The organism is Streptomyces sp. NPDC014801, assembly GCF_043082085.1.
Classification (GTDB): domain Bacteria; phylum Actinomycetota; class Actinomycetes; order Streptomycetales; family Streptomycetaceae; genus Streptomyces.
Genome location: NZ_JBIBXG010000007.1, coordinates 55,027 through 278,264 on the forward strand (window position 1 = coordinate 55,027; position 223,238 = coordinate 278,264).

General features: G+C 72.2%; 210 protein-coding genes, 4 tRNA genes and 2 riboswitches (2 of these 216 only partly in view). Of the genes, 61 read left to right on the forward strand and 153 right to left on the reverse strand.

Annotated elements, in window-relative coordinates; all coding sequences use genetic code 11:
* From ACF1AL_RS17760 to ACF1AL_RS17785, 6 genes are all read right to left on the reverse strand, one after another.
* Positions 1-25: the start of an RNA polymerase sigma factor gene (locus tag ACF1AL_RS17760; RefSeq protein ID WP_391703867.1), read on the reverse strand. The gene continues 608 nt to the left of window position 1, outside the view; the window shows 25 of its 633 coding nt (coding positions 1-25); the start codon lies at positions 23-25; the stop codon falls past the left edge of the window.
* 70 nt (positions 26-95) lie between these two features.
* The gene (locus ACF1AL_RS17765; protein ID WP_391780436.1) at positions 96-527 is read right to left on the reverse strand and encodes a hypothetical protein; all 432 of its coding nucleotides are present in this window, start codon (positions 525-527) and stop codon (positions 96-98) included.
* A gap of 182 nt (positions 528-709) precedes the next feature.
* Positions 710-1,135, reverse strand: coding sequence for a hypothetical protein (locus ACF1AL_RS17770; protein ID WP_366837994.1), 426 nt, complete (start codon positions 1,133-1,135; stop codon positions 710-712).
* Between the two features lie 201 nt (positions 1,136-1,336).
* Complete coding sequence (locus tag ACF1AL_RS17775; RefSeq protein ID WP_366837993.1) at positions 1,337-1,897, reverse strand: hypothetical protein; 561 nt, start codon at positions 1,895-1,897, stop codon at positions 1,337-1,339.
* Positions 1,898-1,973: 76 nt separating this feature from the next.
* Positions 1,974-2,471, reverse strand: coding sequence for a hypothetical protein (locus ACF1AL_RS17780; protein ID WP_391661653.1), 498 nt, complete (start codon positions 2,469-2,471; stop codon positions 1,974-1,976).
* A 129-nt stretch (positions 2,472-2,600) separates the two neighbouring features.
* Positions 2,601-4,265 carry a family 20 glycosylhydrolase gene (locus ACF1AL_RS17785; protein WP_391826444.1) on the reverse strand — a complete coding sequence of 555 codons (1,665 nt, stop codon included), beginning with the start codon at positions 4,263-4,265 and terminating at the stop codon, positions 2,601-2,603.
* Between the two features lie 156 nt (positions 4,266-4,421).
* Here ACF1AL_RS17785 and ACF1AL_RS17790 point away from each other — a divergent pair, with 156 nt between their 5' ends.
* From ACF1AL_RS17790 to ACF1AL_RS17810, 5 genes are all read left to right on the forward strand, one after another.
* On the forward strand, positions 4,422-5,030 hold the full coding sequence (locus ACF1AL_RS17790; protein ID WP_391780439.1) for a 2-oxo-4-hydroxy-4-carboxy-5-ureidoimidazoline decarboxylase: 609 nt from the start codon (positions 4,422-4,424) through the stop codon (positions 5,028-5,030).
* 220 nt (positions 5,031-5,250) lie between these two features.
* Positions 5,251-5,631 carry a succinate dehydrogenase, cytochrome b556 subunit gene (gene sdhC / locus ACF1AL_RS17795; protein WP_366837990.1) on the forward strand — a complete coding sequence of 127 codons (381 nt, stop codon included), beginning with the start codon at positions 5,251-5,253 and terminating at the stop codon, positions 5,629-5,631.
* Between the two features lie 5 nt (positions 5,632-5,636).
* Positions 5,637-6,119, forward strand: a complete 483-nt coding sequence (locus ACF1AL_RS17800; protein ID WP_366837989.1) for a succinate dehydrogenase hydrophobic membrane anchor subunit — start codon at positions 5,637-5,639, stop codon at positions 6,117-6,119.
* Positions 6,120-6,138: 19 nt separating this feature from the next.
* The gene (sdhA, locus tag ACF1AL_RS17805) at positions 6,139-7,893 is read left to right on the forward strand and encodes a succinate dehydrogenase flavoprotein subunit (RefSeq protein WP_366837988.1); all 1,755 of its coding nucleotides are present in this window, start codon (positions 6,139-6,141) and stop codon (positions 7,891-7,893) included.
* Complete coding sequence (locus ACF1AL_RS17810) at positions 7,893-8,654, forward strand: succinate dehydrogenase iron-sulfur subunit (RefSeq protein WP_366837987.1); 762 nt, start codon at positions 7,893-7,895, stop codon at positions 8,652-8,654. The genes sdhA and ACF1AL_RS17810 overlap by 1 nt, the downstream gene beginning before the upstream one ends.
* 282 nt (positions 8,655-8,936) lie before the next feature.
* Here the strand turns inward: ACF1AL_RS17810 and ACF1AL_RS17815 are convergent, their stop codons facing one another.
* The 3 genes from ACF1AL_RS17815 to ACF1AL_RS17825 form a co-directional block, all read right to left on the reverse strand.
* Entirely contained in the window at positions 8,937-9,200 is a 264-nt protein-coding gene (locus ACF1AL_RS17815) for a TM2 domain-containing protein (protein WP_366837986.1), read from the reverse strand.
* A 224-nt stretch (positions 9,201-9,424) separates the two neighbouring features.
* On the reverse strand, positions 9,425-9,799 hold the full coding sequence (locus tag ACF1AL_RS17820) for a DUF2752 domain-containing protein (RefSeq protein WP_391821113.1): 375 nt from the start codon (positions 9,797-9,799) through the stop codon (positions 9,425-9,427).
* Between the two features lie 166 nt (positions 9,800-9,965).
* The gene (locus ACF1AL_RS17825) at positions 9,966-10,421 is read right to left on the reverse strand and encodes a TM2 domain-containing protein (protein ID WP_366837985.1); all 456 of its coding nucleotides are present in this window, start codon (positions 10,419-10,421) and stop codon (positions 9,966-9,968) included.
* A gap of 200 nt (positions 10,422-10,621) precedes the next feature.
* On the opposite strand from ACF1AL_RS17825, the gene ACF1AL_RS17830 reads away from it, so the two are divergent.
* From ACF1AL_RS17830 to ACF1AL_RS17845, 4 genes are all read left to right on the forward strand, one after another.
* On the forward strand, positions 10,622-11,032 hold the full coding sequence (locus ACF1AL_RS17830; protein WP_386584327.1) for a VOC family protein: 411 nt from the start codon (positions 10,622-10,624) through the stop codon (positions 11,030-11,032).
* Between the two features lie 120 nt (positions 11,033-11,152).
* Positions 11,153-11,560 carry a hypothetical protein gene (locus ACF1AL_RS17835; RefSeq protein WP_391703879.1) on the forward strand — a complete coding sequence of 136 codons (408 nt, stop codon included), beginning with the start codon at positions 11,153-11,155 and terminating at the stop codon, positions 11,558-11,560.
* On the forward strand, positions 11,557-12,039 hold the full coding sequence (locus ACF1AL_RS17840; protein WP_391826446.1) for a thiol-disulfide oxidoreductase DCC family protein: 483 nt from the start codon (positions 11,557-11,559) through the stop codon (positions 12,037-12,039). Before ACF1AL_RS17835 ends, ACF1AL_RS17840 begins: the two co-directional genes overlap by 4 nt.
* An 11-nt stretch (positions 12,040-12,050) precedes the next feature.
* Positions 12,051-12,803: a TetR/AcrR family transcriptional regulator gene (locus ACF1AL_RS17845; protein WP_391826449.1), complete on the forward strand. Its 753-nt coding sequence runs from the start codon at positions 12,051-12,053 to the stop codon at positions 12,801-12,803.
* A gap of 93 nt (positions 12,804-12,896) precedes the next feature.
* Here the strand turns inward: ACF1AL_RS17845 and ACF1AL_RS17850 are convergent, their stop codons facing one another.
* The 3 genes from ACF1AL_RS17850 to ACF1AL_RS17860 form a co-directional block, all read right to left on the reverse strand.
* A complete protein-coding gene (locus tag ACF1AL_RS17850; RefSeq protein ID WP_391826451.1) occupies positions 12,897-14,438 on the reverse strand; it encodes an ABC transporter substrate-binding protein in 1,542 nt (513 codons plus the stop codon).
* A gap of 169 nt (positions 14,439-14,607) precedes the next feature.
* Positions 14,608-15,858, reverse strand: a complete 1,251-nt coding sequence (locus ACF1AL_RS17855; protein WP_391703891.1) for a metallophosphoesterase — start codon at positions 15,856-15,858, stop codon at positions 14,608-14,610.
* A 30-nt stretch (positions 15,859-15,888) separates the two neighbouring features.
* Positions 15,889-16,128, reverse strand: coding sequence for an SCO4848 family membrane protein (locus ACF1AL_RS17860; protein WP_366837977.1), 240 nt, complete (start codon positions 16,126-16,128; stop codon positions 15,889-15,891).
* A gap of 91 nt (positions 16,129-16,219) precedes the next feature.
* Between ACF1AL_RS17860 and ACF1AL_RS17865 the strand changes: the two genes are divergently transcribed.
* On the forward strand, positions 16,220-17,494 hold the full coding sequence (locus tag ACF1AL_RS17865) for a D-alanyl-D-alanine carboxypeptidase family protein (RefSeq protein ID WP_386419642.1): 1,275 nt from the start codon (positions 16,220-16,222) through the stop codon (positions 17,492-17,494).
* Here ACF1AL_RS17865 and ACF1AL_RS17870 read toward each other — a convergent pair.
* Positions 17,460-18,353, reverse strand: coding sequence for a YihY/virulence factor BrkB family protein (locus tag ACF1AL_RS17870; RefSeq protein WP_391703894.1), 894 nt, complete (start codon positions 18,351-18,353; stop codon positions 17,460-17,462). The two genes, ACF1AL_RS17865 and ACF1AL_RS17870, sit on opposite strands and share 35 nt — an antisense overlap.
* 137 nt (positions 18,354-18,490) lie before the next feature.
* Here ACF1AL_RS17870 and ACF1AL_RS17875 point away from each other — a divergent pair, with 137 nt between their 5' ends.
* On the forward strand, positions 18,491-19,846 hold the full coding sequence (locus ACF1AL_RS17875; protein ID WP_391703897.1) for an FAD-binding protein: 1,356 nt from the start codon (positions 18,491-18,493) through the stop codon (positions 19,844-19,846).
* Between the two features lie 66 nt (positions 19,847-19,912).
* Positions 19,913-20,668 (forward strand): decaprenylphospho-beta-D-erythro-pentofuranosid-2-ulose 2-reductase, encoded by a 756-nt coding sequence (locus ACF1AL_RS17880; RefSeq protein ID WP_391703899.1) that lies wholly within the window; start codon positions 19,913-19,915, stop codon positions 20,666-20,668.
* Between the two features lie 31 nt (positions 20,669-20,699).
* On the opposite strand, the gene ACF1AL_RS17885 is transcribed toward ACF1AL_RS17880, so the two are convergent.
* Positions 20,700-21,272, reverse strand: coding sequence for a 2'-5' RNA ligase family protein (locus ACF1AL_RS17885; protein ID WP_366837972.1), 573 nt, complete (start codon positions 21,270-21,272; stop codon positions 20,700-20,702).
* A 160-nt stretch (positions 21,273-21,432) separates the two neighbouring features.
* A complete protein-coding gene (trpS, locus tag ACF1AL_RS17890; protein WP_366837970.1) occupies positions 21,433-22,446 on the reverse strand; it encodes a tryptophan--tRNA ligase in 1,014 nt (337 codons plus the stop codon).
* A gap of 256 nt (positions 22,447-22,702) precedes the next feature.
* Here trpS and ACF1AL_RS17895 point away from each other — a divergent pair, with 256 nt between their 5' ends.
* Positions 22,703-23,335 (forward strand): hypothetical protein, encoded by a 633-nt coding sequence (locus tag ACF1AL_RS17895; RefSeq protein WP_391826453.1) that lies wholly within the window; start codon positions 22,703-22,705, stop codon positions 23,333-23,335.
* A 7-nt stretch (positions 23,336-23,342) separates the two neighbouring features.
* Here the strand turns inward: ACF1AL_RS17895 and ACF1AL_RS17900 are convergent, their stop codons facing one another.
* The 3 genes from ACF1AL_RS17900 to ACF1AL_RS17910 form a co-directional block, all read right to left on the reverse strand.
* Positions 23,343-24,791: a glycine hydroxymethyltransferase gene (locus ACF1AL_RS17900; protein ID WP_366837968.1), complete on the reverse strand. Its 1,449-nt coding sequence runs from the start codon at positions 24,789-24,791 to the stop codon at positions 23,343-23,345.
* A 32-nt stretch (positions 24,792-24,823) separates the two neighbouring features.
* A riboswitch (ZMP/ZTP riboswitch) is annotated at positions 24,824-24,912 on the reverse strand.
* A 77-nt stretch (positions 24,913-24,989) separates the two neighbouring features.
* Positions 24,990-26,174 carry a glutathionylspermidine synthase family protein gene (locus ACF1AL_RS17905; protein ID WP_386915102.1) on the reverse strand — a complete coding sequence of 395 codons (1,185 nt, stop codon included), beginning with the start codon at positions 26,172-26,174 and terminating at the stop codon, positions 24,990-24,992.
* A gap of 49 nt (positions 26,175-26,223) precedes the next feature.
* On the reverse strand, positions 26,224-26,574 hold the full coding sequence (locus ACF1AL_RS17910) for a hypothetical protein (RefSeq protein ID WP_366837966.1): 351 nt from the start codon (positions 26,572-26,574) through the stop codon (positions 26,224-26,226).
* A gap of 138 nt (positions 26,575-26,712) precedes the next feature.
* On the opposite strand from ACF1AL_RS17910, the gene ACF1AL_RS17915 reads away from it, so the two are divergent.
* A complete protein-coding gene (locus ACF1AL_RS17915; protein WP_391660146.1) occupies positions 26,713-27,546 on the forward strand; it encodes a DMT family transporter in 834 nt (277 codons plus the stop codon).
* Between the two features lie 319 nt (positions 27,547-27,865).
* On the opposite strand, the gene ACF1AL_RS17920 is transcribed toward ACF1AL_RS17915, so the two are convergent.
* Positions 27,866-29,251: a PLP-dependent aminotransferase family protein gene (locus tag ACF1AL_RS17920; protein ID WP_391826455.1), complete on the reverse strand. Its 1,386-nt coding sequence runs from the start codon at positions 29,249-29,251 to the stop codon at positions 27,866-27,868.
* Between the two features lie 47 nt (positions 29,252-29,298).
* Here ACF1AL_RS17920 and ACF1AL_RS17925 point away from each other — a divergent pair, with 47 nt between their 5' ends.
* Genes ACF1AL_RS17925 through ACF1AL_RS17935 form a run of 3 tightly spaced genes read left to right on the forward strand, consistent with a single transcriptional unit; the run spans position 29,299 to position 30,973 of the window.
* The gene (locus ACF1AL_RS17925) at positions 29,299-29,793 is read left to right on the forward strand and encodes a carboxymuconolactone decarboxylase family protein (protein ID WP_366837964.1); all 495 of its coding nucleotides are present in this window, start codon (positions 29,299-29,301) and stop codon (positions 29,791-29,793) included.
* The gene (locus ACF1AL_RS17930; RefSeq protein ID WP_391703908.1) at positions 29,790-30,236 is read left to right on the forward strand and encodes a carboxymuconolactone decarboxylase family protein; all 447 of its coding nucleotides are present in this window, start codon (positions 29,790-29,792) and stop codon (positions 30,234-30,236) included. The genes ACF1AL_RS17925 and ACF1AL_RS17930 overlap by 4 nt, the downstream gene beginning before the upstream one ends.
* A gap of 20 nt (positions 30,237-30,256) precedes the next feature.
* Positions 30,257-30,973: an isocitrate lyase/phosphoenolpyruvate mutase family protein gene (locus ACF1AL_RS17935; protein WP_391821115.1), complete on the forward strand. Its 717-nt coding sequence runs from the start codon at positions 30,257-30,259 to the stop codon at positions 30,971-30,973.
* Positions 30,974-30,976: 3 nt separating this feature from the next.
* Here the strand turns inward: ACF1AL_RS17935 and ACF1AL_RS17940 are convergent, their stop codons facing one another.
* From ACF1AL_RS17940 to ACF1AL_RS17960, 5 genes are read right to left on the reverse strand one after another with little or no spacing between them, the layout of a single operon-like run.
* Positions 30,977-31,933, reverse strand: coding sequence for an ABC transporter substrate-binding protein (locus tag ACF1AL_RS17940; protein ID WP_391826457.1), 957 nt, complete (start codon positions 31,931-31,933; stop codon positions 30,977-30,979).
* Between the two features lies 1 nt (position 31,934).
* Positions 31,935-33,869, reverse strand: a complete 1,935-nt coding sequence (locus tag ACF1AL_RS17945; protein ID WP_391826459.1) for an ABC transporter permease — start codon at positions 33,867-33,869, stop codon at positions 31,935-31,937.
* The gene (locus ACF1AL_RS17950) at positions 33,869-34,990 is read right to left on the reverse strand and encodes a glycine betaine/L-proline ABC transporter ATP-binding protein (RefSeq protein WP_391703917.1); all 1,122 of its coding nucleotides are present in this window, start codon (positions 34,988-34,990) and stop codon (positions 33,869-33,871) included. Before ACF1AL_RS17950 ends, ACF1AL_RS17945 begins: the two co-directional genes overlap by 1 nt.
* Positions 34,987-36,528: a GMC family oxidoreductase gene (locus ACF1AL_RS17955; RefSeq protein ID WP_391826461.1), complete on the reverse strand. Its 1,542-nt coding sequence runs from the start codon at positions 36,526-36,528 to the stop codon at positions 34,987-34,989. The genes ACF1AL_RS17950 and ACF1AL_RS17955 overlap by 4 nt, the downstream gene beginning before the upstream one ends.
* Before the next feature lie 51 nt (positions 36,529-36,579).
* The gene (locus ACF1AL_RS17960; RefSeq protein ID WP_391826463.1) at positions 36,580-38,106 is read right to left on the reverse strand and encodes an aldehyde dehydrogenase family protein; all 1,527 of its coding nucleotides are present in this window, start codon (positions 38,104-38,106) and stop codon (positions 36,580-36,582) included.
* A gap of 220 nt (positions 38,107-38,326) precedes the next feature.
* Between ACF1AL_RS17960 and ACF1AL_RS17965 the strand changes: the two genes are divergently transcribed.
* Entirely contained in the window at positions 38,327-39,229 is a 903-nt protein-coding gene (locus tag ACF1AL_RS17965; protein ID WP_391826465.1) for a GNAT family N-acetyltransferase, read from the forward strand.
* A gap of 207 nt (positions 39,230-39,436) precedes the next feature.
* Here ACF1AL_RS17965 and ACF1AL_RS17970 read toward each other — a convergent pair whose 3' ends face one another.
* The 5 genes from ACF1AL_RS17970 to ACF1AL_RS17990 form a co-directional block, all read right to left on the reverse strand.
* Entirely contained in the window at positions 39,437-40,426 is a 990-nt protein-coding gene (locus ACF1AL_RS17970) for a malate dehydrogenase (RefSeq protein ID WP_391660010.1), read from the reverse strand.
* A 347-nt stretch (positions 40,427-40,773) separates the two neighbouring features.
* Positions 40,774-41,976: a DUF2690 domain-containing protein gene (locus ACF1AL_RS17975; RefSeq protein ID WP_391821026.1), complete on the reverse strand. Its 1,203-nt coding sequence runs from the start codon at positions 41,974-41,976 to the stop codon at positions 40,774-40,776.
* Between the two features lie 367 nt (positions 41,977-42,343).
* The gene (locus ACF1AL_RS17980; protein WP_366837955.1) at positions 42,344-42,802 is read right to left on the reverse strand and encodes a helix-turn-helix transcriptional regulator; all 459 of its coding nucleotides are present in this window, start codon (positions 42,800-42,802) and stop codon (positions 42,344-42,346) included.
* A gap of 307 nt (positions 42,803-43,109) precedes the next feature.
* Positions 43,110-43,574: a DUF3017 domain-containing protein gene (locus tag ACF1AL_RS17985; protein WP_366837954.1), complete on the reverse strand. Its 465-nt coding sequence runs from the start codon at positions 43,572-43,574 to the stop codon at positions 43,110-43,112.
* Entirely contained in the window at positions 43,564-44,418 is an 855-nt protein-coding gene (locus ACF1AL_RS17990) for a bifunctional methylenetetrahydrofolate dehydrogenase/methenyltetrahydrofolate cyclohydrolase (RefSeq protein ID WP_366837953.1), read from the reverse strand. Before ACF1AL_RS17990 ends, ACF1AL_RS17985 begins: the two co-directional genes overlap by 11 nt.
* 255 nt (positions 44,419-44,673) lie before the next feature.
* Here ACF1AL_RS17990 and ACF1AL_RS17995 point away from each other — a divergent pair, with 255 nt between their 5' ends.
* The 4 genes from ACF1AL_RS17995 (at position 44,674) to ACF1AL_RS18010 (ending at position 48,675) form a co-directional block, all read left to right on the forward strand.
* Positions 44,674-45,354 carry an RDD family protein gene (locus ACF1AL_RS17995; protein WP_384204815.1) on the forward strand — a complete coding sequence of 227 codons (681 nt, stop codon included), beginning with the start codon at positions 44,674-44,676 and terminating at the stop codon, positions 45,352-45,354.
* Between the two features lie 142 nt (positions 45,355-45,496).
* Positions 45,497-46,249 carry an FHA domain-containing protein gene (locus ACF1AL_RS18000; protein ID WP_391826467.1) on the forward strand — a complete coding sequence of 251 codons (753 nt, stop codon included), beginning with the start codon at positions 45,497-45,499 and terminating at the stop codon, positions 46,247-46,249.
* On the forward strand, positions 46,246-48,105 hold the full coding sequence (locus tag ACF1AL_RS18005; protein ID WP_391826469.1) for a protein kinase: 1,860 nt from the start codon (positions 46,246-46,248) through the stop codon (positions 48,103-48,105). The genes ACF1AL_RS18000 and ACF1AL_RS18005 overlap by 4 nt, the downstream gene beginning before the upstream one ends.
* A gap of 99 nt (positions 48,106-48,204) precedes the next feature.
* Positions 48,205-48,675, forward strand: a complete 471-nt coding sequence (locus ACF1AL_RS18010) for a hypothetical protein (protein ID WP_391826471.1) — start codon at positions 48,205-48,207, stop codon at positions 48,673-48,675.
* 62 nt (positions 48,676-48,737) lie between these two features.
* Here ACF1AL_RS18010 and ACF1AL_RS18015 read toward each other — a convergent pair whose 3' ends face one another.
* The 3 genes from ACF1AL_RS18015 to purN all read right to left on the reverse strand — a co-directional run bounded on the left by ACF1AL_RS18015 (position 48,738) and on the right by purN (position 51,783).
* Positions 48,738-49,475: a DUF6215 domain-containing protein gene (locus tag ACF1AL_RS18015; protein ID WP_391826473.1), complete on the reverse strand. Its 738-nt coding sequence runs from the start codon at positions 49,473-49,475 to the stop codon at positions 48,738-48,740.
* A 119-nt stretch (positions 49,476-49,594) separates the two neighbouring features.
* Positions 49,595-51,157, reverse strand: coding sequence for a bifunctional phosphoribosylaminoimidazolecarboxamide formyltransferase/IMP cyclohydrolase (gene purH / locus ACF1AL_RS18020; RefSeq protein ID WP_391703946.1), 1,563 nt, complete (start codon positions 51,155-51,157; stop codon positions 49,595-49,597).
* Positions 51,154-51,783 carry a phosphoribosylglycinamide formyltransferase gene (gene purN, locus ACF1AL_RS18025; RefSeq protein ID WP_366837945.1) on the reverse strand — a complete coding sequence of 210 codons (630 nt, stop codon included), beginning with the start codon at positions 51,781-51,783 and terminating at the stop codon, positions 51,154-51,156. Before purN ends, purH begins: the two co-directional genes overlap by 4 nt.
* Before the next feature lie 331 nt (positions 51,784-52,114).
* Between purN and ACF1AL_RS18030 the strand changes: the two genes are divergently transcribed.
* Positions 52,115-52,978, forward strand: coding sequence for a hypothetical protein (locus ACF1AL_RS18030; protein WP_391826475.1), 864 nt, complete (start codon positions 52,115-52,117; stop codon positions 52,976-52,978).
* Positions 52,979-53,027: 49 nt separating this feature from the next.
* Here ACF1AL_RS18030 and ACF1AL_RS18035 read toward each other — a convergent pair whose 3' ends face one another.
* Positions 53,028-55,055 (reverse strand): DUF6350 family protein, encoded by a 2,028-nt coding sequence (locus tag ACF1AL_RS18035; RefSeq protein WP_391826477.1) that lies wholly within the window; start codon positions 55,053-55,055, stop codon positions 53,028-53,030.
* Positions 55,056-55,151: 96 nt separating this feature from the next.
* On the opposite strand from ACF1AL_RS18035, the gene ACF1AL_RS18040 reads away from it, so the two are divergent.
* Positions 55,152-56,222 carry a helix-turn-helix domain-containing protein gene (locus ACF1AL_RS18040; protein WP_391826479.1) on the forward strand — a complete coding sequence of 357 codons (1,071 nt, stop codon included), beginning with the start codon at positions 55,152-55,154 and terminating at the stop codon, positions 56,220-56,222.
* Between the two features lie 217 nt (positions 56,223-56,439).
* Here the strand turns inward: ACF1AL_RS18040 and sucD are convergent, their stop codons facing one another.
* The 7 genes from sucD to ACF1AL_RS18075 form a co-directional block, all read right to left on the reverse strand.
* The gene (gene sucD, locus ACF1AL_RS18045; protein ID WP_366837941.1) at positions 56,440-57,324 is read right to left on the reverse strand and encodes a succinate--CoA ligase subunit alpha; all 885 of its coding nucleotides are present in this window, start codon (positions 57,322-57,324) and stop codon (positions 56,440-56,442) included.
* A gap of 21 nt (positions 57,325-57,345) precedes the next feature.
* Positions 57,346-58,527, reverse strand: coding sequence for an ADP-forming succinate--CoA ligase subunit beta (gene sucC / locus ACF1AL_RS18050; RefSeq protein WP_366837940.1), 1,182 nt, complete (start codon positions 58,525-58,527; stop codon positions 57,346-57,348).
* 514 nt (positions 58,528-59,041) lie between these two features.
* Positions 59,042-61,090, reverse strand: a complete 2,049-nt coding sequence (locus tag ACF1AL_RS18055; protein ID WP_391826481.1) for a hypothetical protein — start codon at positions 61,088-61,090, stop codon at positions 59,042-59,044.
* Between the two features lie 202 nt (positions 61,091-61,292).
* The gene (locus ACF1AL_RS18060) at positions 61,293-62,270 is read right to left on the reverse strand and encodes a hypothetical protein (RefSeq protein ID WP_391826483.1); all 978 of its coding nucleotides are present in this window, start codon (positions 62,268-62,270) and stop codon (positions 61,293-61,295) included.
* Between the two features lie 135 nt (positions 62,271-62,405).
* Complete coding sequence (locus tag ACF1AL_RS18065) at positions 62,406-63,701, reverse strand: vWA domain-containing protein (RefSeq protein WP_391826485.1); 1,296 nt, start codon at positions 63,699-63,701, stop codon at positions 62,406-62,408.
* An 11-nt stretch (positions 63,702-63,712) separates the two neighbouring features.
* Positions 63,713-66,250 carry a DUF5682 family protein gene (locus ACF1AL_RS18070; RefSeq protein ID WP_391826487.1) on the reverse strand — a complete coding sequence of 846 codons (2,538 nt, stop codon included), beginning with the start codon at positions 66,248-66,250 and terminating at the stop codon, positions 63,713-63,715.
* Positions 66,251-66,475: 225 nt separating this feature from the next.
* Complete coding sequence (locus ACF1AL_RS18075) at positions 66,476-67,627, reverse strand: AAA family ATPase (protein ID WP_391826489.1); 1,152 nt, start codon at positions 67,625-67,627, stop codon at positions 66,476-66,478.
* Positions 67,628-67,761: 134 nt separating this feature from the next.
* On the opposite strand from ACF1AL_RS18075, the gene ACF1AL_RS18080 reads away from it, so the two are divergent.
* Positions 67,762-69,111 (forward strand): SWIM zinc finger domain-containing protein, encoded by a 1,350-nt coding sequence (locus tag ACF1AL_RS18080; RefSeq protein WP_391826491.1) that lies wholly within the window; start codon positions 67,762-67,764, stop codon positions 69,109-69,111.
* A 143-nt stretch (positions 69,112-69,254) separates the two neighbouring features.
* Positions 69,255-70,880: a DUF5691 domain-containing protein gene (locus ACF1AL_RS18085; RefSeq protein WP_391826493.1), complete on the forward strand. Its 1,626-nt coding sequence runs from the start codon at positions 69,255-69,257 to the stop codon at positions 70,878-70,880.
* Positions 70,881-71,449: 569 nt separating this feature from the next.
* Here the strand turns inward: ACF1AL_RS18085 and ACF1AL_RS18090 are convergent.
* Complete coding sequence (locus ACF1AL_RS18090) at positions 71,450-71,866, reverse strand: cobalamin B12-binding domain-containing protein (protein WP_384204774.1); 417 nt, start codon at positions 71,864-71,866, stop codon at positions 71,450-71,452.
* A gap of 419 nt (positions 71,867-72,285) precedes the next feature.
* Here ACF1AL_RS18090 and ACF1AL_RS18095 point away from each other — a divergent pair, with 419 nt between their 5' ends.
* Positions 72,286-73,248, forward strand: coding sequence for an esterase/lipase family protein (locus ACF1AL_RS18095; RefSeq protein ID WP_391780469.1), 963 nt, complete (start codon positions 72,286-72,288; stop codon positions 73,246-73,248).
* A gap of 441 nt (positions 73,249-73,689) precedes the next feature.
* Positions 73,690-75,222 (forward strand): M23 family metallopeptidase, encoded by a 1,533-nt coding sequence (locus ACF1AL_RS18100; protein ID WP_391826495.1) that lies wholly within the window; start codon positions 73,690-73,692, stop codon positions 75,220-75,222.
* Positions 75,223-75,261: 39 nt separating this feature from the next.
* On the opposite strand, the gene pcrA is transcribed toward ACF1AL_RS18100, so the two are convergent.
* The gene (gene pcrA, locus ACF1AL_RS18105) at positions 75,262-77,745 is read right to left on the reverse strand and encodes a DNA helicase PcrA (RefSeq protein WP_391660026.1); all 2,484 of its coding nucleotides are present in this window, start codon (positions 77,743-77,745) and stop codon (positions 75,262-75,264) included.
* 207 nt (positions 77,746-77,952) lie between these two features.
* Positions 77,953-78,117: riboswitch (cyclic di-AMP (ydaO/yuaA leader) on the forward strand.
* Between the two features lie 7 nt (positions 78,118-78,124).
* Between pcrA and ACF1AL_RS18110 the strand changes: the two genes are divergently transcribed.
* Both ACF1AL_RS18110 and ACF1AL_RS18115 read left to right on the forward strand, forming a co-directional pair.
* Positions 78,125-79,285: an NlpC/P60 family protein gene (locus tag ACF1AL_RS18110; protein WP_391826497.1), complete on the forward strand. Its 1,161-nt coding sequence runs from the start codon at positions 78,125-78,127 to the stop codon at positions 79,283-79,285.
* A gap of 66 nt (positions 79,286-79,351) precedes the next feature.
* The gene (locus ACF1AL_RS18115) at positions 79,352-80,356 is read left to right on the forward strand and encodes a tellurite resistance/C4-dicarboxylate transporter family protein (protein WP_391826499.1); all 1,005 of its coding nucleotides are present in this window, start codon (positions 79,352-79,354) and stop codon (positions 80,354-80,356) included.
* Here the strand turns inward: ACF1AL_RS18115 and ACF1AL_RS18120 are convergent.
* Positions 80,334-80,687 (reverse strand): hypothetical protein, encoded by a 354-nt coding sequence (locus tag ACF1AL_RS18120; protein WP_391821042.1) that lies wholly within the window; start codon positions 80,685-80,687, stop codon positions 80,334-80,336. The genes ACF1AL_RS18115 and ACF1AL_RS18120 overlap by 23 nt on opposite strands.
* A 589-nt stretch (positions 80,688-81,276) precedes the next feature.
* Between ACF1AL_RS18120 and ACF1AL_RS18125 the strand changes: the two genes are divergently transcribed.
* A complete protein-coding gene (locus tag ACF1AL_RS18125) occupies positions 81,277-82,356 on the forward strand; it encodes an NlpC/P60 family protein (protein ID WP_391826501.1) in 1,080 nt (359 codons plus the stop codon).
* A 112-nt stretch (positions 82,357-82,468) separates the two neighbouring features.
* On the opposite strand, the gene ACF1AL_RS18130 is transcribed toward ACF1AL_RS18125, so the two are convergent.
* Both ACF1AL_RS18130 and ACF1AL_RS18135 read right to left on the reverse strand, forming a co-directional pair.
* The gene (locus ACF1AL_RS18130; protein WP_366837921.1) at positions 82,469-83,185 is read right to left on the reverse strand and encodes a response regulator transcription factor; all 717 of its coding nucleotides are present in this window, start codon (positions 83,183-83,185) and stop codon (positions 82,469-82,471) included.
* Positions 83,182-84,474: a PspC domain-containing protein gene (locus ACF1AL_RS18135; RefSeq protein WP_391703994.1), complete on the reverse strand. Its 1,293-nt coding sequence runs from the start codon at positions 84,472-84,474 to the stop codon at positions 83,182-83,184. Before ACF1AL_RS18135 ends, ACF1AL_RS18130 begins: the two co-directional genes overlap by 4 nt.
* Positions 84,475-84,621: 147 nt before the next feature.
* Here ACF1AL_RS18135 and ACF1AL_RS18140 point away from each other — a divergent pair, with 147 nt between their 5' ends.
* Positions 84,622-85,986: a PspC domain-containing protein gene (locus ACF1AL_RS18140; RefSeq protein WP_391826503.1), complete on the forward strand. Its 1,365-nt coding sequence runs from the start codon at positions 84,622-84,624 to the stop codon at positions 85,984-85,986.
* Positions 85,973-86,173, forward strand: coding sequence for a hypothetical protein (locus tag ACF1AL_RS18145; protein ID WP_366837918.1), 201 nt, complete (start codon positions 85,973-85,975; stop codon positions 86,171-86,173). Before ACF1AL_RS18140 ends, ACF1AL_RS18145 begins: the two co-directional genes overlap by 14 nt.
* Positions 86,174-86,186: 13 nt before the next feature.
* Here the strand turns inward: ACF1AL_RS18145 and ACF1AL_RS18150 are convergent, their stop codons facing one another.
* The 3 genes from ACF1AL_RS18150 to ACF1AL_RS18160 all read right to left on the reverse strand — a co-directional run bounded on the left by ACF1AL_RS18150 (position 86,187) and on the right by ACF1AL_RS18160 (position 89,451).
* Positions 86,187-86,708 (reverse strand): DoxX family protein, encoded by a 522-nt coding sequence (locus ACF1AL_RS18150; RefSeq protein ID WP_391826505.1) that lies wholly within the window; start codon positions 86,706-86,708, stop codon positions 86,187-86,189.
* A gap of 452 nt (positions 86,709-87,160) precedes the next feature.
* Positions 87,161-88,438, reverse strand: coding sequence for a hypothetical protein (locus ACF1AL_RS18155; RefSeq protein WP_391826683.1), 1,278 nt, complete (start codon positions 88,436-88,438; stop codon positions 87,161-87,163).
* A gap of 218 nt (positions 88,439-88,656) precedes the next feature.
* Positions 88,657-89,451, reverse strand: a complete 795-nt coding sequence (locus ACF1AL_RS18160; RefSeq protein ID WP_391780477.1) for a class II aldolase/adducin family protein — start codon at positions 89,449-89,451, stop codon at positions 88,657-88,659.
* A 115-nt stretch (positions 89,452-89,566) separates the two neighbouring features.
* Between ACF1AL_RS18160 and ACF1AL_RS18165 the strand changes: the two genes are divergently transcribed.
* On the forward strand, positions 89,567-90,040 hold the full coding sequence (locus ACF1AL_RS18165) for a pyridoxamine 5'-phosphate oxidase family protein (RefSeq protein ID WP_391826507.1): 474 nt from the start codon (positions 89,567-89,569) through the stop codon (positions 90,038-90,040).
* A gap of 3 nt (positions 90,041-90,043) precedes the next feature.
* Here the strand turns inward: ACF1AL_RS18165 and guaA are convergent, their stop codons facing one another.
* On the reverse strand, positions 90,044-91,624 hold the full coding sequence (gene guaA, locus ACF1AL_RS18170; RefSeq protein WP_366837914.1) for a glutamine-hydrolyzing GMP synthase: 1,581 nt from the start codon (positions 91,622-91,624) through the stop codon (positions 90,044-90,046).
* A gap of 337 nt (positions 91,625-91,961) precedes the next feature.
* On the opposite strand from guaA, the gene ACF1AL_RS18175 reads away from it, so the two are divergent.
* Positions 91,962-92,261, forward strand: coding sequence for a chorismate mutase (locus tag ACF1AL_RS18175; RefSeq protein ID WP_366837913.1), 300 nt, complete (start codon positions 91,962-91,964; stop codon positions 92,259-92,261).
* A 591-nt stretch (positions 92,262-92,852) separates the two neighbouring features.
* Here the strand turns inward: ACF1AL_RS18175 and ACF1AL_RS18180 are convergent.
* Complete coding sequence (locus ACF1AL_RS18180) at positions 92,853-93,953, reverse strand: hypothetical protein (RefSeq protein WP_391704008.1); 1,101 nt, start codon at positions 93,951-93,953, stop codon at positions 92,853-92,855.
* Positions 93,954-94,138: 185 nt separating this feature from the next.
* Between ACF1AL_RS18180 and ACF1AL_RS18185 the strand changes: the two genes are divergently transcribed.
* Positions 94,139-95,146: an LAETG motif-containing sortase-dependent surface protein gene (locus ACF1AL_RS18185; RefSeq protein ID WP_391826509.1), complete on the forward strand. Its 1,008-nt coding sequence runs from the start codon at positions 94,139-94,141 to the stop codon at positions 95,144-95,146.
* An 84-nt stretch (positions 95,147-95,230) separates the two neighbouring features.
* On the opposite strand, the gene ACF1AL_RS18190 is transcribed toward ACF1AL_RS18185, so the two are convergent.
* The 9 genes from ACF1AL_RS18190 to ACF1AL_RS18230 all read right to left on the reverse strand — a co-directional run bounded on the left by ACF1AL_RS18190 (position 95,231) and on the right by ACF1AL_RS18230 (position 113,126).
* On the reverse strand, positions 95,231-97,036 hold the full coding sequence (locus ACF1AL_RS18190) for a GMC family oxidoreductase N-terminal domain-containing protein (RefSeq protein ID WP_391704014.1): 1,806 nt from the start codon (positions 97,034-97,036) through the stop codon (positions 95,231-95,233).
* Between the two features lie 41 nt (positions 97,037-97,077).
* Positions 97,078-98,691, reverse strand: a complete 1,614-nt coding sequence (locus ACF1AL_RS18195) for a succinic semialdehyde dehydrogenase (protein ID WP_366837909.1) — start codon at positions 98,689-98,691, stop codon at positions 97,078-97,080.
* Between the two features lie 104 nt (positions 98,692-98,795).
* Positions 98,796-100,577 (reverse strand): protein kinase, encoded by a 1,782-nt coding sequence (locus tag ACF1AL_RS18200; protein WP_391826511.1) that lies wholly within the window; start codon positions 100,575-100,577, stop codon positions 98,796-98,798.
* A 66-nt stretch (positions 100,578-100,643) separates the two neighbouring features.
* Positions 100,644-102,260, reverse strand: coding sequence for a serine/threonine-protein kinase (locus ACF1AL_RS18205; protein WP_391826513.1), 1,617 nt, complete (start codon positions 102,258-102,260; stop codon positions 100,644-100,646).
* 72 nt (positions 102,261-102,332) lie between these two features.
* Entirely contained in the window at positions 102,333-104,201 is a 1,869-nt protein-coding gene (locus tag ACF1AL_RS18210; protein ID WP_391826515.1) for a protein kinase, read from the reverse strand.
* Between the two features lie 54 nt (positions 104,202-104,255).
* Positions 104,256-105,926 (reverse strand): serine/threonine-protein kinase, encoded by a 1,671-nt coding sequence (locus ACF1AL_RS18215; protein WP_391826517.1) that lies wholly within the window; start codon positions 105,924-105,926, stop codon positions 104,256-104,258.
* Positions 105,927-106,098: 172 nt separating this feature from the next.
* Positions 106,099-108,690 (reverse strand): protein kinase, encoded by a 2,592-nt coding sequence (locus ACF1AL_RS18220; RefSeq protein ID WP_391780483.1) that lies wholly within the window; start codon positions 108,688-108,690, stop codon positions 106,099-106,101.
* A 162-nt stretch (positions 108,691-108,852) separates the two neighbouring features.
* The gene (locus ACF1AL_RS18225) at positions 108,853-110,982 is read right to left on the reverse strand and encodes a serine/threonine-protein kinase (protein WP_391826519.1); all 2,130 of its coding nucleotides are present in this window, start codon (positions 110,980-110,982) and stop codon (positions 108,853-108,855) included.
* A gap of 437 nt (positions 110,983-111,419) precedes the next feature.
* Positions 111,420-113,126, reverse strand: a complete 1,707-nt coding sequence (locus ACF1AL_RS18230; RefSeq protein WP_391704035.1) for an FAD-dependent oxidoreductase — start codon at positions 113,124-113,126, stop codon at positions 111,420-111,422.
* Positions 113,127-113,462: 336 nt separating this feature from the next.
* Between ACF1AL_RS18230 and ACF1AL_RS18235 the strand changes: the two genes are divergently transcribed.
* A complete protein-coding gene (locus ACF1AL_RS18235; protein ID WP_391826521.1) occupies positions 113,463-114,671 on the forward strand; it encodes a nucleotide sugar dehydrogenase in 1,209 nt (402 codons plus the stop codon).
* A 653-nt stretch (positions 114,672-115,324) separates the two neighbouring features.
* On the opposite strand, the gene ACF1AL_RS18240 is transcribed toward ACF1AL_RS18235, so the two are convergent.
* From ACF1AL_RS18240 to ACF1AL_RS18255, 4 genes are all read right to left on the reverse strand, one after another.
* Positions 115,325-116,449 carry a GuaB3 family IMP dehydrogenase-related protein gene (locus ACF1AL_RS18240; RefSeq protein WP_103781492.1) on the reverse strand — a complete coding sequence of 375 codons (1,125 nt, stop codon included), beginning with the start codon at positions 116,447-116,449 and terminating at the stop codon, positions 115,325-115,327.
* Between the two features lie 148 nt (positions 116,450-116,597).
* On the reverse strand, positions 116,598-118,103 hold the full coding sequence (gene guaB, locus ACF1AL_RS18245; RefSeq protein WP_366837899.1) for an IMP dehydrogenase: 1,506 nt from the start codon (positions 118,101-118,103) through the stop codon (positions 116,598-116,600).
* Between the two features lie 164 nt (positions 118,104-118,267).
* On the reverse strand, positions 118,268-118,858 hold the full coding sequence (locus ACF1AL_RS18250; protein ID WP_366837898.1) for a sigma-70 family RNA polymerase sigma factor: 591 nt from the start codon (positions 118,856-118,858) through the stop codon (positions 118,268-118,270).
* A 960-nt stretch (positions 118,859-119,818) separates the two neighbouring features.
* A complete protein-coding gene (locus ACF1AL_RS18255) occupies positions 119,819-120,430 on the reverse strand; it encodes a response regulator transcription factor (protein ID WP_003948568.1) in 612 nt (203 codons plus the stop codon).
* Between the two features lie 380 nt (positions 120,431-120,810).
* Here ACF1AL_RS18255 and ACF1AL_RS18260 point away from each other — a divergent pair, with 380 nt between their 5' ends.
* The gene (locus tag ACF1AL_RS18260; RefSeq protein WP_366837897.1) at positions 120,811-121,137 is read left to right on the forward strand and encodes a WhiB family transcriptional regulator; all 327 of its coding nucleotides are present in this window, start codon (positions 120,811-120,813) and stop codon (positions 121,135-121,137) included.
* A 59-nt stretch (positions 121,138-121,196) separates the two neighbouring features.
* On the opposite strand, the gene ACF1AL_RS18265 is transcribed toward ACF1AL_RS18260, so the two are convergent.
* A complete protein-coding gene (locus ACF1AL_RS18265; RefSeq protein WP_391821052.1) occupies positions 121,197-122,105 on the reverse strand; it encodes a LysR family transcriptional regulator in 909 nt (302 codons plus the stop codon).
* A gap of 79 nt (positions 122,106-122,184) precedes the next feature.
* On the opposite strand from ACF1AL_RS18265, the gene ACF1AL_RS18270 reads away from it, so the two are divergent.
* The 3 genes from ACF1AL_RS18270 (at position 122,185) to ACF1AL_RS18280 (ending at position 124,474) form a co-directional block, all read left to right on the forward strand.
* The gene (locus ACF1AL_RS18270; protein WP_391704037.1) at positions 122,185-122,853 is read left to right on the forward strand and encodes an MOSC domain-containing protein; all 669 of its coding nucleotides are present in this window, start codon (positions 122,185-122,187) and stop codon (positions 122,851-122,853) included.
* A gap of 61 nt (positions 122,854-122,914) precedes the next feature.
* Positions 122,915-123,688, forward strand: a complete 774-nt coding sequence (locus ACF1AL_RS18275) for an SDR family NAD(P)-dependent oxidoreductase (RefSeq protein ID WP_391821053.1) — start codon at positions 122,915-122,917, stop codon at positions 123,686-123,688.
* 78 nt (positions 123,689-123,766) lie between these two features.
* Positions 123,767-124,474 carry an ester cyclase gene (locus ACF1AL_RS18280; RefSeq protein WP_391780487.1) on the forward strand — a complete coding sequence of 236 codons (708 nt, stop codon included), beginning with the start codon at positions 123,767-123,769 and terminating at the stop codon, positions 124,472-124,474.
* A 54-nt stretch (positions 124,475-124,528) separates the two neighbouring features.
* On the opposite strand, the gene groL is transcribed toward ACF1AL_RS18280, so the two are convergent.
* From groL to ACF1AL_RS18300, 4 genes are all read right to left on the reverse strand, one after another.
* Entirely contained in the window at positions 124,529-126,157 is a 1,629-nt protein-coding gene (gene groL, locus ACF1AL_RS18285; protein WP_366837892.1) for a chaperonin GroEL, read from the reverse strand.
* 117 nt (positions 126,158-126,274) lie between these two features.
* The gene (gene groES / locus ACF1AL_RS18290; RefSeq protein WP_009190181.1) at positions 126,275-126,583 is read right to left on the reverse strand and encodes a co-chaperone GroES; all 309 of its coding nucleotides are present in this window, start codon (positions 126,581-126,583) and stop codon (positions 126,275-126,277) included.
* A gap of 226 nt (positions 126,584-126,809) precedes the next feature.
* Positions 126,810-127,622, reverse strand: coding sequence for a polysaccharide deacetylase family protein (locus ACF1AL_RS18295; protein WP_366837891.1), 813 nt, complete (start codon positions 127,620-127,622; stop codon positions 126,810-126,812).
* On the reverse strand, positions 127,619-128,560 hold the full coding sequence (locus tag ACF1AL_RS18300; protein ID WP_386586420.1) for a polysaccharide deacetylase family protein: 942 nt from the start codon (positions 128,558-128,560) through the stop codon (positions 127,619-127,621). The genes ACF1AL_RS18295 and ACF1AL_RS18300 overlap by 4 nt, the downstream gene beginning before the upstream one ends.
* Positions 128,561-128,750: 190 nt before the next feature.
* Between ACF1AL_RS18300 and ACF1AL_RS18305 the strand changes: the two genes are divergently transcribed.
* Positions 128,751-129,935, forward strand: coding sequence for a methyltransferase domain-containing protein (locus ACF1AL_RS18305; RefSeq protein WP_391826524.1), 1,185 nt, complete (start codon positions 128,751-128,753; stop codon positions 129,933-129,935).
* Here the strand turns inward: ACF1AL_RS18305 and ACF1AL_RS18310 are convergent.
* The 7 genes from ACF1AL_RS18310 to tsaB all read right to left on the reverse strand — a co-directional run bounded on the left by ACF1AL_RS18310 (position 129,932) and on the right by tsaB (position 135,489).
* Positions 129,932-131,188 carry a sigma-70 family RNA polymerase sigma factor gene (locus ACF1AL_RS18310; protein ID WP_366837888.1) on the reverse strand — a complete coding sequence of 419 codons (1,257 nt, stop codon included), beginning with the start codon at positions 131,186-131,188 and terminating at the stop codon, positions 129,932-129,934. The genes ACF1AL_RS18305 and ACF1AL_RS18310 overlap by 4 nt on opposite strands.
* A gap of 46 nt (positions 131,189-131,234) precedes the next feature.
* Complete coding sequence (locus ACF1AL_RS18315; RefSeq protein ID WP_384204693.1) at positions 131,235-131,591, reverse strand: YciI family protein; 357 nt, start codon at positions 131,589-131,591, stop codon at positions 131,235-131,237.
* A 226-nt stretch (positions 131,592-131,817) separates the two neighbouring features.
* Positions 131,818-132,873, reverse strand: coding sequence for a LacI family DNA-binding transcriptional regulator (locus ACF1AL_RS18320; RefSeq protein ID WP_366837886.1), 1,056 nt, complete (start codon positions 132,871-132,873; stop codon positions 131,818-131,820).
* 118 nt (positions 132,874-132,991) lie between these two features.
* The gene (locus ACF1AL_RS18325; RefSeq protein ID WP_391660050.1) at positions 132,992-133,249 is read right to left on the reverse strand and encodes a hypothetical protein; all 258 of its coding nucleotides are present in this window, start codon (positions 133,247-133,249) and stop codon (positions 132,992-132,994) included.
* Positions 133,246-134,337: a tRNA (adenosine(37)-N6)-threonylcarbamoyltransferase complex transferase subunit TsaD gene (tsaD, locus tag ACF1AL_RS18330; protein WP_384204685.1), complete on the reverse strand. Its 1,092-nt coding sequence runs from the start codon at positions 134,335-134,337 to the stop codon at positions 133,246-133,248. The genes ACF1AL_RS18325 and tsaD overlap by 4 nt, the downstream gene beginning before the upstream one ends.
* On the reverse strand, positions 134,330-134,803 hold the full coding sequence (gene rimI, locus ACF1AL_RS18335) for a ribosomal protein S18-alanine N-acetyltransferase (protein WP_366838031.1): 474 nt from the start codon (positions 134,801-134,803) through the stop codon (positions 134,330-134,332). Before rimI ends, tsaD begins: the two co-directional genes overlap by 8 nt.
* A 29-nt stretch (positions 134,804-134,832) precedes the next feature.
* Positions 134,833-135,489: a tRNA (adenosine(37)-N6)-threonylcarbamoyltransferase complex dimerization subunit type 1 TsaB gene (tsaB, locus tag ACF1AL_RS18340; RefSeq protein ID WP_386421039.1), complete on the reverse strand. Its 657-nt coding sequence runs from the start codon at positions 135,487-135,489 to the stop codon at positions 134,833-134,835.
* Between the two features lie 111 nt (positions 135,490-135,600).
* Here tsaB and ACF1AL_RS18345 point away from each other — a divergent pair, with 111 nt between their 5' ends.
* A complete protein-coding gene (locus ACF1AL_RS18345; protein ID WP_391780491.1) occupies positions 135,601-136,155 on the forward strand; it encodes a hypothetical protein in 555 nt (184 codons plus the stop codon).
* A 15-nt stretch (positions 136,156-136,170) separates the two neighbouring features.
* Here the strand turns inward: ACF1AL_RS18345 and ACF1AL_RS18350 are convergent, their stop codons facing one another.
* The 5 genes from ACF1AL_RS18350 to ACF1AL_RS18370 all read right to left on the reverse strand — a co-directional run bounded on the left by ACF1AL_RS18350 (position 136,171) and on the right by ACF1AL_RS18370 (position 142,077).
* Complete coding sequence (locus ACF1AL_RS18350; protein WP_366837881.1) at positions 136,171-136,356, reverse strand: hypothetical protein; 186 nt, start codon at positions 136,354-136,356, stop codon at positions 136,171-136,173.
* 654 nt (positions 136,357-137,010) lie between these two features.
* Positions 137,011-137,523: a tRNA (adenosine(37)-N6)-threonylcarbamoyltransferase complex ATPase subunit type 1 TsaE gene (gene tsaE, locus ACF1AL_RS18355; RefSeq protein WP_366837880.1), complete on the reverse strand. Its 513-nt coding sequence runs from the start codon at positions 137,521-137,523 to the stop codon at positions 137,011-137,013.
* On the reverse strand, positions 137,489-138,721 hold the full coding sequence (locus tag ACF1AL_RS18360) for an alpha/beta hydrolase (protein WP_366837879.1): 1,233 nt from the start codon (positions 138,719-138,721) through the stop codon (positions 137,489-137,491). Before ACF1AL_RS18360 ends, tsaE begins: the two co-directional genes overlap by 35 nt.
* A gap of 31 nt (positions 138,722-138,752) precedes the next feature.
* Positions 138,753-139,970, reverse strand: coding sequence for an alanine racemase (alr, locus tag ACF1AL_RS18365; protein WP_366837878.1), 1,218 nt, complete (start codon positions 139,968-139,970; stop codon positions 138,753-138,755).
* 667 nt (positions 139,971-140,637) lie between these two features.
* Positions 140,638-142,077, reverse strand: a complete 1,440-nt coding sequence (locus ACF1AL_RS18370; RefSeq protein ID WP_391826526.1) for an NAD(P)H-hydrate dehydratase — start codon at positions 142,075-142,077, stop codon at positions 140,638-140,640.
* A 160-nt stretch (positions 142,078-142,237) separates the two neighbouring features.
* On the opposite strand from ACF1AL_RS18370, the gene ACF1AL_RS18375 reads away from it, so the two are divergent.
* A complete protein-coding gene (locus ACF1AL_RS18375; protein ID WP_366841104.1) occupies positions 142,238-142,678 on the forward strand; it encodes a hypothetical protein in 441 nt (146 codons plus the stop codon).
* 168 nt (positions 142,679-142,846) lie between these two features.
* On the opposite strand, the gene ACF1AL_RS18380 is transcribed toward ACF1AL_RS18375, so the two are convergent.
* Positions 142,847-143,218: a holo-ACP synthase gene (locus ACF1AL_RS18380; protein ID WP_391821056.1), complete on the reverse strand. Its 372-nt coding sequence runs from the start codon at positions 143,216-143,218 to the stop codon at positions 142,847-142,849.
* 128 nt (positions 143,219-143,346) lie between these two features.
* Between ACF1AL_RS18380 and ACF1AL_RS18385 the strand changes: the two genes are divergently transcribed.
* Complete coding sequence (locus ACF1AL_RS18385) at positions 143,347-144,309, forward strand: hypothetical protein (protein ID WP_391780494.1); 963 nt, start codon at positions 143,347-143,349, stop codon at positions 144,307-144,309.
* A 12-nt stretch (positions 144,310-144,321) separates the two neighbouring features.
* Positions 144,322-146,073 carry a M16 family metallopeptidase gene (locus tag ACF1AL_RS18390; RefSeq protein WP_391821057.1) on the forward strand — a complete coding sequence of 584 codons (1,752 nt, stop codon included), beginning with the start codon at positions 144,322-144,324 and terminating at the stop codon, positions 146,071-146,073.
* 39 nt (positions 146,074-146,112) lie between these two features.
* On the opposite strand, the gene glmS is transcribed toward ACF1AL_RS18390, so the two are convergent.
* From glmS to ACF1AL_RS18405, 3 genes are all read right to left on the reverse strand, one after another.
* Complete coding sequence (gene glmS / locus ACF1AL_RS18395; RefSeq protein WP_366841108.1) at positions 146,113-147,960, reverse strand: glutamine--fructose-6-phosphate transaminase (isomerizing); 1,848 nt, start codon at positions 147,958-147,960, stop codon at positions 146,113-146,115.
* Positions 147,961-148,055: 95 nt separating this feature from the next.
* A complete protein-coding gene (locus tag ACF1AL_RS18400) occupies positions 148,056-149,249 on the reverse strand; it encodes an acyltransferase (RefSeq protein WP_366841109.1) in 1,194 nt (397 codons plus the stop codon).
* A gap of 197 nt (positions 149,250-149,446) precedes the next feature.
* On the reverse strand, positions 149,447-150,241 hold the full coding sequence (locus tag ACF1AL_RS18405) for a hypothetical protein (RefSeq protein ID WP_391826528.1): 795 nt from the start codon (positions 150,239-150,241) through the stop codon (positions 149,447-149,449).
* Between the two features lie 266 nt (positions 150,242-150,507).
* Between ACF1AL_RS18405 and ACF1AL_RS18410 the strand changes: the two genes are divergently transcribed.
* The 3 genes from ACF1AL_RS18410 to ACF1AL_RS18420 all read left to right on the forward strand — a co-directional run bounded on the left by ACF1AL_RS18410 (position 150,508) and on the right by ACF1AL_RS18420 (position 153,235).
* A complete protein-coding gene (locus ACF1AL_RS18410; protein WP_391780497.1) occupies positions 150,508-151,113 on the forward strand; it encodes a hypothetical protein in 606 nt (201 codons plus the stop codon).
* A gap of 107 nt (positions 151,114-151,220) precedes the next feature.
* Positions 151,221-152,189, forward strand: a complete 969-nt coding sequence (gene coaA, locus ACF1AL_RS18415; protein WP_366841112.1) for a type I pantothenate kinase — start codon at positions 151,221-151,223, stop codon at positions 152,187-152,189.
* A 92-nt stretch (positions 152,190-152,281) separates the two neighbouring features.
* A complete protein-coding gene (locus tag ACF1AL_RS18420; protein WP_391704107.1) occupies positions 152,282-153,235 on the forward strand; it encodes a DUF389 domain-containing protein in 954 nt (317 codons plus the stop codon).
* Between the two features lie 178 nt (positions 153,236-153,413).
* Here the strand turns inward: ACF1AL_RS18420 and glmM are convergent, their stop codons facing one another.
* The 3 genes from glmM to rplM form a co-directional block, all read right to left on the reverse strand.
* Positions 153,414-154,772, reverse strand: coding sequence for a phosphoglucosamine mutase (gene glmM, locus ACF1AL_RS18425; protein ID WP_366841114.1), 1,359 nt, complete (start codon positions 154,770-154,772; stop codon positions 153,414-153,416).
* 252 nt (positions 154,773-155,024) lie between these two features.
* The gene (gene rpsI / locus ACF1AL_RS18430) at positions 155,025-155,537 is read right to left on the reverse strand and encodes a 30S ribosomal protein S9 (protein WP_003998795.1); all 513 of its coding nucleotides are present in this window, start codon (positions 155,535-155,537) and stop codon (positions 155,025-155,027) included.
* A gap of 42 nt (positions 155,538-155,579) precedes the next feature.
* Entirely contained in the window at positions 155,580-156,023 is a 444-nt protein-coding gene (gene rplM, locus ACF1AL_RS18435; RefSeq protein ID WP_003998796.1) for a 50S ribosomal protein L13, read from the reverse strand.
* Between the two features lie 325 nt (positions 156,024-156,348).
* On the opposite strand from rplM, the gene ACF1AL_RS18440 reads away from it, so the two are divergent.
* Positions 156,349-157,233: a hypothetical protein gene (locus ACF1AL_RS18440; protein WP_391704110.1), complete on the forward strand. Its 885-nt coding sequence runs from the start codon at positions 156,349-156,351 to the stop codon at positions 157,231-157,233.
* 315 nt (positions 157,234-157,548) lie between these two features.
* The gene (locus ACF1AL_RS18445) at positions 157,549-158,673 is read left to right on the forward strand and encodes a sugar phosphate nucleotidyltransferase (RefSeq protein WP_391826531.1); all 1,125 of its coding nucleotides are present in this window, start codon (positions 157,549-157,551) and stop codon (positions 158,671-158,673) included.
* A 128-nt stretch (positions 158,674-158,801) separates the two neighbouring features.
* Here the strand turns inward: ACF1AL_RS18445 and truA are convergent, their stop codons facing one another.
* From truA to ACF1AL_RS18610, 33 genes are all read right to left on the reverse strand, one after another.
* Positions 158,802-159,659, reverse strand: a complete 858-nt coding sequence (gene truA / locus ACF1AL_RS18450; RefSeq protein ID WP_366841117.1) for a tRNA pseudouridine(38-40) synthase TruA — start codon at positions 159,657-159,659, stop codon at positions 158,802-158,804.
* Positions 159,660-159,736: 77 nt separating this feature from the next.
* Positions 159,737-160,237 carry a 50S ribosomal protein L17 gene (gene rplQ, locus ACF1AL_RS18455; RefSeq protein ID WP_366841118.1) on the reverse strand — a complete coding sequence of 167 codons (501 nt, stop codon included), beginning with the start codon at positions 160,235-160,237 and terminating at the stop codon, positions 159,737-159,739.
* Positions 160,238-160,419: 182 nt separating this feature from the next.
* Positions 160,420-161,442, reverse strand: a complete 1,023-nt coding sequence (locus ACF1AL_RS18460) for a DNA-directed RNA polymerase subunit alpha (RefSeq protein WP_024755423.1) — start codon at positions 161,440-161,442, stop codon at positions 160,420-160,422.
* 146 nt (positions 161,443-161,588) lie between these two features.
* Positions 161,589-161,993 carry a 30S ribosomal protein S11 gene (gene rpsK / locus ACF1AL_RS18465; RefSeq protein WP_003956432.1) on the reverse strand — a complete coding sequence of 135 codons (405 nt, stop codon included), beginning with the start codon at positions 161,991-161,993 and terminating at the stop codon, positions 161,589-161,591.
* 65 nt (positions 161,994-162,058) lie between these two features.
* Positions 162,059-162,439 (reverse strand): 30S ribosomal protein S13, encoded by a 381-nt coding sequence (rpsM, locus tag ACF1AL_RS18470; RefSeq protein ID WP_208899296.1) that lies wholly within the window; start codon positions 162,437-162,439, stop codon positions 162,059-162,061.
* 205 nt (positions 162,440-162,644) lie between these two features.
* Complete coding sequence (gene rpmJ / locus ACF1AL_RS18475; RefSeq protein WP_004984509.1) at positions 162,645-162,758, reverse strand: 50S ribosomal protein L36; 114 nt, start codon at positions 162,756-162,758, stop codon at positions 162,645-162,647.
* Positions 162,759-162,818: 60 nt separating this feature from the next.
* Positions 162,819-163,040, reverse strand: a complete 222-nt coding sequence (gene infA / locus ACF1AL_RS18480; protein WP_003948620.1) for a translation initiation factor IF-1 — start codon at positions 163,038-163,040, stop codon at positions 162,819-162,821.
* Positions 163,041-163,247: 207 nt separating this feature from the next.
* Positions 163,248-164,084, reverse strand: a complete 837-nt coding sequence (gene map / locus ACF1AL_RS18485; protein ID WP_391780500.1) for a type I methionyl aminopeptidase — start codon at positions 164,082-164,084, stop codon at positions 163,248-163,250.
* A 100-nt stretch (positions 164,085-164,184) separates the two neighbouring features.
* Positions 164,185-164,847, reverse strand: coding sequence for an adenylate kinase (locus ACF1AL_RS18490; protein ID WP_366841121.1), 663 nt, complete (start codon positions 164,845-164,847; stop codon positions 164,185-164,187).
* On the reverse strand, positions 164,847-166,160 hold the full coding sequence (gene secY, locus ACF1AL_RS18495) for a preprotein translocase subunit SecY (RefSeq protein WP_366841122.1): 1,314 nt from the start codon (positions 166,158-166,160) through the stop codon (positions 164,847-164,849). The genes ACF1AL_RS18490 and secY overlap by 1 nt, the downstream gene beginning before the upstream one ends.
* A 172-nt stretch (positions 166,161-166,332) precedes the next feature.
* Positions 166,333-166,788 carry a 50S ribosomal protein L15 gene (rplO, locus tag ACF1AL_RS18500; RefSeq protein ID WP_030601181.1) on the reverse strand — a complete coding sequence of 152 codons (456 nt, stop codon included), beginning with the start codon at positions 166,786-166,788 and terminating at the stop codon, positions 166,333-166,335.
* Positions 166,789-166,790: 2 nt separating this feature from the next.
* Positions 166,791-166,973, reverse strand: coding sequence for a 50S ribosomal protein L30 (gene rpmD / locus ACF1AL_RS18505; RefSeq protein ID WP_003998814.1), 183 nt, complete (start codon positions 166,971-166,973; stop codon positions 166,791-166,793).
* A gap of 2 nt (positions 166,974-166,975) precedes the next feature.
* Positions 166,976-167,581 (reverse strand): 30S ribosomal protein S5, encoded by a 606-nt coding sequence (rpsE, locus tag ACF1AL_RS18510; protein WP_019753099.1) that lies wholly within the window; start codon positions 167,579-167,581, stop codon positions 166,976-166,978.
* 37 nt (positions 167,582-167,618) lie between these two features.
* Complete coding sequence (gene rplR / locus ACF1AL_RS18515; RefSeq protein ID WP_366841123.1) at positions 167,619-168,002, reverse strand: 50S ribosomal protein L18; 384 nt, start codon at positions 168,000-168,002, stop codon at positions 167,619-167,621.
* A gap of 3 nt (positions 168,003-168,005) precedes the next feature.
* Positions 168,006-168,545: a 50S ribosomal protein L6 gene (gene rplF / locus ACF1AL_RS18520; RefSeq protein ID WP_366841124.1), complete on the reverse strand. Its 540-nt coding sequence runs from the start codon at positions 168,543-168,545 to the stop codon at positions 168,006-168,008.
* Between the two features lie 24 nt (positions 168,546-168,569).
* Positions 168,570-168,968 (reverse strand): 30S ribosomal protein S8, encoded by a 399-nt coding sequence (rpsH, locus tag ACF1AL_RS18525; protein ID WP_103781452.1) that lies wholly within the window; start codon positions 168,966-168,968, stop codon positions 168,570-168,572.
* Positions 168,969-169,177: 209 nt separating this feature from the next.
* A complete protein-coding gene (locus ACF1AL_RS18530) occupies positions 169,178-169,363 on the reverse strand; it encodes a type Z 30S ribosomal protein S14 (RefSeq protein WP_391826685.1) in 186 nt (61 codons plus the stop codon).
* Positions 169,364-169,368: 5 nt separating this feature from the next.
* Positions 169,369-169,926 carry a 50S ribosomal protein L5 gene (rplE, locus tag ACF1AL_RS18535; RefSeq protein WP_366841125.1) on the reverse strand — a complete coding sequence of 186 codons (558 nt, stop codon included), beginning with the start codon at positions 169,924-169,926 and terminating at the stop codon, positions 169,369-169,371.
* Complete coding sequence (gene rplX / locus ACF1AL_RS18540) at positions 169,926-170,249, reverse strand: 50S ribosomal protein L24 (RefSeq protein WP_366841126.1); 324 nt, start codon at positions 170,247-170,249, stop codon at positions 169,926-169,928. The genes rplE and rplX overlap by 1 nt, the downstream gene beginning before the upstream one ends.
* 2 nt (positions 170,250-170,251) lie before the next feature.
* Positions 170,252-170,620, reverse strand: coding sequence for a 50S ribosomal protein L14 (gene rplN / locus ACF1AL_RS18545; protein ID WP_003998823.1), 369 nt, complete (start codon positions 170,618-170,620; stop codon positions 170,252-170,254).
* A 106-nt stretch (positions 170,621-170,726) separates the two neighbouring features.
* A complete protein-coding gene (rpsQ, locus tag ACF1AL_RS18550; protein WP_028420769.1) occupies positions 170,727-171,014 on the reverse strand; it encodes a 30S ribosomal protein S17 in 288 nt (95 codons plus the stop codon).
* Positions 171,011-171,235 carry a 50S ribosomal protein L29 gene (rpmC, locus tag ACF1AL_RS18555; protein WP_007494763.1) on the reverse strand — a complete coding sequence of 75 codons (225 nt, stop codon included), beginning with the start codon at positions 171,233-171,235 and terminating at the stop codon, positions 171,011-171,013. The genes rpsQ and rpmC overlap by 4 nt, the downstream gene beginning before the upstream one ends.
* Entirely contained in the window at positions 171,235-171,654 is a 420-nt protein-coding gene (rplP, locus tag ACF1AL_RS18560; RefSeq protein WP_029380975.1) for a 50S ribosomal protein L16, read from the reverse strand. The genes rpmC and rplP overlap by 1 nt, the downstream gene beginning before the upstream one ends.
* 5 nt (positions 171,655-171,659) lie before the next feature.
* Positions 171,660-172,481, reverse strand: coding sequence for a 30S ribosomal protein S3 (rpsC, locus tag ACF1AL_RS18565; protein WP_014674374.1), 822 nt, complete (start codon positions 172,479-172,481; stop codon positions 171,660-171,662).
* Positions 172,481-172,828 carry a 50S ribosomal protein L22 gene (gene rplV, locus ACF1AL_RS18570; RefSeq protein WP_366841127.1) on the reverse strand — a complete coding sequence of 116 codons (348 nt, stop codon included), beginning with the start codon at positions 172,826-172,828 and terminating at the stop codon, positions 172,481-172,483. The genes rpsC and rplV overlap by 1 nt, the downstream gene beginning before the upstream one ends.
* Positions 172,829-172,871: 43 nt before the next feature.
* Positions 172,872-173,153, reverse strand: coding sequence for a 30S ribosomal protein S19 (gene rpsS / locus ACF1AL_RS18575; protein ID WP_137303156.1), 282 nt, complete (start codon positions 173,151-173,153; stop codon positions 172,872-172,874).
* Positions 173,154-173,165: 12 nt separating this feature from the next.
* Complete coding sequence (gene rplB, locus ACF1AL_RS18580) at positions 173,166-174,002, reverse strand: 50S ribosomal protein L2 (protein WP_366841128.1); 837 nt, start codon at positions 174,000-174,002, stop codon at positions 173,166-173,168.
* Between the two features lie 38 nt (positions 174,003-174,040).
* Entirely contained in the window at positions 174,041-174,460 is a 420-nt protein-coding gene (rplW, locus tag ACF1AL_RS18585; protein WP_366841129.1) for a 50S ribosomal protein L23, read from the reverse strand.
* A complete protein-coding gene (gene rplD, locus ACF1AL_RS18590; protein ID WP_366841130.1) occupies positions 174,460-175,110 on the reverse strand; it encodes a 50S ribosomal protein L4 in 651 nt (216 codons plus the stop codon). The genes rplW and rplD overlap by 1 nt, the downstream gene beginning before the upstream one ends.
* An 8-nt stretch (positions 175,111-175,118) precedes the next feature.
* On the reverse strand, positions 175,119-175,763 hold the full coding sequence (rplC, locus tag ACF1AL_RS18595; protein WP_103781446.1) for a 50S ribosomal protein L3: 645 nt from the start codon (positions 175,761-175,763) through the stop codon (positions 175,119-175,121).
* 16 nt (positions 175,764-175,779) lie between these two features.
* Complete coding sequence (gene rpsJ, locus ACF1AL_RS18600) at positions 175,780-176,088, reverse strand: 30S ribosomal protein S10 (RefSeq protein ID WP_003948644.1); 309 nt, start codon at positions 176,086-176,088, stop codon at positions 175,780-175,782.
* A gap of 579 nt (positions 176,089-176,667) precedes the next feature.
* Complete coding sequence (locus ACF1AL_RS18605) at positions 176,668-176,877, reverse strand: DUF397 domain-containing protein (RefSeq protein WP_391826534.1); 210 nt, start codon at positions 176,875-176,877, stop codon at positions 176,668-176,670.
* Positions 176,874-177,749 carry a helix-turn-helix domain-containing protein gene (locus ACF1AL_RS18610; protein ID WP_391660063.1) on the reverse strand — a complete coding sequence of 292 codons (876 nt, stop codon included), beginning with the start codon at positions 177,747-177,749 and terminating at the stop codon, positions 176,874-176,876. The genes ACF1AL_RS18605 and ACF1AL_RS18610 overlap by 4 nt, the downstream gene beginning before the upstream one ends.
* Positions 177,750-177,916: 167 nt before the next feature.
* Between ACF1AL_RS18610 and ACF1AL_RS18615 the strand changes: the two genes are divergently transcribed.
* Positions 177,917-178,504, forward strand: coding sequence for an ATP-binding protein (locus ACF1AL_RS18615; protein WP_386420216.1), 588 nt, complete (start codon positions 177,917-177,919; stop codon positions 178,502-178,504).
* A gap of 389 nt (positions 178,505-178,893) precedes the next feature.
* Here ACF1AL_RS18615 and ACF1AL_RS18620 read toward each other — a convergent pair whose 3' ends face one another.
* Positions 178,894-179,412, reverse strand: a complete 519-nt coding sequence (locus ACF1AL_RS18620; RefSeq protein WP_391826537.1) for an SMI1/KNR4 family protein — start codon at positions 179,410-179,412, stop codon at positions 178,894-178,896.
* Positions 179,413-179,593: 181 nt separating this feature from the next.
* Between ACF1AL_RS18620 and ACF1AL_RS18625 the strand changes: the two genes are divergently transcribed.
* Positions 179,594-180,169, forward strand: a complete 576-nt coding sequence (locus tag ACF1AL_RS18625; protein ID WP_391826539.1) for a hypothetical protein — start codon at positions 179,594-179,596, stop codon at positions 180,167-180,169.
* 142 nt (positions 180,170-180,311) lie between these two features.
* Here ACF1AL_RS18625 and ACF1AL_RS18630 read toward each other — a convergent pair whose 3' ends face one another.
* From ACF1AL_RS18630 to ACF1AL_RS18710, 17 genes are all read right to left on the reverse strand, one after another.
* Positions 180,312-182,942, reverse strand: a complete 2,631-nt coding sequence (locus ACF1AL_RS18630; protein WP_391704132.1) for a peptidoglycan recognition protein — start codon at positions 182,940-182,942, stop codon at positions 180,312-180,314.
* A 369-nt stretch (positions 182,943-183,311) separates the two neighbouring features.
* A complete protein-coding gene (gene tuf / locus ACF1AL_RS18635; RefSeq protein ID WP_391704135.1) occupies positions 183,312-184,505 on the reverse strand; it encodes an elongation factor Tu in 1,194 nt (397 codons plus the stop codon).
* 156 nt (positions 184,506-184,661) lie between these two features.
* Positions 184,662-186,788 carry an elongation factor G gene (gene fusA / locus ACF1AL_RS18640; RefSeq protein ID WP_391780506.1) on the reverse strand — a complete coding sequence of 709 codons (2,127 nt, stop codon included), beginning with the start codon at positions 186,786-186,788 and terminating at the stop codon, positions 184,662-184,664.
* 39 nt (positions 186,789-186,827) lie between these two features.
* Positions 186,828-187,298 (reverse strand): 30S ribosomal protein S7, encoded by a 471-nt coding sequence (rpsG, locus tag ACF1AL_RS18645; protein ID WP_003998848.1) that lies wholly within the window; start codon positions 187,296-187,298, stop codon positions 186,828-186,830.
* A gap of 2 nt (positions 187,299-187,300) precedes the next feature.
* Complete coding sequence (gene rpsL, locus ACF1AL_RS18650; protein WP_003948652.1) at positions 187,301-187,672, reverse strand: 30S ribosomal protein S12; 372 nt, start codon at positions 187,670-187,672, stop codon at positions 187,301-187,303.
* Between the two features lie 343 nt (positions 187,673-188,015).
* Complete coding sequence (locus tag ACF1AL_RS18655; protein ID WP_391826541.1) at positions 188,016-188,549, reverse strand: DUF1707 and DUF4190 domain-containing protein; 534 nt, start codon at positions 188,547-188,549, stop codon at positions 188,016-188,018.
* 121 nt (positions 188,550-188,670) lie between these two features.
* Positions 188,671-192,570, reverse strand: coding sequence for a DNA-directed RNA polymerase subunit beta' (locus ACF1AL_RS18660; protein WP_366841139.1), 3,900 nt, complete (start codon positions 192,568-192,570; stop codon positions 188,671-188,673).
* A gap of 97 nt (positions 192,571-192,667) precedes the next feature.
* Positions 192,668-196,153, reverse strand: coding sequence for a DNA-directed RNA polymerase subunit beta (rpoB, locus tag ACF1AL_RS18665; RefSeq protein ID WP_366841140.1), 3,486 nt, complete (start codon positions 196,151-196,153; stop codon positions 192,668-192,670).
* Positions 196,154-196,740: 587 nt separating this feature from the next.
* Complete coding sequence (rplL, locus tag ACF1AL_RS18670; protein ID WP_384204595.1) at positions 196,741-197,130, reverse strand: 50S ribosomal protein L7/L12; 390 nt, start codon at positions 197,128-197,130, stop codon at positions 196,741-196,743.
* A 115-nt stretch (positions 197,131-197,245) separates the two neighbouring features.
* Positions 197,246-197,776 (reverse strand): 50S ribosomal protein L10, encoded by a 531-nt coding sequence (gene rplJ / locus ACF1AL_RS18675; RefSeq protein ID WP_366841142.1) that lies wholly within the window; start codon positions 197,774-197,776, stop codon positions 197,246-197,248.
* A 295-nt stretch (positions 197,777-198,071) separates the two neighbouring features.
* Positions 198,072-198,926 carry a DUF1396 domain-containing protein gene (locus tag ACF1AL_RS18680; RefSeq protein WP_386912111.1) on the reverse strand — a complete coding sequence of 285 codons (855 nt, stop codon included), beginning with the start codon at positions 198,924-198,926 and terminating at the stop codon, positions 198,072-198,074.
* Between the two features lie 81 nt (positions 198,927-199,007).
* On the reverse strand, positions 199,008-199,865 hold the full coding sequence (locus ACF1AL_RS18685; RefSeq protein WP_391780508.1) for a hypothetical protein: 858 nt from the start codon (positions 199,863-199,865) through the stop codon (positions 199,008-199,010).
* Positions 199,866-200,103: 238 nt separating this feature from the next.
* Positions 200,104-200,829 carry a 50S ribosomal protein L1 gene (gene rplA / locus ACF1AL_RS18690; protein ID WP_366841145.1) on the reverse strand — a complete coding sequence of 242 codons (726 nt, stop codon included), beginning with the start codon at positions 200,827-200,829 and terminating at the stop codon, positions 200,104-200,106.
* 74 nt (positions 200,830-200,903) lie between these two features.
* A complete protein-coding gene (gene rplK / locus ACF1AL_RS18695) occupies positions 200,904-201,338 on the reverse strand; it encodes a 50S ribosomal protein L11 (protein ID WP_028420794.1) in 435 nt (144 codons plus the stop codon).
* Positions 201,339-201,507: 169 nt separating this feature from the next.
* On the reverse strand, positions 201,508-202,365 hold the full coding sequence (gene nusG / locus ACF1AL_RS18700; RefSeq protein ID WP_366841146.1) for a transcription termination/antitermination protein NusG: 858 nt from the start codon (positions 202,363-202,365) through the stop codon (positions 201,508-201,510).
* 80 nt (positions 202,366-202,445) lie between these two features.
* Positions 202,446-202,730 carry a preprotein translocase subunit SecE gene (secE, locus tag ACF1AL_RS18705; protein ID WP_366841147.1) on the reverse strand — a complete coding sequence of 95 codons (285 nt, stop codon included), beginning with the start codon at positions 202,728-202,730 and terminating at the stop codon, positions 202,446-202,448.
* A gap of 108 nt (positions 202,731-202,838) precedes the next feature.
* A tRNA-Trp gene (locus ACF1AL_RS18710) sits at positions 202,839-202,911 on the reverse strand.
* 296 nt (positions 202,912-203,207) lie between these two features.
* Between ACF1AL_RS18710 and ACF1AL_RS18715 the strand changes: the two genes are divergently transcribed.
* Positions 203,208-204,434, forward strand: a complete 1,227-nt coding sequence (locus ACF1AL_RS18715) for a pyridoxal phosphate-dependent aminotransferase (RefSeq protein WP_386912119.1) — start codon at positions 203,208-203,210, stop codon at positions 204,432-204,434.
* A 122-nt stretch (positions 204,435-204,556) separates the two neighbouring features.
* Positions 204,557-205,588 carry an adenosine deaminase gene (locus ACF1AL_RS18720; protein WP_384204582.1) on the forward strand — a complete coding sequence of 344 codons (1,032 nt, stop codon included), beginning with the start codon at positions 204,557-204,559 and terminating at the stop codon, positions 205,586-205,588.
* Between the two features lie 36 nt (positions 205,589-205,624).
* Here the strand turns inward: ACF1AL_RS18720 and ACF1AL_RS18725 are convergent, their stop codons facing one another.
* The 9 genes from ACF1AL_RS18725 to ACF1AL_RS18765 all read right to left on the reverse strand — a co-directional run bounded on the left by ACF1AL_RS18725 (position 205,625) and on the right by ACF1AL_RS18765 (position 211,737).
* Positions 205,625-206,392: a DsbA family protein gene (locus tag ACF1AL_RS18725; RefSeq protein ID WP_391826543.1), complete on the reverse strand. Its 768-nt coding sequence runs from the start codon at positions 206,390-206,392 to the stop codon at positions 205,625-205,627.
* 77 nt (positions 206,393-206,469) lie between these two features.
* Entirely contained in the window at positions 206,470-207,525 is a 1,056-nt protein-coding gene (locus ACF1AL_RS18730) for a UDP-N-acetylmuramate dehydrogenase (RefSeq protein ID WP_391826545.1), read from the reverse strand.
* A gap of 523 nt (positions 207,526-208,048) precedes the next feature.
* Positions 208,049-209,476, reverse strand: a complete 1,428-nt coding sequence (locus tag ACF1AL_RS18735) for a DHA2 family efflux MFS transporter permease subunit (RefSeq protein ID WP_391826547.1) — start codon at positions 209,474-209,476, stop codon at positions 208,049-208,051.
* Positions 209,477-209,554: 78 nt separating this feature from the next.
* On the reverse strand, positions 209,555-210,124 hold the full coding sequence (locus ACF1AL_RS18740) for a helix-turn-helix domain-containing protein (RefSeq protein WP_366838795.1): 570 nt from the start codon (positions 210,122-210,124) through the stop codon (positions 209,555-209,557).
* Between the two features lie 137 nt (positions 210,125-210,261).
* The gene (locus tag ACF1AL_RS18745; protein WP_366838794.1) at positions 210,262-210,690 is read right to left on the reverse strand and encodes a MaoC family dehydratase; all 429 of its coding nucleotides are present in this window, start codon (positions 210,688-210,690) and stop codon (positions 210,262-210,264) included.
* A 7-nt stretch (positions 210,691-210,697) separates the two neighbouring features.
* Positions 210,698-211,153, reverse strand: coding sequence for a MaoC family dehydratase N-terminal domain-containing protein (locus tag ACF1AL_RS18750; protein ID WP_366838793.1), 456 nt, complete (start codon positions 211,151-211,153; stop codon positions 210,698-210,700).
* Between the two features lie 137 nt (positions 211,154-211,290).
* Positions 211,291-211,455 (reverse strand): 50S ribosomal protein L33, encoded by a 165-nt coding sequence (gene rpmG, locus ACF1AL_RS18755; RefSeq protein WP_003948671.1) that lies wholly within the window; start codon positions 211,453-211,455, stop codon positions 211,291-211,293.
* A gap of 90 nt (positions 211,456-211,545) precedes the next feature.
* Positions 211,546-211,618, reverse strand: a tRNA-Met gene (locus tag ACF1AL_RS18760).
* 46 nt (positions 211,619-211,664) lie between these two features.
* A tRNA-Thr gene (locus ACF1AL_RS18765) sits at positions 211,665-211,737 on the reverse strand.
* A 301-nt stretch (positions 211,738-212,038) separates the two neighbouring features.
* On the opposite strand from ACF1AL_RS18765, the gene ACF1AL_RS18770 reads away from it, so the two are divergent.
* Together ACF1AL_RS18770 and ACF1AL_RS18775 are read left to right on the forward strand one after the other, a co-directional pair.
* Positions 212,039-213,289: an amidohydrolase family protein gene (locus ACF1AL_RS18770; RefSeq protein ID WP_366838792.1), complete on the forward strand. Its 1,251-nt coding sequence runs from the start codon at positions 212,039-212,041 to the stop codon at positions 213,287-213,289.
* Positions 213,290-213,500: 211 nt separating this feature from the next.
* Complete coding sequence (locus ACF1AL_RS18775) at positions 213,501-214,157, forward strand: SDR family oxidoreductase (protein WP_386912125.1); 657 nt, start codon at positions 213,501-213,503, stop codon at positions 214,155-214,157.
* Between the two features lie 55 nt (positions 214,158-214,212).
* On the opposite strand, the gene ACF1AL_RS18780 is transcribed toward ACF1AL_RS18775, so the two are convergent.
* Positions 214,213-214,425 (reverse strand): hypothetical protein, encoded by a 213-nt coding sequence (locus tag ACF1AL_RS18780; protein WP_366838790.1) that lies wholly within the window; start codon positions 214,423-214,425, stop codon positions 214,213-214,215.
* A 127-nt stretch (positions 214,426-214,552) separates the two neighbouring features.
* On the opposite strand from ACF1AL_RS18780, the gene ACF1AL_RS18785 reads away from it, so the two are divergent.
* Positions 214,553-214,834, forward strand: a complete 282-nt coding sequence (locus tag ACF1AL_RS18785; protein ID WP_391704153.1) for a hypothetical protein — start codon at positions 214,553-214,555, stop codon at positions 214,832-214,834.
* Positions 214,835-215,100: 266 nt separating this feature from the next.
* Positions 215,101-217,785, forward strand: a complete 2,685-nt coding sequence (locus ACF1AL_RS18790) for a SpoIIE family protein phosphatase (protein WP_391826549.1) — start codon at positions 215,101-215,103, stop codon at positions 217,783-217,785.
* A 90-nt stretch (positions 217,786-217,875) separates the two neighbouring features.
* Here ACF1AL_RS18790 and ACF1AL_RS18795 read toward each other — a convergent pair.
* A tRNA-Tyr gene (locus tag ACF1AL_RS18795) sits at positions 217,876-217,957 on the reverse strand.
* Positions 217,958-218,212: 255 nt separating this feature from the next.
* Between ACF1AL_RS18795 and ACF1AL_RS18800 the strand changes: the two genes are divergently transcribed.
* Positions 218,213-218,701: a YajQ family cyclic di-GMP-binding protein gene (locus ACF1AL_RS18800; RefSeq protein WP_366838784.1), complete on the forward strand. Its 489-nt coding sequence runs from the start codon at positions 218,213-218,215 to the stop codon at positions 218,699-218,701.
* 106 nt (positions 218,702-218,807) lie between these two features.
* Here the strand turns inward: ACF1AL_RS18800 and ACF1AL_RS18805 are convergent, their stop codons facing one another.
* Complete coding sequence (locus ACF1AL_RS18805) at positions 218,808-219,074, reverse strand: GlsB/YeaQ/YmgE family stress response membrane protein (RefSeq protein ID WP_366838783.1); 267 nt, start codon at positions 219,072-219,074, stop codon at positions 218,808-218,810.
* Between the two features lie 154 nt (positions 219,075-219,228).
* Between ACF1AL_RS18805 and ACF1AL_RS18810 the strand changes: the two genes are divergently transcribed.
* The gene (locus ACF1AL_RS18810) at positions 219,229-220,485 is read left to right on the forward strand and encodes an APC family permease (protein ID WP_391826551.1); all 1,257 of its coding nucleotides are present in this window, start codon (positions 219,229-219,231) and stop codon (positions 220,483-220,485) included.
* Positions 220,486-220,533: 48 nt separating this feature from the next.
* Here ACF1AL_RS18810 and ACF1AL_RS18815 read toward each other — a convergent pair whose 3' ends face one another.
* The 3 genes from ACF1AL_RS18815 to ACF1AL_RS18825 all read right to left on the reverse strand — a co-directional run.
* Complete coding sequence (locus ACF1AL_RS18815) at positions 220,534-220,929, reverse strand: YccF domain-containing protein (RefSeq protein ID WP_366838781.1); 396 nt, start codon at positions 220,927-220,929, stop codon at positions 220,534-220,536.
* Positions 220,926-221,789: a zinc metalloprotease HtpX gene (htpX, locus tag ACF1AL_RS18820; protein ID WP_384204560.1), complete on the reverse strand. Its 864-nt coding sequence runs from the start codon at positions 221,787-221,789 to the stop codon at positions 220,926-220,928. The genes ACF1AL_RS18815 and htpX overlap by 4 nt, the downstream gene beginning before the upstream one ends.
* Positions 221,790-222,017: 228 nt before the next feature.
* A protein-coding gene (locus tag ACF1AL_RS18825) for an NADH-quinone oxidoreductase subunit N (protein WP_391826553.1) crosses the window boundary here: on the reverse strand, positions 222,018-223,238 show its 3' portion. It continues 315 nt past the right edge of the window; only the last 1,221 of its 1,536 coding nucleotides appear in the window; the start codon falls outside the window, past its right edge; its stop codon occupies positions 222,018-222,020.

The window sequence follows — 223,238 nt, forward strand, 5'->3', positions numbered from 1 at the left end:
GCCGGGGTTCAGCTCCCTGGCCCAAGTCCGCCCTCGTTCGTCGTCCACGCCTCCACGGTCATCAGCGTCGCGGCTCACAGAAGTGTCACAGCATGTCAGGCGACCGCCCGGCGAGCTCGTCCGTGCAGGGTGAGGTAGAAGGTCTGCAGCGAGTCCTCGGGGGCGCCCGCCGAGAAGCGGTTGAGGACCTTGCCGAGCGGGTTCCACACCCGCCCGTCGGGCATCCGCACCCCGACCGCCTGCCCGAAGTAGACGCGCTGCTCGGCGTCGAGGTCCACCCAGGCGGCGCCCGCCCGGCGTACCAGCACCTCTCCGACGTAGGCGCCGAGCCCGAACAGCGTGCCGGCCACGCGGTCGGGTTCGGCGCCGCCCTTGCGCAGTCCGTCCACGATGAAGTCGACGACGCGCAGGCTGCGCACGGAGTAGTCGAGCGGCAGCCGGTTGCGGGCGGTGGCGCGGGCGACGAAGGCCGCCGCGTGCGGTCGCATCTCCCGTGCGTGCGGACGGTGTTCGTGCGCGGTGTGCATGGCGTCCCCCTCACTCGGCACGGGAGAACGCGGGCGCCGTCCCCCCGACTACCCAGCGGATGCGGGGTCTTGGGCATCACGGGCCCCATGAGTGTCTCTTCCCACAGTAAAAACGTGCCGCGCGCGTACAACCTTCGGGCGTCTCGTGCGTCGTACCGCCTGCGACGGCGAGGCGCCCGGGGTCAGGACCGTGTCGTCGCGTCCCGGCACAGCAGCCGCAGGGAGCCGTGGCCGGCGTAGGCGCGACGGGCCTCGTCCACCGGGTCCCAGAGCTTGCCGTCGGGGGTGCGCACCCAGTGGTCACCGCCGCTCGCCCACCACTCGGCGCCGGCCTGACGGACGATCACCTCACCGGCGTAGGCGCCGAAACCGCGCAGCACGGTCGCCACGGCGTCCTCCGGGGCGCCCTCGCGCCGTATCTCCTCGATCATCCGGTCGACGCGCCACAGGCTCTGCGCCGAGTAGTCGAGGCGGACGCGGGCGCCCTCGCGCATGGTGGCCACCACGTCGGCCGCCCACCGTGCGGGTTTGGCGGCGGCCTGCGGTCTGCCGCCCTGCCCGGGCGTCCGCTCGTGCCAGGTCGTGTACTGAGGGGTAACAGTCGTCACGTAGGGAAGAGCGCGCCGCGCCGGTCGCGCGTCACGGGCTGCCGGGGATGTTCCGCGAACGGGTGCGCAACCGCCCCACCGCCCCCGCACGACGGTCACAGGACCCGTCCACGGGGGCAGGTTTGACCCCTGCGGATCGGGGTTCCCCGGGCGGCGAGCCCGCCGGGCGGGGGGTGCCCGACGGCGTTCCCGCCGCCGGTCTCACACCCGGCCGCGGGCCCGGCGGGAGACCACCGCGCGCAGGACCCGGCGGCCCTCGGTGGAGACGTCGAGGGCGCGGCGCAGGCCGGACGGGCCGTGCTCGGCGAGGACTTCGAGGACGGTGACCTGGCGCCGCAGTTCGGCGGCGACCAGCGGGGACATGCCGTCGGTGCGGCCCTCGCGGCGCGCGTCGACGCCGGAGGCGTCCTCGGCGGGGTCGAGCAGCCGGTGGATCTGCAGGGAGGCGACCGAGCAGGCGTCCGCCCACACCCGCACCTGCGGCGCGCACCGCTCGTCGGGCGCGGCGGCGAGCATCCGCTGGGCGAGCAGGGTCGCCTCGTCGTCGGCGTCCTCGCCGGCCGGGAGCTTGCCGCGGACCGCGTCGAGCAGGTCGCCCCAGGTCTCGCCGGCGTCGCCGGCGCTGTCGGCGAGATTCCCCCACAGCGGGCGCAGGGTCTCGTCGTCGCCGCCCAGCAGGGGCAGGCACCGATCCAAACAAGCCAGTCCGCTCGCGGCCAGTCCGCGTTCGTCGGCCTGAGAGATGAGGTCCACCAGGCTCATCCACGCCTCCCTCGACGGGGCGCCATCCCTTACGGAGCCCGCACTTCCCCTTACTGCGTGCGACGCCCGCGCAGTGTCACAGGGGTACCACACCGAGCCGGTCGAGGAGGCGGAAGAAGAGATTTTCGGCCAGCGGATCAGGGTCGGCGGTGAGGACCGCGAGGAGTTCCGGCTCGGCCACCATGTGCCCGGCCTCGGCGGCCCAGGCGGCGGCGCGGCCCGCGGCGTCGTCGGGCGGCAGGAAGTAGTCGTCCAGGGCGAGCCCGTCCTGCCCGAGGTATCCGGCCATCGCCTCCCGGCCCAGGCAGGCCGTCCACGTCCCGCTCAGCGGGGCCGCCGCCTCGACGACCACGCAGTCGCCGTCCATGACGTACCCGAAGAGCGCCGGCGCCCCCGTCTCACGCGCCAGCGCGTTCATGCTGCCGACGTCGCCCTCGCCGTTCGGGTACTCCCACACCTGCCAGCCGCCCGGCGCCTCGGTGTGCCGCCGCAGCCCGGTCAGCCCGGCGAGCGGCCGCAGCCCGTCCAGCGGCCGCTCGGCGCGGCCGACGACGAAGTACCCCCAGTAGCCCATGCCCGTCCCCCCGGCTCCGCCCGGCCCGCGGTCGCGTGCCGCATGCGCCACCAACGTACGGCCGTGCGCGGCCGGCCGGGAGGATTCCGGCGCGGCCCGGGGCCTGTTGCGCCAGTCCCGAGACACCACCTAGCCGAGCTGCGCGGCCAGCGACTTGAACTGCGTCCAGGACAGGGCCGGTGCGCCCGGGTCCCAGAGCTTCTGCACCGTCGCCCGCAGCGGCATCCGGATGCCGGCCGCGACCTGGGCCTGCGTCTGAGCGTTGGGGAAGTCGCCCCACACGGCGAAGGTGCCGCCGAGGATCTGCCCGTCGTAGCGCGCCGGGACGGGCTGGCTGCCGCGCAGCACCCGCGGGGTCCACTGCTCGTAGATCCGCTGCCCGGTCGGGTAGAAGAACTGGTTCGGCTGCCCGAGGACGTAGTAGAGGTACGCGTCGTTGTAGTTGATCACCTTGCGGCCCGCGGCGAGGTAGTCCACGGGCTGCCGGGCCCCGATCTCCTTGCCGGTCCAGTACGCCACCTGCAGGTCGCCCGCCGGCTTGACGGACGTGCCCGCGTAGAAGCCGTCGTTCCAGGCGCGTATCGCGCGGTCGTGGGCGCGGACGGTGCCGGCGCGGTCGTTGAGCCAGCCGGTGGCCAGGTCGGCGATGGTGCCCGAGGCGCCGTAGGCGTCGTGGGCGGCGGCCGCGAGCTGCGGGTAGGAGGCCTCGGGGTTCTTCGCCATCAGAGCCTGGTACTCGTCGCCGCCCAGGTTCCACTTGCCGCCGGGGAAGAGGCCCGCGTACTCGTCGAGCAGGTCGTCGACGATCCGCGCGGCCTGGTCCTTGGAGATGTCCACCGCCCCGCGGGCCACGGTGCCGCGCGCGCTGACCAGCTTCAGGTCCGGGTGGGCGGCGATGACGGCGCCCAGGTGCCCCGGCGAGTCGATCTCCGGCACGACCGTGATGTGCCGGCTCTGCGCGAGCTGCACGATCTGCTTGACCTGCGCCTTGGTCAGGTGGTCCGTCGAGACGATCTCCGGATGGGTGCTGGACTCGATCCGGAAGCCCTGGTCGTCGGAGAAGTGCAGCCCCAGCTCGTTGTACTTCAGATCGCCGAGCTCGCGGATGCGGTCCTCTATCCAGCCGGCCGAGTACGGCTTGCGCGCGATGTCGAGCATCAGCCCGCGCACCGGCTTGGCCGGCGCGTCGCGCACCACGCCCTCCGGCGCGGCGCCCGCACCGCGCACCTCCTGCTTGAGCGTGCGGGTGCCGTAGAACACGCCGGCCTCGCCGGGCCCGCTGATCACCACCCGCCCGCCGCGCACGGTCATGGTGTACGACTCCGGGTTGCCGCCCTCGCCGCCGAGCGCCAGCCGGACGTCCCCGGCACGCACGTCGCCGCGCTGCCCGGCGTACGTCATCCCCAGCTCGCCGGCGATCAGCTTGCCCTCGTCGGCCAGCTCCGGGTCGCTGACGACGACCCGGGAGGTGTGCGCCGGGCGCCAGCCGGGGCCGCGCGCCGGGGTGTGCGACCGGACCGCGGGGATGGTGCGCGGGGCGGTGGAGAGCGGGTACGTGCGGCTGGGGCTGGGCGTGGGAGTCGGCTGCCGGGGCGTGGACCGGCCGGGTGACGCGACGGATCCGGCCTCGGAGGGCCGGGCCTGGGCCGGCGTGTCCCCGGAGGAGCCGTCGCCCGTCGCGGCCCATACGCCGACGCCCACGCCGAGCGCGATCGTCCCGGCGAAGGCGGCGGCGACGACGAGTCGCCGGTTGGTGCGCTTGTGGCTGCTGTGCTTGCGGCTGTGCTGGCTCACCCCGCCAACGTACGACTCCGCGCGGCGCGCGTCCTGTCCGCCGCCCGGGAACCGGTGGTCCACCACACGTTCTGAAACTCTCCCGTGCGGGTGAATTCCGGCCATCCGTCGGACACAGCGTGACCATTATCGATAACGTGGTGTCACATCCCTCACATGATCCCCTGCCGACCCACACATCACGCACGCCGAGGACTCACGCTGCCCGCGCACCGTCTTCCCCGTCTCCCCGGCCGAGTCGCCATACCGGCACTGCCCGAACAGCCGCGCGTCCCGCGCCCGCCGGCCGGCCTGGAGGACTTCAACACCGCGCCCGCCGACCAGGCGGCGCGCGCCCTGCTGACCTGCCTGCGCAGCCTGCGCTGGGCCCGCCGGATCGCCGCCCACCGCCCCTACCCCACGCTGGAAGCCCTGCTCGCGGCGTCCGACGAGGCCGCCTACGACCTCACCCCCGCCGATCTGGCCGAGGCCCTGGCCGCGGAGTCCCTGCCCGCCCTTCCGGACGACGCCTACGGCGCGGCCCACACGGCCCTGAGCGCGGCGCACGCCGCCTACGAGTCCCGATTCGGACACACGTTCGTCATCTGCCTGGGCGGCGTTCCCCCGTCCGAGGCCCTCGACTACGTCCTGGAAGCGATCCGGTCACGATTGACCAACGACCCGGAGGAGGAGCGGGTCGTCGCGGCGGACGAGCTCCGGCGCCTGGCGCGGGAACGCCTGTTCGATCTCCTCGGCGGCGCGGGGACCCGCCAGGCCGACGCTTGACGGTCCCCACCGGGCAAAGGGGCACAAACCAGCCACCTCAGTAGTCCCACTAGCCCACACGTACCTCTTTGCGTGCCAGTTTGATCACACCGAGGGACCCCGGCGCAGCCCGGCGGCGGCGCGTCGCTACGATGCTGGGGGCCGGTGGACCGTACCCGGCCGGGCCCGACCGACACCGAAGCCGGCGCGGCCCCAACCCCCGCTCCCGGAGGAAATTTCCGTGCCGGCTGGAACGCTGTACCGCGGCCGGGAAGGAATGTGGTCCTGGGTGGCTCATCGAGTCACCGGCGTCCTCATTTTCTTCTTCCTGTTCGTTCACGTGCTGGACACCGCTCTCGTGCGTGTCTCCCCCGAGGACTACGACAAGGTCGTAGCCACCTACAAGACGCCGATCGTCGCCTGCCTTGAGTACGGCCTCGTCGCCGCCATCCTCTTCCACGCGCTCAACGGCCTCCGCGTCATCGCCGTCGACTTCTGGTCCAAGGGCCCGCGCTACCAGAAGCAGATGCTCTGGACCGTCGTGGGCATCTGGGTCGTGCTGATGCTCGGGGCGATCTACCCCGTCCTCGGCCACGCCGCTCGTGTTCTGTTCGGGAGCTGACGCGCATGTCCACCACTGAAACCACTGCTTCCGGTATCGGCCCGGTCGAGGGCGGCGACGTCTACTCCGTCGACAACCCGGCGCCGTTCATCGAGGCCCCGCGCAAGCGCACCAAGAAGACCCCGAAGTCGACCCGGGGCAACTTCGAGATGGCGGCCTGGCTCTTCATGCGCCTGTCCGGCGTCGTGCTGGTCGTCCTGGTCATCGGCCACCTGCTGATCCAGCTCGTGCTGGACGGCGGCGTGTCCAAGATCGGCTTCGCCTTCGTGGCCGGCCGCTGGGCGTCGCCGTTCTGGCAGGTCTGGGACCTGCTGATGCTGTGGCTGGCGATGCTGCACGGCGCGAACGGCCTGCGCACGGTCATCAACGACTACGCGGAGCGCGCGAACACCCGCCTGTGGCTCAAGGGCCTGCTCTACACCGCCACGGTGTTCACCATCCTGCTGGGCACGCTGGTGATCTTCACCTTCGACCCGAACATCCGCTAGGCACGGGGCTGCGAGAATCATGAAGATCCACAAGTACGACACCGTCATCGTCGGCGCCGGTGGCGCCGGTATGCGGGCCGCCATCGAGGCGACCAAGCGCAGCCGCACGGCCGTCCTGACGAAGCTCTACCCCACCCGCTCCCACACGGGCGCCGCGCAGGGCGGCATGGCCGCCGCGCTGGCCAACGTGGAGGAGGACAACTGGGAGTGGCACACCTTCGACACGGTCAAGGGCGGTGACTACCTGGTCGACCAGGACGCCGCCGAGATCCTGGCGAAGGAGGCCATCGACTCCGTCCTCGACCTGGAGAAGATGGGCCTGCCGTTCAACCGGACCCCGAACGGCACCATCGACCAGCGCCGCTTCGGCGGTCACTCCCGCAACCACGGCGAGGCGCCGGTCCGCCGCTCCTGCTACGCGGCCGACCGCACCGGCCACATGATCCTCCAGACGCTGTACCAGAACTGCGTCAAGGAGGGCGTGGAGTTCTTCAACGAGTTCTACGTCCTGGACCAGCTGATCACCGAGGTCGACGGCGTCAAGCGCTCGGCCGGCGTGGTGGCCTACGAGCTGGCCACCGGCGAGATCCACATCTTCCAGGCGAAGTCGGTCATCTACGCCTCCGGCGGCTGCGGCAAGTTCTTCAAGGTGACGTCGAACGCCCACACGCTGACCGGTGACGGCCAGGCGGCGGTCTACCGCCGGGGCATCCCGCTGGAGGACATGGAGTTCTTCCAGTTCCACCCGACCGGCATCTGGCGCATGGGCATCCTGCTCACCGAGGGTGCCCGCGGTGAGGGCGGCATCCTGCGCAACAAGGACGGCGAGCGCTTCATGGAGAAGTACGCGCCGGTCATGAAGGACCTCGCCTCCCGTGACGTCGTCTCGCGCTCCATCTACACGGAGATCCGCGAGGGCCGCGGCTGCGGTCCCGAGGGGGACCACGTCTACCTGGACCTCACCCACCTCCCGCCGGAGCAGCTCGACGCGAAGCTGCCCGACATCACGGAGTTCGCGCGCACCTACCTCGGCATCGAGCCCTACACGGACCCGATCCCGATCCAGCCCACGGCCCACTACGCGATGGGCGGCATCCCGACGAACGTCGAGGGTGAGGTCCTGGCGGACAACACCACCGTCGTCCCCGGCCTGTACGCCGCCGGCGAGGTCGCCTGCGTGTCCGTGCACGGCGCCAACCGCCTGGGCACCAACTCGCTGCTGGACATCAACGTCTTCGGCAAGCGGGCCGGCATCGCCGCCGCGGAGTACGCGCAGAAGGCGGACTTCGTCGAGCTGCCCGAGGCCCCCGAGTCCTTCGTGGTGGAGCAGATCGAGCGTCTGCGCAGCTCCACGGGCAGCGAGCGGGTCGCGGACCTGCGGCGCGAGCTGCAGGAGACCATGGACGCCAACGTCATGGTGTTCCGCACCGAGCAGACGATCAAGACGGCCGTCGAGAAGATCGCCGAGCTGCGCGAGCGCTACAAGAACGTGGCGATCCAGGACAAGGGCAAACGGTTCAACACCGACCTGCTGGAGGCCATCGAGCTGGGCAACCTGCTCGACCTGGCCGAGGTCATGGCCGTCTCGGCGCTGGCCCGCAAGGAGTCCCGCGGCGGTCACTACCGCGAGGACTACCCCAACCGCGACGACGTCAACTTCATGCGCCACACCATGGCGTACCGCGAGGTCGGCGCCGACGGGACCGAGTCCATCCGTCTCGACTACAAGCCGGTCGTCCAGACCCGCTACCAGCCGATGGAGCGTAAGTACTGATGGCTACCCCTGTTCTGGACAAGGTCGAGGCGGAGTCCGCGGCCTCCCCCTACATCACCGTCACCTTCCGGATCCGCCGGTTCAACCCGGAGGTCTCGGCGGAGGCGACCTGGGAAGACTTCCAGCTGGAGATCGACCCCAAGGAGCGCGTCCTCGACGGTCTCCACAAGATCAAGTGGGACCTGGACGGCACGCTGACCTTCCGCCGCTCCTGCGCCCACGGCATCTGCGGCTCCGACGCGATGCGGATCAACGGCAAGAACCGCCTCGCGTGCAAGACGCTGATCAAGGACATCAACCCGGAGAAGCCGATCACGGTCGAGCCCATCAAGGGCCTGACGGTCCTGAAGGACCTCGTGGTCGACATGGAGCCGTTCTTCCAGGCGTACCGCGACGTGATGCCCTTCCTCATCACGAAGGACACCAACGAGCCGACGCGTGAGCGTCTGCAGTCCGCCGAGGACCGCGAGCGCTTCGACGACACCACCAAGTGCATCCTGTGCGCCGCGTGCACGTCGTCCTGCCCGGTCTTCTGGAACGACGGCCAGTACTTCGGCCCGGCCGCCATCGTCAACGCGCACCGCTTCATCTTCGACTCGCGCGACGAGGCCGGCGAGCAGCGTCTGGAGATCCTGAACGACAAGGACGGCGTCTGGCGCTGCCGCACGACGTTCAACTGCACGGACGCCTGCCCCCGAGGCATCGAGGTCACGAAGGCGATCCAGGAGGTCAAGAGGGCGCTGATCACGCGCCGCTACTGAGGCCGTCCCGGCACCTCGCCCCTGGGCCCCGTCTCCCCTGCCAAGGGGGGAGCGGGGCCCTTGCCGTGCCGGCCGGCACAGCGGCTCGCACCGCGTCCGCCGGCCGTGCGGAGGCGTTTCAGAGGCCCGCGATCCACATGGTGACGTCGTAGGCGAGGTCGGCAACGCCCCGCCCGCTCTCGACGCGGGGCGAACACCACGGCCTCCTCCCTCCTGGGCACCCCGACGCCGACGGGCCCCGGCCTCCGGGGAGGGCGGGGCCCGTCGGTGTTGCGCCGGGGGTCAGCCGCGGAGGACTCGGCCGTGGCTGTCCGTGCGGTCGTTGCTGGTGAAGAAGATGATCGCGTCGATCAGGGCCCAGAAGCCGAGGCCGCCGCAGGTGAGCAGCTGGGCGATGGCCACGCCGGTGGAGCCGACGTAGAAGCGGCCGGCGCCGAAGCCGCCGAGGAACAGCTGCAGGACGCCGGCGACGACCTTGGACTTGTCGGAGTAGGGGCGGCCCTGGGGGTCGACGCCGAAGGGGGCCTCGGGGGTGGGGACGGACATGCGTGCTGCTCCTGGGATGTGAAAGGGAGGAACGGTGACGTTCCGGAGTGATCCAGGCGGGAGCACGCGACACCTGTACGGCGGCAGCCCGATGCGCTCATCCCCCCTGCGGATCATGGAGCCTAGAGGGGCGGTGGTCCCTCGCGGGAGGTCTGGGGAGGGATCGTGTCGATTCCGTAATGCGTTGGTCAACTCGCCTGGTCAGCGGCACTGCTGAGAGCGGCTCAGGTGAGGTTGCGAGTCACCGTCCAGGCCACCGCCAGCAGCAGGACGAGCGCCTGGGCCCGCGCCGAGAGGGTGGGCCGCCAGCGCCTGCCGCGGACGCCCTCCACGGCCCAGCGCGCCAGCAGGCCCAGCGCGAGGGGCGAGGCCAGCAGGAGCGCCCGGTTGTCCAGCCAGGCGGCGGTGAGGTGACCGTGCATCAGGTCGTACACCATGCGGGTGCCGCCGCAGGCCGGGCACAGCAGCCCTGTCAGGAGACGGAACGGGCAGCGGGGCAGCAGGTGCCCCGGCTCGTGCGGATCGGTGCCGTAGAGGTACGCCGCGCCCGCCGCGCCCGCGGCGAACACCGCGAGCGGGGCCACCACCGGGTGCCGCAGGGCGGTGTGGAGGGCCGTGCGGGGGGCCGTGCGGGGGGCTGCGCGGAGGTCGGCGCGCCGGGGCGCCGGGGCGGCGCCGCGCGAGGGCTCGGCGCCGCGCGAGGGGCCGGCCTCGCAGGACACGGCCCGCGCCGTGCCGGCCTCGCGGGACGCCGCCCGCGACGTGTCAGCCTCGCAGGACGCGGCCATGCTGGTCCGTCGTGGTGTTGCTGGTCAGCAGGATGATCCCGTCGATCAGGGCCCAGATGCCGAAGCCGCCGCAGGTGAACAGCTGGGCGAGGCCGATGCCGACGTCGCCGATGTAGAAGCGGCCGACGCCGAAGGTGCCGAGGAAGAGCTGGAGCACGCCCGCGACGATCTTCGACTTCTCGGAGTACGGCCGCCCGTAGGGGTCGTAGCCGTACGGCGCGTGGGGGTCGCCGGTGTACGTGCCGGGCGGCACGGGCCCCGGGGGGTAGCCGCCACCCGGCGGATAACCGCCCTGCGGGTAACCGCCCTGGGGGTAGCCGCCCTGCGGGTGGCCGCCGGGCGGGTAGGCGTACCCCGGCTGCTGGTAGGGGCCGGCGTTCGGGTAGCCGTACCCGGGCGGCTGATTCGGCGGCTGCTGCGACTGGTCGCTCAAGGTGTGTGTGCTCCTGGGATCCGATTCCGCCGCGCTCGGGGTGCGAGATAGCCATGATCGCGGACGAGTCGTCGCCATCTTGCCCGAAGGGGGCCGCGGCGGAGAAGCCCACCGCGTCCACCGGCACCCACCGCCCCCTGCCGCGCGACGACGTGCCGCCAATCACCGGCTACGGGCGGACATGCACCTATTCTGACGGTATGTCAGATGACGAGTCGTACGAACTGCTCGGGTTCGACAACGTACTGCTGCCCGTCGGCGATCTCGGTGAGGCCGTGGGGTTCTACGAGCGGGCCGGATTCGCCGTCGGGTTCCGGCTCGACGAGGCCGGGATCGCGCTGCTGCGGGTGGGCGCCGAGACGCCGGGGATCCTGCTGCGGCAGGAGGACGCGCTCGGGTACCGGTCGCCCGCCTGGCCCGCCTCCCGCGTGTGGGTGGAGGTCCCCGACGCCCGGCTCGCCGCCCGGCGCCTCGCCGCGGCCGGGATCGCACCCCTGGAGGAGCCGTTCGCCGTGGCCACCGGATGGACCGTCGAGATCGCCGACCCCTGGGGCAACGTCGTCGGGTTCACGGACTACTCCAAGCGGCCCGAACTGGGGCGCCGCACCTGATCCGCGCCGCATCCGCGACCGCCGGAGCCGGCCGGCCGCCCACTCTTCTTGAACGCGTTCAAAAACAGGACTACAGTCCATGACGTCAGCGTTTTGAACGCGTTCAAGAAGGGGTGGGGCATGGACCGCACCGTCATCGCCTACGTCATCTACCTGGTCGTCAGCATCGCGCTGACGATCTGGGTGGCCCGGACGCTCAGCCGCAACGGCCGGGTGTTCCTGGCCGACGTCCTGCACGGCAACGACAAGCTCGCCGACGCCGTCAACCGCCTGCTGGTCGTCGGCTTCTACCTGGTGAACCTCGGCTTCGTCGCCCTCTACCTCAGCGGCGACCAGTCCATCGAGGACACCCGCGGCATCTTCGAGGCCCTGTCCACCAAGCTCGGCGTGGTGCTGCTGGTCCTCGGCGTGATGCACCTCGGCAACGTGTACGTGCTCAACCGGATCCGCCGGCGCGGGGTGATGGAGCGCGAGCAGGTGCCGCCCGTCCCGCCGCAGGGCTGGGTGGCGCCGGGCACCGGGGCGTGAACGACGTGACCGCCGGGAAAGGCGCCGTGCGCGGGCTCACCGTCCTCTACGACGCCGAGTGCGGCCTGTGCGCCTTCCTGCGGGACTGGCTCGTCCGGCAGCCGCAGCTGGTGCCGCTGGAGCTGGTCCCCGCCGGGTCGGTCGAGGCCCGGCGGCGCTTCCCAGGCCTCGACCACCGGGCCACCCTGGAGGAGGTCACCGTCGTCGGCGACGGAGGCCAGGTCTACCGGGACGCCGCCGCCTGGATCGTCGTCCTGTGGGCCCTGCGCGAGCACCGGCCCCTCGCCCACCGGCTGAGCACCCCGGCGGGCGCGCGCCTGGCCCGGGGCGCGGTGCTCGCGGCCGCGAAGTGGCGGGGCCGGCCGCAGGGGTGGGGCGGGCGGGTGTACCGCCGGGGCGACGGCTGGTCGTACGCGCCCGGGAGCGGCTGGACGTACAACCCACCCGGCTGTGACGACGGCGCCTGCGCCACTGACTAGGCTCTGGTGTCGTGCCCGCCAAGAACGACAGCCCGCATGAGGGCCCCGCGACCCCGAAGTCCGAGAAGTCGGAGCAGACCCGCGCGCTGATCCTGGAGACGGCGATGCGGCTGTTCCAGGAGCGGGGCTACGACAAGACCACCATGCGGGCCATCGCCCAGGAGGCCGGTGTCTCCGTCGGCAACGCCTACTACTACTTCGCCGGCAAGGAGCACCTGATCCAGGGCTTCTACGACCGGATCGCCGCCGAGCACCAGGCGGCGGTCCGCGATGTGCTGGCGCGGGAGACCGACTTCGAGGCGCGGCTCGCGGGTGTGCTGAAGACCTGGCTGGACGTGGCGGCGCCGTACCACGAGTTCGCGGTGCAGTTCTTCAAGAACGCCGCCGACCCGGACAGCCCGCTCAGCCCCTTCTCGCAGGAGTCGGAGCACGCGCGCGAGGAGGCGATCAGCGTGCACCGGGCGGTGCTGGCGGGCTCGGTGAAGACCAAGGTGCCCGAGGAACTGCGGGACGCCCTGCCCGAGTTGATGTGGCTCGCGCAGATGGGGCTGGTGCTGTACTGGATCTTCGACCGCACCCCGGGGCGCGAGCGCAGCTACCGGCTCGCCGAGCGCGGCGCGCGGATCACCGCGCGCGGTGTGTCGCTGGCCCGGTTCCGGGTGCTGCGGCCGCTGGTGCGCGAGGTGCACGAGCTGTTCACGGACTTCCTGCCCGGGATGACGAAGGTGCTGCCGGCGCCGGGCGGGAAGGACCGGGACCGCTGAGCGCGTCCCGGCCCCGGGCCGGGCGGTCTCGGTCCCGCCGACGGTCACGGCCCCCGGCCGGGCGGTCTCAGCCCCGGTCCCGGGTAAGCGGTCTCAGATCCAGGTCAGCTGCCACAGCCGGAACACGCCGTTTCCGTCCGACAGGTACTGGCCGCCGCTGACGTCGACGTTCGTGACGACGTACTCCTTGCTCTGCCACAGCGGGATCACCGGGACGTCCTCGGCGATACGGCCCTGCAGGCGGCGGAAGTCCGTGGCGGAGCGGCCGCGGTCGGCGTACTGCTGCGAGGAGCGGATGTAGGTGTCGACCGTCTTGTCGCTGTAGCCGGTGTTCATCGTGGCGTCGGTGGCGACGAGCGGGCCGGTGAAGGTGTCCGGGTCCGGGTAGTCGGCGACCCAGCCGACCGCGTACGCGTCCAGCTTGCCGGTCGCCCAGCGCTTCTGGAAGTCGGTCCACTCGTAGCCCTTGACGTCGACCTTGAACAGGCCGCTCGCCTCCAGCTGCCGCTTGAGCTCGTTCGCCTCCTGCTCGGCGGCGCCGCTGCCGATGCCGTAGCCGTAGGTGAAGCGGACCGGCAGGCTCACCCCGGCCTCGGCGAGCAGGGCGCGCGCCTTGGCCGCGTCCTGCTTGGGGTAGGTGTCGAAGAAGGACGTGGTGTGGCCGATGATGCCGGTCGGGATCAGCGAGTACAGCGGCTCGACCGTGCCGTCGTAGACGTCCCCGGCGAGCTGCTCGCGGTTGACCAGCCAGGCGATGGCGCGGCGCACGCGCGCGTCGTGCAGCGGGGAGCCCTTGTGGGTGTTGAAGTACAGGTTGCGGGTCTCGGAGCTGTCGGCCTCGAAGACGCGCTGCCCGGGGTCGCTGGCGTTGAGGCCGGCGAGCACGGTGGGCGGCAGCTGCCGGGTGGCGACGTCGACCTGCTTGGCCTTCCAGGCGCCGTTCAGGGCCGTCGGGTCCTTGTAGTAGCGCAGCTCGATGGGCGTGCCGGTGTTCTTGATGGCGCCGTGGTAGCGGGAGTTGGGCTTCAGGACGGCCTTGGCGCCCTTGGTGTACGAGGCCAGCTCGTACGGCCCGGTGCCGTCGGCGCTCGTGTCCTGGCGCAGGGCGTCGGCCGGGTAGCGCTCGGCGTCGACGATGGCGCCGGCGCCGGTGGCCACCTTGAACGGGAACGTGGCGTCGGGCGAGGACAGGTGGAAGGTGACCGTGCGGTCCCGGGCGTCGACCGAGGCGAGCGTGGACAGCAGGGCTGCCGGGCCGACGTCGGAGTTGATCTTCTTGATCCGGTCGAAGGAGTACTTCACGTCCTGGGCGGTCACCGCGCGGCCGCTGGGGAAGGCGAGGTCGTCCCGCAGTTCGCAGCGGTAGGTGCGCAGGCTCCCGGCGACGAAGGAGCAGTTCTTCGCCGCGTCCGGCACGGGCTGGGTGCCGCCGGGTTCGAAGGTGAGCAGCGACTGGAAGACGTTGCTGAACAGCGCCCAGGAACCGGCGTCGTAGGCGCCCGCCGGGTCGAGCGAGGTGATGGTGTCGGTCGTGCCGACCACGATGGTCTTGTTCTTGTTTCCCTGTGACGGCAGCAGCTGCCATCCGACCACTCCGGCGGTGGCCAGGACGAGTACGGCCGCCAGAATGCGCATGCGAAGTGATCGCATGGTGGTGTTGCCCTCCCACGGGCCCGTCGCGGGCCCCCCTGTGCAGTGCCACTCCCCCAAGTGGCGGCCACTCCCCTATTAGTGGCGCGCGGCTCAATTAATCACAGGAGTTTCATGCGGGGGAAGAGGATTTGGTTGATTCGTGAAGGTTCGCTCAGGCCTGCCGTGAGGCCAGTTCCACGATCGTGATGTCCGAGGGGGCGCCCACCCGGGTCGGCGGGCCCCAGGCGCCGGCGCCGCGGCTGACGTAGAGCTGGGTGTCGCCGTAGCGTTCCAGGCCGGCCACGGTCGGGTTGGCGGCGGCCGCGAGGAGGTTGCCGGGCCAGAGCTGGCCGCCGTGGGTGTGGCCGGAGAGCTGGAGGTCGACGCCGTGCCGGACGGCCTCGTGGATCTGCACCGGCTGGTGGGCGAGCAGCACGCACGCGCGCGTGGTGTCCCGGTCGCCGAGGGCGCGGGTGAAGTCGGGGCCGTGTCCCTCGCTCTCGCCCTGCACGTCGTTGACGCCGGCGAGGTCGAACCAGGGCATCTCGGTGCGGGCGTTCTCCAGCGGGCGCAGGCCGAGCCGGCGGACCTCCTCCACCCACTGCTCGGCGCCGGAGAAGTACTCGTGGTTGCCGGTGACGAAGTACGCGCCGTGCCGGGCCCGCAGCCCGGCGAGCGGGGCGGCGGCGGGGCCGAGGTCCTTGACGCTGCCGTCGACGAGGTCGCCGACGACGGCGATCAGGTCGGGCTGGGTGGCGTTGATCGTGTCGACGACCTTCTGCGCGAAGCCGCGGCCCAGGACCGGCCCGAGGTGGATGTCGCTGACCACGGCGATGCGGTAACCGTGCGCGGCGCGCGGCAGCTTGGCGAGCGGCACCGTGACGTGCTTCACCCGCGGGCCGCGCAGGACGCCGTAGGTGCCGTATCCGACGGTGCCGACGGCCGTGGCGGCGGCCGCCGAGGCGACGAGGCGGGAGACGACCAGGCGGCGCGAGGGCGCGGCGACGGGCGTCGCCCCGTGCGGCCGCGGCGCCTCGGGGGCCCGCGGCGGGCCGCCCGCGGGCACCGGCTCCGGGTGGGGTACGGCCGTCTCGGCGGGCCGGCGCCGGCGCGGCAGCCGCAGGAGCAGCGGCCGCAGCAGCTCGCCGGCGAGGACGGCCAGCAGCAGGTAGACCGACAGGGCCAGCCACAGGAAGCCGGGCCAGGCCAGCACCCGCTGCAGCCAGAACGGGGCGCCGGTGCGTTCGGCGACGAGCGCGCCGACGGCGAGGGCCCAGCCGCCCGCGATCAGGGCCGCGCCCAGGCGGCGGGTGCGGCCGGGGCCCGTGGTCGGGTCGCGGAACAGGCGCCGCCACACATACCAGTTGGCCGCCACGACGACGGCCAGCACGAGCAGCGCCACGAGCGCGAAGACGACGATCACCGTGCCCCTCCCCCGTTTCCCGTGGTCGGACTATGACGTGCGGCGCAGTGCGCGCACTCCGCGCAACCCGATGACCCCGATGACCGTCCCCCATACGAAGGAAACGATCGCGAGCAGCAGGTGCACCCAGAAGTACGCCGTCGGACGGCCGTCGTCGAAGGCGAGCCCGCTGCCGTCCTTGATGAGATTTTTGACGAAAGTGACCCAGATGACCCAGCTCCACACCCCGAAGGCGAGCAGGAACCAGGAGACCGGGCGGCTGAGCTTCATACCCTCAGTATCGCGGTCGCGTGTCCGGTTCCATGCGCGGGGTGGGGGGCGGGGCGGGACTTCGGCGGGCGCGGGAGGTACGTTCTGCGTCGTGCCCGCACCCCGTAGGACCGGCAGGCGATCGCTGCTGGTCACCTCCGCGACTCTGTTGTCTCTCGCGCTGACCGCGCCGGCGGCCCTCGCCGCCCCCAAGCCCTCCCCGTCGGCCAGTCCGTCGGTCACGCCCCCGGCGTCCATGTCCACGGTGGGCGGGGCGCGGCTCGGGCTGCCGGGGACCCAGGTGAATCTGGCCACCGGGGTGCCGGTGCTGCCCAAGGACGTCACCGCGCGGTCCTGGATCGTCGCCGACGCCGAGTCCGGCGAGGTGCTCGCCGCGCACAACCCGCACTGGCGGCTGGCGCCGGCGAGCACGATGAAGATGCTGTTCGCGGACACGGTGCTGCCGAAGTTCCCCGCCTCCACGCAGCACAAGGTGGTGCCGAACGACCTGCTCGGCGTGGGCTCCGGCTCCAGCATGGTGGGGATAAAGGAGAACGAGACCTACACGGTGCACGACCTGTGGCTCGGGGTGTTCCTGCGCTCCGGCAACGACGCGGTGCACGTGCTGTCGTCGATGAACGGCGGCGTGGACGCCACCGTGAAGGAGATGAACGAGCACGCCGAGGAACTCCAGGCGCTCGACACGCACGTGGTCACCCCGGACGGCTACGACGCCCCCGGGCAGGTGTCCTCGGCGTACGACCTGACGCTGTTCGCCCGCTCCGGGCTGCAGAAGAAGGACTTCCGCGAGTACTGCTCCACGGTGAAGGCGCAGTTCCCCGGCCAGACCGAGAAGGACAAGTCGGGCAAAACCGTCCGTAAGTCCTTCGAGATCCAGAACACCAACCGGCTGCTGAGCGGCACCGACCACGATGTGCCCGTCTACCAGGGCATCGCGGGCGTGAAGAACGGCAACACCACCAACGCGGGTGCCACCTTCACCGGCGTCGCCGAGCGCGGCGGGCATGTGCTGCTCGTCACCGTGATGCACCCCGAGAAGAGCGAGCACAACGAGGTCTACAAGGAGACCGCACGGCTGCTGGACTGGGGTTTCCAGGCGGCCGGGAAGGTGCGGCCGGTGGGTGAGCTGGTCGCGCCGAAGAGCGTGGCCGCCACCGCCCAGCCCGGGGCGGCGGCCTCGTCCGGGCAGGGCGCCGAGTCCACCTCGGGCGGACCCGCGGCCGGCAAGGCGGCGGCGAGCGCCCCGACCGCGAGCGGCTCCGGCGGCATGGGTGTCGCGCTCGGCATCGCCGGCGGTGTGCTGGTGCTGCTCGGCGGCGGCGCGTTCCTCGTCAACCGGCGGTGGCCGGTGGGGCGTCGACGCTGACGCCCTCCTCCTCCTTGCTGCGCGTCGCCGTCCAGGCGGCGCAGTACAGCACCAGCTTCGACGTGAAGTTGATCCACAGCAGCAGGGCGACGGGGACACCGAACGCGCCGTACATGCTCTTCGCGGCGATCCCCTGGATGTAGCCGCTCAGCAGCAGCTTGAGCAGTTCGAAACCGACCGCGCCGAGCAGGGCGGCGACCAGCAGCCGGCGGCGCGGCGGTTCGACACCGGGCAGCAGGGTGAGCACGTACAGCAGCACCAGGAAGTCGGCGAGGGCGGCGACGGCGAACGCGGCGACGCGCAGCAGGACGCTGCCCCAGCCGTGTTCGTCGAGGCCGGCCTGGCGGGAGATCCAGCCGACCGCGGCCGAGGCGATCGTGGACGCGGCGAAGGTGAGCAGCAGCGCGCCGCCGAGGCCGAGCAGGATCCCGGCGTCCTTCGCCTTGTTCAGCAGCGGGTTCTCGGTGCTGTCCGGCAACTCCCACACCGCGCGCAGGCAGTCCCGCACCTGGCCGACCCAGCCGATGCCGGTGAGCAGCAGGACCGCGCCGGCGATGAGGCCGACGGTGCCGGCGTTGTCCACCAGGCCCTGGATGTCGAGCTGGTCGGAGATGCCGGGGACCTGGTCGGCGATCTTGTCCTCCAGGGTCTTCTGCTGACCGGTGCTCAGGGTGGCGGCGGCGATCGCGGCGCCGACGGTGAGCAGCGGGAAGAGCGCGACGAAGCTGACGAACGTCATCGCGGCCGCCAGCCGCGTCCACTTCACGCGGTCCAGCCGCTCGTAGGACCGCCACGCGTGCGTGAGCATCAGGCGCGCGAGCAGCGGTCCGACGACGGGGAGTCGGGTCAGCCAGTCCATGCTCGTGATCTCCCCTGGTCACGGGCCGCCCAAGCACCACCGCCGATACCGTGTCGTTGTCCCACTAATCACCCGTTCTGTGCAGAGTCGGAATGTTAGTAAACTAACGGCGCATTTCGTGTCGATAGCGTCTTTTCATGGCAACCGACACCGTGCCCGTCACCGGGTGGGGCCGCACCGCCCCCACCGCCGCCCGGCTGATCCGCCCCCGCGACTACGCGGAGGCCGTGGCCGCCGTCCGGGAGTGCGGAGCCCGCGGCGGCATCGCCCGCGGGCTCGGCCGGGCCTACGGGGACGCCGCGCAGAACGCCGGCGGCTGCGTGCTCGACATGACCGCGCTCGACCGCGTCCACGTCGTCGACGCCGACGACGGCACCGCGCTGGTCGACGCCGGGGTCTCGCTGCACCGGCTGATGGAGGTGCTGCTGCCGCTCGGCTGGTTCGTCCCGGTGGTGCCGGGCACCCGCCAGGTCACCGTCGGCGGCGCGATCGGCGCCGACGTGCACGGCGGCGACCACCCCGTCGCAGGCTCCTTCTCCCGCCATGTGCTGTCCTTCGAACTGCTCACCGCCGACGGCTCCATCCACACCGTGCCCCGCGGCACCCCGCTGTTCGACGCGACCACCGGCGGACTCGGCCTGACCGGCGTGATCCTCACCGCCACGCTCCGGCTCCAGCCGGTCGAGACGTCCCTGCTGACCGTCGGCTCCGAACGCGCCCGCGACCTCGACGACCTGATGGGCCGCCTGGCCGCCGCCGCCCGCCGCCACCGCCACGCGACCGCCCGCCTCGACCTGCTCGCCCGCGGCGCGGCCACCGGCCGGGGCGTGATCACCCACGCCGACCACACGCCCCGCGACGCCCTGCGCGAGGGCACCCGCGCCTGGCACGCACCGCTCGCCTTCCGCCCCCGCCGCCTGCCCGCCCCGCCGGCCCTGCTGCCCACCGGGCTGCTCGGCCGCACCACCGCCGCGCTGGCCGGCGAACTCCGCCACCGCCGGGCCGCCCGCGCGCGCAGCGGCGAACTGCGGCCGCTGACCGGCTGGTTCCACCCCCTGGACGGCATGCCCCACTGGAACCGCCTGTACGGCCGCGCCGGCGTCGTGCAGTACCAGTGCGTCGTCGGCTACGGCGAGGAGGACGCCCTGCGCCGCATCGTGGGCCGCCTGTCCGCGCACCGCTGCCCCTCCTTCCCGGCCGTCCTCAAACGCTTCGGGGACGCCGACCCCGGCTGGCTGTCCTTCCCCACGCCCGGCTGGAGCCTCGCCCTCGACCTGCCGGCGCGGCTGCCCGGACTCGCCGGCCTCCTCGACGCGCTGGACGAGGAGGTCGCCGCGGCCGGCGGACGCGTCTGCCTCGCCAAGGACTCCCGGCTGCGGCCCGACCTGCTCACCGCCATGTACCCGCGCCTGGCCGACTTCCACCGGCTGCGCGCGGACCTCGACCCGCGCGGGGTGTTCGTCTCCGACCTGGCCCGCCGGCTCGGGCTCTGAAGCCCGGCGTCCCGCCCGCCACGACCTCGTCCACCGCCCTCTGTACGACCTCTCCAGGAGCCGCTCGTGAAGGACGCCTTCGGTCTTCCCCAGTCCCTGCTCGTCCTCGGCGGGACGTCCGAGATCGCGCTGGCCACCGCGCGCCGGCTGATCGCGCGCCGCACCCGCACGGTGTGGCTGGCCGGGCGGCCCTCCCCCGGCCTGGAACGGTCCGCCGAGAGCCTGCGCGCGCTCGGCGCCGACGTGCGCACCGTCGCCTTCGACGCGCTCGACCCCGAGGCCCACGAGACGGTCCTCGGCAAGGTGTTCGCGGAGGGCGACATCGACCTGGTGCTGCTCGCCTTCGGGGTGGCCGGCGACCAGGCGCGCGACGAGCGCGAGCCGTCCTGCGCGGTACGGGTCGCGCAGACCAACTACACCGGGGCCCTCTCCGCGGGCCTGGTCAGCGCCCGCGCGCTGCAGACCCAGGGGCACGGCTCGCTCGTCGTGCTGTCCTCCGTCGCCGGTGAGCGGGCCCGCCGCTCCGACTTCATCTACGGCTCCAGCAAGGCCGGGCTGGACGCCTTCGCGCAGGGCCTCGGCGACGCGCTGCACGGCACCGGCGTGCACGTCATGGTCGTACGGCCCGGCCCGGTGCGTACGCGCACGGTGGGTGAGCGGGATCAGACGCCGTTCGCGACGACGCCGGAGGCGGTCGCCGCCGCCGTCGAACTCGGCCTGCGCCGCCGCTCGGAGACGGTGTGGGTGCCGGGCACGCTGCGGCTGGTGATGGCGGCGCTGCGGCACCTGCCGCGTGGGGTGTTCCGGCGCCTGCCGCTCTAGCGGCGTCGCCGGGCGGTGCGGTCGCCTCGCTCTAGCGCAGGGAGCCCTGTTCCACGCTGCCGGCCTGCGGGGGGACCACCGCGCCGCCGAAGGCGTACTCGCGCAGCTTGCGCCACACGCCGTCGGCGCCCTGCTCGTACAGGGCGAAGCCGGTGCAGGACCAGTCGGCCTCGTAGTCGGCGAGATCGGCGTAGGCGCGGTCCATGGCGGCGTCGTCGATGCCGTGCGCCACCGTGACGTGCGGGTGGTACGGGAACTGCAGCTCCCGCGCGACGGGGCCGGAGGCGTCGCGGACCTGCTGCTGGAGCCGGGTGCACTCCTCGGCGCCCGCGACGACCTTGACGTACACCACCGGGGACAGCGGCCGGAACGTGCCGGTGCCGTGCAGGCGCATCGGGAACGGGCGGCCGGCGGCGGCGACGCGGGTGAGGTGCGCCTCCACGGCCGGCAGGGCGCCCTCGTCGACCTCGGTCGGCGGCAGCAGCGTGACGTGCGTGGGGATACCGTGGGCCGCGGCGTCACCGAAGCCCGCACGCAGCTGTTGGAGCAGGCTGCCGTGAGGCTCCGGGACCGCGATCGACACGCCGATCGTTACGGTCCCCACGTCGTCTCCTGTCGTCGTGTCGCCCCGGCGGGTCCGGGGCAGGGGTGGCTGCCGCGGCAGCCTCGGCTATCGACTTTACGGCTGCCGCCGTCGTGGTGGGCGGGTGCGGATGTGTGCTCTACGGCTCACCGCGTACGGTGAGCCGCCGTGCCGTTTCCGCTCAGTGCTTGGCCGGCAGGAAGCCGACCTTGTCGTAGGCCTGCGCCAGGGTCTCCGCGGCCACGGCGCGCGCCTTCTCCGCGCCCTTGGCCAGGATCGAGTCCAGCGTCTCCGGGTCGTCCAGGTAGCTCTGGGTGCGCTCGCGGAACGGCGTCACGAACTCGACCATCACCTCGGCGAGGTCCGTCTTGAGCGCGCCGTAGCCCTTGCCGTCGTACTTCTCCTCCAGCTCGGTGATACCCGTCCCGGTGAGGGTCGAATAGATGGAGAGGAGGTTGCTGACGCCCGGCTTGTTCTCCCGGTCGAAGCGGATGACGGTGTCGGTGTCGGTGACCGCGCTCTTGACCTTCTTCGCGGTGGCCTTCGGCTCGTCGAGGAGGTTGATGAGGCCCTTCGGCGTCGACGCCGACTTGCTCATCTTGATCGACGGGTCCTGAAGGTCGTAGATCTTCGCCGTCTCCTTGAGGATGTACGGCTTCGGCACGGTGAAGGTCTCGCCGAACCGGCCGTTGAAGCGCTCGGCGAGGTCGCGGGTCAGCTCGATGTGCTGGCGCTGGTCCTCGCCGACCGGGACCTCGTGGGCCTGGTAGAGCAGGATGTCGGCCACCTGGAGGATCGGGTACGTGAACAGGCCGACGCTCGCGCGGTCGGCGCCCTGCTTGGCGGACTTGTCCTTGAACTGCGTCATGCGGCCGGCCTCGCCGAAGCCGGTGAGGCAGTTCATGACCCAGGCGAGCTGGGCGTGCTCGGGGACGTGGCTCTGCACGAAGAGGGTGCAGCGGTCCGGGTCCAGGCCGGCGGCGAGGAGCTGGGCGGCGGCGAGGCGCGTGTTGGCGCGCAGGTCCTTCGGGTCCTGCGGGACCGTGATCGCGTGCAGGTCCACGACCATGTAGAACGCGTCGTGGGACTCCTGGAGGGCCACCCACTGGCGCACGGCGCCGAGGTAGTTGCCGAGGTGGAACGAGCCGGCGGTGGGCTGGATGCCGGACAGCACGCGGGGTCGATCAGAGGCCATGCGCCCATTCTCGCAGAGCGCGGACCCCGAACAGGAACAGCCCGGAAACAGACCCGACCCGATCTTTCTCCGGGACGGTAACAGGGGGTGTCGCTGGTGGTTCGTCTGCGGGTGACCCCGCACCGCCGGGCCGCGCACCCCACGGCGGTCACGGCAGCCCCGGGTGCCGTGCGCTCCGGGGCAACCCGTCCCACGGCGTTCCCCGAGCGGGTGATGGTCGCGCAGACTGGGCGGGGCGAACAAGGGAGGGGCCGCGATGAGGGGATCGTGGGGTGTGGGGGCGGCGCTGCTCGTGCTGGGGGTCGCGGCGCCCGCCGGGGCCGTGACCGAGGAGCCCGACGTGGCCGTCGTCGTCACGGACGGTGGCCGCACCGAGGCCTGGCATGCCGGGGAGAAGGTGTTCGACGGGCTCCGCGAGCTGCTGGAGCCCGAGCGCACCGGTACCGAGCCGGTACCGCAGGACTGGACGCGCGGGCGGTACCCCACGGCGCGGTTCACCGTGCTGTGGGGGCTGACCGGCGTCGGGGGCTGGCCGCAGACCCGGCGCGCCCCCGGCGGCGACGTGGCGATGCTGCGCCAGGACCAGCTGTTCCTCGCCGAGGACGGCACCCCCTGGGTGCGCACCGACCCGGCGCCGGACCTGACGGACGACGACATCCGCTGGCACCGGGCGCCCCGCCGGGTGTACGACCGGCTGGCGGGCGACGGCTTCCCCTTGCTCGAGGGCACGCCGGCCGGCGAGGACGGGGGCGGTGTGCGGGAGCGCGTGGCGTGGGCGGCCGCGGGGGTCGCCGCCGGGGTCGCCGGCACGCTGCTGGTACGCCGCGCGGCGGCCCGGCACCGTGCCGGACCGCCGCGTGAGCCGCGTCAGGAGCTGATCGACCTGTGAGCGCGGGTCAGCCCAGGTCGATCTCCGGGTAGAGCGGGAAGCCGGCCACGAGGTCGGTGGCGCGGCGGGAGATCTCGTCGGAGATCTTCTCGTCGAGGACGTGCGCCGCCTTGGAGGGCGCGCCCGACTTGGTGGTGCCGGGCTCGGCGGCCGTCAGCACGCGGTCGATCAGGCCGGCCACCTCGTCCATCTCGGCGGTGCCGAGGCCGCGGGTGGTGAGCGCCGGGGTGCCGACGCGGATGCCGGAGGTGTACCAGGCGCCGTTCGGGTCGGCCGGGATCGCGTTGCGGTTGGTGACGATGCCGGAGTCGAGCAGCGCCTGCTCGGCCTGGCGGCCGGTGAGGCCGTAGGAGGTGGCGACGTCGATCAGGTTGAGGTGGTTGTCGGTGCCGCCGGTGACCAGCGTGGCGCCGCGCCGCATGAGGCCCTCGGCGAGCGCGCGGGAGTTGTCGACGATGCGCTGGGCGTAGTCGCGGAAGGACTCCTGCCGGGCCTCGGCCAGCGCGACCGCCTTCGCGGCCATGACGTGCGGGAGCGGGCCGCCGAGGACCATCGGGCAGCCGCGGTCGACCTGGTCCTTGAGGGAGTCGTCGCACAGCACCATGCCGCCGCGCGGGCCGCGCAGCGACTTGTGGGTGGTGGTGGTGACGATCTGGGCGTGCGGGACCGGGTCGAAGTCGCCGGTGAGGACCTTGCCCGCGACGAGGCCGGCGAAGTGCGCCATGTCGACCATCAGCGTCGCGCCGACCTCGTCGGCGATCTCGCGCATGATCCGGAAGTTCACCAGGCGCGGGTACGCGGAGTAGCCGGCGACGATGATCAGCGGCTTGAACTCGCGGGCCTGGGCGCGCAGCGCGTCGTAGTCGATGAGGCCGGTGGCCGGGTCGGTGCCGTAGGAGCGCTGGTCGAACATCTTGCCGGAGATGTTCGGGCGGAAGCCGTGGGTGAGGTGGCCGCCGGCGTCCAGGGACATGCCGAGCATGCGCTGGTTGCCGAAGGCCTGGCGCAGCTCGGCCCAGTCGGCGTCGGTGAGGTCGTTGATCTGGCGGACGCCGGTCTTCTGCAGGAAGGGCGCCTCGACGCGGTCGGCGAGGACGGCCCAGAAGGCGACGAGGTTGGCGTCGATGCCGGAGTGCGGCTGGACGTAGGCGTGGCGGGCGCCGAAGAGTTCGCGGGCGTGCTCGGCGGCGAGGGACTCGACGGTGTCGACGTTGCGGCAGCCGGCGTAGAAGCGGCGGCCGACGGTGCCCTCGGCGTACTTGTCGCTGAACCAGTTGCCCATCGCCAGCAGGGTGGCCGGGGAGGCGTAGTTCTCGGAGGCGATCAGCTTGAGCATCTCGCGCTGGTCGTGCACCTCCTGGCCGATGGCGTCGGCGACGCGGGGCTCGACGGCACGGATCACGTCGAGGGCGGCTCGGAAGGCGGTGGACTCGGTGGACAGCGGCTCGGCTGACATGGGGACCTCCGGACGTCGGCGTTCAGCGTTCACGGTACGGCCCAGGCGCACGGCACTGTGTCGGACGGGGCCGCTCCCCGATGGTCCATCCCATCCCAGCGCGCCAGTCACGGCCCACGGTCAGCCTACCGGGCGGGCCGGACGGCCGGGCGGGGCCGTCCACCATGCGGGCCGGCCCCACGGCGCTGGAGAAGTCCCCTAGAGGATCACGTGCGGCAGGAAGCGGGCGTACTCGTCGGTGATCAGGCCGGACGACTCGCGGATGCCGAGGCCGGCCGCCTCGTCCTCGACGACCCAGGTGCCCAGGACGACGTGGTTGCCGTCGAAGGCGGGCAGCGGGGCGAGCTGCTGGTAGCAGCAGGGTTCGTCGCGCGGGCCGGGCGCGCTGCCCGCCTCGTGGACGGTCACGCCGTCGCCCTCGCGGCCGAGGAGCGGCTTGGCGACCCAGCCGGGGCCGTCGGCCAGCTCGCGGGGGCCGTCGAGGTAGGCGGGCAGCAGGTTGGGGTGGCCGGGGTACAGCTCCCACAGGATCGCCAGCAGCGCCTTGTTGCTCAGCAGCATCTTCCAGGCGGGCTCGATCCACAGGGTGGAGCCGGTGCCGCCGCCGTTGTCGAGGGTGTCGAGGACGTGGTCGGCGAACCGGTCGGTCGTCAGCCACTCCCAGGGGTAGAGCTTGAAGCAGCTGCGGATGAAGCGGAGCCGGTTGTCGACGAAGCGGCCGGAGAGCGGGTCCCAGCCGATCTCCTCCATGGAGATCCAGTCGGTGTCCAGGCCGGCCTGCTCGGCGGTCTCCTTGAGGTAGGCGACCGTCATCAGGTCCTCGCCGAGCTCGTCGTCGGAGGAGTGCGCGAAGTACAGCGGGCTGCCGGGCGGCAGCAGCTTCGCCTGGTGGCGCCAGGCGGCGACCAGCCGTTCGTGCAGGGAGTTCCACTGGTCGGCGCCGGGGAAGCGGTCCTCCATCCAGAACCACTGCGGGGACGCGGCCTCCACCAGGGAGGTCGGCGTGTCGGCGTTGTACTCCAGCAGCTTGGCGGGGCCGGTGCCGTCGTAGCGCAGGTCGAACCGGCCGTAGACGGAGGGCAGTTCGGCGCGGCGGTGCCAGGCCTCGGTGACGGCGCCAGCGACGCGCGGGTCGGTGATGCCGAGGTCGGCGAGGCGGCCGGTGGCGACGATGTGCCCGGCGGCGGCCAGGCACATGCGGTGCAGTTCCTCGACGGTCTCCTCCAGCGCCTCGACCTCCTCCAGCGAGAAGACGTAGTAGGCGCTCTCGTCCCAGTACGGGCGCAGGGAGTCGTCGGGGTAGCGGGTGAGCGGGTAGATCAGGCCCTGTGCCTCGACGGTCTGCTGCCAGCCGGGGCGGGGTGCGACGGTACGGCGTTCCATGCGTGGTGGGGTCCTCGCGTCCTTGGCTTCTCGGTTCCCGGTGTCCCGCTCAGCCGCCGCCGCTGCCCTTGCCGCCGCCGAAGCCGCCGCGGTCGACGCCGTCGCCGTGGCTGCCGCCGGAACCGCCCGAACCGCCGCCGCCCTTGCGGGGCTTGGTGAAGGAGCCGCCGTCGACCCAGCCGTTCTTCTTCTTGCCGCCGTAGTACCAGGCGCCGGTGCCCGTGCCGGACTTGCAGTTCTTGTCGGAGACGACCTTGTAGCCCTTGGAGAGGTTGTAGCTGCCGCGGTCCACGCAGCGCTTGTCCGGGTCCGAGGAGCAGGCGGTCAGGGCGGCGGCGAGCAGTCCCATGCCGCCGAGGACCACCGTGCCGGAGCGCAGTTGTCGCCGTGTGTCGGCCATCGTTCCCCCGTGGTGTGCGGTTGTTCCCCGTCGAAAGGGTGTCCGGTTCTCGTCGTTCAGCCTAGAGATCGGTGTGAGCGGCCGTACAGGGACCCCTGCCCGGGAACGCTCGCCTACAGTCGCTTCGTGCTCTTCGGAATGGTGTGCGCGCTCGGCGCGGCGGTCTGCTTCGGTACGGCGACGGTGTTGCAGGCGATCGCGGCGCGGGCGGCCGCCGCTCCGGGCCGCGGTGGGGACGCCGCGCTGCTGCTGCGGGCCCTGCGGCAGTGGCGTTATCTGGCGGGCCTGGCGCTGGACGGGCTGGGCTTCCTGCTGCAGATCGCCGCACTGCGCTCGGTGCCGATCTACGCCGTCGGGGCGGCGCTCGCCGCGTCGCTCGCCGTGACGGCGGTGGCCGCGTCGCGGCTGCTGCGGACGCGGCTGAGCGGCGTGGAGTGGGCGGCGGTGGGCGTGGTGTGCGCGGGCCTGGCGATGCTGGGGCTGGCCTCCGGCACGGAGGGCGAGGAGAGCGGTCCGGCGGGGCTGGACTGGGCGATGCTCGCGACGGCCGCGGGCGTGCTGCTGTTGGGCGCGCTGGCCGGGCGGCTGACCGGGCGGGCGCGGGCGCTGCTGCTGGGGCTCGGCGCGGGCTTCGGCTTCGGGGTGGTGGAGGTCTCCGTCCGCCTGATCGACTCCCTGGACCCCTACGACCTGCTGCGCGACCCGGCGGCGTACGCCCTGCTGCTCGGCGGCGGTGCCGCGTTCCTGCTGCTGACGTCGGCCCTGCAACGGGGCTCGGTGACGACGAGCACGGCCGGCATGGTGATCGGCGAGACGGTCGGCCCGGCCCTCATCGGCGTGGTGTGGCTCGGCGACCGCACCCGGGAGGGCCTGGCCTGGCTGGCCGTCCTCGGCTTCGCGGTGGCGGTGGCCGGAGCCCTGGCCCTGGCCCGCTTCGGCGAGGCCCCGGAGCCGGCGACCGGGGAGGCGTGAGGCCGACGACCACGGGCCCGGAGCGAGCCGGGCGCGCCTGCGGTCACGGCACGGCCCCGAACGGGCAGCCGCCGCTGCGGTCGCGGCGCCGCCGCCCTGCCGAGGGCGGTCACGACAGGACGTCGCGCCCTGGACGGCGGCCGTACGCCCGACCCCCGGCACGGCGGTCACGACCCGCCGAGGCAGCCGTGCCGGGGGCGCGGCGGCCGTGCCGGGGCGCGGCGGCCCCACCCGGGCAGCCACGGCTCGCCCGGGCACGGCCCGGAACGGGCGGCCACCCCTGCGGTCGCGGCGCCGCCCGTTCCGGCGTCCGTGCCGGTCACGGCAAGGCGCGGCACAGGGCTTCCAGGGTGGTCGGCCAGGTGTGGTCGGAGGGGGTGCCGTAGCCGACGACCAGAGCGTCGACGGGGGTGGTCGTGGTGTGGGGGTGGCGGTAGTGGGCGAGGCCGGTGACGGCCAGGTTCTGCCAGGCGGCGGCCTGGACCACGGCCTGTTCCGTGCCGGGCGGCAGGCGCAGCACCGCGTGCAGGCCGGCCGCGATGCCGGTGACGTGGACATGGGGTGCGCGGGCGGCGAGCGCGGTGACGAGGGCGTCGCGGCGGCGCCGGTAGCGCAGCCGGGCGGCGCGGACGTGGCGGTCGTAGGCGCCGGAGGTGAGGAACTCGGCCAGGGTGAGCTGGTCGAGGACGCCGACGGAGCGGGCGCCGCCATGGTCCAGGACCTCCGGGACCAGGGACTCCGGGAGCACCATCCAGCCCAGCCGGAGTCCGGGCGCCAGGGACTTGCTGGCGGTGCCGAGGTAGACGACGTGGTCGGGGTCGAGGTCCTGCAGCGCGCCGACGGGCTGGCGGTCGTAGCGGAACTCGCCGTCGTAGTCGTCCTCCAGGATCAGCCCGCCGGTGCGGCGCGCCCACTCCACGACGGCGGCCCGCCGTCCGGGCGGCAGCGCGCCGCCGAGCGGGAACTGGTGGGTGGGGTTCAGCAGGACCGCGCCGCCCTCGCCGAGGGCGTCGACGCGGGGCCCGTGCTCGTCGTGCGGCAACGGCTCGGTGGCCAGGCCGGTGCGGTGCACGAGGTCCCAGTGCGCGTCCAGGCCGTACGACTCGACGGCGAGGGTGCGCAGGCCGCGCGCGTGCAGGACCTCGGCGAGGAGTTTCAGGCCGCGGGCGAAGCCGTTGCAGACGACGATGCGGTCCGGGTCGGCGCGCACGCCGCGGGCGCGGGCGAGGTAGCCGGCGAGCGCGGTGCGCAGTTCGGCGCGGCCGCGCGGGTCGCCGTAGCCGAGGACGTCGTTCGGGGCGGCGGCAAGTGCGCGGCGGGCGGCCTTGAGCCACTCGGCGCGCGGGAAGGAGGCGAGGTCGGGCACGCCCGGCAGGAGGCTGTGGGCGGGCCGGCCGGGGGCGCGGCGCGCGGGCGCCGGGCGCTGCGGCGGCTGGGGCACCGCGCCCTCGGCGACCCGGGTGCCGGAGCCCTGCCGGGCGGTGAGCCAGCCCTCGGCGACCAGGTCGGCGTAGGCGTCGGCGACGGTGTTGCGGGCGATGCCGAGGTCGGCGGCCAGCGAGCGGGAGGACGGCAGCCGGGTGCCGGGGGCGAGGCGTCCGCTGCGCACCGCCTCGCGCAGCGCGTCGGTCAGTCCGCGGCGCACGCCCGGGCCGGAGGGTTCCAGGTGCAGGTCGACGCCGAAAGTGGCCCAGGGTTTCGCCATGGGAATGGACCATACCGCTGGGCTGCCTCGCCCCTAGGGTCGAGGGCATGACCGCTGAGAACGTCGCCTACGCCGCCGAGAACCCGCCCCGCCTGAACTGGTCGCAGCACGCGCCCGAGGTGTACCAGGCCATGATCCGTCTGGACGTCGCCGCCCGGAAGGGCCTCGATCCCAAGCTCGCCGAGCTGGTGAAGATCCGCGTCTCGCAGATCAACCACTGCGCCTTCTGCCTCGACATGCACACCAAGGACGCGCTCGCCGCCGGGGAGAGCGTGGAGCGGATCATCCAGCTGAGCGCGTGGGAGGAGTCCCCGCACTTCTACACCGAGCGGGAGCTGGCGGCGCTGGAGCTGACCGAGGCGGTGACCGTGCTCACCGACGGTTTCGTGCCCGACGAGGTGTACGAGCGGGCCGCGAAGCTGTTCGAGGAGGCGGAGCTGACGCAGCTGATCGCCGCGATCACGGTGATCAACGCGTGGAACCGGTTCGGCGTGACCTGCCGGATGACCCCGGGCCACTACACGCCGGGACAGCACAAGTGACGGCGCGTACGACCCTGCTGGACGCCGGGGTGCGCGAGGCGACGCAGCGGATGGGCGCCGCCGCCAAACGGGGGCTCGGCGATCCCGCCCTCGCCGAGCTGGTCATGATCCGCGCCTCGCAGATCAACCAGTGCGCGTTCTGCCTCGACATGCATCTGACGATCGCCCGCAAGAACGGGGAGTCGGAGGAGCGGATCCAGCTGCTGAACGCCTGGCGGGAGGCCGGCGACCGGTACAGCGCCCGCGAGCGGGCGGCGCTGGAGCTGACGGAGGCGGTCACCGTGCTCACGGACGGCTTCGTTCGGGACGAGGTGTACGAGCGGGCCGCCGCGCACTTCGACGAGCGTGAACTGGCCCATCTGCTCGGCCTGATCGCCGTCATCAACACCTGGAACCGGCTGATGGTCAGCCGCCGCATCCCGCCGGGAGGCCCCGCGTGGTGACCGGGGACGGGACGCCGCACATGGTGACGAAGGCCGGGACGTTCCGTGCCCTGCACCACCGCCGCGCCCCGGGGGACCCGCTCGTGCTGCCCGGCCCGTGGGACGCGGCGAGCGCCCGGGTCTTCGCCGAGGCCGGCTTCCCCGCGCTCGCCACGCCGAGCGCCGCAGTGGCCGCCTCCCTCGGGTACGCGGACGGACGGACCCCGCCCGGGGAGATGTTCGCGGCCGTCGCCCGGATCGCGCGGGCCGTGGACGTACCGGTGTCCGCGGACGTCGAGGGCGGCTACGGGCTCGCGCCGAAGGAGCTGGTGGAACGGCTGCTGGAGGCCGGCGCCGTGGGCTGCAACCTGGAGGACTCCGCGCAGGGCCGGCTCAAGGACCCGCACGAGCACGCCGAGTTCCTCGCCGAGGTACGGGCCGCCGCCGGGGAGCGGCTCTTCCTCAACGCCCGTGTCGACACCTTCGTCCACGGCGACGGCGACCCCGAACGGGCCATCGAGCGGGCCGCGTTGTACCGGGCGGCGGGCGCGGACTGCGTGTACCCGATCCTCGCCCCCGTCGGCGTGCTGCCGCTGCTGCGGGCCGGGATCGAGGGACCGCTCAACGTGCTCGCCGGGGTGGGCGAGGGCCCCACGCCCGCCGAGCTGGGCGAGCGCGGGGCCACCCGGATCACCTTCGGGCCGGGCTGGCAGCGCCGGGCCACCCGGGCGCTGGAGGAGATCGCCAGGACGATCTGACGCTCAGGACAGCCACGCCTTCCACGTGGACGCGTGGCGGTCCACCCACTTCTTCGCCGCCTGCTCGGGCGTGAGCTTCTGCTCGGCGATCATCAAGGAGACCTCGTTCTGGTCCTCCGTCGTCCAGCGGAACTTCTTCAGGAAGGCCGCCGCCTTGCCGCCGCGGTGCGCGAAGCCGGCGTTGAGGTACTTCTGCAGCGGGGTGTGCGGGTAGGCGCAGGCGACCTTCGCCGCGTCCGCGTCGCAGCCCTCCTTGTACGGCGGCAGCTTCACCTCCGTCATCGGCACCTTCTTGAACAGCCACTGGGGGGCGTACCAGTAGGTCAGGAAGGGCTTCTTCTCCTTGGCGAACTGCTTGATCTGGGTGATCTGCGCCGCCTCGGAACCGGCGAAGACGACCTGGTAGTCCAGCTTCAGGTTGCTCACCAGCGCCTTGTCGTTGGTGACGTACGACGGGGAGCCGTCCATCAGCTGGCCCTTGCCGCCGCTCTCGGCCGTCTTGAAGAGCGAGGCGTACTTGTTCAGGTTCCGCCAGTCGGTGATGTCCGGGTGCTGCTTCGCCAGGTACGTCGGCACGAACCAGCCGATGTGACCGGTGACGCCGAGTCCGCCGGCCCGGGCGATGGTGTGCTTGTCGTCGACGTACCGCTTCTCCTGGTCGGGGTGGCCCCAGTCCTCCAGGATCGCGTCGACCCGGCCCTGGCTGAGCGCGTCCCAGGCGGGCACCTCGTCGACCTGGACGGTGTCGACGCGGTAGCCCAACTTGTGCTCCAGCAGGTACTGGGCGACGGCCACGTTGGCCTGCGCGCCCACCCAGGACTGCACGGACAGGGTGACCGTCTTCGCGCCGCGGGCGTTCGCGAACGGCGAGGCCTGCTTGGTCATGTCGGCGGCGCCGCAGCCGGTGAGCAGCAGCAGTGAGCCCGCCGCGGCGACGGCGGCTGTCGTACGGATGCGCATGTCAGGCTTCCTTCCCGGCGCGGCGGCCCGTCGGCTGCGTCACCCGGTCGAGCATCAGGCCGAGGCAGACGATGGCGAGGCCGGCGACCAGTCCGGTGGCGAGGTCGCCCTGGGCGAGACCGAAGACGACGCTGTAGCCGAGGGCGCCGCTGCCGACCAGGCCGCCGATGATGACGACGGCGAGGACGAGGACCACGCCCTGGTTGACGGCGAGCAGCAGCGCGGGCCGGGCGAGCGGCAGTTGGACCTGGCGCAGCTGCTGGCCGGGGGTGGCGCCGAGGGAGCGGGCGGACTCCAGCGCGGCCGGGTCGACCTGGCGCAGGCCCTGCGTGGTGATGCGCACGACGGCCGGCAGCGCGTACACGACGGCCGCGGCGACGGCGGGGGCGCGGCCTACGCCGAACAGGGCGACGACCGGGATCAGGTACACGAACTGCGGCATCGTCTGGAAGACGTCCAGCACCGGGCGCAGCAGCCGCTCGAAGCGGTCGCTGCGGGCGGCCGCGATGCCGGTGGCGAAGCCGACGACCAGGGTGACCGCGACGGCCGCCAGCACCTGCGACAGGGTGTCCATGGACGGCTTCCACACGCCGAGCACGCCGATCGCGGCCATGGCGAGGGTTGCGGTGAGCGCGGTGCGCCAGGTGCCGATCAGCCAGGCCAGCGCGGCCACGATCAGCAGCACCGACCACCACGGCAGCCACAGCAGTGCGGAGCGGACCGGGTCCAGCACCCAGGTGGTGAAGTGTCCGGCCCACTCGGCGGTGCCGCCGATCACGGGCACGCCGGAGTACAGGTGGGAGGTCATCCAGTCGACGACCCGGTTGACCGGCTCGGCGATGTGCACGGTCCACGCCTCCGGCCAGTCGAGGCGGCCCGCCAGCCGCCCGGCGAGCGCGACGACGGCCACGGCGGCGAGCGCGCCGGCGGCGAGCGCACGGCGCACGTGCGGCACGCCCGCGCCGGCCGCGCCGGTCACCCGGTCCAGGACGACGGCGAGCAGCACGATCGGGATGCCGGCGGCGAGGGCGGCGCCCACGTCGACGGAGGCCAGCGCCTGGTAGACGCGGTCACCGAGGCCGCCGGCGCCGATCACGGACGCGATGACGGCCATGGACAGCGCCATCATGATCGTCTGGTTGAGGCCGAGCAGGAGTTCCTTGCGGGCCAGCGGGATCCGCGCGGTCAGCAGCCGCTGGCGGGAGGTGGCGCCGAGCGAGTCGACGGCCTCCAGCACCTCCTTGTCGGCGCCGCGCAGCCCGAGCGCGGTCAGCCGGGCCATGGGCGGGGCGGCGTAGACGACGGTGGCCAGGACGGCCGCGGGGACGCCGATGCCGAAGACCAGGACGACGGGGAGCAGGTAGGCGAACGCGGGCAGCACCTGCATGGTGTCCAGCACCGGGCGCAGCACGCGGTCCAGGCGGGCCGACAGACCGGCGGCCAGGCCCAGCAGGGCGCCGACCAGGACCGACGCGAGGACGGCCACGACCATCAGGGCGAGCGTCTGCATGGTCGGCACCCACATGCCGAGCAGGCCGCAGGCGAGGAACGCCGCCGCCGTGCCGAGCGCCAGCCGGGCGCCCGCGGCCCGCCACGCGGCGAGGGTGCCGAGCGCGGTGACGCCGGCCCAGCCGAGGGCGAGGAGCAGCAGGTAGACGGCGCGTACGGAGACGACGACCGCGTCGGAGACGTAGCCGAAGAAGTAGAGGAACAGGGGGTGGCTGTCGCGGTGGTCGATGATCCAGTCGCTGACCTTGGTGAGCGGCTGGGTGAGGTCGACGGTGAGGGCGCCGGGCCAGGCGGTGCCGGGCCAGTGGCTCACCGCCAGGGGGACGAGGACGGCGGCGATCAGGGCGAGGGCGGCGAGCTTGCGGGTCGCCGGGTGTTTGAGCAGCGCCGGGGTCGTGCGGGGGCGCGTTGCGGTGAGCGTGGCCATCAGGCGCCCTCCGCCTCGGTGACCGCCGGGCCCGCTGCTACGTCGGGAAGGGTCTCAGCCGTACCGGCGACCACTCCCAGGAGGGTGTCCGCGTCGACGACTCCCAGGCAGCGGCCCTGGTCGACGACGCGGGCCGGTTCGCCCGCGCGGGCCACGGCCTCGATGGCCTCGGACACCGTGGCGTCGGGGCGGACCGCCGGGCCGCTGCCGGTCTCCTCGGCGGACGCGGGCCGCATGGCCTTGCGGACGGTCACGACCTGTTCGCGCGGGACGTCACGGACGAACTCGCGCACATAGTCGTCGGCCGGGCTGGCGACGATCTCCTCGGGCGTGCCCAGCTGGACCACGCGGCCGTCGCGCATCAGGGCGATGCGGTCGCCGAGCTTGAGGGCCTCGCTCAGGTCGTGCGTGATGAAGACCATCGTGCGGCCCTCCTCGCGGTGCAGCCGGACGACCTCCTCCTGCATGTCCCGCCGGATCAGCGGGTCCAGGGCGCTGAACGGCTCGTCGAACAGCAGCACCTCGGGGTCGACGGCGAGGGCCCGGGCGAGCCCGACCCGCTGGCGCTGGCCGCCGGAGAGCTGGCCGGGGCGGCGGTGCTCCATGCCCTCCAGGCCGACCTTGGCGACGACCTCGGCGGCCCGCTCGCGCCGCTCCGACCGGCCGAGACCCTGGATCTCCAGGCCGTACGCCACGTTGTCGAGGACCGTGCGGTGCGGGAGCAGGCCGAAGTGCTGGAAGACCATCGCGGCGCGGTGCCGGCGCAGGGCGCGCAGCCGGGAGCGGTCCATGGCGCGGACGTCCTCGCCGTCGATGGCGATGGTCCCGGCGGTCGGCTCGATGAGCCGGGTCAGGCAGCGCACGAGGGTGGACTTGCCGGAGCCGGACAGGCCCATGACGACGAAGACCTCGCCCTTGCGCACGTCGAAGGAGACGTCCCGAACGGCGGCCGTGCAGCCGGTGCGCCGGCGCAGTTCGGCGGCGTCGAGCGCGGTCAGTTCGGGGTCGCCGGGGATCCGGTCGGCCTTGGGGCCGAAGACCTTCCACAGGCCGTCGACGGAGAAGACGGGCGCGTCGGAGGCGGTGGTGGGCGGCTTGCGGGTGGGGACGGTCATGGTCATCGCACCTCACCCCCGATCAGGTCGGCGGCCTTCTCCCCGACCATGAGCACCCCGATCATCGGGTTGACGGCCGTCATGGTCGGGAAGACGGACGCGTCGGCGATACGGATGCCGTCCAGGCCGCGCAGTCTCAGTTCCGGGTCTACGACGGCGAGTTCGTCGTCGGCGGCGCCCATCTTGCAGGTGCCGGCCGGGTGGTAGACGGTGTGCGCGACCTTGCGCGCGTACTCGCTCAGCTCCTCGTCGGAGGTGATGTCCGGGCCGGGGCACACCTCGCGCTTGAGCCAGCCGGCCAGCGGCTCGGTCGCGGCGATCTCGCGGGCGATGCGGATGCCGTCGACGAGGGTGCGGGCGTCGTAGTCGTCCTCGTCGGTGAAGTAGCGGAAGTCCAGGGCGGGCTTCTGTGCCGGGTCGGCGCTCTTCAGGTACAGCCGGCCGCGCGACCTCGGCTTGGGGATGTTCGGGGTCATCGACACCCCGAACTCGGGCCGCTCGTAGCCCAGTCGCTCCGGGTTGTCGGTGAAGGGGATCTGGTAGAAGTGGAACATCAGGTCGGGGCCGGGGCTTCGCGGGTCGCGGCGGACGAACAGGCCGGCGTCGGAGTCCATCGCCGAGTTCTCCGGGATGGGCCCGTTCGTCTCCCAGACGATGACCGACTCGGGGTGGTCGAGCAGGTTCTCGCCGACACCCGGCAGGTCCTGGACGACGGGGATGCCGAGCGCCTCGAGGTCCTTGCGGGGGCCGATGCCGGAGTGCAGCAGCAGCCGCGGGGAGTCCACGGCGCCCGCGCACAGCACGACCTCGCCGCGGGCCCGGATCAGCAGCTCCTCGCCGTCCTTGGTGCGCACGTGCACGCCCTCGACCCGGCCGTCGGTGATCCGCAGCCTGTACGCCCAGGTCTCCAGCAGGATCGTCAGGTTGGGCCGGGAGTCCATCACGGGGTGGAGGTACGCCACCGACGCCGAGGAGCGCTTGTTGGTCTCCGGGTGGTAGGCGAGGTCGAAGAAGCCGGCGCCCTCGGTGAACGGCTTGCGGTTGAAGCCCTCGACGCGGGGTACCCCGAGCGCCGACTGTGCGGCGTCGACGAAGTCGCGGGCGATGGCGTTGCGGTCCTTCTCGTCGACGGAGACGATGTTGTTCAGCAGCCGCGCGTAGTACGCCTCCATGGGCACCGCGCCCCAGCCCTTGGCGCCGGCCGCCTCCCACTCGTCCCAGTCGGAGGGCAGCGGCTTGAAGGAGATCAGGGTGTTGTGCGAGGAGCAGCCGCCGAGCACGCGGGCGCGGCTGTGCCGGATGTGGGAGTTGCCGCGGGGCTGCTCCACCGTCGGGTAGTCGTAGTCGAGTTCGCCGCCGAGCAGGCCCATCCAGCGGCGCAGGGTGAGGACGTCGTCGCGGCCGACGTCGCTGGGGCCGCCCTCGATGACGGCGACGGTGGTGTCGGGGTTCTCCGTCAGCCGGGAGGCGATGACGGACCCGGCGGTGCCGCCGCCGATGACGACATGGTCGTAGACGTGTTCGCGGGGGGTGTTCTCGGGCATGGGGGGACTACTCCAGGGTGACTCTGGTGAGGGGGGAGGTCTGGGGAGGGCTCAGCCGGCGAACCAGCGCACGGGCCGCGGGGCGAGGTTCTCGTAGACGTGCTTGGTCTCGCGGTACTCGGCGAGTCCGGCGGGGCCGAGTTCGCGGCCCACGCCGCTCTTGCCGAAGCCGCCCCATTCCGCCTGGGGCAGGTAGGGGTGGAAGTCGTTGATCCACACGGTGCCGTGGCGCAGTCGGGCCGCGACCCGGCGGGCGCGGGCGGTGTCGCCGCTCCACACGGCGCCGGCCAGGCCGTACTCGGTGTCGTTGGCCAGGGCGACCGCCTCGTCCTCGGTGCGGAAGGTCTCGACGGTGAGGACCGGGCCGAAGACCTCCTCGCGCACGACGCGCATCTCGCGGTGGCAGGCGTCGAGGACGGTCGGCTCGTAGAACCAGCCCGACTCCGGGCGTACGTCGGAGGGTTCGGGGCGCTTGCCGCCGCAGCGCAGCACGGCGCCCTCCTGAAGGGCGGAGGCGACGTAGGCCTCGACCTTGGCGCGGTGCTGCTCGGAGACGAGGGGGCCGCACTCGACGCCGTCGGCGGTGCCGCGGCCGAGGCGGATCTTCTGGGCGCGGCGGGCGAGTTCGGCGACGAAGCGTTCCCGGACGGACTCCTCGACGATGAGCCGGGCGCCGGCCGAGCAGACCTGGCCGCTGTGGATGAAGGCGGCGTTCAGGGCCTGGTCGACGGCGGTGTCGAAGCCGTCGTCGGTGGCGCAGGCGTCGGCGAAGACGACGTTGGGGTTCTTGCCGCCGAGTTCGAGGGCGACCTTCTTCACGCCGGGTGCGGCGGCCTGGGCGACCTTGGTGCCGCTGGCCAGGCCACCGGTGAAGGAGACCAGGTCGACGTCGGGGTGCTCGGCGAGGCGGGCGCCGACGGTGTGGCCGGGGCCGGTGACGAGGTTGGCGACACCGGCCGGAAGCCCCGCCTCCCCGAGCAGGTCCATGAGGGCGATCGTGGTCATCGGGGTGATCTCGCTGGGCTTGATCACGAAGGTGTTGCCGGCCGCGAGGGCGGGCGCGATCTTCCAACTGGCCTGGAGCAGCGGGTAGTTCCAGGGGGTGATCAGCGCGCACACGCCGACCGGCTCGTGCACGACGACGCTGTGCACGTCGGGGGTGCCCGCGTCGACGACCCGGCCGGGCGCCTCGGCGGCGGCCAGGTCGGCGAAGTAGCGGAAGGCGTCGGCGACGCAGTCGACGTCGACCCGGCCCTCCTCGACGGTCTTGCCGGCGTCCCGGCTCTCCAGCAGGCCGATCGCCTCGCGGTCGCGCACCAGCAGGTCGGCGACGCGGCGCAGCACGGCGGCGCGCTCGGCGACCGGGGTGCGCGGCCAGGCGCCCTGTCCGCCGGCGAAGGCCTCGTGGGCGGCGGCGACGGCGAGGTCGGCGTCCTTCTCGTCGCCCTCGCTGACCACGGCGAACGGCCGGCCGTCCGCGGGGTCGAGGATCTCGCGCGTGGCTCCGGAGACGGAGCCTTGCCACTCCCCTCCCACGTAATGGGTCCGCCCCGCGTTCTGCTGTATGTGGTCCGCCATGATCGGTACTTGCCTTCCGTTCCTGTTCGGTGCCCGTGGGTCACAACCGCGTCCCCCACGGGGACCGTGAGCGCATGCCCGTACCCCTGAACGCCATGCGGAATCCGGGGCCGAAAGTGCGCTGCGTCACGGAAATCGGGGATAAAGAGGCGCATACCGGACAGGAACGATCTCTGATCAGCCCGGGACATCCGACGGTTCTTTGACTAGAGTCAAAGACATGCATCCGGTGTCCCCCCAGCACGTCTCGGCCCTGCGCCGGTTCAACCGGGCCTACACCCGGCGGATCGGGGCCCTGGACGACCACTACCTCGGACAGGACCGCCCGCTCGGGCAGGCCCGCCTGCTGTTCGAGATCGGCGAGGCGGGGACCGGTGTCCCGCTGCGGGAGCTGCGGGCGCGGCTCGGTCTGGACGCCGGCTATCTCAGCCGGATGGTCAAGGCACTCCAGGCCCAGGGACTGGTGCGGCTGCGCGCCCACCCGGACGACAGCCGGGTGCGCACGGTCGAGCTGACCGCGGCCGGCCGCGTGGAGATCAAGGAGCAGAACCGCCGCGCCGACGCCCTGGCGACCGGTCTGCTGGACGGACTGACGGCCGAGCAGCGCGACCGGCTCACCGAGGCCCTCGGCACCGCGCACCGCCTGCTGCGGCTGGCCGCGCTCACCGTGGAGCACGTCGACGGCGCCTCCCCGGACGCCCGGGCGTGCCTGGCCGCCTACGCCGCCGACCTCGACGCCCGCTTCCCGGAGGGCTTCGACGCCTCGGACCTGGTCACGCCCGAGGAGGTGTCCGGGGACGCGGGCGCGTTCTTCGTGGCCTACGAAGAGGGGCGGCCCGTCGGCTGCGGGGCGCTGCGCCGCCTGGAGCCGGGCGTTGCGGAGGTCAAGCACGTGTGGGTGCATCCGGACGCCCGCCGCCTGGGACTCGCCCGCCGGCTGCTGCACGCCCTGGAGAACGAGGCGCTGCGGCGCGGCCTCACCGTCGTACGCCTCGACACGCACTCCGTGCTCACCGAGGCGCAGGCGATGTACCGGGGATGCGGCTACCGGGAGATCCCGGCGTACTCGGAGCACGTCTACGCCGGGCACTGGTTCGAGAAACGGCTGGCGGACCAGGGCTGAGCACACGACGAGGCCCGCCCCGCGTCATGCGGGACGGGCCTCGTGTTACGGAGCGCCGGGCAGGCCTTGCACCTGCATCTCCCCGCAGGAAGCGGGGCGTCTTTCCTTGGACCACCAACGCACAGCCTGGCGCCGGAAGTTCCGGCGGCCGGTGTGTGATCAACTGTAGCGCACCGGCCGCCGAAGATCCACTCGGGCGCGCAGGGCTCAGATCAGGCCGAGACCACGGACCGCCTCGCGCTCCTCCACCAGCTCCTGGACGGAGGCGTCGATGCGGGCGCGGGAGAACTCGTTGATCTCCAGGCCCTGGACGATCTCGTACTTGCCGTCCTTGCAGGTGACCGGGAAGGAGGAGATCAGGCCCTCGGGGACGCCGTAGGAGCCGTCCGACGGGATGCCCATGGAGACCCAGTCGCCCTCGGCGGTGCCGTTGACCCAGGAGTAGACGTGGTCGATGGCGGCGTTGGCGGCGGAGGCGGCCGACGAGGCGCCACGGGCCTCGATGATCGCGGCGCCGCGCTTGGCGACGGTCGGGATGAAGTCCTCGGCCAGCCACTTCTCGTCGTTGACGACCTCGGCGGCGTTCTTGCCGGCGACCGTGGCGTGGAAGATGTCCGGGTACTGGGTGGCGGAGTGGTTGCCCCAGATGGTCAGGCGCTTGATGTCGGCGACCGTGGAGCCGGTCTTCTTCGCGAGCTGGGTCAGCGCGCGGTTGTGGTCCAGCCGGGTCATCGCGGTGAAGCGCTCGGCCGGTACGTCCGGCGCGGCGGCCTGGGCGATGAGGGCGTTGGTGTTGGCCGGGTTGCCGACGACGAGGACCTTGACGTCGTCCGCGGCGTGGTCGTTGATGGCCTTGCCCTGCGGCTTGAAGATGCCGCCGTTGGCCTCGAGCAGGTCGCCGCGCTCCATGCCCTTGGTGCGGGGGCGGGCGCCGACCAGCAGGGCGACGTTGGTGCCGTCGAACGCGACGTTCGGGTCGTCGGTGATGTCGATGCCCTGCAGCAGCGGGAACGCGCAGTCGTCCAGCTCCATGGCGGTGCCCTCGGCGGCCTTCAGCGCCGGGGTGATCTCCAGCAGACGGAGCTTGACCGGCACGTCCGCGCCGAGCAGCTGGCCGGAGGCGATGCGGAAGAGCAGGGCGTAACCGATCTGGCCGGCCGCGCCGGTGACGGTGACGTTCACGGGAGTGCGGGTCATGGCGTTCTCCGTATGACAGCTGGCGGTGGGGCGTCCCTGCCCCGGGTGGATGATCGATCTCTTGGCGTCAAGAGAGATCCAGCGGTCAGGCTATCGCGCATCCGGCATCCCGGACGGCCGGGGCCCTGTGGCCCACCCCACAGAGTGGCACATCCGAGGACAAATGCATGCCGAGACAAGGGGGCGGCCGCGGGCCCGGGAGAGGAGGGACCTGCGGCCGCCTGGCGGGGGTACCGTTGCCGGACTCCCGTGGGGGGATACCGTTCGCGTGCCCACCGCAGCCGAAGCCATGCGCGCCCACGCCGATTTCCCCCCTTCCTTCACGCCCTCCCGGACCTCTGCACGCCCTACCGCGTGCAGCCCGTGCGGCCGGAGGTGAGGGTCGCGCAGGCTGTGGCCTCGGCGGCGTTCTTGACGGCCACCATCGGGGTGTACGCGATGGTGTCCCCGGTCGCCGTGATCGACCCGTTCTGCTGTGCCGCGCCGGCGCTGATCCGGACGGAGTCGCCCTGCGTCGCGCCGGTGATCCGGCCCCAGGCCGCGCCGCAGGTCTTGCTGTAGCGGACCTCGACGACGGTGGTCCCGACGGTGACGGTCCGGGCGGTGGTCACCAGGTTGCCGCTGCACCCCATGGCCTCGGCGTCCTTGCCGGTGCAGCTCGCGCCGCTGCACTTGACGCCGGGCGGGAGGTTCGCCGGGGCGGTCGCGGTCGGCGAGGGGGAGGCCTTGCCGCCCTCGTTCTTCGTGCCGTCGCCGCGCTCGGTGAAGAAGAAGACCGCCGCCGTCACGACGAGCACGCCGACCAGCCCCGCGAGGAACATCGTCAGCCGGCGCTTCCCGGCACCGCTCGCGGGCGGCGGCGGACCCTGGGGCGACGCGACCGGCGGCCGTCCCGCGCCCCGGTCGGTCAGGGGCGCGGCGGGCGTGCCGGCGCCGGGGCGGCCGCTCGCGGGGGACGGTCCGCGGTAACCGGCCACGCCCCAGGAGTTGCGGGACTCGCGGTCGCGGACGTCGGCGTCGGAGGCGCTGGGCTGCGGCGGCACCGAGGAGGAGGGGGCGGGTCCGGCGCCCGGCGGCACCGAGGAGGAGGCGGGTCCGGCGCCCGGCGGCACCGTCGGGGACACCCCCGACGGGCCGGCGACCGGGGTGGCCGTGGCGCTGCCGCCCTTGCGGCCCGCCCGGCCGCCGCCGTCGCCGCCCTCGGCGCCGGCGAGGTCGCCGAGCGCGGCGCGCGCCTGCGAGATGCGGATGGCCTCCATGGTCATGTCGTGGCGCATCTCCGAACGGCTCCAGGCGCGTTCGGCGAGCTCCCACAGGGTGGTCAGGTGCACCGGATGCGTCCCGGTGACCTCGGCCAGCGCGACGATCGCGCCCTTGGGGGCGAGCAGCCGGCCGCCCAGGTAACGCTCCCAGGACGTCTTGCTGTAGCCGGTGCGGTCGGCCAGCGCGGCGATGCTCAGGCCGCTGCGGTCCACCAGTCGCCGCAGTTGCTCGGTGAACTCCTTGATCTGCGGATCCAGTTCGTCCGGCAACGCTTTCCAGCGAGGCATTGCCTCCCCCTCTTCCCCCCGTAGTCGTGCTTGGTCGTTCCCCCGCGCGTCGCGGCCCGTGGGCCCCGTTCTGGCTACCCACAGGGATGCGCCCGCCAAGGATCTCAGTTCCCCGGGCGGGGGCGCACGGGAGCGTGCGGGTCGCGGGGCGTGCACCGTCGCACGCCCTGTCACGCACCGTCCGGCGGGACGGCCCGGAACGGCCCGGGACGGCCCGGCGCTCCCGGGGCGTCCCGAGCGGCCACGTTAGCCCCGCGCCGCGGCCCCTCCGGTGGCTGTTCCTGAACTTGTCCCTACATCGACACAACGCGGACACGGGCGTGACCTCGTGCGCCTCAGAGGTGTACGGCTGCCCCGCCGCTCACGCTCACACGGCGAGGAGAACGCCTACGACGACGGTGAGCAGCAGGGCGCACAGCAGCAGGACGGCGACGAGCAGCAGCCGCCCGCCGGTCCGGGGCGGCGGGGGCTCCTCCGGCCGTTCCCACCACGGGACGGTCGGGTCGTCGGTGTACGGCTCGGCGTCCTCCTCGGGGGCGGCCGGCTCGGGGCGCGGCCAGGCCTCGACGGCCACCTCGTGCCGTACCGCGATCCGTTCCGCGTCCTGCTCGGACAGCCCGGCGACCCGGCACAGCGCGGTCACGGCCTGCCGCGGCGGCGGCTGTACGGCGTTGAGGTAACGCTGCCAGGAGGACTTGCTGTAGGCGGTGCGGGCGCCCAGGGCGGCCAGGCTGAGCCCGGTGCCGTCCTTGAGGTCCCTGAGCTGCGCCACGAAGTTCCGCACCTCCGGCGGCAGCCCGTCCGGCAGCGGCCGCCAGCCGCCCATCGCCCACCTCCGCGCACAGGGTCGTCGTCCTTACCCGCTCGGATCGGGTGACGACACCTGACGCGGAATCGGTTCCGCGGATGTGGCAGGTCCAGGACACCGTAGCGGAATGGTCACTTCCGTGGCACAGCGCGCCGACAGCCGTTGAACAGCCCGTGCCCGGTGCGAAAACGTTGATCCCGACGGCGGCCCGTCCTTACTCGGGGGAGAGGATGGGCCGCCGGAGCCTTCGGCGGGTCGGCGCGGGACCGGCGGGCGCGTAGGCCCAGTGGACGCGGAGGCCCCGTGGGCGCCATGACCCGGTGGGTCAGTTGCTCACCGTGAAGTGGAGGGTGTCCTTCAAAAACGGGATCTCCAGCCAGGGGCGGGGCTGGGCCATCAGGGCGAGGAGCACGATGGCCAGGCCCAGCGCGCCGTACGTGGCGATGTCCGTGAAGCGGGAGCGGACCGCGAGCATGCCGACGCTCGGCAGGATCCAGCGCAGCACCGCCCCGCCGAGCAGCGCGGCACCGATCAGCAGCGTGCCGACGCGGAACGCGTCCAGCGCCGTGACCAGCAGACCCAGCGCGACCACGCCGAGCACCGCCAGCATCGGCCACTGCCGGGCCGGCGCCGGGGCGTCGCCGCCCGCGGCCCGGCCGCCGCCCTCGGGCCGCGCGGTGTCCCGCGTGAACAGCGGGAAGCGGCGCGTCACCCGCCGCGGGCGCCCCTCGGCGTCCGGTGCGCTGACCGCGTCCCGTACCTGGAGGTCGTCCCCGTCCTCAGCCGACACTGCGCTCCGCCGCCTCGACCACGTTGACGAGCAGCTGCGCGCGGGTCATCGGGCCGACCCCGCCGGGGTTCGGGGAGATCCAGCCGGCCACCTCGGCCACGCCGGGGTGGACGTCGCCGACGATCCTGCCCTCGGCGTTGCGGGAGACACCGACGTCGAGGACGGCCGCGCCCGGCTTGACGTCCTCGGGCCGGATCAGGTGCGCGGAGCCGGCCGCGGCGATCACGATGTCGGCCCGCTTGAGGTGGGCGGACAGGTCGCGGGTGCCGGTGTGGCACTGGGTCACGGTGGCGTTCTCGCTGCGCCGGGTCAGCAGCAGCGGCATCGGCCGGCCGATGGTGACACCGCGGCCGACGACCACGACCTCGGCACCCTTCAGTTCGACGCCGTAGCGGCGCAGCAGGGTGAGGATGCCGTTGGGCGTGCAGGGCAGCGGGGCCGGCTCGTTCAGCACGAGACGGCCGAGGTTCATCGGGTGCAGGCCGTCGGCGTCCTTGGCCGGGTCCATCAGCTCCAGGATGCGGTTCTCGTCGATGCCCTTGGGCAGCGGGAGCTGCACGATGTAACCGGTGCAGGTGGGGTCGTCGTTGAGCTCGCGCACGACCGCCTCGATCTCCTCCTGCGAGGCGGTGGCGGGCAGTTCGCGCTGGATGGAGGCGATACCGACCTCCGCGCAGTCGCGGTGCTTGCCGGCGACGTACTTGCGGGAGCCGGGGTCGTCCCCGACGAGGACGGTGCCGAGACCGGGCGTGACGCCCTTCTCCTTCAGGGCCGCCACGCGGGCGGTCAGATCGGACTTGATCGCGGCTGCGGTGGCCTTGCCATCGAGAATCTGGGCGGTCATGCCCCCATCCTCCCGGATGACCGGCCCCCGGTTCCAATCCGGGTGCGGACGCCGCCGCCGGCCGGTGTCCGACCTTGATCGATGATGTTGCACTTGCACAACACCTGCGGCGTTCGGCTGGACAAGTTCTCGTCTGTCCCACGACGATGAGCCACGCACCATCGCGGTCCGGTTCGGGGGGAAAACCGCTCAAGATCTGACGTTCCTCCGCGGCGTCCGCGTCGTCCCCGCTTTGCGCAACGGAGGAAACCAGCCATGAGTTTCGGCTCGCCCAACAACCCGTACGGTCAGCCGCAGAACCCCCAGCCCGGCTACGGCCACCCGCAGCAGCAGCCCGGTTACGGCTACCCCCAGGCGCCGCAGGGCGTCCCGCCGCAGCAGGGCTACGGCTACCCGCAGCAGCCCGGCTACCCGGGCGGGCCGGCGGGCTACCCCGGCGGGCCGGCCGCTCCGCGCCTCGCCTCCATGGGCCGCCGCTTCGGCGCCCGCGTGATCGACGCCGTGGTCTTCGGTGTGGTGTACGGCATCCTCGCGGCGGCCGGTGTCGCCAGCTTCATGAACCAGGCCAAGGACTGCGACCCGTCGGCGGCCGACTACGAGACCTGCCTCAACAACGCCAGCTCGAACATGGCCTCCGGGGTCTTCGCGGCCATCGGCGTCCTCGCCGTCATCGGTCTGGTCTACGAGTGGCTGCTGACCGGTCTGCTCGGCGCGACCCTCGGCAAGCTGGCCGTCGGCATCCGTGTCGTGAAGGTGGAGGACGGCCAGAAGCCGGGCCTCGGCAAGTCGTTCATCCGCTGGATCATCCCGGTCGTCGGCAGCGTCGCCTGCGGTATCGGTCAGCTGCTGGTCTACCTGTCCCCGTTCTGGGACAAGTCCGGCCGCCAGCAGGGCTGGCACGACAAGGCCGCCTCCACGATGGTCGTCCAGAACTGACGCGTCCGCCGTACGCGCCGCGCGCCGTCACGTTCGCGCCAATCCCGTCCCAGGGCCGTGTCTCACCCGTTCGAGGGGGACACGGCCCTGGTGCGTTCGCCCTACTCTGGCAGCCGAGCTGTCAGGCACGGGGAGACGCACCTTGTACAGCATCATCGTGGTACCTCCGCCGACCACGGAGGACGAGCGAAGCACCACCCGGCAGATCCGCCTCGCCCCCGGCGAGCGGCTGACCTTCGGCAGATCCGCCTCCGTCAACCGCCTGCGCATCCCGCACGAGGGGGTCTCGCGCAGAGCCGGTGAGATCGCCGCGCAGGGCGCCTTCTGGATACTGAGCAACCTCAGCCGGGACCAGACGTACGTCGTGGAGAACCCGGAGGGCGCCGGCGAGCACGTGAAGGTCGGGCCGGGCCGGCTGGACGCGCCGATCCCGTTCGAGTTCGCGCGGATCGTGCTGCCCGCGGCCGGCGACCTGCTGCCGCTGCAGGTGTGGGCGCCGCGCCACGACTATCTCCATCCCGACGGCGACGGCGACGGCGACACCACCGCGCCCGCCTTCTCCCTGGACCGCACCAAACGCTACTTCGCGGTCCTGGCCGCGCTGTGCGAGCCGCGGCTGCGCGGCGCCCCGCACGCCCCGCTGCCCACCGTCGACCAGGTGGTGGAGCGGCTGCGCCCCGCCTGGCCGGCGGCCTCCCGCACCAGCGTGCAGTGGAACATCGACTACCTCGCGGTGAAGCTGCGCCTCAAGCCCGGCCCGGACACCGCCGACACCGGGCCCCGGCTGAACGGCAAGAAGGAGTCCCTGGTCTCGCTGGCGCTGCGCTTCGACCTGGTCCGTGAGGACGACCTCGTCGTCCTCGCCGCGGGCGCGCCCAGCGGATCACCCCGGTGAGGGAGAACGGCGAGGCGTTCGCCGTACCGGTGCCGACGGGGTACCGGGTCGGGGTGTGGGAGGTCCGGGCGCCGCTCGCCACGGGCGCCTTCGGCAGCGTCTACGAGGCCCGGCGCACCGGCGCCCCGCAGGACCCGGCCCCGCCCCGCCCGGCGGCGGAAGCGGACGGGACGACGGATCCGGACGCGGCGGATCCGGCAGCCGATCCGGGCACGGCTGATCCGGCAGCAGATCCGGACCCGGCGCATCCGGCAGCAGGTCCGTGCACGGCTGATCCGGCATCGGATCCGGGGGTGGGGACGGATCCGGGCACGAGGACGGCTCCGGACGCGGCGGCCCCGGTCCGCTCCGGCTCAGCGGCGGCTCCGGCCCGTCACCGCCCGGCGGCGGACCCCGGACTGCCGCGCACCGCGGCGCTGAAGTTCCTGCCGACCGGCACCAGTACCCCGCGCCGTCTGTCCCATCTGCGGGACCTCGTCGACCGCGAGGTCGCGCTGCACCGCAGGCTGCGCCACCCGCGGCTGATCCGCCTGTACGAGACGCTCGTCGTCGACGACCCGGGCCGGCCGGAGCTGGACGGGGCGACCGTGCTGGTGCTGGAGAAGGCCGAGGGCTCCCTGTCCGCGCTGCTCGCCGCCTCCCCGCGCCCTGCGGCCGGGCCCGTGCTGCTCGCGCAGATCTGCGAGGGACTGCACCAGCTGCACACCGCGGGCTGGGTGCACGGCGACCTGAAACCGGCCAACGTGCTGCTGATGAAGGACGGCACGGTCCGCCTCGCCGACTTCAACATGGCCGCCGAACTGGAAGGCACCCACGCCTACACACCGGCCTTCTCCACCCCCGACTACACCCCGCCCGAGCTGCTGTGGACGGAGATCGGCGAACGCGGCCGCCGCATCCGCCCGTCCGCCGACGTCTGGGCCTTCGGCGTCCTCGCCCACCTCGTCCTCACCGACTCCTTCCCGCTGCCCGGCGGCACCCCGACCGCGCGCCGCGACGCCGCCGTCGCCTACGCCCGCGGCACGGACGCGTTACGTCTGGCACCCGAACTGCCCGACGTCTGGCGGGACATCGTGCGGGACTGCCTGGCCCGCACGCACGCCGAGCGCGTCGGCGGCGAGGAGCTGCTGCGCCGCGTCCAGGCTGCCGCCGGCACGGGAGGGCGGCCCGGCCCACTCCCCCGGCTGCGGCGGCCGTACCGCCGCTCCGGCCGCTTCCGCCGCTCCCGCCGTACGACGGTCACCGCGGCGGTCGCGGCCACGCTGGCCGCCGCCGCGCTCGGGTACGGCATCAGCGACCGGGCGGGCGGTTCCGGCGACGGCAAGGGCCCGGCCGCGGTCACGCCCGCCACGTACGGCGCCGCCGAACTCGCCACGGACAAGGGGGTGCCCGTCGCCTACCGGCGCCTCATCGTCGACGCCGCGCACGACTGCGTCCAGCCGGAGGTCACCCCCGCGCTGATCGCCGCGATGCTGAAGGCGGAGAGCGACTTCGACCCCGATCTGTCCGATCCTTCGGCCGGGCGGGAGGGCGAGTACGGCATCGCCCGCTGGACGCCGAGCCTGCTGCGCTGGTGGATCCGCCCCGACGGCGTGCCCGCCACGGCGACCCCCAGGCCACCCTTCTCCCCCGCCCAGTCGATCCCCGCCATGGGCCGCTACCTCTGCTATCTGGAACCGCTGCTCGACGCCACCGGCCTGCACGGCGACCGGCGGGTGCTGCTCGCCGCCGCCTACCGGACGTCGTACAAGAAGGTGAACGCGGCGGGCGGCGTGCCCTCGAAGAACCGCGCCTACGCCGACCGTGTCGCGCACTACCTCAAGGAGTACACGCCACCCGCCGAGCGGTCACCCTGAGAGGTCCGAGGTACCGGCCGGCGGCGGCCGCTGCGACGGTGGGACCACTCCGCCACCGGCGGAGCGACCGGCACCGCTCGTCACTCAGGGGGAACGCACGTGAACATCGTCAAGCCGGCCGTGCTGCTGCTCGCGGCCACCGCACTCGTCGCCGGCGGCACGGCCGCCGCCACCGCCGCCGACCCCGGCGGCACCCGGGTCACCTCGCTCCGGCAGACCGCCGACCAGATCCTCACCGGGCACCCCGAGCCGCTGAAGGTCACCGCCGACCAGGTCCGCTACGACGGCCTCACCGTCACCGCCGCGCCGCGGGGCGGGGCCGCCCTCAAGGACCTGGCCTGCGACTACGGCCACCTGTGCATGGTGGTCAGGGGCACCAAGTTCGACTTCTACAAGTGCCAGACCTGGAACGTCACCAACTGGACCGGTGACGGCCCGTTCACCAACAACCAGACCCCGGGCACGGTCGCCCGGTTCTTCAACCAGGACGGCAGCGTCCGCTGGACCTCGACGGCCTACGAGGCGGGCACCGCCACCTGGGACCCGATCTGGTCGCTGCGCCCCTGCTGACCCCACGGCGGCGGACGGCCTCCGGTCCCCTCGGGGGAGGGCCGGAGGCCTCCGTCGTGCCGTCAGACGGGGTTCCAGCCGGGCAGCGCGGGCAGCACCCGCTCCGCGACCCGCAGCAGGGCGGCGTCGTCGGGCAGCCCGCCGTCCTGGCGCCAGACGGCGACCTCGTAGGAGCCGCCGCCGTCCTCGGCGTCCGGGGCGACGACGAGGGTGCGGGCGATGCCTCCGGGGGCGGTGGTGGTCTTGCCGCCGCCCAGCTGGAAGCCGATCTTGAAGGTCTGGTCGGAGTACAGCACGGCCCGGTGACCGGCGACGGTCTTCCGCTCGGCCCGCGGCCCCTCCAGCCGCGCGAACTGATCGACCGTCATACGGTCGTAGGAGGCGGAGAGTTGCACCGAGTACGTGGTCAGGTCGACGGTCGCCCCGGGGGTGTCGATCTCGGTGCCGCCGGCCGGCTTCACCGAGCTGTCGTTGCCGTAGGCGGTCTGCGCGTGCTCGGCCGGTGTGCCGAGCAGCGTGGGCAGGTCGGCGCGGTTGAGGGCCCGGCACAGCTGGTCACCGGTGACGTGCCCGGCCTGGGCGGGCCCCTTCAGTGCCTTCTTCTTCCCGGACGGGGAGCAGCTCGCCGGACGGTCCGCCGCCTGCTCGCCGCCGGAGCCGCGCCCCAGGTACCACAGGCCCCCCGCCAGGGCCCCGCACAGCGCCAGCGCCAGCAGCACCTGCGCTCCCCAGTTCATCTCCGGTTCCTCGTCCGGCGGTGCCGCTTGCGCTCTTTCGGGCACGGCGAGTCGGTCGCCCATGGTTCCCCCCTGTGGTCGGCGCGCCCCGACGGGCGCCGGGGGAGCCTAACGGGCAACGGCCCCGGCGGGAGTCGCCGGGGCCGTTGCCGAGCGGGGTCGGCGCGGTCAGCGCGTCGGGCTCAGTGGAAGAAGTGGCGCGTGCCCGTGAAGTACATGGTCACGCCGGCCTTCTTCGCCGCCTCCACGACCTGCTCGTCGCGGATCGAGCCGCCGGGCTGGACGATGGCCTTGACCCCGGCGTCGATGAGGATCTGCGGACCGTCCGGGAACGGGAAGAACGCGTCGGAAGCCGCGAAGGAGCCGCGGGCCCGCTCCTCACCGGCCCGCTCCACGGCGAGCTTGCAGGAGTCGACACGGTTGACCTGGCCCATGCCGACGCCGACCGAGGCGCCGTCCTTGGCGAGCAGGATCGCGTTGGACTTCACCGCGCGGCACGCCTTCCAGGCGAACGCGAGCTGCTGGAGGTCCTCGGCGGAGAGCGCCTCGCCGGACGCCAGGGTCCAGTTGGCCGGGTCGTCGCCCTCGGCCTGGAGGCGGTCGGCGACCTGGAGCAGGGCGCCGCCGTCGATCGGCTTGACCTCGACCGGGTGGGCCGGGCCCTCGGGGCAGCGCAGCACGCGGATGTTCTTCTTCTTGGTGAGGGCCTCCAGCGCGCCCTCCTCGTAGTCCGGGGCCACGATGACCTCGGTGAAGATCTCCGCGACCTGCTCGGCCATCTCCTTGCTGACCGGACGGTTCACGGCGATGACACCGCCGTACGCGGAGACCGGGTCGCAGGCGTGCGCCTTGCGGTGCGCCTCGGCGACGTCCGCGCCGATCGCGATGCCGCAGGGGTTGGCGTGCTTGATGATCGCGACGCAGGGCTCGGCGTGGTCGTACGCGGCACGGCGGGCGGCGTCCGTGTCCGTGTAGTTGTTGTACGACATCTCCTTGCCGTGCAGCTGCTCGGCCGCCGCGAGACCGCCCTCGCCGGAGACGTACAGGGCGGCGGGCTGGTGCGGGTTCTCGCCGTAGCGCAGGGTGTGCGCGCGCTCCAGCGAGGAGGCGACGAAGTCGGGGAACTGCGAGTCGTCGGCGGGGGCGTAGGAGGAGGCGAACCAGGAGGAGACGGCGATGTCGTACTCCGCCGTGTGCCGGAAGGCCTCCGCGGCCAGGCGCTTGCGGGCGGCGAGGTCGAAGCCGCCGTCCTTGACGGCCGCGAGGACGTCGGCGTACCGCTCGGGGCTGGTGACCACGGCCACGGACGGGTGGTTCTTGGCGGCGGCGCGGACCATGGAGGGGCCGCCGATGTCGATCTGCTCGACGCACTCGTCCGGCGTGGCGCCGGAGGCGACGGTCTCGCGGAACGGGTAGAGGTTGACGACGACGAGGTCGAAGGGCTCCACGCCCAGCTCGGCGAGCTGCTCGCGGTGGCTGTCCAGGCGCAGGTCGGCGAGGATGCCGGCGTGCACCTTGGGGTGCAGGGTCTTGACCCGGCCGTCCAGGCACTCGGGGAACCCGGTCAGCTCCTCGACCTTGGTGACCGGGACGCCGGCGGCGGCGATCCGGCCGGCCGTGGAGCCGGTGGAGACCAGCTCGACACCGGCCTCGTGCAGCCCGCGGGCCAGGTCCTCCAGGCCGGTCTTGTCGTAGACGCTGACGAGCGCCCGGCGAATCGGCCGCTTGTTGCTCTCGGCGGTCACTGGATAACTACCTTTCGTCCCTCAATGCGATAGCCGTGGCGGGCGAGCCGCCCCACGACCTCGACGAGCAGCCTTCGCTCGACTTCCTTGATGCGCTCGTGCAGCGCGCTCTCGTCGTCCTCGTCCCGGACCTCCACCACGCCCTGCGCGATGATCGGGCCGGTGTCGACGCCGTCGTCGACGAAGTGGACGGTGCAGCCGGTGACCTTGGCGCCGTACGCGAGCGCGTCGCGGACGCCGTGGGCGCCGGGAAAACTGGGGAGAAGGGCGGGGTGGGTGTTGACGAACCGCCCGCCGAAACGGGCCAGGAACTCCTTGCCCACGATCTTCATGAAACCGGCGGAGACGACGAGGTCGGGCTCATGGGCGGCTACGGCCTCGGCGAGCGCGGCGTCCCACTCCTCACGCGTGGCGTGGTCCTTGACCCGCACGGTGAACGTCGGCAGTCCGGCCCGCTCGGCCCGGGCGAGCCCCTCGATGCCGTCGCGGTCGGCGCCGACGGCCACCACCTCGGCACCGTACGCATCGGCCCCCACGGCGGCGATCTCGTCCAGCAGCGCCTGGAGGTTGGTGCCGGAGCCGGAGACCAGCACGACGAGGCGCTTGGCCACGGGATTGGCGGCCACGGTGGGGCCCTTTCTCGGGGGAGCGATCGGTGCGCGGCCGGCCCGTCCACTCGCACTTGTCTCTTCGTACGAATGCTTCGCGCCCCGGGATACGGGGAAGTCTACGAAGCGGCCGACCGTCAGCAACGATACCGGCACACCGGGCGGCCCCCACGGGACGGGGGCGTGGCCGGGAGGTAGCGTCTGCGCTGAAGCTCCTCGGGAACGCGGTGGACGCGCGGTGCGTTTCCGGGGTGGAAGCCCATGTGGGAGCCCCTGTGGAGCAGGTGCCGGGGCGCATGTGGGACGTCCGTCGGACAGCCGTAGTCACCTAGGGGAAGACGCTCTTTTGATGCCGGACCGCAGTCTGCGACTCCTCATGTTCCCGCCGCACCCGGGCCAGGGAGGGGAGCGTGGCGCCGTGCTGCTGCGGGAGCGGCCGGCTTCGCCGCCCGAGGCACCCGACGCCCCCGGCGAGGGGCGCGGCGGAAAGGACCGCGAGGACGACAACCCGTTCGCGCCGCCGCCCGAGGGCACCCCGGACCGCCCGTGGCAGCCCCGGCATCCGGCGGGCGGCGACCGCGGGACGGGCGCGGACGGCCAGGGCAGCGGTCACGGCGGGCGTGGCGGTCAGGGCGGCGGCCCGGGTGGCTCGCCGTGGGGCCGGTGGAGCGACCGGCAGCCCGAGGGTTCCCATGGCGGCTTCGGCGAGCGTCCGGGCGGCGGGCCCGAGGGGCAGAACGGCGGCGGGGGCGGCCCCGCGATGCGCTGGGACCCCTCCGACCCGGTGCAGCGCCGCGCCCGGTACTCCCTGTTGTGCGGGATGTGGGCCTTCTTCTTCGTGCTGTTCGGCTGGCCCTATGTGGCGCTGCTGCTCGGCGCGCTCGCCCTGTACTGGGGCATCAGCGGCCTGCGCGGCCGCGCGACGTCGGGTGACGCGGAGCGGGGCGGCGGCGATGCCGGCTCCGGCGCCGGTGCGGCCGGCACCCGCGGCACCGGCGGCGCCACCGGCACCGGCCGCCCGCCGGTCACGGCCGCGGTGACCGGTCTCGTGACGGCGTCCCTCGCCCTGCTGCTGGTCGTCGCGGGCTTCGCGTCGCAGTTCCTGTACCGGGACTACTACACGTGCACCAACGACGCGCTGACGAACGAGGCGAAGCAGTCCTGCAAGCAGCTGCTGCCGTCGGAGCTGCGGACCTTCCTCGGCGACAGCTGAGGAGCGGGCGGTCTCAGGCGGTCTCACGGGGGTGCGGGCGCCGGTGGCCCTACGGGGTCGCGGGTGGTTCTGCCGGTGGTTCGGCCCCTGTCTCAGTCGGTCGCTCGGTCGGTGGCCGGGTCGGCGGCTGGGCCGGTGACGAGGCCGGCGGGTCGGCGGGGGGTCCGGGCGGTGGCTCCGGGCTCGGCCCGGACGCGGGCTGCGGCTCCGGCTGCGGCTGCGGCTGCGGCTCGGGTTGGGCCGGGGTGGCCCGTTCGGTGCCCGTGGCCGTGCTTTTGGTCGGTTCGGTGCGGGGAGCGGTGCGCGGTTCCGTGACGGGGCGCTTGGGCGGGGTGTTCGTCGGTGCGGGGACGGCGGAGCCGTTGGGCGGAGGCGCGTTGTCCAGGCCGTACGCCGTGTACGGGTCGTCGGCGGGGTCCTCGCGGTCGTAGGCGGCGAAGGGGCGGGACGCGGGCCTCGGGGTCTGCGCGCCGGGGACCTGCTCCTGCTTCGGGCCGGGCTGGCTCCTCGTGTCCGATGCGGCGGACCTCCGCCGCCAGGGCAGCAGGCCACGGCGCTTGCGGGGTTCGGCGTCGGCGTCCGAAGCCGGTTCCGAGCGCTGTCCGCCGATCCTCGGCCTCAGGGCCGACGCGGCGGGGGCGTCCTTGGTGCCGGTCTTCTGCGCGCCGGTCTTCTGCGCGTCGGTCTTCTGCGCGGTCTTCTGCGCTCCGGTCTTCTGCGCTTCGGCCTTCTCCGTTCCGGGCTTCCGCAGGGGGAGCGTCTGCGTTCCGGGCTTCTGGCCTGCGGGCTTCCTTCTGCGGGTACGGCCCCGCCAGGCCCGTAGGGCGAGCGCCAACGGTGTCGCGGCGACGACGGTCCACAGCGCGGCCGCGGCGCCCACCTGCCACGCCACAGGACCGAACCGGGCCAGCGCCGCCACGCCGAGCGGGCCGCCCGCGAGCGCCGCGAGGCCGGCGAGGAGGGCGCCGCAGAGCACGGCCGCGAGAGCGCAGGCACCGGCGGTGCGGCGCGGCGACCACGTGCCGTGTGCCCCGGCCAGGAACCAGCCCGTCGTCAGGCCGGCCACGAACGGCACCGCGGCCGTGGCCCAGTGCAGCGGGGTCCCGGGGCCGCCCGCCGGGACGGCCGCGAGCAGCGGGAACGGCGGCAGCAGGGGGGCCGGGTCGGAGCCCAGCGGGCCGGTGAGGTGCCCGGCGGCCAGCGAGAAGCCGGGGCCGAGGGCGTAGGCGGCGCCCCACACGGCGGCGTTCGGCACCAGCACCAGGCACAGCAGCAGGACCGCGAACCGGCCCGACCAGCCCTCGGTCAGCTGCAGGAACGATCCGCGGGCCGCCCCGCCGTGCCACACCAGGGACACCGCCACGAGCAGCGCACCGCCGCCGACGAGCACCGTCGCACCGGCGCACGCGGCGCGCGCGGCGGCGCCCAGCCGGGCGCGCGCGTCCGCGCCGAGCAGCAGCCGCCGCACCGGGCCGGGCAGCACCGCCAGCACGCCGTCCAGGGGCTCGCGGGGGTGGCCGTGCGCCGTCCACACCCCGGCGCCGGCCGCCGCGGCGACGAGCATCGGCAGCAGGGCGGGCCCCGGCCAGTGCCAGGACGGGCGCAGCTCGCCCCGCGAGGACACGTACAGCAGGGCGGCCGCGGCGACGCCGAGGTAGCCGAGGACCACCCCGGTGAAGGCGGTACGGCCGGTGACGGGCTGCACGCCGTCGTGGCCGTAGACCGCGTCCCGGGCCGCCCGGTGCACCAGCCACACCGGTGCGGCGAGCAGCAGCAGCGGGGTCACCCCGACGGGGGCGGGGACGCCGGTGAGGGTGTCGGTGCGGACCAGTTCGGCGCCGTGCGCGAGCAGCCAGAGCGCGGTCGCGATGTGCAGGGCGCCGCCGGGTCCGCTGTCCGGGTAGGGCGAGCTGATCCACAGCATCAGCACCAGCACGGCCAGCGCGCCGAGGCCCAGGCCCGCGGCGACCGCGCCGCCCAGCAGGCTCGCGGCCAGCCCGGACGAGCGGCCGCGCAGGCGCGTGAGCAGGGGCGGCAACGTGGAGCGGCGGTCGGTCATCGGGATCACGACGGCCATGGTCCCAACGACACGCGCTTTCCCGGCGTAACGGGCGAAGCTCCGTTGTGTCGCTCAATATACGTTTATGTTCTTTTTCGTACGAAGGGGTGTCCGGTGACGCAGAGCCCTGCCAGCCCGCTCCCTCCGCCCGAGGAACGCCGACGCCTGCGCGAGGCCGCCTCCTTGACGCACGCTCAGCTCGCGGACCGGCTCGGCGCGTCCAAGGGGCAGGTGCGCGCCTGGGAGTCCGGCCGCTCCACGCCGCGCGGCCGCAAGCGGGAGGCGTACGCGCGGGTACTGGCCTCCCTGGCGGGGGCCGACGGGGTGACGGCGGATCAGAATGCCGCGGTCGCCGTCGCCGGGCCCGAGGCGGAGCCGGCCGCGTCCGGCCTGACGCCCGCTCAGGCCTTCGACGCGCTGTACGCCTTCTGCGCGCCGGCGCTCGTCCGGCAGGCGTACCTGCTCACCGGGCGGCGGGAACTCGCCCGCGAGTCGGTGGAGCGGGCCTTCCAGCGGGCCTGGGAGCGCTGGCCCGAGGTGGCCCGGGACCGGGACCCGGCGGGCTGGGTGCGGGCCGTCGTGTACGAGTACGCGCTCTCCCCCTGGCACCGGTTCCGCCCCCGCTACCGCCACCCCGAACCGCCGCCCGCCGCCCCCGCCGACCGCGCGCTCATGGACGTACTGCTGAAACTCCCGCCGTCGTACCGCCGCACCCTGCTGCTCTACGACGGTGTGGGGCTCGGTCTGCCCGAGACGGCGGCGGAGACGGAGGCGAGCACGCCGGCCGCGGCGAACCGGTTGCTGCACGCGCGGGACGCGCTGGCCGCGCGCCTGCCGGAGCTGTCGGATCCGGCGCTGCTGCACCGGCGGCTGGTCGAGGTGGCCGGCGCCGAGCGGCTGCGGGCCCCGCGCGGGGCGACCGTGCGGGTCGGCAGCGAACGCCGGGCGCGGTTCTGGACGCGGGCGGCGATCGCGTTCACGGTCGCGATCATCGGGGCGACGGCGCTGACGCTGCGCTCGGCTCCGACGCAGTACGAGCCGCCGGTCGCGCCCGGCGAGGCGGTACGGGGAGTCCCCCCGAAGCCGGCACCGGGGCCGCTGTCGGCGACGGAGATCGCACTGCGGGAGAAACTCCGCGGCGAGATGACCAGCGGCCCCGAACGGTTGACGCCGTCGGTCGGGTGAACGCGCGGCCCGCCGCGGGGGTGCCGCTTCGTCGCCGGGTGCGGGTGGGAGGTGGCTGGTCGCGCAGTTCCCCGCGCCCCTAGGGGGTTGCAGTCACCCCTACGCAGCGGCGCCCCGTAACGCCGGGTGCGCTCCCCACGGCGTTCACGCCGGGGACGTCGAAGACGCCGTAGGCCCGTCCCACGGAAGGGACGGGCCTACGTGTTGGTCGAACCGCTCAGCCGGCGAGGATCTCGCGGGCCAGCTTCGCCGTCTCGGTCGGCGTCTTGCCGACCTTGACGCCGGCGGCCTCGAGGGCCTCCTTCTTGGCCTGTGCGGTGCCCGAAGAGCCGGAGACGATGGCGCCCGCGTGACCCATGGTCTTGCCCTCGGGCGCGGTGAAGCCCGCGACGTAGCCGACGACCGGCTTGGTCACGTTCTCCTTGATGAAGGCCGCGGCCCGCTCCTCGGCGTCGCCGCCGATCTCACCGATCATGACGATCAGGTCGGTGTCGGGGTCGTCCTGGAACGCCTTCAGCGCGTCGATGTGGGTGGTGCCGATGATCGGGTCACCGCCGATGCCGACGCAGGTCGAGAAGCCGATGTCGCGCAGCTCGTACATCATCTGGTACGTCAGCGTGCCGGACTTCGACACCAGGCCGATGCGGCCCGGCTTGGTGATGTCGGCCGGGATGATGCCGGCGTTCGACTGACCCGGGGTGATCAGACCGGGGCAGTTCGGGCCGATGATGCGGGTCTTGTTGCCCTTCTTGCCGGCGTACGCCCAGAAGGAGGCCGTGTCGTGCACGGCGACGCCCTCGGTGATGACGACGGCCAGCGGGATCTCGGCGTCGATGGCCTCGACGACCGCGTCCTTGGTGAACTTCTCCGGGACGAAGATGACCGTGACGTCGGCGCCGGTCTTCTCGATGGCCTCCTTGACGGACCCGAAGACCGGGACCTCGGTGCCGTCGAAGTCGACCGTCTGGCCGGCCTTGCGCGGGTTCACGCCGCCGACGATGTTGGTGCCGGAAGCCAGCATGCGCTTGGTGTGCTTCTGGCCCTCGGAGCCGGTCATGCCCTGGACGATGACCTTGGATTCCTTGGTGAGGAAGATAGCCATGGTGTTCTGTGACCTCGTCCCTTACTTCGCGGCAGCAGCCAGCTCGGCGGCCTTGTCGGCCGCGCCGTCCATGGTGTCCACGCGCTGCACGAGCGGGTGGTTGCGGTCGTCCAGGATCTGGCGGCCCAGCTCGGCGTTGTTGCCGTCGAGACGGACGACCAGCGGCTTGGTGACCTCTTCGCCCTTGCTCTCCAGGAGCTCCAGGGCCTGCACGATGCCGTTGGCGACGGCGTCGCAGGCGGTGATGCCGCCGAAGACGTTGACGAAGACGGACTTGACGTCCGGGTCGCCGAGGATGATCTCCAGGCCGTTCGCCATGACCTCGGCGGAGGCGCCGCCGCCGATGTCGAGGAAGTTGGCGGGCTTGACGCCCTTGTGGTTCTCACCGGCGTACGCGACGACGTCGAGGGTGCTCATGACGAGACCCGCGCCGTTGCCGATGATGCCGACCTCGCCGTCGAGCTTGACGTAGTTGAGGTTCTTCTCCTTGGCGGCCGCCTCGAGCGGGTTGGCGGCGGCCTTGTCGTGGAGCTCCTCGAAGTCCGGGTGACGGAACTCGGCGTTGTCGTCCAGGGAGACCTTGCCGTCGAGGGCGATGACCTCGCCGGAGGCGACCTTGGCCAGCGGGTTGACCTCGACCAGGAGGGCGTCCTCCTTGACGAAGACGTCCCACAGCTTGACGAGGACGTTCACGACCTTGTCGGCGACCTCGGCCGGGAACTTGGCGGCCTCGACGATCTCGCGGGCCTTGGCCTCGTCCACACCGTCGATGGCGTCGATGTCGATCTTCGCGACGGCCTCGGGGCGGGTGGCCGCCACCTCCTCGATCTCCATGCCGCCCTCGACGGAGGCGATGGAGAGGAAGGTGCGGTTGGCACGGTCGAGGAGGAAGGAGACGTAGTACTCCTCGAGGATCTCCGGAGCGGTCTCGGCGATCATGACCTTGTGGACCGTGTGGCCCTTGATGTCCATGCCGAGGATGTCCGTCGCGCGGGCGACGGCCTCGTCCGGGGTGGCGGCCAGCTTGACGCCGCCGGCCTTGCCGCGACCACCGACCTTCACCTGCGCCTTGACGACGGACTTGCCGCCCAGACGCTCGGTGATCTCGCGCGCCGCCTCAGGCGTGTCGATGACTTCACCGGCCAGCACCGGTACATCGTGCTTGGCGAAGAGGTCCCTCGCCTGGTACTCGAACAGGTCCACGCGCTTCCGTCCCTATCAGTGATCTCGCGGTTCGTTGGATGCGTGGGCGTGCCGCGAAGGGCAACGTGACGTCCGCTTGTCACAAGGGGGGCGCACACGGTGTCCGAGCGCGCGGCATGTCCGTCTCGCAGGTTATCCCCGCTGGCGTTTCGGCTCTAAATCGGAGGTCACACCTGAGCGGTGAGACGCGTCACATGATGCCGTGACTTATGGCACGCCGTGCCATGAAGTGCGGGGCCTCACCGGGCTGGGGTCGACCCGGTGAGGCCTCTGAGCTGCCCCCGTCACGGCCTGCGCGGCCGTGACGGGGGTGTGAGGCGGGCGATCCCCACCCCAATGGGGACCGTCCGGCCTCCTGACCGCGGGGCTCGGGTCGGAGGAGCCGATGGCTTTCGGCCATCCGGGTCCGTCGACCCCGCGGAGCCGGGCGGGCGCCGGCCGGTCCATGTCCGGTCCGGCGCCGTGGCGGAGGGACGGGCACCGTCCGTGCCGGTTGCGGTGCCGCGCCGTCGGGTCAGATGCGGCCCTGGGGGGCGTGCGGGTCGCCGTACGGGTGGAACTGGTGCCCGGCGTACTCGATGTCATGCGCATACCCAGGCAGGACGGAGTCCGTCACTCCCTCGGTGCCCCGCACCGCGTGCCCGGCCAGCGGGCCCGCGCCGTCCCCGGCCGTCCCGGCCAGGTCCTGCGCGAAGGGCGCCACCTCGCCGGTCACGCCGTAGGCGAACGCGTGCGCCTGGCCCGCGACCCCGCCCGCGAACGGCACGGCCTCGCCCGTGACGCCGTGGGCCAGCCCGGTGGCGCTGTCCGCCAGCCCGTCGGCGACCGGGCGGACGAGGTCCACGACCGGCTGTGCCGCGCCGGTGACGCCGTCCGCGAACACCGGCACCTCGGCGGCGACCCCGTGGGCGAAGCCGCCCGCCTGACCGGTCACCCCGTGGGCGAGCGGCGCCACGTGGCCGGCGGTCCCGCCCGCGAACGGGGTGACGTCACCGGCCACGCCGTACGCCAGCGCGCCCGCGTCCGCGACGGCCTGGCCGGCGACCGGCAGCACGCCGTGCACCGCGGTGCCCGCCACCGGCGGCAGCACGGCGTCCACCGCGTCACCGGCGACCTGACCGGCCAGCCCGGTGGCGTACGGCGGCACGTCCGCGCCCAGGCCGCCGACGACCGGGTACGCGTCCGCGACGGCCTGCCCGGCGGTCGCACCGGCGCCGTACACCGCGTCACCGGCCACCGGGGTGACGCCGTGCACCGCGTCACCGGCCACCGGGGAGACCCCGTACACCGCGTTCGTGGCGGTCCGGGCGGCGCCGGTCACCGCGTTCGTGGCGGTCTGCGTGAGACCGGTGATCGCGTGGGTGGCGGTCTGCGTGAGACCGGTGACCGCGTGGGTGGCCGTCCCGGAGACGCCGGTGACCGCGCCCGTGGCGACCGGGTGCACGCCCCGCACGGCCGCGGTGGCGGTGCCGTCGACACCGGAGACGGCCCGGGCGGCGAGCGGCGGGACGTCCGCCACCGTGCCGCCCGCGATCGGGAGCACGCCGTCGACGGCCGCGCCCACCACCGGCGGGACCGCGGCGGCCGTCGTCTCCCGCACCACCGGGCTCACCGTGCCGGGCACCGCGGCGACCGTGCCGACGACCCGCTGCTCGACACCGTCCACCGCACCGGTCAGATGCGCGGGAACGGCGGCGACGGACGCCACGGCGGCGGCACGCACTCCCCCGGCCTCCCCCTGCGCCAGGGCCGCCGCGCCGTCCGCGCGGTTCGCCGCCCCGGCGGCTGCCGTGCGCGTCGCGTCCTGCGCACCCGCCGCCGTGCGGCCCGCGCCTGCCACCGTCTGCTGCGCCTTCGTCCGTACGACGCCGTCGACGCCCTGCGCCGTGCTGTGCGCCGCCGCCTGAACTCCCTGCAGCTTCGTCTGCGCGGCGGCCAGCGCCTGCTCCAGCTCGGGCGCGAAGGCGGCGAGCGGGCCGAACAGGTAGTCGATGCCGTCGTTCGGGGTGTGCGGGAGGTCCGGAGCCTGCGGGGTGGCGGGCAGGTCGTCGGTGGCGTGCGTGGCCGTGGTGAGCGCCGTGTGCGCGGTGTGCGCGGTGTGCGCGGTGTGCGCCGCCCGGGCGGCGTGCGCGCCCGCGATGGCCTGCGCGGCACGCGGCTGGGCCGCCTGCGGGACGGTGACGTCGGCGTCGACGTACCGGCGCGCCTGGTCGGCGGCGGAGGCCGGCGTGTGCGCGGCCGTGCCGAGGAGGTCGGTCGCGGTGGAGGTGGCCGTGGTGGCGGCCGTGGTGGCGGTGGTGGTCGCCCCCGAGATGGCCGGGGCCGTGGTGCCGGTGAGTGTGCCGGTCAGGCCGGACAGGGTGTGCTGCGTGGTGGTGAGGACGCCGCCGACGGTGTCGGGGACCACGCCGAGGCCGGCGTCGGCGGTGGCGTCGGCCGTCGGGTCCGGGGCGGACACCGAGGGGGCGGGCAGTTCGTCGGCGCTGGCCACGGCCGAGCCGAGCGCCCAGGCGCCGGTCACACCGGCGGCTATCACGATGGAACGGCGGATGTTCTTGTTCATGTGCGTCAGATCCTTCGGAAGGCGCGGCCGCGCACCGCCGGGTCGCCGACCTCGGGAGTCGGTGACCTCGGGGCGGGCTGCGCCGGCGATTGAGGCTGGGGTTCGGGAGCATCCGTCCGGGAACCGCCGCGAGGGCGTCCGGAGGGACGAGGCAGACCTGGTCCGCCCCCGCGCGGCAGGTCCACGGCGGGGGAAGGCCTGCCTAGGCGGGGAAGACGGGGATGTCCCGGTACCTGTCCTGGATCCGAGGTGCGGTACACCGGGCCGCGGTGCCGGCCCGTGCCGGCAGAGGCAGCTTGTGGTGCGGGGTGACCGCGTGCGCGTCACCGTGCCGGGGCGTGCTGTTGTCGGCCGCCGAACCACCCGTGACGGCACCGCTCGCGCCCCCGGCGGGCTCCGGCGGCACGGGCGCGTGGGCGGGGGCGGCCGCGTACGGCTTCGCGTGCTGCTGAGCGCGCGTGACGGGGGCCGCCGGGCCGAAGCGGGGGGTGCGGAGGGCCGTGCCCTGGGCGCCGTCGGTGCGCGGCGCGTCCTCGTGCGCCTGAGGGGCGTCCACCGTGTCGTGCGCCGCGCCGCCCGGTGCTCCGGCGGTGTCACCGGCGCCGGGCAGCGTGGGCAGCTGCGGGCCGTCGGGGACGGACGGCAGTGACGGAAGCGCCGGCAGCGCGGGCGCCCCCGGCATCGCGGGCGGCGCCGGCATCGACGGGGCGGGGAGCGGCGGCGCCGGGAGGGACGCGTCCGGGAGCGACGGCTCCGGGAGCGACGGCTGTGTGGGGGGAGTTTGCTGTACGGGGAGAGTCTGCTGTGCGGGGAGGGACGGCAGGTCGAGGCGGGCGGGGAGCGAGGTCACCGGCGCGGTGTGGTGGACGTGCGCCGTCTCGGCGTCGGTCACCGTCGCGGTCGCCACCGCCGTCGCCTTCGCCGTCGCGGTCGCCGTCGCCGTCGCGGTCGCCGTCGCCGGGCTCGCCGCGGGTGCCGTCGCCGACGTGAGGCTCCCCGCGGGTGCCGTCCTCGTCAGGGTCCCGGCGGCTGCCGGTTCCGCCGCGTGGGCGCGCTGGCCGCAGAGCAGTCCGAGCGCCAACAACCCGCCCAGCAACAGCGCCGTCCGGAGCGCGCGCCGCCCCGCCGCCGCGCGCAGGACGCGCACAGCGGCACCGGACAGAGCGGGCTGCCAGGTCAAGGGCGGCGGGACCTCCGTGCGAGGGAACGGCGGGCGGACGAGTCGGGGATCGAAGGGCGTACGGCGGGCCGGCGGCCTCGGGCATACGCGGCGCCGATCCTTGCACGGAACGCCCGAGGTTGCGCAAGCCCCCCGTTACCGATGGGTAGTCATGTCCGGTATGGGCAGTGGCCGTTTCTCGATCGCCGCCGCCATCACCTCCGGGAAGTGGTCGGGCGTGCAGGCGAACGCCGGAACCCCCAGGGCGGCCAGCGCCGCCGCGTGCTCCCGGTCGTAGGCCGGCGCCCCCTCGTCCGACAGCGCGAGCAGCGCCACGAACTGCACTCCCGACGCCTTCATCGCCGCCACCCGCTTCAGCATCTCGTCCCGGATGCCGCCCTCGTACAGGTCGCTGATCAGCACGACCACCGTGTCCGCGGGCCGGGTGATCCGCGACTGGCAGTGGGCGAGCGCCCGGTTGATGTCGGTGCCGCCGCCCAGCTGGGTGCCGAACAGCACGTCCACCGGGTCGTCGAGCCGGTCGGTCAGGTCGACGACCGCCGTGTCGAAGACGACGAGCCGGGTGTCGATCGCCCGCAGGGAGGCCAGCACCGCGCCGAAGACGGAGGCGTACACGACGGACGCCGCCATCGAACCGGACTGGTCGATGCACAGCACCACCTCCTTCTTCATCGACCGGGAGGCCCGCCCGTACCCGATGAGCCGCTCCGGCACGACCGTCCCGTGCTCCGGGAGGTAGTGCTTGAGGTTGGCCGCGATCGTGCGGTTCCAGTCGATGTCGTGGTGGCGGGGCCGCTGCACCCGGGCGCTGCGGTCCAGGGCGCCGGTGAGGGCGGCCCGGGTGCGGGGGGCGAGCCGCTTCTCCAGGTCCTCGACGACCTTGCGTACGACCGCCCGGGCGGTCTCCTTCGTGGTCTCCGGCATCGCCTTGTTCAGCGACAGCAGCGTGCCGACCAGGTGCACGTCGGCCTCCACGGCCTCCAGCATCTCCGGTTCCAGCAGCAGCGTGGACAGACCGAGCCGGTCGATGGCGTCGCGCTGCATGACCTGGACGACGGAGGACGGGAAGTAGGTGCGGATGTCCCCGAGCCAGCGCGCCACGGACGGCGCCGACGCCCCGAGGCCGGCCGCCCGGTCCCGTCCCGTCGGCGGCTTGTCCCCCTGGCCGTACAGTGCGGTGAGCGCTCCGTCCATCGCCGCGTCCCGTCGGGACAGCGCGCTCCCGGTGCCGTCCGCGCCGTCGCCGCCGAGCACCAGCCGCCAGCGCCGCAACCGCTCCCGCGCCGCGTCCGCCGGGTTCTGCGGGTCCGCCGAGTTCCGCGGGTCGTCCGCCGGGTCCCGCTGGTGCGCCGAGCGCGCCTGGCCCGTCTGGCCCGTCTGGCCCGCGGGATCCAACGCGCCCGCCGGCACTGTCGTGTCCCCGTGGGTCATCGCCCGGTTCGTCATACGCCCACCCCCGCAAGGTCGTTGTCGCCGGACGGCTGCCGGTCCTTGTCCAGGCCCAGCAGCAGCCGCACCACGGGCAGGACGGCGTCCGCCCGCTCGGTGTCGAGCCCGGCCCCGAAGCCGGGCACGCCCTCTCCGCCCGCACCCGTACTCCCCCGCTCGCGCGGCCCGCGCCGCACCAGCTCGCCGAGCGTTCTGCGCACTCCCGGCTCGTACGCCGAGAACGTCCGCCGCAGCAGCGGCAGCACGTCCGTGAACGCCTCCGCCGGCACCCCCGTCAGCCAGCCGTCGATCAGCGCGAGCAACCGCTCGTCGTGCACGAGCAGCAGTCCGCCGCCCCCGCCGCCGACGAAGCCGTCGATCCACGCGGCCGCGTCGGCCGGCGGCGTGCCCGGCGACAGGGCGAGCCCCATCAGCCGAGCGGCCTCGTCCTGGTCCAGCTCGCCGTCGTCCAGCAGCAGCCGCGTGGCCCGGCCGCGGATCACCCCGGGCACGGTGTCCCGCCCCGACAGCACCCGCAGCACGCCCTGCCACCGTCCGCGCAACCCGGCGTGGCCGCCGGCCGGGCCGCCGTCGAGCGGGAGGCCGCCGACCGGGGCGTCGCCGAGCGGGAGGCAGCCGGCGGGGGCGTCGCCGGCCGGGGCGCCACCGGACGGCTCGTCCCGGGCGGAGCCTGCCGGCTCCCGCGCCTCGTCCAGCAGACCCACCGCCCCGTGCACGGCGTCCAGGTGGCGCCGCATCTCGGCCGCGGCGTCCGCGTCGAGTGCGGCGCACGCCGAGGGCAGGCCGACGAAGATCCGCTCGGCGAGTCCCGCGGCGACCTTCGCGAGCGCCCCGGTGTCCGTGCCCCGCACGTCGCCGTAGCGCAGCGCGCGGACGAGGGCGGGCAGGGCCTGGGCGAGGTGGCCGACGTCCGCGTCGAGCGCGGCCCGGTCCGCGAGGACCCGCATCACGGTGGGCAGCGCGTCGGCGAGCCCGGCCCGCAGGCACTGCTCGGCGAGGGCGGTGACCTCCGCCAGGGCCCGCGCGGCCACGGCGTCCGCCTCCGCCTTGCCGGTCGCCGCGGCGAGCACGGTCGTCCCCCACACGCCGGCCTCCGCGACCCGCACGGACAGCTCCGGCTCCCAGCGCAGCCGCCACGTCTCCCGGAACGTGCCCGTGCTCCCCCGCGAGGCCGCCGGCTCCCCCCACGCGATCCCCAGCAGCCGCAGCCGGTGCAGCAGCCGGCTGCGCTCCGCGTCGGTCTCCTTGCGCAGGTCGAGCTCCAGCTCCCGCACCGCCGCCTCGGGCTTGAGGCGCAGCCGGCGCTGCGACCGCTCCAGGTCGCGCTGCAAGGGCACGGCCGGTGCCGTGCGTGGCACCTCTCCGAGTACGTCGCCCACGACCAGCCGGTCGTGCACCAGCGCCAGCGGTACGTCCGAGCCGTCGCACATCACGGCCCGCACCGCGTCGGTGGTCTCACCGAGGCCGGGCAGCGGGCGGCCGCGCACCGCGGCCAGCGTCTCGGCGAGCCGCACGGCCTCGATGACGTGCGCGGAGGAGACGATGCGGTCCTCCTGCCGCAGCAGCCCGGCCACCTTGGTCATCCACCTCTCGACGGGCCGGTCCGGCGCGGCGAACAGATGCCCGTACCAGCCCGGCGAGTCGATGCCCGCGCCGTACCCGCCGGCCCGCGCGAGCCGCCGGTGCGTCCACGGCACCCACGTCAGGTCGGTGCGGACCTTGGGCAACCCCTTCAGCAGCGCCTTGTCGGCCGCGACAGTCGTACGCCGCCGCAGCGCGGGCACGTGCCAGGCGCCGCACACCACGGCCACCGCGTCGCCGAACTCCTTGTGCGCGGCGCGCAGTTGCAGCCGCATCTGCGCCTCGCGCACGAGGTCCCGCTCGTCGTCCCCCCAGGCGTCGTCCGCCCTGCCTCCGTCCCCGCCGCCCTCGGTCTCCCGCAGCGCCCCCATCGCCTCCTCGATCACGGCGAACGGCGCGAACGGGTCCCCGAGGCCCGGTCCCCGGTGCTCGACGACGTCCTCCCACCAGCGTTCGGGGTCGTCGTACCCGGCGGCCTCGGCCAGGGCCGCGAGCGGATCGAGCCGCACCCGCGCACCGGGTGCAGGCGGCCGGGGGGACTCGGGGTCGGGGTCCGCCGGGTCCCGATTCCGGTCCTGGTCCTGGTCCTTCCCCCACGCCAGTGCGTGGGTGGCCGGCAGGTCGACGAAGCGAGCCGGGACGTCGTGCGCGAGGGCCCAGCGGAGCGCCACCCACTCCGGGGAGAACTCGGCGAACGGCCAGAACGCCGAGCGGCCGGGCTCGTCCACCGCGTGGGCCAGGAGGGCCACGGGCGGGCGCATGTCCGCGTGCGCGGCGAGCGGGACGAGCGCGTCGGCCTCGGGCGGACCCTCGATCAGCACCACCCGCGGCCGGGCCGCGTCCAGCGCCGCCCGCACGGCCCGCGCCGAGCCGGGCCCGTGGTGGCGCACCCCGAGCAGCAGCGGCCCGGGCCCCGGCCACCGGCCCCCGGAAACCTCACCGTCCGTCATCCCGTCCCCCTCGTCGACCCGGCCCGCGCCCTCACCCGCGTGGCCCGCGTCCTCATCCGCCCAGCCCGCGTCCTCACCCGCGCGGCCCTGACCCGTCGCCGTCCACGCACACCGCCCACGGCGCCCGTCCCCCCGCGCACACCTTGCTCGGGGAGTCGCCTCCCGACCCGCCGTTTCCCTCGCGTCCGGCGGAGCGGCCCCAGCCGAGGTCGTCGTCGCCCCGCATCAGGCGCTCACCTCCCGGCAGGCGCGGTAGAAGTCGGTCCAGCCGTCCCGCTCGCGGACCACCGCCTCCAGGTACTCCTGCCACACCACCCGGTCGGCCGCCGGGTCGCGCACGACCGCGCCGAGGATGCCGGCGGCGACGTCGCCCGGCCGCAGCACCCCGTCGCCGAAGTGGGCGGCGAGCGCGAGGCCGTTGGTGACCACGGAGATCGCCTCGGCCGTCGACAGCGTGCCGCTGGGCGACTTGACCTTGGTGCGTCCGTCGGCGGTGACGCCGTCGCGCAGTTCGCGGAAGACGGTGACGACACGGCGGATCTCGTCGATGCCGTCGGGCACGGCCGGCAGGTCCAGCGAGCGGCCGATCTGGTCGACGCGCCGCGAGACGATGTCGACCTCGGCCTCGACGCTCTCCGGCAGCGGCAGCACCACCGTGTTGAAGCGGCGGCGCAGCGCGCTGGAGAGGTCGTTGACCCCCCGGTCGCGGTCGTTGGCCGTGGCGATCAGGTTGAAGCCGCGGACCGCCTGCACCTCCTCACCCAGCTCCGGTATGGGCAGGGTCTTCTCCGACAGGATCGTGATGAGCGAGTCCTGCACGTCGGCCGGGATGCGGGTCAGCTCCTCCACCCGGGCGGTCATGCCCTCGGCCATGGCGCGCATGACCGGGCTGGGCACGAGGGCGGCGCGGCTCGGGCCGTGGGCGAGCAGCTGCGCGTAGTTCCAGCCGTAGCGGATGGCCTCCTCCGGGGTGCCGGCGGTGCCCTGCACCAGCAGCGTGGAGTCGCCGCTGACGGCCGCGGCGAGATGCTCGGACACCCAGGTCTTCGCGGTGCCGGGCACGCCGAGCAGCAGCAGGGCGCGGTCGGTGGCGAGCGTGGTGACGGCGACCTCGACGATGCGGCGCGGGCCGACGTACTTCGGAGTGATCACCGTGCCGTCGGGCAGGGTGCCGCCGAGCAGGTAGGTCGCGACCGCCCACGGCGACAGCTTCCAGCGGTGCGGGCGCGGACGGTCGTCCTGCGCGGCGAGCGCGGCGAGTTCGTGGGCGAAGGCGTCCTCGGCGTGCGGCCGCAACGCCTCGGTCGCGTCCGTCCGCCGCACTTCCCCGGATGCCGGATCCACGGCCACGGATGTCGGATCCACGGTCACAGGCATGTCTGAGTCCCCCTCCAGCTCGGCCGGTCGGTGATCTGCGTCCACCGTGCACCACCCCACTGACAATGCGTTCCGACCTGGGCAAACGCGCTCGCCGGGGCCGATTGTCAGTGGGGGGACCTACCGTCGGGGACATGACTCAGCAGGGGGTGCGCTGGAGTGCGGACCAGGTGCTGGCACTGGCACCTGACGCCGCGTCGCGCACAGCGGGAAGCAGACTCGGCGCGGCCGGGCCGTGGTCCGGTGCGGGCAGTTCCGGCGAGGGGGCGGTGTGGGGGCTGTGCGAGGGCAGCGGCAGCACGCCGTACCGGACGGTCGTGGACCTGGCGGACGCCTCGGGCCCGGCGTTCACGTGCAGTTGCCCCAGCCGGAAGTTCCCGTGCAAGCACGCCCTGGGGCTGCTGCTGCTCTGGTCGGCCGGCGAGGGCGCGGTGCCGCGGGCGGAGCCGCCGGAGTGGGCGCGGCGGTGGCTGGAGGGGAGGAGAAACCGGGCCGCGCAGCAGCGGACGGCGGAGACGGCGGGGTCCGCGCCCGCCGATCCGGAGGCGGCGCGGCGGCGGGCCGAACGCCGGGCCGAGCGCATCACCGCCGGGGCCACGGAGCTGGAGCAGCGGCTGGCGGACCTGCTGCGGTCCGGCCTGGCCACGGCCGAGCAGGCGGGATACGGGCTGTGGGAGGAGACGGCGGCCCGCATGGTCGACGCGCAGGCACCGGGACTGGCCGCACGGGTGCGGGAGTTGGGGGCGATCCCGGGCTCCGGGCCCGGCTGGCCGGTGCGGCTGCTGGAGGAGTGCGCCCTGCTGCATCTGCTCGACCAGGGCTGGCTGGGCCGTGAGCGGCTGCCGGAGGGCCTGGTGGCGACGGTCCGCTCCCGCGTCGGCCTGCCCTCCGCGCCGGACGGGCCGCCGGTGCGCGACGAGTGGCTGGTCCTCGCCCAGTACGACACGTCCGACGGGAAACTGACGACCCGCCGGACATGGCTGCACGGCGCCGCCACGGACCGCACCGCGCTGCTGCTGTCGTACGGCGCCGCCGGCCGCGCCCCGGAGCTGGCGCTGCCGGTGGGCCTCGCGCTGGACGCGGAGGTGTCCGCCTATCCCGGGGACGGGCGGCACCGGGTGGCCCTCGGCGAGCGGTTCGCCCCGCCCGCCCCGACGGCCGTACGGCCCAAGGGGGTGACGACCGCGCAGGCGACCGCCCGGTACGGCGAAGCGCTGCGGGACGATCCGTGGCTGGAGTCGGTCCCGGTGACGCTGGAGTCGGTGATACCGACGCCGGCCGGGAAGTCCTGGCAGCTCGCGGACGCCGACGGCGAGGGGGCGCTGCCGCTGACCCCGGCCGCGGCCGGCCGCCCCGGGCTGTGGCGGCTGGTCGCCCTGTCCGGCGGCGCACCGGTGACGGTGTTCGGCGAGTGCGGCCACCGAGGCTTCACCCCGCTCACGGCCTGGCCCCGCAGCGACGGTGAGGTGGTCTCGCTGCACTGACCCATGCCAGGCGGCGGCGTACGCACGCCTCCCGCCGCGCGGTTCGCCATCTCTTGCCCGCAGCCACGCATTCGTCGTGCCCCTCGGGACACCCGTACCGCCGGGTCCTCGGCGACTCCCGGGGCCTCCTCGAAAGGAAGCGCATGAACACGACCTCGGCCCCCGTGGCCCGGCCCGCGTCCGGTGCCTGGGAGGAACTGGTCACCGCCGCGCTGCTCGGCACGGACCGGCGTACGCCGCCGACGCCGGCGGGCGGCCGGGAGGCCCCGGTGGCGCTGCTGGACGCCGCAGCCGCGGCGACCGTGCGCCGGCGGGCCGGCCTGCGCCCCGCCACGCCCGCACCCCGGCCCGAACCGGCCCCCGCCGACCCGCGTCCCCCGCTGCCCGCCGCGGCGGCCCGCAGACTCGGCACGCTGCTGGCCGACCGCCCCGGCGCGGGCAGCGGCCGCAGAGGCACCGCGCCGGACCTGATGGAGCTGCTGCCGCAGTGGCTCGCCCTGGCCAACGCCCGCGGCTGGGCCCCACCGCCCCAGGCGCTGCCCGCACTGCTCGACGCCGCTCGGGGCCGTACGGATCTGCGGCCGGCGGTGCTGGAGTTCGCCGGTCCGCGCGCGCTGTGGCTGGCCCGCCTCAACCCGGACTGGCGGTTCGCCCTGCGGGCCGCGCCCGGCGGCGGCACGGCCCTGCCGGGTCCGGACCAGCCGGAGGTGATCGAGCGGCTGTGGCGGGAGGGCCTGTTCGCCGAACGGGTGGCGCTGCTGTCGGCGCTGCGTGACCGCGATCCCGGGGCGGCCCGCGCGCTGCTGGCCGGCACCTGGGCCACGGAGCGCGCCGAGGACCGGCTGATGTTCCTCGACTCGCTGCGCACCGGACTCGGCCCGGACGACGAGCCGTTCCTGGAACAGGCCCTCGGCGACCGCAGCCGCAACGTCCGCTCGACGGCGGCGGAGCTGCTGTCGGCACTGCCGATGTCGGCGCTCGCCGCCCGGATGGCCGCGCGGGCCGGCACCTGCGTGGCCCTGGACCGCACCCGCGAGACGCCCACGATCGTCGTGGAAGCACCCCACGAGTGCGATCCGAGCATGGAGCGCGACGGTGTCCAGCCCACGGCGCCGACGGGACGAGGTGAACGGTCGTGGTGGTTCGGTCAGCTGGTGGAGGCCGCGCCGCTGAGCACCTGGTCCGGGCGGCTCGGCGGACGGACGCCGAAGGAGATCGTGGCCCTGCCGGTGGCCGACGACTGGCAGGGCGAACTGCACGCCGCCTGGTGCCGGGCGGCGGTACGGCAGCGGGACGGCGTCTGGGCGCGGGCGCTGCTCGGCGAGCCATCGGCACCGGAGGCGGGCGGTCCGGGCGCGGTCTCCCTGGCCGAGCGGGCCAAGCTGCTGGGCACGCTGACCCCCGGCGAACGGGCCGAGTGGGTCGCCGGGTTCATCGCGGCGCACGGCCTGTCCGAGGCATTCCAGCTGCTCGGCGTGTGCGCGGTGCCGTGGGCGGCGCCGCTCGGCCGGGCGGTGGTCGACGCGCTCAACATCGCACGCGACGCGGGGAGTTACCCATGGAGCTTCAGCGGAGTGATGGGGCTGGCCGAGCGGTGCCTGGACCCGGCGGAGGCCGGCCGGCTCGACGGGCTCCTCGCGGTGCCGGACGAGCCGGAGGACGCGTCACCGGGAGCCGGGAGCTACTGGGCGGAGGCCTTCCAGCGCCTGGTCACCACACTCCGCCTGCGGGCGGACATGGCACGCGAGCTGCAGACGGGCCCACCGTGACAGCCCCGACGCCGGACCACGACGGCCGAAGCGCCGCGAACGGTGTGAGCGGCGTCGGCGGCACGGCCCGCGTGGGCAACACGGCCCGCGTGGGCAACACGGACCGCGGGGGCAACACGGACCGCATGGGCAACACGGACCGCGCGGGCAACACGGACGCCGTAAACCGCAGGGACCGCGCGGGCGCCACGAACGCCGTGAACCGCACGGACCGCGCGGGCGGCGCATCCCGCACGGACGGCGTATACGGCCAGGTCACCCTGGGCGACCGCGACACCCCGCGTGGCCACCCGGCGCCCCAGGCTCACCCATATGGCCGACCGACCGTCCAGGCTCACCCGCGTGGCCACCCGGCGCCCCAGGCTCACCCATATGGCCGACCGACCGTCCAGGCTCACCATGGCCGCCCGGCCGTCCGGCCTCACCCGCGCGCTCAGGACAGCGGAAGCGACGGGCCGGCCGTTGAACACAAGCCGGCCCCCGGACCACTGCCCGTGACCGCCCCCGAGCCGCCCGCCTCGCGGAACCCCGCGACCCGCGACCGGCGGAAATGCCGCCCGCGGGGCCCGTCAGGCCTCGGCCGGCTGGCGGACGTTCGCCCGGACCCAGTCGACGATCGACTGCGTCGTCGCGCCGGGGGTGAAGATCGCGGCGACGCCCTTCTCCTTCAGCGGCGGGATGTCGTCCTCCGGGATGATCCCGCCGCCGAAGACCAGGATGTCCTCGGCGTCCCGCTCCCGGAGCAGATCGATCACCGCGGCGAACAGCGTGTTGTGCGCTCCGGAGAGGATGGACAGCCCGATGGCGTCGGCGTCCTCCTGGATCGCGGTGTCGACGATCTGCTCGGGGGTCTGGTGGAGCCCGGTGTAGATCACCTCCATGCCCGCGTCGCGCAGCGCACGCGCGATGACCTTGGCCCCGCGATCGTGGCCGTCGAGCCCCGGCTTCGCCACCACGACGCGGATCGGACCGGCTGCCACACCCATCACTGCCTCCATGAAGCGACTGCATCCATCCCCACCGACAAGTACTGCGGTACCCACACCGGCCGGGGAAGTGAACGAACGTTATCGCCAGCATCCCGCAACCGGCAGTTTCGCGGTGCACAGCGAGGGGGAAATCACACAGTGGGACATGTTCATCGCGCAGGGTTCCCGGAATCCGCGAGCCATGCGCCGGAGACTTCCGGGGCACTCGGACCCCAGAAGGAACACGCGCCACGGGAGCCGCTACGAGGTCGCCGTGTCACCGCGCCGCAGGCAGCGCGTCGCGAGGACAGGGCGTATCGACACAGGAGCACATCGCACACACCGCAGGACACCCCGTCGAGGACCTCGGCCACGGCATCCCACGAGGGCACGCGGGGGACAGAGCCGTCCCCCCGGGTGCCGACTGGAGGTCGGCCATGAAGGTCACCAGGGTCCTGTATCCCTTTCTCCCCCTCTGTCAGCGCCTCCTGCCGAGCAGGCTGGCCGGGCTCTCGGTGGCCCTGCTGAAGGCCACCGCCCTGGAGCTCGCGATCCTCACCGGTCACCTCCTGCTGTATCCCTCCGGCATCGTCCAGGAACGCCGCATTCCGGCCCTGCCCGGTCCGGCCCCCGCCCGCGGCACCCGCGTCGCCCAGGCCTCCTACGGCGTCGAGGGCGCCGACGACGGCCTCCAGGCCGGCATCGAGGCCGACGGAACCCACGAGACCCCGGACCCGGCGCGGCTGCCGGCCCCGGCCCATCCGCCCGTGGTGCTGCTGCACGGCTTCATCGACAACCGGTCCGTGTTCGTGCTGCTGCGCCGCAATCTGGCCCAGCACGGCCGGCAGCGCGTCGAGTCGCTGAACTACTCGCCGCTGACCTGCGACATCCGTATCGCCGCTGAGCTGCTCGGACGGCACATCGAGGAGATATGCGAGCGCACGGGCAGTGCGCGCGTCGACATCGTGGGCCACAGCCTGGGCGGGCTGATCGCCCGGTATTACGTGCAGCGCCTCGGTGGCGATCACCGGGTGCGCACGCTGGTCACGCTGGGTACACCGCACTCCGGCACCCGGGTGGCTCCCCTCGCCAACGCGCACCCGATCGTGCGCCAGATGCGGCCCGGCTCGCCGGTGCTGGAGGAGCTGGCCCAGCCGGCGCCCGGCTGCCGTACCCGCTTCGTGAGCTTCTGGAGCGACCTGGACCATCTGATGGACCCGCTGGAGAGCGCCTGCATCGACCACCCCGACCTGCTCGCCCAGAACGTGCAGGTGACCGGGATCGGCCATCTGGCCCTGCCGGTTCACCCGGCCGTGGCGGCCGGCATACGCCAGGCCCTCGACGCGGAACTGCCCGGAACCGCTGCCACCGCCGACACGGGCGGCCTGACCGTGGCGTGACCGAGAGGAGGAAAGCCGGCCGGCAGCCCCACCGGGCGACAGGCCCGACCGGCACCTCCAGGCGGCGACACGCCCGGCCGGAGTCCCGACCAGGGCGCCGGCCCCGGCCGTGGGTCACCGCGCGTGACCGCCCGGCGACGGCCGGGCAGCATGCCCGAAGCCGCCGGAGCACCTCTGGAAGCTGACCGGAGAACGCCTAGAGGGCGAATCGCCCCCTCACACAGCCGACCCCGGCGACCCGCCACCCCGCCTCGACGGCGACAAAAAGTCGAACAATCATCGAACGCAAGGCCAAGCCCGCGTCTGGACCGGCCAAAAGACGACCGAATGCCCGTTTCCTGCGCGCGCGAAACCAAGCGAAGATTGTCGTGCCCGCGTACCGCCGGGTACAGTCGCCGCACTGCTCTGGCAGCCCCTGTTGTCGAGGCGAAAGAGAAGTTGGTGAACGACCGTCACCCGTCGGGGACCATGACCACCCCGGCTCCGGCTTCCGACGCCTCCTCGGCGCAGTACGCGTCGTACGGTGAGCAGGACGCCCCGTACGGCAACTTCACCAGCTACGGCGGGTACGACGCGAACGGTTTTTCCGACGGTGCGCACGGCACCGGGGAGTTCGCGACCGATCCGCTCTTCGGAAGTCTTCCCGGCGACGGCGGGTATGACACCGGCCAGTGGTCCACCGGCGGCCATCCGGTCGCGCACCAGGACCCGTACGCGGCCCAGCACCACGCGGCGTACGACACCGGCGCCTACGACACGACCGCCTGGACCTCCGACTACCAGCAGCTGTCGGCGATTCCGCCGCAGGCCGCCGCCCCCGACGTCTCCGGTCAGTGGGACGCGTCCGCCTGGCTGCAGCCCGACCAGGCCGCCGCCGACGCCGCCCAGCAGTGGGACTGGGGCACGCAGAGCTTCGACAGCGGCGTGTACGACGCCACGCAGTGGAACACCGCGGGCACCGCGGAGGCGACGGGCGCCTACGACACCGCGCACACCACCGGCGGGTACGACACCGCCGAGCCGCACGGCGGCTACGCGCACCAGGCGGAACCTTTCGACCAGCAGGCCACCGCCACCTTCGACCAGGTCGCCTACGACGAACCGGCCCACGACGACGGCCGGTTGACCGGCACCGGCGAACTGCCCGCGCTCACCCCGGACTCCGCCCCGCTCCTGGACGACCAGGAGGAGGTCACCCCGCCCCCGCAGACCCGCGCGGCCGCCCGGGGCGCCTCCCGCTCCCGCCGCCGTACGCCCGCGAAGCGGTCGGCGCTGCTGACCGTCGCCGTGCCGTCGGCGTGCGTGATGGGGGTCGCCGGGATCGCCGTCGCCTCCGTCGGCGCGCTGAGCGGCGACGACGGCCAGGACACCACCGCGACCGCCTCGGACGCGCACGCGGTGAAACCGTCCGCCGCCAACAACAAGCTGGACACCCAGCTCGCGAGCCTGTCCGCCGGCGCCGACGACTTCGCCGACCGGGCCAGCCGCACCCAGGAGCGCATCGACCTCAAGGCGCAGCAGGAGCTGGAGCGCAAGAAGGCCGCCGAGGAGGCGGCCCGCAAGGAGCGGCTGCGCCCCAAGTTCGCGCTGCCGGTCCTGCAGCACGGTCTGAGCGCCTACTTCGGCCAGGCCGGCATCAACTGGATGTCGGTGCACACCGGCATCGACTTCCCCGTGTCGTACGGCACCACGGTGATGGCCGCGACCGACGGCGTCGTGCGCACGCAGTGGAACAGCGCCTACGGCAACATGATGATCGTGACCGCGAAGGACGGCACGGAGACGTGGTACTGCCACCTCTCCAGCTACCGCGTCTCCTCCGGTACGACCGTCAAGGCCGGTCAGCCGATCGCGTACTCCGGGAACTCGGGCAACTCCACCGGTCCGCACCTGCACTTCGAGGTGCGTCCCGGCGGCGGCGCGGCGATCAACCCGCTGCCGTGGCTGCGCAGCCACGGCCTCGACCCGACCTGACCGGGCCCGGGGGCCGAAGCCCCCGGCGTCTTCCCTTCCCTACAGCTTCTCCACCGGCGCGTACCGCAGCAGCAGCCGCTTCGGCTTGCCGTCGCCGAAGTCGATCGTCGCCTCCGCCTTGTCGGCGGTGCCCTTGACCGCGACGACCGTGCCGAGCCCGAACTGGTCGTGCGTGACCCGGTCCCCGACGGCCAGCGAGACCACCGGCTTGTCCCCGGCGCGGCGCGTGGCGAACCCGGAGGCGCCGGCGGCCGAGGAGCGCGAGCGGGACGAGGACAGCGAGGCGGCGATCCCCGAGGCCGGCCCGGAGGAGACCGGCGCGGATCCGCCCGTGCGCTTCCAGTCGACGTGCTGCGGCGGGATCTCCTCCAGGAAGCGGGAGGGCGGGTTGTACGACGGCTGCCCCCACGCGCTGCGCATCGAGGACCGCGTCAGATACAGCCGCTCCCGGGCGCGGGTGATGCCGACGTAGGCGAGACGGCGCTCCTCCTCCAGCTCCTTGGTCTGGCCGAGGGCCCGCATGTGCGGGAAGACGCCGTCCTCCATGCCGGTGAGGAACACCACCGGGAACTCCAGGCCCTTGGCGGTGTGCAGGGTCATCAGGGTGATGACGCCGGAGCCTTCGTCGTCCTCGTCGGGGATCTGGTCGGAGTCGGCGACCAGGGCGACCTGCTCCAGGAAGTCGGACAGGGCGACGGACTCGCCCTCGCCGCGCTCCTGCTCGAACTCCAGGGCCACGGCGGCGAGTTCCTGGAGGTTCTCGATGCGGGTCTCGTCCTGCGGGTCGGTGGAGGACTGCAACTCGGCGAGGTAGCCGGTGCGTTCCAGGACGGCCTCCAGCACGGTGGCCGGTCCGGCGCCGGACTCGACGATGGTGCGCAGGTCCTCCATCAGCGTGTTGAACCGCTTGACGGCGTTGGTGGAGCGGGCGGCCATGCCGTACGCCTCGTCGACCCGCTTGAGCGCCTGCGGGAAGCTGATCTTCTCGCGCTGGGCGAGGGCGTCGATCATCGCCTCGGCACGCTCGCCGATGCCGCGCTTGGGCACGTTGAGGATGCGCCGCAGCGGGACGGAGTCCTCCGGGTTGGCGAGGACCCGCAGGTAGGCCAGGACGTCCCGGACTTCCTTGCGCTCGTAGAAGCGGACGCCGCCGACGACCTTGTAGGGCAGGCCGACGCGGATGAAGACCTCTTCGAAGACACGGGACTGGGCGTTGGTGCGGTAGAAGACGGCGACGTCGCCGGCCTTCGCCTCGCCCGCGTCGACCAGGCGGTCTATCTCGTCGGCGACGAACTGGGCCTCGTCGTGCTCGGTGTCGGCGACGTAGCCGGTGATGCGGGCGCCCTGGCCGGCGTTGGTCCACAGGTTCTTCGGGCGGCGGGACTCGTTGCGCTCGATGACCGCGTTGGCGGCGGACAGGATGGTCTGCGTGGAGCGGTAGTTCTGCTCCAGCAGGATCGTCGTCGCGTCCGGGTAGTCCTCCTCGAACTGGAGGATGTTGCGGATCGTCGCGCCGCGGAAGGCGTAGATCGACTGGTCGGCGTCGCCCACCACGCACAGCTCGGCGGGCGGTACGTCGAGGTCGCTGGGCGGGGTGTCCTCGTCGTACTCCCCCGTGCCCACCAGCTCGCGCACCAGGGCGTACTGGGCGTGGTTGGTGTCCTGGTACTCGTCGACCAGGACGTGCCGGAAGCGGCGGCGGTAGTGCTCGGCGACGTCCGGGAAGGCGCGCAGCAGGTTGACCGTCGTCATGATCAGGTCGTCGAAGTCGAGGGCGTTCGCCTCGCGCAGCCGCGACTGGTACAGGGCGTAGGCCTGGGCGAGGGTCTTCTCGAAACCGTCGGTGGCCTGGGCGGCGAAGTCCTCCTCGTCGATCAACTCGTTCTTCAGGTTGCTGATCTTGGCGCTGAAGGACTTCGGCGGGAAGCGCTTGGGGTCGAGGTCCAGGTCGCGGCAGACCAGGGCCATCAGGCGCTTGGAGTCGGCGGCGTCGTAGATCGAGAAGGAGGAGGTGAAGCCGAGCTTCTTGGACTCGCGGCGCAGGATGCGCACGCACGCGCTGTGGAAGGTCATCACCCACATCGCGTTCGCGCGCGGGCCGACGAGCTGCTCCACGCGCTCCTTCATCTCGCCCGCGGCCTTGTTGGTGAAGGTGATCGCGAGGATCTGGCCCGGGTGGACGTCCCGCTCGGCGAGCAGGTAGGCGATGCGGTGGGTGAGCACGCGGGTCTTGCCGGAGCCGGCGCCGGCGACGATGAGCAGCGGGGAGCCGGAGTGCACGACGGCGGCGCGCTGGTTGTCGTTCAGCCCGTCCAGCAGCGCGGCGGAGTCGAGCGCGGGGCGCGCGGCGCCGTCGCGGTAGTAGGCGTCCCGGTCCGGCGGCACGTCGAACTTCCCGCCGAACAGATCGTCCGGAATCGGCTCCGGAGTGTGATCGTCCTCGGGCGGCGGCGGGGGTTCCTCCAGGTGGGCCCGCGGGGCCTGGAGGTCCGCCAGGAAGCTGTCGTCAAAGAGGCTGCTCATCGCTCTCCGAGTCTAGGGCGCCCCACTGACAACCCGTGGCCCGTCCGGGGAACATCACACGTCACCCAGTATCACCACCCGGTGACACTACGCGATGGTCACGAAAACGTATCGGGCATATCACGCACCAACCTTCACAGCAGGCACACGAGTTGGCTACCGTGCCGCCCAGGCCGTACGACCTCCACCGGCGAACGTCGCCGGGCCGCGCGGCCTCCGCCGAGTCCGGTGCGCCCGCACAGCCACCGGAGCCGGGGACCCACCCGAGACCTGGGGTGAATCGGCCCTCTCCCCCCGGAGAGCCGTAGGGCACACCTTCCACACAGCCCGAACCCGACAGCTAACCCGGTAGGCGGCCCGTTGGAAGGAGTCGCCTCCCTTGGCGTCGCACCGCAAGTCGCGTCCCGCCGCAGCCCTCGCCGGGATACGCACCCCCGCCCTGGCCACGGCCGCCCTCACCTCCGTCGCCCTGCTCTCGCAGACCGCCGACGCCGTCCCCGCGGACCACAAGCCCAGCCTGGAGGAGGTCGAGAAGAAGGTCGACGACCTCTACCGGCAGGCGGAGACCGCGACCGACAAGTACAACGCCGCCAAGGAGCGGACGGCGAAGCAGCGCACCCGGGTCGACTCCCTGATGGACGACGTGGCCCGGCGCACCCAGAAGCTCAACGACGCGCGCGAGGAGCTGGGCTCCTTCGCCGCCGCCCAGTACCGCACCGGCGGTGCCGCCCTCCCCGACACGGCGACCTTCCTGCTCGCCGACTCCCCGCAGCAGTACTTCGACCGGAGCCACCTCATGGACCGGCTGACCAGCCGGCAGAAGGAGGCGGTCGACGACTACGTCACCGAGCAGGCGCAGACGATGCGGCAGCGCCGCGAGGCCACCGACGGCCTGCGCGCGCTCACCGAGTCGCAGAACGACCTGCGCACCGCCAAGGCCACCGTGCAGAAGAAGCTCGCCGACGCGCGCGAGCTGCTGGCGCAGCTGACGGCGCAGGAGAAGGCGCGGCTCGCGGCGATCGAGCGGCAGAGGCAGGAGGAGGCCGCCCGCAAGGCGGCGGAACTGGCGCGGCAGCAGGCGGCCCAGCAGGAGCAGGCCCAGCAGCAGGGCGGCGGCTCGTCGACCGGCGGCACGGGCACGGGCGCAGCTACCGGCACCGGCACCGGAAGCACGGGCACCAGCACCCAGGCCGACAAGGCCCTCGCCTTCGCCCGCGCGCAGATCGGCAAGCCGTACGTGTGGGGCGCGACCGGCCCCGACTCCTACGACTGCTCCGGGCTCACCCAGGCCGCCTGGAAGGCCGCCGGCGTGGACCTGCCGCGCACCACCTACGACCAGGTGAACGCCGGCACGACGGTCCCGCTGTCCCAGGCCCGCCCCGGCGACCTGGTCTTCTTCTACGGCGATGTCAGCCACGTCGGCGTCTACATCGGCGGCGGCATGATGATCCACGCCCCGAAGCCCGGCGCATACGTGCGCGAGGAGTCCATCTACTACGACGGCGAGTCGGCCATCCACAGCGTCGTACGCCCGGCCTGACGGTTTGCGGCCACCGGCGCGCGTGCCCCGGGCCCGGCGCGCGGCAGGGTTCATAGCATCGACGGCATGTCCCTTTCCTCGCGCCGGCACGCCGCGTCCGGCACCCCCTCCTCGCTGCGCGCGTGGTGGGCGCAGCGCACCCCGGCGTCCGGGGCGGCCGTCATGGCGACCGGGATCGTGTCGGTCGGGCTGGGCCTGACCGGGTACGAGCTGCTGTCCCGGATCTGGCTGGCGGCGGCCTCGGTGTTCTGGCTGGGCCTGGCCGCGGAGTTCCTGACGCGGCTGCTGAGGGACCGGACGCGGTGGGCGACCGAGGCGGCCACGCCGGGTGCGCTGACGTCGGTGGCCGCGACGACGGTGCTGGGCACGCGGTTCGCGATGCTGGGCTGGGTCACCCTGGCCGAGGCGCTGCTGGCCCTGGCGGCCGTGCTGTGGCCGGTGCTGATCGTCACGGTCGTACGGAACTGGGGCCAGCGGATGCCGGGCGCGGTGTTCCTCGGCTGCGTGGCGACGCAGGGGCTGTCCGTGCTCGCCGCCGTCCTCGCGGGGACGCTGGCGACGGCGTGGCTCGCGCACGCCGCGCTGGTGCTGTTCGGGCTGGGCCTGGTGCTCTACGGCATCGCCGTGCCCCGCTTCGACCCGCGGCAGGTGGTGGAGGGGCCCGGCGACCAGTGGATCGCGGGCGGCGCGCTGGCGATCTCCGCGCTGGCCGGGGCGAAACTGCTCGCCGCCGACAGCGCGCGGCTGTACCTGTGGAACGACGACGACCGCGGCGTGCTGCGGTTCGCGACCGTCGCGCTGCTGATCCTGGACCTGCTCTGGTACGTCGTTCTCGTGGTCGCCGAGGTGGTGCGGCCCCGCCTCGGCTACGACACGCGCCGCTGGGCGACGGTGTTCCCGCTCGGCATGACGGCGGCGGCGACGCTGTCCGTCGCCGCCGCGGTCGATACCGGGTGGCTGCGGCACCCCGGTGAGGCGCTGCTGTGGATCGCGGTGGCCGCGTGGCTGGGCGTGGCCGCCGGGGCCCTCACCACTGCCGGTGAGGCGCTCAGGTCCAGAGCACCGCGATGAAGATGTTCGCCACGGTGAGCAGGCCGACCAGGCCGAACAGGCGCTTGTCCACCGTCTCCTCGTCGCGCTTGACGTAGACCAGGCCCAGGATCACGATCAGCAGCGCGAGCTTCACACCGATCTTGATGTTGTTGACGGTGTGGTCGTCGGCCTGGTTGAGGCCGACCAGGACGACGCCGGTGACCAGCATCGTCAGCGCGCCGTGCAGCATCGCCGGGACGAACCGGGCGGCGCCGCGGCCCATCGCCTTCATCTGGGTGAGGAAGCCGCCCAGGAGCGAGGCGATGCCGATGATGTGCAGGCCGACGAAGAGATGGATGAGTACGTCCATGGGGCCGGAGCCTAGCCAGGGGTGATCCGTGGCCTTCCGGCGCCCCGGGCGCGGGGGCGCGGCGGCCGGGCCGTAGCATGCGGGCGCGTGCGCCGTGCGCTCCGCGCGTCCGCTCCGGCGCTCCGCGCGTGCGCTGTGGCCTCTGCGGTGCCGGCAGTCACGACCGGCCGGCGGTCACGCCCGGCTCGGCAGTCCGTCGCCTTCGCCGTAGCAGTCCGGAGCTTCTGCCTCTGTAGCAGTCCGGTGCCTCTGCCTCCGTAGCAGTCCGGTGTCTCTGCCGTCCGGTGGATCGGCGCATCGGTCGGTGCACTGCGTGAAGTCGGCATCTCCGGAACGGGATCACGGTCACATACGGTCACCTCCTGCACCGCTCGCGTCACTTCCGTACAGGCCGTCACCTTCCCGTCACGAAGCGGTTTAGCGTCCTTCCCCAGGTGACCGGCTCCCCACCGCCGTCCGGGCCAGGGGCGGCCGCCGGCCACCACCGCCGAAGAGCCCGGCGGCGCCCGTTCCCCTGACGGGTCGCCGCCGGGCGCGCACCCCGCTCGGCCGGCGGTCCCCGGCGTGGACGAAAGGACGTGCAGTCCCCGTGGCAGCACACCGCAAGCCCAGACAGCGCTCGCTCGGCGGCCGGACGGCCCGTACGGCGTTCACCGTCGCCCTCGCGGGCGCGGCGACGGCGACGGCCTTCGACGGCACCGGCAGCGCCGCGCCGGACCCGACGCCGGACCAGGTCAAGGCGCGGGTCGACCGGCTGTACCAGGAGGCCGAGGTGGCCACCGAGAAGTACAACGGCGCCCAGGAGCAGGCGGGGGCGGCCCGGCGCCGGCTGAAGGACCTCCAGGACGAGACGGCCCGCAGGCAGCAGGACCTCAACGCGGCGCGGGACGCGCTGGGTTCGGTCGCCGGCGCGCAGTACCGCGGCGGCGGGCTGGACCCGGCGCTGCAGCTGATGTTCTCCGACAGCCCGGAGCAGTACCTCGACCGCGCCGCCCTCGCCGAGCGCGCCGGCGACCGGCAGGCCGTTGCCGTCGCCCGGGTGCGCGGGCAGCTGCGGGAGATCGAGCGGCTGCGCGGCGCCGCGCGCGTGGAGCTCGCGTCGCTGCGGTCCCGGCAGGCGGAGCTGAAGCGGCAGAAGCAGACCGTCACCGGCAAGCTGGACGAGGCGCGCTGGCTGCTGGCCCGGCTGACGGCCGAGGAGCGGCGGCGGATCGGGGCAGGCACCGTGTCCGGCGGCGCGGAGCGGGCGTCCCGGGCGGCGGGCGGCGGGGCGCGCGAGGGGCTGGCCGCGCCGGGGAGCGTGACGGCGCAGGCGCCCGATTCACGGGCGGCGGCCGCCGTGGCGTACGCCTACAGCAAGCTCGGCAGCCCGTACGTGTGGGGCGCGACCGGTCCGAACGCCTTCGACTGCTCGGGGCTGGTGCAGGCCGCATACCGCTCCGCGGGGGTTTCGCTGCCTCGTACGACGTACGCGCAGATCGGTGCGGGGCGGCGGGTGTCCCGCTCTGAACTGCGCCCGGGGGACCTGGTGTTCTTCTACTCCGGCATCAGCCACGTCGGGCTGTACGTGGGCAACGGCCAGATGATCCACGCGCCGAACCCGTCGGCACCGGTCCGCCTGGCGCCCATCGACCAGATGCCGTTCGCGGGCGCGACACGGGTGGTGTGAGCGGGGCGCCCTTGTCGTCCGCGGGTCTCGTTGTGGCTGGTCGCGCAGTTCCCCGCGCCCCTGGGGCGTTGCCGTCACCCCCGATCCCCCGCCCCCGTGCACAGGACCGCCGTCACACCAGCCGGCGTGCCGTGGCCCAGCGGGTCAGCTCGTGGCGGTTGGAGAGTTGCAGCTTGCGCAGGACCGCCGAGACGTGGGACTCGACCGTCTTCACCGAGATGAACAGCTGCTTGGCGATCTCCTTGTACGCGTAACCGCGCGCGATGAGCCGCAGCACCTCACGCTCCCGCTGGGTGAGCCGGTCCAGGTCCTCGTCGACCGGCGGCGCGTCCGTGGAGGCGAAGGCGTCCAGCACGAACCCGGCCAGCCGCGGCGAGAACACCGCGTCGCCCTCCTGGACCCGGAAGATCGAGTCGACGAGGTCCGTCCCGGTGATCGTCTTGGTGACATAGCCCCGCGCGCCCCCGCGGATCACGCCGATCACGTCCTCCGCCGCGTCCGACACGGACAGTGCGAGGAAACGGACCGGCCGCTCGGCGTCCGCCATCAACGCGGCGCAGCGGCGCAGCACTTCGACCCCGCCGCCGCCCGGCAGGTGCACGTCGAGCAGGACGACCTCGGGCCGGGTCGCGGTGATGACCGTGACCGCCTGGTCGACGTCCGCGGCCTCCCCGACGACCTCGACGCCCGTCTCCTCGGTCCGGCCGATCTCGGCCTGGACGCCCGTGCGGAACATGCGGTGGTCGTCGACGAGGACGACGCGCACCCGGCGCTCCCCCGCGCCGCCGCCGGACTCCGCCGTACCGTTCGCCTCGGTCGGGTCGCTCATGACGTCTTCTCCGCCCTCTCCATCTCCAGCTCGACCTCCGTGCCGCCGCCCGGCACCGCGCGCAGCCGCGCCGTGCCCCCGTTGCGCTCCATCCGGCCGATGATCGACTCTCTCACGCCCATGCGGTCGGCGGGTATCGCGTCGAGGTCGAAGCCGGGGCCGCGGTCGCGGACGGACACGAACACCGTCCGGCCCTCGACTTCGGCGAAGACCTGCACCGGGCCGCCCTCGCCACCGTACTTGGCGGCGTTCACCATCGCTTCCCGCGCGGCCTGCATCTGCGCGGCGATCCGCTCGTCGAGCGGGCAGTCGCCGACGACGACCACCTCGATCGCGACGCCGTGCTTGTCCTCGACCTCGGCGGCGTTGCGCTTGACCGCGTCGGCGAGCGTGGCCGGCTCGTCGGCCTCGTCCTTGCCGGTGCCCTCCGGCTTGTACAGCCAGGTGCGCAGGTCGCGTTCCTGGGCGCGGGCCAGGCGGCGCACCTCGCCGGGGTTGTCGGCGTTGCGCTGGATCAGCGTCAGGGTGTGCAGCACCGAGTCGTGGACGTGCGCGGCGACCTCGGCGCGTTCCTGGGCGCGGATGCGCATCAGGCGCTCCTCGGACAGGTCCTGCGTCATGCGCACCAGGTACGGCCCGGCCAGCAGCGTGATCCCGACGAGGACCGCCAGCGCCGCCTGGAGGACCGAACCGAGGTGCGCGGCGGAGCCCTGGAGGACGAAGATGCCGGACACGCCGGCCGTCACCAGCAGCACGCCGGCCACCGCCCGCAGCAGCGTCAGCGTGCGCTTGCGGCGGCCCACCTCCACCCAGCGGGCCCGGCGGGCGTTGTCGGCCTGCCGCCACACCAGGGCGACACCGGCGGCCACGAGCACCGCCGGCAGCAGGTACGCCTTGGCGCCGTTGCCGATGTTGACGCTGCCGACGAAGATCAGGGCCACCACGACCATGAGCAGCAGGGCGACGATCTGGCCCTTGTCCGGTCTGCGGGTGACGAGCCGGCGCCGCCCGTCGGGCGAGACCTCGGTGCTCACCAGGGACGGCGGCTTCTGCTGGTCGACGCCGCCGATGCCGAGCGGCACGAAGAACCAGAACGCCGCGTAGAGCAGCGCGCCCAGGCCGTCGGCCATGAACAGGCCCACGAAGACCAGGCGGACCCAGATCACGGGCAGCCCGAGATGCCCGGCGAGCCCCCGCGCCACGCCACCCAGCCAGCGTCCGTCGCTGCTGCGGTAGAGCTTGCGCGGCGGCCGCGGTTCGTCGAGGGGCGCTGCTGCGGTCTCCGGCATGTCACCGATGGTCACACGGCGGACGGGCCGGAGCATCAGGGTCGGTCCCCTAGACGCCCCTGATCTTCCCTTCTCAGGGCAGATATCAGGGTCCGGCCAGGGTCGTCCCGACTGCCGCCGGGGCGCCCGGGCCGTCACCATGGACGCATGACCGATCACCAGCACGCAGCGGACGGGGTGCCCGGGCCGGGCGTCCCGTCCGGCGCGGCGGCCGGGCCCGGGGAGCCGGGCACCGGTGCGGCCGGCCGTCCGCACCCCTTCCGCCGCGACCGCCGGCACCGGACGATCGCCGGGGTGTGCGCCGGGCTGGGACGGCAGTGCGACATGGACCCGGTGATCTTCCGGATCACGCTGGCCGTGCTGGCGGCGGCGGGCGGCATCGGTCTGATCTTCTACGGCTTCGCCTGGCTGTTCGTCCCCTACGACGACGAGGACGAGAACGAGGTGCGCAAGCTCCTCACCGGGCGGGTCGACGGGCAGGCGCTCGCGGCGGTGCTGTTCGCGCTGGTCGGCTGCGGGGTGTTCCTGTCGATGCTGCGCAACGGCGGGGTGCTCACCTTCGCCGTCGTCCTGTCCCTGCTGCTGGCCGGCGCCGGCTACTGGTCGCAGCGGCGCGGTGAGCCGAGCCCCGATCCGCTGGCCGCGCAGGCGGTGGCGGACGCGCCGCCGGAGGCCCAGGCGCCGCCGGCCGCCGGGGCCACGCCCTCGTGGTGGCGTGACCCGATCGTCAAGGACGGCACGCATGTCGGCGGGACGGGATATCTGTGGGGCCCGGGCGACTCCCGTGAGCGGGAGGCCGCGACAGCCGTCGGGATCGGCCGGGGGTTCACCTCCGAGCGGGCGGCGCCGGTGCCCGCCGCGAGCCGGCCGGTGGCGCGCGGGCCGCGCTGGATCGGCGGCTGGGTGTTCCTGCTGGCGCTGGTCGCCGGCGGCCTCGGCACGGGCCTGGCCTGGCCCGACCATCCGCTCGGCACCAGCCTGCAGGTGGGGCTGGCCGGGGCGCTGACGGTGTTCGGGCTGGGGATCGCGGTGAGCGCGTTCCTCGGGCGTACGGGCGCGGGGTCGGTGTTCTGGTCGGTCGTCACGGCGGCGCTGCTCACCGCGTCGGCGGCGCTGCCGCACGACATCGGCACGCAGTGGACGCGGACGACGTGGCAGCCGGCGGCGGTGACGGACGTGCAGCCGAAGTACCACGTCGGTGCGGGCGTCGGCACGCTCGACCTGTCCCGGATCGACGTGGCGCCGGGCCGGACGGTGAGCACGGTGGCCGACGTGGGCGTGGGCCGGGTGCGGGTGATCGTGCCGCCGGGCGTGACGGTGAAGGCGGACATCGAGGTCGGCGTCGGCGACATCCGGCTGCCGGGGGACGGGACGAAGGACGTGGACGTGCAACCGGGCAGGCACCAGCAGGTGACACTCAGGCCGGCCGCCGGCGCGAAGAACGCCGGCACGCTGGACCTGGACCTCCAGGTCGGTCTCGGCCAGGCGGAGGTGTCCCGTGCTGCGTCATGAGTTCCAGCCCGGCCGGCTGGTCGCCGGCCTCGCCCTCACCGCCGTCGGCGTGCTGTACGCGGGGGACGCGGGCGGCCTGTGGCACACCCCGTGGTTCGTGGCGATCCCCCTCGTCGTGGGCGGTCTGTGCGTCGCCGCGGTGGCGGGCATGGTGGCCCACGGCGTACGGCGACGCCGTCACGGCTGACGGGCGGGCACCGCTACCGGTACCCGCCGGCCCGCCGGCGCCGGAGCAGTGCGTCGAGGGAGAACAGCGGCGTGCCGGCGATCACCAGCGGCAGCCAGGCCATCAGGTACGCCAGGTCGTTGCCGAAGTAGTAGGGGCTGGTGGCCCAGGAGACCGTCAGCCAGAGGCTCAGCGAGATCAGCGCACCGCCGAGCGCGGCGACCCGGCCGAGCAGCCCGAGCAGGGTGCCGATGCCGACGGCGAGTTCACCGAGGGCGATGGCGTACCCGAAGCCGACGGGGCTCTTCAGCGCCAGGTCGACGAGGGCCGGTATGGCCGCCGAGTCGCGGACGGAGCGCATCGTCTCGCCGATCGAGCCGGCGCCGGTCGCGTGGAAGAAGGAGCTGTCGGTCAGTTTGTCGAGGCCCGCGTAGATGAAGGTGATGCCGAGGAAGAGCCGGAGCGGGAGGAGCGCGTAGCGGCTCGCCGAGTCCCGCCAGCCGGCGCCGCCTTCGGCATGGGGGGTGTGCGTTTCCGTGCGCATGCTGTGAGTCATCGCTTCCCGCCGCCTCTCGCCCGCCGGTGCCGTCACCCGACGATACGTACGGAAGCGGCGATCGACTCAATCCTGACGAACGTCCGCACAGTCCCCCACCGGTACGCGCACCCACGCCCGTCCCAGGGCGCCGCGCCACCTCGCCGAGCGCCGTGCCGCCCTCGCCGCGAGCGCCTTGCCTTCCCCGGCGGAGCCGTCCCGTCAGGACGCCGAGGCCACCCGCGTCCCCAGGCACCGGTCCACCGCCACGCGGGCACCGGTCCACCCTCGTGCCCGGGCATCGGCACGCCGCCCGCGCCCCGGCTCAACCCCCGCGAGGCCCGGACACCCGGCCGCCCGCTGAGGCCCGGGCCACCGGTCAGGACCCGTACGGCACCGGCATCCCGCGCGCTGAAAACTTGCGCCGCCGGGACGGCGAGTGCCCCCGTGCCCCAACTCCGCCCCGCCGGGGCTCACTCCGTCACGTCGATCGTGTACCGGTTCGTCTCCACGCCTGCCGCCGTCACCACCTGGACCTCCACGCGGCCCGGTTCGACGTCCGCCGGGACGGGGACCGTCAGGGTCGAGTCCGTGGGGTTGCTGAAGCCGCCGGTGACCGGGATGAGCGGGACCTGGACGTGGACCGTGCCGATGCGGACCGTCATCCGGGACAGCCGGTCGGCGCCCTGCGCGCCCGGCGGGACGAAGCCGGCGCCGCGGATCTCGATGTCGTCGCCCTGCCGGATCGGCCCGTCCAGGTCGCCGGCCTCGCGGGCGCGGACGACGGAGAGGATCACGGGCCGGCCGCCCTCGGCGTACTTGCCGGCCACATAGGTCGCCGCCGAGATCAGCACCACCACGGCGAGCCCCCAGGGCAGGTCCGGCAGCTGGTCGGGCCGCCGCGCCAGCCGTACCGCCGCGAAGACCAGGGCGACGGCGTTGATCACGACGTACTGGAGGTCGGGGAAGGCGCCCCGGCCGGAGTCGTCGGTGAGCAGGTCGGCGGCGCGCGGCCGGTCCGCGCGGACCTTCTGCAGCCGCTGAGCCAGCACCCGCAGCCCGACCACGCGCCGCACCAGCACGGCGATCCCGCACACGACGGCGAGCACGGTCACCACGCCCGCGCCCCGGGCCAGCCGGAGACCGTCGAGCAGGGCGTCCCGCTCCCGGTGCCCGGAGGCCGCGGCCAGCCGCCCGGCGAGGACGAGCACGGCGTACGCGACGAAGAGCACCCAGCCCGCGGCGACCGCGCGGGAGGTGGACAGCCGGTTGTCCTCGCCGATGACGGGCGCGAGCACGCCGCCGCGCGCCCGGTGGAACCAGGAGGCCGCGCTCAGCGCGACGGCGACGACCAGTGCGGCGAGCAGCCCGGCGGTGCGGGCCGCGCTCCAGCCGGCCCCGATCGCGGTCAGCGACTGCGCGAGCAGCAGCGCGACGACGGCCGCCCAGACCGTGCCGGCGCTGCGGCGCGCCAGCCCGGCCAGCCAGGCGTCGCCCTCGGCGCGGCCGCGCTCGGCGACGAGGGCGGCGGACTGGGTGAGCTCCTCGGAGACCCACTGCCGGGAGGCGGACGCGGAGTGCGCCACGGCGGCCGGCAGGCCCTGACCGGCGGCGAACTCGTCGCGCCGGGACAGGAACGCGGCGACCGCGCGCCGATGCCCCTCGCGGGCGCCGTGCGGGCAGTCCCCGCAGGCGCAGCCGCCCTCGTGGGCGCCCGCCGGCGTCCCGTCTCTCGCCTCCTGCACCGCCACGTCCGCGCCCGCCTTCCCCACGACCCTCACGGCCGGCGGCCCGTCCGGATCTCCGGCCACCGGCAGACAACTCCCCCGCGACGAGAGCGCATTGTGCCCTACCCGGCGCTCCTCCCGGCCGGAAGGTGTGGTCAGCGCGGGTGAAACGGGGGTCACCGTGTTGACCCGCCCCTGCCTCAAGGCGCGGAGGGACCCCGGGCCGCAGGCCACGGGCGGGCCTAGTCCAGCAGGTCGGGCTCGCTGCGAAGGATGTCCTGCCACATCGGCTGGTAGTTGATCCAGGCCACGAGGTCGCCGCCGAGCTGCTCGCGGGTGGCGGTGGCCATCCGGTGGTCGATGAGGACGGGACGCCCCGCGGCCTTGGCCGTGAGCTGCACCTGGCAGGCCCGTTCCATCGTCACGAACCACCACGCGGCGGCGTCCACCGAGTCGCCCACGGTCAGCAGCCCGTGGTTGCGCAGCACCAGCGCCTTGCGCGAGCCGAGCGTGTCGGCGATACGACGGCCCTCCTCCGCGTCGACCGCGACGCCGCTGTAGGCGTCGTACAGCGCCACGTCCTCGTAGAAGGCGCAGCTCTCCTGGGTGATCGGGTCGATGAGCTCGCCGAGGGCGGCCAGGGCGCGGCCGTGCACGGAGTGGCAGTGGGCGACGGCGACGACGTCCGGGCGGGCCGCGTGCACGCGCGCGTGCACGCTGAAGGCGGCCTGGTTGACGTGGTAGCGGCCCTCGATCACCTGGCCGTCGGAGTTGGCGAGCACCAGGTCGCTGACGGTGACGTGCCGGAAGGGCAGGCCGAAGGGGTTGACCCAGAAGCAGTCGCTGTACTCGGGGTCGCGTGCGGTGATGTGCCCGGAGACGCCGTCCTCAAAGCCGAGCCGGCCGAAGATCCGCAGCGCCCCCGCGAGCCGCTCCTTGCGGTGCCGGCGCTCGTCGTCCAGGGAGTCGTGCTTGGGCGGCATCGCGAACCGCAGCCGGTCGGTGGGCAGGGGTGGGGGCGGAGTGGGCCCGGGCATTGGTCCTCCGGCACTCGGTTGCTGTACGGCGGGAAGTTACCGCCGGTCAGCCGAGGAGAACAGACCTTGCCGAAAGACGACAGAAGATGTCGTCTTTGGGCGCGACACTCGCCGTATGACAGCGAACTGGGCAGACTTCGCCGCCGCCGAGCCGCAGCTCGCCGCGACGGTCGAGGAGCGATTCGGCGCCTTCACCCATCACGTCCTGGTCACCCTGCGCGCGGACGGCTCGCCGCGCACCTCCGGCCTGGAGGTCGACTTCCGCCGGGGCGAGCTCTGGTTGGGAATGATGCACGGCTCGCTCAAGGCGCGTGACCTGCACCGCGACCCCCGCTTCGCGCTCCAGGCGAACCCCGGGGAGGGCACCGGCATGGGCGGCGGGGACGTACGGATCAGCGGGCGGGCCTACGAGGTGCCGGACGGTCCGGACAAGACCGCCTACACGAAAGAGGTGGAACCGCCGCAGCCGTTCCACCTCTTCCGCACCGAGCTGACCGAGGTCGTCAGGACCTCGGTGGAGGACGAGAAGTACCTCGTCGTCCAGGTCTGGAAGCCCGGTGAGCCTCTGCGCGTCGTCAGACGCGCCTAGGGCCTACTCCCACTCGATCGTCCCCGGCGGCTTGGAGGTCACGTCGAGCACCACGCGGTTGACGTCCCGCACCTCGTTGGTGATCCGGGTGGAGATCTTCGCGAGGACGTCGTACGGCAGACGGGACCAGTCGGCCGTCATGGCGTCCTCGGAGGACACCGGGCGCAGCACGATCGGGTGGCCGTAGGTGCGGCCGTCGCCCTGGACGCCGACCGAGCGGACGTCCGCGAGCAGGACGACCGGGCACTGCCAGATCTCCCGGTCGAGGCCGGCCGCGGTGAGCTCCTCGCGGGCGATGGCGTCGGCCTCGCGGAGCAGGTCCAGCCGCTCCTTGGTGACCTCGCCGACGATGCGGATGCCGAGGCCGGGCCCGGGGAAGGGCTGACGCTGGACGATCTCCTCCGGCAGGCCCAGCTCCTGGCCGACCATGCGGACCTCGTCCTTGAACAGCTTGCGCAGCGGCTCGATCAGCTTGAACTCGAGGTCCTCGGGCAGGCCGCCGACGTTGTGGTGCGACTTGATGTTGGCGGTGCCGGTGCCGCCGCCGGACTCCACCACGTCCGGGTACAGCGTGCCCTGGACCAGGAACTCCACGGCCGGGCCCTCGTCGGCGACGATCTCGGCCTGGGCCTGCTCGAAGACGCGGATGAACTCGCGGCCGATGATCTTCCGCTTCTCCTCGGGGTCGGAGACCCCCTTGAGCGCGGTGAGGAAGCGCTCCTCGGCGTCGACGACCTTCAGCTTGACGCCGGTCGCGGCGACGAAGTCCTTCTCGACCTGCTCGGTCTCGCCCTTGCGCATCAGGCCGTGGTCGACGTAGACGCAGGTCAGCTGGTCGCCGATGGCCTTCTGCACGAGGGCCGCGGCCACCGCGGAGTCCACGCCGCCGGACAGGCCGCAGATCGCGCGCTTGTCCCCGACCAGCTCGCGGATCGCCTCGACCTGCTCCTCGATGACGTTGCCGGTGGTCCAGTTGGGCTCCAGGCCGGCACCGCGGTACAGGAAGTGCTCCAGCACCTGCTGGCCGTGCGTGGAGTGCATGACCTCGGGGTGGTACTGGACGCCGTAGAGCTTCTTCTCGTCGTTCTCGAAGGCGGCGACCGGGACGACGTCCGTGGAGGCCGTGACGGTGAAGCCCTCGGGGGCGGCGGAGCAGGCGTCGCCGTGCGACATCCACACCGACTGCTCGGCCGGGGTGCCCTCGAAGAGGGTGGAGGAGGCGCGGGAGACGTGCAGCGGGGTGCGGCCGTACTCGCGGGCGCCGCTGTTGTCGACGGTGCCGCCGAGCACCTCCGCCATCAGCTGGAAGCCGTAGCACATGCCGAAGACGGGGACGCCGGCCTCGAAGAGCTCGCGGTCCAGGCGGGGGGCGCCCTCCTCGTACACGGACGAGGGGCCGCCGGAGAGGATGATCGCCGCCGGGTTCTTGGCGAGCATCTCGGCCACCGGCATGGTGCTCGGGACGATCTCGCTGTAGACCCGGGCCTCGCGGACGCGACGGGCGATGAGCTGGGCGTACTGCGCGCCGAAGTCGACGACCAGAACGGTGTCGGGGGCGGCGGCAGCGGGGGACGCTGATGACACGGGAGCCTTCCGGCGGATGGGCGGGGTCTCTGTGCTGGCCAATTCTACCGGGGTGGGTGCGGGTGGCCTCGCCGTCGTCCCCGGGCCCGCCCGCCGGACGCTCGTCTCAGGATGCGAACCGTGTTGGACTCGGTCCCCGCACCCGGCATACTGGGCCCATGCTCCAGCACCAGACCTACGTCTTTACCTATGGCACCCGGCCCGCCGGCTGCCATGGTCGTGCTGCTTGAGCTACTGACAAGCGACTTCCCAGGCGCCCCGGGCCGACAAGGTCCGGGGCGCCCGTGTTTTCCGGACCTTGCCGCTCCGGGGCACCCCGTCCGACGAGGAGCCCCCTATGACCCCCGCCACCGCCACCGCGCCCACCGACGTCACCGGAGCCCGGACCGCCGAGGCCGCCGATGTGATCACCGGCGCCCGCGAGCGCATCGACGCGCTCGACGACCGGATCATCGGCCTGATCCAGGAACGGATGGCCGTCTCGGCCGTGATCCAGGAGGCCCGGATCTCCTCCGGCGGCCGCCGGGTGAACCTCTCCCGCGAGATGGAGATCCTCGGCCACTACCGCGAGGCGCTCGGCAAGCCCGGCACCGCGCTGGCGATGACGCTGCTCGAACTGTGCCGCGGTCGCATCTGAGTTCGCATCGGCTCTCACCCGTACGGCGCGTGACCGCCCGGGGGTCCCTTCGTTGGTACCGGTGTCCGTGCCAGCCAGGGGCGGGCCCGAAAGAACCACGCGTGGCTCGCTGGAGCGATGAGGCGTACGGATCGTGCTGTGCGTCGTGGGACCTCGCTCCAGGGAAGTGACCGGACGGCAGGGGACAGCAGCCCGGTCACCCAAGAGAACGGTCGGCTCCGGGGACGCCCGGGGCCGGCCGGCGGAACCTGGATATATGCAAAATTTCATAAGGGCCGGGTCCAACGGTTGCGGGCACCGCGTTCATCCAGCACGATGCCTGACAAGCCCAAGTCCCCCCGTATGCACCCGTATTACCGGGCACTGACCCCCTCCCGGGGTGGTCACTGCCAGAGGTCGAGACCAGCGGCGCAACCCCCCGGCGCCGCTTCCCCGAGGCACCGGCGCTGCCCTGACGTCGGTGCTGACCGGAGAAGGGCCCCGCGGCGAGCTCCCGCGGGGCCCTTCCTTCATGCCCGCCGGACGGCCGCGTCGCATGAAGGACGACGGGACCTGGACCCGGTGCTCGGACCCGGTGCTCGGACCCGGGGCTCAGATCCGGGACACGGTCCCGCAGGATCCCGGCCGGTCCGGGTCCAGTTCCTCGCTGCGGTCGTAGGGGTCCACCTCGGGGCCCGTGGGTGGGGCGCCGGACGGTCCGGCCGACGGGAACTCGGGGTGCAGATAGCCGTCGTCGACGTCACAGGCGGAGTTGCCGGCCGACTCGTCGAAGCGCGTCACGGCGATCGTGCCGGGGGTGACCCGGTAGCGGCCCGGGTCGTACAGGTCGACGTCGAGGACGCGGCGGACCACCGTGCGGGTCACCTCGGTCGAGCCGTCGGTGCGCACCACGGGGTAGACGAAGCTGTAGTCGGCGTGGATGCGGACGGCGCCGTGCTCACCGGGCCCGACGGTCATCCGGCCGCGGGTCTTGACCACCGTGCCGACCAGCCGGACCTCCCGGGGGTCGAAGCGGCTGAACAGCGCGACCGGGTCGTGGTCCCGGTCGGGCCGGCGCAGCGAGGTCTCCAGCCGGTCGCGCAGCCCGGGCTGGAGCGGGTCGATCACGGACAGCGCCTCGGCGGGCCGCTCGCCGCGCAGGGTGGCCGGATCGAGGCTGCCGTCGACGAGCAGGGTCTTCGTCTGTTCCAGCGCCTTGGCGACCCGCGCCTTGGAGTGCACGCCGATCGCGCGGGCGGCGGGCGGCACGATGCCGGCCTCGCCGTCGGCCCACCGCTCGGCCGGGGACCCGGCGAAGGGGCGGTCCAGGGTGGGCCGGGCGGGGGCGGCGGACTCCGGCGCGGTCGGGCGCGCGGTCTCCGGCGGCAGCGGGGGCGCGGTGGCGGCCGCGGCGCCGGTGCCGAAGGGGTCGCCGGGCAGCAGCGAGGGCTTCATCGCGACGACGGCGACGGCCAGCGCCACGGGGATGCCGAGCACCGCCCACCACCGCCGCCGGCGGCCGGCCCTGCCGTCGAGCTCGCGCCAGGCGGGACCCGTGCGCCGGCCGGGCGGCGGACCGGCGGCGCCCCGGGCGGCCGCGGACGGCTCCTTGGGCGCGGAGGCACGGATGTCCAGTTCGCTGTCGCGAACGAACTTCTCCCATACGTCGTCGGGGACGCGGGAGGTCTCGTCGTCTGAGGGCTTTTCAGGCACGAGCGACAGTTCTACGGCGTACGACGACCGGGCGACAAGCCGCGCCCACTTGTGACGGAGCCCACATAAAAGTGACGTGAAGACGGCACAACCATTCACAGGCTTCACTGATCCAACGTGCTGAAACCAGGGCCACACCCGCGCCGCCACGCGGGGCCCACCCAGACGGACTCCTTGAGGTCTTCATGAAGCTTCGCCGTGCCATGGCCACCGCGGCCGCTACGGCAGTGATAGCCCCGCTGGCGCTGCTGTCGGCGCCGGCGGCGTTCGCAGACGACGAAACCCCGGCCACGTCCACCACCAGCCCGGCCGCCACGCAGAGCACGCAGAGCGCCGGCACGGGCGAGGAGGACAAGGGCGCGACGGAGAACACCACCGCCACGGCCACCGCGACCGGCTCCGCCACGGCCTCTGCCACCGCGACCGGCTCGGCCACTCCGACCGGCACGCCCACGGGCACGCCCACCGGGAAGCCGACCGCCACGCCGACGGCCACCAAGAGCACCGACCCGGGCGACGGTGACGAGCCCGTGGACTGCGAGGACTCCAAGGTCGACGTCTCCATCACCGGTCTGCCCGGCAAGATCGCCGCGGGCAGCGGCTGGCACAAGTTCTCGCTGGACGTGGCCAACAACTCCAAGTCCACGCTGCAGGACCTGGCCTACTTCGCCGGCGCCTCCAGCGACAAGAACGGCGACAACCTCTTCAAGACCGGCCAGGTGAAGCTGCAGGCCTGGGACCCGGACACCAAGTCCTGGGGCGACCTGAACGACGGCGGCTACGCGGTCGGCTTCGTCGGCTACACCGACGAGCTGAAGCCCGGCTACGAGGTCGACATCCCGATGCGCCTCAACGTGAAGGCGTCCGCCCCGGTGGGCTCCGGCTTCACGCTCGGCGCGACGATCTACGGCGACAGCGACGCGCAGTGCGTCGGCTTCGGTGACGTGGCGTACAAGTTCCAGATCGTCAAGGCCGGCACGGACACCGACGGCACCAAGCCGCAGGAAGGCGGCGTGGCCCCGGTCACCGACAAGAAGCCGACCGGCACCACCCCGAAGGTCACCGGCAGCCTCGCCGAGACCGGCTCCAGCTCCGCCCTGCCGATGATCGGCCTGGTCGGCGGTGCCGCGGTCGTCGCCGGTGCCGGCGCGATCGTCGTGGTCCGCCGCCGCAAGGGTGCCGCGACCGCGTAACGGGTCACCGCACCCCACAGCACGACGAAGGGACCTGCGCTCGGAGGGGGGCGCAGGTCCCTTCGTCGTACGGCGGGTGCGGGCCTACTTCTTCGGCGGCACCGCGGGCATGCCCAGGAAGGGCAGGCGCAGCGCGCCGAAGGCGTCCGCCGGGACCGCCGGGGACTTCGGTTCGATCGGCTTGAGCCGCTCGTACGCCGCTCCCTGCGCCGGGCGCGGGTCGGCCTCACCCTTGTTGGGCCAGTACGACATCGCCCGCTCGGCCTGCGCGGTGATGGTCAGGGACGGGTTGACGCCCAGGTTCGCGGAGACCGCGGCGCCGTCCACCACCGAGATGCCGGGGTGGCCGTACAGCCGGTGGTAGGGGTCGATCACGCCGGTCTCGGGCGAGTCTCCGATCGGGCAGCCGCCGAGGAAGTGCGCGGTGAGCGGGGTGCCCATCAGCTCGCCGACGTTGGAGCCGGCGAAGCCGTTGATCTCGGCGGCGAGCGCGCTCGCGCCCTCGGTGGCGGCCTTGATCTGCTTGGGGTTGGGCGAGCCGTGGCCCTGGCGGGCGGTGAGCAGGCCCTTGCCGACGCCGTCCGGCTTCAGGTAGGTCGTCAGGGAGTTGTCCAGGGACTGCATCACCAGGCCGATGATGGTCCGCTCCGACCATTTGCGATTGGACAGGGAGCGCAGCACCAGCATCGGGTGCCGGGCGGCGTTGGCGAGCCAGGCGGCGACGCGGGAGCGGCCCTCGGCGTAGGGGACCTGGAGGATGGACAGGCCGCCCATCGAGTTGGAGCCCTTGCCGTAGCGCACCGGCTCGATGTGGGTGCTGGCGTCGGGGTGGATGGACGAGGTGATGGCGACGCCCCGGGTGAAGTCGGCGCGCGGCTCGCCGGTGACCTTGCGGTAGCGCCGGTTGTCGGTCTGCGCGCCGACCAGCGCCTCGGAGTTGGTGCGGGTCAGCTCGCCCAGCCGCGGCGAGAGGTAGGGCAGGTTGCCGTTCGCCTTCATCCGGTGCAGCAGGGTCTGGGTGCCGTAGGTGCCGGCGGCGAGGACGACGCGGCGGGCGGTGAAGGTGCGGCCCCGGCCCTTCTTCTTGTCGTCGGTCGGCAGGGTGGCGACGGCGTAGCCGCCGCGGGAGTCGTCGGTGACGGAGACGACCGTGGTCATGGGGTGGACGACCGCGCCGGCCTTCTCGGCGAGGTAGAGGTAGTTCTCGTTCAGGGTGTTCTTCGCGCCGTGCCGGCAGCCGGTCATGCACTCGCCGCACTCGGTGCAGGCGCGGCGCTCGGGGCCGGCGCCGCCGAAGTAGGGGTCGGCGACCTTCTCGCCGGGCCTGGCCTTCGCCGTGCCGTCGGCGTCCTGGCCGTCGCCGAAGAACACGCCGACGGGCGCCATGTGGAAGGTGTCCCCGCAGCCCATCCGCTCGGCCGCCGCCTTCAGGTGCACGTCGGAGGGGGTCATGGTCGGGTTGAGCCGCACGCCGAGCATGCGCCGCGCCTGGTCGTAGTAGGGCGCGAGCTCCTCCTGCCAGTCGGTGATGTCGCGCCACTGCGGGTCGTCGAAGAACGCCTTCGGCGGGACGTAGAGGGTGTTGGCGTAGTTCAGCGACCCTCCGCCGACGCCCGCGCCGGCCAGCACCATGACGTTGCCGAGCAGGTGGATGCGCTGGATGCCGAACAGGCCCAGCCTGGGTGCCCAGAGGTAGTTCTTCAGGTCCCAGCTGTTCTTCGGCAGGGTCTCCCGGGTGAAGCGGCGGCCAGCCTCCAGGACGCCGACGCGGTAGCCCTTCTCGGTGAGCCTCAGGGCGGTGACGGACCCGCCGAACCCCGAGCCGACCACGATCACGTCGTAGTCGTACCCGTCCTCGTCCCGGGTCTGGACGGACTTCTCCTGCGACACGTGCTCTCCTCGTCGAGAACGGGTGGCCAAGAACGAGCGGCCTAGCGGAAGCGGAAGGCCTTCATCAGCTTCAGGCTGCGGGTCATGAACGCCGCGTACTGCTCGTCGTTCATGCCCAGGGACGGCGCCATGGGCAGCAGGCGCTGGTGGGCGAGGGTCTGGGCCTCGGTGTACTTCAGGATGCCCTCGGAGCCGTGCCGGCGGCCCAGGCCGGAGTCCTTCATGCCGCCCATCGGGGACTGCACGCTGCCGTACGCCGGGGCGTAGCCCTCGTTGAGGTTGACGGTGCCGGTGCGCAGGCGGGCGGCGACGGCGCGGCCGCGGCGGGCGTCCTTGGTCCACACCGAGGAGTTCAGGCCGTACGGCGTGGCGTTGGCCTGCTCGATCGCCTCGTCCTCGGTGCGGAAGCGGTAGACCGAGACGACGGGGCCGAAGGTCTCCTCGGTGCACACCGACATCGGCTCGGTGACGCCGTCGAGGATGGTCGGCTCGTAGAAGTAGGGGCCGATGTCCGGGCGGGCGACTCCGCCTGCGACGACCTTGGCGCCCTTGGCGACGGCCTCCTCCACGTGCCGTTCGACGGTCTTCAGCTGCCGCTCCCCGACGAGCGAGCCCATGTCGGCGCCGTAGGCGAGGGAGGTGCCCAGGCGCATGGCCTTGGTGCGGGCGGCGAACCGCTCCAGGAAGGCGTCGGCGACCGACTCGTGGACGTAGAGCCGCTCGATGGAGATGCACAGCTGGCCGGCGGAGGAGAAGCAGGCGCGCACGGCGCCGGCGGCGGCCTTGTCGAGGTCGGCGTCCTCCAGCACCAGCATGGCGTTCTTGCCGCCCAGTTCGAGGGAGACGCCGACGAGGCGGGCGGCGGCGCGCTCGGCGACCTCGCGGCCGGTGCGGGTGGAGCCGGTGAAGGAGACGTAGTCGGCGTGGCGGACGACCTCGGGGCCGATCACCGGGCCGTCGCCGATGACGACCTGGAAGACCTCGGCCGGCAGGCCCGCCTCAATCAGCAGGTCACGGGCCCACAGCGCGGTCAGGCAGGTCTCGGTGTCCGGCTTCATGACGACCGCGTTGCCCGCGACGAACGCCGGCAGCGCGTCGCCGACGGACAGCTCCAGCGGGTAGTTCCAGGGGGCGATCTGGCCGACGACCCCGCGCGGGTGGCGCAGCTCGGTGACCTTGGTCAGGGTCGGCACGGCGCCGGTGTGCCGCTTGGGCTTGAGGTAGGCGGGAGCCTTGCGGCCGTAGTGGCGGGCCGCGACGGCGACGGCCTGCACCTCCTCGTGGGCGTGCAGCCGGGCCTTGCCGGTCTCCAGCTGGATCAGGTCGAGCACCTCGGCCTGCCGCTGGAGCACGAGGTCGTGGAAGCGCAGCAGGACGGCGGCCCGCTGCCGCACCGGCACCTGCGCCCACACGGCCTGCGCGGCGCGGGCGGCCTCGAAGGCCTTCTCCACGTCCTCGGGGGTGGACTCGGGCAGGTCGGCGAGCTTCTCCCCGGTGAACGGCGTGTGGTTGGCGGTCCGGCCGGAGCCGGCCACGCCCTTGGTGAGCTGCGCGACCAGCTCGGGGGTGACCACGTCGGCGGCGGTGCGGGCGCCCTGGGGTGCGGGGGCGAGGGGGTTGGTGCCGGTCTGGGCCGGTGCCTGCGCGTCCGTCATGAGGCGCAGGGTATGCCGGTCCGGAGCCTTTGTGTACCCGTCGGTAACGCGGATTCACCGACTACACACATCCCGCCAGCGATTGCTGGCAACAAACGCGCTGATCAGGGCGTTGGGGCGGCGCTGCGGGATTCCCGCGGACCGGCCGAGAGCCGCAGCCGGTCCCGGGCGCCCTTGAACAGCTGGGTGCCCTCGTGCTCCTGCGCGGTGCCCTTGGGCATGTCGACCCGCAGCTCGTACAGCCGCCCGTCACCGGTGCGCACGAAGAGCTGCAGCACCCGCGCCCGCTCACCGCCCAGCCGGAAGGCGGTGTCGGCGCAGACGGCCTCGTCGCCGTGGAGGCCGGTCCGGGTGAGCTGCGTGCGGGCGTCCGCGTGCTGCGCCCGCCAGGAGCGCTCCGCCTCCCGCGCCCGTTCCATCGGCGCCCCGGGCGCCTTGTCCCACTCGGCCAGACGCGCCTGTACGGCACCCCCGGCGCCGTACACCACCAGGCGCGGCCGGTCGCCGCCGCCGCTCTGCCGGGCCGTGCGCCGGTAGCCGTCGGGCAGCACGAGTACGGCGTCCAGCTCCGGCTCCTCGTGCGCGACCCACGTGCTGCCGGTGGAGGTGGCGGGCGCCGGGCGGTAGGTGCCGTGGAACTCGGTGGCTCCCGCGCCGGAGCCCCGGTCGAGGAAGGCGGACACGCCGAACCAGACACCACCGGCGACGAGCACGGCGAGCGCGCCGAGGAGGAGGGGGCGGCGGGAGGGACGCCCTGCGGAGGGGGACGACGGGACGCGCTCCGTGGGGGGCGACGGCGGGGCGTGCTCCGGGGAGGGCGACTGGGATTGCTCCTCGGATCCGGGAGGAGCGCCCGACTCCTCGGCCTCCTCGGCCTCTTGGGCCTCCTGGGTTTTTTGAAGGGGCACCGGCTCCGGCAGGGATTTCGACTCCGGCAAGGGTTCCGACTCCGGCTTCGGCTCCGCACCGCTACCGCCACCGCCCGCCGACGCGCTCCCCCGGTCCGGCGTCTCGCCGCCCGCGGCCTCCGCCAGTGCCCGGGCCGTCTCCTCGGGGCCGGGCCGCCGCTCGGGGTCGCGCTCCAGCAGGCGTATGAGGAGGGGGGCGAGCGGGCCCGCCCGCCGCGGCTCGGGGACGTCGGCGGTGAGGATCGCGGCGAGCGTGGACTCCACGGTCGTACGGCGGAACGGGGACCAGCCCTCCACCGCCGCGTACAGCAGCACGCCCAGGGACCACAGGTCGGACGCGGGACCGGCGGCGCCCCGGCCCGACATGCGCTCGGGGGCGACGAACTCCAGCGAGCCGACGAACTCGCGGGTGCCGGTGAGGGATTCCTCGCCCTGGACGTGCGCGATGCCGAAGTCGGTGAGGACGACCCGGCCCTGGGGGTGTCCCGGCTCGAGCGCCTCCGAGAGCGGCGGAGGTCCGAGCAGCACGTTGGCCGGTTTCACGTCGCGGTGGACGATGCCCACGGCGTGCGCGGCGCGCAGGGCGCCGAGGACGGCGGCGCCGATGCGGGCGGCCTCGGCCGGGGGCAGCGGCCCCTTGCGCAGCACCGCGTCCAGGGACTCGCCGCGCACCAACTCCATGACGATCCACGGCAGTCCGTCCTCGACGACCACGTCGTGGATGGTGACCGCACTGGGGTGGTCGACGCGGGCCGCCGCCCGCGCCTCGCGGTACAGGCGGTGCGCGGCGCGCCGGTGGCTCTCGTCCTCCGGGTCGCCGGGCAGCCGGGGCTGCTTCACGGCGACATCGCGGTCGACCTTCCGGTCGTGTGCCCGCCACACGGTGCCCATGCCGCCGGAGCCGATGCGCTCGACCAGCCGGTAGCGTCCGCCGACGAGCCGGTCCCGCCCGTCGCCCACCGCCCCCTCGTTGTTCATCCCCCATGCCTATCGCGCCGGACGCCGCCTTGTCGACGCACGGCCGGGGCCGTTGGGGCCGCCGGTTCAGGGCTTGTCGACGTCGAAGTTGGCGATCGCCGTCCGCGCCACCTCGCGGCCCCGGTCCGTGAAGTCGCCCTTGCCGGGATAGCTCACGGTGAGCCGGTACATGTCGCCGGACGTGGTGCGGTAGTAGAAGACCTGCACCTCACGCGGGCGCGGGTGCTGGCTGTCGTTCGTGGTGTACGTGAGCGTGTTCCGCGCGGCCTCGCGGCCCTGGAACCGCTGGTTGGCCTCCGGCCGGCTGCGCGGACCGGCCGGCATCTCCCAGTCGTACTCGCCGCTCTGCTTGAACTCGCCGTCGTCCGCGTACATCTGCGCCGTCGAGGAGTCCGCGATCTTCTTGCCGGTGTCCTCGGACCTCTTGTCCAGGGACAGCCCGATCCAGATGCCGCCGCCGGCGTCGGTGTACGTCACCCAGTGGCCCTGGTCGTTCTTCGGGTCGGGCAGGGCGCGCACATAGTCCTCGGGCGCGGCGACGGTCGCGGCCAGCGCGCTCTCGTGGTGGGTCCTCCAGGTGTCCGGCAGCGGGCCGGCGAACGGGTCGGCGACCACCAGGTACCCGGCGACGGCGGCCGCGACCACGGCCGCGGCGACACCGGCCCAGGCGGCGCGGCCGAGCCGGACGCGGCGCCCGCCGCCGTCGACGTACCGCACGGCCTGCGTGGGCTGCGGCGCGGGCGGCTCGGCGGCCGCCTGGAGCAGGGCGCGCACCCGGGCCGCGGTGGGGCGCTGCGACGGGTCCTTGTGGAGCAGGCCGTTGATGGCCTCGGCCAGCGGGCCGGAGGCCGCGGCGGGCGGCGCGGGCGTGGCGTTGAGGACGGACTGCAGGGTGGCGGGGGTGTTGCTGCGGCGGAACGGCGAGACGCCCTCCGTCGCCGCGTACAGCACCACGCCGAGGGACCACAGGTCGGAGGCGGGGCCGGGGCGCTGTCCGAGGACCCGCTCGGGCGCGATGTACTCGGGGGAGCCGACGAAGCCGCCGGTGTCGGTGAGGCTGGTCTCGCCCTCGATCTGCGCGATGCCGAAGTCGGTGAGGACGATGCGGTGGTGGCGGCCGAGCAGGATGTTGTCCGGTTTGACGTCCCGGTGCAGGACGCCGGCCGCGTGCGCGGCCTCCAGCGCGCCCAGCACCTCCAGGCCGATCCGGGCGGCCTCGCGGGCGTCGAGCGTGCCCTCCTGGAGGACGTCGCCGAGCGAGCGGCCCTGCACCAGCTCCATCACGATCCACGGCCGGCCGTCGACCACGGCCACGTCGTGCACGGTGACGACCGCCGGGTGGTCGAGGCGGGCCGCCGCGCGTGCCTCGCGGCGCATCCGCTCGAACACGGTGTCCCGTTCGCGGTCGGGAAGGTGTTCGGGGACGCGGGGCTCCTTGACGGCGACCTCGCGGTCCACCGTCTCGTCCTTGGCCCGCCACACCGTGCCCATGCCGCCGTGGCCGAGCTTGGCGAGGAGGCGGTAGCGCCCGGCGAGGAGCCGTCCGGCGCCCGCGTCCCGACTCGCTTCGACGGCAGCGGTCACCGGAGGGGCCTGGGCCGGTACCGCGGCCGGGTCCGGCGGCTGCAGGACATAGCTGGTCGTCTCGTCGGCCCCGCGGCCGGCGCCCCCGTTGTCGTTCATGCCCCTATGCATATCGCTTCCGCCCGGTCACCCTCCAGCACGGCGTCCGAGCGGTCACCGACCCGTGACCGTTCAGGAACCGGTGAAGGTGTCCACGGCCACGTCGAAGTACTCGCGGGCCTCGCGCACCTTCCCGACCGGCGCCGACACCCATACGTCGTACAGCCGGCCGTTGTCCTCCCAGCACAGGTCGTAGGAGTGCCGGGGCCCCTCAGCGGCGGTGTACCCGTCCCAGGTGAACTCCCACAGCGCGGCGGGCCGTCCGCCGTGCGTGGTCTCGGTGACGGTGCCGTTGCGGTAACCGGGGTTGGTGTCGGGCCCGTTGGCGTCGGAGCGGCGCATCACGCCGATCGGGCCGCCGGGTTCGGGGTCGGACACCTTGACGCCGAGGCGGAAGGACTGGTCCGGGGAGAGGTAGAAGACCCGCACGCCCTGTGGCCGGCGGACGAATCCGTCGGGCACGGCGAGCCGGAAACCGGCCGGGTCGTCGGCCATCCGGTACCCGGAGGGCGCGGTGGGCCGGTCGGCGTGCGCGGTGGCCGGGGAGGCGCTGGCCGTGGGGGTGCCGGCCGAAGACGGCGAGCGGGTGACGGTGACCGTGGCGGCGGGCACGGGTGAGCTGTGCGCGGTCGCCGGGGAGGAGGCCCGGCCCGGCACGACGGGTGTGCCGCCCTTGTCGCCGCCCTGCATCAGCAGCGCCGCCGCCGACACGCCCGCCCCGGCCATCGCCGCGACGAGGAACGCGGCCACCAGCACGCCGCGGGTGGACCGCTCGGGCGGCCGGGCCGGTTCGCCGGCCGGTCCGGTGCGGGGCAGGTCGGTCTGCGTCGGCGTGCGCGGCGGCAGGCCGGGCGGGACGGCGTCCGCGGCGGTCCCCGGCGCCGGGCGGGCGGCCGGGGGCTGCGGGGCGGCACCGGCCGCGGACGGCCCGGACGGAGACGCGGACCGCGGCTCGTGCGGCGATCCGTACGCCGGCTGCTGCGGCGACTCGTGCGGCGGCTCGTGCGCGCGGCCGGGCTCCGGTGCCGTACCGAAGGAGTGGCCCGTGCCGGGCGTACCGCCGTGGGGAAGGGGCGGGCGGCGCGGGCGCTCGCCCGGTCGCGGCATGTGGCCGGTGTCGCGGTAGGCGCGCAGCAGCCGTTCGGCCTCCGTGGCGTCCAGCCGCCGCTCCGGGTCGCGCTCCAGCAGCCCGCGGACGACGGGCAACAGCGGCGCGGCCTGCTCCGGCGTGCGGATCTCGTCGACCACCACGGCGTGCAGGATGCCGCCCAGCGAGTCGCGCCGGAACGGCGATTCGCCGCTGAGGATCGTGCACAGCAGCGCGCCGAGCGACCACAGGTCGGAGGCGGGCCCGGTGGCGACGCCGGCCATCCGCTCGGGCGCGGTGTACTCGGGCGAGCCGACGAAGGAGCCGGTCTCGGTGAGGGTGGTGGCGCCCGCGACCTGCGCGATGCCGAAGTCGGTGAGGACGACGCGGTCGGTGCCGGACTCCAGGAGCACGTTGGCCGGTTTCAGGTCCCGGTGCAGCACGCCGGCCGCGTGTGCCGTGCGCAGCGCGCCCAGCAGGGCCACGCCGATCCGCGCGGCCTCGGCGGCGTCGACGGGGCCGCCGCGGGCGATCCGCTCGGCCAGGGTGCCGCCGTCGACCAGTTCCATGACGAGATAGGGGCGCCGGCCGTCCTCCACCACGTCGTGCACGACGACGATGTTCGGGTGCCGCAGCTGGGCGACCGCGCGGGCCTCGCGCAGCGTACGGTCGCGCTGGCGCCGTGCCTGCTCGGCGGAGAGGGTGTCGTCGAGGGCGATCTCCTTCACCGCCACCCGCCGGCCGAGCAGCTGGTCGGTGGCCCGCCACACGATGCCCATGCCGCCGCGGCCCAGCCGTGCCTCTAGCCGGTAGCGGCCCGCGATCAGCCGGGCATCCTCCCCCTGGGTCCCCATGAGCCCATCATGCCGCACCGGACGACCCCGCTCCGGGTCGCCCACCGGCCAGACCTACGAGGATGACTTCTCCTGCCAGCTGCGCAGGATCGCCTTGAACTGCTGCTGGGTGGTGGGCCAGTCCTCGGCCGGGCCGGACAGCAGCAGCGCGTACTCGGTGCCGTCGTCACCGAAGTACACCTCGTCCACGGCCCGCCGGGGGCCGGGGAACTTCGTGTCCTTGGCCAGCGCCGTGTAGCTGTACTCCCACAGCGAGGCCCGGTGGTCCCGGTAGGTGACGACCTCCAGCCGCTGCCGCCGGTAGTCGACGAGCCGGTGCAACTGCTTGTCCAGGGACAGCTGGTGCTGGTACGGGTCGTTGAAGTCGGGGTCGGTGTCGATGGCGACGCGCAGGAAGTGGTTGCCGTCGTCGGGCGTGTAGTCGATCTGCGTCAGGCCGTCCTTGTCGCTGAACAGCTGCCGCTGCCAGCCGTTGGGCAGGGCGAGCCCGAACCCCTGCGGGTCGTCGACCTGCTGCCAGTCGTCGGGCACGGCGGCCTGGTCGCCGCCGTCGTCCTCGCCCTTGGTGCCCTTGGTGCTGGGCGGCGAGGAGGTGACGGCCGGCCCGGGGTCGTCGCCGCGGCCCTGGTCCCACTGCTGGAGCACCACGGCCGTGCCGGCGCCGATGATCGCCGCCAGCGCCAGGACCAGCGCGACCGTGCGCGACCGGCGCCGCCGGGGCGGCGCGGCCGGCAGCTGCGTGGGCCCGACGGCGGTGGGACCGGTCACCGGGCGGTGCGGCGTGACCGCCTCCGGCGCGGGCGGCCTGTCGTACCCCGGGTGCGTCCCGCCGTGCCGGGTCGCCGCCGTGTCGAACTGCGGCCGGGGACCGCCGTGCTGGGTCGGCACATAGGCCTGCGCGCTGCCGGGCCGGCGGCCCTCGGCGGCCTCCGCGAGCATGTGCTCGGCCTCGCCGACGTCCGGCCGGGTGGCGGGGTCCTTGCGCAGCAGCGCGGCGATGACGGGCCCGAGCGGACCGGCGTACCGGGGCTGTTCGGCGTCCTCCTCGACGACGGCCTGCATGGTGGACAGCGGCGAGGTGCGCCGGAACGGCGAACGGCCCTCCACCGCCGTGTACAGCGTCGCGCCCAGCGCCCACAGGTCGGAGGAGGGGCCCGGGTCGTGCCCGCGGACCCGTTCGGGGGCGAGGTAGTCGACCGATCCGACGACCTCGCCGGTGCGGGTGATGGTCGTGTCGCCCTCGATCTGGGCGATGCCGAAGTCGGTGAGCAGGACGCGGCCGTCGTGGGACAGCAGCACGTTGCCGGGCTTGACGTCGCGGTGCAGCACACCGGCGGTGTGCGCGGCGCGCAGGGCGCGCAGCACCCACATGCCGATCCGGGCGGCCTCGGCGGGCTCGATCCGGCCCTGTTCCTTGACGGCGTCGGCGAGCGAGTGCCCCTCGACCAGCTCCATCACGATCCAGGGGCGGCCGTCGTGCTCCAGCACGTCGTGCACGGTGACGACGGCGGAGTGGTTGATGCGCGCGGCGGCGCGCGCCTCGGCACGGGTACGCGCGAGCAGGACCTGCCGGTCGCTGTCCGAGACATAGAGCGCCGCGGTCAGCTCCTTGATCGCGACGGCCCGGTGCAGCAACTCGTCGTGGGCGCGCCACACACGGCCCATGCCGCCGCTGCCGATCGAGTCGGCGAGCCGGTAGCGGCCCGCGAGGAGCAGGCCCTGCATCTGATTCACGTTGCCCCGCAATGGTCTTGACAGGGTCAGCGTAAAGACCGCGCCGCGTCCGGGGAACCGGCGGGGTGCCACGGTGACCTCACTGTGACGGTTGTCGCTTTGAGTGACGACGGGCAACCAAAGTGGCCGGTGATGCGTACGCCCGGTTTGTGGGGGTCGCCGCTCAACCCGTGTACTGGTAACTGGCCGACGCCTGCTCGTACAGCCGTGTCACCTCGTCCCGTTCCGCCTCCGGGCCGCGCACCTGCACCACGTGGTAGCGGCCTCCGACGAGCAGCGCCAGATTGCGCACGTACAGCTCGCGCCCGTCGGCGCCGGTCCAGGTGAACTGCCCCTCCGCCATGGTCCGTCCGCCCACCTGGATCGTCTTCAGGCCGGTGGCCGTGGCCCAGGAGGAGTCCCGGTACGGCTGCAGCTCCGGCTCGCTCTCCCGCTGGTACGCCATCGGGTCGGTGCCGTAGCGGGACGCGGTGTCCCGGCCGGGCACCACGAGGAGCTCGAAGCCGCCGTGACGGTACGTCACCTGACCGCGCCCGTTGCCCGGGGTGCGCTGCCAGCCGTCGGCCACGGCCACCCGGAACCCGGCCGGGTCCCGGCGCACGGTGAACCCGGCGGCGACGGTGGACCCGGTGGTCTGCGCCTCGGTCGAACCGGCCGAGGCCGCGGGGCCGTTGCCGTCGTCGTCCCCCGTGCCGGGCGAGGTCTGGTCCGGGCGGGGCGCGCTGCTCGCCGCCGGCTCCCGTGAGGCGGCCCCGGCCGCGCCGGTCCGCTCGGCACCGCGGTCGTCGGCGCTGCCGGACTTCGGCAGGAACAGCACGGCGTACGCGACCGCCGCGGCCAGCAGGAGCAGGATCAGCAGGAGCAGGGTACGGCCGAGGCTGCGCGGCGAACGCTCCCGCGGCGCGGCCCGCTTGTGCCGGCCGTGCTCGGCGGGCAGCCCGGCGCGCCGCCGCCGCACCAGCTCGCCCCGGCGCCGTACGACGGGCAGCCTGCCGGGGTCGGCGGGCGGCGCGGCCACCACGTGCACGCCGGCCTCCGGCTCGGGCGCGGACCGTACGAGGGAGCGCAGCCAGCCGCTCAGTTCCTCGAAGTCGATGCGGTCGGTGGGGTCCTGACGCAGCAGCGACTCCACGACCGGCCGCAGCGGGCCGCACTCCTCGGCGAAGGCGGGCGGCTCGGCGCACACCATCTGCACCAGTTCGGCCGTGGACTCCTCCGGGTAGGGCGCGTGCCCCTGGACGGCCCGGAAGAGCAGCGCGCCGAGCGCCCACAGGTCGGTCGCGGGCCCGATGGGCGCGGCGAGCTGCCAGTTCTCGTGCACCGGCCCGGCCTGCTCCGGCGCCCACCGCTCGGTCACCGCCCCCACCACGGCCATCCGCGTCTGCCGCGCCCGCTCGGCGGCGAGCGCGGTACGGGGACCGCGCGGGGAGGGAGCACCGGCGGCGGGGGCACCCCAGGAGGCGGAGGCCGCACGGCTGCCGGGGGCCTCAAGGGCGTGCGGTGCGTCGCCGGGGCGGCCGGGGGTGTGCGGTGCGGGGACGTCGGGTGCGGGGGTGCCGCCGCGCACGCCGTAGGGGTCGGCGATCCGGCCGGGGGGCACTGTGTGGTCCGGGTCGCGGGGGTCGAAGCCGGCGGGGTACGGCTGGGGCCGGCCACCGGTGTCGTAGGGCCGGCGCGGACCGCCGATGCCGTACCCAGGCCGCTCGTCGTCCCCTCGGGGACCGGGCAGGTCCGCATCGGCCGGGGGCCGCGCGCCGGGAAGCGCCATCCGGTGGGCCTGCGCGCCGCGCTGGGCCTCCTGCACCCGGGCCGCCGCCTGCGCGCCCGCCCGGTAGGCGGCGATCGCGCCGGCCCGTGCCGCGCGGACGTCCTCGGCGCTGCCGGCGTCCGTCGCCCGGGACGGCACCGCCGCCCCGCCGCCCCCGGGCCCCGGCAGCCCGCGCGCGGCTCGCGCCTGGATCGCGGCCCGCCGCGCGGTCTCGGCGTCCAGGGCAGCGCCCGCCCCGGCGGAGCGGCCCGGCCGGCCGTCCCGCTCGCCGCCGGCTGCGGTGCCGCCGCCATAGGCGGGCTCCGCTCCCAGGCCGCCACCGCCGCCCTGCCCGGGCTCGTCAGCGGCCTCGTCGGCCTCGTCCCGCTGCTCCGCCGGCACCGGGTCGTACCCGCACAGTGCCTCCTCGGCCGCGCCGACCGCGAGCCCGGTGAGCATCACCCGGCCGTCGTCGCAGACCAGGACGGTACGGGCGGTGATGTTGCGGTGCACCCAGCCGTGCCCGTGCAGCACGCGCAGCGCCATCAGCACGTCGGAGGCGACCTCGGCCGCGCGGTACGGCGTCAGCGGCTGCTCGGCCAGCAGCGCCGCCAGCGGCCGCGCCGCGACCAGCTCGCTGACGATCCACAGCGAACCGCCCTCGGCGAACACGTCGAAGACCTGGTCCAGCCGGGGATGGTCGGGTATCCGCGCCACCGCCTGCACGGCCTCCACCGCCCGCCGTACGACGGGATCGGCGGGCCGCCGCACGTCCGGGCCCGCGCCGCGCCCGGCGCCCCGGCGCTCCCGCGGGGTGAACCCGGCCGGCAGGCCCTCGGCGTCCAGCACCTCCGCCTCGACGACCTCGGGCAACGGCACCTGGCGGACCAGGACTTCCTGCCCGCTGTAGGTGTCGAAGGCGCGGGTCTCGGTGAGTTCGTACGCGTCGGACGGCGGCAGCGGCAGGCGGTAGCGGTCGGCGAGGACCCGTCCCGCGTAGTCGTCCACGTTGCCTCCCCCGGCCGCCCGGTCACATCCGTTCGCCACACGGCCCGTTGTGGTCGTCCCCGTCGATGCGTACGGTCCGCAACCACTCACGATACGTGCCGGAGGCAACCCGCAGAGAGGGGTTGCCCCATCTCGGCCGATCGAACGCGCGGACGGCCACGGTCACTTCTTCGGCTGGAAGGTCTCCGTCAGCGTCTGCCAGGTCTGCCGGCGCAGGTCCGCGTCCCAGCCCGCGGCCTTCGCCGTGTACATCAGCCCGTACCCCAGCCGGCCGTTCACCACGAACCCACGGTCGATGGTGCGGTAGGTGGTGCCGTCCTCGACGTAGGTGAACTCCCAGTCGGCCGTGTTCCAGCCGCGGTAGTCCACCTTCGCGATGCGCACCTTGGTGTACTGGGAGCGCGTCATGGACCGCTCCTGGTTGCGCCAGTCCGCGACCGGGTCGTCCTTCGGCTCGGTCGTCCAGCCCACGAGCAGCTTCTGCCCGTCCGGGCCGGTGAAACGGTCCCCCGCCGAGCCCGTGGACGCGTACTTCCACCCCGCGGGCAACCCGATCGAGTAGCCCTGGCCGCCCTGATGGGTGCTCACCACCGGCGCACCCGCGCTGCCGGCCGGGCCGGCGCTCGTGCCGGGCGTGCCCGCGCCGCCCGTGGCCGGCGTCGCCGCGGACGATCCCGGCGCGGTGGCCGACGCGGAACCGTCCGCGCGGGTGGCGCCGCCCTTGTCGCCCTTGTCGCCCTTGCCGCCCTGGTCCTGCTTGGTGTCCGCGCCCGCGCTCACCGCGGAACCGGACGGCCGCGCCCCCTGCGCGCCCTTGCCGTCGCCGTCGTCGCCGCTCAGGGCGAAGGCCAGCACGGTCCCGAGCACGGCCAGCACCACGACCACCGCGATGATCACCAGGGTGCGCTTGGGCACGACGTCGGTCAGCGGCGCCCGGGGCACCGGACGCGGCGGCAGGTCCAGGTCCGGCGGCGGCACGACGTTCCAGCCGGAGCCCCCGGTGGTCTTCGGCTCCCCGGCGGCACCGGCCGCCCCGCCCCGGCGGGCACCGGGCACGGTGGGACCGGCCGCCCCGGACACTCCACCGGCCTTGCCCGCCGTGGCCGACGCCGTCGTGGCGGACTTGCCTGCCCTGGCGGCCTTGCCGGCCTTGCCGGCCTGGGCCGGGGTGCCGGATCCGGAGGGGCCGGGGACCGCCGTCGTCGCGCCGTCCGACGGGGCGCCGGACGCGCCGCCGTCACCGGAACCGCCACGCGTCGCCGTACCGGACGCGCCCGCCACGGCGGCCGCCTTGCGCACGGACCGCAGCGCACCGCGCAGCCGCTCCGCCGCCTCCTCGCCCCGCCTGCCCGTGGGCCCGGCCGGCTGAGGCGGCAGCGGCACCACCTTCGTGGCGTCCGCCGGCTCCGGCTCGTCCGGCGCGTTGATGACGGCCTTGAGCATCACCCGGGCACCGGCGTCGTCCAGCCGCTGGTCCGGGTCCTTGGTGAGCAGCCCGTAGATGACGTCCTTGAGCGGCCCCGCGTTCTTCGGCTCCTCCAGCGGCTCGGTCATCACCGCGGTGAGCGTGGCGATCGCCGACCCCTTGTCGTACGGCGGGGCGCCCTCCACCGCCGCGTAGAGCAGCCCGCCCAGCGACCACAGGTCGGCCGCCGGTCCCGGCTTGTGCCCGCGGGCCCGCTCCGGGGAGATGTAGGAGGGCGCTCCGACGAGCATGCCGGTGGAGGTGATGGACGGGTCGCCCTCGACCTGCGCGATGCCGAAGTCGGTGAGCACGACCCGGCCGTCGTCGGCGATGAGCACGTTGGACGGCTTCACGTCGCGGTGCAGGATGCCCTCGCGGTGGGCCGAGCGCAGCACGTCGAGGATGGCGAGCCCGACCTCGGCCGCGCGCCGCGGCTCCAGCAGCCCGTCCTCGCGGATGACCTCGGCGAGCGACTTGCCCTCGACGAGCTCCATCACAATCCAGGGCCGGTCGTCCTCCTGGACCACGTCGAAGACGGTCACCGCGCCGGTGTTGCGGATCCGCGCGATCGCCTTGGCCTCGCGCAGCGTGCGCGTGATGAGCCGGCGCTTCTCCTCCTCGTCGATGTTCGACGGGAAGCGCAGCTCCTTGACCGCGACCGTCCGCCCGAGGGTCTCGTCCGTGGCCCGCCACACGGTGCCCATGCCGCCGCGGCCGAGCACGCCCTCCAGCCGGTACCGCCCGGCGAGGAGACGCTCGCTCCTGTCCTGACGAGAGTCCTGACGAGTGTCCTGACGAGGTGTCCCCGCCCGCTCCGCCTCCGACATGCGTCCCCTCAAACCAACCCGCCCTGACAGAGCCTCCATTGTCCCTCACCCGACAAGTGCCCGACGCACCCAGGGTGCCCCTGGGACGCGGACGGCCCACCGGGCCGGAAGGCGACCGCCCGGGCCACCGCGACCGGGGTGAACCCCTGCTTCCCTCGGCCCGCGTGAGGGGGCGGCGACACGGGGGCGCGGAGGGAGGCGACCACGGCGTCGCCACGGCGGGACAGGAACCGGTGGGCGGCGGGCGGGACGGGAGGACGCAGATTGCGCAGGACGCGGGTCGCGCGGGGCACGGGTGACGGGGCGTCGACGGCGGGCGGCGCACCGCAGAAGGCTGACGACGGACGGCGGATCGCAGGCCGCCGCCCACGCCGCGCCCGCCATGCGCCGTCCGCGTCCCGCCTCCCGCCTCCCGCCTCCCGCCTCCCGCCTCCCGCCTACAACGGCACGATGTCCGGCGCCCCCAAGCGGGCCGCGTCCGCCGTCTGGTCGTCCGGCTGGAGTTGGGACTCGCGTTCCGCCTCCACCCGCTTCTCGTAGTGCTGGACCTCGCGGTCGATCTGGTCCTTGTCCCAGCCCAGCACCGGCGCCATCAGCTCGGCGGCCTCGCGGGCGCTGCGGGTGCCGCGGTCGAAGGTCTCGATGGAGATGCGGGTGCGCCGGGTCAGCACGTCGTCCAGGTGCCGCGCGCTCTCGTGGGAGGCGGCGTAGACGATCTCGGCGCGCAGGTAGTCGTCGGCGAACTGCAGCGGCTCGCCGAGCGCGGGGTCGTCGGCGATGAGGTCGAGGAGTTCCTCGGTCATCGCGCCGTAACGGTTCAGCAGGTGCTCGATCCGGACCACGTGCAGCCCGGTGCGCGCGGCGATGCGCGCCCGCGCGTTCCACAGCGCCCGGTAGCCCTCCGCGCCCAGCAGCGGGACCTCCTCGGTGACGCAGTCGGCGACCCGCATGTCGAGCCCGTGCACCGCCTCGTCGACGGCGTCCTTGGCCATCACCCGGTACGTCGTGTACTTGCCGCCCGCGACCACGACCAGCCCCGGCGCGGGATGCGCCACGGTGTGCTCGCGCGACAGCTTGCTGGTGGCGTCGGACTCGCCGGCCAGCAGCGGCCGCAGGCCCGCGTAGACGCCCTCGACGTCGTCCCGGGTGAGCGGCACCGCCAGCACGGAGTTGACGTGTTCCAGCAGGTAGTCGATGTCGGCGCTGGAGGCGGCCGGGTGCGCCTTGTCGAGGTTCCACTCGGTGTCGGTGGTGCCGACGATCCAGTGCCGGCCCCACGGGATCACGAAGAGGACGGACTTCTCGGTGCGCAGGATCAGCCCCGTGGAGGAGCTGATGCGGTCGCGCGGCACGACCAGGTGGATGCCCTTGGAGGCGCGCACGTGGAACTGCCCGCGCTCCCCCACCATGGCCTGCGTGTCGTCGGTCCACACGCCCGTGGCGTTGACGATCTGCTTGGCGCGGACCTCGTACTCCTCGCCGCCCTCGACGTCCTTGACCCGGGCCCCGACGACCCGCTCGCCCTCGCGCAGGAAACCCGTCACCCGGGCCCGGTTGGCCACCTTCGCGCCGTAGGACGCGGCGGTGCGCACCAGGGTGGTGACGAAGCGGGCGTCGTCCATCTGGGCGTCGTAGTACTGCAGGGCGCCGACCAGCGCGTCCTTCTTCAAGCAGGGGGCGACGCGCAGGGCGTGACGGCGGGTCAGGTGCCGGTGCAGGGGAAGGCCGCGGCCGTGCCCGCGGGCCATGGACATCGCGTCGTAGAGCGCGACGCCCGAGCCCGCGTACCACCGCTCCCAGCCCTTGTGCTGCAGCGGGTAGAGGAACGGCACCGGCTTCACCAGGTGGGGGGCGATCCGCTCCAGCAGCAGACCGCGCTCCTTCAGTGCCTCCCGTACGAGGGCGAAGTCGAGCATCTCCAGATAGCGCAGGCCGCCGTGGATCAGCTTGCTGGACCTGCTGGACGTGCCCGAGGCCCAGTCGCGCGCCTCGACCAGGCCCGTGGACAGTCCACGGGTCACGGCGTCGAGCGCGGTGCCCGCGCCGACGACGCCGGCTCCGATCACCAGCACGTCCAGTTCCCGCTCGGCCATCGCCGCCAGGGACTCGGCACGCTGCGCCGGCCCCAGTGTCGCTGTCCTCACCGCTGCCTCCCGCATCTCATCCGCGTCGGCCGCACCCGTCGGGCGAAGCCCGCTCCCCAGGTCCTGCCGCCGCGTTCCAGCCGTCCGCTCGGCGGGCGGGTGCCCCACGGCGTCGGGGCCTAGCGCTCATGCCCAAATTCTGACGGTCTTACCCGACATCAGCCACCACGCGAGCCACAGCCTGTGGACAACCGGCGGCCACGCCCACGGAAACGCACACGAACAATCCCTCATATCGGTCATATTTACCCGTAGTCTGACATTGCGCTCGCTCATTCTGTCCACCGGGCTTGCGCACCTGTCCCGCTTCGGTTACTGGGAAGGACGGCCCACGCCATGCCCGCAGATCTCGCCGTCATCGGACTCGGCCCGCTCGGCCTGCCCCTGGCCCAGGCCGCCGTCGCCGCCGGCATTCCCACCGTCGGCTACCGCACCGGCCCGGAAGCCTCCTCCCTCACCCCCGCCGAACTGCGCCGGATGCTCTCGGGGGGCTTCCGGCAGCCCACCGGCCCCGCCGAGCTGGGCCGGGTCCGCACCGCCGTCATCTGTGCCCCCACCCCGCGCGGCGCCGACGGCGAGCTCGACCTCTCCCAGGTCGAGACGGCCGCGCGCACCCTGGCCGAGCGGCTGCGCCCCCACACCACCGTGATCCTGGAATCGCCGGTGCCGCCGGGGACGACCGAGGACTTCCTGCGCCCGCTGCTGGAGCGCGGCTCGGGTCTGCGCGCGGGGCGCGACTTCCACCTCGCCTATTCACCCAGTCGGGTGGATCCCGCCAACCGCGACCACACGCCGGCCACCACCCCCAAGGTCATCGGCGGCCTCACCCCCGCCTGCACCGAGTCGGCGGCGGCCTTCTACAGCCGGCTCACCGACAAGGTGGTACGCGCGCGTGGTCTGCGGGAGGCCGAGACCGTGCAGGTCCTGGAGGCCAATTACCGGCACGTCAACATGGCCCTCGTCAACGAGATGGCCGTCCTCTGCCACGAGCTGGGCGTCGACCTGTGGGACGTCATCCGCTGCGCGGAGACCAAGCCGTTCGGCTTCCAGGCCTTCCGTCCCGGCCCCGGCGTCGGCGGCCACTCCGTCCCGCAGGACCTGTCGAGCAAGACGGTCCGCGGACTGCGCATGGTGGAACTGGCCCAGCAGGTCAACAGCCGCATGCCCCGGTACGTCGTCCAGCGCGCCGCGGCCCTGCTCAACGAGCACGGCAAGTCCGCCCGCGGCGCCCGTGTGCTGCTCCTCGGCGTCACCTACAAGCCCGACCTCGCCGACCAGCAGGGCACGCCGGCCGAGGAGATCGCGACGGCGCTGATGAAGCTCGGCGCGGCCGTCAGCTACCACGACCCGCTCGTCCCGTCCTGGAACGTCCTGGACCGCCCGGTCCCCCGCGCCGACTCCCTCTACGAGGCGGCCGCCGACGCCGACCTGACGATCCTGCTCCAGCAGCACCGCACGTACGACCTCCAGGGCCTGTCGGTGAAGGCCCAGCTACTGCTGGACACACGGGGAGCCACCCCCACGGGGGCGGCGCACCGGTTGTGACCGGGGGCGCGCGGTGGTGCGAGGCGGCCGGGCTGGTGGCGTGAGAGATCGCCCACCGGTAACTTGGAATCGGGTGGAGCCCACCGCAGTAGGCGCTGCGGCAGGCTCCTGATGGATCACGGGTGTCCGTCCCTAGTTCTCGTAGGGACGGCCGCTCACCATCCAGAATGGGTGGAGCCCACCGCAGAGGGCACTGCGGCAGGCTCCTGATGGATCACGGGTGTCCGTCCCTAGCTCATGTAGGGACGGCCGCTCACCATCCGAAAAGTCGCAAGATTCACCTCCTCCGGAACTTCACCAGCCGAAGCCGGATCTCGTCCCAGCGAGTGGGCTTGCGATGGCGTCCCATGGGCGCCCCCTTCCACGACACCGCCCAGTGCCCGGTGGACGGTCCGTTCGGAACGCGGGCCGGTCCCCGCGGGCGCGGGTCCGGAACCATGTCCTTGGAAGGGGGCGACCCAGAGAGCTGGGGTCGCCGATCACGGACACTACCGCCCGCTTACGCCCGTTCAGCCCACATTCGCCCGGAACGCAACCACGCGCCCCCTTCCGCGCCATGCGCCCCCTGACCAGGCACGACGCGCGCGTGCGCACGCGAGAGGGCCGGTCACCCCGGCGGGGTGACCGGCCCTCTCGGCCGTTCGGTGGGGCGGCTAGCGGCGGTGCTGGGAGTCCGCGACCGTCACCTCGACGCGCTGGAACTCCTTCAGCTCGCTGTAGCCGGTGGTGGCCATCGCGCGGCGCAGGGCGCCGAAGAAGTTCATCGAGCCGTCCGGCGTGTGCGAGGGACCCGTGAGGATCTCCTCGATCGTGCCGACCGTGCCCAGGTCGACCTTCTGGCCGCGCGGCAGCTCCTCGTTGACGGCCTCCATGCCCCAGTGGTGGCCCTTGCCCGGCGCGTCCGTGCCACGGGCGAGCGGGGAGCCCATCATCACCGCGTCGGCGCCGCAGGCGATCGCCTTGGGCAGGTCGCCGGACCAGCCGACACCGCCGTCCGCGATGACGTGCACGTACCGGCCGCCGGACTCGTCCATGTAGTCGCGGCGGGCGGCGGCCACGTCGGCGACCGCGGTGGCCATCGGGACCTGGATGCCCAGCACGTTGCGCGTGGTGTGCGCGGCGCCGCCGCCGAAGCCGACGAGGACACCCGCCGCGCCGGTGCGCATCAGGTGCAGCGCGGCGGTGTACGTGGCGCAGCCGCCGACGATCACCGGAACGTCCAGCTCGTAGATGAACTGCTTGAGGTTCAGCGGCTCGTGCGAGGACGACACGTGCTCCGCCGACACCGTCGTACCGCGGATGACGAAGATGTCCACGCCCGCGTCCACGACGGCCTTGGAGAACTGGGCCGTGCGCTGCGGGGAGAGCGCGGCGGCGGTGACCACGCCCGAGTCGCGCACCTCCTTGATGCGCTGCCCGATCAGCTCCTCCTTGATCGGCGCCGCGTACACCTCCTGGAGGCGGCGCGTCGCGGCCTCTGCCGGCAGCTCGGCGATCTCGTCGAGCAGCGGCTGCGGGTCCTCGTACCGCGTCCACAGGCCTTCGAGGTTCAGCACGCCGAGGCCGCCGAGCTCGCCGATGCGGATGGCGGTCGCCGGGGAGACGACGGAGTCCATGGGGGCGGCCAGGAAGGGCAGCTCGAAGCGGTAGGCGTCGATCTGCCAGGCGATCGAGACCTCCTTCGGGTCCCGCGTACGGCGGCTGGGGACGACGGCGATGTCGTCGAAGGCGTACGCCCGGCGGCCGCGCTTGCCGCGCCCGATCTCGATCTCAGTCACGTTGGTGGCCTTTCCCTGATGCGTTGCAGCGCCTTCCAGTATCCCCGACGGCTGTGACAGAAGCCCGCCCCCGGTACGACAACGGCGGCCCCGGATGCTCCGGGACCGCCGTCGCTCATGCCGTACGAGGCCTCACCGCGCGGGTGTGTCAGCCCTTGGCGCTGTAGTTCGGCGCCTCGACCGTCATCTGGATGTCGTGCGGGTGGCTCTCCTTCAGACCCGCGGACGTGATCCGGACGAAGCGGCCCTTGGACTCCATCTCCGCGATGGTGGCTGCGCCCACGTAGCCCATCGTCTGGCGCAGGCCGCCGACGAGCTGGTGCAGCACGTTGGCCAGCGGGCCGCGGTAGGGCACCTGGCCCTCGACGCCCTCGGGGACGAGCTTGTCGTCGGAGCCGACGTCGGCCTGGAAGTAGCGGTCCTTGGAGTAGGACTTGGCCTGGCCGCGGGACTGCATGGCGCCGAGCGAGCCCATGCCGCGGTAGGACTTGAACTGCTTGCCGTTGATGAACAGCAGCTCGCCGGGCGACTCCTCACAGCCGGCGAGGAGGCTGCCCAGCATGACGGTGTCGGCACCGGCGGCCAGCGCCTTGCCGATGTCGCCGGAGTACTGCAGACCGCCGTCGCCGATCAGCGGGACACCGGCCGGACGGGCCGCGAGGGAGGCCTCGTAGATGGCGGTGACCTGCGGAACGCCGATGCCGGCGACCACGCGGGTGGTGCAGATGGAGCCCGGGCCCACGCCGACCTTGATGCCGTCGACACCGGCGTCGATCAGCGCCTGGGCGCCGTCACGGGTGGCGACGTTGCCGCCGATCACGTCGACGTTCACGCTGGACTTGATCTTCGCCATCCAGCTCAGCGCGTTGCTGTTGTGACCGTGGGAGGTGTCGACGACCAGGAAGTCCACGCCGGCCGCGGCGAGCGCCTGGGCGCGCTCCAGGGCCTCGGGGCTCGCGCCGACGGCGGCGCCGACGAGCAGGCGGCCCTCGGCGTCCTTGGCGGCGTTCGGGTACTTCTCGGCCTTGACGAAGTCCTTGACGGTGATCAGGCCCTTGAGGACGCCCTCGTCGTCGACCAGCGGCAGCTTCTCGATCTTGTGCTTGCGCAGCAGCTCCATGGCCTCGACGCCGGAGATGCCGACCTTGCCGGTGACCAGCGGCATCGGCGTCATGACCTCGCGGACCTCACGGCTGCGGTCGGTCTCGAAGGCCATGTCGCGGTTGGTGACGATGCCGAGCAGCTTGCGGTTGCCGTCCGTGACCGGGACACCGCTGATCCGGAACTTGGCGCACAGCGCGTCGGCCTCGGCGAGCGTGGCGTCCGGGTGGATGGTGATGGGGTTGGCCACCATGCCCGACTCGGAACGCTTGACCAGGTCGACCTGGTTGACCTGGTCCTCGATGGAGAGGTTGCGGTGCAGCACGCCGACGCCGCCCAGCCGGGCCATCGCGATCGCCATGCGGGACTCGGTCACCTTGTCCATCGCCGCCGAGAGCAGCGGGATGTTGACCCGGACGTTGCGGGAGATGCGGGACGAGGTGTCGACCGCGTTGGGGAGCACCTCGGATGCGCCCGGCAGCAGCAGCACGTCGTCGTAGGTCAGCCCGAGTGTCGCGAATTTACCGGGCACTCCGTCGACGTTGGCAGTCATGACACCTTCCCCAAATGGCCTTGATCGGTGCGGATGTCCATGCTAACGGGAGATGGACCCGTCTCATTCCACGGTTGTGGACGGCTTCCGTCTTCGTATGTTCGTACGGAAACAGGGGATCGCCTGTTCACGCAAGGCGCCGATCCGTCCCGGGCCAGGCGCAGTTACTGCTCGGCGAGCGCCCGCAACCGGCTCAGCGCGCGGTGCTGCGCCACCCGGACCGCGCCGGGTGACATTCCCAACATCTGGCCGGTCTCCTCGGCCGTGAGGCCCACCGCGATCCGCAGCAGCAGCAGCTCGCGCTGGTTCTCCGGGAGGTTGGCCAGCAGTTTCTTCGCCCACTCGGCATCGCTGCTGAGCAGGGCACGCTCCTCGGGGCCGAGGGAGTCGTCGGGCCGCTCGGGCATCTCGTCGGACGGCACCGCCGTCGAGCCCGGGTGACGCATCGCGGCCCGCTGCAGGTCGGCGACCTTGTGGGCGGCGATGGCGAAGACGAACGCCTCGAAGGGCCGGCCGGTGTCCTTGTAGCGCGGCAGCGCGAGCAGCACGGCGACGCAGACCTCCTGGGCGAGGTCCTCGACGAAGTGCCGCGCGTCGCCGGGCAGCCGGGACAGCCGGGTGCGGCAGTAGCGCAGCGCCAGCGGGTGGACGTGGGCGAGCAGGTCGTGCGTGGCCTGTTCGTCGCCGTCCACGGCACGGTGGACGAGCCCGCCGATCGTCCCCTGGGCAGGGGTGGCCGCCTCGTCGTCACGCATCGGTCCATCGTGCCCTGCGGCTTCGACGCCCGTGGCACCGCGCTCGGCGTTGTGCACCGAAGCGTTATGAGCAGGTGCGCCGGAACTCATCCCCTGCGCCCTCCCCTTCCGCTCGACCGACTCGTCCCCGAGGAACTCCACACCTCAAGGATGCGGCATCGGCGGCGAAACGAGCAGCGCGCGTCCGCGAGGACTCCCCCACACCGCCCATGGCACCGGCACGCACGCGTGCCCCGGCCTCCCCGGACACCGGGCTCCCACCAGTCCGGCGACCCGGCCCGACCAGGCTTTCGCCGCCGGCCGGCACCGGCCCGCGAGGGCGCCGCGGACAGCGTGGCGGCGCCACGAAGGGGGCGTACAGGGAGGAATCTCACGTGGCGTGCGGGGCACCCGGCAGCGGACGGAAGGGGACCGGCGGCCCGCCTACGACACGCAGACGACCCACGACCGTAAGCGACATCGACCCCAAGGGCGTGACCCCGGCCATCCCGCAGGACACCTTCGGGAAGGACCTGATCTCGGACAACCATCCATCCCGAGCACGCCCACCGGTCATACGAGAGATGCCACCGGGCTTGCGGTAGCGCCACCGTCGGTCGCTGTGCCGACACGCGCCGACCGGGCGGTCGGCACGCTCCGGCGCGCACCCCCGGCGGACGCGCACTCTCGCGCCCCCACGTCACCCGGTCGGCGGCACCGCCCCGGCACCGGGACGCCCAGGTCTCGTCAGGTGGCCGCCGCGGGCGCGTCGCCGTCACCGGTGGGGTGCGCACCGTGTGCCTCCCACCGGTACCGCGGGGCTCCGGGGCACCGGCCCGCCCGCCACCGGGCCCGCCCCCGTGGGGCGGTTCCCGTCAGGGGCGCGGTGCGGTGCGCCGCGCGGCCGCGGGCGTCGCGTCCCGCTCGACCACGTCGACACGGCACCGTCGTCCTTCGCCGACCCGATCCGCCGGGCGGACCCTAGCGGACCAGGCCCCAGCGGAAGCCGAGCGCCACCGCGTGGGCGCGGTCGGAGGCGCCGAGCTTCTTGAACAGGCGCCGGGCGTGGGTCTTCACGGTGTCCTCGGAGAGGAACAGCTCGCGGCCGATCTCGGCGTTGGAGCGGCCGTGGCTCATGCCCTCCAGGACCTGGATCTCCCGCGCGGTGAGCGTGGGCGCGGCGCCCATCTCGGCCGAGCGCAGCCGGCGCGGGGCCAGGCGCCACGTCGGGTCGGCCAGCGCCTGCGTCACCGTGGCGCGCAGCTCGGCGCGCGAGGCGTCCTTGTGGAGATAGCCGCGGGCGCCGGCGGCGACCGCGAGGGCCACGCCGTCGAGGTCCTCGGCGACGGTCAGCATGATGATGCGCGCACCCGGGTCGGCGGACAGCAGCCGGCGCACGGTCTCGACCCCGCCCAGGCCCGGCATGCGGACGTCCATCAGGATCAGGTCGGAGCGGTCGGCGCCCCAGCGGCGGAGGACTTCCTCGCCGTTGGCCGCCGTCGTCACACGCTCGACGCCGGGCACGGTCGCAACCGCGCGGCGGAGCGCCTCTCGGGCAAGCGGGGAGTCGTCGCAGACGAGGACGGAAGTCATGGCCGCCCTCCGCAGCTGATGCGCGTCACCTTGTGCCTCCAGGCTGGTACGAAATCGTCACCTGTGCGGTCGACCGTCTCGGACGCCTGCCCGAGCCCTTGTGTTTTCAACCGCCTCCGCACTCTCAACGACGGTCACTCGAAAGAGTTACGGGGCCGTCTGCCATCTTCGGCACTCTACGTGAGGGGGCGGACACGGTGGAGACACACAGGGCCAACCCTCAAGCTTTCATCACAACCATGCCCCATTTGGCCCCATTTCTTCCCATGCGCTGGTGTCTGAGGCTAGATTCGCAATGAGTCATATTTTCATCTCCTTAGATCGTAGTTGTACGGTCGTGGGCACCGTATCCACTCAGAACGGCTGCAAGGGGTCACGTAATGGCAGATTTCTCCCGCCTTCCCGGACCGAACGCGGACCTGTGGGACTGGCAGCTGCTCGCTGCCTGCCGCGGTGTGGACAGCTCCCTCTTCTTCCATCCGGAGGGTGAGCGCGGTGCGGCTCGAAGTGCTCGCGAGAACTCGGCCAAGGAGGTCTGCATGAGGTGCCCGGTCCGCGCGCAGTGCGCGGCCCATGCTCTGGCGGTGCGCGAACCGTACGGCGTGTGGGGCGGGTTGACCGAGGACGAGCGCGAAGAGCTCATGGGGCGGGCGCGCAACCGCCTGGTGACGGCGTCGGCCGGCGGCAATGCCGGTTCGAACAACTGAAGGAACGTTTCTTCAAACCACCCAGGGCACGCGCACGCGTGCCCTCAGTTCGTACGGCCCTACCGCCGCGCCGTCCGCGCCAGCTGCTCCAGCGTCGCCGCGACCGCCGGGACCTGGGCCAGGTCCGGCAGGGTGAGGGCGACGATCTCCCGCCGCACCGACGGTTCAAGCGTCAACATGCGTACGCCCCTCGGACGTACGGACTCCACGGCGAGCTGGGGCAGGACCGCGACGCCGAGGCCGGCGCCGACCAGGCCGACCACCGCGGGGTAGTCGTCGGTGGCGAAGTCGATACGGGGCGTGAAGCCCGCGCTCTCGCACACCTCGACCAGCTGGCCCCGGCAGCGCGGGCAGCCCGCGATCCACGGCTCGTCGGCCAGCGCGCCGATCGCGAGGGACCCCGAGGCCGGCGCGGTACGCGCGAGCGGATGCCGCTCCGGCAGCAGTGCGACGAGGCGGTCCGTCAGCAGGGGACGGACGACGAGGTCGGCCCACTCCTCGGCGCCGGCCGCGCCCTCGTAGCGGAAGGCGAGCGCGATGTCGCAGTCGCCCTCGCGCAGCAGCTCCACGGACCGCGGCGGCTCGGCCTCCTCCAGGGAGACCCGGGTGCCGGGGTGGGCGGCGCGCAGGGCGGCCAGGGCGGTGGGGACGAGGGTGGAGCTGCCGCTGGGGAAGGACACCAGCCGGACCCGGCCGGCGCGCAGGCCGGCGATCGCGGCGACCTCCTCCTCGGCGGCGGTCAGACCGGCGAGGATGCCGGTGGCGTGCCGCACCAGGGCCTCGCCCGCCTGGGTCAGGCGCATCTCGCGTCCGGCGCGCACCAGCAGCGGGGTGCCGACGGAGCCCTCCAGGGCCTTCATCTGCTGGCTGACGGCGGGCTGGGTGCAGCCCAGCTCGCGGGCCGCCGCGGAGAAGGAGCCGGTGGTGGCCACGGCGCGCAGGACGCGGAGATGACGAGCCTCGATCACCCTTCAAGCATAAGCGAGTCTTGGATGGGGCGCAGAATATTGCGTCGACACTTTGAGGACGGCTCGCTAGCGTGCCGCCATGAAGCTTCTGTCTCTCAATGTGGGCCAGGCCCGGCCCGTCCCCTACACCGACCAGCCCGAGGGGCTGACCGGCATCGACAAGCGTCCCGTGGAGGGGCCGGTCAAGGTGACCGCGCCGGGGCCGAAGGGGGTCGGCGCGAGCGGGCTGGCCGGGGACGCGGTGTGCGACACGCGGCACCACGGCGGCGACCACCAGGCGGTGTACGCCTTCGCGCGCGAGGACCTGGACGCGTGGGAGCGCGAGCTGGGGCGGGAGCTGGCGAACGGCACGTTCGGCGAGAACCTCACCACGCGGGGCGTCGACGTGGCGGGCGCGCTGATCGGCGAGCGCTGGCGGATCGGCCCCGACGTGGTGCTGGAGGTGACCAGCGGGCGCATCCCCTGCCGTACCTTCCAGGGGCACCTGGGCGAGCAGGGCTGGGTGCGCCGGTTCACGCACCGGGGAGCGCCGGGGGCGTATCTGCGGGTGATCGAGCCCGGCGAGATCCGGGCGGGCGACCCGATCGAGGTGGTGCACCGCCCGGGGCACGGTGTGACCGTGGCAGTGCAGTTCCGGGCCGTGACCACCGAGCGGGAGCTGCTGCCGCGGCTGCTCGCGGCGGGTGAGGCGCTGAACCCCGACGCGCTGGCGGCGGCGCGCAAGTACGTCGAGCGGATGGGCGGCTGACCGGACGTCAGGGCGGGTGCGCGGGCGGGGGGCTGTCGGTGCGGGTAACTAGTCTTGGCGCATGACAACGGCTCTGATTACGGGATCGACCGCGGGGATCGGTGCCGCGTTCGCGCGGCGGCTGGCGGCTGACGGGCACGACCTGGTGCTGGTGGCCCGGGACACCAAGCGGCTGCGCGAGCAGGCGACCGAGCTGCACGACCGGCACGGCATCGAGGCGGAGGTGCTGACCGCCGACCTCGCCGACGACGGCGGCATCGAGGCGGTGGCCGCCCGCCTCGGCGACCGCCGCAACCCGGTCGACCTGCTGATCAACAACGCCGGGTTCGGCAACAAGGGCCGCTTCCTCGAGGTCCCGATGGCCGACGAGCTGAGGATGCTGAAGGTGCACTGCGAGGCGGTGCTGCGGCTGACCTCGGCGGCGACGGAGGCGATGCGCGAGCGCGGGCGCGGCGGGGTCGTCAACGTCGCGTCGGTCGCGGCGTTCGTGCCGCGCGGCACGTACGGGGCGTCCAAGGCGTGGGTCGTGCAGTTCACCCAGGGCGCGGCGCGCGACCTGGCGGGCAGCGGCGTACGGCTGATGGCGCTGTGCCCGGGCTTCGTCCGCACGGAGTTCCACCAGCGGGCCGGCATGGGCACGGACAACATCCCGAACTGGATGTGGCTGGACGCCGACAAGGTGGTCGCGGCGGCTTTGACGGACCTGGCCCGCGGCCGCACCCTGTCCATCCCGGACCCCCGCTACAAGGCGCTGCTGGGCGCGGCGAAGCTGGTCCCGAGGGGGCTGCTGGGCGGGCTCACGTCACGGACGGGGCGGAAATACGGGCCGCAGTAGCGACAGGTGAGGGCGGCCGTCCGGTGGGAAAATGGACCGACGGACACACCGGACCCACGGGGGACCGGAGGCGGCGCCATGACCTTCGTACAGCTCATCGACTGCAAGACCAGCCGGTTCGACGAGATGGACCGGCTGATGGACACCTGGGTCGAGAAGACCAAGGGGAAGCGGACGGCGACGCACGCGGTGGTCGGCAAGGACCGCTCCGACGCGTCGCACTTCATCGAGATCGTCGAGTTCCCGTCGTACGAGGAGGCGATGCGGAACTCCAACATGCCCGAGACGGACCGGATCTTCCGGGACATGGTCGCCCTGTGCGACGAGATGCCGTCCTTCACCGACCTGGACGTGGTGCGGGACGACCAGTTGTCCGAGGACACCGTGCGGCGCTTCTTCGCCACGCTGGGGACGGCCGGCGATCTGCCGCCGCTCAACGACCTGCTGGACGAGGACATCCACAGCCACGACCCGATCAATCCGCAGGACACCCTCGGACTGGACGCCATGCGCAGCGAGTTCCGGATGTGGCGCGCCGCGTTCGACTTCTCCTTCACGGTCGAGGACGTGCTCGCCCACGAGAACCGGGTCTGCGCACGGTGGACCTGGAACGCCACGCACTCGGGCGACTTCCTGGGCATCGCGCCCACGAGCAAGCAGGTCACCATGACCGGAACAACCTGGTTCCGTATGAATGGCGACGGCAAGATCGCCGAGTTGTGGTGGCAGCACGACCAGCTGGGCCTGATGCAGCAGCTGGGCGCCCTGGAGGCGCTGGAGCGCTAGCCACGCGAAAGGCCCGGCACCCCAGGAGGTGCCGGGCCTCAGTGCCGGCGTGCGTCAGTGGGCGTGGCCGTGACCGTGGCCGTGGCCCGCGGCGGCCTCTTCCTCTTCCTTCTTCTCGACGACCAGGGTCTCGGTCGTGAGCAGCAGGGAGGCGATGGAGGCGGCGTTCTCCAGGGCGGAGCGGGTGACCTTGACCGGGTCGATGACGCCGGCCTTGATCAGGTCGCCGTACTCGCCGGTGGCGGCGTTGTAGCCCTGCCCCTTCTCCAGGTCCTTGACCTTGGAGACGATGACGTAGCCCTCGAGGCCCGCGTTCTCGGCGATCCAGCGCAGCGGCTCGACCACGGCGTTGCGGACGACGGAGACGCCGGTGGCCTCGTCGCCGGTCTTGTCGAGGTTGCCCTCGAGGACCTTGGAGGCGTGGACCAGCGCGGAGCCACCACCGGAGACGATGCCCTCCTCGACCGCGGCGCGGGTCGCGGAGATGGCGTCCTCCAGACGGTGCTTCTTCTCCTTCAGCTCCACCTCGGTGGCGGCGCCGACCTTGATCACGCACACGCCGCCGGCCAGCTTCGCGAGGCGCTCCTGGAGCTTCTCGCGGTCCCAGTCGGAGTCGGTGTTCTCGATCTCGGCCTTGATCTGCGCGACGCGGCCCTCGACCTCGTCCTTCTTGCCGGCGCCGTCGACGATCGTGGTGTCGTCCTTGGTGACGGTGACGCGGCGGGCGGAGCCGAGCACGTCGATGCCGACCTGGTCGAGCTTGAGGCCGACCTCCTCGGAGATGACGGTGGCGCCGGTGAGGACGGCCATGTCCTGCAGCATCGCCTTGCGGCGGTCGCCGAAGCCGGGGGCCTTCACCGCGACGGCGTTGAAGGTGCCGCGGATCTTGTTGACCACCAGGGTGGAGAGGGCCTCGCCCTCGACGTCCTCGGCGATGATCAGCAGCGGCTTGGAGGAGTTCGCCTGGATGATCTTCTCCAGCAGCGGCAGGAGGTCCGCGATGGCGGCGATCTTGCCCTGGTGGATGAGGATGTACGGGTCCTCCAGGACGGCCTCCATGCGCTCCTGGTCCGTCACGAAGTACGGCGACAGGTAGCCCTTGTCGAAGGCCATGCCCTCGGTGAAGTCCAGCTCCAGACCGAAGGTGTTGGACTCCTCGACGGTGATGACACCGTCCTTGCCGACCTTGTCCATCGCCTCGGCGATGAGCTCGCCGACCTGCTGGTCCTGGGCGGACAGCGCGGCGACGGCGGCGATGTCGGACTTCTCGTCGATCGGGCGCGCGGTGGCGAGCAGGTCGTCGGAGACGGCCTTGACCGCGGCGTCGATGCCCTTCTTCAGGGCGGCCGGGGAGGCGCCGGCGGCGACGTTCTTCAGACCCTCGCGCACGAGCGCCTGGGCGAGCACGGTCGCGGTGGTCGTACCGTCACCCGCGATGTCGTTGGTCTTGGTCGCCACCTCCTTGACCAGCTGGGCGCCGAGGTTCTCGTAGGGGTCCTCGATCTCCACCTCACGGGCGATGGTCACGCCGTCGTTGGTGATGGTCGGGGCGCCGAACTTCTTGTCGATGACGACGTTGCGGCCCTTGGGGCCGATGGTCACCTTGACGGTGTCGGCCAGCTTGTTGACGCCGCGCTCGAGGGCGCGACGGGCGTCCTCGTCGAACTTCAGGATCTTCGCCATGGCAGCGGGAGCCCTCTCGGAAATCTGGGGAGTAAAGCGACTGCGCCCCGGCGCCCGGCTTCGTTGTCGGTCGCTGGGGCCAGGGGCGCAGTTCAGGCAAGGCTTGGGTGAAGGTGCTTACTTCTCGATGATCGCGAGCACGTCGCGGGCCGAGAGAACGAGGTACTCCTCGTTGTTGTACTTCACCTCGGTGCCGCCGTACTTGCTGTAGAGCACCACGTCGCCGACCTTGACGTCGAGCGGCAGGCGGTTGCCGTCCTCGAAGCGGCCCGGGCCCACGGCCAGGACGACGCCCTCCTGGGGCTTCTCCTTGGCGGTGTCCGGGATGACCAGGCCAGAGGCCGTGGTCTGCTCGGCGTCGAGCGGCTGGACCACGATGCGGTCCTCGAGCGGCTTGATGGCAACCTTGGAGCTGGCGGTCGTCACGATCCGACCTCCCCCTTCGGAGATCTCACGGGGTTAACTGTCTGAGGTGGCGACCAGGTCGATCCGTCGTCGCGGGTGCCGGACCTGCCCGTCGCGTGTTTGGCACTCTCATCTGCCGAGTGCCAGAGCCGAGACTATGACTGCGATTAGCACTCGGTCAAGCGGAGTGCCAATTGCCGTGCGGCGCGTCCTTTCCCGCGGCGGTGCGGCGACCCCGCGGGGCCGGTCACAGATAGTCGTCCAGGCTCGCCACCGTCAGCCCCGTGCTCTGGATCCGGCCGAGCAGACGCAGGGTGCGGGCGCGCAGGGTCGGGCCCGAGGTCTCGTCCGGGTCCACGGCGATGATGTCGCCGGGACGGAGGTGGTGGGCGCCGTGGGTGTAGGCCAGGGTGCCGTCGCCGGAGAGGGACACCCGCCACAGGGCCACCGCCGTGATGCCGCAGTCGGCCGCCGCGCGCAGGGTCGTCCGGTCGTAGGTGCCGTAGGGCGGGCGGAAGACGTGGGGGTGGACGCCGAAGCGGGCGTGGAGCTTGCGCTGCTGGCCGCAGATCTCCGCGCGCTGGCCGGCATACGGCAGGCCGCGCAGGGCGGGGTGGTCGAGGGTGTGGTTCTCCAGGCCGGCGCCGACCGACCTCAGCCGCGCGAAGTGGCCGTAGCCGGGGCCCACCACGCTGTCGGTGAGGAACATGGTCACCGGCAGGCGCAGTTCGCGCACCAGGTCGACGAACCGGGGGTCGCGTTCCGCGCCGTCGTCGTAGGTGAGGAAGACGACCCGGTCGCGGGTGGGCACCCGGTCCACGACCGGCGGCAGGCCCGGCCCCGCGCCCCGCGGGACGCGCCGCGAGGCCGGGCTGGGCGCGGGGGCGAGCGGCTGGTCGAGGCCCCAGCGCCGGTAGGCGGGTTCGGCGGCGGGGCGGTGCGTGCCGACGCGTTCCGCCGCCTTCTTCCCGAGCCGTTCGATCGGGTCCACCGACTGGGCGCACCCGGCCAGACAGACGGTCGCCGCCAGGAGGGCGGCCACCAGCCCCCGCGTCCTCACAGGTAGTCCTCCAGGCGTGCCACCGCGTACCCCTTGTCCGTCACCTTCTTCAGGAAGCGGCGGACCATGTCGGGCATCGTGCCCTTCCAGTCGTCCCGGCCGCGGAAGTGGGTCAGGACGATGTCGCCGGGGTGGAGGTCCTGGTCGTCCTCGCGGTACTCCCAGTGGTCGACGAAGACCTCCTCGTCCCACAGGGGGGCGTACTTGATCCCGCAGGACTTCGCGGCGCGCAGGGTGTCCTGGTTGTAGTTGCCGTACGGCGGGCGGAAGACGGTCGGGCGCTTGCCGTAGTGCTTCTCGATGATGTCCTGCATGTCGCAGATCTCGTGCTTCTGCTCGGCGTAGGACAGGCCCGGCAGGTAGGGGTGGTGCAGGGTGTGGTTGTTCAGGGTCACCCCCCGCTGCTGCATCTTCTTGAAGTAGCCGTAGTCGTTCTTGATCAGGTAGTTGCTGAGGAAGGCCGTGTACGGGATGCGCAGGTCGCTCATCATGCGCAGGAACGCCGGGTCCTTCTCCGCGCCGTCGTCGATCGTGAGGAAGACGACCTTCTGGTCGGTCGGGATGCGGGTGAAGACCGGCGGCAGGCCCAGCTCCTCCTGGTCGTCGACCTCGAAGCCCTGGCGGGTGTGGATCCTCGGCTTCTGCCGGGGCGGGGGCGGGGCGGCCAGCGGCACGGAGTCCAGGCCCCAGCGCCGGGCGGCGGCCGCGCGTGCGGCCTGCTCGGCGCGCAGCTTCGCGGCGTAGGAGTCGAGGGCGCGCGCCGGGGGCGCCTGAAGGGCCTGCTGCCCGTCGGCGGCCGAGTCGGCGCCGGAGCCCGCGGAGCCGGTGCCCGGGGCACAGCCGGAGGCGAGGGCGGCGGCCGCGAGGGCGGCGAGTCCACCGCGGAGGGCACCGCGCCGCCGCGCCCGCTTTTTGTCATTTTGTACGACTGCTCGCATGGTGCCGGATCCTCGCAGTCCGCCCCCCGGAACCCGGCCCGACACCACCACGGCCCGGCCACCATCCACCGACTGGCCCACACCCTCTGCCCCACCGCCGGCACCCGGCCCGTCTCCCCCGGCGCCCGCTCATCGCCCCCACCCGTGCCCGGCCGGCCCGCGCCGCGCCCCGCTGCCCGACAATGACCCGGTGAACGACCTCGCCCCGCTTCTCACCCCCGAAGGCCGCGCCCTGCTCGACCAGGTGCGTGACACCGACCCGGCCGACGAGCTCGCCGTCGCCACCCGGCTGCGCCGCGAGCATCCGGCCGAACTGGTGTCGGCGGCACTCGGCCAGGCCCGGCTGCGGCAGCGGGCGGTGGCGAAGTTCGGGGCCGAGGACGCCGGGCGGATGTACTTCACGCCCCACGGCGTCGAGCAGTCGACGCGGGCGAGCGTCGCGGCGTACCGGGCGGCCCGGATGAGGGACCTCGGCGTCACCTCCGTCGCCGATCTGTGCTGCGGCATCGGCGGCGACGCGATCGCGCTGGCCCGCGCCGGCATCCGGGTCCTGGCCGTGGACCGCGACCCGCTGACCGCCGCCGCGGCCCGCGCCAACGCCGACGCACTCGGCCTCGCGGACCTGGTCGAGGTGCGGGAGGCCGACGTCACCGAGGTGGACACCGCCGGCTACGACGCGGTCTTCGTCGACCCGGCCCGGCGCGGCGGACGCGGCCGCATCTTCGATCCCGAGGCCTACTCACCGCCCCTGTCCTGGGCCGTCGGTGCGGCACTGGAGGCACCGCACGCCGCGCTGAAGATCGCCCCCGGCGTCCCGCACGAGGCGATCCCCGCCGAGGCCGAGGCGGAGTGGATCTCCGACGGCGGCGACGTGAAGGAGGCGGTGCTGTGGTTCGGCACCGGCGCGCCGGGCGCGGTGCGCGCGACGCTGCTGCCGGGGCCGTACACCCTGCGCGGCCGCGGGCTGCCCGACCCGGCCCCGCGCCCCCTCGGGCGGTACGTCTACGAGCCCGACGGGGCCGTCATCCGCGCCCATCTGGTCGCCGAGGTGGCCGAGGAGGTCGGCGGTGGGCTGCTGGACCCGACGATCGCGTACGTGACGTCCGACGAGCTGCGCCCGACGCCGTACGCGTCGGCGTACGAGATCACCGACCAGCTGCCGTTCAACGTCAAGAAGCTGAAGGCGCTGCTGCGGGAGCGCGCGGTGGGCGTGCTGACGGTGAAGAAGCGGGGCTCGGCGGTGGAGCCGGAGGAGCTGCGCCGCAAGGTGCTGCCCAAGCCGCACGGCCGGGAGGCCGCCACGGTCTTCCTCACCCGCGTGGCGGGCGCCCCCACGATGCTGATCGGCCGCCCGGTCCTCGACGAGGGGGCCTAGCCGCACTCCTCGGCGCGGCGGCGCAGGAGGTGCCGTTCGCGCTCGTTGGCGGTCAGGGACGCGGCCCGTTCGAACTCCGCGCGGGCCTCCGCGTGGCGGCCCAGGCGCCGCAGGAGGTCGCCGCGCACGCTCGGCAGGAGGTGGTAGTCGCGCAGGCGGTCGGCGAGCGCGTCGACGATCTCCAGCGCGGGGCCGGGACCGTCGGCCATGGACACCGCCACCGCGCGGTTCAGCTCCACGACCGGCGAGGGGGCGCGGGCGGCGAGCAGCCCGTACAGGGTGGCGATGGCCGCCCAGTCGGTCTCCTCGTAACTGAGCGCGCGGGCGTGGCAGGCGGCGATGGCGGCCTGGAGGGCGTACGGCCCGGGGGCGCCGGAGGCGGTGGCCTCGGCGCGTTCCAGGGCGGCCGTGCCACGGGCGATGAGCAGCCGGTTCCAGCGGCTGCGGTTCTGGTCCGCGAGCAGGACGGGCGCGCCGTCGGGCCCGGTGCGCGCCGCGCTGCGGGCGGCCTGGAACTCCAGCAGCGCCGTCAGCCCGTGCACCTCGGGCTCCTTGGGCATCAGCTGGGCGAGCTGCCGGGCCAGCCGCAGGGCGTCCTCGCACAGCCCCGGGCGCAGCCAGTCGTCGCCGGCGGTGGCCGCGTAACCCTCGTTGAAGATCAGGTAGATGACGTCGAGGACCGAGCCGAGGCGGGCGGCGCGGTCGGGGCCGTAGGGCACCTCGAAGGCGACGTTCTTCGTGGCGAGGGTGCGTTTGGCACGCACGATCCGCTGGGCGACCGTCGGCTCGGGGACCAGGAAGGCGCGGGCGATCTCGGCGGTGGTCAGGCCGCCGAGCAGGCGCAGGGTGAGGGCGATGCGGGCCTCGGCGGACAGCACCGGGTGGCAGGCGGTGAAGACCAGGCGGAGCAGGTCGTCGTCGATGTCGTCGGGGCCGGCCGGCTCGTCCGGCGGCGGGGTGGCCGGGTCGATGCTCCGGCCGATCTCGGCGAGCTTGCGGGCGTAGTTCTCCCGGCGCCGGACCAGGTCGACGGCGCGGCGGCGGGCGGTGGTGGTGAGCCAGGCGCCCGGGTTGTCGGGCACCCCGTCGCGCGGCCACTGTTCGAGGGCGGCGACCAGGGCGTCCTGGGCGAGTTCCTCGGCGACGCCGACGTCGTTGACGATCCGCGCGACGGCGGCGATGACGCGGGGCGACTCCAGCCGGAAGACGGTCTCGATCGCCTGGTGCGGGTCGGCGGTGGGCTGTGCGGTCACAACCCACCATCGAACACCGCGCGGGGCCCCGGGCCAAGCGGGACGCTCAGCCCTCCGCGATCTCCCGCAGCTCGCAGGTGACCGTCCACTCCTCCTCGTGGACCTTCAGGAACCGCTTGGTCCACTCGACGGCCTCGGCCTGGTCCTTGCACTGCATGAGCGCGTACCCGCCGATGACCTCCTTGGTCTCGGTGAACGGCCCGTCGGTGACGGACAGCCGGCCGCCCTCGTAGTGCACGCGCGTGCCCTGCGCGGTCGGGGTGAGCCCGGCCGTGTCGAGCAGGACGCCGGCCTTGGTCATCTCCTCGATCAGCTCGCCCATGCGCTGCATCAGCTCGGCGCTGGGGCCTCCGGCGGGCGCGTTGTTCTCGTCGATCCGCACGAGCGACAGGTAGCGGGGCATGACGCCTCCTCGGGGTCGGGGGCCGGGTCCTTCCCGGCCTCTCACCCCTGCGTCGATCGGTGGACGACGGGATCGACACACCCGCCGGATTTTTTTCCGCCAATCGTGCCCGGACCCCGTTCGACTCACGGTGACCGCCGGGACGGGGGCCCAGTCCGAAAGTTTCGATCAGGTAACCGATTGACTTCGGAGGAGCGGGGAGGGCGGCGCCCCGCCCGTCAGTACGTCACCTTCCGGCCACCGGCGCCCCGGTACTCGCCCGCACCACCAGGCTGGTCGCCAGCTCCACCCGGGTGGCCACCGGCGCCTCGTCGCCGCGCCCCAGCTCCAGCACCAGCCGGGCCGCCGCCTCCGCCATCTCCGTCAGCGGCTGCCGCACGGTCGTCAGCGGCGGCCCCACCCAGCGGGCCACCGGCAGGTCGTCGAAGCCGACCACGCTCAGGTCCTCGGGGATGCGCAGGCCCAGCTCGCGCGCGGCCTCGTACAGGCCGAGCGCCTGCAGGTCGTTGCCGGCGAAGACCGCCGTCGGCCGCTCGGGCAGGCGCAGCAGCTCACGGCCCAGCCGGTAGCCGGTCTCGTGGTGGAAGTCGCCGGTGCGGATCAGCGCCGGGTCGACCGGCAGCCCGGCGGTCTCCAGCGCCGCCCGGTAGCCGTCGACGCGGGCGCGGCTGCACATCATCCGCTCCGGACCGCTGATCGCGCCGATCCGGGTGTGGCCGAGATCGATCAGGTGGCGGGTGGCGGCGAGGCCGCCCTGCCAGTTCGTCGCGCCGATCGAGGGCACGTCGGCGCCGGGATCGCCCGCCGGGTCCATGACCACGAACGGGATGGAACGGCTGGTCAGCAGCGCCCGCTGGGACTCGTCCAGCCCGGACAGCACCAGGACCACGCCGTGCGGGCGGCGCGCCGCGACCTGGTCCGCCCAGGTCCGCCCCGGGGTGAGCCGCCCGGCGCTCTCGCTGAGCACCACGCTCAGCCCCGCGTCCCGGGCGACGTTCTCCACGCCCCGGATGACCTCCATCGCCCAGGCGCTCTCCAGCTCGTGGAAGACCAGGTCGATCAGCGGGGAACGGCCGGACTCGGCCCGGCGGCGCCGGTAGCCGTGGGCGCGCAGCAGGTCCTCGACCCGGCTGCGGGTGGCCGGGGCGACGTCGGCGCGGCCGTTGAGCACCTTCGACACGGTCGGGGCCGACACGCCGGCCTCACGGGCGATCTCGGCGAGCGTCGCGGTCCGGGGGGACCGGCCTGCCGTCTGGGTCTCGGCGGACTCCGGGGCTGTCATGGCGGCGATCGTATCCCCGCGGGACCGAAACATTCGAGTGCCGTCGGCGTCCGGTGGCCCGCCCTCGCCCCGCGACGGCTCGCCGGGCCGCCCCTTCCGGTCTGCCGGCCGGCTCCCGTCAGTCCTCCGCCACCGACTCGAACCGCCAGCGGTGCACCGCGCGGGTGACCAGGCCGGCGTCCGGCTCGGGCAGTTCGGGCAGGTCGGCGTCGTAGGGGGCGTCCCACCAGGTGACGACCAGGACGCGGTCCTGCGGGGCGCGGAAGGTCTCGCGGCGCAGCGGCGTGCCCGGCAGGGTCTGCGCCCGCGCCCAGGCGAGCAGTTCCGCGCCGCGGCCCTCGGCCGCCCGCGCCTCCCACATCAGCGCGACGGTCATGAGTACAGGTTGTCCTTGCTGACCTCGTGCACGTGGTCGTGGTCGTGGCCGGGGACGTGCGGGTCCGTGACCGGCAGCGAGGAGTCGGCCGACAGGTCCCAGCCGGACGCGGACCGGCCCCGGGCGACCATCTCGGCGCCGAGCGCGGCGACCATCGCGCCGTTGTCCGTGCACAGCTTGGGGCGCGGGACGCGCAGCCGGATGCCGGCCTTCTCGCAGCGCTCCTGGGCCAGCGCGCGCAGCCGGGAGTTCGCGGCCACACCGCCGCCGATCATCAGGTGGTCGACGCCCTCGTCCTTGCAGGCGCGCACCGCCTTGCGGGTGAGCACGTCGACGACGGCCTCCTGGAAGGACGCGGCGACATCGCGCACCGGGACCTCCTCGCCCGCGGCGCGCTTGGCCTCGATCCAGCGGGCCACGGCCGTCTTCAGGCCGGAGAAGGAGAAGTCGTACGCCGGGTCGCGCGGGCCGGTCAGGCCGCGTGGGAAGGCGATCGCCTCCGGGTCGCCCTCGCGCGCGTACCGGTCGATGACCGGGCCGCCCGGGAAGCCCAGGTTCAGCACGCGGGCGATCTTGTCGAAGGCCTCGCCGGCCGCGTCGTCGATGGTCGCGCCCATGGGGCGGACGTCGGAGGTGATGTCGGAGGACAGCAGCAGCGAGGAGTGCCCGCCGGAGACCAGCAGCGCCATCGTCGGCTCGGGCAGCGGGCCGTGCTCCAGCTGGTCGACGCAGATGTGCGAGGCGAGGTGGTTGACGCCGTACAGCGGCTTGCCGAGGGCGTAGGCGTACGCCTTCGCCGCGGAGACGCCGACCAGCAGCGCGCCGGCGAGCCCGGGACCGGCGGTGACGGCGATGCCGTCGAGGTCCTTGGCGCTGACGCCCGCCTCCTTCAGCGCGCGGTCGATGGTCGGCACCATCGCCTCCAGGTGGGCGCGGGAGGCGACCTCCGGGACGACGCCGCCGAAACGGGCGTGCTCGTCGACGCTGGAGGCGACGGCGTCGGCGAGCAGGGTGGTGCCGCGCACGATGCCGACGCCGGTCTCGTCGCAGGAGGTCTCGATCCCCAGGACCAGGGGTTCGTCAGCCATTGATCTCGGTTCCTTGTACGGAGGAAGAAGGGTCGGTCAGGCGCATCACCAGGGCGTCCACGTTGCCGGGCTGGTAGTAGCCGCGCCGGAAGCCGATGGGCTCGAAGCCGAAGCGCTCGTAGAGCTTCTGCGCGCGGGTGTTGTCCACCCGGCACTCCAGCATCACCTCGGCGCACTCGAAGGCGGTCGCGGCCCGCAGCAGCTCGGTCAGCAGCCGGCTGCCGAGCCCGGTGCCCTGCTGGTCGCGGGCGACGGCGATGGTCTGCACGTCGGCCTGCTCACCGGAGGCGGCGAGCCCGGCGTAGCCGAGGAGACGGCCGTCCCGCTCGGCGACCACGTACCGCCTGCTCGCGTCGGCGCCCCGGGAGTGCGCCAGCTCGGACCAGAACATGCCGCGCGACCAGGCGTCCTCCGGGAACAGGTCGCGCTCCAGCTCCAGCACGGGGTCGATGTCCCACCAGCGCATCTCGCGCAGGACCACGGTGTCGGCTCCGGTCACTTCGGGGTGACCACCTTGTAGTTCTTGGGGACCTGGGCGTCGGGCCGGCGCAGGTACAGCGGGCGCGGCTGCTCCAGCTCCTCGCCGGCGGCCAGCTTCGCGGCGGCGAGCCGGGCGAGGGCGGCGGCGGAGACGTGCTCGGGTTCGTGGACCTGAGGGAAGGTGTCCGGGTACAGCAGCGCGCCCGCGCCGACGGCCGGCAGGCCCCGCACACGGTCGGCGATGTCCGCGGGACGGTCGACCGCGGGGCCGGTGAGGCGGGTGCGGGAGTCGGCGTAGGTGGCCCAGTAGACCTCCTTGCGCCGGGCGTCGGTCGCCACGACGAAGGGGCCGGAGTCCAGGTCGGCGGCGTACGCCAGGCCGTCCAGGGTGCACACGCCGTGCACGGGCACGCCGAGCGCGAGCCCGAAGGTGTCGGCGGTCATCAGGCCGACGCGCAGCCCGGTGTAGGGGCCCGGGCCGATGCCGACGACGATGCCGGTGACGGCGTCCAGCTTCCGTCCGGCCTCGGCGAGCACGCGGTCCACGGCCGGCAGCAGCAGCTCGCCGTGCCGGCGCGCGTCCACCTGGCTCGTAGAGGCGATGACGTCCGTGCCGTCGTGCAGCGCGACGGTGACGGCGGGTGTGGCGGTATCCAGAGCGAGCAAGAGCACGCAAACAGCCTACGGCGCCGCGGCGCCCGTGTCGGACGCCCCGGTGGGGCGGGGGGCGGCTGCTACCGTCGCCGGGACGGTTACTTTCTGTGCGCGATGAGGTGGACGACGGTGGCAAGCAGTAGCGCGGGGTTCGTGGCCGGGCTCACCGCGGCGGCCGTCGCGACGGTCGGGTTCCTCGGCTGGCAGGCGTCCGCGACCGCCCCGGCCGCACTCGGCAGCGCGAAGCCGACGGTGCCGCCCGCGGTGAGCGCCTCCCAGGCGGCGCGGGACGGCAACGACCCGACGAAGCTGCCCGGCGGCACGGGCACCGGGCCGCGGGTCGTGTACGCGCTGGACGACGACCGGGTGTGGCTGGTCGACCAGGGCGAGAAGGTCGTGCGCACGTTCCGCGTGGAGCCCGGCACCGTGGACCCGGTCCCCGGCGTGTACCTCGTCTCCTCCCGCTCCAACGCGATCACCGGCACGGACGGCGTCCCGGTGGAGCACGTCGTCCGCTTCGCGAGCGTCAACGGCGTGGTGATCGGCTTCAGCGCGGAGGCGGGAGCGGCGACCCAACCCGCGGACGACGGCGTCAAGACGGGCGGCATCCGCGAGACCCGCGAGGACGGCGACGCCATGTGGCGCTTCGCGACGATCGGCCAGCGGGTGGTCGTGATCCGCTGACCGTGCCGCGGGGCGCTACGCGGCCCGGCGGTCTTCTTCGCGCGGGGTCTCGCGCGGAGTGTGGTCGCGCTGGGGGTTCGGGTCCCGGGGTGGGCGGGAGACGGCGTCCGCCGCCGCACAGGAGGCCAGCAGGTCGCGCATGGACGGCCCGGCGGGCGCGGTCGGGCGGGGCTGCGGCTTCGGGGTCTCGGCAGCGGGCACGGACGCCTCCAGGAGGTCGGGGGCGGCGAGGTTAGGTAGACCTAACCACGATCTCGGTACCATGTGACCACGCCGCGACCCCCGGCGCAATATGTTCCCGACACCGTGTCGGAACGTTCGTACGAACCTCTCAGCGCGACTCCGTGGCACGGGGCTGGTCGAGTCCGGGCCCTGCTGGCTTGGGCCGCGGGCCGGCGGGCCCGGGACGGGTGGCCGGCCCGGGACGGGTGGCCGGCCCGGATCGGGCGGCAGCGCGGGTCAGCCGCACGGGCGGCCGACTCGGAGGGACCCGCCGGACGGACGGTCAGCAGACGGCCGGTGCGGACCGGTCCGCCACACAGACGGACGGCTTGGACCGGTCCGCCACACAGACGGACGGCTCGGACCGGTGGGCCGCGCCGGTCAGCCGCGCGGACGGCGGGCTCGCGGCGGGTGGCCGTGCAGTGGGCCGCACCCGTGAGCAGCGCGGACGGCCGGCTCGGACGGCCGGCTTGGACCGGGTGGCCGCGCGGACGGCCGGCTCGGAGCGGGTGGCCGCGCGGGTGGCCGCGGGGACGGCCGGCTCGGAGCGGGTGGCCGCGGGGACGGTCGGCTCGGGCGGGGCCGGCGCGCGGTTCGGTTCCGTCGGCCGGGCGGGTGGCCGGCTCGGGGCGGTCAGGCGGCCAGGGCGCTCAGGTCCGCGCCCGACCAGCGCTCGCCGAGCCCCGTCAGGGTGACGTGCCGTACCTCGTCCGTGGTGTCGCCGACCGCGCGGTGGATGGCGATCTGCAGCCGGTCCTCGGTCAGCTCCTCGACCTTGCCCTCGCCCCACTCCACGACGATCACCGAGTCGGGCAGCGAGACGTCCAGGTCCAGGTCCTCCATCTCGTCCAGCCCGCCCGACAGCCGGTAGGCGTCGACGTGGACCAGCGGCGGCCCGTCACCCAGCGAGGGGTGCACGCGCGCGATCACGAACGTCGGCGAGGTGACCGCCCCGCGCACGCCGAGCCCCTCGCCGAGGCCCCGCGTCAGGGTGGTCTTGCCCGCGCCCAGCTCCCCGGAGAGCATCACCAGGTCACCGGCGCGCAGCAGCTTGGCGAGCCGGCGGCCCAGCTCGCGCATCTGCTCGGGCGAGGTGATGGTCAGCTCGGTCTCAGCCGGGTTGTGCGGTGCCGCTGGTGCTTCCATAGCCACCCACGGTAGCGCCTGCCGGCACGGCACCCGCACGAGTGAGCAGGTCGGCGAGGCGGTCGGTGACCACTTCCGGGTGTTCCAGCATCACCAGGTGCCCGGCGTCCGGCACCAGCACCAGTTCGGCCTCCGGCAGCAGGTCGGCGATCGCCTCGCTGTGCTCGCTGGGGGTGACGAGGTCGTCCACGCCGGCCAGCACCAGCACCGGCTGGTCGCGGAAGAAGGCCAGCGCCTCCGTCTTGTCGTGGTCGGTGAACGCCGGGTAGAACTCGGCGACCACGTCGATGGGCGTGCCCTCGATCATCCGTTCGGCGAACCGGGCGATGGCCGGGTCGACGTCCCGGGACGAGAACGAATACCGCTTGATGATCCCCGCGAACAGGTCGGCGGTCGCCCGCCGCCCCTTCTCCACCAGCTCGGCCCGCTGCCCCAGCGCCTTCAGCACCCCCGGCAGCACCCGCCGCACCGCGGCGACACCGGCCACCGGCAGCCCGAAGTTGACCTCGCCGAGCCGGCCCGACGACGTGCCGACGAAAGCGGTCGCGACGACCCGGTCACGGATCAGCTCGGGGAACTGCGCGGCCAGCGCCATCACCGTCATGCCGCCCATCGAGTGCCCGACCAGCACGATCGGCCCCTCCGGCACCGCCGCGTCCAGGACGGCCTTGAGGTCCCGGCCGAGCTGGTCGATGTCCACCGGCACGTCCCGCTCGGTCTGCGCGACCCCGCGCCCCGACCGTCCGTGGCTGCGCTGGTCCCAGTGCACCGTCCGCACGACCCCGCGCAGCGCGGCCCGCTGGAAGTGCCAGGAGTCCTGGCTGAGGCAGTAGCCGTGACTGAAGACGACGGTGACCGGCGCCGGCGCCTTGCGGCCGAACAGCCGGCGGCGCCGGGGCGCGGACCCGCCCTCCGGTTCGACGTCGTCGACCTCGTAGTACAGCTCGGTGCCGTCGTCGGCGTACGCCTTGCCGGGCGTGCCGCGCAGCGCGCCGTACGGGCCCGCGGCGTCCAGCGCGAGCCGGGCCTTCGCGCGCATCCCCCGGCCGACCGTCATCCGCTCTATGGCGACGCCGGCCGCCGCGCCCGCGGCGAGCACGCCTATCGCGGCGCCCGCGATGCCGGTCGCCCGGCGCCAGGCGGGCGAGCCCGCGGCGGCCGCGGCGGACACGGCGGACTCCACAGGGCTCTCGCTCACGTACGGCTCCTCTTCGCCGGGCTGCTGCTGGTCACTCGTCGCCGGGTTGCCCGACCGGCCCCTCACTCACCTGGACGAGCGGTTCCTCGTTCAGATAGACGCGGGGAACACGCGATCCGATGCGCGTGACGATCTCGTACGCGATGGTGCCCGCCGCCTGCGCCCAGTCCTCGGCGGTCGGCTCGCCGCGGTCGCCCGGGCCGAACAGGACCGCCTCGGTGCCGGGCGCGGGTTCGTCACCGCCGAGGTCCACGACGAACTGGTCCATCGCGATCCGTCCGGCGGCCGTGCGCCACTTGCCGTCCACCAGCACCGGGCCGGCGCCGGACGCGTGCCGCGGGACGCCGTCGCCGTAGCCGAGCGGGACGAGACCGAGGGTGGTCTCGCCCGGGGTGACGTAGTGGTGGCCGTAACTGACGCCGTGTCCGCCCGGCACCTGCTTCACCAGGGCCAGCGACGCGGACAGGGTCATCACCGGGCGCAGCCCGAAGTCGGCGGAGGTGCCGAGCTCGGGGCTGGGCGAGACGCCGTACATGGCGATGCCGGGGCGGACCAGGTCGAAGTGCGTCTCGGGGAGCGTGAGCATCGCGGGCGAGTTGGCGATGTGCCGGACCTCGGGGCGTACGCCCTGCGCCTCGGCGTACGCCGTCATCTCCCGGAAGCGGGTGAGCTGCGCGGCGATGGAGGGATGGCCGGGCTCGTCGGCGCAGGCGAAGTGCGACCACAGGCCGGTGACGGTGAGGACGCCGGCGCGCTCCGCGTCGAGGGCCGCGGCGACGAGTTCGGGCCAGTCGGCGGGCTGGCAGCCGTTGCGGCCCAGGCCGGTGTCGGCCTTGAGCTGCACGCGCGCGGGGCGGCTCGCGCCGCGTGCCGCGTCGGTGAGTTCGCGCAGCGCCCACATGCCGCTCACCGAGATGTCGACGCCGGCCTCGACGGCCTCCCGCCAGGGCCCTCCGGGCGTCCACAGCCAGCACATCACGCGGACGTCCGCGGGGATGCCGGACTTCGGCGCCCGTATGGCGAGGGCCTCCTCCGGGGTGGCGGTGCCGATCCAGGTCGCACCCGCGGCGACGGCGGCGCGGGCGCACGGGATCGCGCCGTGGCCGTATCCGTCGGCCTTGACCACGGCCATGAAGGCGGCGCCGGGGGCCTTCTCGCGCAGGGTGCGCACGTTGGCCCGCAGGGCGGCCAGGTCGATCTCGGCGCGGGCCCGCAGGGGCGCGGTCCGCGCGGTCGCTGTCTCGTTCATCGCGCCCCCAGTGTCTCAGAGGGCAACGGAAGCCCATCCGGGCGGCTGCGCGGGTGGGTGCGGTGTGTTGCCGGGTGCGGGTCTCGTCGTGGTTGCTCGCGGTGTGCCTGCGGCGGCTGTGCGGGTGGGTTCGGTTTCGTCGCCGGGTGCGGGTCCGTCGTGGCTGGTCGCGCAGTTCCCCGCGGTGCCCCTGCGGCAGCTAGGCGGGTGGGTGCGGTGTGTTGCCGGGTGCGGGTCCGCCGTGGCTGGTCGCGCAGTTCCCCGCGCCCCTGAATGCCTGCGGCGGCCCGCGCGGGTCCGGTGGCCGGTTGCGGTAGCGCCTTCTGTCGGTGGGTGGGTCGGGGCCGCGGTGGGGGGTGTCCGTCCTCGGTACGGCCCTACGTCAGTTCAAGAGGGCACCCGCAGGCAATGCCGTCCGCTGCGGGCGGACACCCCCCACCACGTCCCCTTCTCGCCGTCGGCGACTACAGCGCCATCGTGGCTGGCGTAGCCGCGGGCCGCCGTGTCGCGTAGCTGCGGGCAGTCGTGCCGCTGGGGCGGCACGGGTGGGCGCAGCGGCACCCCGGCAGCGCCGGGCCGCGCACCCCACGGCGGTCACCGAAACGCCGGGCACATGCGCGCCCCAGGGCACCGTGCCCCACGGCGTACACCGCACCCCCGCGGCGAGTCACGCCGTGGCTGTCACGTCTCGCCACGCGTCCGGTAGCGACCTCGCCACGTCCGTCGCCGCCGCAGGCGTCCCGCGGGACGCCAGGCGGCCGGCCAGACCGTGCAGGTACGCCCCCACGCTCCCCGCGTCCCGCGCCGACAGCCCCGCCGCCAGCAAGGACCCCGTCAGCCCGGACAGCACGTCCCCGCTGCCCGCCGTAGCCAGCCACGGCGTCCCCGTCGCGTTCACCCGCACCGCCGTACCCCCCGCCGGATCGGCGACCAGCGTCGTGGACCCCTTGAGCAGCACCGTCGCCCGGTACCGCCCCGCCAGCTCCCGTACCGCCGCCAGCCGCGCCCCCTCGACCTCCTCACGCGCGACGCCGAGCAGCGCCGCGGCCTCCCCGGCGTGCGGCGTCATCAGCGTCGGCGCCGTACGCGCGCGTACCGCCTCGCGGTCGGCGAGCCGCAGCCCGTCCGCGTCGATCAGCACCGGCACGTCGGTGCCCACCACCTCCGCCACCGTCTCCGCGTCGTCCCCGGCGCCCGGCCCGACGACCCACGCCTGCACCCGCCCCGCCTTCCGGGGCCCCCGGTCGGACACCAGGGTCTCCGGGAAGCGGGCGAGGACGGCCCCGCCGGCCGGCCCCACGTACCGCACGGCTCCCGCCCCGCCCCGCAGCGCCCCCGACACGGCGAGCACCGCAGCCCCCGGGTACCGGGCCGACCCGGCGGCGATCCCGACGACGCCGCGCCGGTACTTGTCGCTCTCCGCCGACGGCGACGGCAGCAGCCGGGCGACGTCGGCGTGCTGCAGCGCCTCCAGCGCGGCCGGTTCCGGCAGCGTCAGCCCGATGTCCACGAGCCGTACGCTGCCCGCGTGCTCCCGCGCCGGGTCGACGAGCAGCCCCGGCTTGTGCGTGCCGAAGGTGACGGTCAGGTCGGCCCGTACGGCGGCCCCCCGCACCTCCCCGGTGTCGGCGTCGACACCGCTCGGCAGGTCGACGGCGACCACGGCGGCCCGGGCCCGCGCGGCGGCCTCGGCGAGCGGCACCGCCTCGGGCCGCAGCCCGCCCTTCCCGCCGATCCCGACGATCCCGTCCACCACGAGGTCGGCCCGCCCGATCAGCTCCTCGGCGCCGTCCGTGCCGGTGACGCGCCCGCCGGCCCGCCGCAGCGCCGCCAGCCCCGCGGCGTGCACCCGCTCGGGACTGAGCAGGACGGCGGTGACGCCGGCGCCCCGCCGGGCCAGCCGTGCCCCGGCGTACAGGGCGTCACCCCCGTTGTCCCCGCTGCCGACGAGCAGCACCACCCGGCTGCCGTACACCCGGCCGAGGAGTTCGGCACAGGCGGCGGCGAGCCCGGCGGCCGCCCGCTGCATGAGGGCACCTTCCGGCAGCCGCGCCATGAGCTCCCGCTCGGCTGCCCTGACCGTCTCAACGCTGTACGCGGTACGCATACGCCCGAGTCTGCCCCGAGAACCCGGACACCGCGCGCGGCCAACGCGTTCCGGCCGGACGGAACTTGTCGGAGCGTGATCGCGTCCCTCTGATCGATGAGCGATCACTTCCGGTCACGAGGGAAGTGATCGCTTCATGTCACGAACTCCGAGAGGACACATGACGCACACCACCACGGCACAGCGCTCCCCCCACGGCCGGCGCACGGTCGCCGCGCTCCTCGGCGCCGCCGCCCTGGCCGCGCTGACCACCCTCACCGCGCCGTCCGCGTCCGCCGCCGTCGCCCCGCCCGGCGGGAGCTCCTGGGACCACGTGTGGTCCGGCAACGGCGTGAAGGTCTACGTCAAGGAGCACGGCGACATCGTCTCCGTGTGCGACACGGCCGCCAACGGCCACTCGGCCTGGGTGACGGTCGACGACCTCACCGCCAACCGCTCCGGCTACAAGCTCGTCGCGAGCGGCGGCAAGGGCACCTGCGCCTCGCACTCGGCGAGCGAGGGCATCAAGTACGACATGGACGAGTACGACCGCTTCGGCCTCAACTACGAGGGCGCGGGCGGCAACGGCTCCTACTTCGTCAGCTTCGTCAACGACCACTGAGACGGCAGGGACTGACGGAGGCTCATCCGATGGCCGCCGCGGGGTCCCTGCAGCGGCGGCCCGTGCGCATCCGCGTGCGGGCCGCATCCGTGCGCGGATCGCATCCGCGTGCGGACCGCATCCGCTCCCCCGCGCCCCGCGTGCCGGCCGTATCCGCTCTCCCCGCGTTCAGCCCTCCGCGATCACCACCGCCGACGCCACCCCGGCGTCGTGGCTGAGCGACACGTGCCAGGACCGTACGCCCAGTTCGGCCGCCTTCCGCGCCACCGTGCCCCGCACCCGCAGCCGGGGCCGGCCGCTGTCCTCGACGTAGACCTCCGCGTCGGTCCAGTGCAGTCCGGGCGGCGCCCCGAGCGCCTTGGCCAGCGCCTCCTTCGCGGCGAAGCGCGCCGCCAGCGAGGCGACGCCGCGCCGCTCACCGCTCGGCAGCAGCAACTCCTCTTCCACGAACAGCCGTTGCGCCAGCCCCGGCGTGCGCTCCAGCGACGCCGCGAACCGCTCGATCTCGGCCACGTCGATACCGACCCCGATGATGCTCATGCCGTGCACCCTACGGCCGCCGGGGAATTGCCGGGCCGAGTGTCGGAGCAGGCTGTTAACCTGCGTCGACTTCACACGGACGGCACAACGCGCACAACAAACACATGCGCGGCCAGGGGGGGCGACGGATGGGCAGGAGCAGCGGCACCACGACCGCCACGGGGACGGGACCGATCACCGACCCCTTCGTACACGATCCCGCCCTCGTGCCGCTGCGCACGGCCGCGCTGGAGGGGGACTGGGCCGCCACGCGCGCCTTCTTCACCGGCCTCGACTCCCCCGAGAAGGTGACCTTCGCCTCCGGCCTGCTCGCGCGCCGGCACGGCGTCGAGACCTATCTGGAGGAGGCCGCCGCCGCGCTGCCCGCCGACCCGCTGCCGCGCACCCTGCTCGCCGACCGCTATGTCCGCATCGGCTGGGACATCCGCAGCGCCGCCCGCGCCAAGGACGTCTCGCGGGAGCAGTTCGACCGGTTCCACGACTGGCTGCGCAAGGCCGAGCGGCTGCTGATCGAGGTGTGCGCCGAACAGCCGGGCTACGCCCCCGCGTGGACGATCCGCCTGCTCACCGCGCGCGGTCTGGAGCTCGGCCAGTCCGAGGCCCGCCGGCGCTACGACCGCCTGTCCGCCGTCCAGCCGCACGCGTACCGCGCGCAGACGCTGCTGCTGCAGCAGCTGTGCCCGAAGTGGGGCGGTTCCTGGGACGCCGCCCACGGCTTCGCCCAGGAGTGCGCCACCCGCGCCCCGAACGGCTCCTACGCCGGTGTCCTGGTCGCCGACGCGCACATCGAGCACTGGCTGGACCTGGACTCCGGCGAGGACGCGGCCTACCTGCGCGGCATCCCGGTCCGCGACGACCTGCGACACGCGGCGCAGGTGTCGGTGCTGCACCCCGACCACCGGCCCGACTGGCACGAGACGGCCGCGCACAGCACGTTCGCGCTGGCCTTCTGCCTCGGCGGCCACTTCGCGGACGCCGCCCGGCACTTCGCCGCGCTCGGTGACCGGGTCACCGAGTTCCCGTGGGCCTACCTGCCGAACTGGAAGAGCCGGTACGCGAAGTTCCGTGACACGGCCCTGGCCACGCTCTAGAGGGGGGACGAGATGACCACCGAACTGCCCGCCACGCACGCGCCCGCCCTGGCCGCCCTCGACGGCCTGGTCTCCCACACCACCACGCAGGGCGTCCCGACGCTGTACGCGCCGCGCACCGGCGAGATCACCGCGGGCCTGTTCTTCCGCGTGGGCCGCGCCGACGAGACGCTCGCCACCGCCGGGATCACCCACCTCGTCGAGCACCTCGCGCTGCACCGCCTGGGCCTGTCCGACCTGCACTACAACGGCGCCACCGCCAACACCTACACCCTCTTCCACGTCACCGGCAGCGAGGAGGAGGTCGTCACCTACCTCAACACGGTGTGCGCGGCCCTGCGCGACCTGCCGCTGGAGCGGCTGGAGACGGAGAAGGAGATCCTGCGCACGGAGGCCGCGGGACGGGGCGGCGGCCCCCATTCCCAGCTGCCGCTGTGGCGGTACGGCGCCCAGGGCTACGGCCTGTCCAGCTACAACGAGCTGGGCACCTGGTCCCTCACCGCCGACCAGGTCCGCGCCTGGGCCGAGACCCGCTTCACCCGCGACAACGCGGTCCTGTGGATCACCAGCGACCACGTGCCCGAGGGCCTGGACCTCACGCTCCCCTCCGGCACCCGTATCCCGGCGCCCCCGGCGACCAGCGCCCTGCCGGTCACCCCGGCCTACATCCACGGCGACGACGGGCACGTGGTCTTCACCGCCGTCGTCCCGCGCACGACGCCTGCCGCGCTCTTCGCGGAGATACTCGGCCGCGCCCTCTTCCACGACCTGCGCCAGGAGGGCGGCTACTCCTACACGGCGGAGGCCGACTACACCCCGCGCGACGCCGGCTTCGCCACGCTCACCGCGTACGCGGACGCGCTGCCGCAGAAGCAGGACGCGGTGGTCGGCGGCTTCGTCGACGTCCTGGCGCGGCTGCGCGCGGGCCGGATCGAGGAGGCGGAACTGGCGTCGGCGCGGGCCAAGTACCTCAAGATGTACGACACGCCGGACCTCGGCGCCGCCACGCTGCCGTCCTACGCGCTGAGCCTGCTCCTCGGGCACCCGATCCTCTCCCCCGACCGGCACCGGGCCGAGCTGGAGGCGGTGACGGTGGCCGACCTGCGCGAGGTGGCCCGCCAGGCCTGGGCGGACGGCCTGCTCCAGGTCCCCGGCCGGGGCGCGGACTGGGCGGGCTTCACGCTCGCGCCCCAGTTCTCGGCGGCGGCCGTCGAAGGCACCCGCCACCCCTCCCTGTCCGACGACCGGGTCACGCTGGTCATCGGCGCGGAGGGCGTCACCCTGCTCACGCCCGGCGGCCCGGTCACGGTCCGCTACGACGCCACGGCCGCGATGACCACCCGCCCGGACGGCGCGCGCTCGCTGACGGGCCTGGACGGCTTCGCGGTGGCGGTGGAGCCGACGCTGTACGAGGGCGTCACCGCCGACCGCATCGCGGTGATCGACGCGGCGGTGCCGCCGGCGGTGGTCGTCCCGATGCCGGCCCGCGACCCCGCGCAGATCCCGCAGCCCCGCACGCGGGAACGCCCTGCGGGGCCGGCGCGCAAGGCGAGCGCGGCGGCCTGGGGCTGGACGGCGCTGGTGGCACTCCTCGCGACCCTGGCCGTGGTGTGGCCGGTGCTGTGCGGCTACCTGATCGTCGACCGTATCGACGAGGGCCGCGTCCCGCCGATCCCGGGGCTGGTCGGCATGGGCGTGCTGGAGTACTCGTTCATCCGCTGGGGGCGGACGGCGCTGCGCCGCCGCAAGGAGGCGCGGGGGTAGCGCCGGGTCCGCCCGCCCACCCCCAGCGGGGTGTCCCGCTCACTCCACCGTGACGGACTTCGCCAGGTTGCGCGGCTGGTCCACCTCGTTGCCGCGGGCCGTCGCCAGCTCGCAGGCGAAGACCTGCAGCGGCACGGTCGCGACCAGGGGCTGGAGCAGCGTCGGGGTGGCCGGGATGCGGATGAGGTGGTCGGCGTAGGGGACGACCGTCTCGTCGCCCTCCTCGGCGATCACGATGGTGCGGGCGCCGCGCGCGCGGATCTCCTGGATGTTGGAGACGATCTTGTCGTGGAGGAGGGACCGGCCGCGCGGGGACGGCACGACCACGACGACCGGGACGTCCTCCTCGATCAGCGCGATCGGCCCGTGCTTCAGCTCGCCCGCCGCGAAGCCCTCGGCGTGCATGTACGCCAGTTCCTTCAGCTTGAGCGCGCCTTCGAGCGCCACCGGGTAACCGACGTGCCGGCCGAGGAAGAGCACGGTGTTCTTGGAGGCCAGGGAGCGCGCCAGTTCCCGTACCGGCTCCATGGTCTCAAGGACCTCCTCGACCGCGCCGGAGATCTGCGCGAGGTCGCGGACGACCGCGCGGACCTCGTCGCCCCACTTGGTGCCGCGTACCTGGCCCAGGTAGAGGGCGACCAGGTAGCAGGCGACGAGCTGCGTCAGGAACGCCTTGGTGGAGGCGACGGCGACCTCCGGGCCCGCGTGGGTGTAGAGCACGGCGTCGGACTCGCGCGGGATGGTCGAGCCGTTGGTGTTGCAGATGGCGAGGACCTTGGAACCCTGTTCGCGGGCGTGCCGCAGCGCCATCAGCGTGTCCATCGTCTCGCCGGACTGGGAGATCGCGATGACCAGCGACTGCGCGTCGAGGATGGGGTCCCGGTAGCGGAACTCGCTGGCGAGCTCCACCTCGCAGGGGATCCGCGTCCAGTGCTCGATGGCGTACTTGGCGATCAGGCCGGCGTGGAAGGCCGTACCGCAGGCGACGATGACGACCTTGTCGACCTCGCGCAGCTCCGACGGGGTGATGCGGACCTCGTCGAGGGTGAGGGAGCCGGCCGCGTCGATGCGGCCCAGCAGGGTGTCGGCGACCGCCTTCGGCTGCTCGGCGATCTCCTTGAGCATGAAGTAGTCGTAGCCGCCCTTCTCGGCGGCGGAGGCGTCCCAGTCGACGTGGTAGGAGCGCACCTCGGCCGGGCTGCCGTCGAATCCGGTGACGGTCACGCCGTCGCGGCGCAGCTCGACGACCTGGTCCTGGCCGAGTTCGATCGCGGAGCGGGTGTGCGCGATGAACGCGGCGACGTCGGAGGCGAGGAAGGCCTCGCCCTCGCCGACGCCCACCACGAGCGGGGAGTTGCGGCGCGCGCCGACGACCACGTCCGGCTCGTCGGCGTGCACGGCGACCAGCGTGAACGCGCCCTCCAGCCGCCGGCACACCAGCCGCATGGCCTCGGCGAGGTCGTCGGTGGCGGAGAACTCCTCGGCGAGCAGGTGCGCGACGACCTCGGTGTCCGTCTCGGAGGCGAGGTCGTGGCCGCGCTCCTGAAGCTCCGCGCGCAGCAGGGCGAAGTTCTCGATGATGCCGTTGTGGACGACGGCGACCCGGCCCGCGTTGTCCAGGTGCGGGTGGGCGTTGGCGTCGGTCGGGCCGCCGTGGGTGGCCCAGCGGGTGTGCCCGATGCCGGTCGTGCCGGTCGGCAGCGGACGGTCGACCAGCTCCTTCTCCAGGTTGACGAGCTTGCCGGCCTTCTTCGCGGCGGCCAGCCCGCCGTCGGCGAGCACGGCGACGCCCGCCGAGTCGTACCCGCGGTACTCCAGCCGCTTGAGTCCGGCCACCACGACATCGAGCGCCGACTGCGCCCCCACGTATCCCACGATTCCGCACATGGATCCGCAGCCTACGATCCGCCGGGGCCGTAAATCCCCCTCCGCGTGCCCGAAATCGGAAATTCCCACGGGGATACGAACGCCGCGCGGGCCGATCAGCGGCGCGGGGACGGCTCTTGGAGGCCGAAGCTCGCGGACTTCAGCCAGCGCCGCATGCGCGTGGCGAGGGGGCGTTCGACGAACCGGTGGGCCAGGTAGGACAGCAGCACCAGGGCGCCGACGGTGACCGCGACGAGCGTCCAGGGGGCGACGCGGTCGCCGTAGTGGTGGACGACGGTCATGCCGATGACGTCGTGCAGCAGGTACAGCGGGAAGGTCATCGTCCCGGCGACGGTCAGCCACCGCCAGCGGATGCGGCGGGTCCGGCCGAGCGCGATCGCGGCGATCAGCGCGAAGAACACCGTGATCGCGAGGACCAGCCAGCCGCGCCACGGCGACCAGGCGTCCCAGTTGTTGCGGCCGCCGTCGGGGGCCAGCAGGAAGTGCAGGGCGAGCAGCCACGACATCACGACGATGCCCCACAGCAGCGGCGTCGGCCGGAAGCGGTGCATGAGGTAGAAGGCCATGCCGGCGATGAAGTACGGCGCGGACGGCGGGTTGACCAGCAGGGTGAGCGCGGGGATGCCGGCGGACGGCGCGAGCACGGCGGCGACGGTCCACAGCCCGCAGTAGACGACGACCCGCTGGTGGGTGAGGCCCTTCCACACGACGACCGCGAAGGTCAGGTAGAAGCACAGCTCGGGCCACAGGGTCCAGTAGACCGAGTCCAGGTCCTTCACGCCGAGGGGGTGCTGGAGCATCGTCAGGTTGGCGAGGATCACCCGCGGGTTGGGGTGCCCGAACGGCGTGTCGGCCAGGAAGATCACGCACGCCGACACGGCGACGGCGATCCAGTACATGGGGTACAGCCGCGTCACCCGCGAGATGAAGAAGTCCCGGGGGCTGCGTCCCCAGGCGCTCATGCAGATGACGAAGCCGCTGATCAGGAAGAACAGGTCGACGCCGAGCCGGCCGTAGGCGAAGTAGGCGTGCGCCTCGGGGAACACGCTCTGGTACGGGCGGCCCCAGATGTGCTCCATCGTCGCCGGCTTCTGGCCCACGAAGTGGAACAGCACCACGGCGAGCGCCGCGAGGAAGCGCAGTCCGTCGAGCGCGGCGAGGCGCTGTCCGCCGCGCCTCTCGGCCGCGGGCGCCCCGGGGGGCGTGGGTACGGCGGGTGCGGTCGGCCCGTTCGCCCCTCTCGGGCCCGTGGGCGCGTCGAGGAGTCGCGTGCTGTCCGCCTGGCTCATCCGTTCACCGTTCCGTCGTCACTCGCGTGTCGTGTGCCTCCCCCCTGGGCAGCGTTCCATCCCGCACGGTACGGGTGGCCGCACAGCCGCCCGCGTCCGGGACCCTCACACAGCACCGGCACGGAACGGTCACGCGCCGGTCATGGAAAACCCACCGGGCGACGGACGCCCGGTGGGTGAAGACGACGACTCGCCGCTCAGCCGAGCTTGGCGAGCTGGGCCTGGACGAGCTCGGCCGGGAAGGCGTACTCCTTGCCGGTCGCCGCGGTCGCCATGTTGACGGAGGGGAAGGACGCGATCGTGGCGCCCTTGCGGACGACGACGCTCTTCCACGGGGCCTGGGTGCCGTCAGCGTCCATCATCAGCGTCAGCGCGAGCGCCTCGTCCGCCCCCTGGGGCGCGTCCGTCACCGTGACCTTCGAGAACTTGGTGGTGTCGCTGCCCACGGTGTACGCGAACCCGCCCGCGCAGGCGGTCGAGGCGGCCTTCAGCGCCGCGAACGCCTTCTCGGCGCCGCCGTCGGCGTACGTGGCCAGCGTCACGATGACCTTGGTCCGGTCGATACCGGCGACCAGGGCCTCCTCGGGGCTCGCCCCGGCGGCCGGCTTCTTCAGGTCGCCGAGCCAGCTGCGCTTGACGCTCGCCGCGGGCTGCGCCTCGTACGTCCCGGCCTGCAGCCGGCCCAGCGCGGCGCACTCCGCCTTGTCGGTCTTCACCTTCGCCTGCGCGATGTCGTCCTGCAGCGGCACCTTCGTGAAGACCTTGCCGCTCTTGACGTCCGCCTGCGCGAGCGCGGCCTTCTCCAGCTCGGCGGCGCTGAGCGCCTTGGCCGGGGCCGCGGCGGGCGAGGCGGAGGCCGTCTTGTCGGCCTGCGCGGTCGCCGCCCCGTCACCGGCCTTGTCCCCGCTCTCGGAACCACAGGCGGAGACGACGAGCGCGAGCGCGGCGACCGCGGCGGCGAGACCGGCACGGCGAACGGTGGTGAGACTCACGGAAGACTGCTCTCTCTTCAAAGCGGCATTTTACGTGGACATTACACACAGCACACCCACACCTGATCCACCGAAAACCCATCCGCGACCCGACCGTGACACCCACGTGACCAGCCCCGAAGCCCCCGGACCAGGGCCATGAACGATTTCCGGCCGTTTCCACCCGGGGACCCGGAAACTCGCTGACACGTCAGCGACTTGACGGCCGTCCCGCCCTCGGCCGTGGCAGCGTGCCTTCTCGGACGGCCCGAGGGAGATGACAGGCGGTGCAACGGTTCACAGAGTTCGACTTCGGTGTGTCCTGGGTGATGGAGTTCTTCCACCAGGACTGGAGCTGCGACGGGCCCACGGCTGCCGAAGTCGTCGCGAAGCACCTGGCAGATGTCGCCGGCAAACATGTCCTGGCCGTCCGGCGCGACGCCGAGACGCTGCTCGACGGCCTGCCCGACACGGCGCTGGAGCTGCTGTGGGACGCCGCCACCGAGTGCATGCCGGCCTTCCACCTCGTCGGAGGAGGCGCGCAGTGGACCCGGACGGTCGTCGACCTGTGTGACGCCCGGCTGGCGGCCAAGCCGAAGGTGCGACCCCTCACGGGGGCGGACGTGGAGGACGGTGCGGACCAGTTGGACGCGGTCCTCCGCGAGATCGAGGAGGCGCGGTTCCTGGCCGAGGAGGTTCGGGCGGCGCTCACCGACTGCGCCCGCAGCTGCACCCCTGATCTGGCCCTTCGGGTGCTGATGAAGGCGATGATCCAGTCCCCAGGGGCCAGACTGTCCCCGGCCCGGTACGCCCGGCTGGAGGCCATCGGCTCCGCCCTGCGCTACGGGGAATTCGTGGTGGACAACGTCAGGTATCTCGTCGACGAGGAGTAGCCGGGCCGGTGCGTCGCGTCGGCCCGGTCTGTCCGGCGTGACGCACCCCACCTCCCGTCCCGTTCAAACTCCGTTAACAATGGACTGTGATCTCTCCGGTCTCTTCGATGCCCCGGAGCGCCCACCGGCCCCGTCCGGAGGCGACTCCTTACGTCGATCTCACCCGTGCCGAGTGGAGCGCGCTGCGCGACAAGACGCCGCTGCCGCTCACCGCGGAGGAGGTCGAGCGGCTGCGCGGCCTCGGTGACGTCATCGACCTCGACGAGGTGCGGGACATCTACCTCCCGCTGTCCCGGCTGCTCAACCTGTACGTCGGCGCCACCGACGGCCTCAGAGGCGCGCTGAACACCTTCCTCGGAGAGAAGGGCTCCCAGTCCGGCACGCCGTTCGTCATAGGCGTCGCCGGCTCCGTCGCCGTCGGCAAGTCGACCGTGGCCCGTCTGCTGCAGGCGCTGCTGTCCCGCTGGCCGGAGCACCCGCGCGTCGAGCTGGTCACCACGGACGGTTTCCTGCTGCCCACCAAGGAGCTCCAGGCCCGCGGCCTGATGTCCCGCAAGGGCTTCCCCGAGTCCTACGACCGCCGCGCCCTCACCCGGTTCGTCGCCGACATCAAGGCCGGCAAGGACGAGGTCACCGCGCCCGTCTACTCCCACCTGATCTACGACATCGTCCCCGGCGAGAAGCTCGTCGTGCGCCGCCCCGACATCCTGATCGTCGAGGGACTCAACGTCCTGCAGCCCGCCCTGCCCGGCAAGGACGGCCGCACCCGCGTCGGCCTCGCCGACTACTTCGACTTCAGCGTGTACGTCGACGCCGGCGCCGACGACATCGAGCGCTGGTATCTGAGCCGCTTCAAGAAGCTGCGCCAGACCGCCTTCCAGAACCCGGACTCGTACTTCCGCAAGTACACCCAGGTCTCCGAGGAGGAGGCCCTCGACTACGCCCGCACCCTGTGGCGCACGATCAACAAGCCCAACTTGATCGAGAACATCGCCCCCACCCGCGGCCGCGCCACCCTGATCCTCCGCAAGGGCCCGGACCACAAGGTGCAGCGGCTGAGCCTGCGCAAGCTGTAGCCGACGGCGGTCGGCGGATGGGGCGCATGCTGCCCGTGCACCCCGGTCGGGTGGTGCGCATGCCGCACGTGCGCCCCGGTTAGATGGGGGCCATGCTGCACCTGCGCCTGATCACGCCGGCCGACACCACCGACGACGTGGTGCTCCTGATCGAGAAGACCGTCGGCACCGCGCACCTCGTCGTCCTGCCGGGCGCCGCCCGCGATCCGGCCGGGGACGTCGTCCTGTGCGACGTGGCCCGCGAGGCCGCGGACGAGTTGCTGAACGGGCTGCGGGAGCTGGGCCTGGAGCGCACCGGCTCCATCGCCGTCGAGAACGTCGAGCTGTCGCTGTCACGGCGGGCCGACCGCGCGGAGGCCGACGCACCCGGCGAGGCCGCGGACGCCGTGCTGTGGGAGCACCTCGCCGAGGCCACGCACGAGGAGTCGACCCTCTCGGTCACCTATGTCGCCTTCATCACGCTGGCCACGATGATCGCGGCCTGCGGTGTGGTGCTGGACAACGCGATCCTGATCGTGGGCGCGATGGCCGTCGGGCCGGAGTTCGGGCCGCTGGCCGGCATCTGCACGGCGATCGTGCAGCGCGCGCCGCGCCTCGCCGCGCGGTCCCTGATCGCGCTGCTCGCCGGCTTCGCCGCGGCGATGGCGGTCACCGTCGGTTTCAGCCTGTTCATGGACGCCGTCGGCCTGTTCAGCGAGAGCCGGCTGGAGGCCGCGCGCCCCAACACCGGCTTCATCTACGCCCCGGACTGGTTCTCGTTCGTCGTCGCGGTGCTCGCGGGCTGCGCGGGCACGCTGTCCCTGACGTCGGCGAAGTCCGGCGCCCTGGTCGGTGTCGCCATCTCGGTCACCACGGTCCCGGCCGCCGCGAACGCGGCCGTCGCCCTGATCTACGGCGACACCCACCAGACGCTCCGCTCGACGGAGCAACTCCTGCTGAACCTCGCGGGAATCGTCCTGGCGGGCACGCTGACGCTGCTGGCCCAGAAGTACTTCTGGGCCAGGCAACGGGAACTCGCGAAGGAACGGCAGGGCAGCCGGCCTTAGGGGCGCGGGGCCCTGCTCGCCGTGCGGCTCCCCACGCGGGCACCACCGTCAACGGCCGCTCCCAGCGCGGGCCCGACCGTCTACAACGGCTCCCCGCGCGGACACCACCGTCTGCGGCGGCCGGCCGAGCGCCGACTTCACCACACCGGCAGGCCGCCCGCCGACTGCCCGCGACCGGCTAGCCCAGCGCCGACTTCACCACATCGGCCAGCCGCCCGCCGACCGAGCGGGCCTGCTCGATGTCGGCGGCCTCGACCATCACGCGCACGACCGGCTCGGTCCCGGAGGGCCGCAGCAGCACGCGCCCGGTCTCCCCGAGCTCCCGCTCCGCGTCGGCGACGGCCGCCGCCAGCTCACCCGACGTCTTCACGCGGGACCTGTCCACGTCCCGCACGTTGATCAGCACCTGCGGCAGCCGCTCCATCACGGACGCCAGCTCCCGCAGCGACCGCCCGGTCTCGGCGACGCGCGCCGCGAGCAGCAGCCCGGTCAGCGTGCCGTCACCGGTCGTCGCGTGGTCGAGGATGATCACGTGGCCGGACTGCTCGCCGCCGAGCGCGTAGCCGTGCTCCTTCATCTCCTCCAGCACGTACCGGTCGCCGACCGCCGTCTGGACGAGCTTGAGCCCCTCCCGCTCCAGCGCGAGCTTGAAGCCGAGGTTGGACATCACGGTGGCGACGACGGTCTCGGCGCGCAGCGCGGAGCGCTCCCGCATGGCGAGGGCGAGCACCGCGAGGATCTGGTCGCCGTCGACCTCCTCGCCGGTGTGGTCGACGGCGAGGCAGCGGTCGGCGTCGCCGTCGTGGGCGATGCCGAAGTGCGCGCCGTGCTCGACGACCGCGGCCTTGAGCAGGTCGAGGTGGGTGGAGCCGCAGCCGTCGTTGATGTTGAGGCCGTCCGGCTCGGCACCGATCGTGATCACCTCGGCGCCGGCCCGGGTGAACGCCTCCGGGGAGACGCGGGCGGCGGCGCCGTGCGCCTCGTCGAGGACGATCTTCAGCCCGTCGAGCCGGTTCGGCAGCACGCCGACGAGGTGCTCGACGTAGCGGTCGAAGCCCTCCTCGTAGTCGCGGACGCGGCCGACGCCGGCGCCGGTCGGGCGGTCCCAGGGCTCGCCGTGGCGGTGGGCGTCGTAGACCGCCTCGATCCGGTCCTCGAGCTCGTCGGCGAGTTTGTGGCCGCCGCGGGCGAAGAACTTGATGCCGTTGTCGGGCATGGCGTTGTGGCTCGCGGAGAGCATGACGCCGAGGTCGGCGCCGAGGGCGCCGGTGAGGTGGGCGACGGCCGGGGTCGGCAGGACTCCGACGCGCAGGACGTCGACGCCGGCGCTGGCGAGGCCCGCGACGACGGCGGCCTCGAGGAACTCCCCGGACGCGCGCGGATCACGGCCGACCACCGCGGTCGGCCGGTGCCCCTCGAAGGTGCCCGCCTCGGCGAGTACGTGTGCTGCCGCGACGGACAGGCCGAGTGCCATCTCGGCGGTCAGATCCGCGTTGGCGACACCGCGCACACCGTCCGTGCCGAAGAGTCGTCCCACGTGTCCTCCTGAGGAAGCGTCAGTTACGAAGAGCGGCGCGCCGGTGCGGCCCACGCGCGCGTGCCGTTCGTGACCCGGGACTGCGCCGCCCGGGCACCAATCGCACAAGACGATGAGCGTCTTGTGCCGTTATACGCCCGAAGGCTGTGATAAACGAACGCCCCGGCGGCACACGGGCGTGCCGCCGGGGCGTTCGGAGTACGCGGAGGGCAACCGAATCCGGAGCCGATACGTACGAGCAGGCAGCGAAGCTTAGCGCTTGCTGTACTGCGGGGCCTTGCGGGCCTTCTTCAGACCGGCCTTCTTGCGCTCGACCGCACGGTCGTCGCGGCGCAGGAAGCCGGCCTTCTTCAGCGGGCCACGGTTGTTGTCGACGTCCGCCTCGTTCAGCGCACGGGCGACACCGAGACGGAGCGCACCGGCCTGACCGGAGACACCGCCACCCGCGATGCGGGCGATGACGTCGTAACGGCCCTCGAGCTCGAGCACCTTGAAGGGCTCGTTGACTTCCTGCTGGTGCACCTTGTTCGGGAAGTAGTCCTCGAGGGTGCGACCGTTGATCTTCCACTTGCCGGTGCCCGGGACGATCCGGACGCGGGCGATGGCGTTCTTGCGACGGCCCAGGCCGGCGGCCGGCTGGGGCTCGCCGAAGCGGGAGGCCAGGGACTCCGAGGTGTACTCGCCCTCGACGGGGACCTCGGACTCGGTGGTGTAGCTGTCGATGTCAAGCTCTTCGAGCGGCTGCTCGGCAGTGGTCTCGGCCACGATTCTCCTCAGATTCTCTTCAGTCTTAGGGGGTGGCCGGACTTACTGCGCGACCTGGGTGATCTCGTACGGCTGCGGCTGCTGCGCGCCGTGCGGGTGCTGGTCACCCTTGTAGACCTTCAGCTTCGAGAGCATCTGACGGCCCAGGGAGTTCTTGGGGAGCATGCCCTTGACGGCCTTCTCGATGGCCTTCTCGGGGTTCTTGTCGAGCAGCTCGTCGTAGCGGACGGAGCGCAGACCACCCGGGTAGCCGGAGTGGCGGTACGCCATCTTCTGGGTCCGCTTGTTGCCGGACAGGTGCACCTTGTCGGCGTTGATGATGATGACGAAGTCACCAGCGTCGACGTGCGGCGCGTAGATCGGCTTGTGCTTGCCCCGGAGAAGGGTGGCGGCGGTGGTGGCGAGACGGCCCAGGACAACGTCCTGAGCGTCGATGACGTGCCACTGGCGCGTCACATCGCCGGGCTTGGGGCTGTACGTACGCACGGTTCGTAGCCTTCGCTTCGAGTGAATGGTCCTAGACAAGGTCACCGAAACGATCACGACAGCCTTGACCCACGGCGGCGACGCAAACCGCGTGCGTGGGGTCGCTGGTCATCGGCCCGGTGGACCGGTGTAAGGGCCCGTCCCGTGAGAATGAGCAAGCCAATACACAACGAACAAGCAGAATACCGGGGCGCAGGGGGTGGGTCAAAACGGCCCCGGCCCGGCACCGGCCGCGACGCCCCCGCACCCGCCCGGCCAGGCCGAACACCGCCCCTCCCCCTGCGCCGGGCATGACACACGGGTACCCCGTCTAAGATGCCTCCCCATGAGCTATGGGCAGGGGGGACCCCAGCAGCCCCAGTGGGATCCCTGGAAACCGCACTCCCAGCAGCCGTGGAACGGCGGTGGTGACGGCGAGACCCCGGACTGGGCGGCGCTGGCCGAGGCGTCCGAGGCGCGCAACAAGCGGCGCCGGATGCTGTTCATCGGCGGCGGCGCGCTGGCCACACTCGCCGTCGGTGCCGCCGTCGCCCTGGCCGTGACCTCGGCCGACGGCAGCAACCAGGCCGGCGGCGACCCCAGCTCGCTGCCGCCGACGGCGTCCATCCCCGGCGAGACGGCCACGGCCCCGTCGTTCGCACCGACGAGCGCCCCGCCGCCGCTGGACCCCAAGGACTTCATCTCCAGCAAGAACAAGGACACCGCGCCGCTCGGCCCGGACATCCTGTTCCCCGGCTCGCAGCTCACCATGGGCTCGACCGTGTACAAGAAGGGCCCCACGGCCGACACCACGAACTGCGCCTCGGCCGCCAAGGGCACCCTGCCCCAGGCGCTCGCCGCGGGCCGCTGCACCCGTCTGATGCGCGTCACCTACACCCAGGGCGGCATCGCGGTCACCGTCGGTGTCGCCGTCTTCGACACCGAGGCCCAGGCCGTCACGGCGAAGAAGGCCGCCGACCCCAAGAAGGGCACGGTCCAGCCGGTGTCGGGCAAGGGCGTCAAGCCGTTCTGCAACGGCGCGGTCTGCCGCTCCACGGTGAACTCCTACGGCCGCTACGCCTACTTCACCCTCACCGGCTTCACCGACGGCAAGAACGTCACCATGAAGGACACCAAGATCTTCGCCACCGGTGACGACCTCGCCGAGTTCGCCTTCCGGCAGATCGCCCGCCGCGGCGAGGCCCAGGCGTCGGCAGCGGCGAACGGCTGACCTGCCCGGAACGCGGCGACGAACGGCCGGCCCGCCCCGAAGGCCTCGGCGGCGGCGAAGGTCCGGGCCGCCCCGAACGCATCGGCAGCGGCGAAGGTCCGGCCCGCCCGGAACCCGGCGGCAACGGCGAACGGCCGGCCCGCCGCAGTCGTCGGGCGGGTGAACACTTCCCGACGGCTCCTCCACAGCCGTTTCGCGGGCCCGCCACCCGTGCCAGCATCGGTGCTCGGTCGGTCCGGCGCCGGCGCCCGGCCGGGCCGGCGCGGGAGACCGATCTCACGCGAGAGGCGATCTCAGGGGGAGTCCCGCAGCCACATGTCCGAAGCGATCCTTCTCGTGGGTGGTCAGGGCACCCGGCTGCGGCCCCTGACCAGCCACACCCCCAAGCCGCTGCTGCCCGTCGCCGGCGTGCCCTTCCTCACCCACCAGCTGGCGCGGGCCGCCGCCGCGGGCGTCACGCGGATCGTCCTCGCCACCTCCTACCTCGCGGAACTCTTCGAGGCGGAGTACGGCAACGGGGAACGGCTCGGCCTGGAGCTGGAGTACGTCACCGAGGAGACCGCCCTCGGCACCGGCGGAGCCATCCGCAACGCCGCCCGGCGCCTGCGCAGCGCACCCGGCGACCCGGTGCTCGTCTTCAACGGCGACATCCTCTCCGGCGTCGACATCGCCGCCCTGCGCGCCCACCACCGGGCCACCGGCGCCGACGTCACCCTGCACCTCAAGCGCGTCGCGGACCCCCGCGCCTTCGGCCTGGTCCCGACCGACGCCGACGGCCGCGTCACCGCGTTCCTGGAGAAGCCGCAGACCCCGGAAGAGATCATCACCGACCAGATCAACGCCGGCTGCTACGTCTTCACGCGGTCCGTCATCGACCGCATCCCGCCGGACCGGGTGGTCTCCGTGGAACGCGAGACCTTCCCCTCGCTCCTCGCGACGAACGCCCACGTCAGAGGCGTCGTCGACGAAAGCTACTGGCTCGACCTCGGCACCCCGGCCGCCTTCGTCCAGGGCTCCGCCGACCTGGTCCGCGGCCGCGTCACCTCCCCCGCGCTGCCCGGCCCGGCCGGCGACGCCCTGGTCCTGCCCGGCGCCCGCGTCCACCCCGGCGCGCTGCTCAGCGGCGGCACGGTCGTCGCCGCCGGCGCGGTGATCGACGAGGGCGCGGTCGTCGAGGGCAGCGTCGTCATGACGGGCGCCCGCATCGGCCCCGGCGCCACCGTCCACGCCTCGGCCGTCGGCCGCCACGCCCGCATCGGCACCGGCACGTCCCTCGACGCGGCGGTCATCGGCGACGGCGCGGCCCTCGCCGAGGGCAACGAACTCCCCCCGGGCGTACGCATCGCCTGCGGCGCACGGATCCCCCCGTACAGCGTCCGCCTGTCAGCGCCCCCCACCCCATGCGGCCAGGAGCACAACACACGGGAACACGTCGCCTAGGGCACGGCAGTCGACCTTCGACGGGGAAGCGTCACGCACGGCGCGGCAACCAACCAAAGGGGCGCGGGGAACTGCGCGACCAGCCACGACGCAGTCGCAGCCGGCCGACCACAGCAACCCGGCACCGCCTAACAGCAGCCGCCCCCCAGGGGCAGGCTGCGCTTGTTGCGCGCCACCCGGCTCCGCTCCGCGAGCAGCGCATCCGCCGGATACCCGACCTCCTCCAGCGTCAGCCCGTGCGGCCGGACGACATGGACGGCCGAGTCCCGCACGCCCGCGGCCAGCACCTTCGCCGGCCACTCGGGGGGCCGGTGCCCGTCCCCCACGAACAGCAGCGCCCCGATCAGCGAGCGCACCATGTTGTGGCAGAAGGCGTCGGCCCGCACCGTCGCGGTGATGATCCCGTCGTCGCCCCGCGTCAGGCTCAGTTCCTGCAAGGTGCGGATGGTGGTCGCCCCCTCCCGCTTCTTGCAGTAGGCGGCGAAGTCGTGCTCGCCGAGCAGCCCCCGCGCCGCCTCGTTCATGGCGTCGACGTCGAGCGGCCAGTCGTGCCACAGCACGTGCCCCCGCAGCAGCGGGTCGACGCCGCCGGGGTTGTCCGTCACCCGGTACGCGTAGCGCCGCCAGATCGCGGAGAACCGGGCGTTGAAGCCGCTGGGCGCCGGACGCAGCGCCCACACCCGCACGTCCTTCGGCAGCCGCCCGGCGAGCCGCTTCAGCAGCTTCTCGTGGTGCTCGCGCCAGACGTCCTCGGGGAGGTCCACATGGGCCACCTGCCCGCGCGCGTGCACCCCGGCGTCGGTGCGGCCGGCGACGGTCAGCTCGTACGTCTCGCGGGAGCGGGTGACGGTCCGCAGCGCGTCCTCGATCTCCCCCTGGACGGTGCGCCGGCCGCCGGCCTGCTTGGCCCACCCGGAGAAGTCGGTCCCGTCGTAGGACAGATCGAGGCGGACACGGACGAACCCGGGCTGTACTTCTTCGCTCACGCGGACATCCTCTCAAGTACGCGAAAGCGGGCCCGCCCCGGAAGGGACGGACCCGCTCTCAGACGTCAGGCAGAGCCTCAGGCGTCCTTGGACTCCTCGGCGGGAGCCTCGGCAGCCTCGGTCTCCTCGACCTTGGTCTCCTGGGCCTTGGCCTCCTCGGCGTCCTTGGCGGAACGCTTGGTGGCGGCCTCGGCCTCACCCACGGCCGTCTGCTGCACCGTCAGCGCCTCGACCAGCTCGATGACCGCCATGGGCGCGTTGTCGCCACGACGGTTGCCGATCTTGGTGATGCGGGTGTAGCCACCCGGACGGTTCTCGTACCGCGGGCCGATCTCGGTGAAGAGCGTGTGGACGACGCCCTTGTCCGTGATGACCTGGAGCACCTGGCGGCGGTTGTGAAGGTCGCCCTTCTTCGCCTTGGTGATCAGACGCTCCGCGTACGGGCGCAGGCGGCGGGCCTTCGCCTCGGTGGTGGTGATACGGCCGTGCTCGAAGAGCGACTTCGCGAGGTTCGCGAGGAGCAGCTTCTCGTGCGCGGCGCTGCCGCCCAGACGGGCACCCTTGGTGGGCTTCGGCATGATCTATCTCCTGTTTCTCTGCCCCGGCCGTATCAGGTACCGGGGTCAGTATCCGAGCGGGCGGTTGCCCGTCGGAGATCCGGACAGGGCCCCGAAGGGGCCCGTTCCGGAAGGGGCGCGGGGAACTGCGCGACCAGCCACAGCGCACCCGCACCCGAGTACGGACCGTGAGGCCCGAGCTCTTAGTACTGCTCGGTCTCGACGAAGCCCGCGTCCGCGTCGTCGTCCGCGCCGAAGGCGTCGGCGGCGGCGGTCGGGTCGAATCCGGGCGGGCTGTCCTTGAGGGCCAGGCCCATGCCGGCCAGCTTCGCCTTGACCTCGTCGATGGACTTCGCACCGAAGTTGCGGATGTCCAGCAGGTCGGCCTCGGAACGCGCCACGAGCTCACCCACGGAGTGGATGCCCTCGCGCTTGAGGCAGTTGTACGAGCGGACGGTCAGCTCGAGCTCCTCGATCGGGAGCGCGAGGTCGGCCGCCAGCGCCGCGTCCGTCGGGGACGGACCCATGTCGATGCCCTCGGCGTCGATGTTCAGCTCGCGGGCGAGACCGAACAGCTCGACCAGCGTCTTGCCGGCGGACGCCATGGCGTCACGCGGACGCATCGCCTGCTTGGTCTCGACGTCGACGATCAGCTTGTCGAAGTCGGTGCGCTGCTCGACACGCGTGGCCTCGACCTTGTACGTGACCTTGAGCACCGGCGAGTAGATGGAGTCGACCGGGATACGGCCGATCTCCTGGCCCGCCTGCTTGTTCTGCACGGCGGAGACGTAGCCGCGACCGCGCTCGACGGTCAGCTCCATCTCCAGCTTGCCCTTGCCGTTGAGCGTGGCGAGGACGAGGTCGGGGTTGTGCACCTCGACACCGGCCGGGGGCGCGATGTCGGCGGCGGTGACCAGACCCGGGCCCTGCTTGCGCAGGTACATCACGACCGGCTCGTCGTGCTCCGAGGAGACGACCAGCTGCTTGATGTTGAGGATCAGGTCGGTGACGTCCTCCTTGACGCCCGGCACGGTGGTGAACTCGTGCAGGACGCCGTCGATGCGGATGCTGGTGACAGCAGCGCCGGGGATCGACGACAGGAGGGTACGGCGGAGGGAGTTGCCGAGGGTGTAGCCGAAGCCCGGCTCCAGCGGCTCGATCACGAACCGGGAGCGGAACTCGTCGACGACCTCTTCGGTCAACGAGGGACGCTGAGCGATCAGCATGTGTGGATCAGATCCTTCTTTCGTGGACGCCCGCTATTTGACGTCCGACGGAAACCGCACCCGGTGACAAGCGCGGGTACTGCAAGGGTACGGGCGGCACGGCCCTTTTCAGCGCCGTACCGCCCGAACAGCCCGGGGAAGCGAGGTCAGACGCGACGACGCTTCGGCGGACGGCAGCCGTTGTGCGGGGTCGGGGTGACGTCCTGGATGGAGCCGACCTCGAGGCCCGTGGCCTGCAGGGAGCGGATCGCGGTCTCACGACCGGAACCCGGGCCCTTCACGAACACGTCGACCTTGCGCATGCCGTGCTCCTGGGCGCGGCGGGCAGCCGACTCGGCGGCCATCTGCGCGGCGAACGGCGTGGACTTCCGGGAGCCCTTGAAGCCGACGTGGCCGGCGGAGGCCCAGGAGATCACGTTGCCGGACGGGTCCGTGATGGAGACGATCGTGTTGTTGAACGTGCTCTTGATGTGCGCGTGGCCGTGAGCGACGTTCTTCTTTTCCTTGCGGCGCACCTTCTTGGCAGCGCCCTGACGACCCTTGGGGGGCATCTACTAACTCCTACGGGAGGTGGTCGGTCCTACAGCGAAGACCGTGGACAGATGTCCGCTGCGGACTACTTCTTGCCCGGCTTCTTCTTGCCGGCGATGGCGCGACGCGGGCCCTTGCGGGTACGAGCGTTGGTGCTGGTGCGCTGACCGCGGACGGGCAGACCGCGACGGTGACGCAGACCCTGGTAGCAGCCGATCTCGACCTTGCGGCGGATGTCGGCCTGGATCTCGCGACGGAGGTCACCCTCGGTCTTGATGTTGTTGTCGACGTACTCGCGGATCGCGACGAGCTGCTCCTCGGAGAGGTCGCGGACGCGGGTGTTCGGGTCGACGCCGGTCGCAGCCAGCGTCTCCTTCGAGAGGGTCCGGCCGATGCCGAACACGTAGGTGAGGGCGACCTCCACGCGCTTGTCGCGCGGGATGTCGACACCGGAAACGCGTGCCATTCAATGGCTCCTGGTGATCTTCGGAGGTCTTCCGCAGGACCGGTTCCCAGCCGCCGTATCAGGTACGAACTGGGTCCCCGGCCTCCGAACCGGGGGTGTCAGGCGAACGCTCGCGCGGGGGCCTGGGTCCTGCGTATGTACATAGTTCAGCTCGCGTCGCGCGAAAACTCTGCGATAGAGGTGCAGAGGGTTCGATCGGGTGCGATCAGCCCTGGCGCTGCTTGTGGCGCGGGTTCTCGCAAATGATCATGACCCGGCCGTGACGGCGGATCACCCTGCACTTGTCGCAGATCTTCTTGACGCTCGGCTTGACCTTCATGGGGTGAGGTTCTCCGGGTCAGTGCCATCGCTCCGGGCGGGCCCGGGGCGCGGGCAAGATCTACTTGTACCGGTAGACGATCCGGCCACGCGTCAGGTCGTACGGAGAAAGCTCCACCACGACCCGGTCGTCAGGGAGGATGCGGATGTAGTGCATACGCATCTTGCCGCTGATGTGTGCCAGGACCTGGTGGCCGTTCTGGAGCTCGACCTTGAACATGGCGTTCGGCAGAGACTCGACGACAGTGCCCTCGATCTCGATGGCACCTTGCTTCTTGGCCACGCTTCGCCCTTCGAATCGACTACCTTGATCGACTCCGGCGCGCACCGTTCGTGAGCATGCGGACATGCGGGTGCACAAGAGCCGACGAGTCAGTCTACGTCAGCACACCCGAAAAGGCGAAACGAGGAAGTCTGCCCTACGAGGGAGATCGTCATGCAGGAGGGGCGGAACTCCGTCCGGCAGTTCCGCCCGATCCTGCGCCGCAGCTCAGGCCAGCGGGTCCGGGGCCGCCGTGATGCCGTACTCGGCGAGCTTGGCCTTGCCGCCGTCGGGGGCCGTCAGGACCAAGGGGCCCTCTTCCGTCAGGGCGACGGAGTGCTCCCAGTGGGAGGACCAGGTGCCGTCGGTCGTGATGACCGTCCAGTCGTCGGAGAGCACCTCGGTCTTCGGCGTGCCGAGGGAGACCATCGGCTCGATCGCCAGGCAGAAGCCGGGCACCAGCTTGGGGCCCTTGCCGCGGCGCTTCTCGACGTAGTTCAGCAGGTGCGGGTCCATGTGCATCTCGGTGCCGATGCCGTGGCCGCCGTAGTCCTCGATGATGCCGTAGCGGCCGCCGCCGGGCTTGGGCTGGCGGCGGATGTACGTCTCGATGGCGCGGGAGATGTCGACGAGACGGTTGCCCGCCTTCATCGCGGCGATGCCGGCCCACATGGACTCTTCGGTCACCCGGGACAGCTCGATCAGCTCCGGGGCGTGACCGGAACCCACGAACGCGGTGTACGCGGCGTCGCCGTGCCAGCCGTCGACGATCGCGCCGCAGTCGATGGAGATGATGTCGCCGTCCTTGAGGACGACGTCGTCCGAGGGGATGCCGTGGACGACGACCTCGTTGACGGACGTGCAGATGGTCGCGGGGAAGCCGCCGTAACCGAGGAAGTTCGGCTTGGCGCCGTGCTCGGCGAGCACCTTGCGCGCGACCTCGTCCAGGTCCTTGGTCGTGGCGCCCGGCACCGCCGCCTCGCGGGTGGCCTGGTGGATGGCGGCGACGACCAGACCCGCCGCACGCATCTTCGCGATCTGCTCGGGCGTCTTGATCTGCACCATGGGGGGCCTGCGCTCTCCGTCACTCACGTCAACCGGTTACCAACACAACAGTACGGCCGTGACGCCCCCCAGGGCGCCACGGCCGGCTGCGGACCGACGGCTACTGGCCGTCGTCCTCACGCTTCAGCGCACCGAGCGCCCGCTGCGTGACCTCGTCCACCTCGCCCATGGCCGAGATCGTCACGACCAGGCCCTGGGACTTGTAGTAGTCGATGATCGGCTCGGTCTGCGTGTGGTAGACCTCCAGCCGCGTGCGCACCGTCTCCTCGGTGTCGTCGTCCCGCTGGTACAGCTCGCCGCCGCAGACGTCGCAGACGCCTTCCTTGGCGGGCTTCTTGTACGTCACGTGGAAGACGTGCGCCGAGTCGTTGCGGCAGATGCGACGGCCGGCGATGCGCTTGACGACCTCGTCCTCGGGGGCTTCGAGGTCGAGCACGGCGTCCAGCTTGATGTTCTCGGTGTTCAGCAGCTCGTCCAGCGCCTCGGCCTGCGAGACGTTGCGCGGGAAACCGTCCAGCAGGAAGCCGTTCTCGGCGTCCGGCTGCTCCATGCGGTCCTTCGCCATCGCGATGGTGACCTCGTCGGGGACGAGGTTACCGGCGTCCATGTAGGACTTCGCGAGCTTCCCGAGCTCCGTCTGCCGGCTGATGTTGGCGCGGAACAGGTCGCCCGTGGAGATGTGCGGAACGCGCAGGCGCTCGGCAAGGCGCGTGGCCTGCGTACCCTTTCCGGCACCCGGCGGCCCGACGAGGACGATTCGCATCAGCGGAGGAACCCTTCGTAATTGCGCTGCTGGAGCTGGCTCTCGATCTGCTTCACCGTCTCGAGACCCACACCCACGATGATCAGGATGCTGGTCCCGCCGAACGGGAAGTTCTGGCTTGCCCCGAAGCCCACCAACGCCATCGTCGGCACGAGAGCGATCAGTCCCAAGTACAGCGAACCCGGCCAGGTGATCCGGTTGAGCACGTAGGAGAGGTACTCAGCGGTCGGTCGGCCAGCCCGGATGCCCGGGATGAAGCCACCATACTTCTTCATGTTGTCGGCGACTTCCTCGGGGTTGAAGGAGATCGCCACGTAGAAGAACGCGAAGAAAACGATGAGCAAGAAGTACAGAGTGATGTAAATCGGGTGGTCGCCCTTCACCAGGTTCTGCTGAACCCAGGTCTTCCACCCCGAGTTCCCCCCGGCGAACTGAGCGATCAGCGCCGGAATGTAGAGCAGCGACGAGGCGAAGATGACGGGGATCACACCCGCCTGGTTCACCTTGAGCGGGATGTACGTGGACGTGCCGCCGTAGGAGCGGCGGCCGATCATCCGCTTCGCGTACTGGACGGGGATGCGGCGCTGGGCCTGCTCCACGAAGACCACGAGTCCGACCATGACCAGGCCGACCAGGATGACCGTGCCGAACTCGATCCAGCCGCCGGCCAGGTTGCCGGACTTCTTGATGGACCACAGGGCGGACGGGAAGGTCGCGGCGATCGAGATGAACATCAGGATCGACATGCCGTTGCCGATGCCGCGGTCGGTGATGAGCTCACCGAGCCACATGACGACGGCCGTACCGGCGGTCATGCAGATGACCATGGTGATGGTGGTGAAGATCGCCCGGTCGGGCACGATCTGCGAGGCCACGGTGCAGCCGTTGAACAGCGCGCCGGAGCGGGCGGTGGCCACCAGGCCGGTGCCCTGCAGCACCGCCAGGGCGATGGTCAGATAGCGCGTGTACTGCGTGATCTTGGCCGTGCCGGCCTGACCCTCCTTCTTGAGGGCCTCCAGGCGCGGGATCACCACGGTCAGCAGCTGCAGGATGATGCTCGCCGTGATGTACGGCATGATGCCCAGCGCGAAGACGGTGATCTGCAGCAGCGCACCGCCGCTGAACATGTTGACCAGACCGAAGAGGCCCTGGTTGCCGGACGCCTCGTCCACGCACTGCTGGACGGACTTGTAGTCCACGCCCGGGATGGGGATGTGGGTACCGACCCGGTAGACCACGATGATGCCGAGCGTGAAGAGCAGCTTCTTGCGCAGGTCGGGCGTCCTGAACGCCCGGGCGAACGCGGTGAGCACGGTGCCTCCTGCGACCCCCGCGCAACTGCGTCGAAGGGCGGTCTTGAGGTTCGACGAATACGAAAAAGAACAGTGCAGGCTACCTTACCGGCCTGACTGCTCCCCTAGGAACGACCAACCGGGGATACCCCAATTGTGGGGTATCCCCGGTTGACGTGTTACGTCATCGGGCTCAGACGAGCTCGGTGACCGTACCGCCGGCGGCGGTGATCTTCTCCTTGGCGGAGCCGGAGACGGCGTCGACCGTCACCTGCAGCGCCACGGAGATCTCGCCCTGGCCGAGGACCTTGACGAGGCTGTTCTTGCGAACGGCACCCTTGGCCACCAGCGACTCGACGGTGACCTCGCCACCCTCGGGGTACAGCGCGGCCAGCTTGTCGAGGTTCACGACCTGGTACTCGGTCTTGAACGGGTTCTTGAAGCCCTTCAGCTTCGGGAGGCGCATGTGGAGCGGCATCTGGCCACCCTCGAAGCGCTCCGGAACCTGGTAGCGGGCCTTGGTGCCCTTGGTACCACGACCGGCCGTCTTACCCTTCGACGCCTCACCACGACCGACACGGGTCTTGGCGGTCTTGGCGCCCGGGGCGGGACGGAGGTTGTGGATCTTGAGCGGGTTGTTCTCCGCCATGATCAGTCGACCTCCTCGACCGTCACGAGGTGGCGGACGGTGTGCACCATGCCGCGGAACTCGGGGCGGTCCTCCTTGACGACCACGGTGTTGATCCCCTTGAGACCAAGCGACCGCAGGGTGTCACGGTGGTTCTGCTTGCTGCCGATGTAGGACTTGACCTGCGTGATCTTGAGCTGCGCCATGATTACGCACCCGCCCCGGCACGCGCACGCAGCAGAGCCGCGGGAGCGACGTCCTCGAGCGGCAGACCACGGCGGGCCGCGATCTCCTCGGGACGCTGCAGACCCTTCAGGGCCTCCACGGTCGCGTGCACGATGTTGATCGCGTTGTCGGAGCCGAGCGACTTCGACAGCACGTCGTGGATACCGGCGCACTCGAGCACGGCGCGCACCGGACCACCGGCGATAACACCGGTACCGGGGGACGCGGGCTTGAGCAGCACGACGCCGGCAGCCTTCTCACCCTGGATGGGGTGCGGGATGGTGCCCTGGATACGCGGGACCTTGAAGAAGTGCTTCTTGGCCTCCTCAACGCCCTTGGCGATGGCGGCCGGCACCTCCTTGGCCTTGCCGTAACCGACACCCACGGTGCCGTCACCGTCGCCCACCACGACCAGCGCGGTGAAGCTGAAGCGACGACCACCCTTCACAACCTTGGCGACACGGTTGATCGCGACGACGCGCTCGACGTACGCGGTCTTCTCGGCGGCAGCAGCGCCGCCGTCACGGCCCTTCCGGTCCCGCCGCTCGCCGCCACCGGCACCGCTTCCGCGGCGCTGGGGTCCAGCCATTGGATTACCTCTCTCTTTTTCCGCTAGCTACGGCGGCTCAGAACTTGAGCCCGGCCTCGCGGGCGGCGTCCGCCAGGGCGGCGATGCGCCCGGCGTACTGGTTGCCACCACGGTCGAACACGACAGCCTCGACACCGGCGGCCTTGGCACGCTCGGCGACCAGGGCGCCGACCTGCTTGGCCTGGGCGGACTTGTCGCCCTCAGCACCGCGGATCGAGCTGTCCAGGGTGGACGCCGACGCCAGGGTGTGGCCCTTGAGGTCGTCGATCACCTGCGCCACGATGTGGCGGTTGGAGCGGGTCACGACCAGGCGGGGACGCTCCGCGGTACCGGAGACCTTCTTGCGGATCCGAAGGTGACGGCGCTTGATAGCAGCACGCTTGTAAGCGTCGCCCTTGAGGATCTTCTGCCCGTATGCCATGGCTTACTTACCCGCCTTTCCGACCTTGCGGCGGATGACTTCGCCCTCGTACTTGACGCCCTTGGCCTTGTACGGGTCGGGCTTGCGCAGCTTGCGGATGTTGGCCGCAACCTCGCCGACCTTCTGCTTGTCGATGCCCTCGACCGAGAAACGGGTCGGGGTCTCCACCTTGAAGGTGATCCCCTCGGGGGCCTCGACGGTGATCGGGTGGCTGTAGCCGAGCGCGAACTCGAGGTTCGAGCCCTTGGCGGTCACTCGGTAACCGACACCGCTGATCTCGAGCTTCTTGACGTATCCCTGGGTCACACCGGTGATCATGTTCGCCACCAGCGTGCGGGACAGGCCGTGCAGGGCCTTGCTCTGCCGCTCGTCGTTCGGGCGGGTCACCTGCAGGGTGCCGTCCTCGCCCTTAGCGATCTCGATCGGCGCGACGACGGTGTGGGTCAGCTCGCCCTTGGGGCCCTTGACCTTGACCGTACGGCCGTCGATGGTGACGTCCACGCCGGCGGGAACCGGGATGGGGAGCTTGCCGATACGCGACATAGCTGTTTCCTCCGTTCCCTTCCGTTACCAGACGTAGGCGAGGACTTCCCCACCCACGCCCTTCTTCTGCGCCTGCTTGTCGGTGAGCAGACCGTGGGACGTGGAGATGATCGCCACGCCGAGGCCGCCGAGCACCTTCGGCAGGTTGGTGGACTTCGCGTAAACCCGGAGGCCAGGCTTCGAGATCCGCTTGATGCCCGCGATGGAGCGCTCACGGTTCGGGCCGAACTTCAGGTCGAGCACGAGGTTCTTGCCGACCTCGGCGTCCTCGACGCGCCAGCCCGTGATGAAGCCCTCCTGCTGGAGGATCTCCGCGATGTGAGACTTGATCTTGGAGTGCGGCATCGACACCGAGTCGTGGTATGCCGAGTTCGCGTTACGCAGACGCGTCAGCATGTCTGCGATCGGATCAGTCATGGTCATGAATTGGCCTGTGGCCTTTCTCGCCGGGGTTTCCTATATGCGCCATCCCTCTCCCCGTACATGGACGGGACGGGTGCGGTGCGGGGACCTACGGCGTAGTAAGTCGTGCGGGCGGCAGAGGCCCAACCCTCCCAGCCTAAGGCATGGCGGGGAGGGCCCCTGCCGTCCCGGTTGCTTACCGAGAGGTCCAGGTATCCCTAACTAGGGGATTACCAGGAGCTCTTGGTCACGCCCGGCAGCTCGCCACGGTGAGCCATCTCACGAAGGCACACGCGGCAGAGGCCGAACTTGCGGTACACGGAGTACGGACGGCCGCAGCGCTGGCAACGGGTGTAGCCACGCACACCGAACTTGGGCTTGCGAGCAGCCTTCGCGATGAGAGCCTTCTTCGCCATCTCGCTCACGCCTCCTTGAACGGGAAGCCGAGGTGACGGAGGAGCGCGCGGCCCTCTTCGTCGTTGGTCGCCGTGGTGACCACGGTGATGTCCATACCCCGGACACGGTCGATCTTGTCCTGGTCGATCTCGTGGAACATGACCTGCTCCGTGAGACCGAAGGTGTAGTTGCCACGGCCGTCGAACTGCTTGGGGGACAGGCCGCGGAAGTCGCGGATGCGCGGCAGCGCGAGCGACAGGGTGCGGTCCAGGAACTCCCACATGCGGTCGCCACGGAGCGTGACGTGGGCACCGATCGGCTGACCCTCACGCAGCTTGAACTGCGCGATGGACTTGCGGGCCTTGGTGACGGCCGGCTTCTGACCGGTGATCGTGGTGAGGTCGCGCACGGCGCCGTCGATCAGCTTGGAGTCGCGGGCGGCGTCGCCCACACCCATGTTGACCACGATCTTGACGAGGCCCGGAACCTGCATGACGTTCTCGTACTTGAACTCGTCACGCAGCTTGCCGATGATCTCCTCGCGGTACTTCGTCTTGAGACGCGGAGTCACGGTGGTCGTCATCAGATGTCCTCACCCGTCCGCTTGGCAACGCGGATCTTGTTGCCCTCGTCGTCGAAGCGGTAACCGACGCGGGTCGGGACCTTCTGGCCGTCCTTCTCCACGACCAGCATGACGTTGCTGACGTGGATGGGGGCCTCGGTGGTCACGATGCCGCCGGCCTGCGAACCGCCGGCCGTGGGGCCGGCCTTCGTGTGCTTCTTGACCCGGTTGACACCCTCGACCAGGACACGCTCCTCGCGCGGGTAAGCGGCAATGACCTTGCCCTGCTTGCCCTTGTCCTTGCCGGTGATGACCTGGACCAGGTCGCCCTTCTTGATCTTCATGCTTACAGCACCTCCGGAGCCAGCGAGATGATCTTCATGAACTTCTTCTCGCGCAGCTCACGCCCGACCGGGCCGAAGATGCGGGTGCCGCGAGGGTCGCCGTCGTTCTTCAGAATGACGGCGGCGTTCTCGTCGAAGCGGATGTACGAGCCGTCCGGACGGCGGCGCTCCTTGACGGTGCGAACGATGACCGCCTTGACGACGTCACCCTTCTTCACGTTGCCACCGGGGATCGCGTCCTTGACGGTGGCGACGATGACGTCACCGATGCCCGCGTAGCGGCGACCGGAGCCACCGAGCACACGGATGCAAAGGATCTCCTTCGCACCAGTGTTGTCGGCGACACGCAGTCGCGACTCCTGCTGGATCACGTCTATCTCCTGGATGTCTGCCGGTTCCCGGCAGGGGCTTCCCTCACTGAGGTCGGCCCCTGCCGAGCCTGGCGGAACGATGCGTAGGGGGTCCCCCTACGAGGGATTACTTGGCCTTCTCGAGGATCTCGACGACGCGCCAGCGCTTGGTCGCGGACAGCGGCCGGGTCTCCATCAGGAGGACGCGGTCGCCGACACCCGCGGCGTTCTGCTCGTCGTGCGCCTTGAGCTTGTTCGTACGGCGGATGACCTTGCCGTACAGCGCGTGCTTGACGCGGTCCTCGACGGCGACGACGACGGTCTTGTCCATCTTGTCGCTGACGACGTAACCCTCACGGGTCTTGCGGAAGCCGCGCGCCTCGGTGTTCTGCTCAGTCACGTTGTTCTCGCTCATGCGTTCTCCACCGTTTCGATGCCCAGCTCGCGCTCGCGCATCAGGGTGTAGATCCGCGCGATGTCCTTACGGACGGCCTTGAGCCGACCGTGGTTCTCGAGCTGACCGGTCGCCGCCTGGAAGCGGAGGTTGAACAGCTCTTCCTTGGCCTCGCGGAGCTTCGCCAGAAGCTCCTCGTTGCCCAGCTCGCGCAGCTCGGACGCCTTGGTACCGGCCGACATCACGCTTCACCTGCCTCGCGCTTGACGATCCGGCACTTCATCGGCAGCTTGTGGGCCGCACGGGTCAGCGCCTCACGGGCGATCTTCTCGTTGGGGTACGACAGCTCGAACATGACGCGTCCGGGCTTGACGTTGGCCACCCACCACTCGGGAGAACCCTTACCGGAACCCATGCGGGTCTCGGCCGGCTTCTTCGTCAGCGGGCGGTCCGGGTAGATGTTGATCCAGACCTTGCCGCCACGCTTGATGTGGCGGGTCATGGCGATACGAGCCGCCTCGATCTGGCGGTTCGTGACGTACGCCGGGGTCAGCGCCTGGATGCCGTACTCGCCGAACGCAACCTGCGTCCCACCCTTGGACATGCCGTTGCGCTTCGGGTGGTGCTGCTTGCGGTGCTTGACCCTACGGGGGATCAGCATGACGGTCAGGCCTCCGTTCCGGTGCTCTCAGCCGGAGCGGCGGCGGGAGCCTCGGCCTTGGGGGCCTCGGCGCCGGCAGCCTGCTGCGGCTTGCGACCGCGCCGCTCGCCACCACGGCCACCACGGGCCGGGCGGTCGGCACCACCACGGGCCGGGCGGTTACCCGCACGGGCCGCAGCGTTCTCGGCGCGGACCTCGGCGATGTTCTTGACATCGCCCTTGTAGATCCAGACCTTCACGCCGATGCGGCCGAAGGTCGTCTTGGCCTCGAAGAAGCCGTAGTCCACGTTCGCGCGGAGCGTGTGCAGGGGCACGCGGCCCTCGCGGTAGAACTCCGAGCGGGACATCTCGGCGCCGCCGAGGCGGCCACCGCACTGGATCTTGATGCCCTTGGCGCCGGCCTTCATCGCCGACTGCATGCTCTTACGCATGGCGCGGCGGAAGGAGACGCGGGAGGAGAGCTGCTCGGCAACGGCCTGGGCAACCAGCTGAGCGTCGGTCTCGGGGTTCTTGACCTCGAGGATGTTCAGCTGGACCTGCTTGCCCGTGAGCTTCTCGAGGTCACCGCGGATGCGGTCGGCCTCGGCGCCACGGCGGCCGATGACGATGCCCGGACGAGCGGTGTGGATGTCCACACGCACACGGTCACGGGTGCGCTCGATCTCCACCTTGGAGATGCCGGCGCGCTCCATGCCGGACGTCATCATCCGACGGATGGCGACGTCTTCCTTGACGTAGTCCTTGTACAGCTTGTCGGCGTACCAACGCGACTTGAAGTCGGTCGTGACACCGAGCCGGAACCCGTGCGGGTTTACCTTCTGGCCCATTACCGGGTTCCTTCCTTGCTGCTGACGACCACGGTGATGTGGCTGGTCCGCTTGCGGATCCGGTAGGCACGGCCCTGGGCACGCGGACGGAACCGCTTCAGGGTCGGGCCTTCGTCGACGAACGCCTCGGAGACGAACAGCGTCGACGGGTCGGTGTGGTCGTAGTTGTGCGCGGCGTTGGCGATGGCGCTGTCCAGCACCTTGCCCACCGGCACCGAGGCGGCCTGCGGAGCGAATCGCAGGACGGCCTGGGCCTCCGTGGCGTCCATGCCACGGATGAGGTCCACCACGCGGCGGGCCTTCATGGGCGTGACGCGGATGTACCGCGCCTGGGCCCTGGCTTCCATGGTTGTCCCTTCAGTTACTTACGTGTCTGAATGCGATCCGCTACTAGCGGCGCTTCGACTTCCGGTCTTCCTTGACGTGACCCCGGAAGGTGCGCGTCGGCGAGAACTCGCCGAGCTTGTGGCCGACCATCGACTCGGTGACGAACACCGGGATGTGGGTCTTGCCGTTGTGCACCGCGATGGTGTGACCCAGCATGGCCGGGATGATCATCGAGCGGCGGGACCAGGTCTTGATGACGTTCTTGGTTCCGGCTTCGTTCTGGGCGTCCACCTTCTTGATCAGGTGGTCGTCGACGAAGGGCCCCTTCTTCAAGCTACGAGGCATCTCAACCCGTCCTTAGCGCTTCTTGTTCGTCTTGCGGCGGCGGACGATGTACTTGTTGCTCGCCTTCTTGGGAGAACGAGTACGACCTTCCTTCTGACCCCAGGGGCTGACCGGGTGGCGACCACCGGAGGTCTTGCCCTCACCACCACCGTGGGGGTGGTCAACCGGGTTCATCGCCACACCGCGAACGGTCGGGCGGACGCCCAGCCAGCGCTTGCGGCCGGCCTTGCCCCAGTTGATGTTGCTCTGCTCGGCGTTGCCGACCTCGCCGACCGTGGCGCGGCAGCGCTGGTCGACCAGGCGGATCTCACCGGAGGGCATGCGGAGGTGGGCCATCGAGCCCTCCTTCGCGAGCAGCTGCACGGAGGCACCGGCGGAGCGGGCGAACTTGGCGCCGCCGCCGGGACGAAGCTCCACGGAGTGGATCGTCGTACCGACCGGGATGTTGCGCAGCGCCAGGTTGTTGCCGGGCTTGATGTCGGCGCCGGGGCCGTTCTCGATCCGGTCGCCCTGGTTCAGCCCACGGGGGGCCAGGATGTAGCGCTTCTCGCCGTCCGCGTAGTGCAGGAGCGCGATGCGCGCGGTGCGGTTCGGGTCGTACTCGATGTGCGCGACCTTCGCCGGCACGCCGTCCTTGTCGTGACGACGGAAGTCGATCACGCGGTAGGCGCGCTTGTGGCCACCACCCTGGTGGCGGACGGTCACACGACCGGCGTTGTTACGGCCGCCCTTGCTGTGCAGAGGGCGGACCAGCGACTTCTCCGGCGTGGACCGCGTGACCTCGACGAAGTCGGCGACGCTGGCGCCACGACGGCCAGGAGTCGTCGGCTTGTACTTGCGGATACCCATTTCTCAGTCCTCGTCCGATATCGGACGATCCTGACCGCTTACGCGGTCGGACCGCCGAAGATGTCGATACGGTCGCCCTCGGCGAGGGTCACGATGGCCCGCTTGGTGGCGGCACGCTGGCCGAACCCGGTGCGGGTGCGCTTGCGCTTGCCGATGCGGTTGATCGTGTTGACCCCGGTGACCTTGACCTCGAAGACCGTCTCGACGGCCTGCTTGATCTGGGTCTTGTTCGAGCGCGGGTCGACGATGAACGTGTACTTGTTCTCGTCGAGGAGCGCGTAGCTCTTCTCGGAGACAACCGGCTTGAGCAGGACGTCACGGGGGTCCGTGAACGACTTGCTCAGCGGGGTCTCGACGGTGTTCTTGCCCTCGGCGGCGTGGCGACGCGCCTTCTTGACGCGCGCTTCCTTGGCCGCCTTGGCGGCCTTCGAGGCGATGGAGGGGTGACGGATCGCCATCAGACCTCGCTCCCTTCGGTGTCGTTGGCCTTCGGGCCGGCGACGAAGGACTCGAAAGCGGCCTGGGTGAAGACCACGTCGTCCGAGACGAGAACGTCGTACGTGTTCAGCTGGCCCGGCTCCAGGATGTGGACCTGGGGCAGGTTGCGGGCGGACAGCCACGCGGCCTCGTCGGAGCGCTCGACGACCAGGAGCAGGTTCTTGCGCTCCGAGATCTTGCCGAACAGGCTCTTGGCGGCCTTGGTGGAGATCGCACCCTCGACCACGCCGGAGACGACGTGGATGCGGTTGTGACGCGCCCGGTCGGTGAGGGCACCGCGCAGGGCGGCGGCCTTCATCTTCTTGGGGGTCCGCTGCGAGTAGTCACGCGGCACGGGACCGTGCACGACGCCACCACCGGCGAACTGCGGCGCGCGGGTCGAACCCTGGCGGGCGCGACCGGTGCCCTTCTGGCGGTACGGCTTCTTGCCACCACCACGGACCTCGCCACGCGTCTTGGTCTTGTGCGTGCCCTGGCGGGCAGCGGCCAGCTGCGCGACGACGACCTGGTGGATCAGCGGGACGCTGACCTTGGCGTCGAAGATCTCCGCGGGGAGCTCGACGGAACCGGCCTTCTCGCCCGCCGGCGAAAGGATGTCAACAGTGCTCATCGGTTACCTCAGGCCCCCTTGGCCGCGGTGCGGACCAGGACGAGGCCGCCGTTCGGACCGGGAACCGCGCCCTTGATGAGCAGCAGACCCTTCTCCGCGTCAACGGCGTGGACGGTCAGGTTCTGGGTGGTGACCCGCTCGTTGCCCATGCGACCCGCCATGCGGAGGCCCTTGAACACACGGCCCGGGGTGGCGCAGCCACCGATGGAACCGGGCGAGCGGTGCTTGCGCTGGGTGCCGTGACCGGCGCCGAGGCCACCGAAGTTGTGACGCTTCATGACACCGGCGAAGCCCTTGCCCTTGCTCTTGCCGGTGACGTCGACCTTCACGCCGGCCTCGAACACCTCAGCGGTGATCTCCTGGCCCAGCGTGTACTCGGAGGCGTCCGCGGTGCGGATCTCGACGAGGTGGCGACGGGGGGTGACGTCGGCCTTCGCGAAGTGACCCTTGAGGGGCTTGTTCACCTTGCGCGGGTCGATCTCGCCGAAGGCGATCTGGACCGACTCGTAGCCGTCGACGTCGTTGGTACGAACCTGGGTCACGACGTTGGGGCCGGCCTTGACGACGGTGACCGGAACAACACGGTTGTTCTCGTCCCACACCTGCGTCATGCCGAGCTTCTCGCCCAGGATGCCCTTGATCTGCTTAGCCATTCTCAGCCCACCAGCCTCAGAGCTTGATCTCGATGTCGACACCGGCCGGCAGGTCGAGTCGCATCAGAGAGTCAACGGTCTTGGGGGTCGGGTCGAGGATGTCGATCAGGCGCTTGTGCGTGCGCATCTCGAAGTGCTCGCGCGAGTCCTTGTACTTGTGCGGCGACTTGATGACGCAGTACACGTTCTTCTCAGTGGGCAGCGGCACCGGGCCCGCGACCGACGCACCGGTACGGGTCACCGTCTCGACGATCTTCTTCGCCGAAGAGTCGATGACCTCGTGGTCGTAGGCCTTGAGCCGGATGCGGATCTTCTGTCCCGCCATGGCTACTCAGTAGTCCTGTCTCTCTAACGCTCTGGAACCCGGTGTTCTTCTTGTGCGACCTTCGCTCCTCCGACCCACGCGGTCGGGCGTGTCGCGCTCCCGCTGACACAGATGTCCCTTGTTCGAACATCCCTGCGGGGGAATGCGACGGCCCTTCCGGAACCGCGGACCGGGGACCTCGGGCCCACCGGGTGCCTGGCCGGTATCGCGCTCACGCTTCCCGGAAGATTCCCGTACTTCCAACCCACATGGGGTTGACGAGTACTGTGGGACTCGCTTCCGGTCCTCCCGGCGGGAGGCGCGCAGCATCAACACTCGACCGAGCAACTCCGACAGTCTGCCATATGGGGCAGGCCGGATGCCAATCGAGCCGAAGAGATTACCCCGGGGGTGACAGAGGTCAAACCCGGACGGGCCTCCGGGGCCGGAGCAGCGCCTCCCAGGGCAGGTCAGAGGCCCTGTGAGCGACCCTTCCCCACTCCGGGGCGCCGGACCGAGCACTCATCATCGGGCCAGATGTGCGACACGCCACATATACGAAGGCGAGCGGGCGAGGCGTCCCTCTGATGTCGTCCGTGGTCAGCGGCGGGACGCGTACGTGACGAAGGCCGCCCAGGCCGTTGCCGGGAGGGCGAGGCGGGGGCCCTGCGTGTGCTTGGAGTCGCGGACGTGGACCGTGCCGGGAGTGTGGGCGATCTCGACGCAGGAGTTACCGTCGTTACCGCCGCTGTAGCTGCTCTTGAACCACGCCAGCTCGGGGGCGTCCCCAGCGGTGGTCTTGCGGATCATGTCTCTCCCAGCAGTTTTTCGACGAAGGCCAGCGACTCCCCGGGCGAGAGCGCCTGAGCCCGGATCGTGCCATACCGCAGCTCCAGGATGCGCAGGTGTTTCGGGTCGTGCGTCGGTCGTCCGTTGAACGCCCCGTCGGACCGGCCCACCGCCGTGCCGTCTGCGAACTTCAGCAGCTCGATCCGACCATCCAGGCCCGAGTGCGTATCGCAGTTCATCGGCATCACCTGCAGTACGACGTTGTGCAACCGGCCTACCTCCAACAGTCGTTCGAGCTGGCGGCGCCAGACCATTGTGCCGCCGATAGGACGCCTAAGAGCTCCCTCTTCCAGGACGAAGCTGAGAGCCGGCGCCGGGTCCCGCTCGAACACCGACTGCCGTGCCAGCCGCGCCGCCACCATGCGTTCGACGTCGTCCGGTGAGTACGGTGGCTGGGCCGCGCTGATCACGGCCCGGGCGTGATCCGGCGTCTGCAGCAGCCCGGCGATGATGTTGCACTCGTACACCCCGATCTCCACCGCCTGGGCCTCCAGCTTGGCCAGCTCCCGGACCTTCTTCGGGTAGCGGACCTTCTTCACGTCCTCCCAGGCCGCCGCGAGCAGGCCGCCGGCGTTCAGGATCTCGTCGGCCGCGTTGAGGTAGTCCTGGCGGGGGATGCGTTTGCCGCCCTCGATCTTGTAGACCATGTCCTCGCTGTAGCCGACGGCCCTGCCGAAGTCACCGGCGCGCAGTCCGGCCGCCTCGCGCCGCAGTTTCAGCTGGCGCCCCACCGTGGTGATGACGGCCACGCCCCACTCGTCGTCCGGGTCGACCTCCCAACCCGGCTCGTCCGCCTCGCTCTTGAGCCGTACCGCCTCGCCGTCCACCGACATCCGCGCCCCTCCGTCGCACCCGTCCGTCGTCCCGCGCCGTACGTCGGCGCCCTACCCCTGCAAACCGCGCGGACAGCCAGGACAGCACCGGACAAGCGCCGGACAGTGACCGTACGCAACCGTCTGATCACTCACCACGGTAGGCGGATACGGCCACGCTGAGTGACGTGAATCAGGAAATCGCCGAGGGGCGGGCCGCCGAACTCGCTTCGCCCGTCCCCCACTTCAGCGTTCTGCTGTCGTCCACCCCGCGCGGTGCCCGCCTCGCCCGGCTGCTCACGGAGGCGCAGTTGCGCCGCTGGGGGCTGCCGGTCGAGCCCGCGGACCTCCTCGTGGCCGAGCTGGCCGCGAACGCCGCCACCCACGGCCGCGTGCCGGGCCGCACCTTCCGCCTGACGCTGTACCTGGTCGGCGCCACGCTCCGCATCGAGGTGACCGACACCCGCGGTGAACGGTTCCCGGAGATCCGGCACCCCGGCGAAGCCGCCGAGTCCGGGCGCGGGCTGCTCCTCGTGGAGGCGCTGGCTGAGCGGTGGGGTGTGCGGGAGGAACGGTTCCCGCGCAAGACCGTCTGGGCGGAGGTCACGGCGGGAAGCGGGTCGAAGCCCGCCGGGCCACCGCAGCGGCATGACGGCCGACGTCTCTCCCGGCGTCCACCGCTCGCAACCACCAGCCCTCCGCCCGGTCCCGCACGCCCAGCCGCACCCGGCACCAACGGAACCACCCCGGCAGCTCCCGGAACGGTACGAACGTGAGGGTGTCCCGGATGGCGTCCTCGGCGGTACCGCCGGTCAGGCCCTCCGCGCGCAGGGCGTCGTACAGCTCCGGCGTCAGCCTGCGGTTCAGCCGCGCCGCCGTGCCCGCCGCGGTGAAGGCGTAGGCCCGCTGGCCGGCGTCCGGCAGTCGCAGGGCACGGAGGATGCGCGGTGCCGCGTCCTCCAGCGGGCAGTTGAGGGCGAGCCCGATCACCGCCGTACCCAGATGCCGCGCACCGCGCGCGAACGCGGCGTCCACCTCGGCGGGGTCGTCGAGGCCGAGCAGGCCCTCCCCGGTCTCCCAGTCGGCCGGCACGGTCACCATGCCTCGGGCATGCGGGCGGCCGCGAGGTATGTCTGCGCGGCAGCTTCACCGCCGCGTCCGACTCCTACCGGCACAGCGCGTCCAGGTCTTCCTCGAACGACGGGAACTCCGCACGGGCGCCGAGGACGATCTCCCTGGCCGGCCGGCGTGGGGTCGTCGCAAAGCGTTCGGCGATCGCCGTGAACGCCGCGTGGGGACGGGCGGTCCGCTCCTCGTCCTCGTACCGGGCGGCCTCGCGGGGGCCGAAGCCGTCGGCCAGTACCCACAGCAGGTCGGAGAGGTTCCCCGCCACCAGCCCGCACTCGCCCTCCGAGCCGAGGAACACCACCGGCTGGTCGTCCGGCGGGAGCCCGGGCCGGACCGTCCAGATCGCCGCGAGGCCGCCCGCGCCGTCCTTGCCGAAGACGCGGAAGGCGGAGCCGTCGGCCTCCGGGTTGCCCGTCCACAGGCGCAGCCAGGCGGTCGTGTCCTCGGCCGCGTCGAAGAGGTCGTAGGGCTCGAAGTCGACGCCCTCTCCGTCGTCGTAGTCGAAGCCGACGCGGGCCACCTCCGCCAGGGCGGGCGGGAGCATGCGGTCCGTCATCCGCGCCGCCTCATGAGCTCAGGAACCGGAACGCAGACCATGACGTGGGACTCCCCCGCTCGCTCGATCGTTCGGGTCCTCATCGTGCCATCACCTAGGTGCTCGTACTCAGGCGACGGCGGCTGGAGACGGGTGATCCCTCCCTTACCCGGCCCCGCCGCCCCCGGCTTGGATCGGTGGCATGGCCTACCGCACCGTGACCGCCCTCGGCGCCCTCTTCGTCGCTGCCCTCGCCCTCGGCGCGTACGGGTGTACGTCGATGGAGGGCGGGCGGGTGCACTCGGCGGCCGATTACCGGGCGCGGGTCGACGCCACCAAGGAAGCCGGCGTGCGGACGGTCCTCGCGCTCAGCCCGGCGCCCGACCTCGGGGGCCACTGGCCGGACGAGCTCGCGCAGGAGGAGAGCAGCACCTCCTGCGTGGACGACTTCGGCGTCGACGACGGTGACGTCACCCGCGACCAGCCGCTCTACAGCTGGGACCTGGACTTCGCCGACCCCGCCGCCTACCGCGCCGCCGTCGACCACCTGCGCCGCACCTGGCAGGGGCAGGGGCTGAGCGTGAAGTACCTCCCCGCGCCGCGGCAGGGCGAGCCCGGGGCCGGACTCCCCGGCATCAGCACCACGGACGAGGACGGCATCGACCTGTCCCTGCGCCCCGACTGGTACTCCGGCAAGCCCACGGTCCGCGCCGACGGCGGCTGCATGCGCCACGAGGGCGCCTACGACGACGTCGGCGCCGACACGTCCGGCTCCTAGGCGTCGGCGTCCGGCCGCCCGTCGGGAGCCGGCCCTGGTCGTCCGGGCCGGAGTACGCGCCGTACGCCCGGAACTCGGGGTACACACGAAAGGCCCGCCCCCACCCTGCGGTGGAGGCGGGCCAACTGCCGCTAGCGGTACGTCACTTCGTGAAGTAGCCCGTGATGTCCGCGATCAGGTCCACCGAGCCGGCGTGGTTGTAGAAGCTCACCTTGCCGTTCACGACCGGGACGATCACCAGGTTGGGGATCGTCAGGCCCGACGTGAAGTTCAGGTTCGACGCCGAGGTGCGGGTCGTGCCGTCGGGGTAGACCGAGACGAAGCTCGACGAGGTCGGGTTCGTCGCCGTCACGTTCAGCACCACCGCGGTCACACCGGACGCGGGGACGCCGGCGACGCCCGCGACCGGGAGGGTCACGACGCCCTGCGCGCCCACCGGACCCTGCCGCACGCCCGTGCCGTTGCGCGTGTCCATCAGGCGCTTCGGGCCGAGGTTGATGTGCGAGGCACCGTCCGTGCCGGAGGTGAAGTAGCCGGTGATGTCGGCGATGAGGTCCACCGAGCCGGCGTGGTTGTAGAAGCTCACCTTGCCGTTGACGACCGGGACGATCACCAGGTTGGGGATCGTCTGGCCGGCGACGAAGTTGAGGTTCGACGCCGAGGTGCGGGTCGTGCCGTCGGGGTAGACCGAGACGAAGCTCGACGAGGTCGGGTTCGTCGCCGTCACGTTCAGGACCACGGCCGTCACGCCGGAGGCGGGGACGCCCTGGACGCCGGCGACCGGGAGGGTCACCACGTCCTGCGCGCCCACCGGGCCCTGCCGCACGCCCGTGCCGTTGCGCGTGTCCATCAGCCGCAGCGGGCCGTGGCTGACGTGGGTCGAGCCGCTGGCGTCGGTCGCGTAGTAGCCGGTCACGTCGGCGATCAGGTCGACGGTGCCGGCGTGGTTGTAGAACCGCACCTTGCCGTCGATCACCGGCACGGTCACCAGGTTGGGGATCGTCTTGCCGGCCGTGAAGTTGAGGTTCGACGCCGACGTGCGGTCGGTGCCGTTCGGGTAGACCGAGACGAAGCTCGTCGCCGTCGGGTTGGTCGCCGTCACGTTCAGGACCACCGCGCCGACGCCGGAGGACGGCACCACGCTGTTCCCGGTGACCTGCAGGACGACCTCACCGCCGGCGCCGACCTTGGCCTTCGCCACGCCCAGCCCGGAACGGGTGTCCATCAGACGGGTCGGGGTGACCGGCTTGAAGGTCTTCGGGCCGGGCACGGTCACGGTGACCGGCGCCGACGTCGTCACCTTGCCGGAGGTGTGCGTGGCGCGGACGGCCACCGTGTGGTCGCCGTAACCGGACAGCGTGATCGACGCGCTGCGCACGTGACCCCAGCCCCACGTGGCGACCTGGCCGTCGACCAGCACCTCGAACTTGTAGATGAGGTTGTTCTGCGTGCTCGTCGACCAGTTGACGGTCGCCGGGCCGGGCGTCTGGTAGCCGCTGCCCGCCTTGGTGGCCTCACCGCCGAGGGAGGTGATGGCGAGGTTCTGGACCGTGCCGCTCGCGTAGCTGCGGATGGTGCCCAGCTGGCCGTAGAGCAGGTCGCCGGGGCACTCCGTGGCGTAACCGTCGCGGTGCCCGGACACGGCGTTGAACGTGTAGTCCTGGCCCAGGGTGTACGACGTGCCGAAGTAGTTCTTCTGCGTGGCGCCGGAGGTCAGCGTGGCCTTGCCGGCCGGGTCGACGCCGTACTGGCCCAGCTTGTACGCGATGAGCCGCGACGCGGCGACCAGCGACGCGTCCGAGGGGCTCACCTTGTTGTAGTCGCCGAGGAAGGCCACGGACGTCGACTGGGAGTTCCACCCGTAGGTGTGAGCCCCGTACACCGGCTGGTCGATGCCGCCCTTGCGGCCCTCGAACAGGGTGCCGCACTTGTCGACCAGGAAGTTGTAGCCGATGTCCTTCCAGCCGTTCGTCTTCACGTGGTACGTGTAGATGCCCCGGATGATCGCCGCGGACTCGGAGCAGTCGTACGGCGTGGCGTCCGCGGTGTGGTGCACGAACGCGGCGCGGATCGTGTTGCCGTTCGGCAGGTAGCCCGGCTCCTCCGGGCTGATGCTCTCGTCCGCGCCCCACCCGGCACGCGAGACGATCGTCGGCTGCGGGGCCGTGGAGGCCGGGCCGGGCGTCGTCGGAGGCGTCTCCTGGACGAAGGCCGCGGGTTCGGCGCTCACCTTCCCGGAGGTCCCGGCGTTCTTGTCGGTGCCCGGGTCGACCAAGTCCAGGCGCAGGCCGGCCGGCAGCTTGCCGTCGCGGGCGCCGTCGGTGATGCGGACCTCGGCGCCGTCGGAGGCGCCCACCCACAGCGGCTCGGTGGAGCCGCGGGCGCCGGGCCGGGCGCCGTCCATCAGCCCCGGGTACGGCGTGAGGTCCGTCCAGGCGGTCCACTCGCCGGTCTCGGCGTTGCGGGCGCGGGCCTGGATGGTGCCCTGGATCTTCGCCTTGGGGTCCGTCCAGGACACGCCCAGCAGACCGAAGCGGTCGGTGGTGCGCTGCGACAGCACGGCCTCGCCGTGGCCCTTGTCGGTCAGGGCGAGCTTGTGCACCGCGGTGCGGACGGGCCCGTGCTCCTCCCCTCGCGCGCTGTAGACGCTGGGCTGACGGGCCTGGTTGTTCTCGCTGCCGAAGACGGCGCCGTTCGCGATCGACTGGATGCCCAGGATCGCGGCGATGCCGAGAGCGGTCCCGGCGGCCGTCCGGCGTGCGCGACGGGCCACGGTGCGACGTGCTCGACGTCCCGATCTCAAGTTGTTCCCACCCCTGAATGGCCCCTGGCGGAGCCCTAGATGGACATGACACGAATGAGTGGCGGAACTCTACCGGGTGGGGTGGGAGCGCTTTCCGGCGGGGCTACAGAAACCACAGAGACGCAGGTGACGGGAGGGACGCCCCGGCGGCCGGGCGCGGGCACGGGCACGGGGACCGCGGCCGGCGAGAGGGCGTCCGGGAACACGTCAAGCGCATCCGGGGACGCGACAAGGGCGTCCCGAGACACGACAAGGGGCCCGCACGACCGAAGTCGTGCGGGCCCCTTGGGGAGCTCGCGGTGGAGCTACCGGGTCACTGGACCCTCAAGCAAGCGGAACTTACTTGACGATCTTGGTGACCTGGCCGGCGCCGACGGTCCGGCCACCCTCACGGATGGCGAACTTCAGGCCCTCCTCCATGGCGACGGGCTGGATCAGCTCGACGCGCATCTCGGTGTTGTCGCCCGGCATGACCATCTCGGTGCCCTCGGGGAGGTGCACGACGCCGGTCACGTCCGTGGTACGGAAGTAGAACTGCGGGCGGTAGTTGTTGAAGAACGGGGTGTGGCGACCACCCTCGTCCTTCGACAGGATGTAGGCCTGGGCCTCGAACTCGGTGTGCGGGGTGACCGAACCCGGCTTGATGATGACCTGGCCGCGCTCGACGTCCTCGCGCTTGATGCCGCGGAGCAGCAGACCGACGTTCTCACCGGCCTGGCCCTCGTCGAGCAGCTTGCGGAACATCTCGATGCCGGTGACCGTGGTGGTGGTCTTCTCGGTCTTGATGCCGATGATGTCGACGGTCTCGTTGACCTTCAGGACACCACGCTCGATACGGCCGGTGACGACCGTACCGCGACCGGTGATCGTGAAGACGTCCTCGATCGGCATGAGGAACGGCTTGTCGACGTCACGCTCGGGCTCCGGGATGGACTCGTCGACGGCCTTCATCAGGTCGAGGACGGACTGCGTCCACTGCGAGTCACCCTCCAGCGCCTTCAGCGCGGAGACGCGGACGACCGGCAGGTCGTCGCCCGGGAACTCGTACTCGGAGAGGAGCTCACGGACCTCGAGCTCGACGAGCTCCATGATCTCCTCGTCGTCCACCATGTCGGCCTTGTTCAGGGCGACCACGATGTACGGAACGCCGACCTGGCGGGCCAGGAGCACGTGCTCCTTGGTCTGCGGCATCGGGCCGTCGGTGGCGGCGACCACGAGGATGGCGCCGTCCATCTGCGCCGCACCCGTGATCATGTTCTTGATGTAGTCCGCGTGACCCGGGCAGTCGACGTGGGCGTAGTGACGCGCCTCGGTCTGGTACTCGACGTGCGCGATGGAGATGGTGATACCGCGCTGACGCTCCTCGGGCGCCTTGTCGATGTTGTCGAACGGGGTCGCCTCGTTCAGCTCCGGGTACGCGTCGTGCAGCACCTTGGTAATGGCGGCCGTGAGGGTCGTCTTACCGTGGTCGATGTGACCGATGGTGCCGATGTTGACGTGCGGCTTAGTCCGCTCGAACTTCGCCTTCGCCACTGGGGTCCTCCTGTGGAGTGGTTCTGGTACGCCTTACTTCATCGGCGCCAGGTGATCTTTGCTGTAAAGGCCCGGAACCCGGGGCAAACCCCGCGATTGCGGGAATTTGCCCCTTGAGGCTCCGGAGTCAAGCCTACGGCGTGGAAACGCGGTGCGTTACTCGCCCTTGGCCTTCGCGATGATCTCCTCGGCGACGTTCCGCGGAACCTCGGCGTAGGAGTCGAACTGCATCGAGTAGCTTGCGCGACCCGACGTCTTGCTGCGGAGGTCGCCGACGTAGCCGAACATCTCCGACAGGGGCACGAGGCCCTTCACGACGCGGGCACCGGCCCGCTCCTCCATGGCCTGGATCTGACCACGGCGGGAGTTGATGTCGCCGATGACCTCACCCATGTAGTCCTCGGGCGTGGTGACCTCGACGGCCATCATCGGCTCGAGCAGCACGGGGCTGGCCTTGCGCGCGGCCTCCTTGAAGGCCTGCGAACCGGCGATCTTGAACGCGAGTTCGGAGGAGTCGACCTCGTGGTACGCACCGTCGTGCAGGATCACGCGGACACCGGTCATCTCGTAGCCCGCGAGGATGCCGAACTGCATGGCCTCCTGGCAGCCGGCGTCCACCGAAGGGATGTACTCCTTCGGGATACGGCCACCGGTGACCTTGTTCACGAACTCGTACGAGACGTCGCCGCCCTCGAGGGGCTCGATGCCGATCTGCACCTTGGCGAACTGACCGGTACCACCGGTCTGCTTCTTGTGCGTGTAGTCGACGCGCTCGACGGCCTTGCGGATCGTCTCGCGGTAGGCCACCTGCGGCTTGCCGACGTTGGCCTCGACCTTGAACTCACGCTTCATGCGGTCGACGAGCACCTCGAGGTGAAGCTCGCCCATACCGCCGATGACGGTCTGGCCGGTCTCCTCGTTGGTGTGCACCTGGAAGGAGGGGTCCTCCTCCGCGAGACGCTGGATGGCGACACCCAGCTTCTCCTGGTCACCCTTGGACTTGGGCTCGATCGCGACCTCGATGACCGGCGCCGGGAAGTCCATGGACTCCAGGATCACCGGGTTCTTCTCGTCGCAGAGCGTCTCACCGGTGGTGGTCTGCTTCAGGCCCATGACGGCGACGATGTCGCCGGCGCCCACCGAGTCGATCTCCTCACGCTTGTTCGCGTGCATGCGGTAGATCTTGCCGATGCGCTCCTTCTTGCCCTTGACGGAGTTCAGCACCGAGGTGCCGGACTCCAGGCGGCCCGAGTAGACCCGGACGAAGGTGAGCTTGCCCAGGTGCGGGTCGCTCATGATCTTGAACGCGAGGGCCGACAGCGGCTCGTCCTCGGACGGCTTGCGGCGCACGACCTCCTCCGGGTCGTTGACGGCGTGGCCCTCGATGGCCTCGATGTCAACGGGGGAGGGCAGGTAGCGCACGACCGCGTCGAGCAGGGGCTGGACGCCCTTGTTCTTGAACGCGGTACCGCAGAACACCGGGGTCACGGTGGTGCCGGTGCCCTTGCCGGACGCGATGGTGATACGACGGATCGCGGCGTACAGCTGGTCCTCGGTGGGCTCCTGGCCCTCCAGGTACAGCTCCATGATCTCTTCGTCGTTCTCGGCCACGGCCTCGAGCAGCTTGCCGCGGTACTCCTCGGCAGCCTCGGTGTGCGTGTCCGGGATGTCGACGACGTCGTACATCTCGCCCTTGGTGGCCTCGGCGGACCACACGAGCGCCTTCATGCGGACCAGGTCCACGACGCCCTTGAAGTCGGCCTCGGCACCGATCGGGAGCTGCATGACGATCGGCTGCGCGCCCAGGCGGTCCGAGATCATGTCCACGCAGCGGTGGAACTCGGCGCCCGTGCGGTCGAGCTTGTTGACGAAGCAGATACGCGGAACGCCGTAGCGGTCCGCCTGACGCCACACCGTCTCGGACTGCGGCTCAACGCCGGCGACACCGTCGAACACCGTCACGGCACCGTCGAGCACACGCAGGGAACGCTCCACCTCGACGGTGAAGTCGACGTGGCCCGGGGTGTCGATGATGTTGATGGTGTGGTCGACGTCGTCCAGCGACCAGTGACAGGTGGTGGCAGCAGAGGTGATCGTGATGCCACGCTCCTGCTCCTGCTCCATCCAGTCCATGGTGGCAGCGCCGTCGTGGACCTCACCGATCTTGTAGGACACACCGGTGTAGAACAGGATCCGCTCGGTGGTGGTCGTCTTGCCCGCGTCGATGTGGGCCATGATGCCGATGTTGCGCACCTTGGCCAGGTCAAGTGAAGTGGTAGCCATAAGGCTTCAGTCTTCTCTCGGTCTCGATGTGGGTAGCGACTACCAGCGGTAGTGCGCGAAGGCCTTGTTGGACTCGGCCATCTTGTGGGTGTCCTCGCGCTTCTTCACGGCCGCACCGAGGCCGTTGGAGGCGTCGAGCAGCTCGTTGAGCAGACGCTCGGTCATGGTCTTCTCGCGACGGGCGCGGGAGTAACCGACGAGCCAGCGCAGCGCCAGCGTGTTGGCGCGACCCGGCTTGACCTCGACCGGGACCTGGTAGGTGGCGCCACCGACACGGCGGGACTTGACCTCGAGGGTCGGCTTGATGTTCTCCAGAGCGCGCTTGAGCGTGATGACCGGGTCGTTGCCGGTCTTCTCGCGCAGGCCCTCCATGGCGCCGTAGACGATGCGCTCGGCGGTGGAGCGCTTGCCGTTCAGCAGCACCTTGTTGATCAGGGAGGTCACCAGAGGAGAACCGTAGACCGGGTCGATGATGACCGGGCGCTTCGGGGCGGGGCCCTTACGAGGCATTCTTACTTCTCCTTCTTGGCGCCGTAACGGCTGCGAGCCTGCTTGCGGTTCTTGACACCCTGGGTGTCGAGCGAGCCGCGGATGATCTTGTAGCGAACACCCGGCAGGTCCTTCACACGGCCGCCGCGCACGAGCACGATGGAGTGCTCCTGCAGGTTGTGTCCCTCACCCGGAATGTAGGCCGTGACCTCGATGCCGCTGGTCAGACGCACACGCGCGACCTTACGGAGGGCCGAGTTCGGCTTCTTCGGGGTGGTCGTGAACACACGCGTGCAGACGCCACGACGCTGAGGGGAACCCTCGAGTGCGGGCGTCTTGTTCTTCTCGACCTTGTCCTGCCGGCCCTTACGGACCAGCTGCTGGATCGTAGGCACTACTTCTCCGGTTTCTGTGTGCCGATGGGTACAGCTAACCTGGAACGTCGCCGACCCACGCGGTCGGGTGTGTCGAATCGTGCGAGCTCCTGCCGAGCGGCAGAAAGAGGCGCAGATTACGGTGGCCGGTCACAGCTCCCGATGCGGTTGAAGGCACGCAGGAGAGCCAAGGCACACCCCAGGCACAAGGTCTGAGCGTACCTACCTCAAACGCTACGGTCAAAACAAATGGGCCCCGCCCGCATCGTCCCGCTGTGCATGTCAAGCCCGCCGAGCCCACGTGATCTTCGATTCGGCGGCCACGGTCCGCTTCGCACACTGCTCTCACGCCCCAGAGCCGAGGTCAGCCGACGGCCACCGAGACGACCGCCAGCAGGACCACTACGAGTGCCCAGCCGGCGGTGGCCAACCACCCCAGAACGCACCCCGTGAGCGCCAGCCCCTCCCCCAGCTCGCCCGTCCTGCGGATCTCCGAGCGCGCCGCGTGCCCCAGGACGACCGCCGGGATCCCGGTGAGCCCGAGGGTCGGCACGCACAGCAGCCCGCACACGGCGGCCCCCACGGCCTTCTGGTTCGTCCTGGGCCGCGGCAGCGGCTGGTACGCCCCGGCCGCGTACGGCGCGGGCAGGGACGGCGGTACGGGCCCCTGGGGCAGGTCGGCCACCAGCACCGCCAGCTCCCCCACCGTCCGGGCCGCGTAGGCCCGCGCGACCCGCTCCTCGAACTCCTCCCGCTCCATCCGCCCCTCGCCGTAACCGGCTCTGAGCACGTCCACCGCGCGCTCCCGGTCGGCGTGCGAGGCCAGCATCCCCCGCCACTGCTGCTGCCCGGGCTGCCAGGGCTGCCAGGGCTGCCACGGATACGGCGACTGCGACACGAGCACCTCCCCGAAGCGCCGGCGTCCCTCCATGATGCGCCGAACCGCCGCGTCCGGCACCGGCACAACGCCGAAGGGCGGCCACCCGTACGGGGTGACCGCCCTTCAGTGGACGTGCGCCTTACTGGTTGTACGGACCGTAGTCGTAGTCCTCCAGCGGAACGGCCTGGCCGGAGCCGGTGCCGAACGGCGAGTAGTCGATGTCGTCGTAGCCGACGGCCGAGTACATCGCGGCCTTGGCCTCCTCGGTCGGCTCGACCCGGATGTTGCGGTAGCGGGACAGGCCCGTACCGGCCGGGATGAGCTTACCGATGATGACGTTCTCCTTCAGGCCGATGAGGCTGTCGGACTTGGCGTTGATCGCCGCGTCCGTCAGGACTCGGGTCGTCTCCTGGAAGGAGGCGGCCGACAGCCAGGACTCCGTGGCCAGCGAGGCCTTGGTGATACCCATCAGCTGCGGACGGCCGGAGGCGGGGTGACCGCCCTCCTGGACCACACGACGGTTCTCCTGCTCGAACTTCGAGCGCTCGACCAGCTCGCCGGGCAGCAGCTCGGCGTCGCCGGACTCGATGATCGTCACACGGCGCAGCATCTGCCGGATGATGATCTCGATGTGCTTGTCGTGGATCGACACACCCTGCGAGTTGTACACCTTCTGGACCTCGCCGACCAGGTGGACCTGGACGGCACGCTGGCCCAGGATGCGCAGCACGTCGTGCGGGTTGGTGGCACCCACGGTGAGCTTCTGGCCCACCTCGACGTGCTCGCCCTCGCTGACCAGGAGACGGGCACGCTTCGAGATCGGGTAGGCCGTCTCGTCGCTGCCGTCGTCCGGCGTGATGACGATCTTCTTGGTCTTCTCGGTCTCCTCGATCCGCACGCGGCCGGAGGCCTCGGAGATCGGGGCGACACCCTTCGGGGTACGGGCCTCGAAGAGCTCGACGACACGCGGCAGACCCTGGGTGATGTCGTCACCGGCCACACCACCGGTGTGGAAGGTACGCATCGTCAGCTGGGTACCGGGCTCACCGATGGACTGGGCGGCGATGATGCCGACCGCCTCACCGATGTCGACCAGCTTGCCGGTGGCGAGCGAACGGCCGTAGCACATGGCGCAGGTGCCGACCGCGGACTCACAGGTCAGGACCGAGCGGGTCTTGACCTCCTCCACGCCCTGCGCGATGAGCTCGTCGATGAGCACGTCGCCCAGGTCGGTGCCGGCCGGGGCCAGCACCTTGCCGTCGACCACGATGTCCTCGGCGAGGCAGCGCGCGTACACGCTGGTCTCGACGTCCTCCGCCTTGAGCAGCGAGCCGTCGGCCTCGCGCGAGGCGATCCGCAGACGCAGGCCACGGTCGGTGCCGCAGTCCTCCTCGCGGATGATGACGTCCTGGGAGACGTCGACCAGACGACGGGTGAGGTAACCCGAGTCGGCGGTACGCAGAGCGGTGTCCGCCAGACCCTTACGGGCACCGTGCGTGGAGATGAAGTACTCCAGCACGGACAGACCCTCGCGGAAGGACGCCTTGATCGGACGCGGGATGGTCTCGTTCTTGGCGTTCGACACCAGACCGCGCATACCCGCGATCTGGCGCATCTGCATCATGTTTCCTCGCGCACCCGAGTTCACCATCATGAAGATCGGGTTCGTCTTCGGGAAGTTCTCGTTCATCGCCTCGGCGACCTCGTTGGTCGCGTTGGTCCAGATGCCGATCAGTTCCTGGGTGCGCTCGTCCTTGGTGATCAGACCACGCTCGTACTGGCGCTGGACCTTCTCGTCCGCGGCCTCCCAGCGGGCGACGATCTCCTTCTTCGCCTCGGGGACGACGACGTCGGAGATGGCCACGGTGACGCCGGAACGGGTCGCCCAGTAGAAGCCCGCCGCCTTCAGGTTGTCGAGCGTCGCCGCCACGATGACCTTCGGGTAGCGCTCGGCCAGGTCGTTGACGATCTGGGAGAGCTGCTTCTTGCCGACCTCGTAGTCGACGAACGGGTAGTCCTCGGGCAGCAGCTCGTTGAAGAGCGCACGGCCCAGCGTGGTCTTCAGCGTGAAGCTGTCACCCTGCTGCCACTCCGGCTCGCCCTCCTCGCGCACCGGCGGCTCCCAGCCACGCGGCGGGATGGTGCCCACCGGGAAGCGGATGTCGACCGGGGTCTGCAGGGACAGCTCGCCGGCGTCGAACGCCATGATCGCCTCGGCGACCGAAGCGAACGCGCGGCCCTCGCCCTTGGGGTTGCGGCCCTCGGCGTCGGTGGTGAGGAAGAACAGACCGAGGACCATGTCCTGGGTCGGCATCGTCACCGGACGGCCGTCGGCCGGCTTGAGGATGTTGTTCGAGGACAGCATCAGGATGCGGGCCTCGGCCTGCGCCTCCGCGGACAGCGGCAGGTGCACGGCCATCTGGTCACCGTCGAAGTCCGCGTTGAACGCGGTGCACACGAGCGGGTGGATCTGGATGGCCTTGCCCTCGACCAGCTGCGGCTCGAAGGCCTGGATGCCGAGGCGGTGCAGGGTGGGAGCACGGTTCAGCAGCACCGGGTGCTCGGCGATGACCTCTTCGAGGACGTCGTACACGACCGTGCGGCCGCGCTCCACCATGCGCTTGGCGCTCTTGATGTTCTGCGCGTGGTTCAGGTCGACCAGGCGCTTCATCACGAACGGCTTGAACAGCTCCAGCGCCATCGCCTTCGGCAGACCGCACTGGTGCAGCTTCAGCTGCGGACCGACGACGATCACGGAACGCGCGGAGTAGTCCACGCGCTTGCCGAGCAGGTTCTGACGGAAGCGGCCCTGCTTGCCCTTCAGCATGTCGCTGAGGGACTTCAGCGGGCGGTTACCGGGACCGGTCACCGGACGGCCGCGACGACCGTTGTCGAAGAGGGCGTCAACAGCCTCCTGAAGCATGCGCTTCTCGTTGTTGACGATGATCTCGGGCGCGCCGAGGTCGAGGAGCCTCTTCAGACGGTTGTTGCGGTTGATGACACGGCGGTACAGGTCGTTCAGGTCGGAGGTCGCGAAGCGGCCACCGTCCAGCTGCACCATCGGACGCAGGTCCGGCGGGATGACCGGGACGCAGTCCAGGACCATGCCCTTGGGGCTGTTGGACGTCTGCAGGAACGCGGAGACGACCTTCAGCCGCTTCAGGGCGCGGGTCTTCTTCTGGCCCTTGCCGGTACGGATGATCTCGCGGAGCTTCTCGGCCTCCTCCTCGAGGTCGAAGGACTCCAGGCGCTTCTGCAGCGCCGCGGCACCCATCGAGCCGTCGAAGTACGTGCCGAAGCGGTCGCGCAGCTCGCGGTAGAGCAGCTCGTCGCCCTCGAGGTCCTGGACCTTGAGGTTCTTGAACCGGTTCCACACCTCGTCGAGGCGGTCGATCTCGCGCTGCGCACGGTCGCGCAGCTGCTTCATCTCGCGCTCGGCACCCTCGCGCACCTTGCGGCGCACGTCGGCCTTGGCGCCCTCGGCCTCCAGCTCGGCCAGGTCGGTCTCGAGCTTCTTGGCGCGGGCCTCGAGGTCGGCGTCGCGGCGCTGCTCGATCTGCTGGCGCTCGACGGAGACGTGGGCCTCCAGCGAGGGCAGGTCGCGCTGACGGCGCTCCTCGTCGACGTACGTGATCATGTACGCCGCGAAGTAGATGACCTTCTCCAGGTCCTTCGGGGCGAGGTCGAGCAGGTAGCCCAGCCGGCTCGGGACACCCTTGAAGTACCAGATGTGCGTGACGGGGGCGGCCAGCTCGATGTGGCCCATCCGCTCACGGCGCACCTTGGCGCGGGTCACCTCGACGCCGCAGCGCTCACAGATGATGCCCTTGAAGCGGACACGCTTGTACTTGCCGCAGTAGCACTCCCAGTCCCGGGTCGGACCGAAGATCTTCTCGCAGAAGAGTCCGTCCTTTTCGGGCTTGAGGGTGCGGTAGTTGATGGTCTCGGGCTTCTTGACCTCGCCGTGGCTCCACTGACGGATGTCGTCAGCGGTGGCCAGGCCGATCCGGAGCTCGTCGAAGAAGTTGACGTCGAGCACTATGCGTCAATCCCTCTCAGGGTCGTAAGTCTGTGGTCTGTACGGGGGCCTGGGGGTCGGCGGGGCCCCTGTGGGTCGGGGCCCCGCCGGACTCCCGTCAGACCTCTTCGACGCTGCTCGGCTCGCGCCGGGACAGGTCGATACCGAGCTCCTCCGCAGCGCGGAAGACGTCCTCGTCGGTGTCGCGCATCTCGATGGACATGCCGTCGCTGGACAGCACCTCCACGTTGAGGCACAGGGACTGCATTTCCTTGATGAGCACCTTGAAGGACTCGGGAATGCCGGGCTCAGGGATGTTCTCGCCCTTGACGATGGCCTCGTAGACCTTCACGCGGCCGGTGACGTCGTCGGACTTGATGGTCAGCAGCTCCTGGAGGGCGTACGCGGCGCCGTAGGCCTCGAGGGCCCACACCTCCATCTCACCGAACCGCTGGCCACCGAACTGGGCCTTACCACCCAGCGGCTGCTGGGTGATCATCGAGTACGGACCGGTCGAGCGGGCGTGCAGCTTGTCGTCGACCAGGTGGTGCAGCTTGAGGATGTACATGTAGCCGACCGAGATCGGGTCCGGGAACGGCTCACCGCTGCGGCCGTCGAACAGCCGCGCCTTGCCGGTCGGGAGCACCATGCGCTCGCCGTCCCGGTTCGGGATGGTGTGCTGCAGCAGACCCGCGAGCTCGTCCTCACGGGCACCGTCGAAGACCGGGGTGGCCACGTTGGTGCCGGGCTCGACCTTGTCGGCGCCGATCGCCTGCAGGCGCTGCGCCCACTCGTCCGCCAGGCCGGAGACGTCCCAGCCGCGGCTGGCGAGCCAGCCGAGGTGGATCTCCAGGACCTGTCCCGGGTTCATTCGGGACGGGACACCCAGCGGGTTGAGGATGATGTCGACCGGGGTGCCGTCCTCCAGGAACGGCATGTCCTCGATCGGCAGGATCTTGGAGATGACGCCCTTGTTGCCGTGACGGCCGGCGAGCTTGTCACCGTCGGTGATCTTGCGCTTCTGCGCGACGTAGACGCGGACCAGCTGGTTCACGCCCGGCGGCAGCTCGTCGCCCTCCTCGCGGTCGAAGACGCGCACGCCGATGACCTTGCCGGTCTCGCCGTGCGGCACCTTCAGCGAGGTGTCACGGACCTCACGGGCCTTCTCACCGAAGATCGCGCGCAGCAGGCGCTCCTCCGGCGTCAGCTCGGTCTCACCCTTCGGGGTCACCTTGCCGACGAGGATGTCGCCGGCGATGACCTCGGCACCGATGCGGATGATGCCGCGCTCGTCGAGGTCGGCGAGGACCTCCTCGGAGACGTTCGGGATGTCCCGGGTGATCTCCTCGGGGCCGAGCTTGGTGTCACGGGCGTCGACCTCGTGCTCCTCGATGTGGATCGAGGAGAGGACGTCGTCCTGCACGAGGCGCTGCGACAGGATGATCGCGTCCTCGTAGTTGTGACCCTCCCACGGCATGAACGCGACCAGCAGGTTCTTGCCGAGCGCCATCTCGCCGTTCTGGGTGGCCGGGCCGTCGGCCAGGACCTGGCCGGTGATGACGCGGTCGCCCTCGTTGACGATGACCTTCTGGTTGACCGAGGTGCCCTGGTTGGACCGGGAGAACTTGGCCAGGCGGTACGTGATGTACGTGCCGTCGTCGTTGGCGGTGGTGATGTAGTCCGCGGAGACCTCCTGGACCACACCGTCCTTCTCGGCCTTGACCACGTCGCCGGCGTCGACCGCGGAGCGGTACTCCATGCCGGTGCCGACGAGCGGCGCCTCGGACTTAATCAGCGGCACGGCCTGACGCATCATGTTCGCGCCCATGAGGGCACGGTTGGCGTCGTCGTGCTCGAGGAAGGGGATCATGGCGGTCGCGACCGACACCATCTGGCGCGGCGAGACGTCCATGTAGTCCACGTCCTCGGGGCCGACGTAGTCGACCTCGCCGCCCTTGCGGCGGACGAGCACACGGGCCTCGGCGAAGCGCAGGTCGTCGTTGAGCGTGGCGTTGGCCTGCGCGATGACGAAGCGGTCCTCCTCGTCGGCGGTCAGGTAGTCGACCTCGTCGGTGACCTGGCCGTCGATGACCTTGCGGTACGGGGTCTCGACGAAACCGAACGCGTTGACCCGGCCGTAGGAGGCGAGCGAGCCGATCAGACCGATGTTCGGGCCTTCGGGCGTCTCGATCGGGCACATGCGGCCGTAGTGCGACGGGTGCACGTCACGGACCTCGAAGCCGGCCCGCTCACGGGAGAGACCACCCGGACCAAGGGCCGACAGACGGCGCTTGTGGGTGAGACCCGACAGCGGGTTGTTCTGGTCCATGAACTGCGACAGCTGGCTGGTGCCGAAGAACTCCTTGATGGAGGCGACGACCGGCCGGATGTTGATCAGGGTCTGCGGCGTGATCGCCTCGACGTCCTGGGTGGTCATCCGCTCGCGGACGACGCGCTCCATACGGGCCAGACCCGTACGGACCTGGTTCTGGATGAGCTCGCCGACGCTGCGCAGACGACGGTTGCCGAAGTGGTCGATGTCGTCGGTCTCGACGACGACCGGCTGGCCGTTGTCGCCGACCGTCTCGGTCTCGCCGGCGTGCAGCTTCACCAGGTACTTGATCGTCGCGATGATGTCCTCGACGGTCAGGATCCCGGCGTCCAGCGGGGTGTCCGTACCCAGCTTCTTGTTGACCTTGTAGCGGCCGACCTTGGCCAGGTCGTAGCGCTTGGGGTTGAAGTAGAGGTTCTCCAGCAGCGTCTGCGCGGCCTCACGCGTGGGGGGCTCGCCCGGACGCAGCTTGCGGTAGATGTCGAGCAGCGCGTCGTCCTGGCCCTGGGTGTGGTCCTTCTCCAGGGTGGCGCGCATGGACTCGTACTCGCCGAACTCCTCGAGGATCTGCTCGGTGGTCCAGCCGAGCGCCTTGAGCAGGACGGTCACGGACTGCTTGCGCTTGCGGTCGATGCGCACACCGACCATGTCGCGCTTGTCGATCTCCATCTCCAGCCAGGCACCCCGGGACGGGATGATCTTGGCGGAGAAGATGTCCTTGTCGGACGTCTTGTCGATGGAGGAGTCGAAGTAGACACCGGGCGAACGGACGAGCTGCGACACCACGACACGCTCGGTGCCGTTGATGACGAAGGTGCCCTTGTTCGTCATGAGCGGGAAGTCGCCCATGAAGACGGTCTGGGACTTGATCTCGCCGGTCTCGTTGTTGGTGAACTCGGCGGTGACGAAGAGCGGGGCCGCGTACGTGAAGTCGCGCTCCTTGCACTCGTCGATCGAGTTCTTCGGCGGCTCGAAGCGGTGGTCGCGGAAGGTCAGCGACATCGACCCGCTGAAGTCCTCGATCGGGGAGATCTCCTCGAAGATCTCCTCCAGACCGGACTTGGTGGGGACGTCCTGACCGTTCTCGAGGGCCTCCTCGACGCGAGCCTTCCACGCGTCGTTGCCGAGCAGCCAGTCGAAGCTCTCGGTTTGCAGCGCGAGAAGGTTCGGAACCTCGAGGGGCTCCTTGATCTTTGCAAAGGAGATGCGCAGCGGGGCGGTGCTGGCAGCGTTGTTCGTATTCGCGGTCGAGGCGTTGCGCGAGGCGGCCAAGAGGGGGTCCTTCCGAGGGCTCGGACTCACTACGCGCGTACCGGCCCCTCCCCCGTACACAGAGACAGGTGGCGTCCGATCCGGCGGATAAGGCCAGGTCGGAGACGATCTGTCGGTCAGTGCTCGAGTGAGGGCAGACCCCTGGTGACGGGCAGGGGACAGCTAACAGGCAGCGCAAAGGGTCAGTGTAGCCACTTGGCACACTGATGTCCAGTCCCGCATTTCGGAGACCTCACTCTTCTCAACGCCTGCGGCATGCCTGCCTTCAACGCACGTTGATACTGCCCTCTTCGTCGTCGATCCATGCCTCGGATTCGGATCCTTGTGACGACGCGTCCTGAGAATTGCGCGCTGCGTGCGGTTCGTCAAGGCCCCCCTTGTCCGAACCGGGGCGACCGAGACACGACGAAGATCACCTTACCCCTCACGAACACAGGTGCAAGGCAGCCCGGGCCGTCCCCCGGGGAACGCCGAAGGGCGACCACCCGGATGGATGATCGCCCTTCGGTGCGTTCGCGTTACAGCCCCAGGGGAGACGTCTTCACGTCCTGGCCCCCGCGAGGCCGCTCATGCGGTCGCGAAAGGTCTTACTTGACCTCGACGGAGGCGCCGGCGCCCTCGAGGGCCTCCTTGGCCTTGTCGGCGGCCTCCTTGTTGACCTTCTCGAGGACCGGCTTCGGGGTGCCGTCGACGAGGTCCTTGGCCTCCTTCAGACCCAGGGAGGTCAGCTCGCGCACGACCTTGATGACCTGGATCTTCTTCTCGCCGGCGCCGGTGAGGATGACGTCGAACTCGTCCTTCTCCTCGACGGCCTCGGCGCCCGCACCGGCACCGGCGGCGCCGGCGGCGGCCACGGCGACCGGGGCGGCAGCGGTGACGTCGAACTTCTCCTCGAAGGCCTTCACGAACTCGGAGAGCTCGATGAGGGTCATCTCCTCGAACTGGGCGAGCAGGTCTTCCTGGCTGAGCTTCGCCATGATGGCGGTCCTTCCACTCAATCGGCAGGTGCCGGATGTACTGGGTAAGGCGGGCGTACGTTGGCCCGCTACGACCCTCGCCTCACGTCAGGCGAGGATCGGAAAGCGAGCCGAATTACTCGGCACCGCCCTGCTCGGCCTGCTTGGCGCGCAGCGCGTCCACGGTGCGGACGAGCTTCGACGGCAGCGCCTGGAAGAGCGCGGCAGCCTGAGACTGCTTGCCCTTCATGGCACCGGCCAGCTTGCTGAGCAGAACCTCGCGGGACTCGAGGTCCGCAAGCTTCTTGATCTCGTCGGCGGTGAGGGCCTTGCCCTCGAGCACACCGCCCTTGATGACGAGATTCGGGTTGTCCTTGGCGAAGTCACGGAGACCCTTCGCCGACTCCACCGGGTCACCGGTGATGAAGGCGACGGCCGTCGGACCAGCGAACTGGTCGTCCAGCGTCGTGATCCCGGCCTCGTTGGCCGCAATCTTGGTCAGCGTGTTCTTCACCACGGCGTACTGGGCGTTCTCACCGAGCGAGCGGCGCAGCGTCTTCAGCTGCGCCACGGTGAGACCGCGGTACTCGGTCAGCACGGCGGCGTTCGAGTTGCGGAACTTGTCCGTCAGCTCGGCAACCGCGGCAGCCTTGTCGGGCCTCGCCATAGAGCCTCGGCCTCCTTCCGGGTGATTCGGACCGCGCGGACCCGAAGGAGGACTGGGGAAAACGAAACGCCCCGGCGCAGGCGCACGGGGCGGACTCGACCGGCAGCACACGCGTGCGGACACACACGCACTCCGGGAGTTCTTCCACTGTCACCTGCGCGGGTCGCCCGCATTTTCAGCGGATCCTTCGGCCACCGACCCCGTTGTTGGGGCACGGCAACGACCAGCGGTCTTTGGCTTCTGTAGGAGAGTACGGGAACGGGGCGCCGTCGAGCAAATCCGCCCGTAAGGGGGATCAGCTCTGCTCGGCCGCCGCCTCCTCCATGGCGTCCTTCATCATCTGCTCGAAGTCCGCGACGTCCTTGGCCGGCGGAGCGGTGACCGTCACCGGCTTGTTCAGGTCGAGGAAGGTGACCGTCATGTCGAGCGGTCCCTTGTCGGCGTCGCCGCGCATGCGGAACTGCTTGGTGTGCTGCTCGCCGTCGATCCAGAGGTCCATGGTGAAGGCGTCGACGCCGAGCTTGTCGTACTGGTCGACGCTCTTCTGCCGCTTCTCGCGGGTGGCCTGGTCCTTGCCGGTCAGGGAGGCCTTGAGGTCGGCGAGGGTGACCGTGCCCGCGTAGTGGGTCGTCCGCACCCCTTCGACGGTCTCGGAGCCGACCTTCTTCACGTCCTTGGAGCCGTCCAGGAAGGTGGAGTCGGCCGCCGGGTTCTTGCGGGCCTGTCCCCCGGCCGCCCCCATCCCGCCGGCGCCCGCGCCGCCGTCGGCGGCGGACATGTCGAACTTGAGCCAGCTCTTGCCGTCCATCTCCTTGGCGGCCTCGGCGCCCCCGCCCATGTACAGCGCCTGGTCGACGAGCCGGATCTCCACCTCGCCCGCGTCCTCGCCGCCCTCGACCGTCATCTTCATGCTCATGGCGAGCGGCTCGACGCTCATGGCGGCCTCGCCGCGCACTGTGCCCTGCTCCGGCACGGTGCCGCTCATGCGGTAGCGGAAGGAGGTGACGGCGTCGGCGTTCTTCGCGGCCGCGGCGACGGCCGCGGCCGGGGACATCTCCGGCGACTTCTCCTCGCCCTTGCCGCACCCGACGGCCCCGGCGAGCAGCAGCGCGGTGAGCGAGGCGGCCGGTATGACAGAGGACTTCTTCATGGTTTCCCCCCACGGAAGACACGGCTGCCCCACGGCAGCCTGGCGAGGGTATCGGTAAGAGCACGGTAAGACCTCTGGTTTTCAGGGCTCACCGGTGCGCATGAGGTCCGCGAAGTCCTTCGTGTCGGCCGCCGGCGGACGCTGTACGGCGACGGAGACGCCGTAGGTGCCGTAGGTGGCCGTCTGGGTCATCAGGCCGGTCGTCATCGCGGCCTTCTCGGTCTTCTTGACGATCAGGTGCCGGTCGTCGACCCACAGGTCGATCTGCTCGCTGCGCACGCCCGCGTCGGTGAGCTGCTTCTTCAGCGCTCCCTCGGCCAGGCTCGCGACGTCGACCGTGCCCGTGTAGTGCCGGGCGCGGCGGCCGGCGACGGTCTCCTCGCCGACGGCGCGGGCGTCACCGGAGGCCAGCAGCAGCCGTACGGGCGGCACGGGGGCGGTGTTGCGCAGCTGGTCGCGCAGATAGCCGCCGGAGCTGCCAGGGAGCCCGGCGAGGTCGTCGTAGTCGTAGCGGATCCAGTGGCGGCCGCCGATGCGGCGGGCGAACTCGGCGCCCACGCGCGCGTAGTAGGCGTCGGGCAGCAGGCGGGCCTCCATGGTGGTGGAGCCGAGCGCCCGCAGCGGCGCGGCGAGGGTGCCGGCGGTGTAGGTGATGGTCAGGGTGCCGGTGGAGTCGCCCGCCCAGTCCAGGGTGCCCTCGCTGCGGGTGGACAGCAGGCTGCCCATGACGGTGGTCGAGCTGATCCGCGCGGACCCGGCCCGGACGGTGGCCTGCTCGACGGCGCGCAGCGCGGCGGCGGTACGGGCGTCCAGGTGGCGCGGCGAGGCGGTGGGACGCGGTGCGCCGTCCCCTCCGGTGCACCCCGACAGGGCGGTCAGTACGGCCGTCAGCAGCACCGGCACCGCGAACGGCACCGTCCCTCGTCCGATGCTCCTCATCCGGCTCCCCCTCCGCTCCCCCGCGATCTTCACGCTAACCCGCGCGGGGCGGCACGGGAAGCGGTCCGCGGAGGGGACGAAGACGGGAAGCGGTCCGGGGCGAGGACGGAGACGGGAAGCGGTCCGGGGAGAGGACCGAGACGGGAAGCGGTCCGCGGAGGGGGGCGGACACGGGAACGGGCCCCGCCCCCTGGAACCAGGGGGCGGGGCCCGTGACCGACTTCGGTGAGCGTCAGGCTCAGACCGCGGCCGGGTCCTCCTCGACGAGGAGGTTGCGGGTGCGGTTCGGGTCGACCGGGATGCCGGGGCCCATGGTGGTGCTGACCGCGGCCTTCTTGATGTAGCGACCCTTGGCGGCGGACGGCTTCAGACGGAGGATCTCCTCCAGGGCCGCGCCGTAGTTCTCCACCAGCTTGGTGTCGTCGAAGGACGCCTTGCCGATGATGAAGTGCAGGTTCGCGTGCTTGTCGACACGGAACTCGATCTTGCCGCCCTTGATGTCCGTGACGGCCTTGGCCACGTCGGGGGTGACGGTGCCGGTCTTCGGGTTCGGCATCAGACCACGCGGACCGAGCACGCGGCCGAGGCGGCCGACCTTGCCCATGAGGTCCGGGGTGGCGACGACGGCGTCGAAGTCCAGACGGCCCTTCGCGACCTCGTCGATCAGTTCGTCGGAGCCGACGATGTCGGCGCCCGCGGCCTCCGCGGCCGCAGCACGGTCACCGGTCGCGAAGACCAGGACCCGGGCGGTCTTGCCGGTGCCGTGCGGCAGGTTCACGGTGCCACGCACCATCTGGTCGGCCTTGCGCGGGTCGACACCCAGGCGGAAGGCGACCTCGACGGTGGCGTCGAACTTGGTCGTGGAGGTCTCCTTGGCGAGACGGACGGCCTCGAGCGGGGCGTACAGCTTCTCCCGGTCGACCTTGGCGTCCGCAGCCTTGAGAGCCTTGCTGCGCTTGCTCACGTGATGCTCCTGTGTGTGCTGAGGAGTTGTGGTCCGGGCCGAGCAGGCCCTGCCACTACTGCTGGAAGGTGGGGTCAGCCCTCGACCGTGACGCCCATGGAACGGGCGGTGCCGGCGATGATCTTCTCGGCGGCGTCCAGGTCGTTGGCGTTGAGGTCGGGCATCTTGGTCTGGGCGATCTCACGGACCTGGTCGCGGGTGATCTTGGCGACCTTGGTCTTGTGCGGCTCGCCGGAGCCCTTCTCCACGCCCGCGGCCTTGAGGATCATCTTCGCGGCCGGCGGCGTCTTGGTGATGAAGGTGAAGGAGCGGTCCTCGTAGACCGTGATCTCCACCGGGATGACCCAGCCACGCTGCGACTCGGTCGCGGCGTTGTAGGCCTTGCAGAACTCCATGATGTTCACGCCGTGCTGACCCAGCGCGGGGCCGACCGGCGGGGCCGGGTTGGCGGCACCGGCCTGGATCTGGAGCTTGATGAGCCCCGTGACCTTCTTCTTCTTGGGAGGCATGGCTCTCCGGGTCCTTTCACTTCGGGTCCATGCCCGCTTCCGGATACCACCCGGACGCAGGCATACCGCACAACGATAACGGGTATAGATGCGCGGCCAAAAACCGTGCAGGTCAGGCGGTCGCCGGAGCGTTCGCCTGACCTGCGCGGAAGCGGTAGTCCAGAAAGAACTAGTTCTTCTGGATCTGGTCGAAGGACAGCTCGACCGGGGTCTCGCGGCCGAAGATCTCCACCAGACCCTTGACCTTCTTGGAGTCCGGGTTGATCTCGTTGATCGTGGCCTGCAGCGTGGCGAACGGGCCGTCGGTGACGGTGACCGAGTCGCCGACCTCGAAGTCCAGCACCTGGACCTCGACCTTGCGCTGCGGCGCCGGCTTGCCCTCGGCCTCGGCGGCCTCGCGGGCGGCCTTCTCCTCCGCCTCGGGCGCGAGCATCTTCACGATCTCGTCCAGCGACAGCGGGTACGGGTCGTAGGCGTTGCCGACGAAGCCGGTGACGCCCGGCGTGTTGCGGACGACGCCCCAGGACTCGTTCGTCAGGTCCATCCGGACGAGGACGTAACCGGGCAGCTTGTTCTGCTTGACGGTCTTGCGCTCGCCGTTCTTGATCTGGACGATCTCTTCCTCGGGCACCTCGGCCTGGTAGATGAAGTCCTCGACGTTCAGCGAGACGGCACGCTGCTCCAGGTTCGCCTTCACGCGCTTCTCGTAGCCCGCGTAGGTGTGGATGACGTACCACTCGCCGGGCAGCGTGCGCAGTTCCTCGCGGAGCTTGGTGACCGGGTCGAGCTCCTCCTCGGGCTCGGCCTCCTCGGCCGCGGCCTCGGTGTCGCCGGCCTCGTCGGCCTCGTCGTCGTCCTGGTCCTGAGCCGCGTCCTCTTCATGGACGGCGGCCGCCTCGGCAGGCTCGCCCGCCTCGGCGTCGGCAGCCTCAACCTCGTCCAGGTCCTCGTCCGCGCCCTCGACGATGTCGAGCTCGTCGTCGACCTCTTCCGGCTCGATGGCGTCGTTCAGGTTCTGGTCAGACACGGTGGCTGCTTCTTCCTGGATACATAGGGGTGGAACACGCGAAAGGGGCGCCGGATACCTCGGCGCCCTTCGCTTCTGGCTCAGCCGAAGACGTACTTGGCGGCGTGGGAGAGCCCATAGTCAATCACAGTCACCAGGCCGATCATGATGGCGACGAAGAAGATCACCACAGTCGTGTACGACGTCAGCTGGTTGCGCGTGGGCCAGACGACCTTGCGCAGCTCGGCGATGATCTGACGGTAGAAGGTGGCCAGGCGCTTGAGCGGACCCTTCTTGGCCCGCTTGCCGCCCTTGCGGGCCTTCTTCCGGTCCGGCGCCTCATCCTGGGCGTCAGGCGTGTCGATGGAGCCCACGGCGTCCGCCATTCGTCCTCACCTGATCCCGGGTCGTGGCCGTGCCGCGCCCGGTCTGAGCCGCACGGCGGTGCATTGCTGTACGTACATGCGCACACATCCTGGCGAAGGTGTGTGTAGCAGGGCCGGAGGGACTTGAACCCCCAACCGCCGGTTTTGGAGACCGGTGCTCTACCAATTGAGCTACGACCCTTTGTGTGCCCCCCAACGTACCGCATCCGTCCGGATGCTTGGTGTGCACCGGTTGCGGCGGCGGCTGCTGAAGGCCAACGAGGTGAGAGTGTACGTGGTCCGGGGCGTGCAGTCGAACGGAAACCGGCCGCGGGCGCCGCCGACTTCGATCTCGGTGCCCCTGCCGCCCCGATCTTCCGGCCCTGCCGCCCCCGATCTTCCCGCCCCGCCGCCCCGCGTTCCGTCAGGCGTTCGGTCGGTGACCACTCCGTGAAACCGGCGTGCCGGGCGGGTTTCCGGTCTGAAAGCATGGGCCGTATGAGCGCTGCAACCCCTCCCACCGAGCGCCGGGTCTCGGCCCGCATCGGCGCGATCTCCGAGTCCGCCACCCTCGCCGTGGACGCCAAGGCCAAGGCCCTGAAGGCCGCCGGGCGCCCGGTGATCGGCTTCGGCGCCGGTGAGCCCGACTTCCCGACCCCGGACTACATCGTCGAGGCGGCCGTCGAGGCCTGCAAGAACCCGAAGTACCACCGCTACACCCCGGCCGGCGGCCTGCCCGAGCTGAAGGCCGCGATCGCCGCGAAGACGCTGCGCGACTCCGGCTACGAGGTCGACGCCTCCCAGGTCCTGGTGACCAACGGCGGCAAGCAGGCCATCTACGAGGCGTTCGCCGCGATCCTCGACCCGGGCGACGAGGTCATCGTCCCGGCGCCGTACTGGACGACCTACCCCGAGTCGATCCGGCTGGCCGGCGGTGTCCCCGTCTTCGTGACCGCCGACGAGACCACCGGCTACCGGGTCTCCGTCGAGCAGCTGGAGGCCGCCCGCACCGAGAAGACGAAGGTCGTCCTCTTCGTCTCCCCGTCCAACCCGACCGGCGCGGTCTACACCGAGCACGAGACCGAGGCCATCGGCCGCTGGGCCCACGAGCACGGCCTGTGGGTGCTCACCGACGAGATCTACGAGCACCTCGTCTACGGCGACGCCTCCGCCGTGTCGCTGCCGGCGGTCCTGCCCGAGCTGCGCGACAAGTGCATCGTCGTCAACGGCGTCGCCAAGACGTACGCCATGACCGGCTGGCGCGTGGGCTGGATCATCGGCCCGAAGGACGTCGTGAAGGCCGCGACCAACCTGCAGTCGCACGCCACCTCCAACGTCTCCAACGTCGCCCAGGTGGCCGCGCTGGCCGCCGTCTCCGGCGACCTGGAGGCCGTCGCGAAGATGCGCGAGGCCTTCGACCGGCGCCGCAAGACCATCGTGCGGATGCTCAACGAGATCGACGGCGTGCTCTGCCCCGAGCCCGAGGGCGCCTTCTACGCCTACCCGTCGGTCAAGGCGCTGCTCGGCAAGGAGATCCGCGGCAAGCGTCCGCAGGACTCCGTCGAGCTGGCCGCGCTGATCCTGGAGGAGGCCGAGGTCGCGGTCGTCCCGGGCGAGGCCTTCGGCACGCCGGGCTACCTGCGGCTGTCGTACGCGCTCGGCGACGAGGACCTCGTCGAGGGCGTGAGCCGGATCCAGAAGCTGCTGGCGGAGGCCCGGGACTGACCTCCCCGCCGAGCCGGACACGGGCCGCTTCCTTCGGGAGGCGGCCCGTTTCTTCGTGCGAGCAAGACCTCGATCGGGGAAAGAGGTACCGGCAGGCCGGGGGCGTGCGGCAGGATCCTGGAATGGAGCGCGTACGTGATCTGTCTGCACTGCCCAAGGCCCATCTGCACCTGCACTTCACCGGCTCGATGCGGCCGGCCACCCTCCTGGAACTCGCCGACAAGCACGGCGTCCGGCTTCCGGACGCGCTGACCGACGCGCTGGGCAGCGGGGAGTCACCGCGGCTGCGGGCGACGGACGAACGCGGCTGGTTCCGCTTCCAGCGGCTCTACGACGCCGCGCGCTCGTGCCTGCAGCAGCCGGAGGACATCCAGCGCCTGGTGCGGGAGGCGGCCGAGGAGGACCTGAAGGACGGCTCGCGGTGGCTGGAGATCCAGGTCGACCCGACGTCGTACGCGCCGCGGCTGGGCGGGCTGATCCCGGCGCTGGAGATCATCCTGGACGCGGTGGAGACCACCAGCCGGGAGACCGGGCTCGGCATGCGGGTACTGGTCGCCGCCAACCGCATGAAGCATCCGCTGGACGCCCGCACCCTGGCCCGGCTCGCGGTGCGGTACGCCGACCGGGGTGTCGTCGGCTTCGGGCTGTCCAACGACGAGCGCCGGGGCATGGCCCGCGACTTCGACCGGGCCTTCGCCATCGCCCGCGAGGGCGGGCTGCTGTCCGCACCGCACGGCGGCGAGCTGACCGGCCCGTCCTCGGTACGGGACTGCCTGGACGACCTGGGCGCCCACCGGCTCGGCCACGGCGTGCGCGCGGCCGAGGACCCCTGGCTGCTGCGGCGGCTCGCCGAGCAGGGCGTGACCTGCGAGGTCTGCCCCGCGTCCAATGTCGCCCTGGGCGTCTACGAGAAGCCGGAGGACGTGCCGCTGCGCACGCTGTACGAGGCGGGCGTGCCGATGGCGCTCGGCGCCGACGACCCGCTGCTGTTCGGCTCCCGGCTCGCCGCGCAGTACGAGATCGCGCGCCGGCACCACGGCTTCACGGACGAGGAGCTGGCCGAACTGGCCCGGCAGTCGCTGCGGGCGACGGCGGCGCCGGAGGGGGTCAAGCGGGAGATGCTGGCCGAGGTCGACGAGTGGCTGGACGGGTGAGGCCGGTAAGGCCTGCGCGGTCGGTGAGGTGCGACCTCACCGCGCGGTCATCGCGCCGATCACCATCGGCAGCGTGCTCTTGTCGAAGAGGCCGCCCGCGAGGTTCTGCGGGACGATCCTGCCGTTGACCTTCAGCGTGGGAGTGCCGGTCGCGCCCGAGGTGCCGAAGGCCTTCTCGGAAGCGGTGACGAAGGAGGCGTACTTCATCCCCTTCACCGCCGCGTCGAACTCCGGGCCGCGCAGACCCGGCACCTGGGACGCCGTCTGCAGCAGGAACGCGTCCGTGTAGCCGTCGACGCTCTCCTCGGGCTGGTGGGCGAAGAGCGCGTCGTGCAGCTCGACGAACCGGCCCGCGTCGAGGGCGGCCCGCAGGGCGTTGGCGGCCTTCTTCGAGCCCTGGCCGCCGAGCTTGCCGTCCAGGAAGGACGCGAGCGTGTACTCGGCGCGGACCTGGCCGGAGCGGACCATCTCGCGCAGCGCCTCGCCGCCGCCCTGCGTCTCGAACTGCTCGCAGACCGGGCAGCGCATGTCCTCGTAGACGTGCACGACCGTCTTCGCGCTCGGGGAACCCACGCGGACCGTGGTGCCGTCGGGGGCAAGCGACTCGGGGAGGTCGGCGTCGGTGGCGTACGTCCGCTCCGGGGCCGCCTGCGCCTGCTTCCCGCCGGCCGGCTTGGCGTCGCCGCCGTCCGCGCCGGACTTCCCACCGCAGGCCGTGGTCACGGCTGCGAGAGCGACGGCCGCGACCGCCAGCGCGGCGGCGGTGCGGATGCGGTGGGTGCCCTGCATGGTCGATCCCCTCATGGTGGCCGGTGGTCGGGGTTCGACCCTATGTGATCTTGCGCTGCTCTGTGATCTTTCGGGCGCTGCGTGATCTTCTGTTACAGGCTGACGCCCACCGTCACCGGCTCGTTGACGAGGGTGATGCCGAACGCCTCGCGGACGCCGGTGACGACCTCGCGGGCGAGGGCGAGCAGATCCTCGGTGGTGGCCTCGCCGCGGTTGGTCAGGGCCAGGGTGTGCTTGGTGGAGATACGGGCCGGGCCGGTGCCGTAGCCCTTGGTGAAGCCGGCCTTGTCGATCAGCCAGGCCGCGGAGGTCTTGGTGTGGCCGTCCCCGGCCGGGTAGGCGGGGGGTTCGGCGCCCGGGCCCAGCCGGTCGTGGACGCGGGCGCGGAACGCCTCGAAGGCGGCGTCCGTGAGGATCGGGTTGGTGAAGAAGGAACCCGCCGACCAGGTGTCGTGGTCGTCGGGGTCCAGGACCATGCCCTTGCCGGCGCGCAGCGCCAGGACGGTCTCACGGGCCCGGGCGAGCGGAACGCGGTCGCCCGCCTCCACACCGAGGGAGCGGGCCGTCTCGGCGTAGCGGATCGGGGCGGACAGGCCGCCGGCGTCCTCCAGCTCGAAGCGGACACGCAGGACGACATAGCGGTCGGGGTCCTGCTTGAAGCGGCTGTGACGGTAGGAGAACGCGCACTCGGCGTTGGTCAGGGTGACCGTGCGGTGGGTGCGGCGGTCGTAGGCGATCACCTCGGTGATCGTGGCGGACACGTCCTGGCCGTAGGCGCCCACGTTCTGGATGGGGGTGGCGCCGGCGGAGCCGGGGATGCCGGCGAGGCACTCGATGCCGGCGAGTCCCGCCTCCACGGTGCGGGCGACGGCGTCGGTCCAGATCTCGCCGGCGGCGAGCTCGAGGGTGGTGCCGCTCAGCTCGAAGCCGCGGGTGGCGATGCGCAGGGCGGTGCCGTCGAAGCCCTTGTCGCCGATGAGCAGGTTGGAGCCGCCGCCGATGATCAGCAGCGGGGTGCCGGTGGCGTCCGCCTCGCGGACGGCGTCGATCACCTCGGCGTCGGTGGTCGCCGTGAGGAGGCGGGTGGCGGGGCCGCCGAGACGGAAGGTGGTGAGGGGGGCGAGGGGGGCGTCGTGTCGTTCCTGCACGGCCCAAGCCTAAGCCTGCGGCGCTTGGGCGGGGGTTGGGGTGCGGGTGGGTGCGGTGTCTTGCCGGGTGCGGGCCTCGTCGTGGCTGGTCGCGCAGTTCCCCGCGCCCCTTGAATGCCTGCGGCGGCCCGTTGCGGTCCGCTGTGGCTGATGTAGCGCCTTCTGCCGGTGGGTGAGTAGGGGCCGCGGTGGGGGGTGTCCGTCCTCGGTACGGCCCTGCGTCAGTTCAAGAGGCTGAAGGAAGGCAATGCCGTCCGCTGCGGGCGGACACCCCCCACCACGCCCCCTCCCGCCGTCGGCGACTGCGGGTCCCATCCCACGTAGCTGCGGGCAGTCGTGCCGCTGGGGCGGCACGGGTGGGCGCAGCGGCGCCCCGTAGCGCCGGGTTGCGCACCCCACGGCGGTCACCCCGGCGCCGGGTGCCACGCAACGCCGGGCACCGTGACCCACGGCGGGCGCCGCACCCCGGGCACAAGCGCACCACGGTGGGCACCCCGGGGTGGGGGCCCACCGTGGGGTGGGGTCAGTGGGATGCCGGCTGCAGGGTGCGATCTTCCGTGGGGGTCGTCGCCGCCACGGAAGGCCGCCGTCGGGGGATCAGCAGCGCCGCGACACCCGCGAGCGCAACAACCCCCGCCCCCGTGAACACCGCGGGACGCAACCCGTCGACGAACGCCTGCCCCGACTCGTACCCACCCCGCGCCGAGAAGATCGACGACATGATCGCGATGCCGAGCGCCCCGCCGACCTCCCGCAGCGCGTTGTTCGCCCCGGAGGCGATCCCCTGCTCCGAGGCATGCACGCTGGACATCACCAGATGCGACGCGGGCGCGAAGAACAGCGCCATCCCGATCCCGCTGACGATCAGCCCCGGCAGCTGCGCCCCGTACGACGCGTCCGGCGTCGACGCGGAGGCGAGGTAGGCCAGCCCGGCCGCCTGGAGGAAGAGCCCGGCCGCGACCACCGGACGTCCGCCCACCCGGTCGGCGAGGATCCCCGCGATGGGCGCGACGAGCATCGGCATGCCGGTCCACGGCAGCATCCGCAGCCCCGCCTGCGTGGGCGAGTAGCCGAGCACGCCCTGCATGTACTGGCTGAGCAGGAAGATCGACCCGAACATCCCGAGGAACATCAGCATGCTCGCCGCGTTGATCCCGGCAAACGCCCGCGAACGGAACAGCCGCATCGGCAGCATGGGGTTCTTCGCCCGCATGCCGTGCACGACGAACGCGACGAGCAGCGCCCCGCCCACCGACAGCCCGAGCAGCACCAGCGTGCTGGTCCAGCCGTCCGCCGGCCCGCGGACCAGGCCGTAGACCACGCCGAAGAGGCCGCCACTGGCGAGCAGGGTGCCGGGGAGGTCGAGCGGCGCACCGGTGCCGTAGGACTCGGCGAGGCGCAGACGGGCGAGCGGCAGCAGGGCGATGCCGAGCGGCACGTTCAGCCAGAAGATCCAGTGCCAGGAGATGTGCTCGGTCAGGCTGCCGCCGATCAGCGGCCCGGAGGCGACCGCGAGCCCGTTCACGGCGCCCCAGATGCCGTAGGCCATGCCGCGCTTGGCGGCGGGCACGGCGGCCGTGAGCAGGGTGAGGGTCAGCGGCATCATGATCGCCGCGCCGACTCCCTGGACGGCCCGGGCGGCGATCAGCTCGCCGATGCCGGGTGCCATGGCCGCCGCGGCGGAGGCGACGGTGAAGACGGCGATGCCCACCTGGAAGAGCCGGCGGCGCCCGAAGCGGTCGCCGAGGGCCGCGCCGAACATCAGCAGCACGGCGAAGGTGAGCGTGTAGGCACTCACGGTCCATTCGAGGTCGTCCAGGGCGCCGCCGAGGTCCTTGCGGATCGAGGGGAGCGCGGTGGTGACGACGAGGTTGTCGAGGGCCGCCATGAATCCGGCGACGCTGGTGATGACCAGGGCCCAGACGGTGCCCCGCGTGGTGGGTTGTGACATCTCTCCCCCAGAGAGTTCATTAGTTAGTGATTACTAAGTTTCTTTGTCATGGGAAACCGGCCGTTCGGCCACTTTCCGTCAGTCCGTCCGCAGGTCCGCCGTCCGCACGGCCGGCGCCAGCCCCGCCCAGACCCGGTGGTCAGGGGGAAACCCCATCGCCACCAGGCAGTTGATGAGCATGCCGTACGCCATGAAGGACGTCGTCTCGCCGGCATCGGCACCGAGCGGCAGGTGCACGGTGTCCCACAACCGGGTCCAGCCCCGCCGTACGGCCTCACCGAACTCGTGATCGCCGTCGGCCTCGGCGGCCGTCACCGCGAGGTACATCTGCATCTGCATCATCAGCCGCTCGGGCTCCTCGGCGATGACCCGCCGATAGGCCTGGGCCATGGCGCTCAGCGCCTCCTCGCCGTGCAGCCCGTCCGAGGCCTCCTCGAAGGTCCGGATCGTGTCCTCGATGCAGCGCTCCACCACCGCGATGAAGATCGCCCGCTTGCCCGGGAACAACCTGAAGAGGTACGGCTGTGACACACCGACCCGCTTGGCGATCGCCTCCGTCGAGGTGCCGTGGTAGCCACCCCGCGCGAACTCGGCAGTCGCCGCACGGATGACGCTCTCCCGTCGCTCTTCTGCGCTCATCCTGGCCATGGGAATGAAGTTAGTGCTCAATCACTAACTTCGTCAAGGGGTCACATCAGTGGGTGCTTGCGGTAAGGGGCGCCTCGCCATTACGGGCGCCCCTTACGGCTGTGCGACTTCCGGCCGTACGGCCGCTCTCGCGGGCCTCAGGCCAGGCGGACGACCGCGCGGGACATGCCGAGGACCTTCTGGCCGGCGCTGGTCGCCGTCAGGTCCACACGGACCGTGTTGTCGTCGAGCTTGGCGGCGACCTTGGCGCTGACCTCGATGGTGGCGCCCTGGTCGTCGTTGGGGACGACGACCGGCTTGGTGAAGCGGACGCCGTACTCGACGACCGCGCCCGGGTCGCCGGTCCAGTCGGTGACCACCCGGATCGCCTCGGCCATGGTGAACATGCCGTGGGCGATCACGTCCGGCAGCCCGACCTCCTTGGCGAACTTCTCGTTCCAGTGGATCGGGTTGAAGTCCCCGGAGGCGCCCGCGTACTGCACCAGCGTGGCGCGGGTCACGGGGAAGCTTTGGGCCGGCAGCTCGGTGCCGACCTCGACGTCGTCGTAAGCGATCTTCGCCGTCATGGTCTTCTCACGCCTCCTCGTCCGCCGCGCGGGCCACGAGCTTGGTCCAGGCGGTCACGACGTGCTCACCGGCCTCGTCGTGGACCTCGCCCCGGACGTCCAGGATGTCGTTGCCGGCCATCGACTTGATCGCCTCGATGGTCGAGGTGACCGTCAGCCGGTCACCGGCGCGCACCGGGCGCCGGTAGGCGAACTTCTGGTCGCCGTGCACCACCCGGCTGTAGTCCAGGCCGAGCTGCGGGTCGGAGACGACCTGCCCCGCGGCCTTGAAGGTGATGGCGAACACAAAGGTCGGCGGGGCGATCACATCCGGGTGACCGAGCGCCTTGGCGGCCTCCGGGTCGGTGTACGCCGGATTGGCGTCCCCCACCGCCTCCGCGAACTCCCGGATCTTCTCCCGGCCCACCTCGTAGGGCTCGGTGGGCGGGTAGGTCCGCCCCACGAAGGACTGGTCGAGCGCCATGGCCCGGCACCTCCTGGGTGTGATCACAACCTGGTGTGAAAAACGAGCGGGGACAACAGTGAACGTTCGCCGAAGGGGCGAAACGACGCGAGGCCGCCCCCCAGGTTCTCGGGGGCGGCCTCGTGTACGAGCCTGATTTATCGCGTCTCGCGATGCGCGGTGTGCGCATTGCAACGCGGGCAGTGCTTCTTCATCTCAAGACGGTCCGGGTTGTTACGCCGGTTCTTCTTGGTGATGTAGTTCCGCTCCTTGCACTCCACGCAGGCCAGCGTGATCTTCGGGCGGACGTCGGTGGCAGCCACGTGAGTGCTCCTTGACGAACGGTTGACTAGAAATAACGCACATGAAGAGTAGCCGATCGACGGACCGACCCGGCAATCGGCTACTTAAAGTAGCGGTGACCGGACTTGAACCGGTGACACAGCGATTATGAGCCGCTTGCTCTACCGACTGAGCTACACCGCTGCGGTGTGATCGGATCCCGCCTGACGGCGGGAACCTCTCTCACCAGAGCCCCAAAACGGAATCGAACCGTTGACCTTCTCCTTACCATGGAGACGCTCTGCCGACTGAGCTATTGGGGCGAGCGAGGAAGACATTACACGGTTGCCCGCCGTTCGCCCAAATCCGATTCCCGCCGAGGCCGCCCGGCCGCCCCGGCACCCGCTCAGTGACCTCACGAGCCCCTCCCGTTCCCCGGACTTGGCCGTTCCGGATCAGCGGACTCACCGGTTCCGGCCGTCGGCCGCGACAGGGTCCGCACGCGGGCCACACCGGTACGACTATTGCGCTCCTCCCTGACGCGCGCGGGCGGTCACCCTAGGCTCGACTCACTCTGTGTGATCTTGCGCCGCCGTGCGCGGTTCGACGAGCCCCTGGAGCGCGATGCCCGACAGCCAGCCGCAGCCGCCGCAGCCGACCCCCTCGTCGCCGGGACCGGCCGACTCCGGCCTGCTGCTGTGCGGGGCACGGCTCACCGACGGCCGGCGGGTCGACGTACGGCTGGGCGGGGGCCGTATCGAGGCGGTCGGCACCGCCGGGAGCCTCGCCGCGGAGTCGCGGGGCCGCGGCGCGCGCGTGGACCTGCGCGGCTACCTGCTGCTGCCGGCCCCGGCCGAGCCGCACGCGCATGCCGACACCGCGCTGTCGGCCGACGGCGACGGACCGGTCCCCGACGACCCCCAGGACGTCCAGCGGCGCGCCACCGAGGCGGCCCTGCTCCAGCTGGGCCACGGAGCGACCGCGCTGCGCGCGCACGTGCGCGTGGGCGACGTCCAGGGACTCGGCGCGCTGGGCGCCGTACTGCAGGCGCGGCGGGCGCTGCGCGGGCTCGCGGAGCTGACCACGGTGGCGGTGCCGCGGGTGCTGACCGGGCGGGCCGGGGCCGAGGGGCTCGCGATGCTGCGGGACGCCATGAAGATGGGCGCCTCGGTGGTCGGCGGCTGCCCCGACCTGGACCCCGACCCGACGGGGTACGTCGAGGCCGTCCTGGACGTGGCCTCCGAGCACGGCTGCCCCGTCGACCTGCACACCGACGCCGGCGATCCGGCGCGTCTGGCCCGGCTCGCGGCGATGGCGGGCGGGCTGCGCCCCGGGGTGACGCTCGGCCCCTGCGGCGGGCTGGGCCGGCTGCCGGCCGAGGCGGCCGCCCGGACCGCGGACCAGCTCGCCGCGGCCGGTGTGGCGGTCGTCTGCCTGCCGCAGGGCGGCTGCGGGGGCGCGCAGGGGCGCGAAACGGCGCCCGTACGGCTGCTGCGCGCCGCCGGGGTGCGGGTGGCGGCCGGCAGCGGGGCACTGCGGGACGTGTCCAACCCGGTGGGGCGGGGCGATCCCCTGGAGGCCGCCTACCTGCTCGCCTCGCGGCACGGCCTGCGGCCCGAGGAGGCCTACGACGCCGTCAGCGGGTCCGCGCGGGCGCTGCTCGGCCTGCCCGAGGTGCGCGTCGAGGCGGGCTTCCCTGCCGAGCTGCTGGCGGTGCGCGGCGAGCGGCTGGCCGGGGCGCTGTCCCTGGCGTACAGCCGCATCGTGGTGCACCGGGGGCGGGTGGTGTCCCGGACGAGCGCGGTGCGGGAGTTCTGCGACTCGTCCACCGCGGAGCTGGGGCTGCCTCGGCAGGGACGCACGGAGCTGTCCTGACGGCCGGGTCCGAGTCCGGTGCGGGTCGGGTCCGGTGCGGTGCGTGTCCAGTGCGGTGCGGTCGGGTCCGGTGCGGTCCGGTGCGGTGCGGTGCGGGTTCGGCCCGTATCCGGCCCAGGTCCGGTGCGGGTTCGGTCCGGTGCGGGCCCGGCCCGCTGCGGCACCCTGACTCGTCCGGCGAACGCGTCCCCGCAGGCGTACGGTCAAAGACATGCGCATTGTCATCGCTGGTGGTCATGGTCAGATCGCGTTGCGGCTGGAGCGGCTGCTCGCCGCGCGCGGATACGAGGTCGCGGGGCTGATCCGGAAGGCCGAACAGGGCGACGACCTGCGGGCGGCCGGTGCGGAACCGGTCGTGCTGGACCTGGAGTCGGCCTCCGTGGAGCAGGTCGCGGACGTCCTGCGGGGCGCGGACGCGGCGGTGTTCGCCGCCGGCGCCGGGCCGGGCAGCGGCGTGGACCGCAAGGACACGGTGGACAAGGGCGCGGCGGTGCTGTTCGCGGACGCCGCGGTCCGCGCGGGCGTACGCCGCTTCGTGGTCGTGTCGTCGATGGGCGCCGACGCGGGGCACCAGGGCGACGACGTGTTCGACGTGTACCTGCGCGCCAAGGGCGAGGCGGACGACCATGTGCGCGGCCTGGACGCGCTCGACTGGACGATCCTGCGCCCCGGTTCGCTGACGAACGACGCCGGCACCGGGCAGGTGCGTCTGGAGGCGCACACCGGGCGCGGCATGGTCCCGCGCGACGACGTGGCCGCCGTACTGGCCGAACTGGTGGAGACGCCCGCGACGGCCGGGCTGACCCTGGAGCTGGTGAGCGGGTCGGCGCCGGTGTCGGTGGCGGTGAAGTCCGTGGCGGGGAACTGAAGCCCTCGGCCGGGAACCGAAGCCCGGGTCTGACGTACAGAGGCGGGCGCCGGCGTCAGAACAGCGGGAGCTGGCCGGGGAACTCCGGGACGACGAAGCCGTCCAAGGAGGGCTGCGCCGCGCCCAGTTGCGCCGGTCTGCGCGAGCCCGGGCACGAGACGAGCGCGCCGCTCTCGCGGGCGCCGGGCGGGTCGTGCCGGGCGTAGCGGCCCGCCACGACGGCGATCTCGCGGCGGCACTCCGGGCAGAGTCTGCGACGGCTGGACATGCGACCAGTGTGCCCGGGGGCACTGACAACGCCGACCGGACGCGGCGGGCCGCCGTTCGGGCAGGGCTGCTCGCGCGGCGCGCTCTCTCGACGCGCAAAACCTCCGCGGGCTCCATAGCATCCGTACGTGGCACACACTTTCGACGAGCTCGTGGAGAAGCAGCGCGCCGCCAACGAGGCGCACACGCGCGTGCTGGAGCTGCGCGAGGCCTACGGCGCGCCCACGGCTGCCCCGTGGTCGCAGGAGCAGTCCTCGACGTACGAGACGGCGTGGCGCGCCTGGCGGGACCTCGCGCGCGACGTCCAGGCGTCCGTCAGCGACTTCGCCAAGGACGAGGGCCGCATGCGCAACGAGGTCGAGGCGGAGGTGAAGAAGGCGGCGACGGAATCGCCCACGGAAGGCGGCTGACGGCGGTCCGGCCCGGTGGCCCGGCCGGCGGAGAGGCTGCTGACCGCCGCCGGGCACGCCGGGGGGCAGCTGACGGTGGTCTGGCCCGCCGAGGGCCGCTGACGGCAGCCGGGCCCGCCGACGACCGCCTACGGCCGCCGGGCCCGCCGAGGGGCGGCTGAACGGCATACGGACGCCCGCGCCGTGCCCTCACTCCCCCGGCCGTGCCCCACCGCTGTGTGCGGCCGCGCACTGTTTGCCCGGCCCTTTCTGGGCACCCAGGGGGTATGGGCATCCCCATTCCGCTCGAGGTGCCGACGCGGCGGATGTCTCCGGCCCCGGAGAACGTCGCGCTGGCCCGGCGGTTCGTGCGGTCGGCGCTGGAGGGTGCCGTGCCGCCCGCTCTTGTGGACACGGCCGAGTTGCTGGCGGGCGAGCTGGCGACGAACGCGGTGATCCACGCGCGGACCGACTTCGAGACGCGGGCGTGGGTGACCGAGGGCCGGGTGCACGTACGGGTCACCGATCAGCGGCCGGACCGCGGCCTGGTGCCGCACGACCGGCATCTCTACGCCTGCACGGGCCGGGGCCTGACGCTGGTGGAGGAGCTGGCCACCGATCACGGCGCGCACAGCGACGCGGACGGCAAGACGGTGTGGTTCGAACTGTGGCCCGACGTGCCGGCCCCGCCGGCCTCCGCGTGGGAGGCCGTTCCCCCGCCCGGCCGGTCCGCGACCGTGACGCTCAACGACGTGCCGTACGCGCTGTACTGGGCGGCGCAGCAGCAGTGGGAGGGGATGCTGCGGGAGCTGCTGCTCGTCGCGGCGAGCGTCGGCGAGGAGAGCGCCGGGCAGGGCTCCGCCCCGGTGGACGCCTGGGCGCGGGATCTGATGGCCGCGCAGGACCTGAGCAGTGTGATCTGCGCGTCGATGACGGCCGCGGTGGAACAGGAGACCCCCGACAGCTCGACGCTCTCCCTGGTCGTGTCGTTCCCGCGGGACGCCGCCACGGCGGTGACGACCCTGAGCAAGGTGCTCGACGCCGCCGACGCGGCCGCCCAGCAGGGCAGTCTGCTCAGCCTCCCGCCGCTGCCGCAGATCCGCGCCTTCCGGGACTGGCTGTTCGGCGAGATCGCCGGCCAGCTGGCCGGTGAGCACCCGATCGCCTGGACGCTGGCCCCCGGAGCGCCGAGCGCGACGCCGACGGAGCTGGCGCCCTGGGACGCGAGCGAGGTGGAAGCGGGCACCCTGCCGACCATCGCCGCCGACGACGGCAACCGGATCATCGCCGTGAACGACGCCGCGGCGAGCCTGCTGGGCTGGCAGACGCACGAGCTCGTCGGACAGCGGTTGACGGTGCTGATGCCCGAACACCTGCGCGCACGCCACACGGCGGCCTTCACCTCCCTGCTGCTCACCGGCGAGGCCCGCATCCTGGGCCGTTCGATCCCGGTGCCGGCGCTGCACCGGGACGGGCGGGTGGTCCCGATCCGGCTGCACATCCAGACGCAGGAGGCGGTCGACGGACGCACCGTGTTCGTCGCCCATTTGACGCCGAGGACGGCTCCGTCGGTCGTGTCGGAGGAGCCGCCGGACGAGCTGCCCGTGAACCGGCCGGCGCAGGCCCAGGCGCGGATGCCGACGAGCACCAAGAAGGCGCGGCGCAACGGTGCGGTGACGGCCGCGCCGGAGTGGCTGTCCCTGTTCGCCGACACCAGCAGGGCCATGACCAGCACGCTCGACCCCGGGGAGGGCCTGCGGCGGGTGGGCCAGGTGCTCACCAGGTCGCTGGCCGACTGGTGCGCGGTGGACGTCGTCGACGAGCAGGGTCACGTGGAGCGGATCTGCATCGTGCACCGCGACCCCTTGGTGCATGTGAACGGGGAGCACCTCGGCAGGCTTCCCGGGGTGGCCGAGAGCACGCGCGGCTCCCTGCCCCGGGTGCTGCGGGGCGCGGGCCCGCTGCTGATCGCCGATGTGCCGCCGTCCGGCCAGGCGCGCAGCCCGCTGGACGAACGGCAGCTGGCGCTGGTGGAGGAGCTGGGCGGGCACTCCGCGGTCATCGCGCCGCTGCAGGCGCACCGGGAGATCTTCGGCGCCCTGACGCTGGTTCGGGTGGGGCACCGACGGCCGTTCGCCAGGGAGGACATCCCGCAGATCGCGGAGCTGGTGCGCGGGATCTCGCTCGGTGTGGACAGCGCCCGGATGCACCAGCACATGCGGTCCACCGCGGAGCACCTCCAGCGGTCCCTGCTGCCCGAGCCGCCCCGGGTGGAGCATCTGGAGCTGGTCGCCCGCTACATCCCCTCCAGTACGACCGCGGAGGTCGGTGGCGACTGGTACGACGCCTTCCGGATGCCCAGCGGCGACACGGCGCTGGTCATCGGTGACGTGGCGGGCCACGATCTGCAGGCGGCGGTCGCGATGAGCACCCTGCGCAACATGCTGCGCGGCCTCGCCGTCGACAGCCAGGAACCCCCCGGGCAGGTCCTGCACCGCCTGGACCGCGCGAACCACACCCTCAACCCCGGCGCCACGGCCACCTGCGTCTACGGCGTGATCAAGAGCGGCGAGGACGGGGAGGGCGGCGGCGAGGCAGACGCGGGTGGCGGCGGCCCCTGGTACTTCCACCACTCCTCCGCCGGCCACCTGCCGCCGCTGCTGACCACGCGGGACGGCGAGGCGTACTACCTGGAGTCGGGCCGTGGCCTGCTCCTCGGCATGGACCCCGAGCTGCCCCGGCACTCCGCGTGCGACGGGCTGCCGCACGGCTCCACCCTGCTGCTCTTCACCGACGGCCTGATCGAACGCCGGGGCGAGCCCCTGGACATCGCGATGGAACGCCTGCGCCGGCACGCCGCCGCCCACGCACAGGCCCCGCTCGACGGCTTCTGCGACGAACTGATCCTCAAGTTCGGCACGGAGATCACGGACGACATCGCCCTGCTCGCCGTACGCCCCACCTGCACCTGACCCGCGTCGGCGTCCGCGCGTCCCCTCCCCGGAACGAAGAAACCCCCTCCGTCCCGCTTTTCAGCAGGTCGGAGGGGGTTTCCCTCAGCGTGGCGGCGCCAGGATTCGAACCTGGGAAGGCTGAGCCGGCAGATTTACAGTCTGCTCCCTTTGGCCGCTCGGGCACACCGCCGGGTGGTGCTGCCGTCGATCCGCCTTTCGGCGGGGCTCCCCGGCAACGACGTAAACAATACCCGATGCACAGGGGTGCTTCGCCACCCGGTTGTTCGCCGCCCGCCGGTGGGCGGGGTGACTAGGCTGGTCGGGATGCGGCCCGGGACGTACGCCGGGCTCGGCGGCGGCCCCACGGACGCCGGCGCGCACCCGTTACGCACCCCCCGATGACCCCCCACATCCCGAATTACCTCGATACAAGGAGCCACAGGACATGGCCGACTCCAGTTTCGACATCGTCTCGAAGGTCGAGCGGCAGGAGGTCGACAACGCCCTCAACCAGGCCGCCAAGGAGATCTCGCAGCGCTACGACTTCAAGGGCGTGGGCGCCTCGATCTCGTGGTCCGGTGAGAAGATCCTCATGGAGGCGAACTCCGAGGAGCGGGTGAAGGCCGTCCTCGACGTCTTCCAGTCCAAGCTGATCAAGCGCGGCATCTCGCTGAAGGCCCTGGACGCGGGCGAGCCGCAGCTGTCCGGCAAGGAGTACAAGATCTTCGCGTCGATCCAGGAGGGCATCTCCCAGGAGAACGCCAAGAAGGTGGCGAAGATCATCCGCGACGAGGGCCCCAAGGGCGTGAAGGCCCAGGTGCAGGGCGACGAGCTGCGGGTCAGCTCCAAGAGCCGTGACGACCTGCAGGCCGTCATCGCGCTGCTGAAGGGCAAGGACTTCGACTTCGCGCTGCAGTTCGTGAACTACCGGTAGTCCGGTCGCCGACAGGCATACACGCGCACACACGCACGCGTACCGCGACGCGAAAAGGGTGGGCCCCCGCTGCCGGGGTGCCCACCCTTCGCGTTGCCCGCGGGCGTCAGTCGCGCGAGTTGCCGAACAGGATGCGATAGGCGATCAGCAGGACCAGGGAGCCGCCGATCGCGGCGGCCCACGTGGCGCCGTCGTAGAAGTCCTTGCTGATCGGGTGATCCAGCCAGCGGGCCGAGATCCAGCCGCCGATGAAGGCGCCCGCGATGCCGATCAGGGTCGTGCCGATGAACCCGCCCGGGTCGCGGCCCGGCAGCAGGAACTTGGCGATGGCCCCGGCCAGCAGGCCGAGGATGATCCAGCTGATGATTCCCATGCCGTGAACCTGCCCTTCCGCGCTGTGTCCGCGCTGTCCGAGTGCTGTGGTGTTCATCCCCGTCAGCGGCCGACGCGCGCGTGTTCGTACGTCGTTGGTGAACAGGACGTCACACGGACGGCCGATGGTTGCGGCGCTCAGTAGGGTGCGCTCCATGACACAGTCCCAAGCAGCCGCCGGCGCCGAGCTGCGGCGCACCCTCGGCGTCGGGGACGCCGTGGTCGTCGGACTCGGCTCGATGGTCGGAGCCGGGATCTTCGCCGCCCTCGGGCCCGCCGCCCGCGCCGCCGGGTCCGGTCTGCTGCCGGGCCTCGCCCTCGCCGCCCTGGTGGCCTACTGCAACGCCATGTCCTCGGCGCGGCTCGCGGCCCGCTATCCGGCCTCCGGCGGCACGTACGTGTACGGCAGGGAGCGGCTCGGCGCGTTCTGGGGGTATCTCGCGGGCTGGTCGTTCGTGGTCGGCAAGACGGCGTCCTGCGCGGCGATGGCGCTGACCGTGGGCGCCTATCTGTGGCCGCAGCAGGCGCACGCCGTGGCGGTCGGCGCCGTGGTGGCGCTGACCGCGGTGAACTACGGCGGCGTCCAGAAGTCGGCCTGGCTGACCCGGGTGATCGTGGCGGTCGTGCTGGCGGTGCTGGCGTGTGTGGTCGTGGTGTGCCTGGGGTCGGGGGCCGCGGACGCCGGACGGCTGGACGTCGGTGCCTCCGGCGGCGCGGGGGGCGTGCTGCAGGCGGCGGGCCTGCTGTTCTTCGCCTTCGCCGGGTACGCCCGGATCGCCACGCTGGGCGAGGAGGTGCGCGATCCGGCGCGCACGATCCCGCGGGCGATCCCGCTGGCGCTGGGCATCGCGCTGGGGGTGTACGCGTGCGTGGCGGTGGCCGTGCTGGCCGTCCTGGGCGCCGGCGGGCTCGGCGCGGCGGGCGCGCCGCTGGCCGACGCGGTGCGGGCGGCGGGGGTGCCGGGGCTCGTGCCGGTGGTGCGGGCGGGCGCGGCCGTGGCGGCGCTGGGCTCGCTGCTCGCGCTGATCCTGGGCGTCTCGCGTACGACGCTGGCCATGGCGCGGGACGGTCATCTGCCGCGTGCGCTGGCCACCGTCCACCCGCGCTTCCGGGTGCCGCACCGCGCGGAGCTGGCCGTGGGCGCGGTGGTCGCGGTCCTGGCGGCCACGGTGGACGTGCGCGGCGCGATCGGCTTCTCGTCGTTCGGCGTCCTCGCGTACTACGGCGTCGCCAACGCCTCCGCGTGGACGCTGTCGCCGGCGTGGCACACGCGCGTGGTGCCCGCCGTGGGCCTCGCCGGCTGCGCGGCCCTGGCGTTCGCCCTGCCGGGCCTGTCCGTCGCGATCGGCGCGGGGGTGCTGGCGGTGGGCGCGGCTGCGTATGCCGTACGGCGGTGGGGGCGCCGTACGTAGGTCACCCGCCCTTGCGCCCCGTCCTGCGCGTCACGCGCCGTCGGCGGCTCAGACGGCGGCGGTGAACGGCTGGTCCGTGCGGACGATCTCGCGGCCCAGCGGGAACAGGGACACCGGGATCAGTTTGAAGTTGGCGATGCCGAACGGGATGCCGATGATCGTGATGCACAGGGCGAGGCCCGTGGCGATGTGACCGAGCGCCAGCCACCAGCCGGCGAGGACCAGCCACAGGACGTTGCCGACGCAGGAGGGTGCCCCCGCGTCGTGGCGTTCGACGGTCGTGTACCCGAAGGGCCACAGCGCGTAGACGCCGATACGGAAGGCCGCGATGCCGAACGGCACGCCGATGATCGTGATGCACAGCAGCACGCCGGCCACGAGGTAGGCGAGGAACAGCCAGAACCCGCTCAGCACGAGCCAGATGACGTTCAGGATGGTTTTCACAGCGGTCGACCTGCCATCTTCTCTAGCCGGGCGATGCGCTCCGCCATCGGCGGATGCGTGGAGAACATCTTCGACAGCCCCTGCCCCGGGCGGAAAGGATTCGCGATCATCATGTGACTCGCCGTCTCGATGCGCGGCTCGGGCGGCAGCGGCAGTTGTTTTGTCCCTGCTTCCAGCTTGCGCAGTGCTGACGCGAGGGCAAGCGGGTCGCCGGTGAGGCTCGCGCCCGAGGCGTCGGCCTCGTACTCCCGGGAGCGGCTGATGGCGAGCTGGATGAGGCTGGCGGCGATCGGGCCGAGCAGCATGATCAGCAGCATGCCGAGCAGGCCGGGGCCGTCGTCGTCGTCCGAGCGGCCGATCGGGATGAGCCAGGCGAAGTTCACCAGGAACATGATCACCGAGGCGAGGGCGCCGGCCACCGACGAGATCAGGATGTCGCGGTTGTAGACATGGCTGAGCTCGTGGCCGATGACGCCGCGCAGCTCCCGCTCGTCGAGGAGGCGCAGGATGCCCTCCGTGCAGCACACGGCGGCGTTGCGGGGATTGCGGCCGGTCGCGAAGGCGTTGGGCGCCTCCGTCGGGGAGATGTACAGCCGGGGCATGGGCTGGCGGGCCTGCGTGGACAGGTCACGGACCATGCGGTACAGCGCGGGCGCCTCGAACTCGCTGACCGGGCGGGCCCGCATCGCGCGCAGGGCGAGCTTGTCGCTGTTCCAGTACGCGTACGCGTTGGTGCCCAGGGCGACCACGACGGCCACGATCAGGCCCGTACGGCCGAAGAAGCTGCCGATGACGATGATGAGGGCGGACAGGCCTCCGAGAAGTACTGCCGTCCTGAGCCCGTTGTGCCGGCGGTGCACGGTACGCCCTCCAAGTGGTGCGGCAGGGGAACCCTTTGCCTTGCTGATCTGCGGTGCCACCGGTGCCGTGGTGTCACGATCCAGTGGACCCTCCCGCTCGGATCAACGCCAGGCGGGGGCCGCCAGTTCCCCGGCGCCCGCGGGGGCGCCCTGCGCCACTCGGGTGAGGGACCCCCGCGTCGTCACGCGGTCGTGCGGGATGGGCCGTCGGTCCTGCGCGACCGGCCGTCAGAAGAGGGTGGTGTCCGCGAAGCGCAGCACCAGCTGGGGGGCGCCGGAGAGCGCGACGCCGACGACCGCGGTGAGGGCGAGCGCGGCGGTGAGCGGGGCGGGCAGCCGGTGCCGGGCGGGTTCGCCCTCGGGTGCGCGGAACAGCAGGGCCGTCCACTGCAGGTAGTAGAACAGCGCGATCACCACGTTGGCGGCCATGATCACGGCCAGCCAGCCGAGGCCGGCGTCGACGGCCGCGGAGAAGACGGTGACCTTGGCGAACAGGCCGATGATGCCCGGCGGCAGGCCGGCCAGGCACAGCAGGAAGAACGCCAGCAGGAGCGCGGTGAGCGGGTTGGTGGCGTACAGGCCCCGGTAGTCCGCGAGGCGGTTCGACGCGCGCGTACGGCCCACCAGCGCGGCCACCGCGAAGGCGCCGAGGTTCACCGCGCCGTACATCAGGGCGTAGGCGACCGTGGAGCCGATCGCGTGGCCGGGGTCGTCGGAGTAGGCGGCCGCGGCGATCGGCACCAGCAGGTAGCCGGCCTGGCCGACGGAGGACCAGGCGAGCAGCCGCACGGCGCTGTACGCGCGCGTGGCCTGCTGGCGCAGGGCGCCGACGTTGCCGACGGTCATGGTGAGCGCGGCCAGGACGGCGAGTGCGGGCCCCCAGGCGTCGGCGTACGACGGGAGGGCGACGACGGTGACCAGGATGAGACCGGAGAAGCCCACGGCCTTGCCGACGACGGACAGATAAGCGGCGATCGGCAGGGGCGCGCCGACGTAGGTGTCGGGGACCCAGAAGTGGAAGGGCACGGCCGCGGTCTTGAAGGCGAAGCCGATGAGGGTGAGGACCACGCCGGTCTGGGCGAGGGTCTGCAACTGGCCGTCGACGTGCTGGATGCGGCCGGCGATCCGGGTGAGGTAGAGGGTGCCGGTCGTGGCGTACAGGAAGCTGACGCCCATGAGGCTGACGGCGGTGGCCGTCACCGACGACAGGAAGAACTTCAGCGCCGCCTCGGAGGACCGCTTGTCGCCGTGGCGCAGGCCCACCAGGGCGAACGCGGGCAGGGAGGCGACCTCCAGGGCGACGATCAGGGTGGCGAGATCGCGGGAGGCGGGCAGCAGGGCGGCGCCGGCGGCGGAGGACAGCAGCAGGAACCAGTACTCGCCCTCGGGCATGTCCTTGCGGGCGTCCTTCAGGGCGGTCACCGACAGCAGGGCCGCCAGCAGGGCGCC

Excerpts from the sequence above, each read along its gene's own strand:
- ACF1AL_RS17765 (WP_391780436.1), bottom strand. The coding sequence starts at position 527 with ATGCACACCGCGCACGAACACCGTCCGCACGCACGGGAGATGCGACCG.
- ACF1AL_RS17775 (WP_366837993.1), bottom strand. The coding sequence starts at position 1,897 with ATGAGCCTGGTGGACCTCATCTCTCAGGCCGACGAACGCGGACTGGCC.
- ACF1AL_RS17780 (WP_391661653.1), bottom strand. The coding sequence starts at position 2,471 with ATGGGCTACTGGGGGTACTTCGTCGTCGGCCGCGCCGAGCGGCCGCTG.
- ACF1AL_RS17790 (WP_391780439.1), top strand. The coding sequence starts at position 4,422 with ATGATCCCCTGCCGACCCACACATCACGCACGCCGAGGACTCACGCTG.
- ACF1AL_RS17800 (WP_366837989.1), top strand. The coding sequence starts at position 5,637 with ATGTCCACCACTGAAACCACTGCTTCCGGTATCGGCCCGGTCGAGGGC.
- sdhA (WP_366837988.1), top strand. The coding sequence starts at position 6,139 with ATGAAGATCCACAAGTACGACACCGTCATCGTCGGCGCCGGTGGCGCC.
- ACF1AL_RS17810 (WP_366837987.1), top strand. The coding sequence starts at position 7,893 with ATGGCTACCCCTGTTCTGGACAAGGTCGAGGCGGAGTCCGCGGCCTCC.
- ACF1AL_RS17815 (WP_366837986.1), bottom strand. The coding sequence starts at position 9,200 with ATGTCCGTCCCCACCCCCGAGGCCCCCTTCGGCGTCGACCCCCAGGGC.
- ACF1AL_RS17830 (WP_386584327.1), top strand. The coding sequence starts at position 10,622 with ATGTCAGATGACGAGTCGTACGAACTGCTCGGGTTCGACAACGTACTG.
- ACF1AL_RS17835 (WP_391703879.1), top strand. The coding sequence starts at position 11,153 with ATGGACCGCACCGTCATCGCCTACGTCATCTACCTGGTCGTCAGCATC.
- ACF1AL_RS17850 (WP_391826451.1), bottom strand. The coding sequence starts at position 14,438 with ATGCGCATTCTGGCGGCCGTACTCGTCCTGGCCACCGCCGGAGTGGTC.
- ACF1AL_RS17860 (WP_366837977.1), bottom strand. The coding sequence starts at position 16,128 with ATGAAGCTCAGCCGCCCGGTCTCCTGGTTCCTGCTCGCCTTCGGGGTG.
- ACF1AL_RS17870 (WP_391703894.1), bottom strand. The coding sequence starts at position 18,353 with ATGGACTGGCTGACCCGACTCCCCGTCGTCGGACCGCTGCTCGCGCGC.
- ACF1AL_RS17875 (WP_391703897.1), top strand. The coding sequence starts at position 18,491 with ATGGCAACCGACACCGTGCCCGTCACCGGGTGGGGCCGCACCGCCCCC.
- trpS (WP_366837970.1), bottom strand. The coding sequence starts at position 22,446 with ATGGCCTCTGATCGACCCCGCGTGCTGTCCGGCATCCAGCCCACCGCC.
- ACF1AL_RS17895 (WP_391826453.1), top strand. The coding sequence starts at position 22,703 with ATGAGGGGATCGTGGGGTGTGGGGGCGGCGCTGCTCGTGCTGGGGGTC.
- ACF1AL_RS17900 (WP_366837968.1), bottom strand. The coding sequence starts at position 24,791 with ATGTCAGCCGAGCCGCTGTCCACCGAGTCCACCGCCTTCCGAGCCGCC.
- ACF1AL_RS17905 (WP_386915102.1), bottom strand. The coding sequence starts at position 26,174 with ATGGAACGCCGTACCGTCGCACCCCGCCCCGGCTGGCAGCAGACCGTC.
- ACF1AL_RS17910 (WP_366837966.1), bottom strand. The coding sequence starts at position 26,574 with ATGGCCGACACACGGCGACAACTGCGCTCCGGCACGGTGGTCCTCGGC.
- ACF1AL_RS17915 (WP_391660146.1), top strand. The coding sequence starts at position 26,713 with ATGGTGTGCGCGCTCGGCGCGGCGGTCTGCTTCGGTACGGCGACGGTG.
- ACF1AL_RS17920 (WP_391826455.1), bottom strand. The coding sequence starts at position 29,251 with ATGGCGAAACCCTGGGCCACTTTCGGCGTCGACCTGCACCTGGAACCC.
- ACF1AL_RS17925 (WP_366837964.1), top strand. The coding sequence starts at position 29,299 with ATGACCGCTGAGAACGTCGCCTACGCCGCCGAGAACCCGCCCCGCCTG.
- ACF1AL_RS17935 (WP_391821115.1), top strand. The coding sequence starts at position 30,257 with ATGGTGACGAAGGCCGGGACGTTCCGTGCCCTGCACCACCGCCGCGCC.
- ACF1AL_RS17940 (WP_391826457.1), bottom strand. The coding sequence starts at position 31,933 with ATGCGCATCCGTACGACAGCCGCCGTCGCCGCGGCGGGCTCACTGCTG.
- ACF1AL_RS17945 (WP_391826459.1), bottom strand. The coding sequence starts at position 33,869 with ATGGCCACGCTCACCGCAACGCGCCCCCGCACGACCCCGGCGCTGCTC.
- ACF1AL_RS17950 (WP_391703917.1), bottom strand. The coding sequence starts at position 34,990 with ATGACCATGACCGTCCCCACCCGCAAGCCGCCCACCACCGCCTCCGAC.
- ACF1AL_RS17955 (WP_391826461.1), bottom strand. The coding sequence starts at position 36,528 with ATGCCCGAGAACACCCCCCGCGAACACGTCTACGACCATGTCGTCATC.
- ACF1AL_RS17960 (WP_391826463.1), bottom strand. The coding sequence starts at position 38,106 with ATGGCGGACCACATACAGCAGAACGCGGGGCGGACCCATTACGTGGGA.
- ACF1AL_RS17965 (WP_391826465.1), top strand. The coding sequence starts at position 38,327 with ATGCATCCGGTGTCCCCCCAGCACGTCTCGGCCCTGCGCCGGTTCAAC.
- ACF1AL_RS17970 (WP_391660010.1), bottom strand. The coding sequence starts at position 40,426 with ATGACCCGCACTCCCGTGAACGTCACCGTCACCGGCGCGGCCGGCCAG.
- ACF1AL_RS17975 (WP_391821026.1), bottom strand. The coding sequence starts at position 41,976 with ATGCCTCGCTGGAAAGCGTTGCCGGACGAACTGGATCCGCAGATCAAG.
- ACF1AL_RS17980 (WP_366837955.1), bottom strand. The coding sequence starts at position 42,802 with ATGGGCGGCTGGCGGCCGCTGCCGGACGGGCTGCCGCCGGAGGTGCGG.
- ACF1AL_RS17990 (WP_366837953.1), bottom strand. The coding sequence starts at position 44,418 with ATGACCGCCCAGATTCTCGATGGCAAGGCCACCGCAGCCGCGATCAAG.
- ACF1AL_RS17995 (WP_384204815.1), top strand. The coding sequence starts at position 44,674 with ATGAGTTTCGGCTCGCCCAACAACCCGTACGGTCAGCCGCAGAACCCC.
- ACF1AL_RS18015 (WP_391826473.1), bottom strand. The coding sequence starts at position 49,475 with ATGGGCGACCGACTCGCCGTGCCCGAAAGAGCGCAAGCGGCACCGCCG.
- ACF1AL_RS18030 (WP_391826475.1), top strand. The coding sequence starts at position 52,115 with ATGCCGGACCGCAGTCTGCGACTCCTCATGTTCCCGCCGCACCCGGGC.
- ACF1AL_RS18035 (WP_391826477.1), bottom strand. The coding sequence starts at position 55,055 with ATGGCCGTCGTGATCCCGATGACCGACCGCCGCTCCACGTTGCCGCCC.
- sucD (WP_366837941.1), bottom strand. The coding sequence starts at position 57,324 with ATGGCTATCTTCCTCACCAAGGAATCCAAGGTCATCGTCCAGGGCATG.
- ACF1AL_RS18055 (WP_391826481.1), bottom strand. The coding sequence starts at position 61,090 with ATGAACAAGAACATCCGCCGTTCCATCGTGATAGCCGCCGGTGTGACC.
- ACF1AL_RS18065 (WP_391826485.1), bottom strand. The coding sequence starts at position 63,701 with ATGACCCACGGGGACACGACAGTGCCGGCGGGCGCGTTGGATCCCGCG.
- ACF1AL_RS18070 (WP_391826487.1), bottom strand. The coding sequence starts at position 66,250 with ATGACGGACGGTGAGGTTTCCGGGGGCCGGTGGCCGGGGCCCGGGCCG.
- ACF1AL_RS18075 (WP_391826489.1), bottom strand. The coding sequence starts at position 67,627 with ATGCCTGTGACCGTGGATCCGACATCCGTGGCCGTGGATCCGGCATCC.
- ACF1AL_RS18080 (WP_391826491.1), top strand. The coding sequence starts at position 67,762 with ATGACTCAGCAGGGGGTGCGCTGGAGTGCGGACCAGGTGCTGGCACTG.
- ACF1AL_RS18085 (WP_391826493.1), top strand. The coding sequence starts at position 69,255 with ATGAACACGACCTCGGCCCCCGTGGCCCGGCCCGCGTCCGGTGCCTGG.
- ACF1AL_RS18090 (WP_384204774.1), bottom strand. The coding sequence starts at position 71,866 with ATGGGTGTGGCAGCCGGTCCGATCCGCGTCGTGGTGGCGAAGCCGGGG.
- ACF1AL_RS18095 (WP_391780469.1), top strand. The coding sequence starts at position 72,286 with ATGAAGGTCACCAGGGTCCTGTATCCCTTTCTCCCCCTCTGTCAGCGC.
- pcrA (WP_391660026.1), bottom strand. The coding sequence starts at position 77,745 with ATGAGCAGCCTCTTTGACGACAGCTTCCTGGCGGACCTCCAGGCCCCG.
- ACF1AL_RS18115 (WP_391826499.1), top strand. The coding sequence starts at position 79,352 with ATGTCCCTTTCCTCGCGCCGGCACGCCGCGTCCGGCACCCCCTCCTCG.
- ACF1AL_RS18120 (WP_391821042.1), bottom strand. The coding sequence starts at position 80,687 with ATGGACGTACTCATCCATCTCTTCGTCGGCCTGCACATCATCGGCATC.
- ACF1AL_RS18130 (WP_366837921.1), bottom strand. The coding sequence starts at position 83,185 with ATGAGCGACCCGACCGAGGCGAACGGTACGGCGGAGTCCGGCGGCGGC.
- ACF1AL_RS18135 (WP_391703994.1), bottom strand. The coding sequence starts at position 84,474 with ATGCCGGAGACCGCAGCAGCGCCCCTCGACGAACCGCGGCCGCCGCGC.
- ACF1AL_RS18140 (WP_391826503.1), top strand. The coding sequence starts at position 84,622 with ATGACCGATCACCAGCACGCAGCGGACGGGGTGCCCGGGCCGGGCGTC.
- ACF1AL_RS18150 (WP_391826505.1), bottom strand. The coding sequence starts at position 86,708 with ATGACTCACAGCATGCGCACGGAAACGCACACCCCCCATGCCGAAGGC.
- ACF1AL_RS18160 (WP_391780477.1), bottom strand. The coding sequence starts at position 89,451 with ATGCCCGGGCCCACTCCGCCCCCACCCCTGCCCACCGACCGGCTGCGG.
- ACF1AL_RS18165 (WP_391826507.1), top strand. The coding sequence starts at position 89,567 with ATGACAGCGAACTGGGCAGACTTCGCCGCCGCCGAGCCGCAGCTCGCC.
- ACF1AL_RS18175 (WP_366837913.1), top strand. The coding sequence starts at position 91,962 with ATGACCCCCGCCACCGCCACCGCGCCCACCGACGTCACCGGAGCCCGG.
- ACF1AL_RS18185 (WP_391826509.1), top strand. The coding sequence starts at position 94,139 with ATGAAGCTTCGCCGTGCCATGGCCACCGCGGCCGCTACGGCAGTGATA.
- ACF1AL_RS18195 (WP_366837909.1), bottom strand. The coding sequence starts at position 98,691 with ATGACGGACGCGCAGGCACCGGCCCAGACCGGCACCAACCCCCTCGCC.
- ACF1AL_RS18200 (WP_391826511.1), bottom strand. The coding sequence starts at position 100,577 with ATGAACAACGAGGGGGCGGTGGGCGACGGGCGGGACCGGCTCGTCGGC.
- ACF1AL_RS18205 (WP_391826513.1), bottom strand. The coding sequence starts at position 102,260 with ATGAACGACAACGGGGGCGCCGGCCGCGGGGCCGACGAGACGACCAGC.
- ACF1AL_RS18210 (WP_391826515.1), bottom strand. The coding sequence starts at position 104,201 with ATGGGGACCCAGGGGGAGGATGCCCGGCTGATCGCGGGCCGCTACCGG.
- ACF1AL_RS18215 (WP_391826517.1), bottom strand. The coding sequence starts at position 105,926 with ATGCAGGGCCTGCTCCTCGCGGGCCGCTACCGGCTCGCCGACTCGATC.
- ACF1AL_RS18225 (WP_391826519.1), bottom strand. The coding sequence starts at position 110,982 with ATGTCGGAGGCGGAGCGGGCGGGGACACCTCGTCAGGACACTCGTCAG.
- ACF1AL_RS18235 (WP_391826521.1), top strand. The coding sequence starts at position 113,463 with ATGCCCGCAGATCTCGCCGTCATCGGACTCGGCCCGCTCGGCCTGCCC.
- guaB (WP_366837899.1), bottom strand. The coding sequence starts at position 118,103 with ATGACTGCCAACGTCGACGGAGTGCCCGGTAAATTCGCGACACTCGGG.
- ACF1AL_RS18250 (WP_366837898.1), bottom strand. The coding sequence starts at position 118,858 with ATGCGTGACGACGAGGCGGCCACCCCTGCCCAGGGGACGATCGGCGGG.
- ACF1AL_RS18255 (WP_003948568.1), bottom strand. The coding sequence starts at position 120,430 with ATGACTTCCGTCCTCGTCTGCGACGACTCCCCGCTTGCCCGAGAGGCG.
- ACF1AL_RS18260 (WP_366837897.1), top strand. The coding sequence starts at position 120,811 with ATGGCAGATTTCTCCCGCCTTCCCGGACCGAACGCGGACCTGTGGGAC.
- ACF1AL_RS18270 (WP_391704037.1), top strand. The coding sequence starts at position 122,185 with ATGAAGCTTCTGTCTCTCAATGTGGGCCAGGCCCGGCCCGTCCCCTAC.
- ACF1AL_RS18275 (WP_391821053.1), top strand. The coding sequence starts at position 122,915 with ATGACAACGGCTCTGATTACGGGATCGACCGCGGGGATCGGTGCCGCG.
- ACF1AL_RS18280 (WP_391780487.1), top strand. The coding sequence starts at position 123,767 with ATGACCTTCGTACAGCTCATCGACTGCAAGACCAGCCGGTTCGACGAG.
- groL (WP_366837892.1), bottom strand. The coding sequence starts at position 126,157 with ATGGCGAAGATCCTGAAGTTCGACGAGGACGCCCGTCGCGCCCTCGAG.
- ACF1AL_RS18300 (WP_386586420.1), bottom strand. The coding sequence starts at position 128,560 with ATGCGAGCAGTCGTACAAAATGACAAAAAGCGGGCGCGGCGGCGCGGT.
- ACF1AL_RS18315 (WP_384204693.1), bottom strand. The coding sequence starts at position 131,591 with ATGCCCCGCTACCTGTCGCTCGTGCGGATCGACGAGAACAACGCGCCC.
- ACF1AL_RS18320 (WP_366837886.1), bottom strand. The coding sequence starts at position 132,873 with ATGACAGCCCCGGAGTCCGCCGAGACCCAGACGGCAGGCCGGTCCCCC.
- ACF1AL_RS18325 (WP_391660050.1), bottom strand. The coding sequence starts at position 133,249 with ATGACCGTCGCGCTGATGTGGGAGGCGCGGGCGGCCGAGGGCCGCGGC.
- tsaD (WP_384204685.1), bottom strand. The coding sequence starts at position 134,337 with ATGGCTGACGAACCCCTGGTCCTGGGGATCGAGACCTCCTGCGACGAG.
- rimI (WP_366838031.1), bottom strand. The coding sequence starts at position 134,803 with ATGCGCTGGTGGGACATCGACCCCGTGCTGGAGCTGGAGCGCGACCTG.
- tsaE (WP_366837880.1), bottom strand. The coding sequence starts at position 137,523 with ATGGAAGCACCAGCGGCACCGCACAACCCGGCTGAGACCGAGCTGACC.
- alr (WP_366837878.1), bottom strand. The coding sequence starts at position 139,970 with ATGAACGAGACAGCGACCGCGCGGACCGCGCCCCTGCGGGCCCGCGCC.
- ACF1AL_RS18370 (WP_391826526.1), bottom strand. The coding sequence starts at position 142,077 with ATGCGTACCGCGTACAGCGTTGAGACGGTCAGGGCAGCCGAGCGGGAG.
- ACF1AL_RS18375 (WP_366841104.1), top strand. The coding sequence starts at position 142,238 with ATGACGCACACCACCACGGCACAGCGCTCCCCCCACGGCCGGCGCACG.
- ACF1AL_RS18380 (WP_391821056.1), bottom strand. The coding sequence starts at position 143,218 with ATGAGCATCATCGGGGTCGGTATCGACGTGGCCGAGATCGAGCGGTTC.
- ACF1AL_RS18385 (WP_391780494.1), top strand. The coding sequence starts at position 143,347 with ATGGGCAGGAGCAGCGGCACCACGACCGCCACGGGGACGGGACCGATC.
- ACF1AL_RS18390 (WP_391821057.1), top strand. The coding sequence starts at position 144,322 with ATGACCACCGAACTGCCCGCCACGCACGCGCCCGCCCTGGCCGCCCTC.
- glmS (WP_366841108.1), bottom strand. The coding sequence starts at position 147,960 with ATGTGCGGAATCGTGGGATACGTGGGGGCGCAGTCGGCGCTCGATGTC.
- ACF1AL_RS18400 (WP_366841109.1), bottom strand. The coding sequence starts at position 149,249 with ATGAGCCAGGCGGACAGCACGCGACTCCTCGACGCGCCCACGGGCCCG.
- coaA (WP_366841112.1), top strand. The coding sequence starts at position 151,221 with ATGCCCCGGAGCGCCCACCGGCCCCGTCCGGAGGCGACTCCTTACGTC.
- ACF1AL_RS18420 (WP_391704107.1), top strand. The coding sequence starts at position 152,282 with ATGCTGCACCTGCGCCTGATCACGCCGGCCGACACCACCGACGACGTG.
- ACF1AL_RS18440 (WP_391704110.1), top strand. The coding sequence starts at position 156,349 with ATGAGCTATGGGCAGGGGGGACCCCAGCAGCCCCAGTGGGATCCCTGG.
- ACF1AL_RS18445 (WP_391826531.1), top strand. The coding sequence starts at position 157,549 with ATGTCCGAAGCGATCCTTCTCGTGGGTGGTCAGGGCACCCGGCTGCGG.
- rplQ (WP_366841118.1), bottom strand. The coding sequence starts at position 160,237 with ATGCCGAAGCCCACCAAGGGTGCCCGTCTGGGCGGCAGCGCCGCGCAC.
- ACF1AL_RS18460 (WP_024755423.1), bottom strand. The coding sequence starts at position 161,442 with ATGCTGATCGCTCAGCGTCCCTCGTTGACCGAAGAGGTCGTCGACGAG.
- rpsK (WP_003956432.1), bottom strand. The coding sequence starts at position 161,993 with ATGCCCCCCAAGGGTCGTCAGGGCGCTGCCAAGAAGGTGCGCCGCAAG.
- rpsM (WP_208899296.1), bottom strand. The coding sequence starts at position 162,439 with ATGGCACGCGTTTCCGGTGTCGACATCCCGCGCGACAAGCGCGTGGAG.
- rpmJ (WP_004984509.1), bottom strand. The coding sequence starts at position 162,758 with ATGAAGGTCAAGCCGAGCGTCAAGAAGATCTGCGACAAGTGCAGGGTG.
- map (WP_391780500.1), bottom strand. The coding sequence starts at position 164,084 with ATGGTGCAGATCAAGACGCCCGAGCAGATCGCGAAGATGCGTGCGGCG.
- ACF1AL_RS18490 (WP_366841121.1), bottom strand. The coding sequence starts at position 164,847 with ATGCGAATCGTCCTCGTCGGGCCGCCGGGTGCCGGAAAGGGTACGCAG.
- rplO (WP_030601181.1), bottom strand. The coding sequence starts at position 166,788 with ATGGCGGAGAACAACCCGCTCAAGATCCACAACCTCCGTCCCGCCCCG.
- rpmD (WP_003998814.1), bottom strand. The coding sequence starts at position 166,973 with ATGGCGCAGCTCAAGATCACGCAGGTCAAGTCCTACATCGGCAGCAAG.
- rpsE (WP_019753099.1), bottom strand. The coding sequence starts at position 167,581 with ATGGCTGGACCCCAGCGCCGCGGAAGCGGTGCCGGTGGCGGCGAGCGG.
- rplR (WP_366841123.1), bottom strand. The coding sequence starts at position 168,002 with ATGGCATACGGGCAGAAGATCCTCAAGGGCGACGCTTACAAGCGTGCT.
- rplF (WP_366841124.1), bottom strand. The coding sequence starts at position 168,545 with ATGTCGCGTATCGGCAAGCTCCCCATCCCGGTTCCCGCCGGCGTGGAC.
- rpsH (WP_103781452.1), bottom strand. The coding sequence starts at position 168,968 with ATGACCATGACTGATCCGATCGCAGACATGCTGACGCGTCTGCGTAAC.
- ACF1AL_RS18530 (WP_391826685.1), bottom strand. The coding sequence starts at position 169,363 with ATGGCGAAGAAGGCTCTCATCGCGAAGGCTGCTCGCAAGCCCAAGTTC.
- rplE (WP_366841125.1), bottom strand. The coding sequence starts at position 169,926 with ATGACGACCACCGTGACTCCGCGTCTCAAGACGAAGTACCGCGAGGAG.
- rplX (WP_366841126.1), bottom strand. The coding sequence starts at position 170,249 with ATGAAGATCAAGAAGGGCGACCTGGTCCAGGTCATCACCGGCAAGGAC.
- rpsQ (WP_028420769.1), bottom strand. The coding sequence starts at position 171,014 with ATGAGCGAGAACAACGTGACTGAGCAGAACACCGAGGCGCGCGGCTTC.
- rpmC (WP_007494763.1), bottom strand. The coding sequence starts at position 171,235 with ATGTCGGCCGGTACCAAGGCGTCCGAGCTGCGCGAGCTGGGCAACGAG.
- rplP (WP_029380975.1), bottom strand. The coding sequence starts at position 171,654 with ATGCTGATCCCCCGTAGGGTCAAGCACCGCAAGCAGCACCACCCGAAG.
- rpsC (WP_014674374.1), bottom strand. The coding sequence starts at position 172,481 with ATGGGCCAGAAGGTAAACCCGCACGGGTTCCGGCTCGGTGTCACGACC.
- rplV (WP_366841127.1), bottom strand. The coding sequence starts at position 172,828 with ATGGAAGCCAGGGCCCAGGCGCGGTACATCCGCGTCACGCCCATGAAG.
- rpsS (WP_137303156.1), bottom strand. The coding sequence starts at position 173,153 with ATGCCTCGTAGCTTGAAGAAGGGGCCCTTCGTCGACGACCACCTGATC.
- rplB (WP_366841128.1), bottom strand. The coding sequence starts at position 174,002 with ATGGGTATCCGCAAGTACAAGCCGACGACTCCTGGCCGTCGTGGCGCC.
- rplW (WP_366841129.1), bottom strand. The coding sequence starts at position 174,460 with ATGGCGATCCGTCACCCCTCCATCGCCTCGAAGGCCGCCAAGGCGGCC.
- rplD (WP_366841130.1), bottom strand. The coding sequence starts at position 175,110 with ATGAGCACTGTTGACATCCTTTCGCCGGCGGGCGAGAAGGCCGGTTCC.
- rplC (WP_103781446.1), bottom strand. The coding sequence starts at position 175,763 with ATGGCTAAGCAGATCAAGGGCATCCTGGGCGAGAAGCTCGGCATGACG.
- rpsJ (WP_003948644.1), bottom strand. The coding sequence starts at position 176,088 with ATGGCGGGACAGAAGATCCGCATCCGGCTCAAGGCCTACGACCACGAG.
- ACF1AL_RS18605 (WP_391826534.1), bottom strand. The coding sequence starts at position 176,877 with ATGATCCGCAAGACCACCGCTGGGGACGCCCCCGAGCTGGCGTGGTTC.
- ACF1AL_RS18610 (WP_391660063.1), bottom strand. The coding sequence starts at position 177,749 with ATGTCGGTGGACGGCGAGGCGGTACGGCTCAAGAGCGAGGCGGACGAG.
- ACF1AL_RS18620 (WP_391826537.1), bottom strand. The coding sequence starts at position 179,412 with ATGACGGACCGCATGCTCCCGCCCGCCCTGGCGGAGGTGGCCCGCGTC.
- ACF1AL_RS18625 (WP_391826539.1), top strand. The coding sequence starts at position 179,594 with ATGGCCTACCGCACCGTGACCGCCCTCGGCGCCCTCTTCGTCGCTGCC.
- fusA (WP_391780506.1), bottom strand. The coding sequence starts at position 186,788 with ATGGCTACCACTTCACTTGACCTGGCCAAGGTGCGCAACATCGGCATC.
- rpsG (WP_003998848.1), bottom strand. The coding sequence starts at position 187,298 with ATGCCTCGTAAGGGCCCCGCCCCGAAGCGCCCGGTCATCATCGACCCG.
- rplL (WP_384204595.1), bottom strand. The coding sequence starts at position 197,130 with ATGGCGAAGCTCAGCCAGGAAGACCTGCTCGCCCAGTTCGAGGAGATG.
- rplJ (WP_366841142.1), bottom strand. The coding sequence starts at position 197,776 with ATGGCGAGGCCCGACAAGGCTGCCGCGGTTGCCGAGCTGACGGACAAG.
- ACF1AL_RS18680 (WP_386912111.1), bottom strand. The coding sequence starts at position 198,926 with ATGAAGAAGTCCTCTGTCATACCGGCCGCCTCGCTCACCGCGCTGCTG.
- ACF1AL_RS18685 (WP_391780508.1), bottom strand. The coding sequence starts at position 199,865 with ATGAGGAGCATCGGACGAGGGACGGTGCCGTTCGCGGTGCCGGTGCTG.
- rplK (WP_028420794.1), bottom strand. The coding sequence starts at position 201,338 with ATGCCTCCCAAGAAGAAGAAGGTCACGGGGCTCATCAAGCTCCAGATC.
- secE (WP_366841147.1), bottom strand. The coding sequence starts at position 202,730 with ATGGCGGACGCCGTGGGCTCCATCGACACGCCTGACGCCCAGGATGAG.
- ACF1AL_RS18715 (WP_386912119.1), top strand. The coding sequence starts at position 203,208 with ATGAGCGCTGCAACCCCTCCCACCGAGCGCCGGGTCTCGGCCCGCATC.
- ACF1AL_RS18720 (WP_384204582.1), top strand. The coding sequence starts at position 204,557 with ATGGAGCGCGTACGTGATCTGTCTGCACTGCCCAAGGCCCATCTGCAC.
- ACF1AL_RS18725 (WP_391826543.1), bottom strand. The coding sequence starts at position 206,392 with ATGAGGGGATCGACCATGCAGGGCACCCACCGCATCCGCACCGCCGCC.
- ACF1AL_RS18735 (WP_391826547.1), bottom strand. The coding sequence starts at position 209,476 with ATGTCACAACCCACCACGCGGGGCACCGTCTGGGCCCTGGTCATCACC.
- ACF1AL_RS18740 (WP_366838795.1), bottom strand. The coding sequence starts at position 210,124 with ATGGCCAGGATGAGCGCAGAAGAGCGACGGGAGAGCGTCATCCGTGCG.
- ACF1AL_RS18745 (WP_366838794.1), bottom strand. The coding sequence starts at position 210,690 with ATGACGGCGAAGATCGCTTACGACGACGTCGAGGTCGGCACCGAGCTG.
- ACF1AL_RS18750 (WP_366838793.1), bottom strand. The coding sequence starts at position 211,153 with ATGGCGCTCGACCAGTCCTTCGTGGGGCGGACCTACCCGCCCACCGAG.
- ACF1AL_RS18770 (WP_366838792.1), top strand. The coding sequence starts at position 212,039 with ATGCCCGACAGCCAGCCGCAGCCGCCGCAGCCGACCCCCTCGTCGCCG.
- ACF1AL_RS18775 (WP_386912125.1), top strand. The coding sequence starts at position 213,501 with ATGCGCATTGTCATCGCTGGTGGTCATGGTCAGATCGCGTTGCGGCTG.
- ACF1AL_RS18780 (WP_366838790.1), bottom strand. The coding sequence starts at position 214,425 with ATGTCCAGCCGTCGCAGACTCTGCCCGGAGTGCCGCCGCGAGATCGCC.
- ACF1AL_RS18790 (WP_391826549.1), top strand. The coding sequence starts at position 215,101 with ATGGGCATCCCCATTCCGCTCGAGGTGCCGACGCGGCGGATGTCTCCG.
- ACF1AL_RS18800 (WP_366838784.1), top strand. The coding sequence starts at position 218,213 with ATGGCCGACTCCAGTTTCGACATCGTCTCGAAGGTCGAGCGGCAGGAG.
- ACF1AL_RS18805 (WP_366838783.1), bottom strand. The coding sequence starts at position 219,074 with ATGGGAATCATCAGCTGGATCATCCTCGGCCTGCTGGCCGGGGCCATC.
- ACF1AL_RS18810 (WP_391826551.1), top strand. The coding sequence starts at position 219,229 with ATGACACAGTCCCAAGCAGCCGCCGGCGCCGAGCTGCGGCGCACCCTC.